205 protein-coding genes, 3 tRNA genes, 1 pseudogene, 1 riboswitch and 1 other annotated feature (2 of these 211 cut by a window edge) are annotated in these 230,686 nt (G+C 61.1%); of the genes and pseudogenes, 129 read left to right on the top strand and 80 right to left on the bottom strand.

Annotation, left to right across the window (positions count from 1 at the left end; all coding sequences use genetic code 11):
• A protein-coding gene (locus KF821_06860; protein MBX3005533.1) for a peptidylprolyl isomerase crosses the window boundary here: on the top strand, nt 1-701 show its 3' portion. 556 nt of this gene lie to the left of the window's left edge; 701 of the gene's 1,257 nt are visible here — the last part of the coding sequence; its start codon lies beyond the left edge, outside the window; the stop codon is at nt 699-701.
• Nucleotides 698-1,912, top strand: a complete 1,215-nt coding sequence (locus tag KF821_06855; GenBank protein ID MBX3005532.1) for a PrsW family intramembrane metalloprotease — start codon at nt 698-700, stop codon at nt 1,910-1,912. The genes KF821_06860 and KF821_06855 overlap by 4 nt, the downstream gene beginning before the upstream one ends.
• Before the next feature lie 55 nt (nt 1,913-1,967).
• Here KF821_06855 and KF821_06850 read toward each other — a convergent pair whose 3' ends face one another.
• The 4 genes from KF821_06850 to KF821_06835 all read right to left on the bottom strand — a co-directional run bounded on the left by KF821_06850 (nt 1,968) and on the right by KF821_06835 (nt 7,479).
• Nucleotides 1,968-4,481 (bottom strand): penicillin acylase family protein, encoded by a 2,514-nt coding sequence (locus KF821_06850; protein ID MBX3005531.1) that lies wholly within the window; start codon nt 4,479-4,481, stop codon nt 1,968-1,970.
• Nucleotides 4,482-4,553: 72 nt separating this feature from the next.
• A complete protein-coding gene (gene acpS / locus KF821_06845; protein MBX3005530.1) occupies nt 4,554-4,916 on the bottom strand; it encodes a holo-ACP synthase in 363 nt (120 codons plus the stop codon).
• Nucleotides 4,913-6,196 carry an insulinase family protein gene (locus KF821_06840; protein MBX3005529.1) on the bottom strand — a complete coding sequence of 428 codons (1,284 nt, stop codon included), beginning with the start codon at nt 6,194-6,196 and terminating at the stop codon, nt 4,913-4,915. Before KF821_06840 ends, acpS begins: the two co-directional genes overlap by 4 nt.
• Nucleotides 6,196-7,479 (bottom strand): insulinase family protein, encoded by a 1,284-nt coding sequence (locus KF821_06835; GenBank protein ID MBX3005528.1) that lies wholly within the window; start codon nt 7,477-7,479, stop codon nt 6,196-6,198. The genes KF821_06840 and KF821_06835 overlap by 1 nt, the downstream gene beginning before the upstream one ends.
• A 126-nt stretch (nt 7,480-7,605) precedes the next feature.
• Between KF821_06835 and KF821_06830 the strand changes: the two genes are divergently transcribed.
• The gene (locus tag KF821_06830; protein MBX3005527.1) at nt 7,606-8,958 is read left to right on the top strand and encodes an FAD-dependent oxidoreductase; all 1,353 of its coding nucleotides are present in this window, start codon (nt 7,606-7,608) and stop codon (nt 8,956-8,958) included.
• Between the two features lie 28 nt (nt 8,959-8,986).
• Here the strand turns inward: KF821_06830 and KF821_06825 are convergent, their stop codons facing one another.
• From KF821_06825 to thrS, 8 genes are all read right to left on the bottom strand, one after another.
• Nucleotides 8,987-9,472, bottom strand: a complete 486-nt coding sequence (locus tag KF821_06825; GenBank protein MBX3005526.1) for a hypothetical protein — start codon at nt 9,470-9,472, stop codon at nt 8,987-8,989.
• A gap of 219 nt (nt 9,473-9,691) precedes the next feature.
• Nucleotides 9,692-10,927, bottom strand: coding sequence for an alcohol dehydrogenase catalytic domain-containing protein (locus KF821_06820; protein ID MBX3005525.1), 1,236 nt, complete (start codon nt 10,925-10,927; stop codon nt 9,692-9,694).
• Between the two features lie 31 nt (nt 10,928-10,958).
• Nucleotides 10,959-11,249 carry a DMT family protein gene (locus KF821_06815; protein MBX3005524.1) on the bottom strand — a complete coding sequence of 97 codons (291 nt, stop codon included), beginning with the start codon at nt 11,247-11,249 and terminating at the stop codon, nt 10,959-10,961.
• 189 nt (nt 11,250-11,438) lie between these two features.
• Nucleotides 11,439-11,684 (bottom strand): glutaredoxin family protein, encoded by a 246-nt coding sequence (locus KF821_06810; GenBank protein ID MBX3005523.1) that lies wholly within the window; start codon nt 11,682-11,684, stop codon nt 11,439-11,441.
• Between the two features lie 2 nt (nt 11,685-11,686).
• Entirely contained in the window at nt 11,687-12,133 is a 447-nt protein-coding gene (locus KF821_06805; protein MBX3005522.1) for a hypothetical protein, read from the bottom strand.
• A complete protein-coding gene (locus tag KF821_06800; protein MBX3005521.1) occupies nt 12,133-12,546 on the bottom strand; it encodes a hypothetical protein in 414 nt (137 codons plus the stop codon). The genes KF821_06805 and KF821_06800 overlap by 1 nt, the downstream gene beginning before the upstream one ends.
• Nucleotide 12,547: 1 nt before the next feature.
• On the bottom strand, nt 12,548-12,910 hold the full coding sequence (locus tag KF821_06795; GenBank protein ID MBX3005520.1) for a hypothetical protein: 363 nt from the start codon (nt 12,908-12,910) through the stop codon (nt 12,548-12,550).
• 234 nt (nt 12,911-13,144) lie between these two features.
• Nucleotides 13,145-14,944 carry a threonine--tRNA ligase gene (gene thrS / locus KF821_06790; protein MBX3005519.1) on the bottom strand — a complete coding sequence of 600 codons (1,800 nt, stop codon included), beginning with the start codon at nt 14,942-14,944 and terminating at the stop codon, nt 13,145-13,147.
• A 413-nt stretch (nt 14,945-15,357) separates the two neighbouring features.
• Between thrS and KF821_06785 the strand changes: the two genes are divergently transcribed.
• Entirely contained in the window at nt 15,358-15,756 is a 399-nt protein-coding gene (locus KF821_06785) for a hypothetical protein (protein MBX3005518.1), read from the top strand.
• A gap of 182 nt (nt 15,757-15,938) precedes the next feature.
• On the opposite strand, the gene KF821_06780 is transcribed toward KF821_06785, so the two are convergent.
• From KF821_06780 to KF821_06700, 17 genes are all read right to left on the bottom strand, one after another.
• On the bottom strand, nt 15,939-16,670 hold the full coding sequence (locus tag KF821_06780; protein ID MBX3005517.1) for a hypothetical protein: 732 nt from the start codon (nt 16,668-16,670) through the stop codon (nt 15,939-15,941).
• Between the two features lie 266 nt (nt 16,671-16,936).
• A tRNA-Val gene (locus KF821_06775) sits at nt 16,937-17,010 on the bottom strand.
• 48 nt (nt 17,011-17,058) lie between these two features.
• The gene (gene asnB / locus KF821_06770) at nt 17,059-18,945 is read right to left on the bottom strand and encodes an asparagine synthase (glutamine-hydrolyzing) (protein MBX3005516.1); all 1,887 of its coding nucleotides are present in this window, start codon (nt 18,943-18,945) and stop codon (nt 17,059-17,061) included.
• Between the two features lie 4 nt (nt 18,946-18,949).
• Entirely contained in the window at nt 18,950-20,089 is a 1,140-nt protein-coding gene (locus tag KF821_06765; GenBank protein MBX3005515.1) for a glycosyltransferase family 4 protein, read from the bottom strand.
• Entirely contained in the window at nt 20,089-22,074 is a 1,986-nt protein-coding gene (locus KF821_06760; GenBank protein ID MBX3005514.1) for a hypothetical protein, read from the bottom strand. The genes KF821_06765 and KF821_06760 overlap by 1 nt, the downstream gene beginning before the upstream one ends.
• On the bottom strand, nt 22,071-23,024 hold the full coding sequence (locus KF821_06755) for a flippase-like domain-containing protein (GenBank protein MBX3005513.1): 954 nt from the start codon (nt 23,022-23,024) through the stop codon (nt 22,071-22,073). The genes KF821_06760 and KF821_06755 overlap by 4 nt, the downstream gene beginning before the upstream one ends.
• Nucleotides 23,005-24,006, bottom strand: coding sequence for a glycosyltransferase family 2 protein (locus tag KF821_06750; GenBank protein ID MBX3005512.1), 1,002 nt, complete (start codon nt 24,004-24,006; stop codon nt 23,005-23,007). The genes KF821_06755 and KF821_06750 overlap by 20 nt, the downstream gene beginning before the upstream one ends.
• A 5-nt stretch (nt 24,007-24,011) precedes the next feature.
• A complete protein-coding gene (locus tag KF821_06745) occupies nt 24,012-26,072 on the bottom strand; it encodes a hypothetical protein (GenBank protein MBX3005511.1) in 2,061 nt (686 codons plus the stop codon).
• Nucleotides 26,073-26,132: 60 nt separating this feature from the next.
• The gene (gene gmd / locus KF821_06740; GenBank protein ID MBX3005510.1) at nt 26,133-27,101 is read right to left on the bottom strand and encodes a GDP-mannose 4,6-dehydratase; all 969 of its coding nucleotides are present in this window, start codon (nt 27,099-27,101) and stop codon (nt 26,133-26,135) included.
• A gap of 35 nt (nt 27,102-27,136) precedes the next feature.
• Nucleotides 27,137-28,258: a glycosyltransferase gene (locus tag KF821_06735; GenBank protein MBX3005509.1), complete on the bottom strand. Its 1,122-nt coding sequence runs from the start codon at nt 28,256-28,258 to the stop codon at nt 27,137-27,139.
• The gene (locus KF821_06730) at nt 28,259-29,617 is read right to left on the bottom strand and encodes an oligosaccharide flippase family protein (protein MBX3005508.1); all 1,359 of its coding nucleotides are present in this window, start codon (nt 29,615-29,617) and stop codon (nt 28,259-28,261) included. It abuts the gene before it with no gap.
• Nucleotide 29,618: 1 nt separating this feature from the next.
• Nucleotides 29,619-30,587 carry a GDP-mannose 4,6-dehydratase gene (locus tag KF821_06725; GenBank protein MBX3005507.1) on the bottom strand — a complete coding sequence of 323 codons (969 nt, stop codon included), beginning with the start codon at nt 30,585-30,587 and terminating at the stop codon, nt 29,619-29,621.
• A complete protein-coding gene (locus KF821_06720) occupies nt 30,587-31,906 on the bottom strand; it encodes a nucleotide sugar dehydrogenase (protein ID MBX3005506.1) in 1,320 nt (439 codons plus the stop codon). Before KF821_06720 ends, KF821_06725 begins: the two co-directional genes overlap by 1 nt.
• Before the next feature lie 82 nt (nt 31,907-31,988).
• Complete coding sequence (gene rimI / locus KF821_06715) at nt 31,989-32,486, bottom strand: ribosomal protein S18-alanine N-acetyltransferase (GenBank protein ID MBX3005505.1); 498 nt, start codon at nt 32,484-32,486, stop codon at nt 31,989-31,991.
• Complete coding sequence (gene tsaB / locus KF821_06710; GenBank protein MBX3005504.1) at nt 32,483-33,154, bottom strand: tRNA (adenosine(37)-N6)-threonylcarbamoyltransferase complex dimerization subunit type 1 TsaB; 672 nt, start codon at nt 33,152-33,154, stop codon at nt 32,483-32,485. Before tsaB ends, rimI begins: the two co-directional genes overlap by 4 nt.
• Nucleotides 33,151-33,648: a tRNA (adenosine(37)-N6)-threonylcarbamoyltransferase complex ATPase subunit type 1 TsaE gene (gene tsaE / locus KF821_06705; protein MBX3005503.1), complete on the bottom strand. Its 498-nt coding sequence runs from the start codon at nt 33,646-33,648 to the stop codon at nt 33,151-33,153. The genes tsaB and tsaE overlap by 4 nt, the downstream gene beginning before the upstream one ends.
• Nucleotides 33,649-33,685: 37 nt before the next feature.
• Entirely contained in the window at nt 33,686-34,531 is an 846-nt protein-coding gene (locus KF821_06700) for an SDR family NAD(P)-dependent oxidoreductase (protein MBX3005502.1), read from the bottom strand.
• A 103-nt stretch (nt 34,532-34,634) separates the two neighbouring features.
• On the opposite strand from KF821_06700, the gene KF821_06695 reads away from it, so the two are divergent.
• Nucleotides 34,635-36,626, top strand: a complete 1,992-nt coding sequence (locus KF821_06695) for a cation:proton antiporter (protein ID MBX3005501.1) — start codon at nt 34,635-34,637, stop codon at nt 36,624-36,626.
• 3 nt (nt 36,627-36,629) lie between these two features.
• On the opposite strand, the gene KF821_06690 is transcribed toward KF821_06695, so the two are convergent.
• The gene (locus tag KF821_06690) at nt 36,630-37,517 is read right to left on the bottom strand and encodes a VWA domain-containing protein (GenBank protein ID MBX3005500.1); all 888 of its coding nucleotides are present in this window, start codon (nt 37,515-37,517) and stop codon (nt 36,630-36,632) included.
• A 65-nt stretch (nt 37,518-37,582) separates the two neighbouring features.
• Nucleotides 37,583-38,692: an ATP-binding protein gene (locus KF821_06685; GenBank protein ID MBX3005499.1), complete on the bottom strand. Its 1,110-nt coding sequence runs from the start codon at nt 38,690-38,692 to the stop codon at nt 37,583-37,585.
• Between the two features lie 147 nt (nt 38,693-38,839).
• Between KF821_06685 and KF821_06680 the strand changes: the two genes are divergently transcribed.
• The 4 genes from KF821_06680 to KF821_06665 all read left to right on the top strand — a co-directional run bounded on the left by KF821_06680 (nt 38,840) and on the right by KF821_06665 (nt 45,748).
• Nucleotides 38,840-40,045: a S1 RNA-binding domain-containing protein gene (locus KF821_06680; protein MBX3005498.1), complete on the top strand. Its 1,206-nt coding sequence runs from the start codon at nt 38,840-38,842 to the stop codon at nt 40,043-40,045.
• Between the two features lie 78 nt (nt 40,046-40,123).
• Entirely contained in the window at nt 40,124-41,629 is a 1,506-nt protein-coding gene (locus KF821_06675) for a hypothetical protein (protein MBX3005497.1), read from the top strand.
• A 124-nt stretch (nt 41,630-41,753) separates the two neighbouring features.
• Entirely contained in the window at nt 41,754-44,282 is a 2,529-nt protein-coding gene (locus KF821_06670; GenBank protein ID MBX3005496.1) for an ATP-dependent Clp protease ATP-binding subunit, read from the top strand.
• A 62-nt stretch (nt 44,283-44,344) separates the two neighbouring features.
• Nucleotides 44,345-45,748, top strand: a complete 1,404-nt coding sequence (locus KF821_06665; protein MBX3005495.1) for an FAD/NAD(P)-binding protein — start codon at nt 44,345-44,347, stop codon at nt 45,746-45,748.
• A 517-nt stretch (nt 45,749-46,265) separates the two neighbouring features.
• On the opposite strand, the gene KF821_06660 is transcribed toward KF821_06665, so the two are convergent.
• Nucleotides 46,266-46,619: a winged helix-turn-helix transcriptional regulator gene (locus tag KF821_06660; GenBank protein MBX3005494.1), complete on the bottom strand. Its 354-nt coding sequence runs from the start codon at nt 46,617-46,619 to the stop codon at nt 46,266-46,268.
• A 106-nt stretch (nt 46,620-46,725) separates the two neighbouring features.
• Here KF821_06660 and KF821_06655 point away from each other — a divergent pair, with 106 nt between their 5' ends.
• Nucleotides 46,726-46,878 carry a hypothetical protein gene (locus KF821_06655; protein ID MBX3005493.1) on the top strand — a complete coding sequence of 51 codons (153 nt, stop codon included), beginning with the start codon at nt 46,726-46,728 and terminating at the stop codon, nt 46,876-46,878.
• Nucleotides 46,871-48,271: a DNA repair protein RadA gene (gene radA, locus KF821_06650; protein MBX3005492.1), complete on the top strand. Its 1,401-nt coding sequence runs from the start codon at nt 46,871-46,873 to the stop codon at nt 48,269-48,271. The genes KF821_06655 and radA overlap by 8 nt, the downstream gene beginning before the upstream one ends.
• A gap of 51 nt (nt 48,272-48,322) precedes the next feature.
• On the opposite strand, the gene KF821_06645 is transcribed toward radA, so the two are convergent.
• Nucleotides 48,323-48,469 carry a hypothetical protein gene (locus KF821_06645; GenBank protein MBX3005491.1) on the bottom strand — a complete coding sequence of 49 codons (147 nt, stop codon included), beginning with the start codon at nt 48,467-48,469 and terminating at the stop codon, nt 48,323-48,325.
• 91 nt (nt 48,470-48,560) lie between these two features.
• On the opposite strand from KF821_06645, the gene KF821_06640 reads away from it, so the two are divergent.
• Nucleotides 48,561-48,899, top strand: coding sequence for a hypothetical protein (locus tag KF821_06640; GenBank protein MBX3005490.1), 339 nt, complete (start codon nt 48,561-48,563; stop codon nt 48,897-48,899).
• Between the two features lies 1 nt (nt 48,900).
• Here the strand turns inward: KF821_06640 and KF821_06635 are convergent, their stop codons facing one another.
• Nucleotides 48,901-49,749, bottom strand: coding sequence for a pirin family protein (locus KF821_06635; protein ID MBX3005489.1), 849 nt, complete (start codon nt 49,747-49,749; stop codon nt 48,901-48,903).
• 62 nt (nt 49,750-49,811) lie between these two features.
• Here KF821_06635 and KF821_06630 point away from each other — a divergent pair, with 62 nt between their 5' ends.
• Nucleotides 49,812-50,189 (top strand): hypothetical protein, encoded by a 378-nt coding sequence (locus KF821_06630; GenBank protein ID MBX3005488.1) that lies wholly within the window; start codon nt 49,812-49,814, stop codon nt 50,187-50,189.
• 55 nt (nt 50,190-50,244) lie between these two features.
• Nucleotides 50,245-51,276 (top strand): fatty acid desaturase, encoded by a 1,032-nt coding sequence (locus KF821_06625; protein MBX3005487.1) that lies wholly within the window; start codon nt 50,245-50,247, stop codon nt 51,274-51,276.
• Between the two features lie 63 nt (nt 51,277-51,339).
• On the opposite strand, the gene KF821_06620 is transcribed toward KF821_06625, so the two are convergent.
• The 3 genes from KF821_06620 to KF821_06610 form a co-directional block, all read right to left on the bottom strand.
• Nucleotides 51,340-51,930 (bottom strand): biotin transporter BioY, encoded by a 591-nt coding sequence (locus tag KF821_06620; protein MBX3005486.1) that lies wholly within the window; start codon nt 51,928-51,930, stop codon nt 51,340-51,342.
• Between the two features lie 62 nt (nt 51,931-51,992).
• On the bottom strand, nt 51,993-52,586 hold the full coding sequence (locus tag KF821_06615) for a dienelactone hydrolase family protein (GenBank protein MBX3005485.1): 594 nt from the start codon (nt 52,584-52,586) through the stop codon (nt 51,993-51,995).
• A gap of 174 nt (nt 52,587-52,760) precedes the next feature.
• On the bottom strand, nt 52,761-54,023 hold the full coding sequence (locus tag KF821_06610) for an aminopeptidase (GenBank protein MBX3005484.1): 1,263 nt from the start codon (nt 54,021-54,023) through the stop codon (nt 52,761-52,763).
• A 233-nt stretch (nt 54,024-54,256) separates the two neighbouring features.
• Here KF821_06610 and dusB point away from each other — a divergent pair, with 233 nt between their 5' ends.
• Both dusB and KF821_06600 read left to right on the top strand, forming a co-directional pair.
• A complete protein-coding gene (gene dusB / locus KF821_06605; protein ID MBX3005483.1) occupies nt 54,257-55,228 on the top strand; it encodes a tRNA dihydrouridine synthase DusB in 972 nt (323 codons plus the stop codon).
• A 21-nt stretch (nt 55,229-55,249) separates the two neighbouring features.
• Nucleotides 55,250-55,603 carry a hypothetical protein gene (locus KF821_06600; GenBank protein MBX3005482.1) on the top strand — a complete coding sequence of 118 codons (354 nt, stop codon included), beginning with the start codon at nt 55,250-55,252 and terminating at the stop codon, nt 55,601-55,603.
• Between the two features lie 90 nt (nt 55,604-55,693).
• Here the strand turns inward: KF821_06600 and KF821_06595 are convergent, their stop codons facing one another.
• Nucleotides 55,694-58,516 (bottom strand): cation-translocating P-type ATPase, encoded by a 2,823-nt coding sequence (locus KF821_06595; protein MBX3005481.1) that lies wholly within the window; start codon nt 58,514-58,516, stop codon nt 55,694-55,696.
• A gap of 217 nt (nt 58,517-58,733) precedes the next feature.
• Here KF821_06595 and icd point away from each other — a divergent pair, with 217 nt between their 5' ends.
• The 5 genes from icd (at nt 58,734) to KF821_06570 (ending at nt 64,108) form a co-directional block, all read left to right on the top strand.
• Nucleotides 58,734-60,032 carry an NADP-dependent isocitrate dehydrogenase gene (gene icd, locus KF821_06590; protein ID MBX3005480.1) on the top strand — a complete coding sequence of 433 codons (1,299 nt, stop codon included), beginning with the start codon at nt 58,734-58,736 and terminating at the stop codon, nt 60,030-60,032.
• 783 nt (nt 60,033-60,815) lie between these two features.
• On the top strand, nt 60,816-61,214 hold the full coding sequence (locus KF821_06585) for a hypothetical protein (GenBank protein ID MBX3005479.1): 399 nt from the start codon (nt 60,816-60,818) through the stop codon (nt 61,212-61,214).
• A 2-nt stretch (nt 61,215-61,216) separates the two neighbouring features.
• Nucleotides 61,217-61,588 carry a hypothetical protein gene (locus tag KF821_06580; protein MBX3005478.1) on the top strand — a complete coding sequence of 124 codons (372 nt, stop codon included), beginning with the start codon at nt 61,217-61,219 and terminating at the stop codon, nt 61,586-61,588.
• Nucleotides 61,589-61,591: 3 nt separating this feature from the next.
• Entirely contained in the window at nt 61,592-63,385 is a 1,794-nt protein-coding gene (locus KF821_06575) for a succinate dehydrogenase flavoprotein subunit (GenBank protein MBX3005477.1), read from the top strand.
• A gap of 12 nt (nt 63,386-63,397) precedes the next feature.
• A complete protein-coding gene (locus KF821_06570) occupies nt 63,398-64,108 on the top strand; it encodes a succinate dehydrogenase iron-sulfur subunit (GenBank protein MBX3005476.1) in 711 nt (236 codons plus the stop codon).
• 58 nt (nt 64,109-64,166) lie between these two features.
• Here KF821_06570 and KF821_06565 read toward each other — a convergent pair whose 3' ends face one another.
• Nucleotides 64,167-66,647, bottom strand: coding sequence for an AAA family ATPase (locus KF821_06565; protein ID MBX3005475.1), 2,481 nt, complete (start codon nt 66,645-66,647; stop codon nt 64,167-64,169).
• Between the two features lie 454 nt (nt 66,648-67,101).
• Here KF821_06565 and KF821_06560 point away from each other — a divergent pair, with 454 nt between their 5' ends.
• The 6 genes from KF821_06560 to msrA all read left to right on the top strand — a co-directional run bounded on the left by KF821_06560 (nt 67,102) and on the right by msrA (nt 73,126).
• Nucleotides 67,102-68,286, top strand: coding sequence for an AIPR family protein (locus KF821_06560; protein MBX3005474.1), 1,185 nt, complete (start codon nt 67,102-67,104; stop codon nt 68,284-68,286).
• A 145-nt stretch (nt 68,287-68,431) separates the two neighbouring features.
• Nucleotides 68,432-68,785: a PadR family transcriptional regulator gene (locus KF821_06555; protein MBX3005473.1), complete on the top strand. Its 354-nt coding sequence runs from the start codon at nt 68,432-68,434 to the stop codon at nt 68,783-68,785.
• A complete protein-coding gene (locus KF821_06550; GenBank protein MBX3005472.1) occupies nt 68,785-69,714 on the top strand; it encodes a hypothetical protein in 930 nt (309 codons plus the stop codon). The genes KF821_06555 and KF821_06550 overlap by 1 nt, the downstream gene beginning before the upstream one ends.
• A gap of 1 nt (nt 69,715) precedes the next feature.
• Nucleotides 69,716-70,669: a hypothetical protein gene (locus KF821_06545; protein MBX3005471.1), complete on the top strand. Its 954-nt coding sequence runs from the start codon at nt 69,716-69,718 to the stop codon at nt 70,667-70,669.
• Between the two features lie 130 nt (nt 70,670-70,799).
• Entirely contained in the window at nt 70,800-72,488 is a 1,689-nt protein-coding gene (locus KF821_06540; GenBank protein ID MBX3005470.1) for a hypothetical protein, read from the top strand.
• Between the two features lie 101 nt (nt 72,489-72,589).
• Entirely contained in the window at nt 72,590-73,126 is a 537-nt protein-coding gene (gene msrA, locus KF821_06535; protein ID MBX3005469.1) for a peptide-methionine (S)-S-oxide reductase MsrA, read from the top strand.
• Between the two features lie 165 nt (nt 73,127-73,291).
• Here the strand turns inward: msrA and KF821_06530 are convergent, their stop codons facing one another.
• The 3 genes from KF821_06530 to KF821_06520 are packed head-to-tail and all read right to left on the bottom strand — an operon-like array spanning nt 73,292 to nt 78,514.
• Nucleotides 73,292-73,786, bottom strand: coding sequence for a hypothetical protein (locus KF821_06530; GenBank protein ID MBX3005468.1), 495 nt, complete (start codon nt 73,784-73,786; stop codon nt 73,292-73,294).
• 18 nt (nt 73,787-73,804) lie between these two features.
• Nucleotides 73,805-76,249, bottom strand: a complete 2,445-nt coding sequence (gene priA / locus KF821_06525; GenBank protein MBX3005467.1) for a primosomal protein N' — start codon at nt 76,247-76,249, stop codon at nt 73,805-73,807.
• Between the two features lie 6 nt (nt 76,250-76,255).
• Nucleotides 76,256-78,514, bottom strand: a complete 2,259-nt coding sequence (locus tag KF821_06520; GenBank protein ID MBX3005466.1) for a hypothetical protein — start codon at nt 78,512-78,514, stop codon at nt 76,256-76,258.
• A gap of 141 nt (nt 78,515-78,655) precedes the next feature.
• On the opposite strand from KF821_06520, the gene KF821_06515 reads away from it, so the two are divergent.
• The gene (locus KF821_06515; GenBank protein MBX3005465.1) at nt 78,656-79,675 is read left to right on the top strand and encodes a GNAT family N-acetyltransferase; all 1,020 of its coding nucleotides are present in this window, start codon (nt 78,656-78,658) and stop codon (nt 79,673-79,675) included.
• Between the two features lie 39 nt (nt 79,676-79,714).
• Here the strand turns inward: KF821_06515 and KF821_06510 are convergent, their stop codons facing one another.
• The 5 genes from KF821_06510 to pdxS all read right to left on the bottom strand — a co-directional run bounded on the left by KF821_06510 (nt 79,715) and on the right by pdxS (nt 84,806).
• Entirely contained in the window at nt 79,715-80,404 is a 690-nt protein-coding gene (locus tag KF821_06510) for an amino acid racemase (protein MBX3005464.1), read from the bottom strand.
• A gap of 155 nt (nt 80,405-80,559) precedes the next feature.
• Nucleotides 80,560-82,236 (bottom strand): AAA family ATPase, encoded by a 1,677-nt coding sequence (locus KF821_06505; protein ID MBX3005463.1) that lies wholly within the window; start codon nt 82,234-82,236, stop codon nt 80,560-80,562.
• The gene (locus KF821_06500) at nt 82,233-83,171 is read right to left on the bottom strand and encodes a hypothetical protein (GenBank protein ID MBX3005462.1); all 939 of its coding nucleotides are present in this window, start codon (nt 83,169-83,171) and stop codon (nt 82,233-82,235) included. The genes KF821_06505 and KF821_06500 overlap by 4 nt, the downstream gene beginning before the upstream one ends.
• A 45-nt stretch (nt 83,172-83,216) precedes the next feature.
• Nucleotides 83,217-83,798: a pyridoxal 5'-phosphate synthase glutaminase subunit PdxT gene (gene pdxT, locus KF821_06495; protein ID MBX3005461.1), complete on the bottom strand. Its 582-nt coding sequence runs from the start codon at nt 83,796-83,798 to the stop codon at nt 83,217-83,219.
• A 120-nt stretch (nt 83,799-83,918) separates the two neighbouring features.
• Entirely contained in the window at nt 83,919-84,806 is an 888-nt protein-coding gene (pdxS, locus tag KF821_06490) for a pyridoxal 5'-phosphate synthase lyase subunit PdxS (protein MBX3005460.1), read from the bottom strand.
• Between the two features lie 115 nt (nt 84,807-84,921).
• Between pdxS and KF821_06485 the strand changes: the two genes are divergently transcribed.
• Nucleotides 84,922-85,566 carry a DUF4013 domain-containing protein gene (locus tag KF821_06485; GenBank protein MBX3005459.1) on the top strand — a complete coding sequence of 215 codons (645 nt, stop codon included), beginning with the start codon at nt 84,922-84,924 and terminating at the stop codon, nt 85,564-85,566.
• Between the two features lie 111 nt (nt 85,567-85,677).
• Nucleotides 85,678-86,067, top strand: coding sequence for a hypothetical protein (locus KF821_06480; protein ID MBX3005458.1), 390 nt, complete (start codon nt 85,678-85,680; stop codon nt 86,065-86,067).
• Nucleotides 86,068-86,260: 193 nt separating this feature from the next.
• Here the strand turns inward: KF821_06480 and KF821_06475 are convergent, their stop codons facing one another.
• The 3 genes from KF821_06475 to KF821_06465 all read right to left on the bottom strand — a co-directional run bounded on the left by KF821_06475 (nt 86,261) and on the right by KF821_06465 (nt 89,683).
• Entirely contained in the window at nt 86,261-86,812 is a 552-nt protein-coding gene (locus tag KF821_06475) for a GNAT family N-acetyltransferase (GenBank protein ID MBX3005457.1), read from the bottom strand.
• Nucleotides 86,813-86,880: 68 nt separating this feature from the next.
• Nucleotides 86,881-89,160, bottom strand: coding sequence for a hypothetical protein (locus tag KF821_06470; GenBank protein ID MBX3005456.1), 2,280 nt, complete (start codon nt 89,158-89,160; stop codon nt 86,881-86,883).
• Nucleotides 89,153-89,683 (bottom strand): sigma-70 family RNA polymerase sigma factor, encoded by a 531-nt coding sequence (locus KF821_06465; GenBank protein ID MBX3005455.1) that lies wholly within the window; start codon nt 89,681-89,683, stop codon nt 89,153-89,155. Before KF821_06465 ends, KF821_06470 begins: the two co-directional genes overlap by 8 nt.
• 120 nt (nt 89,684-89,803) lie before the next feature.
• Here KF821_06465 and KF821_06460 point away from each other — a divergent pair, with 120 nt between their 5' ends.
• From KF821_06460 to KF821_06440, 5 genes and pseudogenes are all read left to right on the top strand, one after another.
• Nucleotides 89,804-90,208, top strand: coding sequence for a GntR family transcriptional regulator (locus KF821_06460; GenBank protein ID MBX3005454.1), 405 nt, complete (start codon nt 89,804-89,806; stop codon nt 90,206-90,208).
• Between the two features lie 180 nt (nt 90,209-90,388).
• Nucleotides 90,389-91,144: pseudogene (locus tag KF821_06455) on the top strand (slipin family protein).
• Nucleotides 91,145-91,261: 117 nt separating this feature from the next.
• On the top strand, nt 91,262-93,178 hold the full coding sequence (locus KF821_06450; protein MBX3005453.1) for an ATP-binding cassette domain-containing protein: 1,917 nt from the start codon (nt 91,262-91,264) through the stop codon (nt 93,176-93,178).
• Nucleotides 93,175-93,966, top strand: a complete 792-nt coding sequence (locus KF821_06445) for an ABC transporter permease subunit (protein ID MBX3005452.1) — start codon at nt 93,175-93,177, stop codon at nt 93,964-93,966. Before KF821_06450 ends, KF821_06445 begins: the two co-directional genes overlap by 4 nt.
• A gap of 14 nt (nt 93,967-93,980) precedes the next feature.
• Nucleotides 93,981-94,712, top strand: a complete 732-nt coding sequence (locus KF821_06440) for a hypothetical protein (GenBank protein ID MBX3005451.1) — start codon at nt 93,981-93,983, stop codon at nt 94,710-94,712.
• A 29-nt stretch (nt 94,713-94,741) separates the two neighbouring features.
• On the opposite strand, the gene KF821_06435 is transcribed toward KF821_06440, so the two are convergent.
• The gene (locus KF821_06435; protein MBX3005450.1) at nt 94,742-95,377 is read right to left on the bottom strand and encodes a deoxynucleoside kinase; all 636 of its coding nucleotides are present in this window, start codon (nt 95,375-95,377) and stop codon (nt 94,742-94,744) included.
• A 139-nt stretch (nt 95,378-95,516) separates the two neighbouring features.
• Between KF821_06435 and KF821_06430 the strand changes: the two genes are divergently transcribed.
• Entirely contained in the window at nt 95,517-96,386 is an 870-nt protein-coding gene (locus KF821_06430; protein MBX3005449.1) for a hypothetical protein, read from the top strand.
• A gap of 347 nt (nt 96,387-96,733) precedes the next feature.
• On the opposite strand, the gene KF821_06425 is transcribed toward KF821_06430, so the two are convergent.
• Nucleotides 96,734-98,503 (bottom strand): M3 family oligoendopeptidase, encoded by a 1,770-nt coding sequence (locus KF821_06425; GenBank protein ID MBX3005448.1) that lies wholly within the window; start codon nt 98,501-98,503, stop codon nt 96,734-96,736.
• A gap of 222 nt (nt 98,504-98,725) precedes the next feature.
• Nucleotides 98,726-99,823: a site-specific DNA-methyltransferase gene (locus KF821_06420; protein MBX3005447.1), complete on the bottom strand. Its 1,098-nt coding sequence runs from the start codon at nt 99,821-99,823 to the stop codon at nt 98,726-98,728.
• 313 nt (nt 99,824-100,136) lie between these two features.
• Here KF821_06420 and KF821_06415 point away from each other — a divergent pair, with 313 nt between their 5' ends.
• The gene (locus KF821_06415) at nt 100,137-101,243 is read left to right on the top strand and encodes a hypothetical protein (protein ID MBX3005446.1); all 1,107 of its coding nucleotides are present in this window, start codon (nt 100,137-100,139) and stop codon (nt 101,241-101,243) included.
• A gap of 17 nt (nt 101,244-101,260) precedes the next feature.
• On the opposite strand, the gene KF821_06410 is transcribed toward KF821_06415, so the two are convergent.
• Nucleotides 101,261-102,319, bottom strand: coding sequence for a YchF family ATPase (locus KF821_06410; protein MBX3005445.1), 1,059 nt, complete (start codon nt 102,317-102,319; stop codon nt 101,261-101,263).
• Nucleotides 102,320-102,433: 114 nt separating this feature from the next.
• Between KF821_06410 and KF821_06405 the strand changes: the two genes are divergently transcribed.
• The 14 genes from KF821_06405 (at nt 102,434) to KF821_06340 (ending at nt 116,710) form a co-directional block, all read left to right on the top strand.
• Nucleotides 102,434-102,515: transfer RNA gene (locus KF821_06405), tRNA-Leu, on the top strand.
• Between the two features lie 469 nt (nt 102,516-102,984).
• On the top strand, nt 102,985-103,665 hold the full coding sequence (locus tag KF821_06400; GenBank protein ID MBX3005444.1) for a metal-dependent hydrolase: 681 nt from the start codon (nt 102,985-102,987) through the stop codon (nt 103,663-103,665).
• 45 nt (nt 103,666-103,710) lie between these two features.
• Entirely contained in the window at nt 103,711-104,355 is a 645-nt protein-coding gene (locus KF821_06395; GenBank protein ID MBX3005443.1) for a molybdopterin-dependent oxidoreductase, read from the top strand.
• 62 nt (nt 104,356-104,417) lie between these two features.
• Complete coding sequence (locus KF821_06390; protein MBX3005442.1) at nt 104,418-105,377, top strand: hypothetical protein; 960 nt, start codon at nt 104,418-104,420, stop codon at nt 105,375-105,377.
• A gap of 47 nt (nt 105,378-105,424) precedes the next feature.
• Nucleotides 105,425-105,721, top strand: a complete 297-nt coding sequence (gene gatC / locus KF821_06385; GenBank protein MBX3005441.1) for an Asp-tRNA(Asn)/Glu-tRNA(Gln) amidotransferase subunit GatC — start codon at nt 105,425-105,427, stop codon at nt 105,719-105,721.
• Nucleotides 105,718-107,187 (top strand): Asp-tRNA(Asn)/Glu-tRNA(Gln) amidotransferase subunit GatA, encoded by a 1,470-nt coding sequence (gatA, locus tag KF821_06380; GenBank protein ID MBX3005440.1) that lies wholly within the window; start codon nt 105,718-105,720, stop codon nt 107,185-107,187. Before gatC ends, gatA begins: the two co-directional genes overlap by 4 nt.
• Nucleotides 107,184-107,798 carry an O-methyltransferase gene (locus KF821_06375; protein MBX3005439.1) on the top strand — a complete coding sequence of 205 codons (615 nt, stop codon included), beginning with the start codon at nt 107,184-107,186 and terminating at the stop codon, nt 107,796-107,798. The genes gatA and KF821_06375 overlap by 4 nt, the downstream gene beginning before the upstream one ends.
• Nucleotides 107,795-108,823, top strand: coding sequence for a hypothetical protein (locus tag KF821_06370; GenBank protein ID MBX3005438.1), 1,029 nt, complete (start codon nt 107,795-107,797; stop codon nt 108,821-108,823). The genes KF821_06375 and KF821_06370 overlap by 4 nt, the downstream gene beginning before the upstream one ends.
• Entirely contained in the window at nt 108,820-110,283 is a 1,464-nt protein-coding gene (gene gatB, locus KF821_06365; protein ID MBX3005437.1) for an Asp-tRNA(Asn)/Glu-tRNA(Gln) amidotransferase subunit GatB, read from the top strand. The genes KF821_06370 and gatB overlap by 4 nt, the downstream gene beginning before the upstream one ends.
• Entirely contained in the window at nt 110,283-110,837 is a 555-nt protein-coding gene (locus tag KF821_06360) for an MOSC domain-containing protein (GenBank protein ID MBX3005436.1), read from the top strand. Before gatB ends, KF821_06360 begins: the two co-directional genes overlap by 1 nt.
• Nucleotides 110,838-111,060: 223 nt before the next feature.
• A complete protein-coding gene (locus KF821_06355; protein MBX3005435.1) occupies nt 111,061-112,347 on the top strand; it encodes a Glu/Leu/Phe/Val dehydrogenase in 1,287 nt (428 codons plus the stop codon).
• A 160-nt stretch (nt 112,348-112,507) separates the two neighbouring features.
• Nucleotides 112,508-113,641, top strand: a complete 1,134-nt coding sequence (dnaN, locus tag KF821_06350; protein ID MBX3005434.1) for a DNA polymerase III subunit beta — start codon at nt 112,508-112,510, stop codon at nt 113,639-113,641.
• Nucleotides 113,642-113,708: 67 nt separating this feature from the next.
• A complete protein-coding gene (locus KF821_06345; GenBank protein ID MBX3005433.1) occupies nt 113,709-116,036 on the top strand; it encodes a PEP/pyruvate-binding domain-containing protein in 2,328 nt (775 codons plus the stop codon).
• On the top strand, nt 116,033-116,710 hold the full coding sequence (locus KF821_06340; protein MBX3005432.1) for a deoxynucleoside kinase: 678 nt from the start codon (nt 116,033-116,035) through the stop codon (nt 116,708-116,710). The genes KF821_06345 and KF821_06340 overlap by 4 nt, the downstream gene beginning before the upstream one ends.
• A gap of 28 nt (nt 116,711-116,738) precedes the next feature.
• Here the strand turns inward: KF821_06340 and KF821_06335 are convergent, their stop codons facing one another.
• Nucleotides 116,739-117,035 (bottom strand): stage V sporulation protein S, encoded by a 297-nt coding sequence (locus KF821_06335; protein ID MBX3005431.1) that lies wholly within the window; start codon nt 117,033-117,035, stop codon nt 116,739-116,741.
• Nucleotides 117,036-117,198: 163 nt separating this feature from the next.
• Between KF821_06335 and KF821_06330 the strand changes: the two genes are divergently transcribed.
• From KF821_06330 to KF821_06300, 7 genes are all read left to right on the top strand, one after another.
• The gene (locus tag KF821_06330; protein MBX3005430.1) at nt 117,199-119,562 is read left to right on the top strand and encodes an endonuclease MutS2; all 2,364 of its coding nucleotides are present in this window, start codon (nt 117,199-117,201) and stop codon (nt 119,560-119,562) included.
• 42 nt (nt 119,563-119,604) lie between these two features.
• Nucleotides 119,605-121,215 (top strand): hypothetical protein, encoded by a 1,611-nt coding sequence (locus tag KF821_06325; protein MBX3005429.1) that lies wholly within the window; start codon nt 119,605-119,607, stop codon nt 121,213-121,215.
• A gap of 126 nt (nt 121,216-121,341) precedes the next feature.
• A complete protein-coding gene (locus KF821_06320; protein ID MBX3005428.1) occupies nt 121,342-123,390 on the top strand; it encodes a hypothetical protein in 2,049 nt (682 codons plus the stop codon).
• Between the two features lie 37 nt (nt 123,391-123,427).
• Nucleotides 123,428-124,927, top strand: coding sequence for an ATP-grasp domain-containing protein (locus tag KF821_06315; protein MBX3005427.1), 1,500 nt, complete (start codon nt 123,428-123,430; stop codon nt 124,925-124,927).
• On the top strand, nt 124,924-125,415 hold the full coding sequence (locus tag KF821_06310) for a biotin/lipoyl-binding protein (protein ID MBX3005426.1): 492 nt from the start codon (nt 124,924-124,926) through the stop codon (nt 125,413-125,415). The genes KF821_06315 and KF821_06310 overlap by 4 nt, the downstream gene beginning before the upstream one ends.
• Nucleotides 125,405-125,860, top strand: a complete 456-nt coding sequence (locus tag KF821_06305; protein MBX3005425.1) for a MaoC family dehydratase — start codon at nt 125,405-125,407, stop codon at nt 125,858-125,860. The genes KF821_06310 and KF821_06305 overlap by 11 nt, the downstream gene beginning before the upstream one ends.
• Nucleotides 125,860-126,720, top strand: a complete 861-nt coding sequence (locus tag KF821_06300) for a CoA ester lyase (protein MBX3005424.1) — start codon at nt 125,860-125,862, stop codon at nt 126,718-126,720. Before KF821_06305 ends, KF821_06300 begins: the two co-directional genes overlap by 1 nt.
• Nucleotides 126,721-126,762: 42 nt before the next feature.
• Here KF821_06300 and KF821_06295 read toward each other — a convergent pair whose 3' ends face one another.
• The 10 genes from KF821_06295 to KF821_06250 all read right to left on the bottom strand — a co-directional run bounded on the left by KF821_06295 (nt 126,763) and on the right by KF821_06250 (nt 135,548).
• On the bottom strand, nt 126,763-127,701 hold the full coding sequence (locus tag KF821_06295) for a DUF4349 domain-containing protein (protein MBX3005423.1): 939 nt from the start codon (nt 127,699-127,701) through the stop codon (nt 126,763-126,765).
• Nucleotides 127,702-127,760: 59 nt separating this feature from the next.
• Entirely contained in the window at nt 127,761-128,483 is a 723-nt protein-coding gene (locus tag KF821_06290) for a metallophosphoesterase family protein (protein MBX3005422.1), read from the bottom strand.
• A 7-nt stretch (nt 128,484-128,490) separates the two neighbouring features.
• Nucleotides 128,491-128,889: a cytidine deaminase gene (gene cdd, locus KF821_06285; GenBank protein ID MBX3005421.1), complete on the bottom strand. Its 399-nt coding sequence runs from the start codon at nt 128,887-128,889 to the stop codon at nt 128,491-128,493.
• The gene (locus KF821_06280) at nt 128,876-130,105 is read right to left on the bottom strand and encodes an HlyC/CorC family transporter (GenBank protein ID MBX3005420.1); all 1,230 of its coding nucleotides are present in this window, start codon (nt 130,103-130,105) and stop codon (nt 128,876-128,878) included. The genes cdd and KF821_06280 overlap by 14 nt, the downstream gene beginning before the upstream one ends.
• Before the next feature lie 34 nt (nt 130,106-130,139).
• The gene (gene glmU, locus KF821_06275) at nt 130,140-131,492 is read right to left on the bottom strand and encodes a bifunctional UDP-N-acetylglucosamine diphosphorylase/glucosamine-1-phosphate N-acetyltransferase GlmU (GenBank protein MBX3005419.1); all 1,353 of its coding nucleotides are present in this window, start codon (nt 131,490-131,492) and stop codon (nt 130,140-130,142) included.
• Nucleotides 131,493-131,584: 92 nt separating this feature from the next.
• Nucleotides 131,585-131,655, bottom strand: a tRNA-Gln gene (locus KF821_06270).
• A 45-nt stretch (nt 131,656-131,700) separates the two neighbouring features.
• Nucleotides 131,701-132,681, bottom strand: a complete 981-nt coding sequence (locus tag KF821_06265) for a response regulator (GenBank protein ID MBX3005418.1) — start codon at nt 132,679-132,681, stop codon at nt 131,701-131,703.
• Between the two features lie 56 nt (nt 132,682-132,737).
• Nucleotides 132,738-133,511 (bottom strand): heme ABC transporter ATP-binding protein, encoded by a 774-nt coding sequence (locus KF821_06260; protein ID MBX3005417.1) that lies wholly within the window; start codon nt 133,509-133,511, stop codon nt 132,738-132,740.
• 4 nt (nt 133,512-133,515) lie between these two features.
• The gene (locus KF821_06255) at nt 133,516-134,529 is read right to left on the bottom strand and encodes an iron ABC transporter permease (GenBank protein ID MBX3005416.1); all 1,014 of its coding nucleotides are present in this window, start codon (nt 134,527-134,529) and stop codon (nt 133,516-133,518) included.
• A gap of 53 nt (nt 134,530-134,582) precedes the next feature.
• A complete protein-coding gene (locus tag KF821_06250) occupies nt 134,583-135,548 on the bottom strand; it encodes an ABC transporter substrate-binding protein (protein ID MBX3005415.1) in 966 nt (321 codons plus the stop codon).
• Nucleotides 135,549-135,657: 109 nt separating this feature from the next.
• A riboswitch (cobalamin riboswitch) is annotated at nt 135,658-135,799 on the bottom strand.
• Nucleotides 135,800-135,864: 65 nt separating this feature from the next.
• Here KF821_06250 and lhgO point away from each other — a divergent pair.
• From lhgO to KF821_05955, 59 genes are all read left to right on the top strand, one after another.
• Complete coding sequence (gene lhgO / locus KF821_06245; protein MBX3005414.1) at nt 135,865-137,073, top strand: L-2-hydroxyglutarate oxidase; 1,209 nt, start codon at nt 135,865-135,867, stop codon at nt 137,071-137,073.
• Nucleotides 137,070-138,164, top strand: coding sequence for a UDP-N-acetylglucosamine 2-epimerase (non-hydrolyzing) (wecB, locus tag KF821_06240; protein ID MBX3005413.1), 1,095 nt, complete (start codon nt 137,070-137,072; stop codon nt 138,162-138,164). Before lhgO ends, wecB begins: the two co-directional genes overlap by 4 nt.
• Before the next feature lie 68 nt (nt 138,165-138,232).
• A complete protein-coding gene (locus KF821_06235) occupies nt 138,233-138,721 on the top strand; it encodes a winged helix-turn-helix transcriptional regulator (protein MBX3005412.1) in 489 nt (162 codons plus the stop codon).
• A complete protein-coding gene (locus KF821_06230) occupies nt 138,718-139,779 on the top strand; it encodes an Ldh family oxidoreductase (protein MBX3005411.1) in 1,062 nt (353 codons plus the stop codon). The genes KF821_06235 and KF821_06230 overlap by 4 nt, the downstream gene beginning before the upstream one ends.
• Nucleotides 139,776-140,474: an acylneuraminate cytidylyltransferase family protein gene (locus tag KF821_06225; GenBank protein MBX3005410.1), complete on the top strand. Its 699-nt coding sequence runs from the start codon at nt 139,776-139,778 to the stop codon at nt 140,472-140,474. The genes KF821_06230 and KF821_06225 overlap by 4 nt, the downstream gene beginning before the upstream one ends.
• Nucleotides 140,471-141,295, top strand: a complete 825-nt coding sequence (locus KF821_06220) for an NAD(P)-dependent oxidoreductase (GenBank protein ID MBX3005409.1) — start codon at nt 140,471-140,473, stop codon at nt 141,293-141,295. Before KF821_06225 ends, KF821_06220 begins: the two co-directional genes overlap by 4 nt.
• Nucleotides 141,292-142,665, top strand: coding sequence for a glycosyltransferase family 2 protein (locus KF821_06215; GenBank protein MBX3005408.1), 1,374 nt, complete (start codon nt 141,292-141,294; stop codon nt 142,663-142,665). Before KF821_06220 ends, KF821_06215 begins: the two co-directional genes overlap by 4 nt.
• The gene (locus tag KF821_06210) at nt 142,644-143,876 is read left to right on the top strand and encodes a hypothetical protein (protein MBX3005407.1); all 1,233 of its coding nucleotides are present in this window, start codon (nt 142,644-142,646) and stop codon (nt 143,874-143,876) included. Before KF821_06215 ends, KF821_06210 begins: the two co-directional genes overlap by 22 nt.
• Nucleotides 143,873-145,741, top strand: coding sequence for an ABC transporter ATP-binding protein (locus tag KF821_06205; protein ID MBX3005406.1), 1,869 nt, complete (start codon nt 143,873-143,875; stop codon nt 145,739-145,741). Before KF821_06210 ends, KF821_06205 begins: the two co-directional genes overlap by 4 nt.
• Nucleotides 145,741-146,832: a glycosyltransferase family 4 protein gene (locus tag KF821_06200; GenBank protein MBX3005405.1), complete on the top strand. Its 1,092-nt coding sequence runs from the start codon at nt 145,741-145,743 to the stop codon at nt 146,830-146,832. Before KF821_06205 ends, KF821_06200 begins: the two co-directional genes overlap by 1 nt.
• Nucleotides 146,829-147,923 (top strand): glycosyltransferase family 4 protein, encoded by a 1,095-nt coding sequence (locus KF821_06195; GenBank protein ID MBX3005404.1) that lies wholly within the window; start codon nt 146,829-146,831, stop codon nt 147,921-147,923. The genes KF821_06200 and KF821_06195 overlap by 4 nt, the downstream gene beginning before the upstream one ends.
• Nucleotides 147,920-148,930 (top strand): glycosyltransferase family 2 protein, encoded by a 1,011-nt coding sequence (locus KF821_06190; protein MBX3005403.1) that lies wholly within the window; start codon nt 147,920-147,922, stop codon nt 148,928-148,930. Before KF821_06195 ends, KF821_06190 begins: the two co-directional genes overlap by 4 nt.
• Nucleotides 148,918-150,159, top strand: a complete 1,242-nt coding sequence (locus tag KF821_06185) for a glycosyltransferase family 4 protein (protein ID MBX3005402.1) — start codon at nt 148,918-148,920, stop codon at nt 150,157-150,159. Before KF821_06190 ends, KF821_06185 begins: the two co-directional genes overlap by 13 nt.
• Nucleotides 150,152-151,183, top strand: coding sequence for a glycosyltransferase family 2 protein (locus KF821_06180; GenBank protein MBX3005401.1), 1,032 nt, complete (start codon nt 150,152-150,154; stop codon nt 151,181-151,183). Before KF821_06185 ends, KF821_06180 begins: the two co-directional genes overlap by 8 nt.
• 1 nt (nt 151,184) lies before the next feature.
• Nucleotides 151,185-151,598, top strand: coding sequence for a hypothetical protein (locus tag KF821_06175; GenBank protein MBX3005400.1), 414 nt, complete (start codon nt 151,185-151,187; stop codon nt 151,596-151,598).
• A complete protein-coding gene (locus KF821_06170; GenBank protein ID MBX3005399.1) occupies nt 151,595-152,713 on the top strand; it encodes a DegT/DnrJ/EryC1/StrS family aminotransferase in 1,119 nt (372 codons plus the stop codon). The genes KF821_06175 and KF821_06170 overlap by 4 nt, the downstream gene beginning before the upstream one ends.
• A gap of 3 nt (nt 152,714-152,716) precedes the next feature.
• The gene (locus tag KF821_06165; protein MBX3005398.1) at nt 152,717-153,484 is read left to right on the top strand and encodes a methyltransferase domain-containing protein; all 768 of its coding nucleotides are present in this window, start codon (nt 152,717-152,719) and stop codon (nt 153,482-153,484) included.
• Nucleotides 153,406-154,662, top strand: a complete 1,257-nt coding sequence (locus KF821_06160; GenBank protein ID MBX3005397.1) for a glycosyltransferase family 4 protein — start codon at nt 153,406-153,408, stop codon at nt 154,660-154,662. Before KF821_06165 ends, KF821_06160 begins: the two co-directional genes overlap by 79 nt.
• Complete coding sequence (locus tag KF821_06155; protein ID MBX3005396.1) at nt 154,659-155,585, top strand: glycosyltransferase; 927 nt, start codon at nt 154,659-154,661, stop codon at nt 155,583-155,585. Before KF821_06160 ends, KF821_06155 begins: the two co-directional genes overlap by 4 nt.
• Nucleotides 155,586-155,659: 74 nt before the next feature.
• Nucleotides 155,660-156,808: a glycosyltransferase gene (locus KF821_06150; GenBank protein ID MBX3005395.1), complete on the top strand. Its 1,149-nt coding sequence runs from the start codon at nt 155,660-155,662 to the stop codon at nt 156,806-156,808.
• On the top strand, nt 156,801-158,831 hold the full coding sequence (locus KF821_06145; protein ID MBX3005394.1) for a hypothetical protein: 2,031 nt from the start codon (nt 156,801-156,803) through the stop codon (nt 158,829-158,831). The genes KF821_06150 and KF821_06145 overlap by 8 nt, the downstream gene beginning before the upstream one ends.
• A gap of 44 nt (nt 158,832-158,875) precedes the next feature.
• Entirely contained in the window at nt 158,876-161,374 is a 2,499-nt protein-coding gene (locus KF821_06140) for a hypothetical protein (protein MBX3005393.1), read from the top strand.
• Between the two features lie 3 nt (nt 161,375-161,377).
• Nucleotides 161,378-162,922 (top strand): hypothetical protein, encoded by a 1,545-nt coding sequence (locus KF821_06135; protein ID MBX3005392.1) that lies wholly within the window; start codon nt 161,378-161,380, stop codon nt 162,920-162,922.
• Between the two features lie 53 nt (nt 162,923-162,975).
• The gene (locus tag KF821_06130) at nt 162,976-163,473 is read left to right on the top strand and encodes a winged helix-turn-helix transcriptional regulator (protein MBX3005391.1); all 498 of its coding nucleotides are present in this window, start codon (nt 162,976-162,978) and stop codon (nt 163,471-163,473) included.
• Nucleotides 163,470-164,474: an NAD(P)-dependent oxidoreductase gene (locus tag KF821_06125; protein MBX3005390.1), complete on the top strand. Its 1,005-nt coding sequence runs from the start codon at nt 163,470-163,472 to the stop codon at nt 164,472-164,474. Before KF821_06130 ends, KF821_06125 begins: the two co-directional genes overlap by 4 nt.
• Nucleotides 164,475-164,485: 11 nt before the next feature.
• The gene (locus KF821_06120) at nt 164,486-165,445 is read left to right on the top strand and encodes a GDP-L-fucose synthase (protein ID MBX3005389.1); all 960 of its coding nucleotides are present in this window, start codon (nt 164,486-164,488) and stop codon (nt 165,443-165,445) included.
• Entirely contained in the window at nt 165,442-166,299 is an 858-nt protein-coding gene (locus KF821_06115; protein ID MBX3005388.1) for an ABC transporter permease, read from the top strand. Before KF821_06120 ends, KF821_06115 begins: the two co-directional genes overlap by 4 nt.
• Complete coding sequence (locus tag KF821_06110) at nt 166,300-167,577, top strand: ABC transporter ATP-binding protein (protein ID MBX3005387.1); 1,278 nt, start codon at nt 166,300-166,302, stop codon at nt 167,575-167,577.
• A gap of 1 nt (nt 167,578) precedes the next feature.
• Nucleotides 167,579-169,171 carry a hypothetical protein gene (locus KF821_06105; GenBank protein MBX3005386.1) on the top strand — a complete coding sequence of 531 codons (1,593 nt, stop codon included), beginning with the start codon at nt 167,579-167,581 and terminating at the stop codon, nt 169,169-169,171.
• Nucleotides 169,143-169,991 (top strand): class I SAM-dependent methyltransferase, encoded by an 849-nt coding sequence (locus KF821_06100; protein MBX3005385.1) that lies wholly within the window; start codon nt 169,143-169,145, stop codon nt 169,989-169,991. The genes KF821_06105 and KF821_06100 overlap by 29 nt, the downstream gene beginning before the upstream one ends.
• 12 nt (nt 169,992-170,003) lie before the next feature.
• Nucleotides 170,004-171,011, top strand: a complete 1,008-nt coding sequence (gene pseB, locus KF821_06095; GenBank protein ID MBX3005384.1) for a UDP-N-acetylglucosamine 4,6-dehydratase (inverting) — start codon at nt 170,004-170,006, stop codon at nt 171,009-171,011.
• Complete coding sequence (locus tag KF821_06090) at nt 171,008-171,937, top strand: SDR family oxidoreductase (protein ID MBX3005383.1); 930 nt, start codon at nt 171,008-171,010, stop codon at nt 171,935-171,937. The genes pseB and KF821_06090 overlap by 4 nt, the downstream gene beginning before the upstream one ends.
• A gap of 16 nt (nt 171,938-171,953) precedes the next feature.
• Entirely contained in the window at nt 171,954-173,018 is a 1,065-nt protein-coding gene (locus KF821_06085; GenBank protein MBX3005382.1) for an N-acetylneuraminate synthase family protein, read from the top strand.
• 19 nt (nt 173,019-173,037) lie between these two features.
• Nucleotides 173,038-174,075 carry a glycosyltransferase gene (locus tag KF821_06080; protein ID MBX3005381.1) on the top strand — a complete coding sequence of 346 codons (1,038 nt, stop codon included), beginning with the start codon at nt 173,038-173,040 and terminating at the stop codon, nt 174,073-174,075.
• Complete coding sequence (locus KF821_06075) at nt 174,072-174,833, top strand: glycosyltransferase family protein (GenBank protein MBX3005380.1); 762 nt, start codon at nt 174,072-174,074, stop codon at nt 174,831-174,833. Before KF821_06080 ends, KF821_06075 begins: the two co-directional genes overlap by 4 nt.
• Nucleotides 174,830-175,729 (top strand): hypothetical protein, encoded by a 900-nt coding sequence (locus tag KF821_06070; protein MBX3005379.1) that lies wholly within the window; start codon nt 174,830-174,832, stop codon nt 175,727-175,729. The genes KF821_06075 and KF821_06070 overlap by 4 nt, the downstream gene beginning before the upstream one ends.
• A gap of 2 nt (nt 175,730-175,731) precedes the next feature.
• Nucleotides 175,732-176,703: a glycosyltransferase family 2 protein gene (locus KF821_06065; protein ID MBX3005378.1), complete on the top strand. Its 972-nt coding sequence runs from the start codon at nt 175,732-175,734 to the stop codon at nt 176,701-176,703.
• On the top strand, nt 176,700-178,145 hold the full coding sequence (locus KF821_06060; GenBank protein MBX3005377.1) for a hypothetical protein: 1,446 nt from the start codon (nt 176,700-176,702) through the stop codon (nt 178,143-178,145). The genes KF821_06065 and KF821_06060 overlap by 4 nt, the downstream gene beginning before the upstream one ends.
• Nucleotides 178,142-179,059 (top strand): sulfotransferase, encoded by a 918-nt coding sequence (locus KF821_06055; GenBank protein ID MBX3005376.1) that lies wholly within the window; start codon nt 178,142-178,144, stop codon nt 179,057-179,059. Before KF821_06060 ends, KF821_06055 begins: the two co-directional genes overlap by 4 nt.
• Entirely contained in the window at nt 179,056-180,048 is a 993-nt protein-coding gene (locus KF821_06050) for a Gfo/Idh/MocA family oxidoreductase (GenBank protein ID MBX3005375.1), read from the top strand. The genes KF821_06055 and KF821_06050 overlap by 4 nt, the downstream gene beginning before the upstream one ends.
• 63 nt (nt 180,049-180,111) lie before the next feature.
• Entirely contained in the window at nt 180,112-180,930 is an 819-nt protein-coding gene (locus KF821_06045; GenBank protein ID MBX3005374.1) for an SDR family oxidoreductase, read from the top strand.
• Nucleotides 180,931-180,932: 2 nt separating this feature from the next.
• Nucleotides 180,933-182,168: an acylneuraminate cytidylyltransferase gene (locus KF821_06040; protein ID MBX3005373.1), complete on the top strand. Its 1,236-nt coding sequence runs from the start codon at nt 180,933-180,935 to the stop codon at nt 182,166-182,168.
• A 3-nt stretch (nt 182,169-182,171) separates the two neighbouring features.
• Nucleotides 182,172-183,044 carry an N-acetylneuraminate synthase family protein gene (locus KF821_06035; GenBank protein ID MBX3005372.1) on the top strand — a complete coding sequence of 291 codons (873 nt, stop codon included), beginning with the start codon at nt 182,172-182,174 and terminating at the stop codon, nt 183,042-183,044.
• An 81-nt stretch (nt 183,045-183,125) separates the two neighbouring features.
• Nucleotides 183,126-184,652, top strand: coding sequence for a hypothetical protein (locus KF821_06030; protein MBX3005371.1), 1,527 nt, complete (start codon nt 183,126-183,128; stop codon nt 184,650-184,652).
• 7 nt (nt 184,653-184,659) lie between these two features.
• Nucleotides 184,660-184,899: an acyl carrier protein gene (locus KF821_06025; protein ID MBX3005370.1), complete on the top strand. Its 240-nt coding sequence runs from the start codon at nt 184,660-184,662 to the stop codon at nt 184,897-184,899.
• The gene (locus KF821_06020; GenBank protein MBX3005369.1) at nt 184,892-186,073 is read left to right on the top strand and encodes a hypothetical protein; all 1,182 of its coding nucleotides are present in this window, start codon (nt 184,892-184,894) and stop codon (nt 186,071-186,073) included. Before KF821_06025 ends, KF821_06020 begins: the two co-directional genes overlap by 8 nt.
• Complete coding sequence (locus KF821_06015) at nt 186,064-186,531, top strand: GNAT family N-acetyltransferase (GenBank protein ID MBX3005368.1); 468 nt, start codon at nt 186,064-186,066, stop codon at nt 186,529-186,531. The genes KF821_06020 and KF821_06015 overlap by 10 nt, the downstream gene beginning before the upstream one ends.
• The gene (locus tag KF821_06010; protein MBX3005367.1) at nt 186,531-187,301 is read left to right on the top strand and encodes an AAC(3) family N-acetyltransferase; all 771 of its coding nucleotides are present in this window, start codon (nt 186,531-186,533) and stop codon (nt 187,299-187,301) included. The genes KF821_06015 and KF821_06010 overlap by 1 nt, the downstream gene beginning before the upstream one ends.
• Nucleotides 187,302-187,309: 8 nt before the next feature.
• Nucleotides 187,310-188,644 carry a DUF4910 domain-containing protein gene (locus tag KF821_06005; protein ID MBX3005366.1) on the top strand — a complete coding sequence of 445 codons (1,335 nt, stop codon included), beginning with the start codon at nt 187,310-187,312 and terminating at the stop codon, nt 188,642-188,644.
• Nucleotides 188,645-188,665: 21 nt separating this feature from the next.
• Nucleotides 188,666-189,637 (top strand): glycosyltransferase family 2 protein, encoded by a 972-nt coding sequence (locus KF821_06000; protein ID MBX3005365.1) that lies wholly within the window; start codon nt 188,666-188,668, stop codon nt 189,635-189,637.
• A 3-nt stretch (nt 189,638-189,640) separates the two neighbouring features.
• Nucleotides 189,641-190,321 (top strand): acylneuraminate cytidylyltransferase family protein, encoded by a 681-nt coding sequence (locus KF821_05995; protein ID MBX3005364.1) that lies wholly within the window; start codon nt 189,641-189,643, stop codon nt 190,319-190,321.
• Entirely contained in the window at nt 190,318-191,295 is a 978-nt protein-coding gene (locus KF821_05990) for a phosphoglycerate dehydrogenase (GenBank protein ID MBX3005363.1), read from the top strand. The genes KF821_05995 and KF821_05990 overlap by 4 nt, the downstream gene beginning before the upstream one ends.
• Before the next feature lie 9 nt (nt 191,296-191,304).
• Complete coding sequence (locus KF821_05985; protein MBX3005362.1) at nt 191,305-192,066, top strand: SDR family oxidoreductase; 762 nt, start codon at nt 191,305-191,307, stop codon at nt 192,064-192,066.
• Nucleotides 192,067-192,140: 74 nt separating this feature from the next.
• Entirely contained in the window at nt 192,141-192,875 is a 735-nt protein-coding gene (locus tag KF821_05980; GenBank protein ID MBX3005361.1) for a DUF115 domain-containing protein, read from the top strand.
• A gap of 29 nt (nt 192,876-192,904) precedes the next feature.
• Nucleotides 192,905-193,825: a glycosyltransferase gene (locus KF821_05975; protein MBX3005360.1), complete on the top strand. Its 921-nt coding sequence runs from the start codon at nt 192,905-192,907 to the stop codon at nt 193,823-193,825.
• A gap of 1 nt (nt 193,826) precedes the next feature.
• The gene (locus tag KF821_05970; protein ID MBX3005359.1) at nt 193,827-194,597 is read left to right on the top strand and encodes a glycosyltransferase; all 771 of its coding nucleotides are present in this window, start codon (nt 193,827-193,829) and stop codon (nt 194,595-194,597) included.
• A gap of 6 nt (nt 194,598-194,603) precedes the next feature.
• A complete protein-coding gene (locus KF821_05965) occupies nt 194,604-195,353 on the top strand; it encodes a hypothetical protein (GenBank protein MBX3005358.1) in 750 nt (249 codons plus the stop codon).
• Complete coding sequence (locus KF821_05960) at nt 195,350-196,831, top strand: O-antigen ligase family protein (GenBank protein ID MBX3005357.1); 1,482 nt, start codon at nt 195,350-195,352, stop codon at nt 196,829-196,831. Before KF821_05965 ends, KF821_05960 begins: the two co-directional genes overlap by 4 nt.
• Nucleotides 196,824-198,821, top strand: coding sequence for an immune inhibitor A (locus tag KF821_05955; GenBank protein ID MBX3005356.1), 1,998 nt, complete (start codon nt 196,824-196,826; stop codon nt 198,819-198,821). Before KF821_05960 ends, KF821_05955 begins: the two co-directional genes overlap by 8 nt.
• A 63-nt stretch (nt 198,822-198,884) precedes the next feature.
• On the opposite strand, the gene KF821_05950 is transcribed toward KF821_05955, so the two are convergent.
• Nucleotides 198,885-199,121 (bottom strand): YtxH domain-containing protein, encoded by a 237-nt coding sequence (locus KF821_05950; protein MBX3005355.1) that lies wholly within the window; start codon nt 199,119-199,121, stop codon nt 198,885-198,887.
• A gap of 219 nt (nt 199,122-199,340) precedes the next feature.
• Here KF821_05950 and panB point away from each other — a divergent pair, with 219 nt between their 5' ends.
• From panB to coaBC, 6 genes are read left to right on the top strand one after another with little or no spacing between them, the layout of a single operon-like run.
• A complete protein-coding gene (gene panB, locus KF821_05945) occupies nt 199,341-200,228 on the top strand; it encodes a 3-methyl-2-oxobutanoate hydroxymethyltransferase (GenBank protein MBX3005354.1) in 888 nt (295 codons plus the stop codon).
• On the top strand, nt 200,229-201,125 hold the full coding sequence (locus KF821_05940; GenBank protein MBX3005353.1) for a 2-dehydropantoate 2-reductase: 897 nt from the start codon (nt 200,229-200,231) through the stop codon (nt 201,123-201,125).
• Complete coding sequence (gene panC / locus KF821_05935) at nt 201,122-201,955, top strand: pantoate--beta-alanine ligase (GenBank protein MBX3005352.1); 834 nt, start codon at nt 201,122-201,124, stop codon at nt 201,953-201,955. The genes KF821_05940 and panC overlap by 4 nt, the downstream gene beginning before the upstream one ends.
• A gap of 11 nt (nt 201,956-201,966) precedes the next feature.
• Nucleotides 201,967-202,731, top strand: coding sequence for a type III pantothenate kinase (locus KF821_05930; GenBank protein ID MBX3005351.1), 765 nt, complete (start codon nt 201,967-201,969; stop codon nt 202,729-202,731).
• Nucleotide 202,732: 1 nt separating this feature from the next.
• Complete coding sequence (locus KF821_05925) at nt 202,733-203,590, top strand: hypothetical protein (GenBank protein MBX3005350.1); 858 nt, start codon at nt 202,733-202,735, stop codon at nt 203,588-203,590.
• Entirely contained in the window at nt 203,587-204,792 is a 1,206-nt protein-coding gene (gene coaBC, locus KF821_05920; protein MBX3005349.1) for a bifunctional phosphopantothenoylcysteine decarboxylase/phosphopantothenate--cysteine ligase CoaBC, read from the top strand. The genes KF821_05925 and coaBC overlap by 4 nt, the downstream gene beginning before the upstream one ends.
• Before the next feature lie 29 nt (nt 204,793-204,821).
• On the opposite strand, the gene KF821_05915 is transcribed toward coaBC, so the two are convergent.
• Genes KF821_05915 through KF821_05880 form a run of 8 tightly spaced genes read right to left on the bottom strand, consistent with a single transcriptional unit; the run spans nt 204,822 to nt 212,055 of the window.
• Nucleotides 204,822-205,400, bottom strand: a complete 579-nt coding sequence (locus KF821_05915) for a hypothetical protein (GenBank protein MBX3005348.1) — start codon at nt 205,398-205,400, stop codon at nt 204,822-204,824.
• 12 nt (nt 205,401-205,412) lie between these two features.
• Nucleotides 205,413-206,468 (bottom strand): KOW motif-containing protein, encoded by a 1,056-nt coding sequence (locus tag KF821_05910; GenBank protein ID MBX3005347.1) that lies wholly within the window; start codon nt 206,466-206,468, stop codon nt 205,413-205,415.
• The gene (locus KF821_05905; GenBank protein MBX3005346.1) at nt 206,468-208,237 is read right to left on the bottom strand and encodes a glutamate mutase L; all 1,770 of its coding nucleotides are present in this window, start codon (nt 208,235-208,237) and stop codon (nt 206,468-206,470) included. The genes KF821_05910 and KF821_05905 overlap by 1 nt, the downstream gene beginning before the upstream one ends.
• A complete protein-coding gene (locus tag KF821_05900) occupies nt 208,222-208,944 on the bottom strand; it encodes a hypothetical protein (protein ID MBX3005345.1) in 723 nt (240 codons plus the stop codon). Before KF821_05900 ends, KF821_05905 begins: the two co-directional genes overlap by 16 nt.
• Nucleotides 208,941-210,476: a hypothetical protein gene (locus KF821_05895; GenBank protein MBX3005344.1), complete on the bottom strand. Its 1,536-nt coding sequence runs from the start codon at nt 210,474-210,476 to the stop codon at nt 208,941-208,943. The genes KF821_05900 and KF821_05895 overlap by 4 nt, the downstream gene beginning before the upstream one ends.
• 9 nt (nt 210,477-210,485) lie before the next feature.
• On the bottom strand, nt 210,486-211,100 hold the full coding sequence (locus KF821_05890; protein MBX3005343.1) for a hypothetical protein: 615 nt from the start codon (nt 211,098-211,100) through the stop codon (nt 210,486-210,488).
• Entirely contained in the window at nt 211,097-211,840 is a 744-nt protein-coding gene (locus KF821_05885) for a hypothetical protein (protein MBX3005342.1), read from the bottom strand. Before KF821_05885 ends, KF821_05890 begins: the two co-directional genes overlap by 4 nt.
• Nucleotides 211,837-212,055: a hypothetical protein gene (locus KF821_05880; protein MBX3005341.1), complete on the bottom strand. Its 219-nt coding sequence runs from the start codon at nt 212,053-212,055 to the stop codon at nt 211,837-211,839. Before KF821_05880 ends, KF821_05885 begins: the two co-directional genes overlap by 4 nt.
• Nucleotides 212,056-212,183: 128 nt before the next feature.
• On the opposite strand from KF821_05880, the gene KF821_05875 reads away from it, so the two are divergent.
• From KF821_05875 to KF821_05865, 3 genes are read left to right on the top strand one after another with little or no spacing between them, the layout of a single operon-like run.
• Nucleotides 212,184-213,098 carry a hypothetical protein gene (locus KF821_05875; GenBank protein ID MBX3005340.1) on the top strand — a complete coding sequence of 305 codons (915 nt, stop codon included), beginning with the start codon at nt 212,184-212,186 and terminating at the stop codon, nt 213,096-213,098.
• Between the two features lie 31 nt (nt 213,099-213,129).
• Nucleotides 213,130-213,957 (top strand): DUF92 domain-containing protein, encoded by an 828-nt coding sequence (locus KF821_05870; GenBank protein ID MBX3005339.1) that lies wholly within the window; start codon nt 213,130-213,132, stop codon nt 213,955-213,957.
• A gap of 16 nt (nt 213,958-213,973) precedes the next feature.
• Nucleotides 213,974-215,155, top strand: coding sequence for a DegT/DnrJ/EryC1/StrS family aminotransferase (locus KF821_05865; GenBank protein MBX3005338.1), 1,182 nt, complete (start codon nt 213,974-213,976; stop codon nt 215,153-215,155).
• A gap of 59 nt (nt 215,156-215,214) precedes the next feature.
• On the opposite strand, the gene KF821_05860 is transcribed toward KF821_05865, so the two are convergent.
• Nucleotides 215,215-215,889, bottom strand: coding sequence for a hypothetical protein (locus KF821_05860; protein MBX3005337.1), 675 nt, complete (start codon nt 215,887-215,889; stop codon nt 215,215-215,217).
• A 68-nt stretch (nt 215,890-215,957) separates the two neighbouring features.
• A complete protein-coding gene (locus KF821_05855; GenBank protein ID MBX3005336.1) occupies nt 215,958-216,818 on the bottom strand; it encodes a SurA N-terminal domain-containing protein in 861 nt (286 codons plus the stop codon).
• 84 nt (nt 216,819-216,902) lie between these two features.
• On the opposite strand from KF821_05855, the gene KF821_05850 reads away from it, so the two are divergent.
• The 3 genes from KF821_05850 (at nt 216,903) to pheT (ending at nt 221,532) form a co-directional block, all read left to right on the top strand.
• Nucleotides 216,903-217,607 (top strand): 1-acyl-sn-glycerol-3-phosphate acyltransferase, encoded by a 705-nt coding sequence (locus tag KF821_05850; GenBank protein MBX3005335.1) that lies wholly within the window; start codon nt 216,903-216,905, stop codon nt 217,605-217,607.
• A gap of 40 nt (nt 217,608-217,647) precedes the next feature.
• Nucleotides 217,648-217,911: a binding site (T-box leader), on the top strand.
• Between the two features lie 39 nt (nt 217,912-217,950).
• Nucleotides 217,951-219,003, top strand: coding sequence for a phenylalanine--tRNA ligase subunit alpha (gene pheS, locus KF821_05845; protein MBX3005334.1), 1,053 nt, complete (start codon nt 217,951-217,953; stop codon nt 219,001-219,003).
• Nucleotides 219,004-221,532, top strand: a complete 2,529-nt coding sequence (gene pheT, locus KF821_05840; protein ID MBX3005333.1) for a phenylalanine--tRNA ligase subunit beta — start codon at nt 219,004-219,006, stop codon at nt 221,530-221,532.
• Nucleotides 221,533-221,568: 36 nt separating this feature from the next.
• On the opposite strand, the gene KF821_05835 is transcribed toward pheT, so the two are convergent.
• The 4 genes in view from KF821_05835 to metH are tightly spaced (each overlapping or abutting the next) and all read right to left on the bottom strand, a layout consistent with a single transcriptional unit that may run on beyond the window.
• On the bottom strand, nt 221,569-223,440 hold the full coding sequence (locus KF821_05835) for a bifunctional homocysteine S-methyltransferase/methylenetetrahydrofolate reductase (protein MBX3005332.1): 1,872 nt from the start codon (nt 223,438-223,440) through the stop codon (nt 221,569-221,571).
• On the bottom strand, nt 223,437-225,341 hold the full coding sequence (locus KF821_05830) for a glycosyltransferase family 39 protein (GenBank protein ID MBX3005331.1): 1,905 nt from the start codon (nt 225,339-225,341) through the stop codon (nt 223,437-223,439). Before KF821_05830 ends, KF821_05835 begins: the two co-directional genes overlap by 4 nt.
• Nucleotides 225,338-227,335: a hypothetical protein gene (locus KF821_05825; GenBank protein ID MBX3005330.1), complete on the bottom strand. Its 1,998-nt coding sequence runs from the start codon at nt 227,333-227,335 to the stop codon at nt 225,338-225,340. The genes KF821_05830 and KF821_05825 overlap by 4 nt, the downstream gene beginning before the upstream one ends.
• A protein-coding gene (gene metH / locus KF821_05820; GenBank protein MBX3005329.1) for a methionine synthase crosses the window boundary here: on the bottom strand, nt 227,336-230,686 show its 3' portion. Its footprint extends 93 nt past the window's final position; 3,351 of the gene's 3,444 nt are visible here — the last part of the coding sequence; its start codon lies beyond the right edge, outside the window — the gene reads right to left on this strand; its stop codon occupies nt 227,336-227,338.

Genomic DNA, 230,686 nt, shown 5'->3' with positions numbered 1-230,686 from the left:
TGGACGTGCCGGCCTTTACCAGCGCACTCGAAGACCCCAGCGCGTTGGCACGCGCTCAAGCCGCTTGGGAACAGGGCCAGGCCGAGCAACTCGGCACGCCGCCCTTCCTGGTGACCGATGCCGGCCCGCATGGTGGCCCGATCGATATCGACAGCCTGGATGTGATCATCCAGCTCAATTTGCTGGCGCTGCGCCAATTCAACCGCTGCCCGGCAATGCAACTGGAACCCGGCGTAAGTTACCGCGCCACGATCACCACCGAGCACGGCGACATTGTTGTGGAGTTGCTGCCCGAAGTGGCGCCCAACGCGGTCAACAGCTTTGTCTTCCTGGCGCGCCAAGGCTGGTTTGACGACACCACTTTCCACCGCGTGCTGCCTGGTTTCGTAGCGCAGGCAGGCGATCCGAGTGGCACCGGCTACGGCGGCCCCGGCTACGCCTTCGGCATCGAAACCGCGCCCACGCTGAGTTTTGACCGTGCCGGGCTGCTGGCGATGGCCAATGCCGGGCCAACCTCCAACGGCAGCCAATTCTTCATCACTTATGCCCCCGCCGAGCATCTCAACGGAGGCTACACGATCTTCGGGCGGGTGCTACAGGGCATGCCCATCGTCGACGCGCTGGCACCGCGCGATCCCTCGCAAGGGCTGGGCCTGCCACCCGGCGATCGCATCCTACGCGTGCAGATCGAGGAACAGTGAGCGCGCGCCGTGTCGCTCGCCCGGCCAAACCCACTACCAAACCGTCTTGGGTGACGCTCTTGCAATTTACCGGCAGTAGCCTGGGGCTGATGGGCTTTTTGAGCATGGCCTTCAGCGGGCTGGCCTATGCCGTACTGCAGCCCTTGCTATTCGCAGAGCCTTTCTCGGTCTCCATTCTTCTGGCCGCCGCGGCGGCCCTGTGGGCCGGGCTGCTGCTCCTACCCTCCGCCGCATACAGCCTGGCCCAACTGATGAACCGCCCTCTCGCGCCGCCACCCGCCATCAAGTGCAATCTGGCCGCGCTGGCTTTCCTGCTGCTACCGCTGGTGATCCTGGGCGGCGCGGCGGCGCTTGGCCAAGGGCTCGAGATCCTGCTGCCGCCCGTGCACGTGCTGGCCGCTTCCCTTTCCGTGCTCGGCCTGGTGTGGCTGGGGCTACACGGCTTGCGCCTGGGCGGCCCGCGCCTCACCTGGGGCGCGCTGGCCAGCGGCCTGACGGCAGCGCCGCTGCTCGCCGGCCTGCTGGAGCTGCTGGTCGGCTTCTTTTTGCTGATCCTGGGCGGGATCTATCTGTTCACGCAGCCCGCGCTGGCAGCCCAGTTGCCCTACATAGAGAGTGCGCTGCCGCGCATGCAAGATGCCGAGGAAATGCTGCAACTGGTTGCCGATTTTGTGCACGACCCAGTGATCTTAGGGCTCGCCTTGGCGCAACTGGCACTATTTACTCCGTTGATCGAGGAATTGCTTAAACCTATCGCAGTGTGGCTGCTGGTCTGGCGTCGCCCCTTATCCAACGCACAAGGGTTTGCGATCGGGTTGCTGGGCGGGGCCGGCTTTGCCCTGCTGGAAAATTTGTTTTCCGCCAATGCCAGCGCCAGCTGGGCACTCACCGCCAGCCTGCGTTTTGGCGCCACCGCCTTCCATATCGCCACCGCGGGCCTGATGGGCTGGGCTTTGGTGCGCGCCAAGAACGAGGGGCGCTATCTGGGCGTCTTTCTGGTTTACGGTTTCACCATCCTGCTGCATGGGCTATGGAACGGAGTGGTGGTATTGCAAAGCTTTGCCCCACATTTCATCACCGGGCGCGAGGAGCTGGGCGGCTTTGCCCTGGCGGCGATCACGCTGATCTCGCTGACCGTGCTGGCCGTGATGAACCGCAAATTGCAAGCGCCGCTTACCCAGTTGGCGCGCAAATCACGCCCAACGCAGTAAACAAAAAAGCTGCGGCACAATGTGCCGCAGCTTTTTATTGTGTAGTGTGTGCCAGTTACGGCTGCAAGATCAAGTGGCCTTCGGCGTCTGCCTGAATGGCAGCCAGATCCCAGTGCAACGGAATGAACTGAATATCCGCCCATAGCGGCGCCAGGTCCTTGTAGTGCGGGTTGGTGGCATGGCCCGATTGGCCCACCGTGGTGATCTGCAACGCGTTCTGCCAATTGCTCAGATCGAAGATGGTGCGCTTGGAAGGCAGGGTGGTGATGGCGTAGTCTTCATTGCCGCCCCAGCCCGTAGCGTTGACGATGGAGTTGCCGCCCGAGGTGTGATACGGCCCCGGGTTGAACAGCTTGTCGATCAGGGGGAAGTTGCTCATCACATCATGCTCATAGGTGATGGTGTGCAGGTTACCCCAGGCCCACTGGCTCTCATCCTTGCCCAGCGTGGCTTCCACTTCAGCCACACCGGCTGCAAAGGCACGCTTCAGGATGTCATCGCGGGTTTCCGTTTCCGGCGTGCGGGCATCATCCCACCAGTGGCTTTCCGGCTGCGCCAGTAGGTTCTCAATCACTACGTACCAGCCGCTACCACCGCCGGCATTCGGCCAGGCGATCTCGGGCAGATCATCGTTGAAGGTCTCAGCCAGCAGGTGCTTCCACACCGGGGCAAACAACGCCGCCCCGCGAGACTCTTTGTCATGCGCCCCATCCCAGGCGGCGAGCCCATCACGCAGACTGTTCAGGCGTGCATCCCCATAATCCAGCGCCACCAACGCATCCACCACCGGCTGCGCACCCAGGTTCAGGTTGTCGCCCAGCATCTGCTGGTAGTAAGCGATGTCGATCGGCCCGGGGGCCGCTTCGATCATGTCCACAATGCGCTGGGCGCGGTAGCCGTAATCCCACACATCGCTGATGCGGTAGGGGTAGTCATCGCCCACCACCGCATTGTTGGCGGTGACGATGTAGCCCGAAGGCGGGTTGTAGGCATACGGCAATTCCTCAAAGGGAATGTAGCCCTGCCAGGCATATTCATCCGTCCAGCCGGGGGCGGGGTAGAGGCCATCTCCGGCGCTACGAATGGGAATGTAGCCGGGCATCTGGTAACCGATGTTGCCATCCACATCGGCGTAGAGCAGGTTCTGCGCAGGCACGACAAACTGGCTGGCCGCTTCGCGGAACTCTGCGAAGTTCTGGGCGCGGTTGAGATGGAACAACGACTGCAAGGTGGTGCCTGGCTCCAGTGCCGTCCAGCGCAGCGCCAGTGCATAGCTTTCGGGCAGATCCAGCCCCGAGGTTTCGTCAAAGTCGCTCAGGCTGCCATAGGTGTCAGAAACGATCGGCCCGAATTGAGTGATGCGCACCGGCAGGGCGATGGTTTCGCTGCCGGCCACTACGATCTCTTCGGTGACCACTTCCATGTCCACCCATTCCCCGTTCATTTCATACTGGTTGGGGTTATCGGGGTTGACCTTGATGACATACAGATCCATTACATCCGGGCCCACGTTGGTGAAGCCCCAGGCAATGCGATCGTTGTGGCCGAGCACAATGCCCGGCGCACCGACGAAGGACACCCCGGCGGCGTTGTAGTTGCAATCCGGCCCGGTGGGCTGGCAGTGCAAGCCCATCTGGTACCAGATGGAAGGTACGCTGGCCCCCAGGTGCGGGTCATTCGAGAACAGCGGCAAGCCGCTGGCGCTACGCTCACCGGAGACGACCCAACTGTTCGAGCCCAGGTCTGCATTCGGGTCACTCTTGAGCAGATCGTCGAGCGCGGCGATCTGGCCATCCAGCCCCAGCATCAGCGCTGCCAGCGCATCGCTGGGTGCGCTGGCCTGCGCGGCCGCCGGGGCGGCGGCAGTGGCCGGTGCAAAATCAGGCACGATCACCGGCTTGTCGGCCGGGTAGGCAGGGTACAGCTCGGCAATTTGCTCCGGGCTGAAGGTTTTGAGCAGGATGGCACGCTCGATCTCGATATCCATGTTGTCGCGCAGATCCCAGGCCATCGCCTTGGCCCAACTCACCGTGTGCAGTGGTTCCCAGGGCGTGGGGGTGTAGTCACTGTTGATCGCTTTCAAGAACAGGTACTCGGCGCTGAGCTGCGTACCGGTGTGCTCCGCCAGATACGCGTTCACGCCGGCAGAGTAAGCTTCCAGCATGGCGCGGCTGGTGTCATCCAGCAAGGCCAGTTCGGCGCGGGCCACGCGCTCCCAGCCCATTGTGCGCAGGAACTTGTCGATGTCTACAGTATTGCTGCCCAACAGCTCAGACAGACGCCCAGTGCTGGTGTGGCGTTGGAAATCCATCTGCCAGAAGCGATCCTGGGCGTGTACGTAGCCCTGAGCAAAGAACAAATCGTGCTCGTTGCTGGCATAGATGTGCGGGATCCCGTTGCTATCACGGTACACATCCACCTGGCCTTGCAGGCCAGCCACTTGAATTTCACCGTCAATCTGAGGAAATGAAGCCTTTAGCTGGCCGGGCAGCCAAATCGCCACGGCCACAATCAAAATCAGGACCAAGGCCAAGAGCCCAAGCCCAATCGTGCGGAAAATCTTTCCCATATCTGCTCCTTGGCATCAGGTTGAATGCCAGGAGGAATTATAAGCCGGGGAATATAGCCAAAGGCGCGTAACCTAGACGGCTACGACAAAGGCGATGACGTGCTCGCGGGTGTGGCTGATACTGATCGACCAACTGGTGATGGCCAGGCCATCCGCCAGGCGTTGGGCCGCGCCGTGCAGCTGCAAAACCGGCTCCTTGCGCTCGCCACGCAGGATCTCGACCTCAAGCCAGCTCAGATCGCCGATGCCGGTGCCCAAGGCCTTGGCTACGGCTTCCTTGGCGGCAAAACGGGCCGCCAGGGAAGCAAAGTTGCCATTCATTTGTTCCAGTTCGCGCGGCGTATAAATGCGCCGCAGAAAACGCTCCCCATGGCGCTCCACCGCCTCACGCAGGCGGCGCACCTCAAACAGGTCTACGCCAGTACGTAAGCTCAAAGCGCCTCAGGGCGCGCCGGCCCGGCCACGGCAATCGCCATGTGCTCGGGCTGCAGGTAGCGCTGGGCCGCCTCCAGCACGCTCTGGCGCGTCACCGCGTTGACTTCGTCAGGGAAGTGGCGGTAGTAATCCAAGCCGAGTTCAAAGCGCTCAATGGTCATCAAGGCATCGGCCACCCCGCTGTTACTCTCCAGCGAGAGCGGCATACTGCCAATGTAATTCGACTGGCTGTCACTGAGCTCTTCTTCGCTCACCAGCTCGCTGGTGAAGCGTTCGAGCTCCTGGAAGATCAGTTGTGTGGCTTGTTCCTCATTGGCCGGGTTGACCCCGGCGGCCACGAGCCACGGATCCGGCCCCAGGCCGCCGCCCAAGCTACTGTAGGCGTAATAGGCCAGGCCGGCCTTCTCGCGCACCGAGTCACCGACGCGGCCCATCATGCCAAAGCGGCCGAGGATGTTGTTGCCCAGCGAGGCAGCCATGTAATCGGCGTCTTTGCGTAGCGGGCCGGCGGTGCCGATGATCAGATCGCTCTGGCTCTTGCCAGCGATCTCAAGGCGGCGATAGCTGCGGCCGGCCAGCGGTTGCCAGGCGGGCAACTGCACCGGCGCCGGTTGCTGCGGGTTTTGCCAGTCCTCAAAGGCGGCGCGCACCTGCTCCACCGCCTGGCCGGCCGAGATGCCCCCGACCACCACGATGAGCATGCCACGCGGCCCAAAGTTCTGCCGGTGAAAATTCACCAGGTCGGCCTGCGAAATCGCCGCCACGGTCTCCGGGTGGCCTTCGTCGGCGCGCGCATACGGGTGGCCGGCGTAGACCATCTCATCGAACATGAGCGAAGCCATGTCACGCGTATCCTGGGCGCGCAGCGAAAGCCCGGTGAGCAGTTGGGCGCGCACCTTCTCCACATGCCCCTCAGGGAAAACGGGGCTGAGCAGGGCTTCACGCCCCAGTTGCAACAAGAGCCCGAAGTCTTCGGCCAGCGAACGCCCGCCGAAGCCGGTGGTGTGCGTGCCACTGTTGAAGCCAAAACTGGCGCCGATCGATTCGAGCGAATCGTAAATGGTTTGGAAATCACGTTGGGCCGTGCCGCGCATCAGCATCGAGGCGGTGAAATCCGCCAGGCCCAGCTTGTCATCAGGGTCGAGCAAGCCGCCGGCCAGCACTGAGCCGCGTACGGTGACGGCTTTGGAGTTGGGGTTCTCACGCGCCAGCACCACGATGCCGTTGGCCAGCACCACCCGCGTAATGTCATCAGCTCCTGGGATTGCCGAAGCGTGCATCATTCTGCCTCCGGGCTGCCATCCGGCTGGTACACGCCCACCACGCGCCGCTCGGGGCGCAAGTAGCGCTGGGCGGCACGCTGTACATCGGCAGGCGTCACCGCCGCCAGGCGCTCCAGATAACTCTCGAACCAGGCGTAAGTGTCAAACACCTCCGCGAAGCCCATCCAAAACGCCTGGTTGGTGATGCTTTCGCTGCCATAGGCAAACAGGGCTTTGGCCTGCTTCACCGCCCGCTGCAACTCCTCGGGCTTGGGGGCATGGTCTTGCAGGCGCTTAATCTCATCATCCAGCGCGGCGACGGCGGCTTCAGCACTGCTAGTGGGATGCACAGTAATGGTGATGTCGTAGAGGTACGGATCGATCGTCGCTTGCAGGCCGCCACTCACACCCACCGCCAGGTCTTTCTCCACCAGGCGCTGGTACAAGCGCGAGGTTTTGTTGGAGATGCCACCACTGAACAGGTTAAGGTTGCTGGGGCCGGCCAACAAGCTATCGGCCACACTGAGCGCGAAGAAATCGGGGTCGGTGGCGCGCAGCGAGCGGTAGGCGGCCTTGACGAACACTGTTTCGCCGGGGCCCTGGGTCACCACGCGGCGCTCCTGCTGCGGGGCAGGCTCTTCGGCCGCCACGCGCTGCGGCGCGGGGCCAGCGGGCACGGCGGCGTACAGCTCCTCGATGCGCGCCAGCATGCGGGCGGTGTCAAAATCGCCGGCCACTGCCAAAACCGCATTGCTGGGCACGTAAAAGTGCTTGTAATGGTTAAAAAGATCATCGCGTGTAATGGTTTTTAGGTCAGCCATATAGCCGATGACTTCGTGCTTGTAGGGATGCAGGTCAAACGCAGCCTGCTGCACATCCTCATCCAGCAGGAACATCGGGCTGTTTTCATTGCCCTGGCGTTCCGACATGATCACCGTGCGCTCAGAATCGACTTCTTTGGGGTCAAACTGGCTATTCACAAAGCGGTCCGCTTCCAGCCGCAGCGCCAGATCGATCTTGTCAGACGGCATGGTTTCAAAATACGCCGTCCAATCGATATAGGTCATGGCGTTCCAAAAGCCGCCATCGCGCGAGATGGTTTTGTCGAGCTCACCCGCCGGGAACATGGCCGTGCCCTTGAATTGCATGTGCTCCACCCAGTGCGAAACGCCACTGAGGCCGGGGCGTTCATCCCGCGAGCCGACGCGCACCCACAGCCAATGGCTCACCAGGGGCGCGGTATGAATTTCTTTGAGCAAAACTTTGAGGCCGTTAGGCAGGGTATGTTGAGTCAGTTGCATAGAAATACGGAGCGTATGAAAGGATGGGCAAAATATAGCACAGCGAGCCAGCTTTTGGACATTTTGCCTATGAAATAAAGGCGTTTGTCCCCGCGCCGGGCCATACTCTGCCGTACAATGATGCGCATGTCTACTCCACGTACTGTTGCCGTTATTGGCGCCGGCCCGGCCGGCTTGTTTGCTGCACGTGAGCTTGCCAACGCAGGCGTGCAGGTGGCCCTGATCAATCGTGATATCAAGGCCGGCGGTTTGGCCGAATACGGCATCTACCACGATAAGTACAAAATGAAATCCGCGCTGCGCAAGCAGTTTGCACAGGTGTTGGCGCTGCCTACGATTGCCTACTTTGGCAATGTCAAGATCGAGCAGGACAGTGCCTTGGCGCTGGCCGATATTCAGGCAATGGGCTTTGACGCCATTCTGGTATGTGTGGGGGCACAGGGCACCAAGTGGCTGGGGCTGGAAGGGGAAGACCTGCAAGGGGTCTACCATGCCAAAGACCTGGTGTATCACTACAATCGCCTACCCCCCTTCAGCCAGCAAGAATTTGCGATTGGGCAGCGCGTAGTGTGCATCGGCGCCGGCAACGTCATGCTGGATATTGCTCGCTGGGCGATTCATGATCTCAAAGTGCAGGAGCTGGTGGCGGTAGTGCGCCGCGGCCCCGGCGATGTAAAGTTCACCCGCAAAGAGATGGAATCGGTGGCGGCCAATCTGGATGTCGCCGCGCTGGAAGCCGAGATCGCCCGCTGTGCGCCCAATCTGGCCGCGGTGGGGCAAGACCCGCAAGAAGGCAAAGACTTTATCCTCTCCGCCCTGCGCCACGCCGACCCTAAGATCTCTGAATCGACGATGCGCTTTGATTTCCTGGCCTCCCCGCATCGCATTGTGGGCGATGGGCAAGGCAAGGTGCGCGCCCTGGAAGTGGAAGATACTCTGTTGGTGCAGCGTGAAGATGGCAGCACCAGCGCCAAGGGGCAAGGCACCTACCGCGAGATCGCCGCGGATACTGTGGTGTTTTGCATCGGTGACAAGGTAGACGCCAACTTCGGCCTGCCTTTGGATCGCTGGGGCGATTTTGCCAAGCACCCGCAGCCGCGCTTCCCGGAGGAGGGGAACTCCTACGAGGCGTATGACCCTGCAACCGAGCAAGCGGTGGATGGAGTCTTTCTGGCAGGCTGGTCGCGCGAAGCCAGTACCGGCGTCGTAGGCGCCGCCCGCAAGGATGGCACTCTGGCGGCCCACGCCGTGCTGGCCTACCTGGAAAGCCAGCCCGCACAGGGCGCCGGTGCGCTGGCCGCGCTGGAAGCACGGCTGCGTACACTAAGCAACCCCGTCGTGCGCACGCCGGACCTATTGAAGCTTGAGGAGATCGAAGCGGCCCAAGCCGCCGAACACGGGCTACCCGAATTCAAGTTTGCCAGTAATGAAGCGATGCTCAACGCCATCGGCTTGGGCCAACTAGAGCAAGCTGGCTAGCCCAGCTCACGATTGATAAAAAAAGCGCCTAACGGCGCTTTTTTTGTTTGTTGGCTTGCGGGCGGCGCGCCCAGTAGGGCGAAAACATGACAAACCCAATGATCATGATGAGCTGGCCGATCAGTACGCCAGCCCCTTGCCAGTAGCCAAAAAAGGGCACCGAGGGCAGCGGCCGCGTACCCAGGCCAAATACATCCGCCAGGCCTGAGGTGAGCGCGATCACATAGCCGGTACCGGCCAAGCGGATGCCAATATCGGCGGGGATGTTTTTGGGGGTATCCCGCCACAACGCATCCAGGGTGAAGTAGCCGCCCAAGCCCAACAGGCCCAGCCCGAGGCTGAACACGGTGATCTGGATGAAGCCTACCACTGGGCTGCGATCCAAGCCGAACGCCTGCGGCGTGGCGCCCAGCAGGAACACCAGCAAGCCCAATAGACTAACAAACAGGCCCAGGCGCTTCTTGAGCGTGCGGCTGGGGCCTTTGGGGGGCGGTTGCGGGGAGAGGCGTGCCATGCGGGCGATTCTACTCCATAGGGCAAACTACCCTGTTATTGGGGACAATCTGCCCTACTGTAGTGGCTACCCAGGGGCTATAACCTAGATAGTTAGAACCAGCCGCAAACTCCTCCTTAGAGTGGCAATCGCTGTTGCGGGACAGGGATTGTGCAGTAGCGGCTCATCTTTCTCTCCTCTCCTAAACCAAAAGACCGCCTTCGGGGCGGTCTTTTGGCGTCAGCTTGCGCTGGGAAATTCGAAAACGGCTTTGATGATGCCTTGCGATCCCTTTTGGGCCAGATCGGCCAGGGCTTGTTTGTAGTCGCCAAGGGCATAGCGGCGGCTCACCATCCACCCCAGGTCTACTTTGCCCTTTTCCATCAGATCAAGGGCCAGATCATACGTCTTCCAGGTCTTGCCCTTGTAGGTGTCCGCATGGCTGTATTCGGTGGCGGCCAGTACGCGCAACTCCTGAGTGAAGATGGCGGACCAGTCAATCCCTTTGGCCTGGCCAGGCAGGCCCACCAACACCACCGTGCCACCGCGCTTGGTGAAGCGGTTGGCATCATCCAGTGAATTGTCGTTGCCAGTGCACTCGTAGACGCGGTCTACCCCGCCTTCCATCACCAGTTTCCCGATGGTGGGTTTGAGCAGCGTGGCGCCGGTGCGCTCGGCAATCTGGGTATACAGATCGCGCCCGCTGAGCACTTCGCTGGCGCCTAGCTTGCGGGCCGCTTCGGCCTGGTGGGGATAGCGCGCCGAAACCAGAATGCGCGCCTGGTTGCCCAAGGCACGTAAGGCGGCCAGCGTCACCAGGCCCATCGTGCCGGCGCCGAGGATCAGGATGGTTTCGTCATCGCTGGGCATATCGATCAGCACGGTGTGCAAACCGCAAGAGAACGGCTCTACCATCAGGGCATTCTCATCGCTGACGTTATCAGGCACGCGGTAGACCTGGCTCTGGTGGGCAATAAACGCTTCGGACCAGCTACCGCCGGTGTCTTTGGAGGAGCCAATGAACATCCCCGGGGCCAGCTTGCCACCGCTGCGGCGTTGGCAGCGGTTGATCTCGCCCTTGGCGCAAAATTCGCACCACTCGTCTTTGGCGTAGCCGCGCGGGGCGCACCATAAAGTGGGCTCAACGATGACACGTTCGCCCGGCTGGATCCCTTTGACCTGGCTGCCTACCTCGGAAACTGTGCCCACATTCTCATGGCCAAACGTGAAGGGGAAATCACTATAGGGCGAGAAGTAGGGGCTGGTATGCAAATAGATCGTGCCCAGATCCGTACCGCAGATGCCACCCAAGCGGGTGCGGATGCGCACCCACTCGGCAGTCGGGAAGCTGGGTTCAGCCACCTCTTGCATGCTGGTGCAGGACAGGCCGCTCCACAGTAGCGAAGGCGCCAGTTTGGCCACAGCCAAGCCAAGGGCGTAGCGGGGGATCGTGAAGTTGAATTGGACGGCTTTCATAGCTCGCAGTGTACCAGAGGTGCTGGCCTGCTCACCACTTCTTGAAAACGAAGTACGCCGCAGCCACGATCAGAACAAAGCCCACGAGATAGTTCCAGCGCAGCTCTTCCTTGAGGTAGTAAACCGAGAATAGCGAAAATACCGTCAGGGTAATGATCTCTTGGATGGTTTTGAGTTGCACGGCATTGAATTGACCATATCCGAAGCGATTGGCCGGCACCATCAGGCAGTATTCAAAAAAGGCAATGCCCCAGCTCACCAGGATCACCTTCCAAATCGGCACCTCAGTGAATTTCAGGTGGCCATACCAGGCAAAGGTCATAAACACATTCGAAGCAAGCAACAAGGCAACCGTTAACATACAGGCAGAACCTTTCGCAAAAAATCTTTTTAGGGATGTTTGTTGGGGGAGGGGCAGATACGCCATCCTGCGGCGCTACATCAGGCATTGTACTCGTTCGCAAATCACGATGGATTAAAAGAAAAAGCCGGAGCGATTTGCTCCGGCTTTTTAGGCCAACTCGGCGGCTAGCTGTTCATCGCTGGGCTCGGTGAGGATCAGCTTGCGCTGGCCCTCGCCGATCACTAAAGTGGGCGTGCTGCGATAGCCGCGATTGATAAAGATCACAAATTGCTCGGCCTGCGCATCCTGAGCAATATCCACTTCGTCAAAAGGGATGTTGTGAACGGTCAGGTAGTTGCGTGTGCGCTGGGTGTCGTCACAATCCTGCGCACCGTAGATCACAATCGTAGGCATGCTTACTCCTGGGTGGATTTTTGAGCCGCGGCGCGGGCGAGGCCGGTTTCGGTGGGTTTGGCGCGCCCCCACAGGCTGGCGGCCAGCAGCAACATCGCCGCCACCTGCAGGCCGCGCCCCAGGAGGGCTTGCTGCGGCGCCAACGCCGCCAAGCTGACCGCGGCCAATACCCAGATGCCTGCGTTGAGCAGTGCCAGGGCGGCCCAGGCCAAGTGAGGATGGCCGCGCTTGGGCTCGTGGATATAGCGTGGAAAGATCCAGTAGGCGATGGCAAACACCAATTGCACGATCCAGCCACTCAACAAGAATTCGATATGCAACGGCAAAAGGCCCCACACCGCTGGATGCAAAGGATAGGCTTTGTTGATCAGCAAGAGTGCCCCACAGGTGATGCCCAACAAGAAATACAGCAGGGCCAGGCGCACGCCAATCACGCTTAGGCGCGGCATCAGCGCTCCTTAATGCGCGGCCAGGCGTTGATCACAAACAGCAAGCCACCCAACCACTGGGTGAGCGCCGAAAGCAGCAGGGCCGCATTCCACACTGCGCCGGGCTGCAACGCCTGCGCCGGCTCGGCCACCGCGCGCAGCAGCAAGCCCAGGTTGAGCAAGGCAAAGCTGGCCCAGGCCAGGTTTTCACGGCCACGCGGCAACTGCTGGCTGTATTTCGGGAAGAACCAATGGCCCACGCCCATGATCATTTGCGTGACCCAGCCCACCAAAAACAGGTGAAAGTACACCGCCGAGAGGCCGGGCAGATCCAGGCCCAGGCGGCCCTGGGCCGTCTGAAAGACGGCCAGGGCCAACGCCAGCACCAGGTAAAGCAGCGAAGCCTTGATGAAGGCACGCGTAACAGGTGGCATCTTAGTGAACTTGGATCACGGGGCTGCCATGCGGCAGCGGTTGGGGGTTGGGCGTTTGGCGCAGGATCGCCAGAAAGACCAGCTCTTCATCCAGCGCCTGCACGCCGTGCAGCTCCTCGACGTCGAAGACCAGCATGGTGCCGGGGCCGCACTCTTGCGGCGTATCCTCTTCGCCGCGGAAGAGGCCGCGGCCTTGCAACACGATCATCAGCAGCGCGATCTTGGGGCCGCGGTGCGGCTTGAGCGTCTGGCCGGGCTTAAGCGTAAAGCGCATGACGCGGCCGCTCTCATCCGAAACCAGGGGTTGGGCATTGGGGGCTTCATCCTTGTAAACCAAACCATCCAGCAAATCAACCGGCTTCATAGTCTCTGGGTCTCCAATTTTTTGACAGTCCACACATCAAAACGACCATAGCCAGACGGAGCGCTATGGCTGGCAATCGAAAAATGGTTTGGGCTACGGGATAACAACCCCTTTCTCTTGTGGAATAGCAGAGCGCCGCTTTGCCGCGCCCGTTGATCGAGGCAGGTTGATTATAGTATGGCCCCTGGTTAAACATAAAGTGGGCGGCTAGCCGCCCACTTTTTTTATGATCAGTTAGTTGCCTGCGCTGATATCGGCTTGGGCGCGCGCCACAAATTCAGCCACGGGCAGCGCCCCCAGGTCTTCACCGGAGCGCAGGCGCACCGCCACGGCGCCCGCCTCGACTTCTTTGTCACCCATCACAAGCATGTAGGGCACCTTTTGCGATTGGGCCAGGCGGATCTTGGCACCCATGCGCTCATTACCGGCATCCACCTCCACGCGCAGGCCGGCGCCGCGCAGCTGGGTAGCCACCTGCTGGGCAAACTCCACATGGCGGTCGGCGATCGGGATCAGCGTGGCCTGCACTGGCGCCAACCACACGGGGAAGGCCCCAGCGAAATGCTCAATGATCGTAGCCATGAAGCGCTCGGTGGTACCGGTTACGGCGCGGTGCAGCAAGACCGGCGTGTGCTCCTTGTTGTCTTCGCCGATGTAGGTGCAGCCCAAGCGTGCCGGCTGGATGAAATCGACCTGGATGGTTGACAGTTGCCATTCGCGCCCGAGCACATCTTTGGCAATGAAGTCGGCCTTGGGGCCATAGAAAGCGGCTTCGCCTTCAGCTTCCCAATACTCCACGTTGTTCTTATCCAGTGCGGCACGCAGTGCCTGTTCGGCGCGCGCCCATTTATCGGCATCATCCACATACTTGCCCTCTTCACCCTTGAGCGAGAGGCGTACGCTGTAATCCGAGAAGTGATAACGATCAAGCACCTCACGGATCAGATTAAGCGCCAGGGTGAATTCGGCCTCGATCTGCTCGGGCGTGCAAAAGATATGGCAGTCATCTTGGGTGAGGGCGCGCACGCGCGCCAGGCCAGAAAGCTCGCCGGATTTCTCGTAACGATACAGGGTGGCAAATTCGCCAAAGCGCAGCGGCAGCTCACGATAGGAGTGCAGCCCCATCTCGTTATACAGGGTCATATGGCTGGGGCAGTTCATCGGCTTCAAGCGAAAGGTCACATCCTCATCCACCATCGGCGGGAACATGACATCGCTGTAGTTTTCGTAGTGCCCGGATTTTTTGTACAGGTCTTCCTTGACGATGTGCCCGGTCCAAACGTGCTGGTAGCCATAGCGCGTTTGTACGTCACGCACATAGCCCTCCATCAGATGGCGCAACATCTCGCCCTTGGGGGTAAAGAGCGGCACGCCAGGGCCCACATCCTCAGCGAAGTGGAACAGGCCAAGCTCTCTGCCCAGCTTGCGATGATCGCGCTTTTTGGCTTCCTCCTGGCGCCAGAGGTAATCGGCCAACTGTTCGGCGTTCTCCCAGGCCGTGCCATAGACGCGCTGCAATTGCTTATTAGCTTCGTCACCACGCCAATAGGCGCCGGCGATGCTCATCAGCTTGAACGCATCTGCGGCGATGGCCTGGGTGCTGGCCACATGCGGGCCGCGGCACAAATCGGTAAAGCCATCATGGGTATAGAACGAGATCTCCGGTTTGGTCTTTAGCGGTTCGCCGTTCTCATCAAAGCCGCCTTTGTCCAGGCCCTCAATCAGTTCGAGCTTGTACGGCTGATCTTTGAATTCCTGGCGAGCCTCATCCGCCGAGACGACGCGTTTTTGAAATGCAAAATTGCCCGCGATGATCTCACGCATGCGCTGCTCGATGGCTGGAAAGTCTTCTGGGGTCAGCGCGCGCGGCAAGTCAAAATCATAGTAGAAGCCATCCTCGATCGGCGGGCCGATGGCCACTTTAGCTTCGCCAGGGGCAAACAGCTCACTGACCGCCTGGGCCATGATGTGCGCGGCCGAGTGGCGGATCTTGTAGAGTTGTGAATCTTCGTACTTCTCTTGTTGCTTTGCCATAAAACCTCGTCTATTAGTCGACTAGTCAATCGGACAACGGGTCGGTTAGTCTGCTGATCGGTCATGCAGTGCTGGAGAGTTAAACAAAAACAGCTCGCCCGTGTTTTTAGGGCGAACTGTTCGTCCGCGGTTCCACCTAATTTAGCCGACCAAGTGACTAGCAGACTGGCTCGACTATCTCGATTGCCCTGTATCGGGAGCACCCGTTCACCTTATTGGCTGCGCAGGGTTGCGCAACGTTCCGGCTCACCGCTCGCGGGGGGTTTTTGCTGAAGGCTGCCAGCCAAGGCTTTCAGTCAGTGGCCTCGGCTTCCTGGTGGCAACGGGTTCAGCTACTCGTCCCGGTCAATGCGGTTATTTAGCTGTACATAGATTATACGGCGCACACAGCCCGCGAGCAAGTACACTGAGGCATGCGTACGTTCGCCGCAATGCTGGCCATCCTCAGCGGGCTCGGTTTTGGGCTGCCCGCCGCCTACGGCAGCTGGTACTTCGCCCGCTATGGCTTCGCCTGGCGTTTAATGGGCTTCCCCACCCATGAAACTAGCCGCTTCTTTGAACAGTTCGGCCTGTTCACCAGTTGGCCGCTGATCGCTGGCTTCGTGCTGGTGTGTGCAGTTGAGGTGGCCTGCGGCTGGCTGCTGTGGGCTAACAAGCCCGCCGGGCGCTGGCTGGCCTTTGCCCTGTTGCCCTTTGAGCTGGCTTATTGGCTAGGCTTCAATCTGCCCTTTGGGCCATTGGGCGGGTTGTTGCGCACGCTGGCGCTGTTATCAAAAAGCGCGACGACGGAACCAGCCTCGCACCGCGCGTGAGGCCGCAATGCTATGCTACCAGCCAAGCGCGCGGTTAGGCTGTGCCCGTACGCCCTCATAGGATCGATCTCTTCCTGTTGCGCGACGATGATTGCTCGCACAGGGCGCGCATCTGCGTTCTGGAGCGGCGCTTCATTGCTGGTAGTAAGCACCATCCAGCATGCACTCTTGCACGGGCACACTTATCCCAGGCTATCGAAGTAGGCAGCCAGCTCGGTTTGCAATGCCTCGATCGACTCGATCACGAACAGCACTTCATTAAACGTATAGATCGCTTTTTCGTAGCCGATCACATTCGCCACGCTGAACGGCCGCAGGGGGGTTTTGCCGGCCATGACATGTTGGATCTCACCAAACGAAGACATTAACCCCGCGCCAAAAATCTTGATCTCACCAGCCTGCTGGATCAATCCGAACTCAGTGCTGAACCAGGCAAGGCGTTTGATGTTCTCGCGCTGCGCGGCGCTAGCCCGCAAAAAAGCGGGGGCGAACAGATCTTGCAAAGCGGTGTATTCCGGCAGCACCATAAATGGTAAATGGCCAAAGATGTCATGGAACATGTCCGGCTCCGGCGTAAAGTCCATCTCGTGGCGGCCACGCATGTAATCCGTGATGAGGAATTGGCGTTTAGCGAAATGGTGGTACCAGGGCACCGCGTCCGAATAGCGTACCGTGGTGCGCACCGTACTCCAACCCGTGCGCGGCGTGATCACGGCGTTCAGATCTTTGAGCTGCGGGATATGTTCGGCGGGCAGGGCAAGCAGCTCCAATCCCTGCAGATACTGGCGGCAAGCAAATTGCTGCACATTCGGCAGCTGGCGCGCATACAGCTGCTGCCATACCGCATTCTGTTCCTCGCTAAACGCCATTTCGCGCCGCCGTACCGACACAACTTCACTGCGTGGCAATGCCATGTTTCCTCCAGGCAAACAAAAAGACCACAGGCTGCTAGCCTGTGGTCTTTGGGGTTACAAGTCTGTTTTTCTAAACTAGTCTTCCAGTTGAACGCAGGGCAAAGCAGCCGGAGTGGTCTCGGCGTAATAATAGACGTACACGTACCCTGCGTGCTTGTTCATGCGTGCCAGCATTCTAGCAGAAAAAAGACTGTAGGGTCAATCAGTGCGTGAAGGCTGCTTGCGGCTCAACAAAAAAGACCCACACGGGGTCTTTTGTAAAACTGTGGGCACGATAGGACTCGAACCTACGACCTTTGCGATGTCAACGCAACGCTCTAACCAGCTGAGCTACGCGCCCGTAGAAAATCAATTATACCGAATCCCCGGGAGTGGGGATACCGTCTTTTCAGGCGTTGCGCTTCCACAACGCCAGGCAAGCCAGTGCCCACAGACGCTTGCCGTGGTCTTGCTTGCCGGCCTGGTGCTCGGCGATCAGGGCCACCAGCGCATCTCGCTGGAACCAGCCCGCCAACGGCGCATCCGGCCCCAGCAAGAGCTCACGCAGCCAGCCTTCCAGCGGGCCGCGCAGCCAGGCATTCACCGGGATGCCAAAGCCCTGCTTGCCGTGCGCCAGCACCTCCGCCGGCAGCTTATCGGCAAAAGTCTTGCGCAGCAAATACTTGCCCTGGCGGCCGCGCAGCTTATAGCGCACCGGCAGGCGCGCCGCCCACTCCACCAACATGTGATCGAGGAAAGGCGAGCGCCCCTCGAGCCCATGGGCCATGGTCATACGGTCTGCTTTCACTAACAGGCCACCGGGCAGGTAGGTCTTGATATCAGTGTATAGCGTTCGATCCAGCCGGGTGCGCGCCGGCGCAGCAGCATATACCGCGGCCATATCCTGTTCAGCTTGATGTAAATTCAAGCCAGCAGCCGGGCCGGGCTGCCACAATGCAGCCTTTTGTGCCACGCTAAAGTAAGACGACCAGCGCAGCAGGCTGGCCCGCGCATCTACCTGGGTGAGTTGCGGCAGACGCTTGATGCCATTAGTCAGCCCGCGGCCCACCGGGCGGTCAGCCGCATCCGGTAGAGCGCCAGCCAGCGCCGGCACCATGCGGCGTGTGACCGCGGCTGGCAAACGCAGATAGCGATCCGCCAGCGGATCGAGCCAGTAGCGCGGGTAGCCAGCGAAGGACTCGTCACCACCATCACCATTCAGCGCCACGGTCACATGCTCACGGGTGAGCCGCGAGAGGTGATACAGCGGCAAGGCCGAAGGGTCAGCGAAGGGCTCGCCAAAATGCTGTAGCAGGGTTTCGAGCGTAGTGGGGATGTCACCAAAAGTGAGCATGAACTCGTGGTGCTCTGAGCCGTAGCGCTCAGCCACTTGGCGCGCCAGTGGTAGCTCAGAGAATTTGCTCTCTTCAAAGCCTACCGAGAAGGTCTTGACCGCGCCATGGCTGGCTTCGGCCATCAGCGCCACAACAATGCTGGAATCAATCCCGCCGCTCAGGTGGGCGCCCAAGGGCACCTCACTGATTAGGCGCAGGCGCACGGCCTCGGCGGCGATCTCGCGCAGCTCAGCGCTCAGCTCGGCTTCGCTGGCTGTATACTTGGGCTCGAAGTCCGGCTCCCAGTAGCGCTCAATCTGCAGCGCGCCGCGCTCCCAAATAGCGTAGCTGGCGGCGGGCAGCTTATACACGCCTTGGTAGGCCGTGTAAGGTTCAGGGATGTATTGCAGGCTTAGGTACTGATCGATCGCCGCCAGCTCTACTTCGGGCTGGCGCGGCAGCACGCTCAACAGCGGCTTAAGCTCAGCCGCCCAATACAGCTTGCCATCTTGGATGGTGTAGAAGATCGGCTTCTTGCCCAAGCGGTCACGCGCCAGCATGAGCCGTTGGCGCCCTTCATCCCACAGGGCCAGTGCGAACATGCCGCGCAAGTGGCGCAAGCAAGCCGGGCCTTCTTCTTCATAGAGATGGACGATGCACTCGGTATCACTGTTGGTGCGTAACTGGTGGCCGCGCTGCAGCAACCTCGCGCGCAGATGCTGGTAGCTGTAGATCTCGCCATTGAACACTATCGCAAGCGATTGATCTTCGTTAAAGATAGGCTGGTCACCGCCAGCTACATCGATGATCGCCAGGCGGCGCATCCCCAAGCCGACGCCCTTGTGCTCGTAATACCCCTCACCATCCGGGCCGCGGTGGGCCAGCGCGGTATTAAGCTGATGCAACGCCGCCTGATCCAGGCTGCGTCCGCTCCCGTCTGCAATGCCACAAATGCCACACATGGGTTTACTCCGTCGCCTGGTCCAGCAAAGCTGCGTACTGCTGGGCCACGGCCTGCCAACTATAGCGTGTCTGGGCGCGCTTGCGCGCCGCCGCCCCATAGCGCTGGCGTTGTGCCGGGTCAGCCATCAGCGTAGCCAGCGCGCCGCGCAGGGTAGCCACATCCTCCGCGGGGACTAACAGGCCGGTTTCGCCCGGTACCACCAGCTCCTCGTTGCCGGCAATACGTGTGGCCACCGCCGGCAGGCCGCTGGCCATCGCCTCCAGCAGTGCGTTGGGCATGCCCTCATGGCGCGAGGCATAGGCAAATAAATTGGCTTGTGCATACGCAGCTGCCAGCTCGGCGCCGCTCTTCCAGCCGGCAAAATTGACGCGCGGGGCGATTCCCAGTTGTTCGGCCTGGGCCGCCAGCTCGGCACGGCGCGGGCCGTCACCTACGATCGTCAGGTGCCACTCTGGCGTGGTCAAGCCCGCCAGCGCAGCCAGCAATAGATCGATCCCTTTTTGGTACACCACCCGGCCAACAAACAACAGGCGGGCCGGGGCCCACTGGCGATCGGCCACCTGGAAGCGCTCAGCATCCACGCCGTTGGGGATGATGGCGATCGGCACCTGCGGCTCAAAGCGCGCCCCCAAATCATGCAAGCCCTGGCTATTGGCCACCACGGCATGTGCACGGCGCCACACGCGGCGCAGCCAAGGTGCCAGCAGACGATGTTGGCGGGCAAAATCGTAGGGGCGGAAACCGGGCACGTCCCCGCCGCGCAAGCTAACGATGTACGGCACGGCCACAAATAGCGACCAAAACCAGGCGGCTAGCCCGCTGGGAGCGCCGAAGAAGGCCAGCACCGCCTGCGGGCGCAGCCGCAGCAACCAGGGCAGCCCGAGAATCGCCGCCGAGAGCAGGAACGAGATCTGCTCCAGTGAGCCAGAGCGATCTTGTTGGGCGCGCAGAGCCGGCAAGCGCACCACGCGCACGCCATCCTGTTCTTCGTCATGCGGCAGATCGGCAAAGCGCGCCGTCAGCACGGTGACCTGGCGGCCCAACTGCGCCAAATGGCGCGCCACCTGGGCGCTGGCGTTCCCGGCGCCGCCGCCGATCGGCGGGTATTCACTGTTGAGGATCAGAATATGTTGCGCCGCCATCAGTCAGTACATTTGGGAATGCGCGGCTGCAGGATCTCGATGCCCAGTTCGGGGTAGCGCTTCAGCGTCTCATAGGCACACAGCGCCGGCACAGACACTTGGCGCACCCAGGCATTGTTCTCCGCCGCCAGATCGTCTTGATCATCACTATAGATATAGTCATGCAACGGATCGGTGATGATCAATCCAAAGCGGTGATCTTCCAACCCATCGCGGAAACGCGCCAGATAGGGGTCATTGCTCGAGATGGCCATTTCCATCAAGAAGAGTTTTTCATATTCGTGCACCAGCGGAGCATCCACCATGTGAAAGGTAACCAATTGGCGCTGCGAAATGAACAATACCTCGTGGCCTTGAGCGGTCTGCTCGGCCACCAATTGTTGGATCTCGCTCAAGGCTGCTTCGGCCTGCGCGCGCGCCGGCAGGTTGAGCGGCGCGCCGTTGAATAACAACGCCAACACGACCGGCACAGCCGCCGCCAGCAGGGTCAGCCCGGCAGGCACCTGCAACGGTTGGATCTCGCCAGCTTGAGGCGCGTACGCCCCGGCCAGGAAGTAGGCCGCCAGCACGCCCAGTAGCACCATGTAAGCATCCATATTGTGCAAGTTAGTACCGCCGCCAATCTTGACGCTCACCACCAGGCCGCCTGCAAATAGCACCGCCAGAATGACCAAGATCAAGCTGGCGCGCCCAAAGCCCAGGGCGCGTTGCGGCTGGCGGCTGCGCTGCCACAGCAGCAACAGCAAGGGAGCAGAGACTAGCACGATCCCTGGCAAGACCCCCAGAGGGAACTGTTCGCTCGGCCACAGGCGCTGCCACAGCAGATCCGAGGTGAAGGCTGAGCCGAACTGGCTAGCATCCTCTACGCCGGAGTTGGCAATGTACAGCGCGTAGGCGCCGGCCGCCGAGAGCAAGCCGGCCGCGCCCAGCGCCAACGGAGTGAGCAGGTACCGCCAGAAGGGGGGGTTGGCCTGCGGCCAAGGCGTCTCGAGCACATAGAGCATGGCGGCCAGCGCACCCGGCACCGGTAGCCAATTTACGCGGCTCAACCCAGCCCACGCCGAAGCCAGCACCACCCAAGCCAGGCTGCGCCAGGGCCGCTGGGCATCAAAGCCCCACAGCACGATAAAGATGCAGGGCAGCAAGTGGTAGAACACCGCACCCTGCATCAGATAAAGGAAGAACCACAAGATCAGCGCGCCACGCCAGGGGCCGAGCTTAAGCCGCCGCACCAGCAGCACGCTAGTGAGCAAAGGCAGCACGATCCACAACACGGCCTGCCATAAGCGATGCAACCACAGGGGCGAGTTGGACAGCACAAAAGGTAGCGACTGCAATAAATAGCGCGTGGGATGGGTTACCGGTAAAGGTAACTTCACGCCATATACCTTCTCACTAAAGTAAAACGAGGCCTGATAAAAACGGCTGACCTCAGACCATTCCAAGGAAAAGGGATAGGTACTGACCAGGTTTAGAAACGTGGCGGCACAGTACACGCTCGCCAGGATCAATGCCGCCGGCAACGCTTGCGAGCGCCAAGACGCCAGGCGCCAGGCAGCCAGCCCACTGGTGCCAAGCAGCCAAAAGGCTACAAAGGCCAGCAGCCGAGGATAGGTGCTAAGCAAAAAGTTGCCGTAAAAACCAAATAGTAGCAGCGGCAGCGCTATGCCCGCGGCCAGGAACATACCTAACGCCAGCGGCCGCACCCGCACCAGGCGCGCTTGGCCGGCCTGCAGGCCGACCAGCAGCCGCCCGGCGCCGCCGGCCCAGGCGAACACACTCAGCGCCGCCAACAGCAAGGCCAGGCCCTGCAAAGCCCAGTATGCGCTGCGAAAACGCGCCGAGGTGACGATCAGCTCCAGCGCGGTGATCTGCGCGCCAAACTGAACCGTGGCACCCCACACCAGCAGCGCCAGAAGTGGCAAGCTGAGTTTCAGCGCCAATACGGCATCTAGCGAAGCAAACGAAAAGCGCACAGACTTCATTGGCCGATCTTTTTCGATAGCGGCTCGGCTTTTGCCAGGCTGGGCAAGACGTCCGCCAAAAATAGCGCCCCGGGCAGGCTAGCCAGCATGAACAGCAAGCGCACCAGCACGGCGAACATCAAGCTATGCGGCTCGGATACGCCGCCAAGCTGGCTGAAGGCAAAAGTGATACTGATCTCTTGTAGGCCCAGCGCATTGATGGTGAAAGGCACCAGCGTGATGATATAGACCAGGCTCCACAAGCCGGCGATCGTCCAAAAAGAAAGGGGATCGTGCAGATCCGCCAGCAAGATGTACATGGCGGCGAACAGGCACAGCATGTGCAGCAAGGTGAAGCCCAACGAGGCCGCCAGGGCGCGCGGCCGGGTGAGCCACAAGCGCACCGCATCCCACACGCGCTGCCGCGCGGCGCGCAGCCAGCCGGCGATTCGGCCGGGCCAGCTTAGCGCCGCCAGCCAGCCGGTCTGCCCCGCCGCCGGCCAGGCGCCCGCGCTGAGCAATTTTTGCAGCCCCAGCGGCATCGCCAAGGCCATGCCCAACATCCCCACCAGGCGGTCTACCACCAACGAGGCGGCCGCCACCGCCGAATCAAAACCAAGCTGGATCGCCCCCGCCAGCCGGGCCACATCCCCGCCTACCGTGGTGGGCAAAAAATTGCCGGCGAACAAGCCCGCCAGGGTGATGCGTATGCTCTGGCGCCAGGTGATCGGAATGCCCGCGCCGCGCAGCAGCACATGCCAGCGGCCCGAAACCGCCAGGCGCGAAACCAGCATCAGCCCCAGGGCCAAAGCAAAGCGTGCTGGCTGGATGCGCGTGATCGCCTCGGTGATCTCTGCCCAATGCTGGCGCAGCAGATACACCATCAACAACAATGCCGCCGCGGTGGAGAGTACGCGCCACCAACTCAGGCGCGCCAGCGGTGGATGAGGCTTAGCGCTCCGGGAGCTCATTGATTACGTAGCGTACGCGGTAAATCGGCTTGGATTGCGACTCGTGATAGGTGCGCACCATCATTTCGGCGATCAAGCCCAGCAGCACCGATTGGATCCCAATCGCAAATAGCAACGCGCTAAGAATAAAGATCGGCGAATCCACCACACCCGTGCTATAGAGCAGCTTGCGCACAAACAGAAACAGCAGGCCCAGGAAGCCGATGCCACTTAACCCGAGGCCCACCCCGCCAAACAGATAGATCGGCTTGTTTACATAGCCGCTCAAGAATTTCACGGTGAACAGATCCAGCACCACTTTGACCGTGCGCTCCAAGCCATACTTGCTGGAGCCGTATTTGCGTGGATGGTGCTGTACCGGCACCTCCGTGATCGTGGCGCCTACATAACCGGCATAGGCGGGAATAAAACGGTGCATCTCGCCATATAAGCGGAAGCCGGTCAGCACTTCACGGCGGTACGCTTTGAGCGTGCACCCGTAATCATGCAACTTCACCCCGGTCACTTTCGAGATCAGCGCGTTAGCCACCATCGAAGGAAAAGTGCGCGTGATGAAATTGTCTTTGCGGTACTTGCGCCAACCGCTCACCACGTCAAAGCCCTTTTCGATCTCGGCCAGCAGCTTGGGAATGTCGTCGGGGTCATTTTGCAAGTCACCATCCATCAAGACGATGATCTCGCCACAAGAAAAATCAATACCAGCCGAGATGGCCGCGGTTTGGCCAAAATTGCGCCGCAGGGCCACCACGCGGGTGTGCTTTTGATCACGCGCCGCCAGCACTTCCATGGCTTGCAAGCTACCATCCGAGCTACCATCATCCACCAGCACCAATTCCCAGCGGTACTTGGCAGCTTGCATGGCGGCTTTGATCTTCTGGTGTAGCAGGGGTACGTTTTTTACTTCGTTGTACACCGGCACAACCACAGAGACCCACACAGGGCTGGCTTTTGAAATAGAGGATTTCTTTTTAGTAGGTGGCATCTTTTTCAACACTTCGTAATATCCAACAAACGGCGGAAGTTAGTATGTGAATTATCCCAAACTTCTGCCACCGTTTGCACACAACTGGCTTCCAGCCCCATTTCAGCCAACGTAAACGGCGCCGCGGGAAGCTTCTGCCACCAACGATTATCGATATAGATGTAATCGTAATACCAACGTTGTAAATTCTCTACGCTCGGTTCTTGCTCCAAGATAGACCAGACCGAGCCCTCAGGCGCATCGTCCAGCAGTTGGCCGGTGAGGTGACCGGTGAGGATGCTGGTGGCGCCCAGCGGGCCAAATACGCGTGCCTCGCGCGGGAAGGTGCCCCAGAGTTGGCGGGCCACTTGGGCATCAAGCTTATCAAACCCGTCGCCGAGTTGGGTGGTGGATGCTGCAGTGAGCTGAATGCCGGCCACAAAGACGCCGCTCAGACAGGCCAGCACCAGGCTGGCCGCGGCGATGGAACGCACCGGCCTGCGCCAGCGCGCCGTGCGGTCCAGCACCGCGAACAAAAGCAGAAGCGACCAGATCAGCATGGCTTGGCTGGTGAGGCGTGAGATGTCACGATCGGCCTGGTATTCAAACAGTACCGGCAGCAGCAAACCCAGCCAGGCGCTGGCGGCCAAGACGCCAAAGATCCATTCGCCCGCCTGGCTGCGGCGCCAAGCCCAGCGCGTCAGCAGCGGCGCAAACAAAACCACCGGGCCTAGCTCGAACAAGGCCACCAACAGCTCCACCGGTGAGCTCAGGCGCAGCGCACCCAGATGCGAAGAGACGATTGCCAGCGGCCAGCGCAACGAGAAACCCAGAAAGCCGGCTGCCGGCCGGGCAAGTTCTGCAGCGGGCGGCACCAGCCAGCCTGCTAAGGCACTGCCCATGCTTGCCAGCCCGGTGGCCGGCGCCGCTGTGCTGGGCAAAAGCTCCGTAAAGGTGCCCCCTTGGAGGAGTACCAGCGGTAGCGAGAGCGCCAAAGCGATCAGCGCAGCCGGCAGCTGCGGCAGCTCCAGCGAACGCTTGATGGCGTAGTAGATCAGTGCAAACGCACCCAGCCCTAAAACAAACAAGGCATAGCTGCTCTCCCACACCAGCGCCCACATAGCCAGAAGCATCGCCAGGACGCCCAGCCCCAAGCGCCCATTACGGCGCGGGAATAGCAGCCAGAGCAGTAGCAGAATGAGCACCGAAAACGTGTTGGGCCCCTGATGTGCCATCACAAACGGCTGCAAGATTCCATTCAGGAATGCGAACGGGTAGGCCATCGGCGGCCCGCCATCCACCGGCCAGCCTGCCGTCAGCGCTTGCGAAAAGGGCAGCCCGATCAGCGAACTGGTGCCCTGCAATTGAATCAAGCTATCTGCGCGCAGCAAAATACCCGGCGGCAATAACAACAATAGATAGCGCGTGCCGCTCACCAGCGCCAGTACCGCCGCAGTCGCCCAGCCGCCCCAGGCCTTGCCGGTAATGCGCCGCCCGAGCACCGCGGCCAGCAGCAAGCTCACACCCCAGGCGATGGATTTGGCGGCGTCAAAGGCGCTCCACGGCAACATACCGCCCAGGCGCATCAGCCCGGCGGCAAATAAATGAAAGCCATAGTGATAGGCGAGATAGGTATCCGGATAGGCGGAGTAACGCGGCGGAATATCGCCATTGCCGATCACCGAGATCAGCGAAAGATTTTTGTGCTCATCAAACAGCGCCAGCCCCTTGCTCCATAAAAGGAACAAGCCGATCAGGCCCAACCCCGCCAGCAACCAGGGCCATATTTCGAGGTCACCCCGCGCGAGCAGCGGCCGCTGCGTGCTACGCCAGGCGGCCAGCGCACCCAGCAGCAGCACGCCGGCCGCCGCGGCCCAAAAGGCGGCCGTGGCCGGCAGGGCGCGGCCGAACAGATTGGTGAGCCAGGCGCTGAGCACAATTCCCAGGCCCAGCCCCACGATCACGCGTTCATTCTTATTGAGATTGAAGCTATGCCTGGCGAGCAGCCAGCCACCCAACCAGGCCAAGCTAAAGGCAGCCAGCCAAGGTAGCAGCGCCAGGCTGCTACCTTCACGAAACCAGTACATACCACCGGAGCGAGGACATCATCTTGATTTTACCGCCGCACTCTGCGGCGCTTGACGGCACTAGCGTTTCTGCTGGGCGACGCGCTCCATATCGGCGTCTACCATCATGTGCACCAAGGTTTCGAAGTCCACCTTGGGCTGCCAGCCCAGGGTCTGCTTGGCCTTGGTCGGATCGGCGATCAGCAGATCCACCTCCGCCGGGCGGAAGAGGCTCTCATCGCTGGTGACGAAGTCTTTGTAATCCAAACCTGCACGGGCGAAGGCCAGCTCGCACAGGCGGCGCACCGATTGCGTCACTCCGGTGCCGATCACGAAGTCCTCCGGCTGCTCGCGCTGCAACATCATCCACATGGCTTCCACATAATCGCCGGCAAAGCCCCAGTCGCGCTGCGCATCCAGGTTGCCCATCGGCAGGCTGCTTTGCAAACCATGCTTGATACGCGCGACGTTGTAAGACACCTTGCGGGTGACGAATTCCAAGCCGCGGCGCGGGCTCTCATGATTGAACAGAATGCCCGAGACGGCAAACATGTCGTGCGATTCGCGGTAATTGACGGTGATGAAGTGACCGTACGCCTTGGCCACGCCATAAGGGCTGCGGGGGTAGAAAGGAGTTTCTTCTTTCTGCGGTACCTCGAGCACCTTGCCAAACATCTCAGAGGAGGATGCCTGGTAGAAGCGCGCCTGCGGCACCACCTGGCGAATCGCTTCCAGCAGGCGCGTGACGCCCAGAGCGGTCACTTCGCCCGTGAGTACCGGCTGGTTCCACGAGGTGGGCACAAAGGATTGGGCCGCCAGGTTGTAGATCTCGGTCGGCTCATAGCGTTCGAGTACATCCACCAAGGAGGATTGGTCGTGCAGATCACCTTGTTCAATGATGATGTCATCCTGAATGTGAGCAATGCGCTCAAAGGTGACAGTGCTGGTGCGGCGCACCATGCCGATCACTTTGTAATTCTTTTTCAGCAGCAGCTCCGCCAGGTAGGAACCGTCCTGCCCGGTAATGCCGGTAATCAACGCAACAGACACTGTATGTCTCCTCAGATGGAATTCAAGCGCTTATTCTAACGTAGGCCAGCAACGATACGCTGGGCGCGGCGCTGCCAGGTATTCTGCTCGGCCAGTTGGCGCGCCGCGGCGGCCAGTGCCTGGCGGCGTGGCTCATCCGCGGCCAGCTGGCGCAACGCTACGGCCCAGGCCTGAGTATCCTCGCTGGGCAGGATCACCGCGCAACGCTCGTCCAGGATCTCACGCAATATGGGTAGATCGCTGGTTACGATCGGGCGGGCGCACGCCAGATACTCAAACATTTTCATTGGGTTCAAGTAAGGGGCAATATCGCCCCCCGAGGAGCCGGCGACCTGCTGGCCATACGGCATGATGAGCACATCGGCGGCGGCCTGGTAGCGTGGCAGCTCAGCATTGGCAACGAAGCCAGTGATCGTCACATTGGCCAGGCCGGCGGCGCGTTGGCGCGCCGCGGCCACATCCGCCGGTTTGCCGCCCACCAGCAGAAAACACATCTGCGGCAATTGGCCGGCCAGCGCCAGAATCGTTTCCAGGCCACGGCCTGGGTACAGATGGCCGGTGTAGCCCACGGTGAACTGCTCACCCAGCCCTAGTTGCTGGCGGGCAGCCGCCGGCGCGGGTAAGTTGGCATAGCGCTCCAGGTCAACGCCATTGGGCGCCATCAGCAAGAAACCCGCATGCTGCGGCAAAGGGTAGTGGGCAGCCAGCGTATCGGCTAAAAACTGCGTATTGGCTACCAGGCGGCGAGCGCCTGGCGCCGCCAAAAAGCGGCGCAGCAACCATGGCCCCATAGACCCCATCGGGATGTCGTGCAATTCAAAGATACTGGGCAGGCCACGCAGCGCGGCCCAGGTGGCGGCTTGCGGCGAGCGCGAATAGAGCAGATCGGCGCCCCAGGCACGCGCGCGCCGCACCACGCTGACGGCAAAGTCATAGCGGCGCAGTGCCGGCAGGCTCGGCACCCATTCCAACTCAAAGCGCTGCTGCAGGCCGTAATGCTGTGCGAAGCTATCCCAACTCAGGCCGGGATCGCGCCCAGGGGCAAAGACGCGCACCGTGTGGCCGATGGCGCTGAGCGCCTGGGCCATCTTCATGCGTTGAATGCTGTTGGCGGTTTGCGCCGGCAGGCGGCCCGGTTCCACCAGAGCAATGCGCATCTAGGCTGCCACCCGTGCTAGATTGCGGCGCAAATCCTGCTCGATGCGCAACACTGATAAGCCCACAGTAAAAATGTAATAGCCGGATAGCAGGGCGGCGAAACCCACCGCACCATACTTGGCGAAAGCAAACACCCCGGCGATCTTGAGCAGCATGCCAGCAAAATTGACCAGGGTGGGGTAGACCGGGCGGTTGAAGGCCAATAACGCCGCACGGCTCCAGTAAAACAGATTCACGACGGTATAGCCCAGGGTGAGCACGACCAAAGGCACATAGGCGGGGAGAAAATCAGGGCCTTGATAGGCCGAGATCACTTGGCGGCCGAAGACGATCAGCAGCACGGCCACCGGCAGCGAGTAGAGCCCCGCCAGCAGCGTACCGCGCCGCAATACACCGCGCACCGCCTGCCAATTGTCTTGCGCCACCGCCCGCGAAAGCTCCGGGTAGGTGGTGGATGGCAAGGGGCTGATGGGAATTTGCAATAAGCCGATCAGGCTGCGCGCCGCGGCGTAAATCCCGCCGCTCAGATTGCCCAGAAACGCATTCACCCATAGATCTTCGCTATCCTTGGCCACCAGGCTGACGGTAGCGCTGAGGTTGGTGCTGAACGCAAAGGTCAGCAGGCTGCGCCGGTCGCTCTGCAGCACGTTGATCGGTGTGCGCCACCAGGCGGCGCCCCATTCGCGCCGAGCGGTGCGCAGCGCCAGGATCACCACGGCCAGCGAGCGCAACAGGCGCCCAGCCAATTCGGCCAGGATCATGTGCATCAGCCCGCCGCCCGTATAAAAGACCCACACGGTCAGGCCCAGGCGCAGCAAGCTCTGGCACACATCGATCACCGATTTGGCATCGAAGCGATTGAAGACTTGCAGAATGCCATCCGAGCTATCGTACGAGAGGTTGATCAGCACCAGCGTGCCATAAAGCACGAACAGCGCTTCCACGCCACTCACATCAGAAAAGAATTGCACACCGAGCGGCGCCAGCACATAGATCAACACAAACGCCAGCAGCGAGCCGCCCGCTTCCAACAGGGCGGCCAGTTTATAGACGGCCGCGGCTTTCAAGGGCTCCTTGCGCTCCACATACAGGCGCACATACTTGATCACCAGCTCATCGATGCGAAAGGCGGTGAAGCGATTGATGACGTTAGCGAACGCCACTATGGCGGCCAACAAACCTATCCCGGCCACACCCAACACACGAAATTGGATGGCATTCTGCACAAAGCCAATGCCGGCCGTCACCACCGTGGCGCTGACCAAGTAGCTGGAGTTGCGCAAAATGCGGCGCATGAACTCCGAATCGAAGATGCGCAGGTAAATTTTGTTGAGGGCTGCGAAGGGCTGGCGAAACATATCAGTCCGTGTTGATCTGGCTGGCCCAGGCATGCTCCTGGCGGTACCAGGCCACCATGCGGGCAATGCCCTCCTGCAGGCCCACCGCCGGCTCCCAGCCCAGTAGCTGGCCAGCCTTGCTGACATCTGCCCAATTGGCCATCATGTCGGCCTTATCGAAGGGGCGGTGCTCAATCGTGGCCTTCTTATCCAACGCAGTTTCGATCATCGTGATCAACTGGTTGATCGAGATGGTCTCGTGCCCGCCCAGGTTGATGATCTCGTAGCCCAGCGGCTTCAATGCCAGGATCGTACCGCGCGCAATATCATCTAAATAGGTGAAGCCGCGCATTTGCTCGCCATCGCCGTTCACGAGTACAGGCTGGCCTTCATTGATCCACTGCATAAAGCGGAACATGGACATATTCGGGCGGCCCGCCGGGCCGTAGACGGTGAAGTAGCGCACGACCGAGACATCGATCCCGTGCAGATAGTGATAGGCGTGGCACATCGCCTCGGCGCCCTTTTTGCTGGCCGCATACGGCTGCAGCGGGCGGCTGCTCTCCGCCGTTTCGGGTGTGGGCAGCGGAGCATCATTGCCATAAATGCTTGAGGTGGACGCCAGGATGAACTTGGGCACGCCGTGCGTCTTGCACAACTCCAGCAAGTTGGTGGTGCCCACCATGTTAGCGGCGATATAAACCCACGGGTCACGCACGCTATCACGCACGCCGGCACGCGCCGCCAGATTGATCACCGCATCATAGGGGCGGCCCAGGGCGGCCACCTTGTCCCGCTCGGCAATATCCATATGATGGAATTCAAACTGGCTGTGTGTTTGCAACGCGTCCAGGCGATGCTGCTTCATGCGCACATCATAGGAATCGTTGAGGTCATCCACGCCTACGACGTGATGCCCATCCTGCAGCAGGAGTGCGCTCACCCGCGCGGCGATGAAGCCCGCCGCGCCGCTCACTAAATAGGTAGCCACTAGAGCTTGACCACCTTAGGGTTCTCTTTGGCCGCCGCACCGAAGGCGTTGCGCGTGTCCACTACCAGTTTGGCGCTCTCCAACAGTGCCGGGTAGTCATACTGGCTGTGATTGGTGACCAGTACAACGACATCGGCCTTGCGCGCTGCGGCGAGCACATCTGCCACGCTATCCAGAGCCCAGCCATCATGCTCCAGGTGGGGAATGTAAGGATCGTGATAACTGACCTTGGCCTTTTTCTCCTGCAACAGGCCGATAATATCCAGCGCCGGGGATTCACGCAGATCATCAATATCCGGTTTGTACGCCGCACCGATCACCAGCACCTGGCTACCGTTGAGCGCCTTGCCGTGCTCGTTCAGGGCCTCCTGCACGCGGCTCACCACATGGCGCGGCATATTGGTGTTGATCTCAGACGCCAATTCAATGAAGCGCGCCGTGTAGTTGAGCGATTTCAGCTTCCATGAAAGATACAAGGGGTCGATCGGGATACAGTGCCCACCCAGGCCGGGGCCGGGGGTGAACTTCATGAAGCCGAAGGGTTTGGTGGCGGCGGCGTCGATCACTTCCCACACATCCACCCCCAGGCGCTGGCACATGATCGCCATTTCGTTCACCAAGCCGATGTTGACCATGCGGAAGGTGTTCTCGAGCAGCTTGGCCATCTCGGCCACTTCTGCCGAGCTGACCGGGATGACGGTTTCGAGCGCCTGGCCGTACCAGTGCGCCGCCACCTGGCCGCAGGCCGCGGTGATGCCACCGATGACCTTGGGCATATTCACCGTGGTCCAGTCCTCGCGGCCGGGGTCCACACGCTCCGGCGAGAAGGCCAGGAAGAAATCCTGGCCCGCTTTCAGCCCACTGGTCGATTCCAACTTCTCCAACACCAGCTCACGCGTGGTGCCGGGGTAGGTGGTCGATTCGAGCACGATCACCATGCCGGGGTGCAGGTATTTAGCCAGTTGTTCGGTAGCGGAGAGAATGAAAGAGAGATCCGGATCGCCGGTCTTGCGCAGCGGCGTGGGCACACAAATGCTGACCGCATCCATATCCGCCAGTGGTTCAAAGCTGGCGCTGGCATGCAGCCGGCCATCCTTGACCAGCGCCGCCACCTGCGCACTGGGAATATCGCCAATATAGGAATGGCCCTGGCTGAGCGCGTCCATCTTACGTGGATCAGGGTCAATCCCGGTGACGTCAAAGCCCGCTTCAGCAAACACTACCGCCAAAGGCAGGCCGACATAGCCCATCCCCAGCACGGCCATGCGCGCGCGGCGTTCGCTTAATTTTTGTTCCAACTCAGCACGAAGTGTGGTCATTTAACCTCTATCTATAAGCAAAAATGCGCTTAATAGTACCCGTGTTAATGAAAGAGTCGTCTCTGAATTGTGCCGCCAATTTTTAAGCAGAAGCAGAGGCAACGAAGGCCGCCAGCGCAGGCTGCACCATCAGCCAGGCATCTTCATGATTATCCTGGTAATAGCCTTTGCGCACCGCAGCCACTTCAAAACCAAATTGGGAATAAAGTGCCTGGGCGGCCAGGTTGCTGGCACGCACCTCCAGCGCCGCAGTGTGCGCGCCGAGTTGGGCGCCGGCCTGCAATACGTGGGTGAGCAAGCGGCGGCCCAAACCCTGGCGCCGGTAGGCGGGTGCCACGGCAATGTTGGCGATGTGAAACTCCTCGCCGGCCAGCAACCAGCAGACCGCATACGCAGCGATCGCGCCGGAGCTGGCGCCACCATTCACCTCGACTACCCAGGCGTGCGAGGCGGTGTTTTGCTCCACCTCAAAGCGATAGCTGTTTAGCGACCAAGGCGTAGGGAAGATTTGCTCTTCGAGGGCATGCACTGCTTCTACATCGTGCAGCCGCATCGGGCGGATGTGCAACGAAGGTGTCATTGCGGAACCGCGTCGCTGGCTTGCAAATACTGCGGCCCCAGCCCGGCAGGGTCGCTCAGTTCGCCGGCCTGCCAACGCTGCCAGCCCAGCTCAGCCAATATCGCCGGGCGGCGCAAGCACCACGCCGGGCTGGCGATGATGGCGTTTTTGTACTTGCGCCCCAAGACAGCCCGTTCGGCCTCGTTGAGTTCGCCACACAGATACGTCGGGCGCTGGATGCGGTCCGCTAGTTGCTCAGCGCTCAGCAGCTCCGGCGCCCCAGAAGCCTGCCAGAGTGGCCCTTCGGCGTGATACCAGCCCACCGCCAGGCGGCCGCGGCCGGCTTGCAACACCGCCGCCATCGGCTCTGTACGCACGGGCTGCCCCTGCGCCAGCACATCCAGCGTGGGCACCGCCACAAGTGCCAGCCCGTGTGCCAGCACCAGCCCCTTGGCCAGCGCCAGGCCGATGCGCAGCCCGGTATACGAACCCGGCCCGATGGCGATCGCCACTGCTTGCAGATCCTTGGCCGCCATGCCCGCATGCGCCAGCCCCAGCTCGATAGCCGGCGCAAGTTCGACACTGTGAAACTGCTCGCTGTACCAGGCGCATTCATAGCGCACCTGCACGCCATCGTAGATGGCCAGGCCGCTGTTGTGCGTGGAGGCGTCAATGGCAAGTAAGCTCATGGATTTCCGTAGACGGTGGCTTTAAAGGCCTGGGCAATTTGTGCGTAGCGCGCGCCTTTAGGTTGCATCAAGATATGGCGGCGGGTCTCATCCAGTGTGGTCAGTTGCAGGCGTAAGTTCTCGGCTGGCAACGCCGCGGCAATGCGCGGCGCCCATTCGACGATCAGCGGGCCACGCTCGATCAGCGCCTCCAGGTCGAGTTGCTCAGCATCCTCGGCGCTCTCCAGCCGATAGGCATCCATGTGCGCCAACTGCTGACGATCAGGCCGCCGGTAGATATTGACGAGGACGAAGGTTGGGCTGGTGACGCTATCCGCCGAGCCCCAGCCAGCGGCAATGCCCTGCACTAGCGTAGTCTTGCCACTGCCCAGGTCGCCCTCTAGCCAGAGCACATCGCCCACGCCGAGCAGCTCGCCTAACTGCATGCCCAAGCGGCGCGTTTGTTCGGCGCTATTGCTAAACACTTCGCTGGCTCCATCAGTGAGGATCGGCACGCTTCGATTATACGCAGGCGGCACGTGGGCGTTGGGCTCAGTAGGTCTTGTACAGCAGCCAATCCAGCCAGCGATCCGGCAGCAAGCGCGCCATGCCGGCCGCCAGCCAGGTGCCCTTGCCCACCAGGTAGCGTGGGCGCGGGCGTGGCGTCTGCAAAATACGCGCCAGCAGGGCGGCAAACTCCTCCACGGGTACGCCCCGCGCCGCCGAGCGTTCAGCCCGGCGGTAGCCGCGGTTCATCATCGGCCCGTACAAGCTCTCCGCCCGGCGCGGCAGGCGCTGGCGCATTGCATCAGCGCTGCCCACGGTCTTCTTCCATATCGGCGTAGCGATGCTGCCGGCCACGATCGAAACCACCGGCAGCCCCCACGGGCGCAATTCGCGGCGCAAACCATCGCTAAAGGCTTCGATGGCAAATTTGGATGCAGAGTATGGCACCAGCAAGGGCGCGGCTACCTTGCCGCTGATCGAGCTGACGTTGACCACCCGGCCGCGCCCCGAGCGCAATAGTGGCAAACAGCCTTGGGTCAGCGCTACCGGCGCAATGAAGTTGACCTCCATCTGCTGGCGCAATTCGTTGATGGGCAAAAATTCCAGTGGCCCGGCAACGGCCACTCCAGCATTATTGACCAAGGCCTGCAGCCCTCGCTGGCCCCGCGCCGCCTGGATGGTTTTAAGCGCGCGGGTAATGTGCGCCGCCTTCGTCACGTCTAGTAGAAGCGCAGTAATGTTGGCGTGGGCGGCAGCCAGGCGGCGCGCATCGCGCGCCCGGCGCACCCCGGCAAACACCTGCCATCCTTGGCTGGCCAAATGCAGCGCGCAAGCCTCTCCAATACCGGTTGAGGCTCCGGTGATCAATACGGCTGGCATCAAGGCTGGCATGCCCAGATTAGACTACGCTTTTCATGCTTGTGTCTGATACATTTAGATGAAACTTCCGCCTGCATAGCCCGGCCAAGCGCCTGGCGCCAGAGAAAGAAGCTGCATGCATCACCTGCCCCTGTTAATCAATATCTCGATTGCCTTGGCTGCCGCGTTTGTGGGCGGAATCCTGGCTCGCCGCGTGAAATTGCCCGCCATCGTCGGCTATTTGCTGGCGGGGATCGCCATTGGGCCCTTTACCCCCGGCTTCGTAGGCGATACCGATACGATCAGCCAGTTGGCTGAACTGGGGGTGATCTTCCTCATGTTCGGGGTGGGCCTTCATTTTTCTTTTGCTGATCTATGGAAAGTACGCAAGATCGCCGTACCCGGGGCGATCTTTCAAATGGCCCTGGGCACCCTGGCCGGCTATGCGCTTAGCCAATTATGGGGCTGGAGCTGGGCCGCCGGCATCACCATGGGCTTGGGCATTTCGATTGCCAGCACCGTGGTATTGCTGCGCGGGCTGATGGACAACAACTTGCTCAATACGCCGCATGGCCGCGTGGCGGTGGGCTGGCTGGTGCTTGAAGACCTGGCCACCGTGCTGATCCTGATCCTGATGCCTGCCTTGGCGCCGCAAAGCGGCGGCTTCGCTGTCAGTACGCTAGGGCTGACCCTGGTGAAGGCCGGCGCGTTTGTGGTGCTGATGTTCCTGGTGGGCAAGCGCTTCATCCCCTGGTTGCTCGATCGCATCGCCCACACGCGCTCCCGTGAGTTATTCATTTTGGCCATTCTGGTGATCACGCTGGCCACCGCGCTGGGCGCCTCCGAGATCTTCTCGGTGTCGCTGGCGCTGGGCGCCTTTGTCGCCGGTGCCATCGTCAGCGAGTCGCCGCTTAGCCACCAGGTGGGCGCTGACGTGCTGCCCTTCCGCGAGGCCTTCGCGGTGTTGTTCTTCGTCTCGGTAGGCATGTTGGTCAACCCGGTGTTCCTGGTTCAAAACCTGGGCCAGGTATTCGTGCTGACCTTGGTGGTGGTACTAGGCAAGGTACTGATCAACTTATTGATCGGCTTTGTGATCCCGGGCCAGGCCAAAACCTTCATGGTGGTCGCCGCGGGCTTGAGCCAAATTGGTGAGTTTACGTTTATCGTCGGCCAGGCCGGCCTGATGCTCGGCCTGCTGGATCGCAACCAGTATTCGTTGATCCTGGCCGCAGCACTACTCTCGATCACGGTCAACCCATGGATGTTCCGCTTGATCCCCAAGGCCGAGCAGTGGCTCAAGAGTATCCCGGGGCTGTGGAAGCGCCTCGATCGCCACACCGCGCCGCCGCCCTCCGAAGAGCCAGCCGGCAAGCCGGTGGTGTTGGTGGGCTACGGCCGGGTGGGAGGCCACCTGCTCTCCGTATTGCGCTCAATGGATATCGCCATCAAGGTCATCGAAGCGGATGTGGAGCGCGTGGAGCTGCTCAATCAGGAAAAGGTGCCGGTGCTGTATGGCGATGCGGCCAATTCCGAAGTGTTGACGCACGCGCACCTGGAGCACGCCAAAGCCTTGGTGGTCTCTGTACCCGAGGAGGCCGCCGCCGAGATGATCGTCAGCGCCGCTCACGAGATCAATCCGAGCCTGCCGATCATCGCCCGCGCCGCCAGCGAGGAAGGCATTCAGCGCCTTAGCGAATTAGGCGCCAGCTTTGTGGTGCATCCGGAGTTAGAAGGCGGGCTGGAGATGGTGCGCCACACCCTGTTGGAGCTGGGCCTGCCGCGCCGCGAGGTGGACGAGTACGCCGAGCAAGTGCGCCTCAAGCGCTACGAAGCGATGAACGAATACAGCGCCGCTCAGCCACTGGTGCGCAATATCTTGCGCGCCATCGGTGAGATCGAGATCACCTGGGTGGAAGTGCCGGCCGATTCGCCGCTGGTAGGGCACACGCTGGCAGAATCTGATCTGCGCGGCAAGACCGGGGCTTCGGTTGTGGCGATGGTGCGCGAGCAAAAGCTCAACGCCAATCCTAAATCGTCCACCAAGTTTCAGGCCGGCGACCGCATTGGCATCATTGGCGATTCGGTGCAGATCTTTGCGGTCGAGGCGTACTTGCGTGGCGGCGAATAGCCGTCAGGAATTCAGCTCGGCTTTCACTGCCTGATACAAATTCTCGGCGCGCAATTCACTCAGCGTGTAGCAGGGCGCGTTCAGGTGCTCGGCCAACGCATCCGCCAACCCTTGGTCAAAGGCGGCGTGCTCCATATTGATCACTACGCTACGAATGTCCTCTTCGGCAATCTGGTCGGCCAGTTTGTGCGCCTCCGGCTGCGGGGCTCCATCACCCAGGGTGACGTTGCCAGCGCCATCGGTCAGCAAGATCATCAGCGGCAACACATCCGGGTGCAAGCGCTTCTCACGCGTAATGACCTCGTGCGCCAGAAACAGGCCGGCGGAGAGCGGCGTCTTGCCGCCTACGGGAATATCCGCCAGGGCACGTTGGGCCAATTGCACGGAGTTGGTCGGCGGCAGCACCAGGTTGGCGCGATCCTTCTGGAAGACCACCAGGCCCACGCGGTCACGCCGCTGGTAAGCATCCGTCAGCAGCGAAAGGATGGCGCCTTTGGTGGCGGCCATGCGCTCGGCCACTGCCATCGACCAGGAGGCGTCGACAACGAACAAGACTAAATTCGCAGTGCGCTTGACGCGCACCTTGCGTTGCAGATCCTGCTTCTGGATGGCAAACGCCATGTGCTGGCGTTGTTCGGTGCGCGTTTTCTGGTGGGGTGCGGCGGCGCGCAGCGTGGCGTCAAAAGCAATATCGCTGAGGTCATCGCCGGCAGGGCGCGCCTGAATATAGCGGCCGCGTTTGCGCTCGGTGCGCGTGCGCGAGCGGCGGCCACTGCGGCGCCGCGTGATCTTATCCAGCGGGTTGGCCAGTTTACGCGGGGCGAAGGTCTCCTGGGTGGGCTTTACCTTCTGGCCGCCATCCCACCAACGCGCATCGCCTGAGTTGAAGATGTCCTGGGCGCCTGGCTCGGCGCTGGGGTTCTGCGGCTCCGCTTCGCTGGGTTGCTGGTTGTTATCTAGCTCTTTTTTTTTACGGGGTCTTTTTGGCTATCCGCGGGTTCGTCTTGGGTTTCGCCTTCGCCATCCGCTTCGCCCGATTGCTGCATCTCATTGATCTTCTCTTGCAGCTCAGTCACCGTGATCTCAGATTGGTGGAAGGGCCCGTGCTTGATGCGGTGCGGCAGCGCCAGCTCAGCGGCAATGGCAATATCCAGCGGGGTCACGGCGCGGCGCGCATCAAAGGCGGCCTGGGCACGCGCTGCCTTCAGGATCACCAGATCGGCGCGATGGCCGTCCACCTGCAGCGAAGCGGTCAGCGACGCAATCGACACGAGGTCACGCGAAGTATAGGCCACCGAATCGACCAACTGGCGTGCCGCCAGGATCTGCTCGGCCAGCTCTTGTTCTTTGGGTGCCCATTCGCGGGCGAACGCCTCGGAGTCGAGCTCGAATTTGAGATTGCGTTCCATGATTTGTACGCGCTGGCGTGCCTCACGAATGCTGCCAATATCTACCGAGAAGGCAAAGCGATCGAGCAGTTGCGGGCGCAGGTCGCCTTCCTCAGGGTTCATCGTGCCGATCAAGATAAAACGTGCCGGGTGCGAAAACGAAATCCCTTCGCGCTCGACGATGTTGACGCCCATCGCAGCCGAGTCGAGCAGCAGATCGACGACATGATCGTCGAGCAAGTTAACTTCATCGATGTACAGTAGGCCGCGGTTGGCGGCGGCCAGCACGCCCGGCTCAAAATGGCGCTCGCCTTTTTGGATCGCCTTTTCAATATCCAGCGTGCCTACCACGCGGTCTTCGGTGGCGCTGACCGGCAGATCCACAAACCCTACCTTGCGGCGCGTCACCGTCAGCGGTTGGCCGGCGGCTTGGCGCTCACGCACCCAGTCTGACCAGGTGTCCGGGGCCTGTGGGTCATCATTGAACGGCGATTCGGCAAATACTTCGATCTCCGGCAGCAGCGCCGCCATCGCCCGCGAGGCGGTAGATTTGGCCGTGCCACGCTCGCCGCGGATCAGCACCCCGCCGATGCGTTGATCCACGGCGTTCAAAATGAGGGCGCGTTTCATGCGCTCTTGGCCGACGATGGCAGTAAAAGGGAAGGCAGCGCGGGGCATGGGCAGAAAAATCCTTTGAGATCGAGGTGAGCGGCTAGTCTATCACAAGGGCTTTTTTCGCAGCGCACCTTGCAGAGCCCTAATGAATACGGCTGATTTTTGGCGTTATAATGAGGGCACCTTAACCTCTGGAGTAACCACACGTATATGAATCAAAACGAACTCTCCCATTCGGGGGAGCAAGCCGGCGCTGAGGCGCAGCCTACCGGCTTGACCATGGAAGAACTGCTCAATCAGAGTGAATTGAATCTGGAGCTGCCTCGCCCGGGCGAAATGCGCGCCGGGATCGTAGCCAGCACAGCCAACAACGAAATTCTGGTGAGCATTGGCGCCAAGTCTGAAGGCATTATCTCGTCTCGCGAAGTCGAAGCGATGACTCCCGAAGAGCGAGAACAAATTCAGGTCGGCCAGGAGATCCAGGTCTACGTCGTCAACACGGATATGACTGGCGGCATGATGCAGCTCTCCTACACGCGCTCCAAAGAAGATGATGATTGGGGCATGGCCGAAGAGTTGATGAAATCCAAGGAAACCTATACCGGCGCCATTGACGGCTTCAACAAGGGTGGCCTGATCGTGCGCGTCGGCCGCCTACGCGGCTTCGTGCCCGCTTCGCAGATCAGCCAGTCACGCCGCCTGCGCTACAAGGGTGATACGCCCGAGCTGCGCTGGGAAGAAATGAAGGGCGAGCCGCTGAGTGCCCGCGTGATCGAAGTGGACCGTGAGCGCCGCCGCCTGATCCTGAGCGAGCGCGCCGCCAACCAGGAAACCCGCGAAGCCATGAAAGAACGCCTGCTGGGCGAGATTGCCATTGGCGAGACCCGCAAGGGCCACGTCACCAGCCTGGCGGATTTCGGTGCCTTCGTCAACATCAACGGCGCCGATGGCCTCGTGCACCTCTCCGAGCTCTCTTGGGAGCGCGTAGACCACCCCAGCAAGTTGCTCAAAGTGGGCGACGAAGTTGAGGTCAAGGTCATCAGCATTGACCAGGATCGCAAGCGTATCGGCCTCTCCATGCGCCAGTTGCAGCGCGATCCGTGGGAAGAGCAGATCACCAAGTACCACGTCGGCCAGTTGGTCGAAGGTACCGTCACGCGCCTGGTCAAGTTCGGCGCCTTTGCCCGCTTGGATGAGCACGTAGAAGGCCTGATCCACATCTCCGAGCTTGGCGAAGGCCATGTGGAGCACCCCAAAGAAGCCGTGCACGAAGGCGACAAGCTGGTGGTGCGCATCATCAAGATCGAGCCCGACAAACGCCGCATCGGTCTCTCGCTCAGCAAGGTCGACTCGGCCCAGTTCAGTGATATGGACTATGCCGCGGCGATGGCCGAGCTTGACGAGAGCGACGAGTAGAGCAGCAAACTTGATTTTCAAAAAGAGCGTGTGTTTGCACGCTCTTTTTTTATACCTTGCTGTATCAGGGAGTAATCGATGGAAAAGAAGCACAAAAAATCCCACTGGCCCGTACTTGTATGGGTCTTCATCCTCCTGGCCACGATCCACAACTATGCCATTGTGGTGCTGCAGAAGGATTCGTTCGCGGGCACAAGCCAGTTCATCTCAGAGCTGGGCTGGACCTCGGTGGGCACGGTGTTCGCCATCGTCAGCGCCCTGATCATCAGCAACAACCGCCGCCATACTATCGGGTGGCTGCTGATGCTGATGCCGATCATGCTCACCATCTCCAGCATCCTCAACTTCTTCATCAAGCCCGCGGTGCAAGCCGGCCAAGTCAACTTTGCCGTGTATTTTTACCTGTGGTTCAACAGCTGGTCTTGGTGGATCTTGATCGGCTCGATCATTTTGATCTTCTTCCTGTTCCCCACTGGGCGGCTGATCTCCAAGAAGTGGCGTTGGGGGCTGATCTCGCTCGGCATCGGCTTCCTGGTATTCTTGTTCGCCGCCACCTTTTCAACCTTCTTTGAAGACCAGACCAGCAGCATCACCGTAAGCAACCCCATCGGTTTTTTACCCATTGAAGCCACCGGCATATTCATTGCCTTAATGGGCCTGTTCCTGATCACCCCGGCGTTGGCCTCAGTGGTATCTGTCTTTGTGCGCTATCGTGATTCGCAGGCGACGGAACGCGCCCAGATGCGCTGGCTGTTCATTGCGGGCGCATTCTTCCTGCTGGTCTATATTCCTACCTTTATTTTCCAAAACTATTCCGAAACCACAGTCTCAGGTTTCTTATTCATCGCTTCCATCCTTGCCATCCCACTCTCCATCGGCATCGCCATCTTGCGCTACCGCCTGTGGGATGTAGATGTTGTCATCAACCGCTCACTGGTCTATGGTGCCCTTACCACGCTGCTGGCCGCCTTGTTCGCTGGCACGGCCGCGCTGCTCTCGCAGTTGGCCAAAGCCGCTTTCGGCGAAGATATGCAGCAGGCAGCCGCGGCGGTGGCGGCGATTGTCGTCGCCAGCCTGTTCACCCCCTTGCGCACCCGCGTCGAGGGTGCCATCAACCGCCGCTTGTTCCCCGAAAACATCGATCTTTCGCAGGGTCTGATCGAGCTGGATGCCAATCTGTGGAGCTGGGTCAAGCTGCCCAAAGTGCTCGCATCCACCCTGGAGCATTTGGAAGCCATCTACGGGCACGAGCAATCCGCCATCTATCTATTGGCTGGCCAAAGCTACAAGCCCGTGGCGCTACGCGGCCTAAAAAAGAGCGAATTGAAGAACTTTGTGCCCAGCAAAGCCGAGCAAGAGCTGCTGGAGCACAAAAAAGGCATCCTCACCGAGAACGGCAAACCCTTTGTGCTCACCGTGCCCATCTACCTTGGCCGCCGCAAGGGGCCAGAGCTGCTGGGTGTGCTGCGCCTGGGTAAACGCAAGCAGGGCCGCGGCTTCAGCGGCGGCGACATCAAAACCCTGGCGGCCTTCGGCGCCAAACTCGGCGAGCCAATTTACGCCTTGCATCGCCAGCACACATAACCGGGCGGCATGTATTAACTTTGTCTCAACATTCCTGCACCGGCACTATCCAAAGTTGAATTTGGTAGAATCCCCAAAGTTGCGGCATTTTAGCCGCAATCAAAGGAAGACTATCGTGGCAGGAATGGAACGCCTTACCCAACGTGCGCGCCGCGTACTGAGCCTGGCTCACCAGGAAGCAGAGCGCATGCGCCACAATTACATCGGCACAGAGCACCTGCTCCTGGGGCTGATCAAGGAAGAAGGTGGCGTGGCCGCCCGCGTGCTGCGTGATCTCGGCCTCGAAGCGCCCCGCGTGGAAGAGATCGTAGAGCGCATGACCGGCGCCGGCCAACACGAAGGCGAAAAGATTGACCTCTCCCCCGGCACCCAACAAGTGCTGGAGTATGCCTTCGAAGAAGCCCGCCGCCTGGGCAACCACTACGTCAGCACCGAGCACTTGCTGCTCGGCCTGGTGCGCTATGGCGAGGGCATCGCCCTCAACGTGCTGCGCAAGCTAGGCGTCACCCCGGAGCAGATTCGCCGCCAGACGCGCCGCGTGCTGCAAGAGAGCAGCGCCCCGCGCCGCCCGGCCACCCCTCCCCAGGGCGAGCGCCGCCCGCGCCGCGAGCCGCGCAGCGCCAAGACCCCGATGATCGATCAGTTGGCGGTGGACCTTACCACCCAGGCCGAAGAAGAGAAGCTTGACCCCGTCATCGGGCGCCAACAGGAAATTGAGCGCGTGATCCAGATCCTGGCACGCCGCAACAAGAACAACCCGGCCCTCATCGGTGAACCCGGTGTCGGCAAGACCGCCATCGTTGAGGGCCTGGCCCAACGTATCATTGATGGCGATGTGCCTGCCCCATTGCTGGGCAAGCGCGTGTTGCAACTGGATGTCGGTTCTCTGGTGGCCGGTACCATGTATCGCGGCCAGTTTGAAGAGCGCCTCAAGAAGGTAATCGACGAGCTCAAGGCCTCTGAAGCGATCCTGTTCATTGACGAAGCCCACATGCTCGTGGGCGCCGGCGCGGCAGGCTCCTCGGTAGACGCCGCCAACATCCTCAAGCCCGCCCTTTCGCGTGGCGAGCTGCAGGTGATCGGCGCCACTACGCTCGATGAGTACCGCAAGCACATTGAGAGCGACTCCGCCCTTGAGCGCCGTTTCCAACCCGTGATCGTCGACGAGCCTTCCGTCGAAGAAACCATCGACATCCTGCGCGGCGTGCGCCCAGCCTACGAGGAGCATCACCGCCTGCGCATCTCTGACGAAGCGCTGGATGCCGCCGCACGCCTGTCTTCACGCTATGTCACCGAACGCTTCCTGCCCGACAAGGCCATCGATCTGATCGATGAGTCGGCCTCGCGCGTGCGCATGTACAAGAGCCCGGCCGCCAAGGAAGCCAAAGCCGTCACTGACCAACTTAAGGGCCTGCGCCGCAAGCGCCTGGAAGCCGAAGAACAGGGCAACCAGGAAGAGGGCGAAACCTTGCAGCAGCAGGAAACCGAGCTGGAAGCCAAGCTGGAAGCCTTCCGCACCACCTGGGATCGTGACACCAGCCCGATCGTCTCCGTAGACGATATTGCTGAATTGATCGCCATGTGGACTGGTATTCCGGTCATGCAGATCGCCGAAGAAGAATCGGCGCGCCTGCTGCATATGGAAGAAGACCTGCACAAAGCCATCGTGGGCCAGGAGGAGGCGATCGACGCCATCTCTAAAGCCGTGCGCCGCTCACGCGCCGGCTTGAAAGACCCGGATCGCCCCATCGGCTCCTTCATTTTCCTCGGCCCCACCGGCGTCGGCAAGACCGAGCTGACCAAGGCGCTGGCCAAACTGCTTTTTGGCAGCGAAGAAGCACTGATCCAGCTCGACATGTCTGAGTTTATGGAGCGTCACTCGGTGGCGCGCCTGGTCGGTGCCCCTCCGGGCTACGTCGGCTATGAAGATGCCGGCCAGCTCACCGAGGCCATCCGCCGCCGCCCGTACTCCATCGTGGTGTTCGACGAGATCGAGAAGGCCCACCCCGAAGCGCACAACATGCTGCTGCAGATCATGGAAGAAGGCCACCTGACCGATGCCCGCGGCCACAAAGTCGATTTCCGCAATGCGCTGATCATCATGACCTCCAACGTGGGCGCCGATATGATCATGCACAAGGGCGAGATCGGTTTCAACCTGCGCACCAATGACGAGTTGGAAGAGAAGCTGGCCTATAAGGATATGCGCAAGAAGCTTACCGATGCGCTCAAGCGCGTCTTCCGCCCGGAGTTCATCAACCGCGTCGATTCGGTGATCATCTTCCGTGCGCTCAACAAAGAGAACCTGCGCTCCATCGTCACCCTGGAGATCGAGAAGATCGCCGAACGCCTCAAGGAAAATCAGCTCACCCTGCAGCCCAGCGAGGCCGCTCTGGAGCTGTTCGCTGACCTGGGCTACGACCGCGAGTACGGTGCGCGCCCACTCAAGCGTGTCTTGCAAAGCAAGATCGAAGACCCGCTCTCGGATGCCCTGCTGGCCGGCGACTTCAAGGAAGGCGATGCCATCCTGATCGATGTGGAAGTTGGCGAAGAGCAGCCTGAGATCGTCTTGAAGAAAGCCAAGCCAAAGGCAACACGCAAAAAGAAAACCCTGCCGCCTGCGCCACCGGCTGAAGCGCTAGCCGCCAACTAACTGGCTCGAAGCAAAGTACAAAACAAGAGATAATTTCATATCTCTTGTTTTTATTTAAGCCCATGACGCATACCTTCACTATCATCGGCGGCGGCGCCAGTGGCACCCTGCTGGCAACCCAGCTCCTGCGCCAGGCTACCCAGCGTGTCCACATCCATCTGGTTGAGCAAAATGGCACCATGGGCCGCGGGGTTGCTTATGGCACCCTCAGCGCGGCCCATCGCCTGAACGTGCCCGCCAACAAAATGGGCGCCTATCCTGAGCAGCCCGGCCACTTCTACGAATGGCTACAACACAACGGCTTTGCCTACCTGCCTGGTGATTTTGTACCGCGCAAGATCTATGCTGAGTATTTGCGCGCCCAGTTGGATGAGGCCATCGCCGCGCACGCCGAGGCTATTGAGCTTATTCACGACGAAGCCATCGATATCGAAGTTGAGCAAGTTAAGGCGGCTACACAGCAGGCTCCGTCTTTGCGAGGCGCAGGCTTGCCTGCGCACGAGGCAATCCCCCACAAAGCATTTGTCACCCTGGCCTCTGGCCGTGTCCTCGCCAGCGACGCCGTTGTACTCGCCTTCGGCAACGCGTTGCCACCGCAACCACGCTTCCTGAGCGCCGCAGCGGCCGCGGCCCCCGGATACTTCGCCAACCCCTGGCAGGCAGACCTTGCCAGTCATCTAAAGCCCACGGACCGTGTGCTGGTGCTGGGCATGGGGCTCACCGCAGTGGATACGCTGCTCAGCCTGCACGCCCAACAGCATCAAGGCGCGCTTTACGCCATCTCCACCCACGGCTGGTGGCCGGCCGCGCACGCCGCCAGCGCCAGCTATCCTGATTTCAGTGCCGAGCTGGCTGGTAAGGCTCGCGTGGCCGAGATGCTGCGCGTAGTGCGCCAGCACCTGCGCCAGGCAGAAGCCCAGGGCAGCAATTGGCGTGCGGTGATCGATGCGCTGCGCCCCAGCACCCAATCCTTATGGCAACAGTTGCCCCTCGCCGAAAAACAGCGTTTCATGCGTCATTTGCGGCGCTTGTGGGATGTTTCTCGCCATCGCATGCCGCCAGAATGCGCCGCCGCGCTCGACGCTATGCACGCTAGCGGCCAGCTGCACAGTCTGCACGGCCGCGTCACTGCCATTGACATGGCTGGCAGCGAACTCAGCGTTTCGTACCGCAGCCGCGGCCAGGCACACAACCTGCAAGTGGACGCCATCATTAATTGCATGGGTTCAGAGAGCAACTACACGCGTCTGCCCAGCCGGCTGGTGCAAAACCTGCTCGCCCGCCAATGCATCCAGACGGATGCATTGGCCCAGGGTCTTGAGGTCGCACCGGATGGCACCCTGGGGCCGCGTCTCTACACGCTGGGCACCGCCCTCAAAGGTGTGCTGTGGGAAAGCACGGCTATGCCTGAGATCCGGGCACAGGCGCACGATCTCGCTGCGTTGTTGTTGAAGGCGCAGAGCTGAAAACAAAAAAAGGAGAGCCAAGTTGGCTCTCCTTTTTTGTTGGGCTTTCTTGGCAGCCAGATACTCATCCAACCGGTCATAGGTTTCGTTGGCGCCCAATTCCATGCCGCTGGCCAGCACCGCCTCCAACTCTTCCTTGCTCTTGAACTTGGAGTAGGTGCGCAGCAGTGTGCGCCCATTGCCGAGGTCGATGAAGTTGTACTCCTCTTCGCCCTGCTCGCCCGGCATGCCGTCGAAACCGAAGGTGTTGATGAACTTGTCGGGCGGCGAAATCAGGCGGTATTCGCCAAAGAAGGCGATCTCGTTGCCGTCTTCGCCCTGCTGAATAAAGCGCCATTTGCCGCCTGGGCGGGCGTCCAGCGCTTCTACCCGCGTCTTGTATTGGCGCGGCCCCCACCACAGCGGAATGATCTCCGCGTCCAGGTGGGCATTGAACACCAGCTCGCGCGGCGCATCAAACTCGCGCTCCATCACCAATTCCAATTCGGTGGGGAAGCTGATCTTAAACTTGCGTTGCTCAGTCATTGTCTCTCTCCTTGTTTTGTGCATTCTTTTTCTGCACCTCGCTTAGATACTCGTCCAGGCGCTCGTAGCTTTCTTCCCAGTTGTGGCGGTAGCGCTCCAGCCACACGGAGACATCCTTGAGCGGCTCGGCCTGCAGCTGGGCCGGGCGCCACTGCGCGTCCCGTCCGCGGGCGATCAAGCCGGCTCGCTCCAGCACCTTGAGATGGCGAGACACCGCCGGCAGGCTGATCTTGAACGGGGCCGCCAGCTCAGAAACGCTGGCCCGCCCTTCCGAGAGGCGGTCCAAAATAGCCCGGCGGGTCGGGTCCGCCAACGCTGAGAAGGTGAGGCTTAGTGCATCAGTCATAATTAACACCTATATTAATTAACATATATGTTAAATACACTAATTAACTACGTTTGTCAATACTCGTTTTTAGTGCAAATGTTCTAATTGTAGTAGACTTAACCCCATGACCCCTTTTGAACGTTTGCTCGGGCACGACGAGGCCGCTGCCCGTGAGCTGCTCGAGCCTTGCTTACCCCTCAACGAGGCCGAGCTTGACCGCGAATTTGACGCCGGCTGGGGCGACCTGAAGGGCTGGGAGATGCTTACGCATGGCTAAAATCCACACTCGCTTCGTCTGCCAAAGCTGCGGCCGCGCCGCCGCCAAAGCGCTCGGTCGCTGCCCGCAATGCGGGGAATGGAACACCTACGTCGAAGAGCTAGTGGCCGACGAGCCGGCCCGCCGCGCCGCCAGCAGCAATGGCGCCACAGTAGCCGCCCCCAAGCCCCTGGCGCAAATTGAGGGCGGCGCCGAGAGCGAACGCATGCCGCTCTCGATCGGCGAGTTTGCCCGCGTGCTCGGCGGCGGCATTGTGCCCGGCTCGCTGGTACTCATCGGTGGCGATCCGGGCATTGGCAAATCCACCTTGCTGCTGCAAACTGCCATGCAGATGGCGGCCCACGATCGTGTGCTGTATGTCTCCGGCGAAGAGTCGCCATCGCAGATCAAAATGAGGGCGGATCGATTATTCGCTGACCAATCGATTAATCGATTAATCGATTCTCTATTTCTGGTCACCGAAACCAACCTTGACGCCATTCTCCACCATGTAGAGCAGATCAAACCGCGCTTGCTGATCATCGATTCGATCCAAACCGTGTATGACCCGCAAATTGATTCTTCTGCCGGCTCGGTCACACAACTACGCGAATGTAGCGACCGTTTTCGCCAGTTGGCCAAAAGTAGCGGCCTGGCGGTCTTCCTCATCGGCCACGTCACAAAAGAAGGGGTGATCGCCGGGCCGCGCTTGCTCGAGCACATGGTAGACACCGTGCTATATCTAGAAGGCGATCGCTTTCAATCCTTCCGCCTGCTACGCGCGGTCAAGAATCGTTTCGGCGCCACGGCCGAAGTCGGCGTGTTTGAAATGGTGGGCCATGGCATGCAAGAAGTGCCCAATCCTTCGGAAGCCTTTCTGGCTGAACGCGTGGTCAACGCCGCCGGCTCAGCCATCGCCGTCACCATGGAGGGCACCCGCCCGCTGCTCGTCGAGGTGCAAGGCCTCACCAGCCCCAGCGCCTTTGGCAACCCGCGGCGCTCGGGCAACGGCGTAGACAGCAATCGCTTATTGCTCATCACCGCGGTACTCACCCGGCGCCTCGGCCTGCCCTTGGCCGAGCAAGACGTCTTCGTCAATGTCGTCGGTGGCCTGCGCATCGGTGAGCCGGCCGCCGATCTGGCTCTGGCGGCGGCCATCGCCAGCTCGGCTTGGGATAAGCCGCTGCGCGCCGATGCCGTGCTGATCGGCGAGGTGGGCCTGAGCGGCGAGCTGCGCACGGTGCCGCACAGCCCGGCGCGCCTCAAAGAAGCCGCCGCGTTAGGCTTTAAGTCTGCAGTGATCCCACGCCGCTTACGCAAAAGTGAGCCGCTCCCCGCAGGCATCGAGGTGCATGAAGCGCGTAGCTTACGCGAAGCATTGGATATGGCGCTCGTGAAAAAGGCGGCTGGGTAAAAAAAAAAGGCCGCCCACAGAAAGTGGGCGGCCGGAGAGAGGAGTGGACGCCTAGCGCCCGAGCAAGATCAGAATGCCGGCAACCAAGGCCAGCACGCTACCCACCATGGCAGGCAAGGCAACGCCAAAGGCCGCCAAGCCGGTCAAGATCAGCCAAATACCCAAAAGCAAGAAACCGAGTCTGTTCGTAACCTTCATATCAAACCTCCTGTAATTACGAGAGTAGTGTGTTAACTAACGACAAAGTGCCGCGGGTGTTGCACGCAAAAAGTACCGTAAAATCCTCACTATGGACCTTGTGCGCTTCATCGTAGCCCCGTTCATCGCCCTGTACGGGCTACTGGCCTTGTTAGCTGGCCCGCAGCAATGGCGGCGCCAGAAACTCTCCACCGCGGCGGCCAACGCGCTGATGTTGGCTGGGCTGATCCTACTGGTGGCCAGTTACCTGGTCTGGTCACGCTCGCCCTGGGCCTTGGCCGTGCTAGCCGCGGGCCTGCTCAGCATGCACGTTCTAACCGCTATGAACCAGCGCCGCAACCATCCACAGGCCAGTGTATGGCCAGCGCAGGCCCGCCGGCTGCTGCTCACGGCTGGCTTTCTTTTGCTCGCCTATCTGGCCTTAGCCTAGCTCACCAGGGCTGGGCAAAGTTTCCGCTACGGATATCCTCGAACACCTGGCGAATCTCCGCCTCCGTGTTCATTACAAACGGCCCATAGGGCACCACCGGCTCAGCGATCGGCTGGCCGGCCATCAGCAGGAAGCGCAGTCCATCGGCTGCGGCCTGCACACGCAGCCCATCCCCATCGCTGAGCACGAGCATACTCAACGCTGAAACAGGCTCAGCTTTCACTTGGCCAGCGCCCTCAAATAGGTAGGCATACGCCGCCAAGCCAGCCGAGACCGGCACCTCGATCAGCGCATCAGGCGCCAAAGTAATATCCAGGTACAAGGGCTGGATAGCAATATCACCAATCGGGCCGCGCTGCCCAGCAAATTCGCCCGCCATCAGGCGCACCTTGGCGCCGGCCTGCTCAACGATCGGCACCTGCGCACTACTTACTTCCTGATAGCGCGGGGCGGCCATTTTCTGCGCCGCGGGCAAGTTCACCCACAGTTGAAAGCCGTTCACCTCACCATTGGCGCTGCGCGTTGGCAGCTCCTCGTGCAAGATGCCACGGCCACTGGTCATCCATTGCAGATCGCCCGGGCCGATCACGCCCACGTTGCCAATACTGTCACGATGGCGCACATTGCCCGCCAGCATGTAGGTAACAGTTTCAATGCCGCGGTGCGGGTGCTGGGGGAAACCTACAATTGGTCCTTCTACCGGGTCATTGAAGGCAAAGTGGTCAAAGAGCAGGAAGGGATCGAAGCGATTTTGGCGCGCCGGCGCAAATGAACGGCGCAAGCGCACCCCGGCGCCCTCGATCACCATCGTCGGCGCAATGATTTCACGGACACTACGTGGATTGTGCATACAGGTTTGACGCTGCGCGCCATCCTGGTATTACTTATGCTGGCATGTTGTAGAATGGCAGCATGTCATCACTGCTCGCACGTGCGCCGCGCGGCTTGCTGGCGCTGGCCGCAGGCCTGGCAGCTCTAGCCAGCCTGGCCATCTTGTTCACTGCCACGGGCACGCAGGTCAGCGTGCAAGACGGTGTGCTCAGTGTGCGCCAGCCAAGCTGGTTTGAGACGCAAGGCTGGTGGGGCATCGCCATCCTGCTTATCTTCGCCGGCCTCTACGCTGCGCCTGCAGTGCTGTATCGCCGCGGGTGGCGCGGCGCAGCGGTGTTGAGTGCCGCGACCGCGATTGTGCTCACCATCCTGGCCAGCATGAGCATCGGCTTGTTCTACTATCCCGCCGGCCTGGCGACACTGCTCGCCTTGCTGAGCATGCCGGTCGATACACGTTAAGTAGTGCCACAGCGAGCCCATCGCCGTGGCAAACACCATCACTGACAGGAGTTGTATGCAGACTACAAAACCAAAAACCAAACCTGCCTGGATCGATGCGATCAAGCCCTATCAGGTGCCTGATCACAAAAAGAGCGTTTGGCAGTTGATCAATAGCCTGGTGCCTTATCTGGTGATCTGGGTGCTGATGTATTACAGCCTGCGCGTCAATTATCTTCTCACGCTGGCACTAGCCTTCCTCAACGCGCTGTTCATGATGCGCTTGTTCATCATCCAGCACGATTGCGGGCACAACTCGTTCTTCAAATCCACCAAACTCAACGATCTGGTGGGCGGCATGCTGGGTTTGATCTCGATGACGCCCTACCATCACTGGCGCCGCACGCATGCCAAGCACCACGCCACCTCAGGCGATCTGGATTTTCGCGGTATCGGCGATATCTACACGATGACTGTAGACGAATACGCCGCGCTGCCCTGGCACCGCAAGCTGACCTATCGCATCTACCGCAACCCACTGGTGAAGTTCATCGTTGGCCCCACCTTGCTCTTCGTGGTGTTGCACCGCTTCGTGCTCAGCAAAGATGCCGATCTGCGCGAGCGGCGCAGCGTGCGCTACACCAACATCGCCCTGGCCCTGATCCTGGCCGGCCTAAGTGCTTGGATCGGCTTCAAGGAAACTGTCCTGATCTGGCTACCTATTATGGTGTTTGGCTCTTCGATCGGGGTGTTCCTGTTCTATGTGCAGCACCAGTTCGAAGATACCTACTGGCGCTGGCACGAACAGTGGGATTACACCGAGGCGGCGCTACGCGGTGCCTCATTCTTCAAAATGAATAAGGTGGCCCAGTGGTTCAGCGGCAACATCGGCTTCCATCACGTACACCATCTTTCCCCCAAGATCCCGAACTACAACCTCGAACGCGCTCATTACGAAAATGAGATCTTCCATCAGGTGGTTACGATCACTTTTTGGAGCAGCTTCAAAACCATTTTTCTGCACCTGTGGGATGAGCAAACCCACAAGCTGATCAGTTGGACCGAGTATCACCGCCAACAAAAACAACGTGCCGCTGGCATGGCCTAGTGGCTTGAGGTGAAACAAAAACGCCTCCGCAAATTGCGGAGGCGTTTTTTATTTTGTTTATGCTTAGCGCCTGAGGGCGTGTTGTTCGTTGATCAGCATCCAGGCGGTGGGCAACAGCAACGCGGCCACCAGCGCCTTGAGTACATCGCCCAACAGGAAGGGCACCAAGCCCAAAGCCAGCGAACCTTTGGGGCCCAAAAAGCCGCCCAGCAAGACAGCCAGCCAGCTAACGCCCAAGGCGTAGATCACCAGGTTGCCCAGCAACATCGCCAGCAAGGTCTTGCCCAGCGTGCGGTCCCAGCCGTGCTCCGCCAACCAGCCCACCAGCGCCGCGGCCGGCACAAAACCCACCAGGTAGCCACCGGTGCTCCCGCTCATGTACGCCAGGCCGCTTTGCGCTCCGGTGAAGAACGGAAGCCCCGCCACGCTCATGGCCAAGTAGGCCACCACGGCCAGTGCGCCGCGGCGCGCCCCAAGCGCCATGCCTACCAGCAACACCGCCAGGGTCTGGCCGGTGATCGGCACTGGCTGCAGCGGAATACGCAACTGGGCCAAGGCGGCAATGAACAACGCCGCCAGCATGATCAGCAATGCTTCCGCCAGCCAGGTCGAGCGGCTGCGCGGCAGTAATCGTTCAGAAAGCACTTGTTGCATCGGTTCTTCTCCTCAAGGCTCAATCTTAGCAGAAGGCAGCCCAGGCTGCCCGGCTGTATGTATTAACCCTGCAAAAACGCCAGGGTGCGCTGCCAGGCCAGCTCGGCCGCCGCGGGCACATACGCATCCGGCCGGTTGGCCTCGGCAAACCAATGGCCGCTGCCCGGGTAGATATGTACGGTCAGGTTGGGCGCCTGCATAGCGCGGGCGGCTTGTGTGGATTCGTAGGGGTCATTTTCGGCAAAATGGGCTAAGTAGCGCGCCTGGCTCTGGCCTAGCTCGGCCCCGGCCATGCCGTAATACAGCACCACCTTGTCAAACGCATCGGGGTGCGCTTCATCCAGCACGAGTGCATAGGCCGCCCCGAACGAAAAGCCCAGCGCGGCCAGCTTGCCGGCGCGGCGCGCCGGGTGTGCCTGCAAATAGGCGAGTGCGGCGCTGGCCAGCGCCTGCCTTGCGACCAAGTCCGCTTCAGCCGCCTGCACCTGCTGCTCGGCCACGGCGATCTGGTCGGTTTGAGCCCCGCCGAAGAAATCGGGGGCAAACACCACGAAGCCCGCCGCGGCCAACTCATCCGCCATCCGCTTGAATAGGTCCGTCAGTCCCCACCAGGCGTGCAGCAACAACAGGCCAGGGCCGCGGCCACCGGTCGGCAAGGCCAGGCAGCCATACTGCAGCTCCCCATCACTGTGAAAGCTTGCATCGCATCCTCCTGCCGCTCACGGGTTGTGTTCCCAGCCAAGCATAACCCGGCGGGGCACGGCCACGCAGGTTGTCAAGCCTGCCAATAAAAAAAGGCCCGCACCATGAGGTGCGGGCCTTTTACGAGGCTAGTTCTTGTAGGCCCACTCGCCTTTACGCATCAACGGCTCACGCGTGCCGTCTTTGTGAATGCCGTCAATGTCCATCTCGGCCGAGCCGATCATGAAATCGACGTGCACGCTGCTATTGTTGCCACCGGCCGCGGCAAAGTCTTCCTCGCTCATCGTTTCACCACCCTTCAGCGTGAAGCGATAGGCGCGCCCCACCGCAATGTGGCTGGCGGCGTTTTCGTCATACAAGGTGTTGTAGAACAGGCGGCCTGACTGGGCAATCGGCGAGCTGTGCGGCACCAGCGCGATCTCGCCCACGCGGCGGGCGCCATCATCCGAATTGAGCATGTCTTGCAAGGCGGCATCGTTGCTGGCCGCCTTGGCTTCCACCACGCGCCCATCTTTGAAGACCATGTGGAAATCTTCGATCAGCCGCCCGCCATAGCTCAGTGGCATGGCCGCCTTTAGCGTGCCCTCGGCACGGTTGCGGTCCCCCAGGGTAAAGATCTCCTCGGTGGGCAGGTTGGGCGTGAAGGTGATGCCACCCAGCGTCTGTGATTGGGCGCTGTTCCACAAGTGGCCAGCGGGCAGCCCGGCGGTGAAATCAGTGCCCGGGGCGGAGTAATGCAGTGCATCGTATTGCTTGTCATTCAGGTACTTGGCCGCGGCCTGCAGTTGCGTGATGTGCGCCTGCCAGGCAGCTACCGGATCCTCGCGGTCGATGCGGCACAAGGCAAAGATCTGCTCCCACATCGCCGCCATGCGCTGCTCTTCCGGCAACTCAGGGAAGACTTTAGCCGCCCAATTGGGGTGCGGCACACTGACCAGCAGCCAGTTGTACGCGTTCTTCATCAGCAATTCCATTTGGGATTGCATGTGGCGTTCCATCGTGCGCTGCGCCTGGGTCACCAACTGCGCATCTTGCCCGTTGAACAGGTTGGGGTCTTCGCCATAGATCGAAACGATCGCATCGCCATTGGCGGCGTATTCATGCAAGGCACGCGTACGCCAAGTGGGGAACTCCTCGAAGCTATCGCGCGGGGCATGCGCAAAGCGCACCAACTGGCTCTGGTCATCATCCCAGAAGATATCAACAAAGCGCGCCCCGGCCTTGTAGGCGCTTTCCACGATCTTGCGCACTAAGGGCGCACTGGAGAGCGGCGCGCCGCGGAACAAGTTCTTGCCACTGATCGCCAGGCGCTGACCCTTTTGTAAGTTCAGGCCCACGTGCATGATCAGATCAGCGTAATCGGCTAATTTTTGATCAAAGCTCTTGGTCATTGTCAGTTTCCTTTGCTACTGAAAAGTATAAGCGAAGAGGAGTAGTCCACAGATGAACACAGTTTTTTTGACTTTCATCTGTGTTCATCCGCGTTTATCTGCGGTTGAATTAGGCAACTGTATTTCATCTGTGGTGTGGGTAGCTATGTGGTGATTTGTCTTTATCAGGTGTATCGCTTCTGGCATCTGTGTTCATCTGTGGATGATTTCTCCTCATAGGCTAGAATAATTCCATGTCTGAGCCCGCCTTTCACATCGGCCTGATCCCGATCTACGGCCGCGTGATCCTCTCGCCGATGGACGGCTTCTCCGACCAGCCGTTCCGCTCGCTGGCGCGCCAGCTCGGCTCGGCAATTAGCTACACAGAATTCGTCAACGCCCAGGATGTGCTCAACGGCCATCCGCATTTGCACCAACGCCTCGCCTTCCTTGAAGCCGAGCGCCCGGTCGCCTTCCAGCTCTTCGACGACGAGCCCGAGCGCTTGCTGCAAGCCGCCATCCAGCTGCAGGCCTATTCCCCGGACACCATCGACATCAACATGGGCTGTTCCGTGCGCTGCGTCTCCGGCCGCGGCGCCGGCGCCGGCCTGCTGCGCCAGCCCGCCAAGATCGCTCACATTTTCCGTTCATTGAGCCGCGCGCTGCAGATTCCCATCACCGGCAAGATCCGCATCGGCTGGGACGAAGACAGCCTGAACCATACCGAGATTGCCAAGATCATCGAAGATAACGGCGGTGCCGCCATCGCCGTGCACGGCCGCACCAAAGCGCAGGCCTACCGCGGCAACGCCAATTGGGACGCCATCGCCGAGGTGAAGGCCGCCGTCAGCATCCCAGTCTTCGGCAACGGCGATGTGCGCCAGGTGGCCGATATCGGCCGCATGCGCGAGCACACCGGCTGCGATGCGGTAATGATCGGCCGCGGCGCCATCGGCAACCCATGGATCTTTGCCGGGCTCGACCGTGCAGAGGTCTCCGCCGCCCAGGTGCGCCACATGGTGCTGGCCCACATGCAAGCGATGCAAAGCTTCTACGGGGCCGAGCTAGGCTTGGTCTTGTTTCGCAAGCACGCCGCCCGCTACATCAGCCCCTACGGGCTGAGCGAAGCGCAACGCGCGAGGCTGCTCAATAGCCACCACGCCGTGGATTTCATGACGTTGCTCGATGAGTTGGCTCTGCAACCAGCAATGGCGGCGGCTACCTAACGTTCTTTTGAAGGAGACAGAATGGATCTACGCAAAGTATTTATTGGTCTAGGCAAAGGGGTTTTCTACTGGGGTTTCGTGCAGATCATCCTCATCGGCGCGGCCTATTTCGGCGCCATCCCGAGTAAATTGCACGCCTACAGCGGCTACCTGATGACGCTGATGCTGGCGGCCATGCTGATCCTGGCCCTGCTGGGCAAACTGGGTGGCCGTGTTATTGGGCTCACCGTGCTGGCGCTGGTCATGCTGGCCGCCCAGGGCTACATCCGCTCGGACAGCCTGCCAGCCATCGCCAAGGCGCTGCACCCGATCTTCGGCATCGGTGTGATGTTCCTGGGGCAGTCCCTCGCCAAGCGCGCCGCTCAAGGCAGCTAACTCCGCTCACTCAATAAAAAAGCCCGCCAAAATGGCGGGCTTTTTGTATAGCTAGCAACTCTTCTAATACTCTAGCTCTAGAGTATTAGATTAAGCAGCCGCAGCAGCCGTCTTGCGCTCCAGCCCACGGCGGATGAACCACTTGGTGATCTCAGCCGCTACTGCCGGCAGCAGGGCCAGTGGCAGCACAATCTCCCACTGCAGCCAGGTCAGCGATGTGGTGTCGAACACACCCTGCAGGGGCGGGAAGAACACCACGATCAGCAGCAGCACGGTGGAGATGAGCACAGCTACATTCATGTTTTTGTTGGAGAACAAGCCCCCATAAAACATGGAGTAGTGCTCAGAACGCGCCGTATAAGCACGCACCAGCTCACACAAGCCCAGTGTCATGAACGCCATCGTCGAGGCGGTGAGATTCTCGCCGCCCCCGGCAACCGGGAACATTTGCAGGCCGAGGATATAGGCCGTCAGCGTGACCGCGGTCTTGACCACGGTCTGAATACCGATCCCCAGGCGCATCTCGCCATCAATGATGGGCTCATCCTTGCGGCGCGGCGGCAGCTTCATGATGTCCGGGTCACCCTTTTCGGTGCCCAGCGCCAGCGCCGGGGCGCCGTCAGTCAGCAGGTTCAGCCACAGTAGCTGGATCGGCGCCAGCGGCGAAGGCAAGCCCATCATGATCGCCATGAAGATGATCATGATCTCCGCCGTGTTGCACGACAGCAGGAAGAACACAAACTTGCGGATGTTGCTGTAGATCACGCGGCCTTGCTCCACGGCAGACACAATGCTGGAGTAGTTGTCATCGGTCAGCACCATGTCGGCGGTTTCCTTAGCCACATCCGTGCCGGTGATGCCCATCGCCACACCAATATCGGCCTGCTTGAGTGCCGGCGCATCGTTCACGCCGTCACCAGTCATCGCCACGATGTTGCCATTGGCGCGCAGCGCACGCACGATACGCACTTTGTGCTCCGGTGATACGCGAGCAAAGACGCTCGTCGTCTTGATCGCCTCTTGCAACTGCTCGTCGCTCATTTCATTGAGCTCAGCGCCAGCAATCACCTGATTGTTGCTTTCGCCCACCAGGCCAATCTGCATGGCGATGGCACGTGCCGTTTGCGGGTAATCGCCGGTGATCATCACCGTGCGAATACCGGCGCTGCGCGCTTTGGCCAGCGCGTCCTTCACTTCCGGGCGCGGTGGGTCGATCATGCCCAGCAAGCCCACAAACACCAGGTCTTGCTCCACATGCTCCGCGGTCAGCGTGGTAGGCACATCCTTGCTGATCCGGTAGGCCACCGCGATCACGCGCAGCGCATCTTGCGCCATTTGGTCATTGGCCTCAAGAATACGTGTGCGCATGCTGTCATTCAGCGGCGCTACCGCGTCGTCAATCGTCTGGTATTGCTTGCACAGCTCCAGCACCACATCCGGCGCGCCTTTGACCGCCACCACATGCCAGCCCTTATGCTCATGGCCCTCATGGAAGGGCGAAAGGTCCGCAGACAGCGGGTCAGCCACCTGGTGAATCGTGGTCATACGCTTGCGGTCCGAATCAAACGGAATTTCCTGCACGCGCGGATAGCTCGTGGCCAGCTCGCCATAGGCTGCGTCGGCCTTAGCCGCCGCCACCAGCATCGCCGCCTCGGTCGGGTCACCCACTACGCGGGTGCCGCCTTCGCCAGATTCCAGGATGGCATCGTTATTCAACGCGCCCAGCCATAAGGCGCTGAACACGCCATGGTTCTTGCTTAGATCAAATGAGGTGCCGTCCAGCGTGAATTCGCCTTGAGGCTGGTAGCCGGTGCCGGATACTTCGACGCGGCGGCCGTCTACCCACACGCTGGTCACGGTCATCGCGTTCTGGGTCAGCGTGCCGGTCTTGTCCGAGCCGATCACGGTAGCCGAACCCAGCGTCTCCACCGAAGACAGGCGGCGAATGAGCGCATTACGCTTGATCATCTCGCGCATGCCCAGCGCCAGGCTAATGGTTACCACCGCCGGCAAACCTTCCGGCACCGCAGCAATCGCCAGCGTCACCGCCACTTCAAACATATGCAGCGCTTCCTGGCCGCGCAACAAGCCCACCACGAAGACCACACCACAGATGATCAGCGCCGCCCAACCCAGCCAGCGGCCCAGTTCTTCCAAACGGCGCTGCAGCGGGGTCTGCTCATGCTGCACCGATTGCAGCATTTCGGCGATCAGGCCCACCTGGGTGCGCATACCGGTGTTCACTACGATACCGCTGCCGCGGCCGTAAGACACCAGCGTGCCCAAAAAAGTGGTGTTGATGCGGTCACCCAGACCCACGTCGGTCTTTTCCAGACGGCCAGCGGTCTTCTCCACCGGCACCGATTCACCAGTGAGCGCCGCTTCCTCAACGCGCAGGTTGATCGCTTCCACCAGGCGCACATCCGCCGGAATGTAGTTGCCCGCCTCCAGGAACACTACGTCTCCTGGCACCACTTCATACGAAGGGATGTCGATGCGGCGTCCATCGCGCAGCACATGCGCCTCTGGCGAAGCCAATTGGCGCAGCGCCGCCAGTGCCTGCTCGGCGCGGCGCTCCTGCACAATGCCGAAGCCAGCATTGAGCACCACGATCGCCATCACCGCCGCGGCTTCCACCCATTCACCCAATACTGCCGAGATGATCACCGCGGCAAATAGCAGATAGACGACAAAATTATTCAATTGCTCCCACAAGAGCGTGATGAATTTCTTGGGGGGTGCTTCTTCCAGCCGGTTCGGGCCGTACTTCTCTAAACGAGCCTTGGCTTCGGCCGAGCTGAGGCCTTGCTCGCGCGAGGTACCCAGGCGCTCAGCCACTTGCGTGTGGCCGAGTTGGTGCCAAGGTTCCTCAATTTGTTGCTGGCGGTTAACAGGAACAGACGTAGGTGCCACTAGCGCTTCCTCCTTTAGGAACACTTGCGGTAACTAAATAAACTTCGTAAGCAGGCTTTTGGTCCGGGCATACCCGGCGGGGAAAACGGCGACCCGAAACAGGTCGCGGGCCAACTGCAATGAATTTGTATTATAGCGATTCTTGTTTTCGCTGCAAAGCCTCCAGAGGGCCAATGTATAATCCTCAAAAATCCCTTAACTTCTACGGAGCGCGTGCATGACCTACAGCATCATCCAGGTTCCTGAGGGCGGAGCCAAGATTTCCATCAAGAACGGCGTTCTCAATGTGCCGAACAACCCGATCATTCCCTTCATTGAAGGGGACGGCACGGGCCGCGATATCTGGCGCGCCAGTGTGCGCGTGCTGGATGCCGCCGTCGAGAAAGCCTATGGCGGGGCGCGCAAGCTGCACTGGATGGAAGTCTACGCCGGCGAGAAAGCCTTCACCCAGTTCCAAAGCTGGCTGCCGGAAGAAACCTTGCAAGCCTTCAAGGAATTTCTGGTGGGCATCAAGGGCCCGCTCACCACGCCGATCGGCGGCGGTATGCGCTCACTCAATGTAGCCCTGCGCAAAGAGCTCGATCTCTACGTCTGCCAGCGCCCGGTGCGCTGGTTCGAGGGCGTACCTTCGCCAGTCAAACGCCCGCAAGACGTCGATATGGTCGTCTTCCGCGAGAACACCGAAGACATCTATACCGGCATTGAGTTCGAGAACGGCACCGAAGAGAACGCCAAGTTCAAATCACTGCTCAAAGACAGCTTCCCCAAGGAATATGCCAAGATCCGCTTCCCCGATAGTGCCGGCATCGGCATCAAGCCCGTTTCTGTTGAGGGCACCGAACGCCTGGTGCGCGCCGCCATCCGCTGGGCCATCGATAACCAGCGCCGCAACCTCACCCTGGTGCACAAGGGCAACATCATGAAGTACACCGAGGGCGCCTTCCGCAACTGGGGCTATGACCTAGCTGAGCGTGAGTTCGGTGATCAGGTCTATACCTGGCAAACCTGGGAGCAGACCAAGGCCGCCAAGGGTGAAGACGCCGCCAACGAAGAGCAGGCCGCCGCGCTCAAGGCCGGCAAGCTGCTCATCAAAGACGTGATCGCAGACATCGTCTTCCAGCAAACCATTACCCGCGCCACGGAATTTGACGTACTCGCCACCATGAACCTGAACGGCGACTATCTCTCCGACGCCCTGGCCGCCCAGGTGGGCGGCATCGGCATCGCCCCCGGTGGCAACATCAACTACGACACCGGGCACGCCGTCTTCGAGGCCACCCACGGCACCGCCCCCAAGTATGCCGATAAGGATATGGTCAACCCCGGCTCGGTGATCCTCTCCGGCGAGATGATGCTGCGCTATATGGGTTGGGGTGAAGCTGCCGACAAAGTCATCGCCGGCATTGAAGGCGCTATCGAAGCCAAAACCGTCACCTATGACTTTCACCGCCTGATGGAAGGCGCTACTAAGCTCAGCACCTCCGCCTTCGGCGATGCCGTCATCGCAAAGATGTAATCAGTAGCACCTAAAAAGAACGGGCGAAAATTCGCCCGTTCTTTTTTTTTAAATCTACACCGTCGCGTATCATCCTGAGCAACAGCGCGCACCTCACGTGTCATCCTGAGCGGGTACATATACCCGCACCCAACACCGAGCCCGCGCCCCGTGTCATCCTGAGCGGGGCACCACTTACACCTAACCGCCTAACCCATCCCCTCGTGTCATCCTGAGCGGGTACATCTACCTACACCTGTCCGCCGAACCCACACCAGCGAAGGATCATCGCAGCCCTTTCTTCCACGCTGCGCTCATTTTCAATCTCGCCCGCGCTCATCCACGCGCACAAACCCAAGCAACGCGCCTCGTGTCATCCTAAGCGGGTGCATACACCTACACCCGACCGCCGAGCCCACACAGCGAAGGATCCTTACAGCCCTATCTTCCATGCTGCGTAAATTTCAAGATCTTCGCCGCGCCCACACCCCACGCGCACAAACCGCGCCCACGCACCCGTGTCATCCTGAGCGGGTGCATACACCTACACCCGACCGCCGAACCCGCACCAGCGAAGGATCCTCGCAGCCACATCTTCCACGCTGCGCAAATTTTCAATCTGGCCCGCGCCACACGCACTTTTCATCAGATGAATAAACACAACCGCATTCGTGCAAAACAGCACAGACCCAAGCCAGTGCTATAATGCCTTTTAACATCCGCGGAGATTGATTTTCAAAGGAGTTGTACGTGGCTGCCCCTAGCACACCGCTAAAAAACACCGTAAAAGGATACGCAACCTACATGGGGCGTGAGGGACACTATGCATTCCTCCTGCACCGTCTCACCGGGTTGGGCGTCCTGCTCTTCCTTACCATCCACATCCTGGATACCGCTACCGTTTACTTCTTCCCCTCGCTCTACCAACACGCCATCGAGCTCTACCGCGCCACGCCCTTCATGCTGGGTGAGATCGGCCTGCTCTTCGCCATCATCTATCACGGCGTCAATGGCCTGCGCATTGCCGTCACCGACATGTGGATGCCCAAGCGCTGGGCCATCGAGAAGCAGCGCAAAGCGGTGCGCCTCACCCTGATCGTCGCCATCCTGCTGTGGCTGCCCGGTGCCACCGTAATGTTCTACAACCTGCTGCACCACAACTTCGGCATTGACCTGCTGGCAATGCTGCCGATCGGAAAGTAGCCATGGCAAGCAAAGTCAAAACCACCTTCGAAACCAAAGCCTGGCGCTTCATGCGCTACAGCGGCATTCTGCTCATCCCGCTGGCCTGGTTCCACGTCTACCTCCAGGATGTCATCGTCGGCGTGCACGCCATCGATATCGATTATGTGGCCGTGCGCCTGGCCGATGCCGGCTGGGTCACCTACAACTTCCTGCTGCTGGGCTTTGCCTTCGCCCACGGCATGTACGGCTTGCGCCAGGTGATGTTCGATCTGGTGCATAAAGACAGCACCCGCCGCGTGCTCAGCATTCTGATGCTCCTCTTCTGGCTGGTGGTCACTGTGATCGGTGCCACCGCATTGGCAATGGGCGCCCGCCCGGAATTGGTTCAATAAGTTATGACGCAAACTCACCAACATGAAGTCATTATCGTAGGCGCTGGCGGCGCCGGCCTGATGGCCGCGCTCTACGCCTCACGCAGCGTCGATACCGCTGTGCTGAGCAAGCTCTATCCCACCCGCTCGCACACCGGCGCCGCCCAAGGCGGCATTGGCGCCGCCCTCGGCAACCTCGAGCCTGACAAGGTGGAGTGGCACAGCTTCGATACCGTCAAAGGCAGTGACTACCTGGGTGACCAGGATGCGATTGACTATATGTGCGCCCAGGCGCCTGAAGTTGTCTACGAGCTGGAGCACATGGGCTTGCCCTTCTCGCGCACGCCAGACGGCAAAATTGCCCAGCGCCGCTTCGGTGGCCACACCAACAACGAAACCAAGCAGCCTGTGCTGCGCTCGTGCTACGCCGCCGACCGCACCGGCCATATGATCTTGCAAACGCTGTACCAGAACTGCATCAAGAACAAGGTGCACTTCTACGATGAGTACCATGTGCTCGACCTCCTCATGAAGGATGGCGTAGCCAACGGCGTCGTCGCCGTTGAACTGGCCACTGGCGAGCTGCACGTCTTCCACGCCAAATCGATCGTCTTCGCTACCGGCGGCCACGGACGCATCTGGGAGCTCACCTCCAACGCTTACGCCTACACCGGTGACGGTGTAGCCATCACCCTGCGCCGCGGCCTGCCCGCCCAGGACCTGGAATTCTTCCAGTTCCATCCCACCGGCATCCTCAAGCTCGGCATCCTCATCACCGAGGGTGTGCGCGGCGAGGGTGGCGTACTGGTCAACGGCAGCGGCGAACGCTTCATGGAGCGCTATGCCCCCACGGTGAAAGACCTTGCCTCGCGAGATGTTGTTAGCCGTTCGATCTATCTGGAAATTCGCGACGGCAAGGGCATCAACGGCGATCGCTACGTTCATCTGGATATGCGCCCCGAGACCGTCAATAAATACGCCGAGCTCGATGGCCGCAAGCTGCCCGATGGCACGCCCTACCGTGTCACCGGTGAACAATTGCTCTCCAAGGTGCCGGATATTGTCGATTTCTGCCGCACCTACCTGGGCATTGACCCGATCAAAGAGCCCATGCCCATCCAGCCCACGGCGCACTACGCCATGGGCGGCATCCCCACCAATGTGCACGCCCAGGCGCTCAGCGACACCAAGGGCACCATCGTGCCCGGCCTCTTCGCCGCCGGCGAAGTGGCCTGCGTCTCCGTGCACGGCGCCAACCGCCTCGGCACCAACTCCCTGCTCGACCTCGTCGTCTTCGGTAAGGAAGCCGGCAAGAAGGCCGCCGAGTACGCCAAGGGCGCAGACTACAAGCCCCTGGAAGCCAACCCCACCGATTTCACCCGCGCCCAGCTCGATCGCATTCTGAGCAACAGTGGCAGCGAAAAGATCGTGCACGTTGGCGAAGAAATGAAGACCAAAATGATGGATGATGTCGGCGTGTTCCGCACCGCTGACGGCATGGCCAGCGCCATCGAAAAGATGCGTGAGCTGCGTGAGCGTTACAAGCACATCAGCATCGACGATCACGGCAAGCGCTTCAATACGGATCTACTCAACGCCTGGGAACTGGGTTGCCTACTGGACGTAGCCCTGGCCACCGCCGTCTCCGCCCATGCCCGCCCCGAAAGTCGTGGCGCCCATGCCCGCGAAGATTTCCCCAAACGCAATGACGCCGAATGGCTGAAGCACACCATGGCCTGGATGGATGGCGACCAGGTGCGCCTGGAGTACAAGCCGGTCACCATCACCAAATACGAGCCGAAAGAACGCGTCTACTAGAACGGGAGCGCTATGTTTGTCTATTTGAAGATCTATCGCTACAACCCCGAAGCGGGCCGCAACGTACCCAGCTTTGACACCTACAACATTGAGGCCGAGCCTACCGACCGCGTGCTCGACCTGCTCGAAGAGATCAAGGGCAACATCGATGGCACGGTGTCCTTCCGCCGCTCTTGCGCCCACGGCGTGTGTGGCTCTGACGCCATGCGCATCAATGGCCGCAACATGCTGGCCTGCAAAGCGCTAGTGAAAGATGTTGGCACCGAGATCACCATCGAGCCGATCCTCGGCTTGCCGGTGCTCAAAGACATGATCGTCGATATGGAGCCGTTCTTCGATAGCTACAAATCGATCATGCCTTTCCTGGTCAATGAAGACGTGCCCGCTGATGGCAAGGAACGTCTGCAATCGCCAGAGCAGCGCGAGCGCTTCGATGACACCACCAAGTGCATCCTGTGCGCCGCCTGCACCACCTCCTGCCCGGTCTTCTGGGCCGATGACCAGTACGTCGGCCCGGCCGCCATGGTCAATGCCCACCGCTTCATTTTTGACAGCCGTGACCAGGCCGCCAATAAGCGCCTCGAGATCCTGGCCGACCACGGCGGCGCCTTCCGCTGCCGCACCGCCTTCAACTGCACTGAGGCCTGCCCGCGTGAGATCCATGTCACCCAGGCCATCGCTGAAGTCAAGCAAGCCATCACCAGCGGTGGCGTAGAGCACTAAGCCGCCCTCGGCTTAAACAAAAAGAGCCGCCCCTTCGGGCGGCTCTTTTTTGTTTTGCTTACGCAGCGGATACGTCTTCCGGCTGCTTGTCCACGCGGATGGGCTTGCCTTCTTTGAAGACCGTGCCCTCGCGTTTCTCATCCACATCCACCTCGATGGTGGTGCCGGGCTTGAACTTGCCGGCCAGCAGCTCCTTGGAGAGCGGGCTCTCCACGAACTTCTGCAGCGCACGGTTGAGCGGGCGGGCACCGAAGGCCGTATCGTAGCCTTGCGTGGCCAGCCACTCACGCGCGTTCTCGGTCAGCAGCACCTGGATACCCTTCTCAGACAGGCGTTCCTGCACTTCCTTCATCTGCAGGTCCACGATCTGCTTCATGTCCTCCACCGAGAGCGGCGAGAAGGTGATGATCTCGTCGATACGGTTGATGAACTCGGGGCGGAAGGTGTCACGCAGCGCCTTCTGGATCTTCTGGCTGGAAGCACGCTCTTCGTCATCACCGCTGTTCTGCAGGAAGCCCAGCGAGCCAGCTTTGCGCACAAACTCGGTGCCCAGGTTGCTGGTCATAATCAACACCGTATTGCGGAAGTCGACTGTGCGGCCCTGGCCGTCGGTCAGGCGACCGTCGTCCAGGATTTGCAGCAGGGCGTTCCATACATCCGGGTGCGCCTTTTCGATCTCATCGAAAAGGATCACGCGGTAGGGGCGGCGGCGCACGGCTTCCGTCAGCTGGCCGCCTTCCTCGTAGCCGATATATCCCGGAGGGGCGCCGAACAGGCGCGCCGTGGTGTGCTGCTCGCGGTACTCAGACATGTCGATACGCACCAGCGCATCTTCATCATCGAACATGAACTCGGCCAGCGCCTTGGCCAGCTCGGTCTTGCCGACGCCAGAGGGGCCAATGAAGATGAACGAGCCAATCGGGCGCTTGGGGTCCTTGAGGCCCGAGCGGGCACGGCGAATGGCGTCAGAGATGGCGCTGATGGCGTCACCCTGGCCCACAATGCGCTCGTGTAGGCGCGCTTCCATGTTGAGCAGCTTCTCAGCCTCCGTCTCCATCATCTGGCTCACAGGGATACCGGTCCACTGCGCGATCACCTCCGCGATGTCGTTGATGTCAACGACTTCGTCGAGCTGGTGTTCGCTCTCCCAGGTCTCGCGTTTGGCCTTGAACTCGCCTTCGATGCGCAGACGCTCGGATTTCTTCTCGGCGGCGCGCTCGTAGTTGCGTTCCACGCCGGCTTGCTCTTCTTCGGCTTGCAGACGCTCGATTTCCGTCTTCATTACCTTGAGCTCATCCGGCAGCGAGTACAGCGCCACGCGCAGCTTGGCGGCCGCCTCGTCCATCAGGTCGATAGCTTTGTCGGGCAGGCGGCGGTCGGGCACGTAGCGGGCAGAGAGCTTGACGGCTTCCACCAGCGCATCGTCGGCAAAGCGCACGTTGTGGTGCGCCTCGTAACGGTCACGCAGGCCCATCAGCATCTGAATGCTGTCTTCCATCGAAGGCTCTTCCACATACACGGGCGCAAAGCGGCGCTCGAGCGCGGCGTCCTTCTCGATGTGCTTGTGATACTCATCCAGCGTAGTAGCGCCCACCGCGTGCAGCTCGCCGCGCGCCAGCGCCGGCTTGAGCATGTTGCTGGCGTCCATGGCGCCTTGAGCGGCGCCGGCGCCAACGACGGTGTGCAGCTCGTCAATGAACAAGATAATCTCGCCTTCAGCGCGCTGGATTTCCTCCAGCGTAGCCTTGAGGCGCTCCTCGAACTCGCCGCGGAAGCGCGAGCCGGCGATCATGGCGCCCAGGTCCAGCGAGAGCACCTTCTTGCCCGAAAGAATCTCGGGCACGTCGTTGGTAGCGATTTTCTGCGCCAGACCCTCGACGATGGCTGTCTTGCCCACGCCGGCCTCACCGATGAGGACCGGGTTGTTTTTGCTGCGGCGCGAAAGAATTTGAATCACGCGCAAAATCTCGCTGTCACGCCCAATCACCGGGTCCAGCTTGCCCTCGCGGGCCGCCTGGGTCAGGTCACGCGAGTACTTCTCCAGCGTGCGATAGCGCGTCTCGGCCTGCGGGTCCGTAACGCGTTGTCCGCCGCGCAGCTGCTGCACCGCGTCAAACACGCGCTCGCGCGTGATGCCGGCACCTTCGAGCAGGCGGGCGGCCGGGGTGCTGCGCTCGTTGAGGATGGCCAGGAAGATGTGCTCAGTGGAGATGTACTCATCCTTGAGGCGGTTGGCCTCCTCATTGGCGATGTCTACGATGCGCTTGACGCGCGGCGTGATAAAAATCTGCCCGGCGCCGCCGCCAAAGATGTTGGCCTTGGGGCTGGTGCGCAACACGTAGTCCAGGCGCTCCTTCAGGGAGGCCGGGTCTACTTTGAGAATCTCCAACAGCTGCCCGATGACGCCTTCCGGCTGCTCAATCAGCGCCAGCAGTATGTGTTCAGTATCGATCTGGTTGTGCCCGTAGCGCTGGATGATTTCAGCAGCCCGCTGAGCAGCTTCCTGGGCTCGTTCGGTAAATCGGTCAAATCGCATCATTGTGGGTTCCTACCTAACCGCCGCCCGTGGGCAGCAATCTTATTGAAAGTCATAAATCGCCCGTCGCGGGGATGGGAAGATTATATAGGGGCAGGCTGACGGCTGTCGTAGAAACGCGTAAGAGAAATGTTGGATTCGTGTCAATAGAGGAGGGTTAGGGACTTGAGCTGACTATCGATGACTTAAAGGTCCGGAAGGCTGATGGGGCATGCGTCTGTTTATGCCATGGGGGAGTGGCGAATGGGCGCTATTGGCAAGCAGTGTTAATACAGGGATAGAAGCATGGGGCGTTTGAGACTGGAACGCTAGAACATTTGTTGTGGAACAGAGGCTGCCACACAATCAGTAAATATCTGCGGTACACTACGTCTAGTAGTGCTCCGCAGCCTACTGCCTGATGTAGAGAAATCTCATTGGGATGACTAAGGGTGAACCCCTTGTCGGAAAGGATTTTATGTCCAAGACAGCAACGTTTACATTTCCAGTAGTTTCTTTTCGTCACCTTGATACACCATTCCAACATAAGGGTATCCACGAGTATTTTGCTGTAGTTGAGACGGCAAACCTTCCAGACCTTTCTGACTGGAAGGACATAAACGTCCGCGATGCAAAATTAACCGGTGAGGTTCCGGACGCGATTCGAAAAACATTTCAAGCAAATCCTGAAATGTTTTTGTTCATGAATCGCGGCCTAGTACTCTCTGTCGCGAAAGCACAGCTGGATAACCGAAATTCCACTCTCACGATTGTTCTTGAAGACCGAAATCTTCATGGGCTTTTAGATGGTGGACACACCTATAGTATTGTCAAGGAAGAAACAGAAAGCCTCACTGTCCCACAGTACATTCGGATTGAGCTCCTTGAAGGGCTTGATTCAGAAGGGATCGTGGATGTTGTAGATGCGCGTAACACCTCAAAGCCGGTACGAGAGCAAAGCTTGATGAATCTCGCCAACAAGTTTGTTGGTTTAAAAAACGCGTTGAGTTCTTCTGCGTTTAGAGACCAAATCTCCTACTCGGAGTACGAAGTTGACGGGGCTGGAGATCTCAAACCCATTGGAGTGAGGGATGTAGTTGCAATACTCACTCTTTTCGATAAAAAGAGCTTTGGCGACTCCCAGCACCCAGTAATTTCGTACAACGCGAAGTCCAAAGCTTTGGAGCATTTTTCCGCAAACCCAAAGGAATATGAAAAAATCTTTCCCTTGGCGGAAGAAATTCTTGAGTTGTACGATTGGGTGAAACTAGAGCTGCCTGATCTCTACAACAAAGCAAGAGCCCAGGAAGCAAATGTTTCTGGTGGTCGCTTTGGACGTTTGACAGGTGTGACCTACTATACCGGACAGCGTTCAGGAAAGTTGTATTTCTTGAACAAGACAACTAAGTATGGAGTGCCGGATGGCTTTACCTATCCGGTCCTTGCTGCTTTTCGGGCATTGCTTGAGGAGCACAAGGGAGTCTACAAATGGGGAAAGGGTCTAGATCCAGTCACGTTGCTCAAGGGTGATTTGGGCACAAAGCTGGCCAACACAATTGGCACCTTTGCTCATCAGGCACAAAACCCGACCAAAGTTGGAAAAACGGCCTTGGTTTGGCAAAGCTGTTATCAAAACGCCCAATTAGCCTACCTGCAAGCCTAACTTAATTAATGCGGAGCACACCACTAGAGAGCGTCACAGTGACGCTCTCTTTTTCTTCTTAGCAGGTACTTAGCTTTTTTGGGACTTTACTTTTCTTTATATTTGTCGTTGACATTACTATGTTATACACAGTACAATTCCCCACATGGTAACCAAAGAAGAGTACCCCGCATTGTTGGAAGGGCTGGTGGGCGAGCTGCGCCGTGGCGCACTCAGCCTGGCTGTACTCAGCCAACTCGGCCAGCCCCAATACGGCTACTCGCTCAAACAGCAGCTCGCCGCCCAAGGCATGGATATCCCCGAGGGCACGCTGTACCCGCTCCTCCGCCGGCTGGAGGCGCAAGGCCTGCTCGAGAGCGAATGGCGCGTAGTAGACGAGGCGCGGCCGCGCCGCTACTACCGCATCAGCGCCCAGGGCCAACAAGCCCTGGCCGATCTCACCCACGAATGGCAGGCCATCAGCCAGGCGCTGAACGGCCTCTTACACGGAGACAAGTAATGAAAGACAGCAACCTTATCGAACGTTACGTACACGAGGTCGGCGCGCACTTGCCCGCCAAGACCCGCCACGATGTGCAGCAAGAGCTGCGCAGCCTGCTGCAGGACGCCGCCGCCGAACGCGGCCTGAGCGAGACAGACAGCCAGGCCATCAGCGCCCTGCTGCGTGAATACGGCCATCCTGAAGTGCTGGCCGCCAGCTACCAAAAAGAAAAGAGCCTCATCGGCCACTGGCTGTACCCGGCCTTCCGCCTCAGCTACACCATCGCCGCCATTGTGGTCGGCATCGTCTTTGCCATCGGCTTCGCCCTGCAAGTCACCCAGGCTGGCTTCAGTGCCGCCGAGCTGCTCAAGTTCGTGCTTGAGCTGGCCCAGGCCCTCATCTTCAACCTCGGCGTCGTGGTCGCCGTGTTCGTGGGCCTGCAAGCCTTCGGCGTCGGCCAGCAGCCGCCCGCCGCAACCACGTGGGACCCAGCCAAGTTGCCGCAAGTGCAAGACCCCAACCGCGTCAACCGTACCGAGGTGCTGGTCGGTATGCTCTTCACCTTGCTGGCGCTGCTCGTCTTCAACTTCGCCCCGCAATGGATTGGCATCGGTGGCTGGCAAGACGGGCGCTTTGAGCTCATCCCCGTGCTCACCAACAGCTTCCTGCGCTTCGTCCCCCTGATGAGCGCACTGTGGCTGGGCGAGCTGGCTCTCAAGGCCGCCGTCTACCGCAGCCAGCGCTGGACCAAAGCCCTGCGCTGGGTGCAGGTGGCGCTCAATCTCGCCGCGGTAGGCTTACTCTACACCTTGGTGCGCAACGCCATGTTCAGCGACATGGACATCGTCAACAGCATCATCCAGATCACGCTGTCCATCGCCATGGTCGTCACCGCCATTGAGACGGTCTACAAGGCCTACAAACTTTTGACTCGTAAAGAGAACTAACATGAAGAACAACCAACTCATCGAACGTTACATCCAGGCCGTCGGCCGCCACTTGCCCGCACGCACGCGTGCCGATGTGCAGCTGGAGCTGCGCACCGCCTTGCACGACGCCGCCGAGGAACGCGGCCTCAACCCGCAGACCGACGAGGCCGGCATCACTGCCCTCTTAAAAGAATACGGCCGTCCTGAGGCGCTGGCGGCCAGCTACGGCCAAAGCGGCGCGCTCATCCACCCACAGGTCATGCCCGCCTATCGCCAGGTGCTCACCATCAGCGGCGGCCTCATCACCCTGCTGCATCTGGTCGGCTTGGTGCTGGTGATCGCCAACACCGGGCTTGACTTCAGTGTAGGTGATGTCATCGGCAACTACGTAAAAGTATTGCTGATGAGCTTCGGCGCCATCACCATCGTCTTCAGCGTGATCGACCGCAACCTACTAGACCTCAAAGTCGAGCTGCCCGAGTGGGAGCCCAACACCTTGCCAGCCCTGCTGCCCGAGATGGACCGGCTCGACTATGCCGAGACCGTCGCCGAGTTCATCATCCAGATCGCCGCGCTGGGCGTCTTCGCCAGCCTGCCGTGGGATATCCGCCTACCGGATGGCTCCAGCTGGCAGCTGGTACACGGCGTGCTCAGCATGCTCACCGGCTTGCTGCCCGCCTTCATCGCCCTCGGCGCAGTGGATGTGCTCATCAACGGTATCAAGCTGCTCCAGGGCCGCTGGACCCAGATCACTCGCTGGGCCACCGCCCTGCACAGCCTGGCCGCCGTCGGCCTGCTGGGCTACGTCACCGGCCAAATGATCCGCATCTTGCAACCCGGCCCCTGGGACGACAGGGTCTTCACCAGCATCGCCCTCACCATGTTGGTGGTCATCATCTTCATGCTTGGGGTCGCCGCCAATCAGTTGCGGCGGCTGCTCCTCAGCCGCAAACGAAGCCAGGAGGCGCCATAAACCCACCCTGCATCCAAAGCCCCCAGCCTGTGCTGGGGGCTTTTGCGTCTCATTTTGCATCACCGCAAAGCGTAGTATCCTTTGGGTTCAACGCCTTGTCTGGCGGCAAAATTCTCTATGGAGTGTGTGAATGGATATTCGCGGAAAGAATGCCCTTGTCCTGGGTGGTTTTGGCTTGGTCGGCAGCGCCGTCTGCCGAGAGCTGTTGGCGCACGAGCCGGCTCGGCTGGTGGTTGCCTCGCTCAAAAAATCTGAATCTGATCAAGCAATCGCAGAACTCAAAGCAGCTTTCCCGAACAGCAAGACCAAATTCCTCTCAGCCTGGGGCGATATCTTCGTCCGCGCCGAATGGCAAAGCGAAGAAACTCCGCCGCGCGGCGCCATTCTGGCTGACCCTGCCCGGCGCAAGGTGCTCATCAACGACATCGTAGATGAGCTGAGCGAAGAGGTCCTCAGCGCCTCACTACTACACCGCATCATCATGGGCACCGCCGAGGGGTTGGATGGCCAACCGGCCCACATCGTGGTGGATGCCATCAACACCTCCACTGGTGTGGCCTACCAGAACATCTTTGCCGCGGCGCGCAAGCTGCAAAGTGAGATCGCCAAGGGCAGCCCTGAAACCAGTTGGGAAGACGAGATCGAGCAACTGCTGGCGGCGCTCTACATTCCGCAGTTGGTGCGCCACATCCAGATCATGCACGAGAGCATGCTGCAAGCCGGCACACAAGCCTACGTCAAAGTAGGCACCAGCGGCACCGGCGGCATGGGCCTCAATATTCCCTATACGCACGGCGAAGAGAAGCCCTCGCGCGTGCTCATGTCCAAAGCCGCCCTGGCCGGTGCGCAATCGCTGCTTACCTTCCTGATGGCGCGCACCCCGGGCGGCCCCACGGTGGTCAAGGAGTTCAAGCCCACCGCGCTCATCGCCTGGAAGGAGATCGGCTACGGCAAGATCAGCCGCGGCGGCAAAGACTTCATGCTCTACGACTGCCCGCCAGAGCAAGCCTTGCCGCTCAACGAAGCCAACTTGGCGCCCAGCGGTGAATTTGGCGCCGCCACCGGCAAAGCCATGGAAGCGGTGTACATCAACACCGGCGAGAACGGCCTGTTTGCCGCCGGCGATTTTGCCGCTATCACCTCCTACGGTCAGATGGAATTCGTAACGCCAGAAGAGATTGCCTTCAACGTAGTGCGTGAGATCATGGGTGGCAATACCGGGCGCGACATTGTGGCCGCGCTGGATAGCGCCGTGATGGGCCCCAGCTTCCGCGCCGGCACGCTCCGCGATTCGGCGCTGCGCCGCCTGCGCGAGCTGAGCGCCGAGCACGGCGAATCAGTCGCCTTCGAGATCCTCGGCCCGCCGCGCATGTCCAAGCTCATGTTCGAGGCCTACTTGCTCAAGCAGGAATACGCCAATAAGATGGCCAACGCCCTGGCCGACACACCGCAGCAGATGGCCGCCAAGCTGGAAGCACGCATCAGCAGCGACGCCAAGCTGCGCCAGGAGATTATCTCAGTGGGCCTGCCCATCCTGCTCTCCGATGGCCAGCGCATTCTGCGTGGGCCGCTGGTGAAATCAGAAAACGCCTACCGCGGCTGGGTAGACCTCACACCGGAGAATATGGCCCAATGGCAGCAACGCCTGGAGGGCATCCGCGCCATGGTCAAGGCCGAGCTGGGCGGCGGCAGCTCCTCGCAGCACGACCGCTCGTATTCTTCGGTGCGCGAATGGGCGGATGATGACCGCTTCGAAATCGGCGAGATGGCTGGCTGGGTCGCCATCAATGAGGATAAGGGCCGCAGAGGTAAACAGTAATTTTTGTGAGCAGTGAGGAGTGATGTGTAACAGGAGTCTCAACAGAGGGTTTCCTGCTCACCATTCACTCCTCACTCATCACTTTGCTGTAGGATGGGATTATGAATACTGAGATTGCCGTCTTCGGGGGTGGGTGCTTCTGGTGCACAGAAGCCGCGCTCAAGATCCTGAAGGGCGTGGTGCGCATTGAGCCCGGCTATGCCGGCGGGCCTGCGGGTGCAGCCGCACCCAGCTATGAGCTAGTGTGCACCGGGCGCACAGGCTTCGCCGAGGTGGTGCGCGTGGAGTATGACCCGGCTGTGTTGAACTACGGCGACTTGCTGGCGGCCTTCTTCGCCACACACGACCCAACGACGCTGAATCGCCAGGGCAACGACATCGGCACGCAGTATCGCTCCACCATCCTGTATGCCGACGAAACGCAGCGTGCCGAGGCGGAAGCCTTTATCCGTGAGCACGCGGGCGAATACGCCCAGCCCATCGTCACGCAGCTTGAGCCCCTGGGCGATTTCTTCGTCGCCGAGGAATATCACCACAATTACTTTGAGCGCAATCCGTTCTCGGGCTATTGCATGGCGGTCATCCCGTCAAAAATCAGTAAGCTGCGCAGCAAGTACGCAGAGCTAGTTGCAGAGTAAAACAAAGGGCGGGTCTTAGACCCGCCCTTTGTAGTTCATAGCTGAATTTGGTGAGCAGTGAGCAGTGAGCAGTGAGCAGTGAGCAGTGAGCAGTGATGCTAATTCAAATCAACACTAGCGCAATCACCGCCCCGATTACTGATTACCCTTCACTCATCACTAGCTTTAGTAATCCCGCATCGCCCAACCCGCAGTGGGCTCATGCTCCCAGGGATAGACGATGAACGCATCCGTGCTGGCAGCAAAGTAATCCGGGCGGGTGTTATCAAAGAGATTTCGGTGGGGGTTGAAATGCAACACACTGGTGAAGGGCATGCCGCCTGCAGCCGAGACACGGTTCTTTACAGCCGTACTCGTGCGGCCAGAGCCCCACACATCGTCCACCACCAAAATACGGCGGCCACGCAGCAGTTCATCATCGGGGAATTGCACAAACTTGGGGAAGACCAGCATTTTCTGGCGCGCAATTTCCATCTGGGCAGGGAAGTCTACTGCGGCGGTAAGGATCTCGGCCAAGCCCATGCGCTCCGCCAGCATGCCGCCGGGCACAATGCCGCCGCGCGTTACCATCAGCATCGCCTCAAAGTCATGCTCAAACTGCTGCATGAGCAAATTGATGAGGTGCTGCACTTCTTCCCAACTGACCAATTCTCTGCGCACGACTGTCTCCTGCGATGATTATAGTGGCGCTGGCGGGTTCACTTCAATGCGCCAGCCCGGCAAACGCAGGCCGCGCAACAGTTCCACGGGCTGTATACCGCGTAGCATGAGTTGCCAACGGTATTCCTTATTGACGCGCGCATAGAAGCTGGGCGCCGGGCCAATGACGTCTGTGGCGCCGCGCCCTTGCCGCGTAATCTGGGCGTGCAGCTCTGCGGCCAGCGCACTGGCTTCGTGCCCGGCCTTGCGCTCGTCCAGATGGCGATACTCCAGCCGCACAAGCTCTGCGTACGGCGGGTAGCGCAACTGGCGGCGGTAGGCGCTTTCAGTTTCGTAGAAGGTAGCGTAATCATGCGCCGCGGCTGCCTGGATGGCGTAGTGCTCTGGCTGGAAGGTTTGGAAGATGACGTTGCCACCCAGGGCGCTGCGCCCAGCGCGCCCGGCCACCTGAGTCAGCAACTGGAAGACGCGCTCAGGCGCACGGTAATCCGGCATCTGCAAACCAACATCCGCAAGCACCACACCTACCAATGTCACCTTAGGCAAATCCAATCCCTTGGTGAGCATCTGGGTGCCTACCAGAACATCGGCGTGGCCATCAGCAAACTGGGCGAGGATGCGCTGGTGGCTGCCTTTGCTGCGCGTGCTGTCCCGGTCCCAGCGTAGAACGCGCGCCTCTGGCAGCAGCCGTGATACCTCGGCCACTACGCTCTCGGTGCCCATGCCATAGTGCCGAATCTGGCTGCTCTCACATTGTGGGCACTGCTTCGGCGAGGCGCGATGATAGCCACATTGGTGGCACACCAGGTCATGGGTGAGCTCGCCGCGGGCGTGTTGCGTGAGTGGCGTCTCGCAATTAGGGCAGCGCAGCACATAGCCACAGTCTCGGCAGAACACATACGTGGCACTGCCGCGGCGGTTGAGAAACAAGATAGCCTGCTGCCCACGCTGGACAACTTGCTCCAGTTGATTTCGGAGAGTACGGCTGAAGATGGAGCGGTTGCCTGCTTTCAGCTCGCGGCGCATGTCCACAATTTCTACGGGCGGCAGCTCAGGCGCTATGTCAGCAGCGCCGTGGCCGCGGTGGGCCTGCACGCGCTCGGGCAGCTCAAGCAGCTGCCAGTGGCCGGCCCGCGCCTGCGTGTACGAGCCCACGTCCGGTGTAGCCGATCCCAGCAGCACTAACGCCTGATGAGTCTTGGCGTAATCCAATGCGGCGCGTCGGGCGTGGTAGTGCACATCCTGATTGGCTTCGTAATAACTATCATCGTGCTCTTCATCCAGCACGATGAGGCCAATGTTTTGTAACGGGGCAAAGAGGGCACTGCGCGGGCCAACCACCACGCTCAGATCGCCGCGGCGCACACGCCGCCAGGTGTCATAGCGCTCCCCATCCGAGAGCTCAGAGTGCAGCAGGCCAACCGTATCGCCAAAGCGGGCGAAGAAACGCTGCACCGTTTGCGGGGTCAGCGCAATCTCCGGCACCAACACCAGTGCGGTGCGGCCGGCTTGCAGTGCCTGAGCCACGGCACGTAGGTAGATCTCCGTCTTGCCGGAGCTGGTGACACCGTGCAACAAAATAGGCTTGGCGTTCTTTGCATTCAGCGAAGATTGCACTGCTTGCCAGGCGCGCTCCTGCGCCGCAGTCAGCGTGTGGGGCACATCCATCACGGTCTGCAAACCTTCCAGCGGGTCACGCAGGTGCTCTGCCTGGCCGAGCTCTACATAGCCTTGCTTTTCAAGGTAGGCCAGATCCGGCAAGGCGGCGCCGCTTTCAGCAAACAGCCATTCCGTGGGCATATGGCCGCTTTCACGCTGTAGCGCATCCAGCAAGGCGGCACGGCGGGCGTGCACCGCGGCGGTTTTGCCCAACTGCGCACCGGCAGGGGGCAAGGCAAGCAAACGGGCGGTGCGCACCAGCTTGGCCTTTTGACGCGGCATAGGTAGCACCGGCTCAGTCGCAATCAGGCCATGGCCTTGCAAGGCACGCAGGGCGGCGCGCCAATTGCGCCGCGGCAAGGCCTTATCCAACTGGCGGGCGCGCAGCGGGCCGCGCGCTTCCAGGGTGTGCAGTAGCAGCGCTTGCGCGGCGGAGAGTTCTGGCGCGGGAATCTGCGTGCGGCGGTAGCGTACATCGGCCAGTTGGCCGATGCCGGGCGGCAGCATCAGCGCTACGCAGGCAGCCAACGGCGCCAGGGTGCTATGGCTCAGTTGGCGCGCTAGCTCAATCTGCTGCGGCGTGAGCACCGGCTCATCATCCAGCAAGCTATCGATCGCTTTGGTTTCGGTTACCTCTGGCTGCTCAACGGCGCGCAGCACGACACCCTGCACCACCTGGGCGCCAAAAGGCGCTAGCACCAAGTGGCCAGGGTGCAAGCGGCCGCGCAACTCCGCGGGCACATGATAGTGAAAGACGCCCGAAACCTTAGGGACGTTTACCGCCAGCTCAACATATTCTGGCATAGGGGCTCAGGGCATAAAGCCGATATAGACTTCGTTTTCAAACGCCAGGAAGATGGCGCGATTGGGCGTGATGGTAAACGCGCTGACCAATTCAGCGGGCAGCTCATTGGCGGCGCGCAGTTGGCGCACAATGCTGAGGCGCGGGCTGAATTGATACACGGCCGGCACGATCGGATCTAAAAAGAAGATCGAAGGCCCTGGCGGGTCAGTGATCACAAACTGGGAGAAGTTGGCGCCGGATACCACGGATCCGTTGCGTTGGCCTGGGCGGGTATCGACGAACTCCAAGGGATCGGTACAGGGAGTGCTGTCTTCGCCTTCTTCGTTGAAAACACACTGAGCCACATGGCCATCTTGATCCAATAGGTAAAGCGTGCTGCCATCCAGTGCAATATCCAGCATGTGTTGCATGCTAGGAACCTGGGCGCCAAAAAAGAAGCGCGGCGCCCCAACAAACGAACCGTTCTCGGCGGCGTACATCCACACGGCATTGGTTACTGGATCCAAAACGTAGAGCGTATCCTCTTCGACGGCGATCGCGTTGGGCTTGCCCCAACGGCTATCCGGCTCGCCCAGCGCGCTGGCAGCGGGCGCTTCATTCTTGATGCAATAGATGATGTTGCCATTGGCGTCGATGGCGGCCACCGAGGCACCCAGCGGGTGCGAGCGCGGCGGCAGCAGCGCCAGATCGATCAGTTGGCTAACGATCGCGCCGCCGTACGGAGCGGGTTCGCACGAAAACGATTCGTCGAGCTTGTAGCCGCCGCCGGTGAGGAAGGCGTGCAGAATTTTCCCGGTGGTCTCATCCAGCATGTACAGATCCGTGTTATCGGCCACCATGCGAGTGATCTTGGTGTTGCGCGGCAAGTTGGTGAAAAGCGCCGGCTGAAAATCCATGCGCTCGATGAGATCGAGCCCATCCAACTGTAATTGGGCCTCAGCCAGCAGCTGCTGCGCCGCCTCAGCATCTTGCTCATAAGCGCTGGCACGCTGCGCGAAATGCACCGCGGCCAGCCATGCCTGGCGCACCTCGCCAGGGTCTTGGCGCGCCGCGGCTAAGGCCGCCGCGCTCTGCGCCTGGCTTAAGTAGTTTTGATACAACTGGCCGCGCCCAAATTGCAGATACACCACGGAGACGAGGATCACTACCGCCAAAGGAACCGCCACCGCGATCAGGGTGAGCGTTTGGCGAGGCAGATTGAATACCGGCTCATCAGGCAATAGGCGCATGAAGAAACTGCGCAGCGGCGGGCTGGCCTTGCGCCAAAAATGGGTGGCGCGGCCAGAAATTTCGTGCCAAAGCGTAAGGATGGCGCTGGGTTCGGCTTGTGTTTCGTAGCGCGGCGGCCATTCTGCCTGCGCTGGGCCGGTGCTTTCCTCAGGGGGACCAGGCAACAGGCTATCACTGGCCGTGGACGCAGGGTGCCAGGCGGCCGTATCCTCAAGCTCTGCAGGCGCATGCCCGGGCTCAGCCGGCGCAGGGGTCAGCACCTGCCAACTCGGGCTGGCCGCCTCTGCCGGCTCCCGCCGTGTGGCGCTGGGCGCGGCGGGGGGAGCGGCGGCGGCGCTGTCCTCAAAACTGGTCATCAGGCTGAGGCGCCCGCTGCCAGGCTGGGCCAGCAACATCACCGCGCGTAGCTCCTGGCCAGCCTCGCTTAGAAAGCGACGGCGCAAGGTGGATAGCTTCTGGCCGCTGGCGCCCATTAGGGTCTTTTCATTCCAGCCGCCAGGGATTTCAGAAACCAGCAAGAAGCAATCCGCGGCAGCGAGCTCGGTTTGAAAGAAGCGGATCTCAGTTTGGCTGCTGAGGCCCAGGCCGCGGCCGGCAGCCGGTGCGTCATAAAAATGCTGAATGGTTTGGTTGAGGCGGAACGCGTGCTGCGGGCCGGCATGCGCCAGGGTGACGCGCTCCTCGCGCATCGATAGCGCCGCCAGGCGGGCGGCCTGCGGAGTGGCGCCGGAAAGGCGCTGGTTCAATTGCAAAAAGTAACTATTGAGACGCTCAAATTGCTCGCGCAGTGCGGCGGTGACGGAGCCAGCCGTGCGAAAATACCCCTCCGCCAGATCGCTCAGCAGCGCGTGCTGCTGGTCAGCGCTGAGGGTGATCTCCGGCGGCAAGCTGAGCTGCAGCACCAGGCGTTCGTCATTGCGCCCGCGGGCGGCGCGGCGCGGCGCCGCCAACAAGTGCAGACCCTGCAGGTAAGCTTGGTCTTGTCCGTTGCGTCTATGCAGAGGAACTACAAAAAGATCGAGCGCGTTTGCCATACACGTTGGGCTGCTATTGTACGCACAAACCCCGCGGAGTGCATGCGCGCTGGCCGCTCACCCGTTGGGTGTTCACCCGCACAAAGGGATGCTGGTAAAATCCGAACGAACCCTACTCACTCACCCCCACGAAACACTTACATGAAAATAGACGTTATTCGCACCACCGACTCCTGGGAGGCGCTGGCCCCGGAGTGGGATCTTCTTTTGCACGCCAGCCATCTCAATCTACCCTTTCTCACCTATGCGTTCCAGCGCGCCTGGTGGCAGCACCTGGGCGGCGGGGAATGGCCGCAGGCTGAACTGTACATCCTCACCGGGCGCGCCGAGGATGGGCACCTGGTAGGCATTGCCCCCTTGTTCCGCAACACAGACGCCGCCGGGCAAACCCAACTGATGCTGATCGGCAGCCATGAAATTGCCGATTATCTGGATTTCATCTGCCGTGCTGAGGACCTGAGCGCATTTATCGAAGCGCTGCTAACCCATTTGCACGCGCAGCCGGACTGGGACCTGCTGGTTTGCTACAACCTGCTGGATGAATCGGCCAGCCTGCCCGCGCTGCAAGCCGCAGCCACACAGGCCGGCTGGGTGGCTAGTGAAGAAACCTTGCAGTCTTGCCCCTATATCCCCTTGCCCGCCAGTTTTGACGACTACATTGCCAGCCTGGATAGCAAGCAAGCGCACGAGCTGCGCCGCAAGCTGCGTAAAGCTGGCCGCAATGTGCTACCAGTGACTACGGAGTTGATCAGCGCCGCCAGCGATCTGCCGCAAGCCCTGGATGATTTCTTCGGTCTGATGACGCAAGAAGAAGACAAGCTGCGCTTCCTGACGCCGGCGATGCGTGCCCAGATGGAAGCGATTGCCCAGGCGGCCTTTGCGGGTGGCTGGCTGCAATTGATGTTTTTGAAAGTGGGCCGGCAACGCGTGGCTGCCCATCTGAATTTTGATTACGACAAACGTATCTGGGGGTACAACGCCGGGTTTAGCAACGCCCACGCCGAGCTTTCCCCCGGGTGGGTGATGATGTCCGAAATGATGCAATGGAGCATTGAGCACGGGCGCCAGGTGTTTGATTTCATGCGCGGCGATGAGGAGTACAAATATCGCTTCGGTGCGGTCAACCGCTTCGTCAAGAAGCTGACCCTGCGGCGAAACTAAAAAAACGCAGCCATAGGCTGCGTTTTTTGTTTGGCGGGTTTAGCTGGCAGCGTAGCGCAAGGCGGCACGCGCCAACAAGCGCGTCGAATCCAGCGTAGGCAGCACCGAATCTTGCGGCTCGATCAGCAGCGGGATCTCGGTGCAGCACAAGCCCACGGCATCACAGCCTTGCTGGGCAAATTGTTCGATCAGCCCCTGAAAGTAGCCGCGCGTCTCGGGGCGCAGGGTGCCATAGATCAGCTCATCCACAATGTATTTGTGCACTTGCTGGCGCTGCTCGAGGCTGGGGGTAACCAGCTCAATACCCAGCGGCTCAAATTTGCGCGGGTAGACCGGGCCTTCCATCAGCGGTTGAGTGCCCAGCAAGCCGACGCGGCGATAGCCGCGCGCCTGTGCCTCGCGGCCCACTTCTTCGGCAATGTGCAGCCAGGGCAGTGGAGCGCGTTCGAGGATCGGGTCGATGGCGACATGCACAGTGTTATCCGGGCATACCAACACCTCGGCGCCGATCTTTGCCAGCTTGTGTGCCGATTCCAGCAAGGTTTCGCTGACCGCGGGCCACTCGCCGGCCTCTGAGGGGAAGTGATAGGCCGCCATGCTGAAGTTGTGCAGCGTGACTTCGGGATTTACAAACGGGCCGAAGAAATCTTTGCCCTCTTGAATGATGGTGCGGTAGCACAAGGCTGCACCTTCATATGAAACGCCAACGATGCCGATATGTTTTGTCATGGGGAGAGAATCAGTGAGCAGGTATCAGTGAATAGTGAGCAGGTATGGTCAGAACCAGTAACCAGTGTACTCCCGTTCACGAACCTGTTGACTAGTAAAGTCTCAGAACCAACAAACAGTTTCCTGTTCACTGTTCACCAATCACTGCTCACTAACTATTCCCTAAAAATGCGCACCCTGCGATTCGGCTCTTTACCATACGAATGCGAAACCAGCTTGGATTCTTCCACCATTTGGTGCTGCAAGCGGCGCACGTAAGACGAAGCCGGCGGCAACTCGACCCAGCGCTCCCCATTGAGCACCGCATCGATTGCCTGGCGGGTTTGGCCGAGCTGCTCGTCCATATCGCCGCTTTCGTCCGCTTCGCCGGGCAGATCAAAGATGCCCGAAAGAAAGCGCTCCATCTGTGCCACCGTGTTGGCGCGCAACACATACACCGGCATACCGCGCTGCTCGGCATCCACAATCGGGCGCTGGCGTTTGCGGTAATAGGTGCGCAAGGTGACGAGCACATCGGCTTCACCAGGCTCCTTTACCGGGATGACCGGCACGCCCACATGCTTGGCGGCGTTCATCAGCCGGTTGCGCGCCACGCCAAACGGATACACGCGCACCGGCTGCAAGCTAGACGGGCTGCGCAGCGTGGCACTTTCCGCCATAGGCGCCGCGGCTGCCGCGGTTGTGCGCGCATAGGCGCCAGGTTCAGCCGGCGCGGCTGGGCGCGAGCGCGTGCCACTGCTCGCCGGAGGGCTGGCCACCTGGGCCCCCAGGCGGGTAGTGCCGCGGACGGGGGCTTCGTTACGCCGTCCGCCACTGGCCGGGCGCGGCGGGGGCGGGGCCTGGGTGATCTTGACCTCGCCATGCTCATCGCGGGTGCGCAGCTCAGGCTCCATCGGGTAGCCGCGCAGCAACGCATCTACCGCGGCAGCCACATCACGATGGATGGCGAAACGATGGCGGTCTTGGATCTCTACCAGTACGTCAAAGGTGGGCGGCGAACGGCGCTCGAGCACGGTCTTTTGCGTGCCGCGGCGGCGTGCTTCTTCGTCAGACAAGGTGACCGATTCGATGCCGCCCACCAAATCCGACAGCGTGGGGTTGAGTAGCAAATTCTCCAGCGAGTTGCCGTGCGCCGTGCCGATCAGTTGCACGCCGCGCTCGGCGATGGTGCGGGCCGCCTTGGCTTCCAGCTCACGGCCGATCTCATCGATTACGATGACCTGCGGGTTGTGATTCTCCACCGCTTCGATCATCACTTCGTGTTGCATTGAGGGCGTAGCCACCTGCATGCGGCGGGCGCGGCCCACGGCGGGGTGGGGTACATCGCCATCACCGCCGATCTCGTTAGAGGTATCGACGATGACCACGCGATTCTTTTCTGCCAGAATACGGGCAGCTTCGCGCAGCAGGGTGGTTTTGCCCACACCCGGGCGCCCCAGGATCAGCAGGCTCTTGCCATCCTGGATCAGATCTTGGATGATATCGATCGTGCCATAGACGGCCCGGCCCACGCGCAGGGTCAGGCCGACCACATCGCCGCGGCGGTTGCGGATGGCGGAGATGCGGTGCAGGCTGCGCTCAATGCCGGCGCGATTGTCTTCGTCAAACTCGCGCAGGCGGCCCACCACATAGTCAAGGTCATCTTTATCGATCTCGCGTTCAAGCAAAACAACTTCTTCATCGATCAGGCGCGTGGTGGGCACGCGGCCGAGATCGAGAATGATTTCTAACAGGTCGCTGCTGTGGTTGTGTTGGCGCACCGCGTTTTGCACATCTTCGGGCAGCACGCCCAACAGCGCATCAAGATCATCGGTAATTTGGCGTTTTGTCATCGTTCGTCCATAGGTGCCTGTGTGCGCGCCGGGTAGCGAATGCTACTGCTGGCTTCCATACTGGCGGCTTGCGCCATCTTTTGCACCTCTTTCACTTTTACGGGCTGCAGCATGCGGCGCAATAACACCGCCTGGCGTGGGCCCGGGTCGGCATCCAATCCTTCCAATACCGGCTCCAGCCAATCCTGATAGGAGCGCACAGCAATGTAGAGCGGGCGGTTGCGGCGCGGGCGCAAACGTAGCACCAGCTCGGTCAACCAGTCGGGCATGGCGGGCGTGGGCGCGGCCAGCACCTGTAGCCAGGTGCCGCGCGGCCCACGCTGCACATCGGCAAAGGCGGCCAGTTGGCCCTGCTGGAAGCACACATAGCTATCCTGGCGCTGAGTGGAGCCACAACTAAGGTGCTGCACCTGCGCCGGCACGAGCGCAGTGTGCAGCAGGCGCACGGCCAAGGCATGCCGGCTGAGGTAAGGTTGCCAGCCGAGCGCATCCAGCGGCACCCCTGGGGCACGGCTGAGCTTCCAGACGCGTTGGTGGGCCTGTACACTCAGCCCAGCTTGCTGCAGGGCGGCACTGGCCGCGCTGTGTTCATCCACTTCAGCAAACAAGCCCTGTACGCCGTAGGCGCCTAGCGTTTTGAGGAAATGCTCCACGATCAGGGTGAGCCGCCCGGGTTGAATGGCAGCCTGGGGCGCCAGGTACACCAGTGCGGCCAGCGGGCTGCCCGCATAGCGTTGCACCTGCCCAAATAGCTTGGTTTCGCCACCCGCTTGGGCTAGGTGCACCCCGCTATAGCCTGCAAAAGGAGCCAGCCAGGCCCGGCGCAGCAGCGCCGCGGCGCCGCGCGTCAATACGGATTGATTGTGGAGAAAGAGCGCTTGTGGATGAGCCGATAGTAGCGCCCCAAGATCAGCAATGGTAACGTCTTGTGACACGCTGCTATTCTACAACAGCGCCCTTTCGCTTGCATCAAGGTTGTATTAATTTCCTGCAAGCTGCAGGAAATAGCGGTGAAAGCGATCGTCGCCCGAAATTTCGGGGTGGAAGGCAGTGGCCAGCAGCTTGCCCTGCTGGGCAGCAATGATGCGCCCATCAGGCAGGCTAGCCAGCGCCCGGGCCTCGCCGCTGACGGATTTGATCAGCGGGGCGCGGATGAAGACGGCACGCACGGGCGGATCGCCGGGGGCCAGGCCGTGCAAAGCAGGCACATCTACAGATACATCGAAGCTCTCGACCTGGCGGCCATACGCGTTGCGCTCAACGGTGATATCCATAATGCCCAGCAAGGGCTGTTGGCGTTCGGCATCTTTGGAAAGGAAGATCGCTCCGGCGCAAGTGCCATAGATGGCATGTGCCTGGCCGAATTGGCGCAGCGGCTCGATCAAGCCATAATCAGTAGCCAGTTTGCCGATGGTGGTGGATTCGCCGCCGGGCAGCACCAAGCCATCGAGCCCGTCGAGATCGGCGGGCAGGCGCACCTCGCGCACCTGTGCGCCGAGACGAGCCAGCATGCTGGCATGTTCTGCGAAATCACCCTGGAGTGCGAGGACGCCTACAAGCATAGTAATTAGTAATTAGTAATTAGTAATTAGTAATTAGTAATTAGTGATTAGTGACAGATTTGGGCTTCTCCTGATCACCGCTCACTACTCACTACTCACTACTCCTACTCACTGGCCTTCCTACCATCCGCGCTTAGCGATCAGATCCGCTTCGGGGATGTCAGTCACCTGGCGGCCCACCATCGGCTCACCGAGATTGCGGCTGACTTCAGCGAGGATCTTGGCGTTGTTGTAGTGCGTGGTGGCTTTGACGATCGCTTCAGCCCGGCGGGCAGGGTCACCCGATTTGAAGATACCCGAGCCTACGAAAACACCATCCACACCCAGTTGCATCATCAGCGCGGCATCTGCCGGGGTGGCAATACCGCCGGCGGCAAAGTTGACCACGGGCAGGCGGCCGAGCTCCTTAGTTTCTTTCACCAGCTCATACGGCGCGCCGAGCTCTTTGGCTAGCGCCATCACTTCTTCGTCAGGCATGGTCTGCAGTTTGCGCACGGTGCCAAGCACGGTGCGAGCATGGCGCACAGCTTCCACAACATCACCCGTGCCGGCTTCGCCCTTGGTGCGGATCATGGCAGCCCCTTCGCCGACGCGGCGCAGGGCTTCGCCCAGGTTACGGCAACCGCACACGAAGGGGATCTTGAAATCGTGCTTATTGATGTGATTGACTTCGTCAGCCGGGGTGAGCACTTCGGATTCATCGACATAGTCAACCCCGAGGGATTCGAGGATCTGCGCTTCGACGAAATGGCCGATGCGCACCTTGGCCATCACCGGAATGCTGACCGTGTTCATGATCTCTTCGATCAGGCCAGGGTCACTCATGCGCGCCACGCCCCCATGGGCACGAATATCGGCGGGCACGCGCTCCAACGCCATCACGGCTGCTGCGCCGGCATTTTCAGCAATGCGGGCATGTTCGGCCGTGACCACATCCATGATCACGCCACCCTTGAGCATCTGGGCCAGGCCCTTCTTGACTTCAAATGTAGCGACTTGCTTTTCCATTCAGCAGCTCCTAAGGTCTACTTGGTTTACAGTTTGGATTCTACCATCCACAAAATCTGCCTTTGGGCGGGCAGCTTCTACGCGCGTTGCAATACAATGTACTCTGTGGAGGGATATGCCTAAACTACGTTCGCTGGATATCAATCAAGCCTTTCTGTTTATCTTCCAAGACCCGCAGTGGCTGCGCAAGTTTGTGATCGCCGGGCTGCTTTCGCTGACGCTGGTTGGCGCTATTCCCGTGCAGGGCTGGCTGCTGGAAATGCAGCGCCGCCTGATCCAGACTGGCAAAAGCAGCCTGCCGGAATGGGATGCGCTGGGTGAGTACAGCCTGCACGGATTCAAATTCATGCTGGCCTGGATGATTGTCATTTTGCCTTTGTCGCTGCTGTATTTGCTGGTGTTCTTTTTTGCCAGCAAAGATCAAGCCACACGGGTGCTGCTGATGACGATATTCCAGCTAGTGGGGGTGCTGGCCAGCGTGGCGCTGCTGATCCTGATGGGCATCGTATCGGCGCGTTATGCCGAGACCTATTCGCTGCGCCAGACATTTGAGCTGCCCTGGCTGCTCACCTTGTTGCGGGCCAACGGGAAGCAATTTCTAGCCGCGGCGCTATTGGGCTACATTGCCTCCTATGCTGCTTTGTTCGCCGGCTACATCTTGCTGTGTGTTGGTATTTTCTTCACCAACCCGATAGGCATGGCGATCATGCTGCATTTGTATGCCCAGGCCTATCGCCATGCCAAGGCGCTGGCAGGCTAACTTTCACCATAGGGTGAAAAAGCGGCTCAAACGCATATAACCCCAGCTTCGCCCGCTAGGCTAGATTGTGGGCTCCCGGCTCTCTATACTGCGCATGAAAGGATTTGTTGCATGCACAAGATAGATGCCTCGGAAAGCCCATTGATCGTGATGCACACGTATGAACCGATCATGAAGGCAGATATGTTCGCCATTACGGGTGCGGGGGATGAGCTGATCGCCCAGGGCCAACCCTTTGCCCTGGTGATCGTGAACGACGGCGGTGACGGCAAGGATCGCGAGCGGGGCGCCAACGCCGTGCTCACCCAATGGGTCAAGGACAAGAAGCCCGCTCTGCAGCGCCTGTGCGTAGGGATGGCTTCGGTAGTGCCCACCAGCGCCATGCTGGCGTTCTATGGCCCCTTGGTAAAGAAAGTGGCCAGTACGATGTATGGCTTTCCGTTTGAAATGTTCACGGATGTAGACGATGCGCGCGCCTGGGTGAGCGCCCGGCTAAACTAAAAAGCCCCGGCGTTTGCCGGGGCTTTTTTATGTTTGCACAGCATTGATCAAGTGGCACAAAGCGCACATTGCAAACAATTGCTTGGGGCGCAGACCTTAGTGGTAAAAGTTTCAATGAGATGCTTGCACCCCATCGATACCTGGCTTGCGCTCAGCCGTATCGATGCGCGGCCACGCATCGAGCTCCAGCGTCTTACTGTTTACCATCCAGACGCAAGTGCATCACATGACGGCGTTTACCGGCACGCCCGGTCTCGGTAAAACCGGCTTGTTCAAAGTTGGAAACGAAACCCATAAAACGATAGCTGGGCGAATCCGGATCCACTGGATAAGCCTCCACGATCTTGGCCCCATGCTTGCGCGCGGTTTTGATCGCGGCGGCCAACAGTTGCTTGCCAATGCCCTCGCCACGGCGGGCGCGCGGCACAAAGAAGCAGGTCAGCGACCACACCTTCTCTTCGGCTACGCCCTCGTACGGCGCGCCGCCCAGTGGCGTGTGGCTGGCGCGCGGTGCGATCGAGCACCAGGCTACTGGTGTCTCGCCATCGTAGGCGAGAATGCCGATGGGAATAGCTTGTTTGACCAGTGAGCCGATGGCCTTTTTGCGATCTGCATTGCTGGCCTGCTGGCGGTTGCCCGGCAAGGGGCGCCAGGCCATGCACCAGCAATAGGATGGGCAGCCTTTGCCCTCGAAGAGGCTTACGAAATCATCCCAGTTCGTTTGGTCTACTTCGCGAAATTTCATGAGATGTTGATCGCAAAGATCACGTTACGCATGCGCACCTCTTGTGGATGGCATTATAACGAAGCGCCTTAGTCCGCTCGCCCCGCCATCACCTGCACCGCAGGCAGGGGCAGCGCAAAACTTTCACAGGTAGCCAAATTAAGCAGCAGCGCTGGCATGTACCCACTATTCGGATCGAACACATTGACGATCAGCCAGTCTTGGCCCAGCCAGGCACCAGCAGCATACATGCGCTCAGTGCTCGATTCAGCCACGAGGCGCGGCTGGCTGCCATCCAACGGCGCAGCGAACACGCTGTACTGAAAGCCACCGAAAACCGTCTGGGCAAAAGTGATCTGGCGGCCATCTGGCGAAAGGGTAACAAAGCCACCTTTGCGATTACTGATCTCGGCCTGGTCACTCAGTTCACCCGTGATTACGTTGAGCGTTTGCACCTGCGCGCCGCCAGGTACGCCGCGGCTGACTACGATGTGCTTACCATCCGGCAGCCAGCCGGCGATGGCGGTCATATCACTACTACTGCCAGGGATGGCTTGTAGGCCGCTGCCATCCGCACCGATACGAAATACGCCTTGCCCACTGTGCACAAAGGCCAGTTGCGCACCATCAGGAGACCAGGCCATCGAGTAGGCGCTATCCTCCTGGATGAGGGTGCGCATTTCTCCGCTGGGCAGGTCATAGAGGCGCAGCCCATCGTGAGCATAGGCGACCTGATTGCCATCTGGCGATAGCGCCGGCGAACTCCCGATGTCGATGAATTGGCGATCTGCTCCATCCAACGAGATCAGATACAGGCCTGGCAGCATGCCGCCGGCGGAGAAATCTTGCACGATCACGCGCCCGCTGAACTCTGGCGGCAGCGGCGCGCTGGTGGGTTCATCCTCGGCGCGCAGGCACACCGCACCGGTGGGCACCGCAGTGGCCGCCGCACGCGGCGCTGGCAGGGTCAACTCGGCCTGCCAAGGCCCTTGCATACGAACAAAGTAGTTATCCACCCAGAAACGATGAGTACCCGTGGGTAGATAGTCGTAGATCAGACCCTGATCCAAGATGCCGGGTTCTACGGAGCCTCCATACAACCCGATCCCTTGGCTGAGGTTGTCCTTATCCAGCAGGGTGATGTAAGTGATCGCCGCCGGGTCGAAGTGCATACGAGTTTCCAGCGCATAGCTGCCATCGGCGCGCGCGACGAATTGCATGGATTCCACCTGGATGCTCTGGGCGCCCAGAGGTAACGGCGCGCCCACCTGCCACTGCTGGCCGTGGCTGGGGCTAGGGCCGAGATCGATGGTGATCTCAGCCGCGCTATCGATGGATTGGGTAATGCGCACCGAGAGATCCTCAAGCACGATGCGCGCCGGGCTGCTGATGTGCTTCGTGTCCGTGCGCAGCGTCCAGGTAAGGAAGCGCTGGCCTGGGTCACTCGGCGGGTTGGGGAACTCTTCAAATTCTGTGGGGATGAGCTTGCCCTGTGCATCCAGCAGAGTCAGCCCGATCGACCAGAATTCGGGTGCGGTGAATTCACTGTCTTGCCAGGAGAGTTGGCCGCGGATCAGATAGCCATCTTCAAGCTCAACATAATCTTCCACACCCAAGGCAAAGCCGTGCGGCGCGGGCGCAGTTTCGGTAGGCTGTGCAAGCGGCTGGACTAGTAAGGTTTGGAAACCTTCGGGAGCTGGAGCGAACAACAGCGGCATGTTCATATTCTCCGGCCCCAAACCGGGCAACACTTCGGGCACGCAGGGTACAAGCAGCATCGCCTCAGTTACATCCGCCGAGATGGCGGGGTAGCTAAGTTGCAATTGCATCCAGCTGTGCCCACCGCCGCCACTACCACTCAGCACTTTGAGGATGTCTCCGTTGGGCAATTGGATACTCGGGTTCTTGAAGCAACCAAGCACATCCTCGGAAGCTGGCTTTTGCTCCTGGCGGATACCTTCGAACAAGATCGTCAGCACGGTTTGCTGATCGTCTACCAGGCCATCGACCGTCGAAACACGAATGCCGTCTTGTTCCAAGGTGTGCGGGTTGGCGAGCACGCGCAAGCCTTGCTCCGTTTCCACATAGCCAGTGCCCGGCACGTAGCCAAACCAGCCCAGCACTTGGGCAAGCACGCGCTGTGGCCCGAGTGCCAAGGTGAGCGCCAGAACCGCAGCCAGCAGCAGGCCGGCCAGCGCCAGGCGGCGGCCGGGCCGCCAACGCGGCGCCGGGGTGGTGTGGGTGGCGCGGGCATGGGCCGCGGCCTGTAAACGCTGGCTCAATGCGGCGGAAAATTCAGGCCGCAACGGCGGGGCTTGCAAAACCGCGCGCAGTGCGGGCTCCAAAGGGTGGGTGGCGGGATTAGACATGCTCGACCTCTAACTGGCGCTGCAAACGATCGAGGCAGCGGTAGATTGATTTTTTGACGGCGCCTTCGCTGCGCCCCAACAGCGCGCCGATCTCAGCAAAGCTCAGGCCAGCCACATAGCGCAAACGCAGCAGCTCGGCGTGCTGCGCCGGCAGCGCAGCGATGTGCTGGCGCAAGGCGGCGTGCAGCTCACGCTCGCTAAAGTCGGCCAGCACATCCTGCTCGGCGCCAAGCTGCGCGGCGGCCTGCAGGGGCTCGGCGGGCGGGCGCCGGAAGTTATCGGCGGCTTTGTGCCGGGCGATGGCAAACAGCCAGGCGGCGAAGTAGCCTTTGTGGGTGTAGTGGGGCAGGCGTTCCAGCGCAGCCAGGAAGGTTTGTGCGGTGAGTTCTTCGGCCTCGCTACGCGAACCGACGCGGCTGTAGAGGTAACCGAAGACCCGCCCGGCATAGGCACGGTACAAGCCCTCAAATTGGGCAGGATCTGCCTGGGCTGCCCGAATTAGGGCTACTTCACTTTTGGTCATTGCAATTAGTCCCTTCCTAAAGCCTATCGGTTTTTTGAGCCAAAAGGGACGCGCACTTGACAATTCCTATAAATTGTACAATAATACATATATACATTCATACAGAGGTACAGTGATACATTGAGCCCGATAGCTAAACTCCACGTAGACCTGACGGTGCACACCCCGGCGTACCTGCAGATCATTAGCGGGATCAAGCAGGCCATCGCCAATGGTGAACTCAAGCCCGGCGATCAACTGCCCACCGTGCGCCAACTGGCCGCCGACCTGCGCATCAACTTCAACACGGTGGCACGCGCCTACCGCCTGCTGGACGAAGAAGGCGTGATCTCGACCCAGCACGGCCGCGGCACCTTCATCCTCGATGCGCCCTCCGGCCGTGATTTGCAGCGGCTGCGCCAACAGCAGATACGCTCGCTCAGTGAGCATTATGTTGAAGAGGCGCAGAAGTTGGGCTTTGAGCCAGACGAAGTGCGCAGCCTTATCGAAGAACATATCCGTTCGTGGGAACGGAACAGAAACTAAAAAGGAGACAACATGCTTACTACAGGATTTTCGACAGCACACAAGAATCGCTCTGGGCACGTGCCGGGCATTGCTGCCTTGCTGATGATGGTGCTTTGGTTCGCCGGCGGCGGCCTGGCCTTGTGGCTGGGATTGCAAGGCGCGGCCTGGGCCGCGGTGATCCTCGGCGGGCTCGCCTTCATTGGCGGGCTGTATGTACTGCTCGGCCTCAAGCTGGCGGACCAATGGGAGAAGGCGGTGGTCTTGCGCTTCGGCCGCTTCATTGGGCAGCGCGGCCCGGGCTTGTTCTGGATCGTGCCGGTGGCCGACCAGGTGACGCAGTGGATCGACCAACGTGTGATCGTGGCGCCCTTCAGCGCCGAGAAAACGCTCACCAAGGACACGGTGCCGGTCAACGTAGACGCGGTGATGTTCTGGCTGGTGTGGGATGCCGAGAAGGCCGCCCTGGAAGTGGAAGACTATCGCGCCGCGATCAGCTGGGCAGCGCAAACCGCGCTGCGCGAAGTGATCGGCGCCAGCGACCTGGCCGACATCCTGGTGGGCCGCGCCCGCATGGATGCCGACCTGCAAAAGATCATCGATGAGCGCACCACGCCGTGGGGCATCACCGTGCAATCGGTGGAGATTCGCGATGTGGTCATCCCACAGGATTTGGAAGACGCCATGTCGCGCCAGGCGCAGGCCGAGCGTGAGCGCCAAGCCCGCGTGATCCTGGGCGAATCGGAGAAGCAAATTGCCGACTCGTTCGCCGAAGCCTCGCGCGCGTACAAAGACAATCCCACCGCGCTGCATCTGCGGGCGATGAACATGTTGTTCGAGGGCCTCAAGGAAAAAGGCGCCATGGTCATCGTGCCCAGCAGTGCCGTGGACACCATGAACTTAGGTGGCATGAGCGGCATGGTCTCGCTAGCACAGCAAAACACCCCCAAGAGCTAAACCTTTCTAAGCCGCCAGGACAAACCTGGCGGCTTTTCTATCTGCGCAGCACTAACTATTGGTAGTATCGTTTTCTAGTTGATGCAGCATGTTTCACGTGAAACACACAGGAGCAGGATGAAGACACTCGACACCCGACGCATTTGGATCTTCCTGGCATTGGCCTTTGGGCTGTGCTGGGCGTTTGCCGCCGTGATTTACGCCACCGGCGGGCTGGTAGACAGCCCGGAATTGTTCCCCGGCACGGGCATTACGCTGGCCGTGGTGCTGCTGGCTTTGGGCTGCATGTGGTCACCCGCCATCGCCCACCTGCTCACCCGCGCCATCACCAAAGAAGGCTGGAAGGATCTGTGGCTGCAACCGAATGTAGGCCGCTCATGGTTTAGTTGGGCCTTGGCCTGGCTGCTGCCCACAGTGCTGACCATTCTCGGCTTGGTGGTGTACTTCGGCGTGTTCCCGGGGCACTTTGATAGCGCGCTGAGCGTGTTGCAACAACAGATCGACGCCATCACGGAAGTGGCGGGGCAAGCATTGCCTTTTGATGCATGGACGCTGCTGCTCATCCAGGTGGGGCAAGGGGTTTTACTGGCCCCGCTGATCAACAGCATCTTCACTTTTGGTGAAGAGTTTGGCTGGCGTGGGTATCTGCAACAAAAACTGATGCCGCTTGGCTTCCGTAAAGCCACGGTCTTGGGTGGCATCATTTGGGGGTTCTGGCACGCGCCGATCATTGCCATGGGGCACAACTATGGCTTTGATTACTTTGGGGCACCGTGGGCCGGGATCCTGGCAATGGTGTGGTTCACCATTCCGTGGGCAGTGATCATGGGCTGGCTGGTGCTGCGCGGCGGCAGCGTGTGGCCGGCGGTGATCGCCCACGCCGGCTTGAATGGCATCGCTGGCTTGGGGGCCTTGATGATCAACCCGGAGGCCAGCGGGCTGAGCTCCTTGTTGGGCCCTTATCCCACCGGAGTGATCGCCGGTATTCCCAGTGTTGTATTCGCCCTGTATTTATTGTGGAAGGGCGGCCCTGAGATGCCTGAAGCCACCCAAGATGTTTCACGTGAAACACAGCCGCAGGGGCCGGCACCGAGTAATGCCGACGCAATCGTAGCCTACGGGCTGAGCAAACGCTTCGGTAGCCTGGACGCGGTGGATCATCTCGATCTCAAAATTCCTGTAGGCGAAGTCTTTGGCCTGCTCGGGCCTAACGGCGCCGGCAAGACCACCAGCATCCGCATGCTGGCAGCGCTGATCGCGCCGAGTGAAGGCGAGGCTTGGGTGGCCGGCCATCGTCTCGGCGCAGATGACACCGCGCTGCGCAAGGACATCGGCATTCTGACGGAAACGCCGGGCATGTATGAGCAACTCAGCGCCGAGCGCAATTTGGGCTTCTTCGCTGAGCTGTACGAGGTGCAGGATATCCCCGGGCAAGTGGAGCGCTATCTGCGCATGCTCGGCTTATGGGGCCGGCGCCACGAAGCCGTGGGCGGCTTCTCTAAGGGGATGCGCCAGAAGTTGGCCATTGCCCGCGCCTTGCTGCACGAGCCCAAGGTGATCTTCCTGGATGAGCCCACCAGCGGCCTCGACCCCGAAGCGGCGCGCACGGTGCGCGAATTTGTCGAGCAGCTGCGCGGCGAGGGGCGCACCATTATCATCACCACACATAATCTTGACGAAGCAGACCGGTTATGCGATCGCATCGCTATTTTCAAATCCAAGCTGCTGGCGGTGGATACCCCCAATGCGCTGCGCCGCAAGTTATTTGGCCGCTCGGTGGTCTTTCATCTGGCGGCGGCAAAGGAAGCCTTCGTCAGCGCGCTGCGTCAGAAAACCTATGTGCATGAAGCCACTCTGCGCGGCGACAAGATCGTGGTCAAGCTAGATGACCCCGAAGCGCACAACCCCGAGCTACTGCGCGAGCTGGTTGGGCTGGGCGCCGATGTGCAGTTCGTTGGCGAAATTCGCCAGAGCCTGGAAGATGTGTATTTTCAGTTATTGGGCGGCCAGGCTCAGCCTGAGGGGGCGGCATGAAAAAGATCGCCGTCCTGGTTGGCAAGGAATGGGCTGAAGTCTTTCGCAATAAGCTGGTGATCTTTAGCGTGGTATTCATGCCGCTGGTGTTTGCACTCATCCCTTTGGGCCTCCTGTATGCCTCTTCAGGCGCAGAGGTAAGCACGATTGAGTCAGAGTTCGGCCCATTGATCAGCCAGCTAAAGGCCGCATGTGGCCCTTTGGAAGGGCTGGAATGCACGCAGCTTTTGCTTTTGCAACAGTTCCTGGTGCTGTTCCTGATGATGCCTGCCATCATTCCGATCACGATCGCCTCGTACAGCATTGTGGGCGAGAAGTCTACGCGCACCCTCGAGCCACTGCTCGCCACGCCGATCACTACCGGGCAACTGCTGGCCGGGAAAGCCATCGCCGCGGCGCTGCCGGCTTTGCTGGCCAGCCTGGCAAGTTTTGCCATCTTCGCAATTGGCACCTCAGTCATTGCGGGCAGTGCAGTGGCCGGCCGCCTGCTCTCGGCGCTATGGCTGGTGGGCATCTTTGTCGTCGGCCCGCTGCTCTCGCTCACCGGGGTGAGCCTGGCGATCATGATCTCCTCGCGCGTGAACGATCCGCGGGCCGCTGAGCAACTGGCGGGCTTGCTGGTACTGCCGGTCACGGCCCTATTCATTGGGCAGATGGTAGGCGTGGTAGCGCTCGATCAATCGATCCTGCTCACCATCGCGGGCGCATTGGTGTTTGTAGATCTCGCGTTGCTGTACTTTGCTATTCGCTTGTTCCAGCGTGAAACGATTTTGACGCGATGGAAGTAACCCAAAGGACCTCAATGAAGAAGCTTGCTGTATCTATTCTTGTGCTGGCCTTGTTTCTTGTGGCGGCGCCCGTGCATGCTCAAGACACAAGCCTTAGCCTGCGCATGAACCGCGATTTTGGTCACGCTGGTTTTGGCAATGACATCGAAGGGCTGTTCAGCCTGATCGCCGAGGGGCCGGCCAACTTACAGCGCGTGGAGTTTTACATTGACGCAGCGCTGATCGCCACGGATGACGAGACCCCGTTCCGCGTCCAGTTCACCACCAAGGATCACGCGCCCGGCGAGCACCGCATCTACGCCATTGGCTACCCTGCCAGCGGCGCGCCACTGCATTCCAACGAGATCACGCGCACCTTTCTCTCCGCCGAAGAATCGCGCGGCAAGATAGTGCAGTTGCTCGGACCGCTGCTCGGCATCGTGTTTGGCCTGATCCTGCTCACCACAGTTGTGCCGGCCTTGCTGATCCGCAAGCGGCCCGAGCGCGGCAAGTACGGCCTCTCTGGCGGCGCAATATGCCCGCACTGTGCGCTACCCTTCCCGCTGAAGTTCTTTAGCTTCAATATGGGCGCCAAGAAATTGGACCGCTGCCCGCACTGTGGCAAATGGGTGATGGTGCGCCGGGCGAGCCCCGCGGCCCTGGCCGAAGCCGAGGCGCGCTGGGCGGCACAGGATACCCCCAGCGGCGCAGCGCCTCGCCGCAGCCACGAAGATGAACAAATAGACAATAGTCGATATGAAAATTGACACAAAAGAGCTGCGCCAGCGCAGCTCTTTTAGTCGAGCGGTAACTGCGTCTGGCGGGGAGCCTGGGCTAACGCCTGGCGAATGGCCTGTTCTACATGGTCTTGCGCCGCAGGGCTGCTGACAATATCCAGCGCATCCGTTGGGATGCGTAACACCGGCACGCCCTTGAAAAAATCGTCAAAAAAGCTCTCGTACTCTGTGTTGAGGGTGTCGATATAGGCGCGTTCCATTTGGCGCTCGTAGGGACGATCACGCCGGGCGATGCGCTGCATCAACACATCCGTGGAGGCTTGTAGGTAAACGATCAGCTCAGGCAGTTGGATCTTCTCCGCCAGCGCATCGTGCACCTTGTAATACATGTCCAGCTCGTCCCCCACCAGGTTGATGCGCGCAAACAAGGCATCCTTGGCGAAGGTGTAATCAGTGATCAAGTTCTTGCCTTGCGTCAAAATCTCGGGCATAAAGCTGTTTTGCTGGTGGTAGCGGCTGAGCAAAAAGAAGATCTGGGTCTGAAAGGCATAGCGCGCCCGATCGCCGTAGAAATCAGATAGGAACGGATTTTCGTCAAAGACCTCGAGGCGCAGTTCTGCCGCAAAGCGCTGCTGCAGCATGCGCGCCAGTGTGGTTTTGCCCACACCGATGACACCTTCGATGGCAATATACATAGCTGATTTCTTATACCAGCCTGAGGAACGCTTATCAAGCGATTGGCCAAAACTGGCAACAAACCTGCAACTCCAAGCATAGATCTACTGCAAAAATAGACGGCCTGCTCTATAGTGTGGGCATACAAAGGATGCTTTGATGAAACGAACTTTCGCTCTTTCCGCGGCGTTGACCCTGGGATGCCTGGCGCTGAGCGCCTGTGCGCTGCCGTTCGCGCCCGCGCCCACCCAGACGGCAACGGCTACCCTCGACCCCACGGCCACCTTTACCCCTTCGCCAACGGCCACGCAGACGCCATTGCCCAGCAATACGCCTGAGCCCTCCCCCACCTTGCCGCCCAGCGAAACACCGGTGCCCTCGGATACCCCCACGCCGACCCTGACGCCGACCCCGCTGCCCTTTGACCCGCGCAGCGAGTATGGCAATTCGCCCACGCTATATGACAGCATGGACGATGACCGCAATTGGTCCGATTCCAACGGCTTACCCAATGACAACCTGCTGCGCCTGGCGCTGGGGGGCGGTCACCTCAGCGTAACCGGTAAGCAAGCCGGCTTTGATACCTGGTGGTTCACTGCGCCCACCCCCAATGATCTGTTCCTGCAAATGACCGTGAAGACCGATAATTGCAGCGGCAAGCAAGCCTACGGGTTGATCGTGCGCGGGCCGCGGGCCGGCAGCGGTACTGGGGCGCACGGCTACATCGTGGCCTTTGCCTGCGACGGCAGTTACCGCTTGGACCGGTTGGATTCGACATCACCCTATGTAAAGACCGAGCTGATCGCGTGGACGGAAAGCGATCACATCCGCCGCGGAAGCCAGGAGACCAATATCCTCGGCATCCGCTTGATCGGCGATGTGATCACGCTGTACGCCAACCAGTTTGAAATTGACGAGATCCAAGACGGGCACTTTAGCGGTGGCCGCTTTGGCCTTTATGCCAACGGCGGCGCACCGGGCGACTACACCTATCGCATCGACGACTTGTGGTATTGGCGGCTTGACTAGTGCGCTGGGGGCAGCATGCTGCGCCCTACCCCAGCCCGTCATTGCGAGGCCGTAAAGCGGCGCAGCCACTGAACAACGAAGCAATCACAAGTGCAGGCGCAAACAGGCTTTAGACTACTCCATGTAGGCTGTCATTCCGAACGAGCGGCGTAGCCGCGAGGAGGAATCCTTTAGGGCATTACAAACAGGCTTAGCATGCTATGCCCTAAAGGATTCCTCGCTACGCTCGGAATGACGGCTTGGCACTATAAGAGCGCAGCATGCTGCGCCCCCTACACTCTTCTGCTCTGCATAAAAAAAGGCCGGTGCAATGCACCGGCCTTTTTTTTGAATGCTTAGTCTTGTGATTAGGCCAGTTTCTCGAGCTGATCGACCATATTGGAAACGACATCGTAGCCACCCTGCCAGAAGGCTGGGTCTTTGATGTCTACGCCGGCGTTCTTGAGGATGTTCTCCGGCGAGTCCGAGCCGCCCGCAGACAGCAATTGGATGTAGCGCGGCTTGAACGCATCCCCCTCGGCCTTGTATTGCTGGTACAGCGAGAACACCAGCAGTTGGCCGAAGGAATAGGCATACACGTAGAAGGGATAATAGAAGATGTGCGGGATGGAAACCCACTCGTACTTGAACTCGTCGGCGATCTCCAGCGCATCGCCAAACTGGTTGTTCAAATTGGCCATGTAGGCGGCCGAGAGATCATCCACACTGGCGCCCTGGCTGACCATGGCGTGGGCCTGGCGCTCGAAGAGCGCAAAACCCACCTGGCGCATGATCGTGGCGTAGGCGTCATCCACCTGGCCGAAGAGGATGTCTCGGCGCACGGCCGGGTCAGTCTCCTCCTCCAGCAGGCGTTCGATGAGCAGCATCTCGCCGAAGGTGGAGGCGGTTTCGGCCAGCGGCAACGAGGAATGGAAGTTGAACACGTTGTGCTTCTCTGCCAGCACGGCGTGCACGGCGTGGCCGAACTCGTGCGCCAGGGTGGAGACATCGCGGGCGGCGCCGGTGTAGTTGATCAGCACCCAGGGCAGGTTGGCCGGGTCAGCTGAGGAGCAGAAGGCCCCGCCGCGCTTGCCCTTGCGCACTTCGCTATCCACGTGGCCTGCGTCAAAGATACGGCGCGAAATCTCAGCCAACCGCGGGTCAAAGTTGCCGAAGGATTCCAGGGTGAGCTCTACGGCTTTGTTGTAGGAGAATTCCTTGGTGGAAGCGGCCACCGGGGCATAGATATCGTAGCGGCGCAGCTTCTCCATGCCGAGCAGCTTGGCTTTCATTTTGAAGAAGCGCTGGAAGATACGCGTATTCTCTTCAGATACGCCCAGCAGGGTATCGACGACCTCATCGGAGATGTCGTTGCTGAGGTTGCGCACCGAGATGGCGCTATTGAATTTGCGCAGATCGAGATTCTCAGACTTCCAGTCACGCGTGACCGTTTGGTACATCTGGCCGAGGATGGGCGCATCGTTGGCATAGACGCGGTAGAGCTCCTGGTAGGCATCGCGGCGATGGTCGGGGTTGGGGCTGTAGACCAGCTTCATCAGCTCGCCACGCGTGAACTCTTTGCTCTCGCCGTCTACCTCTACTTTGAAGACGTAGCGATCGGTGATGGCGGAGTACAGCGCCTGCATTGCCTTGGCCCCGGTGACGTCTTTGAGGTTGATGATCTTCTCTTCGGCTTCGGTGAGCGTGTACGGCTTGAAGTTACGGATCTGGCGTAACCAGTACTCAAACTCGGCCCCGGCGCTGGCTTGCAGTTTGGCGGCGATAGGCTCATCCAGCGCCTTCCACCAGATGCTGAAGAAGAGCGTTTTGTTGCTCAACTCCGCCATCAGCTGGTCTACGCGTGCCTGGAAGGCTTGCGCCTCTTGATTCTGCGTGTCCTCGCTGAACCACAGGCCGGCGAACTGATCGATGCGCACCGCCAGGCGGGTGTTTTGCTCCATCTGCGTGATGATGGCTTTGAAGTCATCAACGCTGATCGCATCGGTGAGCTTCTCGCGCTGTTTTTCAAACGCGGCCACGTTGCTCTCCAGCTTCTTGATGGCCGCCTTCATCTCGGCGCTGTCTGCACCGGGGAAGAGGTCAGCCAGGGACCAACGGCTAAGGGTGTATTCAGTCATAAGGGTGTACCTTTCTTAGCAGGAAAATTACCACAGATAAACACAGCTGGGCACAGATAAAAGACAAACACGGCTAGGCCGACGGCTCGCGTTGTTCGGAATACATCGGGTGAAGGATTCCTCGCTGGTCAGGGCTTGGCGGTCTGGTGCTGATTCTAATACCCGCTCGGAATGTTGCGCCGCAAGCGGCGCGGGAGATTGCTTCGCAATCTCTCTCCATCATTACTTCACTTTTGTCGCCTGACGCAGGCGCTGGCGCAGGTCGTCGATCGGGCGGCGCTGGCCGCTATGCGGGTCATTGTAGTACCAGTGCTGCCAGCCGTTGGCCGGGCCATCCAGCGCGTCTTTGGCGAGCTGGTGGATGGAGCCGCGGCGGCCGTTGAACTTGAGTGAGCCGTCGGCGAGGATGCGGGCGCTCTCGCGGCCCTTCTCGCCCAGGTAGAGGCGCTGGCCAGCTTCCAGCAGGCCAGCCTCGAGCAGGTTGCCAAAGGGCACACGCGGTTCACGGCGCGGCTCGTAGGATTCGAATAGCTCATTCTCGTAGGCCACCGGCTCAATCTGGCCGATGCGGCGGCGGGCGATGCGGACGTAGTTGGCATCGCGCTCAATACCGATCCAGTTACGGTGCAGGCGCTTGGCCACGGCGCCGGTGGTGCCGGAGCCGAAAAAGGGGTCGAGCACGACGTCACCTGGATTCGAGCTGGAGAGCAGCACGCGATAGAGCAGCGATTCTGGCTTCTGGGTCGGGTGGGCCGACTCTCCATCGGCACGCAGGCGCTCACCGCCGGAGGCGATGGGCAGCAGCCAATCGCTGCGCATCTGCTTCTCCTCGTTGAGCGATTTCATGGCGTGATAGTTGAAGGTGTAGGGCGCGCCGTGCTCCTTCTGCGCCCACAGCAGCGTCTCGTGGGCGTTGGTGAAGCGCGTGCCGCGGAAGTTGGGCGTGGGGTTGGCTTTGACCCACACGATGGAGTTGAGCAGCCAGTAGCCCAGGTCTTGCAGTACGTTGCCGACGCGGTGGATGTTGTGATAGCTGCCGATGACCCACAGGGTGCCGGTTGGCTTCAGCACGCGGCGGCAGGCGGCCAGCCAGGCACGCGTGAACTCATCGTAGGCGGCGAAGTCATCGAAGCGGTCCCAGGCCTCCTGCACACCGCGCACCTTGCTGTTGTTGGGGCGGCGCAGCTCACCGCCGAGCTGCAGGTTGTAGGGCGGGTCAGCGAAGACGAGGTCTACTGAGTTGGCGGGGAGCTTAGCAAGCTCATCCAGACAATCGCCGTGGAGGATGGTGTTGAGGGGCAACGTTGCATCGCGAGGCATGGGCGCGTGGATCTCCAGCGCCTATTATGGAGAAGGGGGCGAATTTGTGCTGGCGAGAGGGGCCGGCAGAATGGTCTGCTATGCAGAAATACACAGGGTGCTTGCAATCGTGAGTCTTTTGCAGGGGCGCTGCCCCTGCGACCCCGTTGGGGAAACCAAAGTTGGTTTCCCCAAGCCCCTTCCGCAAACGTTCATGTGGGCAGTGCATTCTTACAGGGCTCCTCTGCGACCCGCGCGAAGAGTCGAGGCCAGATAAAGGTAAGGCCCCATAGAATGTCATGGGCTTATAATCTTATATCTCTGGGGAGGATAATTGGCTGCTAAAACGGAAGATGCTTTAGAAGGTTACTTGCTCTACCTTAGAAAAGGTGGACATATCTCTTTCCGCGAAATTAACAACTTTCTTGCAAAATCGGGCCGAAGGGAGATTGCACTAAGAACCTTTGACCATTACCGCAGACTTTACATTCATGGTTTTAGGTACTATGTGCCTATTAATCATCTTGACGTATATCTTTCTTTGGGCGGCGATAGATTAACCGCAGAGCGAAGACGGTTTCACCGAGAGGAAGGCGGGGAAACTTTAGAGTATTCGTTTGATACCGTTATTTGGCATAGAGCTGCGACAACGGACGTGTCCAGCATAGGCTTTGGAATAGTAAGTAGCTCTGTCTTTGACAGGAAACCGCTGACCCCTCTATTTGTTCGGCTCAAAAATCATGCTGATGTACCAGGTCACCTTGCCTGGAGCAAACAACAAGGGCCTCTGACTCGTTTTGGGGTGCGAGCTGACAATTACATCCATAAATACAAAAACGCAGAAGTTGTCGCAATTACCAAGCCGAGGCCTCTTGGTAGAGTTGCTGTAGTTAGAACAGGCGAAGGTCAACTAGATTGGCAGAAATTTACCGATGTTCTAAATCGAACTAATCAGTTAATCATCGCAGTAGAAAATCTAATTTATACGGTAGCCAAAAGAACGGGGCAGGAGGTAATTCTTGCCAAGCCCTACCTAGAATCGATCGAGTTTCATTCTCCTGGCGAAGCTCCTATAAAGGTCGATCTTGGTGTAGCAGAAACCATCAAGCTCCTAATTGATAATTTTGGATATTTGCTCCTAACGCGAAGGAAGAGAATTGCTGAAACAGAACTCGTGGAGACTGCCGCTAAACAGGCAAAGGTAGAGTTGATAGAGAAGGCGCTATCGGTTTCTGAAAAGCTAAACCAGCACGAGAATCAGGAGCTTGCCAACAGCCTTCGACAAACTCTAATTTCAACTGTTGGGGCGCAGCAGGTTCCTAAGAATTTCTTAGAGCCTGAAACTCCTGAGCGGTCTCTGTTAGAGAATAGAATTGCACCAATGGCATCAAGGCTAGCTGAACTAGACGATGATGAATATAAATTGTCAGTCGATAGTTAGAGTAAGTATTTTCTCGGTCACACATTAAACCTAACATTGATGATGTCGCCGTCGGCCATCTTGTACTCCTTGCCCTCCAGGCGCAGGCGGCCCTTGTCACGCGCTTGCGCCATACCGCCGAGCTCGAGGAGCTCATCGCCGGCCACGATCTCAGCGCGGATGAAGCCGCGGGCAATATCGGAGTGGATGGCGCCGGCAGCATCCAGGGCGCTGGCGTGCTTGCGCAGCATCCAGGCGTGTGCTTCGGGCTCGCCGACGGTGTAGAAGGTCTGCGTGTCCATCAAATCATAGGCGGCACGGATGATGCGCAGCGAGCCGGGCTCTTGCAAGCCATATTCTTGCAGGAACATGGACTGCTCATCGGCGGGCAGCTGCGCCAGCTCCATCTCCAGCTTCCCTTGCAGGGCGAGCACCGGCAGCAGGGTATCGAAGGCGGGCTGATCCTGGCCTTCGCCCAGGTTGACCACGGCCAGGATCGGCTTCAGGGTCAGCAGGCCGATGCCGGCGCTAGCGGTCTGTTCGTCTTCCGTCAGGCCGGCGACGCGCAGCGGCTTGTTATCTGATAGGGCGGCGTGCAATTTCTCGAAATGCGCGATCTGGCGGTCCAGGGCAGCAATATCGCGGCCGCCTTTGCTGCGCTCTTCCTTGAGCTTCTGCAGCTTGCGCTCCACGATGATCAGGTCATTCAGCAGCAGCTCGTCTTCGATCGAGCGCAGGTCACGCGCCGCGTCCACGGTGAGCGCCGGGTGCGCCACGCTATCATCCTCAAAGGCACGTAGCACAATGAGCAAGCCATCCATGCCGCTCAGCGCGTTCAGCAGTTGGCCGCTGAGTCCCTGGCCCGCCTCGCTGGAGCCCATGCCGGCCACATCCGCAAAGGATATCTGGGCGTGCACGATCTTCTTGGAGCTGAACAGCGCCGCCAGCTTGAGTAGGCGCTCATCGGGCACGTCTACCACCGCGGTGGTGACTTCAATGCGCCCGGCGCTCATGGCGAGCGGGCGATTGCTGTGGGTGAGGGCGTTAAAAATAGTGGTCTTGCCGGCCTGCGGCAGGCCAATGATGCCTAACTTCATGCTGTACTGTCCTTATGAACCTGATTTAGCCGCAGATAAACACAGATGAACCCAGAGGCCCAAGCGTGGTTGCCGCGCGGTGGATGGTGGATTATACTTTGGCGCTCAGCATAAGCCGAAGTGGCGGAACTGGCAGACGCGCGCGACTCAAAATCGCGTTCCCTTGGGAGTGTGGGTTCGATTCCCACCTTCGGCACTCATAAAAGCATGCGCCCTCACGGGCGTATTCTTTTACCGGCATCCTGCGTACGTGTAGCTGCCACTTTTGTGGACAACTCCGCCTATTTCTGTGGATAACTCTGGGGGTTTGTGGATAGTATCTTGTGCGTTGCCCGGCTAGCTTCGCCTGAATCTATCCGCACGGTTTGCGCAAGGCGCTGGGGATAAGTATGCACAACCCGGCCAGGAATCACAGCATCCCCACTCAGCGCTATTTACCCAGAATCTATCCCCACGTACGTAGAGGATATTTATTCGCTGATTTTTAGGCACATACAGGGCCTTCCCAGCCTATCTGCAGCGCATCTATGGGCACTTGTTGACAACGGCGCTCTTATCCACATATCCACCGCCTCTATTATTAATACGTAAGTAAAAATCCATGAATAACTAAGGGAGGGTTTTGGGTTTATAGCAAGAGACCCCGCTTAACTCCAAGGAGCAGTATGACCACATTTACCTGGTATGGCCACGCCACCTGTGGCTTTGAGATCAATGGTCTGCATATTGTTGTCGATCCCTTCTTTCGCCAAAACGCCCAGGCTAGCATCGCAATGGAGGACGTGCCCGCCGATTACGTGTTAGTAAGCCACGGCCACTGGGACCACTCCGGGGATGTGGAGCCGATCGTGCAGCGCACCGGGGCGATGATCATTGCCAATGATGAGATTGCGCGCTACTATGCCGCCAAGGGCTACAAAACGCACGGCCAGCACATTGGCGGCGGCTATCATCATCCGTTTGGCTACCTGAAGCTCACCCATGCCGCCCACGGCTCCGGCTTTCCGGATGGCTTCCCCGGTGGCACGGCCAGCGGCTTCCTGCTCAGCACCCCGGAGGGCAAGAAGGTGTACCTGGCCTGCGATACGGGCCTGTTTGGCGATATGGCGCTGATTGGCGACGAAGGCGTGGATTTCGCCGCCCTGCCCATCGGCGATAACTTCACCATGGGGCCAGACGATGCGCTCAAAGCGGTCAAGCTCTTGCGCCCCAGGCGCGTCATACCGTACCACTCCTCCACCTGGGAAGTGATCAAGCAAGACGAGCCCGCCTGGGTGGCCCGCGTCAACGCCGAGACGGATGCACAGGCCTTCCTGATGCAGCCCGGCGATACGCTGGAGATTTAAGCCGCACTCATTTTCTGCGGCAGAGAAAAGCCCTATACTAAAACGATGTTCGACCTCTCCAAAGATCGCCGAGAAGAAGAAGCCCGCGTGCGTAGCGAAGGCCGCCTGCCCCCGGGCCAATCGCTGACGCAGAAGTTCCCGGTCTTGCATTACGGCCCGGTGCCGCGCTTCGACCCGCAAACCTGGGATCTGCGCGTGTGGGGCGAGGTGGAGACCGAGCAGCGCTGGAGCTGGGATGAGTTCCGCAAGCTGCCGCGCCGCAAAGTGGTGATGGATCTGCACTGCGTTACGCGCTGGAGCAAGTTCGATACGGAGTGGGAAGGTGTGGCCCTGAAGGATCTGGTAGCGGCGGGCCTGATCAAGCTCAAGCCGAGCGCCAAACACCTGCTGCAGCACGCCGAGTATGGCTTCACCGTCAACATCCCTATAGAAGTAGCCCTGGCCGATAACTTCCTGCTGGCAGATACCTTTAACGGGCAGTCGCTCGATCCTGATCACGGCCTGCCGTTGCGTGGCATCGTTGGGTATCTGCGCGGCCGCGAAGATTTAGAGACGCCCTACCTATGGAAAGGTGCCAAGTGGTTGCGCGGCCTGGAATTTCTAGCCGAAGACCAGCAAGGCTTCTGGGAACAGGCCGGCTATCACAACCGCGCCAACGTATGGAAAGAAGAACGCTTCGCCCGCGGCTAGAAAAGCGCAGACGATGTAAGCTAACGGGAGCTGGCATCAGCTCCCGTTTTGGTTATCTATACATGGACACAAACAGACCCAGCTATCTTTTTAGGCGGTGGCATAAACGCCGCGCGATCAAGCTATTAGCGCTCGCCTTGTGCGTCGGGCTGGCCGCCTGCATGCCGCTGCCCGCCAGCCCTGCGTCGCCGGCAACGCCCACGGCGGCGGCAGCGGCGCCGACGCTTAGCTCCGTTCCCACGCCCAGCGCGGCCGCGCTGCTCGAGAAAGGCGGCACCGCGCCCAGCGTGCTCTCCGCCGAGTTGGAGAAAGCTGAGTGCCTGGATGCTGGCGGGCAGATTGAAATGTATGCGCTGCCCTCCGCCCACCTGGATTACGGGCTGCGTTTTCGCGTATACACCCCGCCCTGTTATGCCCAGAGCGCACAGCGCTACCCGGTGCTGTATCTGGTGCATGGGCAAACCTACAACGATGACCAATGGGATCGCTTGGGCGCCGATGAGGCCGCCAGTGCGCTGATCGCCTCCGGCGAGCTGCCGCCCTTCCTGATCGTGATGCCGTATGACCGCTCGTCCAACCAGCCCGCCCACGATCCCTTTGGCGAGGCATTCTTGCAGGAGCTGATGCCCTGGGTGGAAGCCCACTATCGCACCCAGGCCACGCGTGCCAGCCGCGCCATCGGCGGGCTGTCGCGGGGCGCCTCGTGGGCGCTGCACTTTGGGCTCACCCAGCCGGATCTGTTCGCCGCGGTGGGCGGCCACAGCCCGCCCGTGTTCCAGGAAGATGCACCGCAAGTGCGCAGTTGGCTGGACGCACGCGACCCGGCCAGTTGGCCACGGCTGTGGCTGGATATTGGCGAGAACGATCAGCGCGCCATCATGGATTCCGCCGTGTGGTTCGAGGCATTGCTCAGTGAGCGCAGCATTGCACATGAGTGGTATCTGTTCAGCGGCGATCACAGTGAAGCGTACTGGAGCCGCCATGTAGAGCAGTATTTGCGCTGGTACGCGCGGGATTGGTAACCCGCTGATTTGGCTGTGCACCGTTTCCCCTCTATAATTGGCCTGTTATGCCGTTATCTAAACAAGATGTAGACCACATTGCGCAATTAGCGCGCTTGCATTTAAGTGACGAAGAGCAGGAGCGCTATCGCCAGCAGCTCTCTGACATCCTCGATCATGTGAGCAAATTGCAGGAACTCGACACCACGGATGTGCCGGCGATGGCCAGTATTGTCGTGCCGCAAAGCCGCCTGCGGCCAGACGAGCCGGCGGCGGCCATGCCGCGCACCGACCTGCTGGCCAACGCCCCCGAGGCGGCTGAGCAGCAGTTTAAAGTGCCGCCGGTTTTGGACGGTGACGCGTGAGTGCGCTGCACGAACTGAACGCCACCGCCGCGTTGGCCGGCCTGCGCGCCGGAGACTTCTCCAGCGAAGAGTTGACCCGCGCCTACCTGGAGCGCATCGCCAATCACAATGCGCGCTTGAACGCCTACCTGTATGTAGCCGCCGAGAGCGCCTTGCAGGCCGCGGCGGACGCTGATCGCCAGTACACTGCGGCGCGCCGCACGGGCGCCACAACGCCGCCGTTGCTCGGCCTGCCGATTGCCGTGAAAGATGTGCTCGCCGTGGCGGGCATGCCGGCGACTTGTGGCTCGCGCATACTCGAACAGTTTGTGCCGAGTTACACCGCCACCAGCGTACAACGCCTGCTGGATGCGGGAGTGGTAATTCTGGGCAAAACCAATACCGATGAATTTGCCATGGGCTCCTCCACCGAGAACTCGGCCTATGGCGTGACGCTAAATCCCTGGGATGAAAGCCGCGTCCCCGGCGGCAGCAGCGGTGGCAGCGCCGCCGCCGTGGCCGCCCGCCTGGCGCCGGTGGCGCTCGGCACTGATACCGGCGGCAGTGTGCGCCAACCCGCGGCGTTTTGTGGCCTCACCGGGCTCAAGACCACCTATGGCCGCGTCTCGCGCTACGGTTTGGTGGCGTTTGGCTCCTCGCTGGATACGGTGGGCGTGCTAGCGCGCGAGGCCGGCGATGCGCACCTCATTTTGGATGTAATGGGCGGCTATGACCCTCGCGATGCCACCACCGTGGAAGAGATCCCCAACTTGGCCGCACCCGCCGGCAATTCACTGGCGGGGCTCAAGATCGGCGTGCCGCAGGAATACTTTATTGAGGGGCTCTCGGCCGAAGTGGAAACCAGTGTACGCGTCGCCATTGCCCAGCTTGAAGCGCTAGGCGCTGAGGTGCTGCCAGTAAGCCTGCCGCACACGGAATACGCGCTGCCGGTGTATTACATCATCGCCCCGGCGGAGGCCTCCGCCAACCTGGCGCGCTTTGACGGCGTGCGCTACGGCCTGCGCGCCCCTCAGGCAGATTTAATGGATATGTTCACCCACACCCGCGGCGAAGGCTTTGGCCCAGAGGTCAAGCGCCGTATCATGATTGGCGCCTATGCCCTCTCCGCTGGGTATTACGATGCCTACTACGGCCAGGCGCAAAAGGTGCGCGCCCTCATCCGCCAGGATTTTGACAATGTGTTCACAAAAGTGGACTTGATCGCCGCGCCAGCCACTCCCAGCACGGCATTTCGCATCGGGGCGCACGGTAGTGATCCCCTCGAAATGTACCTGGAAGATGTATTTACCCTGCCGGCCAACCTGGCCGGGGTGCCCGGGCTGAGCCTGTGCGCCGGCTTTGATGCGCAAGGGCTACCGATCGGCTTGCAGTTGCTGGCGCCCCACTTTGCCGATGAACGTTTGCTGGCGGTGGCCGCCGCCTACCAAAGCGTCACCGATTGGCACCAACGGGGGCCGGCATTATGAGCCTGCGCGATGTGCTGATGCAGTTGCCCAAGCCGGTGCAAGAGCGCATGGCCTACCTGGAGCAGCGCGACCAGCAAGACCGCCAGGATGGCACGGCCAAACATAAGCGCCTGCGCCAGATCCCACCCGAAACGGGTATGTTGCTGGCGCTGCTGGCGAGCAGTGCCCCTGAGGGGCCACTCCTGGAAGTCGGCACCAGTGCCGGTTATTCTGCCTTGTGGATCAGCCAAGCGATCCAGCGCCCCGGCGTGCAACTGGTGACCTTTGAATTGCTGCCGGATAAAGCCGAGCTGGCCGCCGAAACCTTTGAAAAGGCCCAGATCGGCAACAAGGTGCAATTGGTGCGCGGCGATGCCCGCGGCCATCTCGCTAGCTATAACGAGATCGGCTTTGCCTTTATTGACTGCGAAAAAGAAATGTATCCTGAGTTGTATGAAGCCATCGTGCCGCGGCTGGCTGCAGGCGGCCTGCTGGTGGCCGATAACGCCATCAGCCACGCCCAGGAAATGGACGCGTTTCTGCAGCACGCGCTGGATGACGCCCGCGTGCGCGCCACGGTCTTACCCGTGGGCAAGGGCTTGCTAGTGTGCGTAAAACGGGAGATGTCATGAGTGAACCATTGAAGATCATTGTGCCCATGGCTGGTTTTGGCACCCGCTTACGTCCGCACACCTGGAGCCGCCCTAAGCCGCTGCTCAGTGCCGCCGGCGATACGATCCTGGGCCATGTGCTCAAGCTGTTGCAAACGGCCCCCGGCGCCGAGCAGGCGGAGATGGTCTTCATTGTTGGCTGGCTGGGCGAACAGGTGCAAGCCTACATGCAGGCTGAGCACCCCAAAGTGAAGGCGCACTTTGTGCAACAAAAGGAAATGAAAGGCCAATCCCATGCGCTGGCCCAGGCGCGCGAATTCATGCACGGGCCAACGCTGGTGATCTTTGTCGATACAGTAGTGGAGACGGATTTCTCCGGCCTGGATCAGGAAGCGGTGGACGCGGTGGCCTGGGTGAAACCCGTGCCTGACCCGCGCCGTTTTGGGGTGGCAGCGCTAGGCGCCGATGGCCTGGTGAGCGGTTTGATCGAGAAGCCGGATGATATGGCCAACAATCTGGCCGTGGTGGGCATTTACTACTTCAAGCGCGGCGAAGATTTGATGGCGGCCATCGATGAACAGATGGAAAAGGGAGTGCTGACCAAGAACGAATACTTCCTGGCCGATGCGATTGACATCATGCTAAAGAAGGGGCTGCGCATGCGCACCGAAGTGGTAGGCGAATGGCTGGACGCGGGCCTACCAGATACCGTGCTGGAAACCAATCAAAAATTGCTGGAGAAGGGCCGCGACAACAGCGGCGAACTCTCTGCGCTCAATGGCGTTACGCTGCGCCCCCCGGTGTATGTACACCCCAGCGCTACGGTGGAAAATAGCACCCTCGGGCCGTATGTCTCGGTGGGCGCGGGGTCCGCGGTGCGCAATAGCACGATTGAGGATGCCGTGCTGGAGCGCGAGGTCACCGTGGAGGATAGCCAGCTCAAACACTCGCTGATCGGTGAGCGCAGCCGGGTATGCGGTGTGCGCGGCCAGGTGAATGTGGGCGACGATTCCAGTGTGCGTGGCGCGATGGAGCAGGCGGGATGACGCTTCGCTACCAACCCGTGATCGGCCTTGAAGTGCATGCAGTGCTGGAAACGCGCAGCAAGATGTTTTGCAGTTGCCCGGTGGTGGATTCCACCGTGGGCGAGCCCAACATCGCCGTGTGCCCGGTCTGCGCTGGCATGCCCGGCATGCTACCGGTGATCAACCAGGCGGCAGTGGAGTATGCGCTGCGCGTAGCACTGGCTTTGAATTGCAGCATCAACCTCACCAGTATCTTTGCGCGCAAGAGCTACTTCTACCCTGATCTGCCCAAGGGTTTTCAGATCTCACAATACGAGCAGCCATTGGCCCAAAACGGCTGGCTGGATATCGAAACCGCCGATGGCCCGCAGCGTGTGGCGATTCGCCGCGTGCATATGGAAGAAGACACCGGCAAACTGACCCATATCCACAAAGAGGGCCAGCGGTATTCGTTGGTGGATCTAAATCGCAGCGGTGTACCTCTGCTGGAAATTGTCACTGAGCCCGAGCTGCATTCCGTAGAGGCTGTGCGCAATTGCGCCTATGCCCTGCGCAGCATCTTGCGTTATGTGGGCGTGAATTCAGGTAATCTGGAGAAAGGCTTGATGCGCATTGAGCCCAATATCTCCATTCGCCCCTTGGGCAGCACAGAGTTTGGCACACGAGCCGAGATCAAAAACCTCAATAGCTTCCGCTCACTAGAGCGCGCCACGGCCTATGAGCTGGCGCGCCAGGAGCAGTTGGTCGAAGCGGGCGGCCATGTGCAACAGCAGACGATGGGTTGGGATGATGATCGCGGCACCACCGTGCCCCAACGCTCCAAAGAATTTGCCGAAGATTACCGCTACTTTCCTGAGCCGGATCTGCCGCCGCTGGTGCTGGAAGCGGCCTGGGTAGAGCAGGTGCGCCAAGCCTTGCCTGAGCTGCCGCATGCACGCCGCCAGCGCTTTGTGAGCGCGTATGGCTTGAAGGCGTATGACGCCGATGTGCTGGTGGCCGAGCGTGCCGTGGCCGATTTTTACGAAGCTGCCGTGGCCGCCGCCCAAACGGCCGATGCCAAACTGGTGGCCAACTGGCTTACTGGCCCCTTGTTTGGCCTGATCAACGAAAGCCATCTCGATATCAATGAATTGCGTTTCGACGCGGCCCAGTTGGCCGCGCTGTGTGACCTGATCGCCGGGGGCGCGGTGAATGCCGCCGGCGCACGCGAGGTGCTGGACGTGCTGTTTGCCGAAGGGGGCGCCCCGGCGACGATCGTTGCCGCCCGCGGCTTGCAACAGATCTCCGACCCTGGCCAATTGCGCAGTTGGGTGAGCGAAGTGCTGGCGCAGCACCCTGAGCAGGCCGCCGCCTACCTGGCCGGCAATGCTCCCCTGTTCAACTTCTTATTTGGGCAGGTGATGCAAAAAGCGGGCGGCAAAGCCAACCCCGCCGCTGTACGTAGCGAGCTCCAAGCTCAACTGAACGCGGAGGCAAGCTAATGGCCGACCTTGTGGGCTGGGTGGCCGCGCTGGCGGTTACCGCCGGCGAGCTTCCCGGCACTGCGGTTGAGCGTCTGGAGCTGCAACTGGATGGCGCGGTAGGCGACAAGCATTTTGGGCCGACGATGAAGGCCAATCGCGCCCAGGCGCCCTATCCCAAGGGCACCCAGGTGCGCAACGTGCGCCAGCTTTCCATCGTCTCCGCCGAAGAGTTGGCTGAAGTAGCCCAGCGGTTGGCGCTGCCAGTCATCGAACCCACCTGGATCGGCGCCAACCTGATGTTGGCCGGGGTGCCGGAGCTGACCCAGTTGCCGGGCGGCAGCCGCGTGTACTTTGAAGGCGGGGCCGGCCTGGTGATCGAGGGCGAGAATATGCCCTGTGTGATCGCCGGTGGCAGCCTGGCAGCGCAAACGCCCGGCCGCGAGGAGCTGCGCACGCTGTTTCCCAAGCATGCCCTCGGCAAACGCGGCCTGGTGGCCTGGGTCGAGAAGGCTGGCGTGATCCAGCGCGGCGAGCAGGTGACCGTGCGCCTGGCACACGACGTGCGCCGCTAGCCGCTGCGTTTGTACGCGCCGCCTTTGCTTGACGGGTAAGCAACTCTCTGATACGGTATAGGCCTGTTGAGAATCAGGGTCAATCTGGACGTGAATAAGCGCCTGAACGGTCTGAAACCAGCAGTAGTCAGTAGTACATGCGGACAGCCAGCCCGAGGTGTCCGCATAGTTGTTTAACCGGCCTTTCTGTGCCGTAAGCACCCACCCTATTGTCAGGAGAGTAATGTCCGAAACAACAAACGCATTTAGCATCGCCCAGGCTCAGTTTGATAACGTGGCCAGCATGCTGCATCTGGATGCCGATGTGGCTGAGCAGTTGCGTTGGCCGCGCCGCGAGTTCAAGTTCCAAATTCCGGTGCGTATGGACGATGGCAGCCAGAAGGTGTTCTTTGGCTATCGCGTTCAGCACAACGACTCGCGCGGCCCCACGAAGGGCGGCATTCGCTTCCATCAGTCCGAAACGATGGATACGGTGCGCGCCCTGGCGATGTGGATGACCTGGAAATGTGCCGTAGCGGATATTCCTCTGGGGGGTGCCAAGGGAGGTGTGGCGGTTGACTCATCTTCGCTCTCCGTACGCGAGAAAGAGAACCTGTGCCGCGGCTGGGTCGGGCAGATCCATCACAACCTCGGCCCGCGCGTCGACGTGCCCGCCCCGGATGTGGGCACCACCCCGCAAATGATGGGCTGGATGATGGATGAGTACTCCAAGCTGGCCGGCCAATACACCCCCGGTGTCATCACCGGCAAACCGGTAGGCGGCGGCGGCTCCAAGGGCCGCAAGGAAGCCACCGGCTATGGTGTGATCTATAACGTGCGCGAAGCGATGAAGCACCTCAAGATCGATCCGAGCAAGACCAGCGCGGCGATTCAGGGTTTTGGCAACGTGGCCCAATTTGCTGGGCGCGGCTTCTCCGAAGTGTTGGGTGGCAAAGTGGTGTGTGTTTCGTATTGGGATCGCGAAGAGAAGGCCTCGCTGAGTGTGATCAGCAAGAAGGGGCTGGATATCCAGTTCCTGCAGAACATCACTGACGAGTATGGCTCGATCAACAAAGCCAAAGCGCAGGAAGCTGGCTACACCATCAGCGATGGGGGCGACTGGATCTCGCAAGATGTAGACGTGCTCATCCCCGCGGCACTAGAAGGCCAGATCAACGGCGAGAGCGCCAAGCACATCAGTGATGCGGTCAAGATCGTAGCTGAGGGCGCCAATGGCCCCACCACTTTGGAAGGCGATGATGAGTTGCAGAAGCGCGAGATCTTCGTGATCCCGGATTTCTTGTGCAACAGTGGTGGCGTTACCGTCTCGTACTTTGAGGGCGTGCAGAACGACATGAACTACTACTGGTCGCAGGAAGAAGTCATCCAGCGTCTGGATATGAAGATGACCGAAGCCTTCGGCAAAGTGCTCAAGATGTCACTCAATGAGAAGGTGCGCATGCGCGATGCCGCCTACATGGTAGCGATCAGCTCGGTAGTCGAGGCCATGCAGCTGCGCGGCTGGCTGTAGGCCCACCGGGTAACACAGATAAAAAGCGGGCCGTACGGCCCGCTTTTTCGTCCCCCAAACGGGCCATTTTGGGCGAATCCAGCCGTTGGGGCGCACTGTCGTGTATACTCCATTCAGCGGGTAACCCCTGCATTTTTTGCTCTATCGGGAGTTTGTGCCCATGAAAGTCTCCGTTCCTCAAGAGAATCTGGCCCAGGGCCTCAACATCGTCTCGCGCGCCGTTTCCTCGCGCAGCACCTACCCTGTTTTGGCGAATGTGCTCATTTCTGCCGAGAACGGGCGCCTAAAACTGTCGGCGACGGACCGCGAGATGGGCATTACCTGCTGGATCAACGCCAAGATCAGTGAGGAAGGCGCCACCACGGTGCCGGCGCGCACCCTGATCGACCTGGTGTCCACCTTCCCTGGTGAGACGATCGAGCTGGACCTGGCGGTGCGTACGCAGACCCTGCACATCAAGGCCGGCCGCGCCAAAGCAGAGATCAAAGGCATCGATGCGCAAGAATTCCCGCCGATGCCCGAACCCGACAAAGCCAGCGGCATTGAATTGCCCGCCGGTGATTTCAAAGAAATGATCCAACAGGTGGTGTTTGCCGCCTCGAAGGATGACGCCCGCCCCGTGCTCACCGGCGTGCTCACTACCGTTGAAGGCAATGACCTCAGCCTGGTGGCCGCCGATGGCTTCCGCCTTTCGATTCGTAAGGCCAAGCTGGGCAGCAAGGCAGACCAGGCGATGCGTGCCATCATTCCGGCACGCGCGCTGAGTGAAGTGGCGCGCATTGCCACCGATGACAAAGACAACATCAGCATGGTGATGCCCCCGGGCCGCGGCCAGGTGATCTTCAGCATGAAGAATGCCGAGCTGCGCTGCCAACTGGTGGAAGGCGCCTTCCCTGAGATCCAACAGATCGTGCCGACCAGCTTCAAGACGCGCACCGTGGTTGCCACGGATGCCTTTTTGAAGGCGGCGCGCCAGGCGGAGATCTTCGCCCGCGAAAGCTCGCACATCACACGGTTAGACATCAAGCCGGGCGAGGGCAATTCGCCGGGGGTGGTGGACATCTCGGCGACTGCCGAGGAAACCGGCTCCAACGACAGCAAGGTGGACGCCACAGTGGAAGGCAATTCGGTCTTGATCGCCTTCAACGTGCGTTACCTGCGCGAAGCGCTGGAAGCCATGAAGGCCCCCAACGTGGCGCTGGAAACCACCGCCGCGGCCGCCCCGGGGGTGTTGCGCCCGATGGGCAATGATGATTTTCTGCATGTCATCATGCCCATGCATCTGGGCAAATAAGTTTCACGCTCTTTACATGCTTCAAAAAGGATGCCGCGCCGCGCAAGCGAGTGCGGCTTTTTGAATTATGACGCTGCCGCTCAACTCGATCGATCCCGCCTATCGCATCTATCTCACCCTGGCGCAGTATCCCACCCTGCGCCGGCGCATCCGCACCAAGATGCGCAATGAGCTCTTCGAACGCGGCATCCTCACCTCGGCGGCGTTTGAGGAGATGGTGCGCCACCAGGCCATCGATTCACAGCAACGCGAAGGCGTGGTGGATGCGCTCAGCGATGAGGCGCCCGAGGAATGGAAGCTGCGCCTGGATGTGGTGCGCGACCAGCTGACCGATCTGAGTTTTGCCAACAATCTGCCCTTTGACATCTTTGAGCGCCTGGTGAAAGACGTGCTGGCCGAGCGCGGTGCCGAGAGCGAAGACCTGCTGCGCACCTTCAACCCGGAACTGGCCTCGCAAGAGGCGTTGTTTGAGCAGGCCCAGGCGATCTCACGCATGGCGCCCGAACAGCGCCGCCGCCATGAGGCGCGCGAGCGTGAGATCAAAGTGGTGCTGCTCAAATCGATGATCTCCGACCAATTGGCCTACATCAACATCGCCAAAGATTGGTTCACCCTGGATGATCTGCTGGAGATCCGCCGCTACAAGATCGGCAAGGGCAAAGTGGGCGGCAAGGCCGCCGGCATGCTGCTGGCCTTGCGCATCTTGCAGGCAGTGGCTGAGGAAGACATCGTCGCCTCGGTGGATATTCCTGATTCGTACTTTCTGGGGGCCGACGTGATGTATGCCTTCATGTCCAACAACGGCATGATGCACTGGGCCGATCAAAAATACAAAGACGAAGACCAAATTCACAATGAATTTGAGCAGATCCAACAGGAATACGCTGCGGGCAGCTTTCCTGAAGATATCTTGACCGAGCTTTCGATCATGTTGGAGAAGATCGGCAAGCAACCCATCATCGTGCGCTCCAGCAGCCTGCTGGAAGACAACTTTGGCTCCTCCTTTGCTGGCAAGTACGCCAGCTTCTTCTGCCCCAACCAGGCCAGCCATGCCGAGAACCTGCGCGCCCTGACCCAGGCGATCGCCGCGGTGTACGCCAGCGCGCTCAACCCCGATGCGCTGCTCTACCGCCGTTCGCATGGCCTGGAGGATTACGACGAGCGCCTGGCCGTACTGATCCAGGTGGTGCAGGGCGAAGCCTATGGCCACTATTACTTTCCGCACTTCGCCGGGGTGGCCTTCAGCCGTAACATGTTCCGCTGGTCGCCGCAGATCAAACGCCATGCCGGCTTTGTGCGCCTGGTGGCCGGCATGGGCACGCGGGCGGTTGACCAGGTCGGCAATGATTACCCGCGCTTGGTGGCGCTGAGCCACCCGGAACTGCGCGCCCAGCGCGATCCGCGCGATATCAACGTCTATTCGCAGCATTTTATTGACGTGATCGACCTGCAAGACAATGCCTTCAAGACCCTGCCGGTCGGCGAGGTGCTGGATGGGCGCTACCCGCACCTGCGCCTGGCGGCTTCGCAATACAAGGACGGCGATCTGAGCCCGATCCGCTCCAGCCTGGCGCCGGAGAGCCAATTGGTGCTGACCTTTGATGGGGTGGTGCGCAATACGCCCTTTGCCGAGCGCATGCGGCGCATTCTGGCGCATCTCGAAAAGAAATACAGCTCGCCAGTGGATATGGAATTCACCCTGCGCGTGCACACGCGCGACGCAAAGCCGGAAATTGAGTTATTTATCTTGCAGTGCCGCCCACAAAGCCACCTGAATGAGGTGGCAGTGCGCCTGCCCGAGCTGATGGATAAGCAGCGCATTGTCTTCTCCACCAGCAAGGCCGCCTTGCACGGGCGCGCCAGCGGCATTCGCTACGCCCTGTTTGTGACGCCCGAAGGCTATTACGGCCTGCCCAACAGCCAGGCACGCGGCGAGCTGACCCGTGCGATCAGCAAGATCAATAAGCTGTTGGAAGGGGAGGAGTTCATCTGTGTGGGCCCGGGCCGCTGGGGCACCAGCACGCCTGATCTGGGGGTCAGCGTCAGCTATGCGGACATTTACAACACGCGGGCCCTGGTAGAACTCTCCGGGGCGGGGTTGGGGCCGGCGCCCGAACCCTCGTATGGCACCCATTTTTTCCAGGATTTGATCGAATCGCGCATCTATCCGCTGGCGGTGCACCTGGATGACGCCGACGCGATCTTCAATCGCAGCTTCTTTTATGAAGGCCGCAACCATCTGCTGGATTGGGCGCCCGAATTGGAAGGATTGCAGAACACTTTAAGGTTGTTACACGTTGAGGATAGTGCGCCTGGCCAGGTACTGGAGCTTATAATGGACTCCGAAGCGGGGCGCACTGTGGCATTTTTCGAAGAGGAGAGCAAGAACGAATGAAGCATTTTGTGGCGGTGGCTGGAAACATTGGCGTCGGAAAATCGACCTTGGTGGGGAAGCTCGCCACACATTTGCAATGGAACCCGTACTACGAACCGGTAGCAGAGAATCCGTATCTTGAAGATTTCTATACCGATATGCGTAGCTGGGCCTTCCAATCCCAAGTATTCTTTTTGCGTCACCGCCTCAGCATGCACCTTGGCCTGCTGGCCGATCCCAACTCCGTGATCCAGGACCGTTCGGTCTACGAAGACGCCGAGATCTTCGCCAAGAACTTGTACCTCTCAGGCCAGATGGATGAGCGCGATTACGCCTCGTACCGCGATCTGTACCGCTTGCTGTGCGATCTGCTGCGCCCGCCTGACCTGGTGATCTACCTGCGGGCTTCAGTGCCCACATTGCAGCGCCGCATTGCCCAACGTGGCCGTGATTTTGAAGCCAAGATCAGCACTGAGTATCTGGAGCAACTGAATGGCTTGTACGAAGATTGGGTGACCAACTTCACCTTATGCCCGGTGCTGACTGTGCCCACGGACAACATGAACTTCGTTACCCATGATGGCCTGGTGGAACTGGTCAAACTTAAAATGAGTGAGAAGTTGATGGGCAAAGAAGAGGTTGTCTTCCTGCCTGAAGAAGTGGAAACTTTCGCAAGTTACACGATGCACGAATAAACGTAAAAGAGAGAAAATAAAAACGCCGCTATTCAGCGGCGTTTTCGTTTTCTGAGACGGTCACCGGATGGCACTCTACAACCAGCTTGATCGCCGTGCGCACCTTGCCATCAATCTCCACGTCGGCAAACTCCGGTGTGCAAAAAATGCTATAGCCATCGGCGAGTAGATAGCCCCGAGCCAACACCATCGCTTTTAACGCCTGGTTGACTGCGCCAGCTCCAATGGCTTGTACTTCAGCCCGCCTGTGTTCTCTGAACACCCCAGCAATAGCGCCTGCTACTGCTGCGGTGCGCGAAGCACCTGAAACCTTGATAACGTCCATTTTGTCTGGCCCTTCACGCGCCGTTAGGCCGAGAGGATAGGAAGCGTCAACTAACGGCGCACCCTCAACCCCGATAATACTGGAATATAGAATGGCGGGCAACTCAACCCGCCTGCCGACTTCGTGCAAAAACGTACATAGCCTGCGTGATACACTGCGCAGGATGGACGAAAAAGCCCTACAAACGCTGGAGTTTCCCAAGGTCTTGGCGCGCCTGGCCGAGCACTGCGGATTTAGCGTATCGCACGAGCGTGCCCTGGCGCTGCGCCCGGCGGCGGATATTGCCGCGGCGCGTCGCCGCCTGGCCGAGACCGCGGAGGCGCGCGCCCTGCTGGAAACGCAGCCCAAGCTGGGCGTGGGCGGTGCCCGCGATGTGCGCCCGGCGCTGGGCAACGCCCGGCGCGGCATGGCACTGACTGCCGCCGAGTTGCTGGATATCAAAGGCACCTTGGTGGCGGCGCGCACTTTGGCGCGCCAATTGCAAGATGCCGAGGCCAGCTACCCACTGTTGGCTGAACTGGCCGCGCAGATGCCGCAACCGCAGGGGCTGGTGGATGCGATCAGCCAGGCCATCTCCGAGCGCGGCCAGATTCTGGATAGTGCTTCGGATGCGCTGGGCGAGATCCGCAGCCAGTTGGCGGTGGCCCATGAACGCCTGCTCAGCCGTATGCAGAAGATGCTGAGTAGCGAACCGTATACCAAGGCATTGCAAGAGCCGATCTTCACCCAGCGCGAGGGGCGCTATGTGCTGCCGATCCGCGCTGAAGAGCGCAGCCGCGTTAAAGGCGTGGTGCACGATCAATCCGCCAGTGGCGCCACCTTGTTCATTGAGCCGCTGGGAGTGGTGGAGCTCAACAACACCTGGCGCGAACTGCAACTGGCTGAGCGCGAAGAGGAGCGCCGCATCCTGCTGGCGCTCACCGCCCTGGTACAAACCCACGCCGAAACCATCGCCAGCGCGTTGGATGGCCTGGCGGCGCTGGACCTGGTTTTTGCCTGCGCCAAGTATGCCGAGCAGTTGCGTGCCCATGCCCCGGAGCTGGTGCCGCTGCAGCCGCATGCGCCCGGCCCGCACCCCGGCGTTACCCTGCGCCTATTTGACGCGCGCCACCCATTGCTGGACCCCGAAAAAGTCGTCTCTTCGGATATTGAGTTATTTCCAGAGAACTATTGCCTGGTGATTACCGGGCCCAATACCGGTGGCAAAACGGTCACGCTCAAAACGGTGGGCCTACTGGCACTGATGGGACAGAGTGGCTTGCACATTCCCGCCGCAGCGGGCAGCCAACTCTCATTTTTTGAGTCGGTATATGCAGATATTGGTGATGAGCAATCGATTGAGCAGTCACTATCCACGTTTTCCGGCCATATCACCAACATTGTGCGCATTCTCGGCCAGGCCGACGCGCGTTCCCTGGTGATCTTCGATGAACTCGGGGCCGGCACGGACCCGCAAGAGGGGGCTGCGCTGGCGCGGGCGCTGTTGGATTGGCTGGTGCGGCGCGGCATCACCACTCTGGTGGCCACGCACTACTCCGAACTCAAAGCCTATGCCCAGGGCACCCGCGGCGTGGTGAATGCCAGCGTGGAATTTGATCTAAAGACGCTGGCGCCTACCTACCGCCTCACTGTGGGTTTGCCGGGGCGCTCCAATGCGCTGGCCATCGCCAAGCGGCTTGGCCTGGCGGAGGATATTCTGGCCCAGGCGCGCAGCGGCATTGACCCCGCGGATCTGAAGGCTGAAGACTTGCTGGATGATATTCACCGTGAGCGCCAGCGCGCCGAGCAAGCCCACGCGCGCGCCGCCGAGGCCGAGCGTGCCGCCGAGCGCCTGCGCGCCGAATTGGCCGAGCGTTTGGAGCAAATAGAAGATGAGCGCGTGCAGGTGTTGGAGCAGGCGCGCCAACAAGCCAAAGACGAATTACACACCATCAAATCGCAGGCCGGCCGGCTGCGGGCGGACCTGGCGCGTGAGCGCCAACCGCTGGAAAAAGTGCAGGCGCTGAGGCAAGCGGCCGAAGCCCTCGAAGAGCAGGTCGCCGAACCGGTGCGGCGCCAAGTGGTGCCCGAATCCGCCCCCGGGCGCCCCTTGCGCCTGGGCGATGCGGTGCGCGTGCGCAGCCTGGGGGCACGCGGCATCGTGATCGGTCTGAGCGCAGAAGAGGCTGAGTTGCAAGTCGGCGCGCTGCGGGCGCGGGCACGCCTTACGGATCTGGAGCTACTCGACGAGAAAAGCGAGGATAAGCCCAGTGAATGGCAGGGCACGCTGCAATTGCCCGCGGCGGTGCCAGGTGAGGTTTCACTGCGCGGTATGCGTTTTGAAGACGCTTACAACAAGCTGGATGCCTACCTAGATGCTGCCTACGCTTCAGGCTTGCGCTCGGCGCGTGTGATCCACGGCAAGGGCACGGGCACGCTGCGCGAAATGGCGCGCGACATGTTGCGCAAACGTGACTACATCGAGCATTACGATTTTGCCAACCCGCACGAAGGCGGCGAAGGCGTCACTGTCGCCTATTTTCGCTAAGGCCGCTCGCACGGCGTCGCGGCAAAGTCTATAATCCTATATATGGACTCTCTCGCCAGCCGCATCGATCCCAATTCCACAGAATTCAAAGCCAACGCCGCGCATCACCGCGCCCTGGCCGCCGAGCTGCGCGATAAGGTGGCGGCGGTGCAGGCCGGCGGCGGCGCTGAGGCGCGTAGCCGCCATGAGCAGCGCGGCAAGCTGTTCGTGCGCCAGCGCATTGAACAGCTGCTGGATGTTGGCTCCCCATTTTTGGAACTCTCAGCCCTGGCGGCCGATGGCATCTATGCCGGTGAGGCGCCCGGCGCCGGGATCGTGGCCGGCATCGGCCGCGTTGCGGGCCGCGAAGTGATGATCGTGGCCAATGACGCCACCGTCAAAGGCGGCTCGTACTACCCGCTCACCGTCAGCAAGCATTTGCGCGCCCAACAGATCGCCATGCAAAACCATCTGCCCTGCCTCTACCTGGTGGATTCGGGCGGTGCCTTCTTGCCCATGCAAGACCAAGTGTTCCCTGGCGAGCAGCACTTTGGGCGCATCTTCTACAACCAGGCGCAAATGAGCGCCATGGGCATCCCCCAGATCGCCGCGGTAATGGGCTCGTGCACCGCGGGTGGCGCCTATGTGCCGGCAATGAGCGACGAGACGATCATCGTCAAAGGTACCGGCACGATCTTTCTCGGCGGCCCGCCGCTGGTGAAGGCTGCCACCGGAGAAGATGTGAGTGCCGAAGATCTGGGCGGAGCGGACGTGCACACACGGCTCAGCGGCGTGGCTGACCACTTTGCGGAAGACGATCAACACGCCATTGCTATCTTGCGCGAGATCGTCGAGAGCCTGCCTGACCGGCGCACGCTGCAAGTGCCCGCCAGCCCGCCGGAGGAGCCGCTCTATTCGCCAGAGGAGCTGTACGGCGTGCTGCCGATTACCTTCCGTGAGAGTTATGACGTGCGCGAGGTGATCGCCCGCCTGGTCGATGGCAGCCGCTTCCGCGAGTTCAAGGCGCGCTACGGCGAAACGCTGGTGTGTGGCTTTGCCCGCATCCACGGCTACCCGGTGGGCATCCTCGGTAACAATGGGGTGCTATTCAGTGAGAGCGCGCTGAAAGGGGCTCACTTTATTGAGTTGTGTGAGCAGCGCGGCATCCCCTTGCTGTTTTTGCAGAACATCACTGGCTTCATGGTGGGTCGCGAATACGAAGCTGGCGGCATTGCCAAGGATGGCGCCAAGTTGGTGCACGCCGTGGCGACGACCACGGTGCCTAAGCTCACGGTCATCATCGGCGGGTCGTTTGGGGCCGGAAATTACGGCATGGCCGGCCGTGCCTATGATGCGCGCTTCTTGTGGATGTGGCCCAACGCGCGCATCAGCGTAATGGGCGGTGAGCAGGCTGCCAACGTCATGCTCACCATTAAGCAAGACCAGTTGACCCGCGAGGGCAAGCCCGCCTTGAATGAGGCCGAGGCGGCAGCGCTCAAGCAGCCGATCTTGGACAAGTATGAGCATGAGGGCCACCCGTATTACTCCACGGCGCGCTTGTGGGATGATGGCGTGCTGGACCCGGCCGAGACGCGCACCGTACTGGGGTTGGCGCTCTCGGTGGTGCTCAAGGCGCCGCGCCAGGGCGCCGGGTTTGGCGTCTTCCGCATGTAATCTAGTATTTTATTGGCAGGTACTGTGGGCTAACAAGCCGAGCGTGCGGCACGTTAGTTACTCGTGGCTACCCAACAACGTGCTCCACACCAACTTCGATTGAAATTAACCCTCACGGGGATATCGATGAGCGTTCGAAAGTTTGCATCGCGCTCAGTGGATACAGGTTTGCAGTTCGCCGCGCGCCTCGGCCGTTACCAATTCGCGCTGCTCAGCTTGCTGCTGGCTTTCCTTGCCTATGGCTTGCTCATCCCCTGGTTGGGCATGTATTGGGATGACTGGCCGGTCAGTTGGATCTATCACCAGTTCGGCGCTGAGCTTTATCAGGGCTACCCCGCCTACCGCCCCATTTCTGGCTGGATCTATTATTTTTCCTTCTCTGCGCTAGGCATGAACTTGGTAGCCTGGCACATCTACACCTTGCTGGCGCGCTGGCTCAGTATGCTGGCCTTCTATTGGGTGCTGCGCCTGGTGTGGCCGGGGGAGAAACAGAGCGCCCGCGTGGCTGCCCTGCTATTCCTGCTGTACCCTGGCTTCAGCCAAATGAGCATTGCCGTCACCTACAGCGTCTATTTCGTATATTACGCCCTGTTCCTCTGCTCGCTGGCGCTGATGGTGCTGGCGGTCAAAGGCCGGCGCCCGGTGTGGGGGTATGTGCTCGCTTCGATCGTGCTGGCGGTGGCTACCATGCTCAGCACCGAGTATTTCTATGGGCTGGAGCTGCTGCGCCCCTTGATAATCGTGTGGCTGCTGCAGCCCAAGCGCTGGGGCGCCTGGCGCCGCGCCCTCGGCTTGTGGCTGCCCTATGCGGCCATGTTTGCCGGGGTATTCCTGTGGCGCAACTGGGCCAGCCAGCAGGAAGGGGCGCTGTACCATCCGGTCTTGTTTGGGCGCCTGGCGGTGTCTTTCTGGCCGACGCTACAGACGCTGTTCCACAGCGTGGTGCGCGATGTGACCTTGGGTGGTTTGGGCGCCTGGCTGCGCGTGCTCGAAGCCTTCAATGAACTGCGCATAGGCGCTATCTCCACCTATATGTATCTGGCGCTGCTGGTCCTGGCGATCGGCGCGTGCACTTTTGTGCTTCGGGCTACCGCAGGCACGCGCGCCGCGGCGGGCGACGCCAAGGGGATGGTGCTGGGGGGCTTGCTGACCTTGCTGGTCTCCGGTGCGTCTTTCTGGGTGGCGGCGCTACCCTTCGCGCTCACCTTTCCGTATGACCGCTTCACCATCTCTATGATGGTGGGCGCCAGCCTGCTGCTGGCAGGGCTGTGGACCTTGTGGCGGGTGGCGCCACGTTTTAAATTTGCCAGCCTATCGATCCTGCTGGGCTTGTGTGTGGCGTTCCACTTCAACATGGCCAACCAATACCGGGCAGAGTGGTTGCGCATGCAGGATTTCTCGCGCCAGCTTACCTGGCGCATTCCCAGCCTGGCGCCCAATACCGGTGTGATCAGCCCGCAACTGCGCGCCTTGAACTTCAACACTGATAACTCTCTGACAGGTTTGGTGAATTGGCTGTATACACCCAACGACGTTCCCCAGTACCAGCAGCAACTCAACCATCTATTTTTCTATGCCGAGTTGCGTGGCCGCACACGCTTGCGCGGCCTGCAAACCGGGGAGCCGATCTATGGGGCCTATGATCTGGTGCCCTATCAGGCCACGCGCGAGCAAGTGATCGAGCTGACCTTTGGCTACCAGCCGCCGGCCTGCCTGCGCGTCATTGATCCTGAGATCGACGTGTGGAATCCAGGCTTATCCCTGGAACTCAAACCAATTGCTGCCCTCAGTAACCAGGCATTGATCCTGCCTGAGACCATCGATTTCGCAGCACGCTTCCCGTTTTGGAGTGTGGCGCCGCAGGAAACCTGGTGCTACTACTTTGAGCAGGCGGACCTGGCGCGCCAGTTGCACGACTGGCCGCAGGTGGCCGCGCTGGGGCAGGCCGCGTTTGCTGCCGGCCTGGCGCCCAACTTCGCCGCCGAATACACGCCCTTCATCGAGGCGTATGCACATCTGGGCGATGGGGAGCAGGCTTTGCAGCTTACCCAGCGCGTCCAGCAGGCCGATCCGCTCTTGCGGCCGCTGTTGTGCGCGCTGTGGCAGCGGATCGAGCGTGCCGGAGCCATGCCCACGGTAGTGGCCGAGGCTCGCCAGGCCCTGGAGTGCCGCTAATCCGGGCAGCCGCGACGCGCTTCGTTATACTGTGGGCATGCCCGCATTTCCATTCACAAAAGTGCTGATCGCCAACCGCGGCGAGATTGCCGTGCGCATTGCGCAGGCCTGCAAGAAGCTGGGCCTGGGCAGTGTGGCGGTCTATTCCGCTGCGGATGAGGGCGCCTTGCATACCCAAGTGGCCGATGCCGCGCTACCCCTGGGCCCCGCGGCCGCGCAGCAATCGTATTTAGATGCCAGCAAGCTATTGCAGGCCGCCAAGCAAAGCGGCGCTGATGCGCTGCACCCCGGCTATGGCTTTCTGGCTGAGAATGCTGAGTTTGCCCAGGCGGTGATAGATGCCGGCTTGGTGTGGGTTGGCCCACCACCGGCAGCGATGCGCGCCATGGGTGATAAAGCCCAAGCGCGCCAACTGATGCTGCAAGCGGGCGTGCCGGTTTTGCCGGGATACCAGGGCGAAGACAGTGATGCCGCGCTGCAAGCTGCCGCAGCAGAGATTGGCTATCCATTGCTGGTGAAGGCTGCGGCTGGGGGCGGCGGCGTGGGCCAGCGCGTGGTAGTGGCCGCCGAAGAGTTGGCGCAAGCCATGGCCGCGGCACGGCGTGAAGCCGCCAACGCCTTTGGTGATCAGCGCCTGGTGTTGGAAAAATATCTGGCGGTCGCCCGCCATGTGGAAGTGCAAGTGCTCGGCGATCAGCATGGCACGCTGCTGCACTTGTTTGAGCGTGAATGCTCATTGCAGCGCCGGCGGCAAAAAGTGGTAGAAGAAACGCCCTCGCCCCTGCTGGATAACACGCTACGCCAGGCAATGTGCGCCGCCGCGCTGGCGGCCGCCGCGGCAGTAGGTTACACCAATGCCGGCACGGTGGAATTCTTGGTAGACCCTGCTACGCGTGAATTCTATTTTCTAGAGATGAACACGCGCTTACAGGTCGAGCATCCGATCACCGAACTCACTACGGGATTGGATATTGTGGAGTGGCAGCTGCGCGTGGCCGCGGGGGAAGCGCTGCCATTCAGCCAAGCCGAGCTGGCCCAGCGTGGCCATGCCATCGAATGCCGCATTTATGCGGAAGACCCGGCCGCCGGTTTCCTGCCGCAGGCTGGGCGCGTGTTGCATTTGCAGTGGCCGGCGGAGAGCCGCGTAGATGCTGGCGTCATCGAGGGCCAGCCAGTTAGCGTCCACTATGACCCGCTGCTCGCCAAACTGAGTGTGCACGCCGCAGACCGCCAGCAAGCACTGGCCGCCATGCAGGCCGCTCTGGCCCACACGGTGCTGCTGGGCGTGGGCCATAACATCGACTTTTTGCAGGCGGTGTTGGCGCACCCCGGGGTAACCGCGGGCAATTTTGATACGCAAACACTCGAACGCGATTTCGCCCACTGGCAGCCTGCGGCCGAGTTGCCCAGTGCCGCGTTGTTGGCGGCCACCTTGCTATCGTTGCCAGCGGAAACCCAAACTGCCGCGGGGGGCGTAGACCCTTATTCTCCGTGGGCGCACCCTAGCGGCTTTCGTATGAGTGGTGAGCGGAAATGAAGTTTTCGTTTGACTATCGTGGCCAGGTGCAAACCGTTGAAGTACTGAGCCTGGCTACTACACTGGAAATGACGATCAACGGGGAGTTGCTGCGCGCCGAGCCTGGCCATGCGCAGCCGTTGTGGCTGCAGGTGGGCGGGCAGTCTGTGCCGGTGCGCTGGGCCCGCGATGGCCGCGCTATTTGGCTGCACCTGCTTGGCCACACCTACCTGCTGCGCCGCAGCCCCGGCCAGCACAGTGCCGGGCCTACTGGGGGCGCCGAACGCAGCCTGCGCGCGCCGATGCCGGGCCAGGTGCGCAAAGTGCTGGTGCAGCCCGGCGAGATGGTTGCCGCCGGCGCCGTGCTGGTGTTACTGGAAGCGATGAAGATGGAAGTGCGTATTGTGGCCAACCAGGCTGCAAAAGTGGCGCAGATTGCGGTTTCTGAGGGCCAGAACGTGGATAAAGAGCAAATCCTAGTGGAATTGGAGCCTGAAGATGGCGGGTAAATACTTTGAAGACCTGCAAGTTGGCCAGCGCTTTGTGCACGCGGCCACGCGCACGGTGACCGAGGCCGATAATGTGCTCTTCAGCGGGCTGACGATGAATACGCAGCCCCTGCACATGGATGAGGAATTTGCCAAGCAAACTGCTTTTGGCCGCCGCATTGTCAACGGCATTTTTACCTTTGGCCTCACGGTGGGCATCACCGTCTCAGAGCTGACGGCAGGCACGATCGTTGCCAACCTGGGCTACGAAAGGGTTAATCATCCAACCCCGGTCTTTGCCGGTGACACCTTGCGAGTGGAGAGTGAAGTGCTCGAGATGCGCCCCTCTACCAGCAAGCCCGACCGCGGCCTGGTGCGCCTGCGCCATGTGGCCTATAAGCAGACTGGCGAGGTGGCCGTGGAGATTGAGCGCACAGTCATGTTCCTAAAGCGTGAGGCCGCCTGATGCGCCCGCGCCGCACCCTGCTATACGTTCCGGGCAGCGATTGGCCCAAGATGGTGAAGGCCGCTGGCCTGGGCGCCGATTGCGTATGTTTGGACCTGGAAGATGGCGTGGCGCCCAGCAGCAAAGCCGAGGCGCGCCGCCTGATAGCCAAAGCGCTCAGCGAGCTGGATTTTGGTACCAGTGAACGCTTGCTACGCGTCAATGCTGCCGATAGCCGCGAACATGCCGAGGACCTGGCGCTGGTGCAGCACCCACAGCTGGAGGGCGTGGTGTTGCCCAAAGCCGCCGCGGCCGCCGATCTGGGCGCGCTGGGTGCGGTGTTGGCACAAGCCGAAGCGCAGCGCGGGTTGGCGCCCAACACACTTAGCCTGTTTGCTCAGATCGAAAGTGCGCGTGGCGTAGTGAATTTGCAAGCGATTGCCAGTGCTGAAGCACACTTGGTGGCGCTTGTTTTCGGTTCCGAAGATTTCGCCAGCGATGTCGGTGCTATTCGCACTCCCGGCGCAGATGAAGTCTTTTACGCACGCAGCGCGGTGGTGACCTATGCCGCCGCTCACGGGTTGCAGGCCATCGATATGCTCCATGTGGATTTCAAGGACAGTGCCGGCTTGACCCGGTTGGCGACCCAGGGTGCGCAACTGGGCTACAGCGGCATGCAGATCGTGCACCCGGCGCAGATTGCCCCGGTGCAAGCGGCGTTCACGCCGAGCGACGAAGCGATCAGCTGGGCGCGGCGCGTGGTGGCCGGCTACAGCGAGCACGCCGCTGCCGGCCGCGGAGCCTTTGCGCTGGACGGCAAGATGATCGATATGCCTCTGGTGAAAGCGGCGCAGCGTGTGCTGGCGCGTGCCGGCGAATAAAAAAGCCCGGCTATGCCGGGCTTTTTTATTTATCCTTTATTGTTAGCGGGTGCGTTTACCCCGCGGCGCGGTTTTGCGAGCGGCGGGCTTGGCTGCGGCACGGCGGCGGCGCAGCCAGCGCACCAGGAAGTAGAGCGGCAAGCCGAGCACCAACAGGATCGGCAGGGCATACAGCACCAACCAGATCACCGCATTCACTATGCCTTGCATGGCGCTGATCAGCGCCTGGATCGCATCCTTGGCCACTCCCACCGGCTCCCAGCCGGCAATGGTGATCGGCTGCACGGCCTGGCTGGCAGTCAATTCCACACTGATCGCCGAGAGGGCGGCAGCTTCTTCGTAGTACTTGATCTGGCCCTTGAGCACTTCGATTTGCTCGGTGATGTTGTTTAACTGGTTGAAGGCGGTGAGGATGTCTTCTGAATCCACTGCATCTTGCATGATCTGGCGCAGCAAAACTTCAGCATCCTGCAGGTTGCGCAGGCGCGATTGCAAATCCGTGTATTCGGCAGTTACATCCTGGCCGGAGAGGTTCTTGCTCTGCACGGTCTTGGCGCCGTCTTCGATCAATCCCAGCGCTTCCTGCAAGCGCTCAGCTGGCACGCGAACGGTGATGCTGCCGTAAGGCACTTGCAGGCCGCTGCTGAGCGATTGTTGGTACAGGTACGAGTCAACCACGAAGCCGCCGAAGCGCTCCGCCATTTGCGAAATGGCCTCCATGCTCGCTTCGGGCTGATCGACCACAATGGCGATGCTGGCGTTTTGGATCACCAGGCGCTCGGCGCTGGTGTTTTGCGGCGCCATAGCACCCCCCGAAGCCGCCGAATCGGCAGACATTTCGAAGGATTGGTTCTGCGCCACGGCCATTGGCGCCTCGCTGTAGCCGCGATCGTAATCACTGGGGGCGGCCGCCGCGCTGCTGCAGGCGCTGAACAGCAAGGCAAACAACAGGGAAGCCAAAAGAGGGGTGCGTAGTTTCATGATCTTCTCCTTGAAGGTTCACCCATATAACGCAAGCGGCCGGGCAAAAGTTCCACTACTTACCAGCCACCCTCTAGGCGGCTGACGTGGCGTTCGGGCAGGCCAGCCGCCTGCATGCGCGCTTGCACCTCGGCGATGGCGTAGGGCACGCGCAGGTGCTGCCATACCGCTGTCTCGGGGTCGAACAAGGCATAGGCGGCGCGCGGATCGCGATCGCGCGGTTGGCCTACTGAGCCCGGGTTGGCAATGCAGCGTTCTTGCAGCACGAACTCGGCATCATTCTCGGGCACCTGCAAGTTGACGCCCACGCCGTGCTTGGTAAACAAAACTGGCACATGCGTATGGCCCACAAAGCAGAACGGCGTATCAAAGAAATCGAAGTTCTCTAGGGCGGAGTAACTATCCAATAGATATTCCAAGACCGGCTGGCGCGGGCTGGCGTGCGCCAGGGTGGTGCCGTGCTCCAATCGCAGGGGTTCTAGGCCGGTTAAAAACGCCAGCGAATCGGCGGCCAGGTTTTCGCGCAGCCATTCCATTGAGGTGCGCGCCTCCGCATTGAAGCTGCCCAGCGGCAACTGGCCGATGGCGGCGGCATCGTGGTTGCCTTGCAAGCACACCAGGTTGGGCAGCGCTGCCAGGCAATCAATACACTCGTTCGGATCTGGCCCGTAGCCAACTACGTCGCCCAGGCACCACACCGCATCCACTGCCCCGGCGTGGGCCAACACGGCCTGCAGCGCGGTAAGGTTGGCATGGATGTCACTAAGCACCAGGATGCGCATGCAAACGTTACGGCTTTACATCGAGATTGCTGGGAAGAAAGGCCCCCGGCAGTAATTTGTCTACACTGGATTCGTGCACGATCGCCCCGGCCTCGGTGGCCAGGATCACCTCAGCGTGCAAGGCGAACTCCGCCAGTACCTGTCGGCACGAACCGCAGGGCGAGCCACCATCACGGGTCACCACGGCGATCGCATCAAATTCGCGCTCACCCTGCATGATGGCCGTGAAGATGGCGACGCGTTCGGCACAGATGCTATCGGGGTAGGCCGCATTTTCGATATTGGCGCCCAGATATACCTTGCCGGCTTTGGTGCGCAAGGCCGCCCCCACGCGATACTGCGAGTAGGGGGCATAGGCCGCCTGCTGGGCTTGTTGGGCCGCTTGAACTAACTCATGCTTGGGCATCTTGTTCCTCTTCCGCAACGGTGCGCGTAGTGCGCACGGCACGCACGCGGCGAATACGGCGGCTGTTGATTAATTCTACTGTGAATAAGATGCCATCTTGCTTGACTTGCTCACCGGCGCGCGGCAAGCGGCCGAGCTCACTGAACAAAAAGCCGCCTAACGTGTCAGCGTTTTCTGTGCTCAGATCGGCATCCATGATCTCGTTGAACTCGGCCAGCGAAATGCGCCCGGGGAAAAGATATTCATCCTCCGAGATCTTTTGGAAGGGTTGCTCTTCGCCCAGGTCGGTCTCGTCCTGGATCTCGCCCACGATCTCTTCCACAATATCTTCAAGCGTCACCAGGCCCGCCACGCCCCCATACTCATCGACAACAATGGCCATGTGAATACGCGTGCCCTGCATTTCGGCGAGCAGCTCATTCAACTTCTTCGATTCCGGCACCATGTAGGGCTGGCGCAGCAGTTGGCGCAAAGAGGGCGCCGGCGGGTTGGCGCCCCAGACTTTGAGGATGTCTTTGATATAGAGCAGGCCGAGGATGTTATCCACGGTATCTTCGTAGACCGGAATACGCGAATAGCCAGATTCCACAATGGCGTTGCGCGCCTCCTCCAGTGGCGTGTCTACATCGAGCGCAAACACGTCAATACGCGGCACCATCACTTCGCGTACCAGCGTATCGCCCAGCTCCACGATCGACATGATCATCTCGTGCTCGTCTTGCTCCAGCACGCCCTGCTGTTCGCTGGCATCCACGAAGGATTTCAACTCATCCTCGGTGATGGTTTCCATTTGAGCGGCGTTCGGTTCCTGGGCGCTGAGGCGGGTGAGCACAAAGAGGATTGGGTACATCAGCGTGTTGACTACGCGCGCCACCCCGCTAAGGCGCAGCGCCCAGCGCTCGGGATCCTTGAGCACATGGCGCTCGACGAAGAATTCTGCCAGCCAGATGGCAAAGCCCACCGCCACCAGGCCGCCAAGGTTAATTGCCGAGGCGCTGCCTTGCGAGGTGGGGATGAGGAAATCCAGCACGATGCCCGCCAGCAAAAAACGCAGCAAGGCCAGGGTGAGTTGCAACGCATCGCGCAGGTTTTGGCGATGCTTGAGGAGTTCCAGGGTGCGGGCAGCCTTGGCGCCCAGCTCGTCTTCCAATGAGACCAGGCGAGTTTGGCGAACCGTGATGAGGCTGGCGCGGGTGGCGGTGACCACTAAATCCAAAGCGAGTAATACGATAAGTAAAGCGATGAGCGGACTAATCAGAACCTTCCCGTTTGCGAATGGCGCGGGCCGGAATGCCCACCACCACCGTATTTGGCGCTACGTCCTTGGTGACCACGGCGCCGGCCCCCGTGCGGGCACCTTTGCCGATGTGTAGCGGCGCCACCAACATGGTGTCGCTGCCGATAAAGACATCTTCTTCGATCACCGTAGGATTTTTGTTTTGGCCGTCATAGTTGGCCGTGATCGTGCCCGCGCCGATATTGACATTGCGGCCGATGGTGGCATCCCCAATGTAGGAGAAGTGCCCCATCTTGACCCCGGGCGCCAGGCGCGAATTTTTGATCTCACCAAAATTGCCCATATGTACATGGTCTTCCAAGTGGGCACCTTTGCGCAGGTGAGCGAAGGGCCCGATATCCACCTGGTTTTCGATGATGGCGTGCTCCACCACCGCAGCCTGGATCGTGCACAGGTTGCCCACCCGGCTGTCACGAATGGAGGTGTTGGGGCCGATAAAGCACTCTTCGCCGATCTGGGTATCCCCCAGCAGCATCGTATTCGGCAGCACGGTGGTATCTTGCCCGATGGTGACGCCCGGCTCGATATAGGTGCTCAATGGGTCTTGAATGGTGACGCCGGCCAGCATCCATTGCCGGTTAATGCGCTGACGCAGTGCCAGCTCGGCTTCGGCCAGGTGCTCGCGCGTATTGATGCCGATGGCTTCGCTGGGGTCTTGCAGCTCCAGGGTGTGGATGTGCTTGCCCTGCGCTACGGCCAGGGCCAATAGATCGGTGAGGTAATACTCGCCCTTTTGGGCCGAAGGCGCCAATTGGGGCAAGGCGGCCCATAGCCAATGGGCCTCGAAGCAATAGGTGCCCACGTTGAGCTCTTCGATCTGTAACTGCTCTGGCGTAGCCTCGGCCTCTTCGATGATCGCTACGGGCTGGCCAGCCTGGCGCTGGATGCGCCCAAAGCCACGCGCCGGGCGCTGCTTCAGGGTGAGCAATGTGATGGTGGCGTGGCCCTGGGTATGCGCAGCGGCTAACGCGGCCAGAGTTTCGCCGCGCAGCAGCGGTAGATCCGCGTTGGTAACCAGAATGTGCTCAGCTTGCCCGTCCAGCAGCTCTTTGGCCTGCAGTACGGCGTGGCCGGTGCCCTTCTGCTCGAGCTGCTCAACGTATTCGGCCTGGGCGCCGACCGCCTGGCGAATGTGATCCGCCTGATGGCCGATGACCAGTACCGGGGGCTGCGCGCTGGCTTGGCGTGCTGCATCCAGGGCGTACTGCACCATCGGGCGGCCGCCGATGGGGTGCAGAATCTTGGCCCTGCGCGAGCGCATGCGCGTGCCCTTGCCAGCCGCCAGGATGATGATGCGTATGCTCATTCCGCCCACTCCTTGGCAGGGTGAGAGGCTACATAGTGAAATGAAGAATCAGGGAGAGGGTCTTCTGAGGCTTGCATGTTTGAAACGGCAAGTCGGGGCGCCTGGACTCGAACCAGGATCCACGGATTCAAAGTCCGGTGTGCTGCCATTGCACCACGCCCCAGCGTTCGGCTAGCCGAAGGCGCAAAATTGTAACATGCCCACAGCGCTATTGCTGTGGCGTCAGGCCGATCTGGGCCGCCTGGGCATAGCTGAGCGCACCGGCCAACGGGCGCGCGTTGAGTTCGGTGGGCTGCCAAAAGCGTTCGGCGGCCACCGGGGTCGGGCGGGTGTCCGCCTGCGTCAATAATTGCTCCAGTTCGGGGTCAGTTTCCGTGTGCGCCGGGCCGGCGGGGGTGGGCAGTGGGCTGGCGCCGGCCAGTTGCCGCGCGCTGCGTTGCAGCGCTTGCGCCAGCGCGGCTGTGCGGGCCGCGCTGAGTGGACGGGTGAGGATGCACAGGCCGCGTCCATCCGCCAGGTTGGCCAGGTGCAGGTGCTCCTGCGCGCCCCGGATGGTGAGCAGATCATCTGGCGCGGCGCTTCCCAGTACGCGGGCCATGTGCTGGGCGGCGCGCCGGGCGTTCAGCAGATATGGCAACAACTCGGCTTCGAGTTGCGGGTTGGGCAGCACCCCGGCGCGCGCCAACACCTGGCCGCGCGCCGAAAGCAAGGCAACGCAATAGGCTTGTAGCGTCTGACGTAGCTCGGCGAGCAGGTGAGCGGTATCGGCGTCTGCGGCGGCCTCGGCGATCACGGCCAGCTCAGCCGGCAGGCTGGTTTTCACCAGGCCCAGGTGTCGCTCGACCGCATCCAGGACATCGGCCAGCTCAAAGGGCTTGAAGAAAAAGCCATTGGCACCGCTGCGCGCAGCCTGGCTGCGCAACGCTTCGTCATGCGCCTGGCTCAGCAGGATCACGCCCACCGCGGGCTGCTGCTGGCGAAAGCGCGCCATCAGCTCCAGGCCAGAGATGCCGGGCAGCAACAGATCGGCGATCAACAAGTCGGGGGCACGCTGCGCCAGGACCTGCAAAGCCGCCGCGGCTGAGCTGACCTGCTCGGCGTGTACCGCCGGGCCCAGGCTGCTCAGCCCTTCCAGCAGTGCGTTGGCGGTTTGCGCCTGCTCTTCAACGATGAGAATGTGTTTGGCCACTATGCGCGCATTGTACGCATGCGCCGCCCAGCGCGCCGTGAAATTTATAGCTGAAATTAGCTGTCTTGCAGGATCACCCAGGGCCGCCCATCCTGCGGTGTGGTGAGGATGCGGGTGCCCACGCCGTAGGCTGCGGCCAGGCGTGCTTCAGTCAGCACTTCGTGCGGGGTGCCGATGGCTTGCAGGCGCCCCTGGTGCAGCAAGGCCAGCCGCTGGGCGAACATGGCGGCCAGGTTGAGATCGTGCAGCGCGGCCACCACCGCCAATTGGCGCTGCTGAGCCAGTTGGCGCACCACGCTCAGAATGGCCACTTGATGGTGCAAGTCCAGGTGGGCGGTGGGCTCATCCAGCAGCACGATCGGACAATCCTGTGCCAGGGCGCGCGCCAGCAGCACGCGCTGCTGTTCACCGCCGGAGAGTTCACCGGCGCGGCGGTCTTGCAGCGCAGCCATCTCGGTGGTCTCCAGCGCCCAGGCCACTTTCTCGCGATCGCGCCGGCCGAGCTGGCCCAGCCAGTTCAGGTGCGGGGTGCGCCCGAGCGCCACACATTCGTAGACGGTAAACGCCGGGGGCAATTGTGTGGATTGCGGCACCACACTGATCCAGCGTGCCCGTTGGGCGGCGGACAGATCAGCAAGGTCTTCCCGGTTGATTTGGATCTTTCCTTGCTGTGGCTTGTGCACTCCGCTCAGGGCGCGGATCAAGCTGCTCTTGCCGGCGCCATTCGGCCCGATCAAGCCGAGGATCTCGCCGGGGGCCAACGAGAGATTGAGCCCCTGCAAGACAGTGTGCGGGCCATACGCCAGATGCAGATCGTGGATGCTCAGCATGGCATCACCAATACAACTGCGCCTTGGCGCGGCGCAGCAGCCATAAAAAGAAGGGCACCCCTACCAACGCGGTGACGATGCCCACGGGCACCACTTGCGGAGAAAGCACGGTGCGCGCCACGGCATCGGAAAGCAGCAGCGCTGCGCCGCCGCCCAATAAGGAGAGCGGCAACAGGCGGCGATGGTCACCGCCCCAGATCAGGCGCAGAGTATGCGGGATCACCAGGCCGATGAAGCCGATCATCCCCGAAAAGGCCACCGCCGCGGCAGCCGCCAGCGAGGCGGCCACGATCAGGAGTAGCTTCAAGCGTTCCACGGGCAAGCCGAGCTGCTCGGCCTGCTCTTCGCCGGTTTGCAACACGTTGAGTTGGTGCCCGGAGAGCAGTAGCACCACCACGCCCACCACCACATAGGGCAGCATCGCCAGCACGGGTTGCCAACCGCTCAAGGTTGCCCCACCGAGCAGCCAGGCGATCGCCCGGCGCAGCTCGCTTTCGGATTGCAACATCAGGAATGAGCTCAATGAAGTGGCAAAAGTGCTTACCGCCACACCAGCCAGGATCAACGTAGTGACTGGCAGGGTCTTGCCCAGGCGGGCCACCCAATAGACGACGGCTACCGTTAGCAGCGCGCCGGCAAAGGCCGCCGCGGGCACGCTGTAGAAGCCCAGCCAATCCTTGGGCCAATCGTGCGCCATCATGGTAATGGCGCCCAGCCCGGCGCCGGAGGCCACGCCGATCAAGTACGGATCGGCCAGCGGGTTGCGGAACAGGCCCTGGTAGGCGGTGCCACTGGCGGCTAACGCCGCGCCGGTCAGCAGTACCAGCACGGCATGCGGCAAACGGATCTCGTACAGGATGGTAGCAAAGGTGCTTTGCAGGCTTTCAAAGCCCAGCAAGGAGTTGAGGATGTGCAGCGGCGGGATGAGTACCGAGCCAAGCGCTACGCTGAGGATGAACGCGCTAGCTAGCAGCAAGCTGGTGATCAGGAAGGGGTGGCGGCGGATAAAAGCTTTCATCGTAAGTTGCCTGGATGGCAGGTGGGGAGCCCTGCCATCCAGGCGTTCAGTAGTTACTCAAACAGATCGGGGTGCAGCAGAACGGCCAGCTCTTCCAGGGCGTTGATCAAACGCGGGCCGGGGCGGGTCATGTGGTCATCATTGAAGGGATAGACCTGCCCGTTGGTGACGGCAGACAGGCTGCCCCAACCGGCACGCGCCGCCACGGATTCGACGGTGGCGCCCCAGGCAAAATCGCCCAGCAGGATTACATCCGGGTCAGCGACCAATAGATCCTCGATGCTGAAGGGGAAGTAGCCTTCCACCTCGCCGGCGACGTTGCTACCGCCCGCCAGGTTGATGATCAAGTCAATGAAGCTACCGGCGCCCGCCGTGAACGGCGCGTTGGGATCGGTTTGGCCATCGACTTCATAGAAGACCGTGGGTTTCTCGGTGACGGTGGCTACTTTGCTGAGCACGGCTTCGGCACGCGCACTCAGTGCGTCCACCGCGGCAAGCGCCTCAGTCTCGTGGCCGGTGAGCAGGCCGACAGTTTCCAGGTTACGGTACAAGCCTTCCAGGTCCGTCGGGTTACCGAGCCAGTAGACGGTGATGCCGACCTGCTCAAGCTGCTCTACCTGTTCGGGCGGCGTAATGCCCGCCGCCAGCACCAGGTCGGGCTCCAGGCTGAGGATGAATTCCGTGTTCAGGCTGGCGTAGGTGTCGCCAATGTCAGCGATGCTGCTGGCTTCTTCAGGGAAGTTGGAATACGGGTCACGGCCCACCACCTGCTCACCGGCGCCCACTGCGAACAGCAATTCGGTGTTGGAGGGCGCCAGCGAGACGATGCGTGCCGCCGGGGCCGCCAGGCTCACTTCGCGGCCGAGGTCATCCACCAGGTTAATGCTGGTGTCGATTACGGCAGGCGCTTCGGTAGCGGCGACTACCGCGGCGGGCGCCTCGGTGACTGCGGCAGCAGCCGGCGCGCAGGCGGCAAGCAGGGCTACAAGCAGCAAGCTGCTGAGGATACGTTTCTTCACGTTAAACTCCTTAGTGATCAGATTAAACAAAATTCCCTGCACGCGGCAGGGAAGGGGCAACTGTCAAGCAAGTGGGCTTGAGCGGTACGGCACCTCCCATCGTCGAGGATTGTGCTTGCGCAAGCTGGGCCGGCGACCTGGCTTACCGTCTAAGCTGACGGATCACAGTTGCGCGACAGCGCCGGAGTCTCACCGGCTTCGCAGTTGTGTTTGTCGTACGACAAACAACCACCCAGTTGCATGTTAATGAACCCCGCGATTTTAGTGTGTCGGCACACCTGCGTCAAGTTTGGGCTGGGTTATCATGCTGCCTAGTATGCAAACCAAAGTGTATGACTTTGCAGTCATTGGCGGCGGCCTGATCGGCCTGGCTACGGCGCGTGCCCTGCTGCAAAAATACCCCGGCAGCTCATTGGCTGTGTTGGAGAAGGAGCCTGAGGTAGCCGCGCACCAATCGGGCCGCAATAGCGGCGTGCTGCACTCCGGCATCTACTACAAGCAGGGCAGCCTTAAGGCACAGCTCACCGCCGCCGGGCGCACCGCGATGCTGGCCTTCTGTGATGAGCACAAGATCACGTATCAGATGACCGGCAAGCTCATCGTCGCCACTAGCGAGGAGGAACTGCCGCGCTTGCAGCCCCTGTATGCGCGCGGCACCGAGAACGGCCTGGCGTTGGAGATTGTGGGGCCGGAGCGCATTGCTGAGATTGAGCCGCATGTCACCGCCCTGCAAGCCATCTGGGTGCCGCAAGCAGGCATTGTAGATTACAAGCAGGTGGCGCGCACGTTGGCGGCAGAACTGGCCAAGGCGGGCGCAGATGTGCGCTTGGGCGCCAAATTACAGCGCTTCGAGCGCAAAAATGGCGTATTGCACCTAAAAACCAGCAATGGTGAGGTGCAAACGCGTATTGCTGTAAACTGCGGCGGTTTGTATAGTGACCGGCTGGCGCGCCAAACCGGCGTTGACCCCGGCTTGCGTATCGTGCCGTTCCGTGGCGAATACTTCCGCCTGCGCCCTGAGGCACAGCATCTGGTGCGCGGCATGGTCTACCCCTTGGCGGACCCGCGCTTTCCCTTCCTTGGCGTGCACTTGACGCGTATGACCGATGGCGAAGTGCTGGTAGGCCCCAATGCAGTCTTTAGTTTGCGGCGCGAAGGCTATTTCAGCCGTGATTTTGATCTGGGCGAGACGCTAGAGTCGCTGAGTTACAGCGGCTTCTGGCGGCTGGTGCTGCCCAACCTGCGTGCCGGCCTGGGTGAGCTGGTGCGCTCGGGCAGCGTGCGCGTGTTTGCGCGTGATGTGCAGAAGATGATGCCCGCCATCCAGGCGGGCGATCTGCTGCCGGCGCGGGCGGGGGTGCGCGCCCAGGCCGTGGATAAGGATGGCAAGCTGGTGGAAGACTTCCGCTTTGCCTACGGTGATGGTTGGCTGCATGTACTCAATGCGCCCTCGCCTGGGGCTACGGCCAGCTTGGCCATCGGCCAGCATGTGGCTGCCCAGGCGGCGGAGTTGATGCGCGCATGAACAAGCAATTGGCCTTGGTGGTGGGGGCACGCCCCAACTTTATGAAGGCCGCGCCGCTGATGGCAGTCGTGCAGGCCAAAGGGCGTTTGACGGCGCGCTTGATCCATACCGGCCAACACTTTGACGCCAACATGTCAGATGTGTTCTTCACGCAGCTGCAGATGGCCGAGCCTGACTTGTATCTGGATATTCACGGTGGCAGCGTCAATGAGCAAGTAGCGCGCACCATTCTGGCCTTAGATGCTGAATTCACTGCCAACCGCCCCGATATGGTCGTGGTGTTTGGCGATGTGAACTCCACCTTGGCCGCTTCCATCGCAGCCAACAAGCTCGCTATTCCCTTGGCGCATGTGGAAGCGGGTCTGCGCAGCTTTGACCGCGAGATGCCGGAGGAGCACAATCGCATTGTGGCGGATGTGCTGGCGGATTATTTGTTCACCCCTTCGCCGGATGCGGACGAGAATTTGGCTGCCGCGGGTATCCCTGCTGAGCGCATTTACCGCGTAGGCAACATCATGGTGGATAGCTTGCTGCGCTTCAAGCCCGCCGCCGAGCAGTTGGCGGCTTGGGAAGCGCATGCCCTAGCCCCCGGCCAGTATGGCGTGGTGACGCTGCACCGCCCCTCCAACGTAGACGAGCAAGCCGCGCTCAGTGGCATCGTGCAGGCGCTGGTGGAGATCCAGCGCAGCGTACAGCTCATCTTCCCCGTGCACCCGCGCACGCGCGCCCGCATGGCGGAGTGGGGCTTGCTGGATGCGCTGCAGGCCAGCGGTGTTCGCCTGCTGGGGCCGGTGGGCTATTTGGAGTTTGTGAGCCTGATGACGCAAGCGCAATTCATCCTCACCGATTCGGGCGGCATCCAAGAAGAGAGCACCGTGCTGGGTGTGCCGTGTCTCACGGCGCGTGAGAACACCGAGCGCCCGATCACCTTGCAGATGGGCGGTAACCGCCTGGTAGGGAACAGCCCTGAGGGCATCCTGGCTGGCTACCGCGCCCTGAGCGGCCAAAAGACGCCGCCGCAACAGCCTGACCTGTGGGATGGGCGCACCGCCGAGCGTATCGAAGCCATTTTGTTCGAAAAATTGAGCTGAACAGCCTAAGCGTCTATTGACACTTTTGCCGCGCGCGTGTCAGAATTCATTTCCTGAAAGCTGGTGCCATGAAACAGCGCGAATACCGCCTACTTGAAGCGATTGCCGAAGACGAAACGATTACCCAAGCCGGGCTGGCCAACAGCCTGGGCATGGCGATCGGCAGTGTTAACTGGTACATCAAACGGCTGATCAGCCGCGGCTACATCAAGGCCACACGCATGGACCGTACCCGGCTGCGCTACAACCTCACCGGGGAAGGTATGCGCGCCTTCCAACGCAATGCCACTCAATACGTCAAAGATTCGCTCAAGGTCTATCACGGGCTGCGCCAGCAGGCCAAGCAGCTGATCGCTGAGATGCAGGCCAACGGAATTGAGCACGTCTACCTGGATGGTAGCGACCCAGAGTTGGATATCTTCCGCTTGAGTTGCCTCGAGACCGGCCACCCCGCGCTGGATGAGCAGCCTGAGAAATACATTCTGCGCATGCGCAACGGCGCCTATTCGCTGGAACGCATGCGCCCTGCTGGAAATGGAAGCCGAAAAATAGCATGAGTAGCGCCGAACCGACCCAGATCCGTGTGCCCGCCGGCGCGCTGCGCCAGTTTGCCCAAGAAGCCTTCCTCGCCGTAGGGGTGGATGCCAAGGTGGCCGAGGAAACCGCGCGTGCCTTGTGGCTCACCAGCTTGCGCGGCGTAGACAGCCACGGCATGCGCTTGCTGCCGCATTACGTGGCCGCGCTCGAAGGCGGGCGCCTGAACCCCACGCCCAATTTTGTGTTTGAGCAAACCGCCGCCTCTACCGGCCGCCTGGACGCTGACCACAGCCTGGGCCATGCCGCCGGCATGCAAGCCATGCACCATGCCATCCAGTTGGCGCAGGAAGCTGGGGTGGGCTTCGTTTCCGTATACAACTCCAGCCATTGTGGGGCTATGGCTATCTATGCGTTGGAGGCGTGCGCCCACGATATGCTGGGCATGGCCTACACGCACGCCACGGCGCGCATGCGCACGCCTAATGGGCGCCGCGCCTTCTTGGGTACCAACCCGCTGTGCTTCGCCGCGCCGATGGCCAACGAAGAGCCCTTTTGTTTTGACAGCGCGCCTACGCCGTTTAGCTTCAACAAGGTGAAACAGTATCGCCAGCAAGGCTTGCAGCTGCCGCCGAATGTGGCTGCGGACAAAGATGGGCACATGACGCAAGATCCCAATGCAGCGGAGCAGCTCCTGCCCATCGGCGACTATAAGGGCTTTGGCCTCTCGCTGATGGTGGATATTCTCTGTGGTCTGCTCACGGGCATGCCGGTTGGCGGCGAAGTGAGCAACATGTTTGGCGACCCTCTATCAAAGAAGCGCTACCTAGGCCATTTCTTTGGCGCTATTCGCATCGACGCCTTTGAGGATGTGGCCACCTTCAAAACGCGGATGCAAAAGCTGGCGGATGATCTGCGCAATGAACCTGCCCTGGACCCTAGCGTGCCCATGCAAGTGGCCGGTGACCCTGAGAAGCGCACCCAGCAAGACTATGCTGCTAACGGTATCCCCTTGTTCGTAAGTGACGTAGATGCGCTCAATGCGCTCGGCCTGCGCCTCGGGATTGGAGCTTTGCAATGAGCAAGCCCAACGTGTACGCCTTCATCCCGGCGCGCGGCGGTTCTAAGGGTATCCCACGCAAAAATTTGGCAGACTTAGCCGGAAAACCGCTGGTGGCACACACAATTGCGCATGCAAAGGCCAGCCAGTGGATTGACCGCGTCTTCGTGAATAGTGAAGACGAAGAAATTCGCACTGTGGCGGCCCACTATGGCGCCGATGTGATCAGCCGCCCTGAGGAGTTCTTTCACGACAACAGCGTGCAGGAGGTTGACCGCCTGCTGCAATGGACGATTGGCGAGCTGGAGCGCCAGGGCCACCGCATTGATATTGGCGTGTTGCTCTACTCCACCTCGCCACTGCGCCAAGTAGAGACGATTGACAAGGCCGTCAGCATGGTGGCCGAAGGCGGCTACGACTCGGTGCTCTCGCTGTTTGAGGACACCACCTATCTGTGGCGCATAGATGGCGAGACTGCTGCACCCACCAACTACGACCCCAAAACGCGCGGGCCGCGCCAAAAGGAACACTGGAACCAGTGGGGCGAGAACAAAGCCGTATATGCCTTCCGGCGTGATTTGCTAATGAACACGGGCTGCCGCCTGGGCGGCACGATTGGCTATGTGGAGATGCCCAAGTGGCGCTCGGTAGATGTCGACAAGCCGGAGGATTTGGAGCTGGTACGTAAACTGTTTGAAGTGCGAGGCTTGGAATGAGCCACGGCCACACCCTTATTACTGGTGCGTTTGGCAAGGTAGGCACCGCGCTGGCAGACCTGCCTGGCGATAAAGTGCTAATGGACGCTGCTGTACCAGCCGGCCAGCCCCACGCCGTTCAAGGCTACGTGCAAGATGAAGCCATTTTGGCGCAGGCGCTGCAGGGTTGCCGCGCCATTGTGCACCTGGCCGCCAGCCCGGCAGTGGATAGCAGTTGGTCGCAGGTGCAGGAGCACAACGTGGCTGCCATGCACACCTTGCTGGAAGCGGCGCGTGCCCACGGTGTGGAGCGCGTGATTTTTGCCAGCACCAATCACACGGTGGGCATGGTGGAGCTTGAGAACGCCCCACATATCTATGAAGCAGGGCACGGCATCATGCTCACCAAGCATGCGGAGCCACGGCCGGATTCGTACTACGGCGTGAGCAAGCTGCTGGGCGAGAATCTGGGCCGCTACTACGCCGAACACGGTGGGCCGCGCTTTTATGCACTGCGCATCGGTTCGCTACACGCCGCTGAGCATGACCATCCGTATGCGGAGGCCGAAGGCCTGCTGCGTGCCGGCGCCTGCACGCGTGGCGATGCAATGTACGAGCTCAAGGTCAGGCGCCAGAAGGCGTTGTGGCTCTCACGCCGCGATGCGCTGCAATTGGTGGCGCGCTGCCTTGAGTATGACGGGCCGGCCTTTGATATTTTTTATGGAGTGAGCAATAACGACGCGCGCTGGTTAGATATTGAATATGCGCGCCAGCAGCTAGGCTACCAGCCGCAAGACAATGGCGCCGAATGGCAGGCGCGGCCACAGGGAGCCTCAGCGTGATCTCTATCATCATCCGCACTCACAACGAAGAGCGCTGGATCCGCGAGTGCTTGCGTCGTATCCAGCAGCAGACGATCCAAGACGTAGAGATCATCCTGGTTGACAATCGCAGCACGGATCAAACCGTGGCCCGCGCCCGCCAGGTCTACCCTGAGATCAAGCTGGTAACGATAGAGGAGTACTTGCCTGGCTTGGCGATCAATGCGGGTATTCGTGCCGCCCAGGGCGAGTACATCGCCATCCTCTCGGCACATTGCCTGCCGGTGAAGGATGATTGGCTGGCCACTCTGATCGCCAACTGTGAAGACCCCCAGGTGGCCGGAGTGTATGGCCGCCAAATCCCCACCAGCTACTCCAGCCCACAAGACAAGCGCGACCTGTTGGTAACTTTCGGCCTGGATAAGCGCATTCAAAAGAAAGACCTCTTCTTCCACAATGCCAACAGCCTGATTCGGCGTGCGCTATGGGAGCAGTTTCCGTTTGATGAGCAGGTGCCCAACATCGAGGATCGCGTGTGGGCCAAGCAAGTGATCGACGCAGGCTATGTGCTGGTGTACGAGCCTGAAGCTGCGGTATATCACTATCACGGCATCTACCAGAACAACGATGAGCGCCGCGTGCAGGGCGCCGTGCGCGTAATGGAAGTGCTGGAGCAACCTGCCGCAGAGCATGAGAACCCGCCGCTCGATCCGCATACGCTGGAAGTGGCGGCGATCCTGCCGGTGCGCAGCCTTGCCGGTAGCGTCGATGCGAATATGGCGCTGATCGAGAAGAGTGTGCAAGCTGCCCAGGCGTCGGCATACATCGATCGCATCATCCTCGCTTGTGATGATGCGGCGCTAGCGCGCCAGGCTGAGGCACTGGGCGTGGAAGCGCCCTTTGTGCGCCCCGCAGCGCTTTCGCAACCCGGCGTGCGCGCCGATGAGGTGCTGCGCTATTCCTTGCAACAACTTGAGGGCGCAGGCTACTTTCCTGATCTGATCGTGCCGCTCGAAGTCACCTATCCGTTCCGCCCCGCTGGCATGCTCGATACGCTGGTGCGCAAGTTAGCCGAGAACGGCCTCGATACCGCCATCGCCGCCCATGCTGAGCACCGCCCGTATTGGCAAAAAGATACCGATGGCGTGGTGCTCACTGAAGAATATGCGCAGGCACGCCAGGCGCGCACTCCCTTGTATATCGGGCTATTAAGCTTGGGCTGCGTGACTTACGCAGAGTTCATTCGTCAGGGCTCGCGCCTGGGCAAGCGCATTGGGGTGTATGAAGTGGCCGATCCGTTTGCGGCGATCGAGGTGCGCGAACCCAAGGATCTGCGCCTGCTGCAACTGCTCGGCCCGGTGATCCAGCAATGGCAGATGGACCGCGCATGAAAGTAGCCTTTGTTTTTCATCGCGCCAATTACCTCAAACTGTACGGCCCGATCATCGATGCAGCCTTGCAGCGCGGTTGGCAGGTGGAGTGCTGGCTACATGATGTGCCGATGGGTGACAAAGACTACCTGCGCGTGCCGCCCGAATTGATCAGCATACAGTGGGGGGCGCGCGTGGGGGTGCGCCAGTTTGAGCAGCCTGCAGATGTCGCCAGGCTGAATGAGCAGGTGCGCCCGAATGCGATCATTTCACTTCTGCCGCGCAGCCGCTACATGGCCGCGCCCGGCCACGAGCGCTTTTTGACGCTGCAATACAACGTGGATACGTTCACCATCGCAACCCTGCAAGAGCACCTCAGCTCTGATTATCTGTGTCTGTATGCCCCTGCCTGGTTGGATTACGCCGCCCAGTATTACACCCAGGTTTCGGATACCGATGCCGCGGCGGCCGCCGCGCAATTGGCTGATAAGGTGGTCTACACCGGCTTCCCACAGATGGATGTATTCGCTCATATTGATCGTGAGGCCGTGCGCGCTCGTTGGGCGATCCCGGAGGGCAAGAAGGTGGTGTTGGCCCTGCCCCTCGATCTCATGGGGTGGCCCGGCGTTTGGCCAGCTTTCTTTCAAAGCACAGGGCTTTCACAATTGCGGCATTTGCTCAAAGGGCGCAAGCAGCCCGGCTTTGTCCGGCAATACTGGCCGTGGGCACTCAAGGGGTGGAACGACACTGCGCTGGCTGAGGCGATCAAACAATTTGCCGAACGCAACAACGCCGTTTTGTTGCTCAAGGGCCGCGAGAAGGACCCAATCCGCGAAGCGTGGCGCGCGCGCGCCTTCCTGAATTTTTATGATGAGCAGCACTATCCAGCCACGGTGCACGAAGCCATTGCGATCGCTGATGCATGCATCCTGTTTTACAGCACCGCGGTGCAAGAAGCCGTTTATGCCGGTGTGCCGGTGGTGTGTATTGACCGACCGAACCGCGATACGGTGAAGCATCAACTGTGGCGCCAGGCGCACCTGGGTGGGCCATACAACTTTCCCGGCGCGGTGTCTTGGCAGAGTTTGCCCGAAGCGATCACTACTTTGCCGGAGCAACGCTTGGCCGATTTGACTATGGACGCGCACGCGCGTGAAGAATACCTGGCGCGTTACAACGGCCCGGCCGACCATCGCGCCAGTGAGCGCATCCTTGATTTGGTGACTGCATGAAGCGCAATTACGAGTACCGGCAATTAATTCAGTTGCTCAGCAAATACATGCGCCCGTATTGGCCGCAAATGCTGCTATCGCTCACGCTGTATTTGGTGGCCAGCCTGCTGACCGCCGCCCAGCCGATGGTGACTGCGCCAGTGCTCGAGGTGGCTGTGCACGGGCCGCAAGCCTTCGAGCAGTTGGCGCAGAGCGCACCGACGAGCCTGTTAGATGTAGACCTCAACAACATTGGCCAATTCCTGCTCAAGCTGCTCTTTCCGCAGCAAGTAGGCGCTTGGAACGTGATTGTCAATGTAGCCATTTTGTATCTCGTGGTTTCTGTGGCGTTGTATACGCTCAATTTCCTTGTGTACTTGCTCGGTATTTGGATCCGGGTGCGCGCCGGGCGCAGCATGCAGGCTTCGCTATTCTCGCATGTGCTCGGCCTCTCACTCGATTTCTTCAACCGTAATCGCACGGGGGAGCTGATCTCGCGCCTGGAGAAGGATACCGACGCGGTGGTCTTTGGGCTGGAGGCGATCGTGCGCACGCTGGTGGTCTCCAGTGTGCTGGTGGTGCTGTACGGCGGCTTGCTGCTCAAAACCAGTTTGCGCCTCAGCCTGTTCGTGGTGGCTGCCGCGGTGGTGCAGTATGTTTTCGTGCAACTGGTTAAAAAACCCACGCAACGGCGCGTGCGCGAGCAATTTAACATTCAGGCGGAGCTTTCGTCTTATTTTCAAGAGGTGGTGTCCAATATCCGGGTTGTGAAATCGTTTGTGGCTGAAGGCTATGAGAGCCAGCGCTTGGCTAAGCTTTCCAAAAGAGCCATTCACGCCATCATGCGCTTCAGCTTCTTCAAGAACATTGATGAACCCGTTACCTTTATTATCAATTCAGCGGTCAATGTGGCCGTGCTGTTGTTTGCAGCCAATGAATTCATCGCCGGGCGCTTGAGTACCACTGGTTTCTTCCTTTACCTCTATGTGGGGCGCACTGTGCTCGATCCGCTGACCAGCTTGGCGCGCACCCTCAAGGTGATCCAAACTACGGTGGCCACCAGCGAACGCGTGCAGCAACTGTTTGGCGAATCGGCCTCCGTGGTGAGCGGCAGCATGGTCAAGACCGATTTCACTCAGCGGATTGCTTTTGAAAACGTCTCCTTCGCCTATGCGGATGCGCCGGTGCTGGAAAATATTGACTTGCAAATCCCGCTCGGCCATATGGTGGCCCTGGTGGGCGAGAGCGGGGCCGGCAAATCCACAATTACCGATCTGATCCTGCGCTTTTACGATCCCCATGCCGGGCGCATCACGATTGATGGAGCCGATCTGCGCACGCTGGATCTGGAGGCTTATCGCCGCTTGATCGGCGTAGTTTCGCAAGATAGCATTCTTTTCAACGCCTCGATCGCCGAGAACATTGCCTACCCTGAAAAAGAGCCAGACATGGCGCGGGTGCGCCAGGCGGCCCAGGTGGCCAACGCGCGCGATTTCATCGAGAAGCTGCCCCTGGGCTACGCGGCCCTGGTGGGGGATCGCGGCGTGCTGCTCTCGGGTGGCCAGAAACAACGCATCACCATCGCGCGGGCGGTGTACAGCCGGCCGCGCATTCTGATCTTGGATGAAGCCACCAGTGCCCTGGACACCGAGGCCGAGCGCCAGGTGCAAAAAGCGATCGACAACATCACCAAAGACACCACGGCAGTGGTGATTGCTCACCGGCTCTCGACGGTGATCAATGCCGATAACATCGTCGTGATGGAAAAAGGCCGCATCAGTGATCAGGGCAAGCACGCCGAGCTGTACGCGCGCTCGGCGATCTATAAACATTTCTGCGATCTGCAATTCGGGGCCAACGACGCCGTAAAGGCGGAGGTGCTGTAGTGAGCATTCCGCGCGGCATCCGCTCGTTGTTCTCGTTGGCAGCCCCGCGCCTGCGCAACCAGCCGGGTTTGTACTATGTAGCCCCCTTCGTCAACTGGGTGTTGGATTGGGAAGCGTATTACATCACCCGCAATGTGCGCGAGCGTTTTGGCCTGGCCGCCCAGGTGGTGAAATCGGCCAAGGACTATTCTGGCCAGTTGGTGCACTACGGTTCCCTGTGGGACATTCTGGCCAACATCGATGCTAAACACAATCGCCGCAACACGGTGATCGGCACCATCTTTCACGGGCAGATCGAAAGCCCTGAATTTCATGATGCGCTAGACAAGGTGCTGCGCTACCAGGATCGCTTTGCGCGGCTGCACACCGCCAGCTCGATCATGTACGCGCGCTTACTGGAGTGGGGTGTGCATGCCGATAAGCTGATCAACATCCCCTTGGGCGTAGATCTGGAGCGCTTCAAACCTGCCGCGCCTGAAGCGCGCGCCGCACGCCGCGCCGAGCTGGGCATTCCTGCCGGTGCTTTTTGTATCGGCTCTTTCCACAAGGATGGCCAAGGCATGGCCGAGGGGCTGGTGCCCAAGCTGATCAAAGGCCCGGATGTCTTGGTGGAGACTCTCGTACAGATTCACGCTCGCCACCCGGAGATTTTTGTACTGCTAAGCGCCCCGGCGCGGGGCTATGTAAAACAAGGCCTCGACGCGGCAGGCATCCCCTATGTGCATGTGGTGGAAGAGGATTTTCACCGCATCCCGCGCCTGTTTGACGCGCTGGATGCATATGTGCTCGCCTCGCGCGAGGAGGGCGGCCCCAAAGGCGTACTCGAATCCCTGGCTTCGGGTGTGCCGTTTGTGGGCACGCGGGTGGGGCTGGTGCCGGATGTGATCACCGATGGGCATGATGGCTTGCTCAGCGCCATTGAGGATCCGGCCGCGCTGGCCGCCGGCCTTGAGCGCCTGATCGAAGAGCCAGCCTTACGCCAACAATATCGCGCCAATGGGCTACAGCGCATCCAGCAGTTTGGCTGGGCGGTGATCGCTGGTCGCTACTATCACGAGCTTTATGAGCCTCTCCTCCCGGTGTTGAAATGAATCTAGCGCTCTTCTTTACCCAAGGGGTTTCTTTAAAAACCTGGCAAACCGTAGGTATGCTCGATCGCGAGGTGGCGCTGTATCGCCAGCTGCAAAACAAAGGTGTGGGCATCAGCTTCGTCACCTACGGTGGCGCCGAGGATCTGGCTTTTGCCAGCGAACTACCCGGAGTCGAGATCCGCGCCAACCAACTGGCGCGGTCGCTGGCGGCCTATGAGCGCCAGCTAATCGCAGAGCCGCCGCCTGCCGATGTGTACAAGAGCAATCAGATGGCCGGGGCGGATGTAGGCTTGGCCGCGGCACGTAAAGCCAAAGTGCCGTTCATTGCGCGCTGTGGGTACATGCTCTCGCTCAACCAGGAACGAAAATATGGCCAACGCTCGCGTGAGGCGAAGGCGGCGCGCAAGCTGGAGGCCAAGGTGTACAAAGAAGCCGATCGGATCACGGTGACTACCCACAAGATTGCCGAGAGCGTGGCAGAGCGCTACAAAGTCAACCCTGCCCGGATTGGCATCATTCCCAACTACGTAGAAGTGGATCGCTTTAAGCCTGTGGCGCGCGAAGCCAACCCGAAACTACGCATTGCTTTCGTGGGCCGGCTGGATATTGAAAAGAACCTGCACAACCTCATCCGCGCTGTGATGGATTTTGATGTGGAGTTGTGGCTGATCGGCTACGGGCCGCAGAAAGACGAACTCGAGCGCTTTGCTGAGGGCACCACGGCGCAGATCAAATTTATTGGCAACGTGCCCAATCGTGAGCTCCCTGCACTGCTCAACCAGTGCGATCTCTATGTAATGCCCTCATTGTACGAAGGCCACCCCAAAGCCTTGCTCGAGGCGATGGCTTGCGGGCTGCCCGCGCTGGGCACGCGCGTCAGCGGCATTCAGGAAATCATCACCGATGGCGAGAACGGACTGCTGTGCGAAACCAATGCAACCAGCATCAAGGCGGGGCTGCAACGCCTGCTGGATGACGCTGAGCTGCGCGCCCGCCTGGGTCAAGCCGGGCGTGAATACATTGTCAATAATTTCGCGCTCGAGCGCATCGTTGAAATGGAACTGGATCTGCTCCGCAGGTTGGCCGCGTGAAGACTCCCCTGGTTAGTGTGGTGCTGCCCGTGCGCAACGGGCTGCCCTACTTGCAGCAAGCGATTGCCAGCTTGCAGGCGCAAAGCCTGACGGACTATGAGTGCATTTGTATCGACGATGGCTCAACGGATGGCAGTGCGGAGCTATTGGCAGCGGTGCGAGACCCGCGCTGGCGCGTGATCCGCCAGCGCAAGCCGCAGGGCTTGGCCGCCACCCTCAACAAAGGCCTGCGCCTGGCGCGCGGCGCCTATTGGGCCCGCATGGACGCCGATGACATCAGCTTGCCGCGCCGGCTGGAGCTGCAGGCCGCATACTTGGATACGCACCCGCAGGTGAGCCTGGTGGGTGCTTGGGCCAAGACGCTGGGTCAGTCCAAAGAGCAGGTGTGGCGCCTGCCACAAACGCCGCAAGCTACCCGCGCCGAGATGTTGTTCAATTCGGCCTTCGTACACAGCGCGGTGATGTTACGCCGCAAGGATTTCCTGGCACAGCGCCTGCGCTACAACCCCAAAATCGCTCGCGCCCAGGACTATGAGCTCTGGGAACGGGCCGCCAATACATTGCAACTCGCCAATATCCCCAAGGTGTTGCTGCGCTACCGCATCCATCCGGCCCAGGTGGGCCAGCAGCACGGCGCTGCCCAGGCACACACCGCCGCCATCGTGCGAGCGCGCCAATTGCAGCGTCTGAAGCTAGGCGCCAGCCCGCGTGAGCTGGCTTTGCATAATCAGATCTCCACTTGGCAATTTGCCACTCACAGCGCTTTCTTGCGCCGCGTCGAAGCCTGGCTCAGCGCCATCGCGCGTGCCAACGCGCACACCTCGATCTATGATCCAGCGGCGTTACAAGCCACTCTGGAGCAGCGCTGGTGGGCGGCTTGCCGCGCCGCGGCCGTGCACAATGCAGAGGCCTGGCGCATATACACCAGCTCGGCATTGGCACGCGCGGGCCGGCGCAATGCGCTGGAGAAAACCATCTTCTGGGCAAAGGCTACATGGCTGCGCTAAAACGCAATCTGCCGCGCATTGCCGTGGTGGCCGCCAGCGCACCGCCCTACGGGGCCGGCGGCGTGGCCAGCGCGCATTACAACTTGTGGCGCGCCCTGCGCCAACAGGGCTACCCTGCCAAATTGTTTACCTTCTATGACAACGGCGTTGCCGCGCGCCGCGAGGATGGCATCGTGCGCCACGGCGCCGCCCCCCAATGGGTCAAGCGCCTGTTCGTGCTGCTCAACCTGCCCTGGCGCTTGCTACAGCCGCGTAAACTGGCCTATCACACGGCGGAGATATTGCGTAACGCGCCCGGCGCATTGCGCATGGCGCGCAGCATTCGCCAGTTTGCTCCGCAGATCGTGCTGCTATCGGATCATGGCGCGCCGGGCCTGTGGCTGCGCAAGCGCCGCGGGCAACGCTTCGTCTTAGTGGCCCATCACAATCCGGCGCGCCTGGCTGCCGAATCCGGCCTGGGTGATTTTTCCGCCGCGGATGTGCGCCTGGCGATCGCGCTGGAGCAACGCGTGCTCAAGCAGGTCGATGCGGTGATCTGCCCCTCGCATTACATGCGCCGCTGGTTCCAAAAGAGCTATCACTTTGGTGGGCCCGTGCACGTGATCCCTAATCTGATCGATCTATCCACCGTGGATGCGATCCCCGCCCGGGCGATCAAGCCCCGGCTCAAACTACCGGCGCGGGCACAAGTGGTGTATTTGCCTTCGGCCGGCATCCGCATCAAGGGCGGCGAGTATTTGCTATCTATTCTGGATGCGCTGTTGGCGCAGGCCCAGCGGCCCCTGGGCTTCTATATTCCTGGCGAGGTCGATGCGCACATCTTGGCCGCATTGCAGGCCCACCCAGCCTCCACGCAGATCTTGCTGGCCGGGCAGCTCAGCTATGCGCAACATATTGGTTATGTCAAATCCTGTGCCGTGGCCATCTCGCCGGCGCTGATGGAAAACTTCAGCATGGCGATCGTAGAAGCGGCCAGCGTGGGCGTGCCGGTGATGGCCTTCCGCCGCGGCGGCAACGCCGACATCATTGCCGATGGGCACAATGGGCAGCTGGTGCCCGGCCTGCAAGCCAAGGCCCTGGCGGCACGGGCGCTGGAATGGCTGCACACACCGGATCTGGCGCAACGCAAGCGCCACGCCCAGGCGTATACGCGCCAGCACTTCGGCCCGGCGCAGGTGCTGCCGGCCTATTTGGATGTTTTGCTGGGCAGGCGGAGTGCGCATGCCTAAGGTGACGTTTGGCATTCTGGCGTTGAATGCCCAGCCGCTGCTGCGCTACAACCTTGCCGCGTTGTACCCTTTTGCGCACCAGATCATCGTTGTCGAAGGGGCCACACAGGCCGCCCGCAGCCTGGCGCGGCCCGATGGGCATTCGCAAGATGGCACGTTTGAAATGCTGCGCGAGTTTCAGCGCAGCCAGGATCCGCAGGGCAAGCTGGTCGTCGTGACGGCTCAGGAGGCAGGCTACAGCGAGGGTTTCTGGCCGGAGAAGGAAGAGATGTCCCAGGCGTATGCCACGCGTGCCAGCGGGGATTGGCTATGGCAAGTGGATAGCGATGAGTTCTACCAGGCCGGCGATATGGCCGCGGTGCTGGAATTGCTGGAAAGTCAGCCCGAGATCTCAGGGGTGTCTTTTCCCTATATTGAGTTCTTTGGTGGCTTTGATAGCTACATTACTGGCGAATGGCACCTTTATGGGTATCCGCAGGTGTTGCGCATCTTTAAATGGGGGCCGGGCTACCGTTATGTCGCCCACCGGCCACCGCGCGTCCTCAATGCGCACGGGCAGGATCTGCATACGCTGGATTGGCTCACCGGCCCGCAAGCGCATGGCCAACCGATCTATATGTATCACTACTCTTACGTGTTCCCTAAGCAGGCCCAGCAGAAGGTAGGCTACTATTCGCAGGTAACCTGGTCGGCGGCGTTTCAGAAGAACCAGCAGTGGTATGAGCAGCAATATCTACGGTTAAAAAATCCCCTGCGCCTCGGCGAATTGGGTGGCCTGCAGTGGCTGGAGCCTTTTCGCGGCCAACACCCCGCGGCGATTCAAGCCCTGCGGGCCGATTTGCACGCCGGGCGGGTAAGCGAGCCCCTGCGCCCGCAAGCCGACATTCAGCGCTTGCTGCACTCGCCGTGGATGCGCCTGCAAACCCGCCTGGCGCGGGCTTTCTTGTGGCTTTATTGGCCAATTCGAGTAGTATGGAAATCGCTGCGTCAAGGGATTGTGAATCTTCTCCAAAAGGTGAAATGAGATGGGTATTCAGATTATTGAGCACAACAACATCAAGTATGCCGAGGTCATTCGGGCCAACGAACGCGTGGAGAAGACCACCTTCTTTTCGCCGGCCGAATCTTCCTTTCAGTTTGGGTTGCTGGCCCACGAAGCCGGCTTTACCGAGCCACCGCATTTTCACAAGCCTGTGGAGCGCATGATCTCTGATCTTCAGCAGATGTTTGTGGTGCAACGCGGCGTGGTGGTGGTGGAACTGTATAGCGACGCCGGTGAGCTGCTCGAAGAAGTGGAGCTTACCCAGGGCGATGCCATCGTGCTCATTCATGGGGTGCATGCCATCCGCGTAGTCGAAGATATGCAGTGCATCAGCGTCAAGCAGGGCCCGTACCTGGGCGAAGCGGAAGACAAGGTGTTCGTAGAGGTGAAGCAATGATCCCGGTATTTGAACCCGTCATCAGCGAAGATGAGATTGAAGCAGTAGTAGACGCGCTGCGCAAAGGCGAAGTCTCCGGCACTTTTGGCAGCTACATCGAAGACTTTGAAAGCGAGTTCGCCGCCTATGCAGGCTGCAAGCACGGTATCGCCGTCAATAGCGGCACCTCGGCTTTGCATCTGGCCGTGGCCGCGCTGGACTTGCAGCCGGGCGATGAGGTGCTGGTGAGCTCCAGCACCAACATCGCCACGGCGTTGGCCGCTTTGCACAATGGCGCCGTACCGGTCCCCGTCGATTCGGAGAATGTCACCTGGAACCTGGATCTGGACTTGATCGAGGGGTTGATCACGCCGCGCACCAAAGCGATCATCCCGGTGCATCTGTACGGCCACCCGGTGGACATGGATCGCCTGATGGAGATCGCCAATCGCCACAACCTGATTGTCATTGAAGATTGTGCCGAATCGCACGGTGCCACGGTGCGCGGGCGCATGACTGGCAGCTTTGGCCACATGGCCTGCTTTAGCTTCTACGCCAACAAAGTCATCACCACGGGTGAGGGCGGTATGGTGACCACCAATGATGATGCCTTCGCCGAGCGAGTGCGCTTGCTGCGTAACCTGGCCTTCACCCAGCCGCGCTTCAAACACGAATTGGCTGGGTTCAACTTTCGTATGCCCGGCTTTGTGGCGGCATTGGGGCTGGCGCAATTTCGCAAGATCGAGCACATCGTCGAGCAGAAGCGCCGCGTGGCCCAGCGCTACAACGCACAACTCAAAGATATCCCCGGCCTGCAATTGCCTGCCGAGCTGGAATGGGCCAAGAACGTTTATTGGATGTATGCGATCACGGTCGACCCCCAACAATTTGGTATTGACCGCAACAAACTGGTGGAAGCATTGGCTGAGCGCGGCATCCAAACGCGCACCTTCTTCTGCCCGATGAACCAGCAGCCCGTGCTGGAGAAGATGCCAGGCTTCCGCGAAGTGCCTTGCCCGGTAGCCGATACGCTGTGGGAGACTGGCCTGTATCTGCCCTCCACCTGGAATTTGAGCGACGAAACGATCGATGTGATCTGTGATGCCATTCGCCAGGCGCCGCGTTGGGAAGGGTAGTGTATGGGCTCGTACCTCGGCAAGTATGCTGAGTTCTACAACGTAATCTACGCCAACAAGCCCTATGCACAGGAAGCCGAATTTGTGCATGCCAGCTTGCAGCGTCACGCACATGGCCCCGTGCAGCAATTGTTGGAATTGGCCTGCGGCACCGGGCGGCATGCGGCCGCCTTGGCCGCCCTCGGCTACTCCATCCTGGCCACCGATTACTCCGCCGACCTATTGTCGGTTGCTCGTGCCAACGCAACCGCCGCCAACCTGCAGTTTGAATTGCAGGATATGCGCGCCCTGAATCTGGATGGGCGCCAATGGGATGCTGTCTATTGCCTGTTCGACTCGATCGGCTATGTGCAAACCAACGCCGCGGTTCAGCAGGTGCTGCAAAACATCCACACCGCCTTGCGCCCCTATGGCTTGTGCATCCTGGAGTTCTGGCATGCCCCGGCCATGCTGCGCGGCTACGAGCCGCACCGCCAGGCCAGTTGGCCGCTGCCCGCTGGCGGCCGCCTGGAACGCAGCTCGGATACGCGCCTAGACATTGAGCGCCAGGTGGCCGAAGTGCACTACACACTGCGGGAGTTGGCAGCCGATGGGAGCCTGGTGACTGAGCTTGAAGAAACGCAGGTCAATCGCTATTTTCTGGTGCAGGAGATGGCCCTGTTTCTTGAAAGCGCGGGCCTAACCCCGCTGGAGTGGCTGGCAGCGTATACACCCGCGCCGATCACAATGGATACCTGGCACGTAATGGTAGTGGCCCGCAAGGCGGCCTGAGCGCGCGCATGAAGATCGCCGTGGTTCTGGATGAGTACCTGTCGCATGATGGCGGGGCTTTTACATTCCAGGCCGAGCTTGCCCACGCCGTAGCGCGGCTGGCGCTACACAGCCAGCACGAATTTGTCTTCTTTGCTCCGCAAGCTGCCGACGCCAGTGTTGGCGTTGAATGGCATCGCTGCGCCAAGCCACGGCTGAGTGAGCGTGTATTACTGAAGTTGTTTCGCTATTGGCCGGCCCTGGAAGCCTGGCTGGGTTGGCGCTCGGCGTTGGAGCAGCGCCTGCGCGCCGAAGGGATCGAGCTGGCGTGGTTCCTTAGCCCGCGCATCCGCGCCTTGGGCTTGCCGTTCATTCCACTGGTGTTGGATTTGCAACACCGCTTGCAGCCGCAGTTCCCCGAAGTGAGCGCCAAGGGTGAATGGCACGTGCGCGAAGCACATTATCGACGCGCCCTGCCACAAGCGACCGCCATCGTGGCCGGCACGCGCGCCGGCCAGGCTGAGATCCAGCGCTTTTACGGCGTGGACCCGGCGCGCATACTGCGCTTGCCGCACCCCACGCCGCAAGCCGCGTTGGAGTACCAGCCTGCTCCGGTCAGCGAGCTGGCTCGCTGGGGGCTGGAGCCCGGCTACCTGCTCTACCCGGCGCAACTGTGGAGCCATAAGAATCACGCTAACCTCATCGAAGCCTTGGCGCTTTTGCACCAGCGTGGCCTGCGCCTAACCCTGGTGCTGACCGGTGCCGATTTCGGCGCCGCGGCCGTCATTCGCGCACGCATTGCCCAGCACAATTTGCAAGCCTATGTGAAATGGCTGGGCTTCGTGGAGCGCGAGGCGCTCTACGCACTGTATAGCCATGCGTTGGCGCTGGCCTATGTGAGCTTTTTTGGCCCTGAGAACCTGCCACCCCTGGAAGCTTTTGCCTTGGGCTGCCCGGTGGTGGCGGCCAGGGTCAGTGGGGCAGAGGAGCAGTTGGCGGATGCCGCGCTGTTGGTCGATCCCACTCAGCCAGCGGCTATCGCCGCAGCGCTGGAACGCCTGCATCGCGATGCCCCTTTGCGCCAGCGCTTGCAGCAAGCCGGCCGCCAGCGCGCCGCAGCGTGGACAGTGGATGATTTTGTGCGCGGCGCGCTGCGTTTTTTCGATACCTATTCACAAGATCAGGCGCGTGAAGCATGAGCATGCCGCGCCTAAGCATCCTGGCTTCGGTATATCAGGGGTTGGCATACCTGCCGGCCTACTTGGATGAGCTTCAATCCCAAACCCTCTTTGCGCAGTGCGAAGTGATCTTTGTGTGCAACGCGCCTTCGGCTGAAGAGCTGGAGATCCTGCGTACCTTTCAGCAAGCCTGGCCGGCCCAGGTGCAGATCCTCGAAGTGCCGCGCGAGACGCTGAGCGCATCCTGGAACCGGGCCTGGCAGTTGGCGCGTGCCCCGCTGCTGGCGATTTGGAACATCGATGATCGCCGTACCCCCGATTCGTTGCAACGTCAGGTGGAAGCCATGGAACGCGCGCCGTGGGCGCTGTGTTATGGCGATTACCTGGCCGTGGCGCAGTATGGAGATGAAGCCGGTGTGGTGCGCCACACGCCCGCGTATTCGGCCGCACATTTCGCCCGCGCCTTTGCTCAGGGCGGCGCTTTCTGGGTGCTGCGCCGCGCCGTGGCGGAGCAGATCGGCTATTTTGACGAGCAGTTTCGCATCGCTCCAGACATGGAATACTCCCTGCGTATCGCCGTTAACCGCTTGCCAATGGGGCGCGTGGATGGCGTGTTGGGCTACTTCACCGCGGCCGGGTTAGGCCTCAGCACGCGGGCGGGCGAGCTACCGGCGCGCGAGCGCACCGCGGTGCAGTTGCGCTATGGAGTGTTCGATAAAGTGCAAGCAGAGCCGCGCGCCGCCGCGGCCAGCTTTCGCCTGGATCATGTGCAATCGTTTGGGCAATGGCAGCCGCTGGCTGCGCTGTGGCCACAACAGCACGCGTATTTGCGCAGGCGCCAACCGCTGTGGCTGCTAGGGCGCCTGCGCTTTGCGCTGCGCCGTTTGCTGGCGCGCCTGGGCCTGCTGGAATGGCTGCATGCCCGTTTGCATAAAGAGCTCTAAGCCACTCTGGCGTCTTTGGGGTGGCGCTCGCCCCCCCCCGCTCGGCTCGTTATAATCATTTCAGTTGTTTTCTAATGGCCTCACAAAAACCCTCGATCCTGCTCCTAGGCACGCAAATGGAAATGGCCGGCGCCCAACGGGTGCTGTTCTTCCTGGCAGAGTATCTGTATGCGCAAGGCTTTGCGGTACAGGTGGCGTTTTTTTACGACAAGCAGTCGCTGGCCGCCACGTGGCAAAGCGAGCACCCTTTCCAGGTGGTCTCGCTGGACGGCTGGCGGCCGGGCGGGTTCATCTTTGCCAATCTGCTGCGTTTTGTGGCGGGCTTGTGGCGCTTGTTGACGGTATTGCGCGGCAAAGGGGCCATTGTTACCTATACCCCGCATAGCAACTTGCTCGGCTTGCCGGTCGCCTGGCTGGCCGGCGTGAAAGTACGCCTGGGCACCCACCATAGCGGCTTGGAGGGCAGCTCACCCCTGCTGGACCGCGTACACGGCTGGCTGACCAATTCGCGGTTGTGTACGCGCATGGTCTGCGTCTCCAATGCGGTGCGCAGTGGCGCCCTGCGCCATGAAGGCGCGCGAGCCGACAAACTGGTGGTGATTGAAAATGGCATTGTGCCGGTGGCGGCGCAACCGTTAAGTGCGGCGGAGCGGGCGCGCCTGCGGGCCAGTGTGGGCGCCGGCGAGCAGCAAACTCTGTGCCTCACCGTGGGGCGCCTAACTGTGCAGAAGGGCCATAGTTATTTGCTGGATGCGATTGCCCAAACCAACCAGGCGCAGCTGGTCTTCGCCTTTGTGGGCTACGGCCCACTAGATGCGGAGTTGCGCGCCAAGGCGCAGCACCTCGGCATCGCCAGCCGCGTGCACTTCGCAGGCGTGCGTAGCGATGTGCCTCAATGGCTCAGTGTGGCCGATGTATTTGTGCAACCTTCACTGTGGGAGGGAATGTCGCTGGCCCTGCTGGAAGCGATGTTTGCCGGCCTGCCGATCGTGGCCACGCGCATCCCCGCCACGGCGGAGGTGCTGGCGCACGAAAGCACCGGCCTGCTGGTGGACCCTGAGCAGCCTCAGGTAATGGCGCAGGCTCTGGATCGCATCGCCGCCGATGCGGCCCTACGGCAGCGCCTGGGCCAGCAGGCACAGCGCGTCGCCCAGCAGCAGTACACAGCGGCTGCCATGGGCGCCGCCTACCAACAACTCATCGAGAAGCTCTGGCGTGGCTAAGCACAAGCACGATCTATTTTTGGGGCTGGCGGCGACGCTTGCGCTCGGTGCTTTTGCCGAAGCCACCCAGATCGCCTGGGGTTCTGGTTTCTTCGTCGGCCGGCTTTCCGCCAAATGGCTGATCACCTTGCTGTTATTTGCTGCCGGGCTGGCGGCACTGCTTTGGATCGTGCGCCGCAGCCTGAACACCCCTGAATGGAGTGTGGCGCAACGCAACCGTATTGCCGCCTGGCTGCCGCCGTTTGTCCGCTTCACTCTGGCCCTGCTGTTTGTGCTCCTGCCGTGGGTCTTTATCTATTACTCGCCCTGGGGTGGCTTGTTTACCGGGTTGTTCACCCGCAGCCTGCTGTACAGCGTGGCCGTGCTCGGTGCGGCGCTGTGCCTCTCGCCCACGGGCATGGCTTTGCTGTCTTGGCGCAGTAGCTTGCTGGCTCTGCTTCTCGTGGGCTGTGGGTTGGTGCTGGGCGATGCCTTCGTGCGCGTGACGGATTACCCCTTGGCCTTGCATTGGTCTGAAGGCAATCGCCTGTGGGATTATTCCATTCTGTTTGGGCGTGCCCGCTACGCCTACCCGGCTGATCAGCCGATCTTCGTGTGGATCGACCCGGGGCGCCAGACCCTGTGGGGCCTGCCTTTCCTGTCTGCTGATTTGACGATTGCCGCGGCGCGCGCCTGGAGCGCGTTGATGACCACTTTGCCCTATGCCCTGCTGGGCTGGTTTGCCTTTCGCCCGCTACCCGGCGCCCGGCGCCAATGGTTCCTGGCTGGCCTGTGGGCCTTGCTGTTTTTGAATCAAGGCCCGATCTACGCCCCGCTGATCCTCAGCGCTATTCTGGTGGCGTTCGCGCGGCGCAAGCCGTTATGGCTATCCATTCCGCTGGTCGCGTTGGCCGGCGTGTATGCCGGCACCAGCCGCTTCACCTGGTCGTTCGCCCCGGCGATCTGGGCTGTGATGTTGGCGCTTTCGGATGCGGCGCTGCAGCACCCGCGGCTGCGCGTGCAGGATGTGGCCCGCGCCGCCATCCTTGGGCTGAGTGGCCTATGGAGCAAAGGGTTGCCGATCCTTACTGGCATCGTCAACAGCTTGCTGGCCCCAGCGGTGAGCAGCCCAATGGTAGATGGCACGCCAGGTGCCCAAGGGGTGACCAGTGTGCAGGGGCTGCAGGCGGTGGTGACCAGCCAACCGTATGCCTGGCAGCGCATGCTGCCCAATGATGTTTTTCCGCCCGGCATCCTGCTCGGCCTGCTGGCCGCGGTGGGGCCCTTGGCTTGGCTGTGCATCTACTTGGCGCGCAAGGGCTATTGGAAGACCACGCAGTTGCAACACTTCGCCGTGGTTGGCGGGTTGCTCGCCTTCCTGGGTGTGGGCCTGATTGCCAGCGCCAAAGTGGGCGGCGGCGCTGATCTGCACAACCTGGATATGCTGCTGGTGAGCTGCGTGCTCTTGGCCGGCGTGGCGTGGGAAGCGGGCCTGCACCAGCGGCTGGGGGAATGGCTGGCGACCACGCCCGCGGTACAAGCCTGCCTGCTGGCGATCTTGGTTGTGCCGGCGTTGTTTCCCTTGTATTCCGGCGCGCCGCTGAGCCTGCCTGATGATGAGCGCATGGCTTACATCATGCAGCGTTTGGATAGCAACATCCTGTGTGCTGCCCACTATGGTCCGGTGCTGTTCTTGGATCAGCGCCAATTACTCACCTTCCGCTACCAGCAAACCATCGCGCTCAACCCAGAGTATGAAAAGAAATATGTGATGGATCAGGCCTTAGCGGGCAACCGCGCCTACTTTGAGGCATTTGTTGATGATCTGGCTGCCCACAAATACAGCTTGATCGTCGGCGAACTGGAAGACACCCTGTTCCGCGGGCGCAACCCCCAATACGGCGACAGCCTGGCTGAGGAAAACAATGCCTGGAAGCGTTGGGTCAGCCTGCCCTTGCTGCGCTATTACCAATCGATCCACGATTTTCGCGATGCCGGGGTGGAGATCTTCATGCCCATCGGCCGCAGCTTTAGCTGCCCGTAGTTAAGATAAGATGGTGCGGGCGCAGCAGCGGCGCGCCTTGGCCCATGAAAACTCCACAACAAATTCTTGACATCATTTGGCGTATCCTCGCGCTGGCCTTGCTGCTGTGCGCGGTGGCTGCGCTGGCAGGCTTGCTGGCCCAGCCCAGCCAGGCAGAGAACGCCGTATGGTGGGGCTTTTCTATAGAGCGTTTACTGCTGGCGGGCTTGGTGGCCGTGCCCGGCCTGGCCGTGTTGTGGGTGTTGGCGCGCGGTCGGGCGATGCAGCCGCGCCGCCAAGCCGCGCTGGCTTGGCTGGGTGCACAGCCGGCAGGCCTGGGGATCGCGGTGGGGGCGGCTGGGTTAGGCCTACTGGGCCTGGCGTGGCTGCCGCTGGAGCGGTTGATTACATTTTTTGGTTCATGGGCGCTGTATCTGCAGCGCTTGCAGCCGGTTTTTGGCTATCTGGTGGCCTGGATCGCCGCGGGGCTGGTGCTGTGGGCCGTGGCCCAGCGGCCAGACTGGGCCGCATGGCAACCCGCCCGCAGCCTGGTGCGCAGCAGCCTGTGGGTTTGCCTGGCGTTGGTGTTGGTGATTGTCATTATCCTGACCACGCGTGTCGGCCTGGGGCAGGATGCAACCCGCTGGGCCGCCCCCAACGCGCCGATCTTGCTGACTCAGTGTGTGTTGGCCCTGGGCCTGGCCATCGCGTTACTGGCCGCCAGTGCCCGGCTGCAGCTACGCCGGGCTGATGCCGCGCTGGCCGCCTTGGTGTGGCTGCTGGCCGCTGCAGCCTGGACGCTGCAGCCAGCCCAGCCCACCTATTACAACAGCGTTCCGGCGGCGCCCAATTACGAGAGCTATCCGCTCTCGGATGCCTTCAACCATGATGTCATCGCACAAAATGTGCAGATCGGCGAGGGGTTTCGCTTTGGTGGCACGGTGGCCATCCGCCGGCCGCTCTACGTTATGTTTCTGGCGGCCGCCGAAAGTGTGCTGCCGAGTTATGCGCAGGTGATCCAACTGCAGGTGCTCGTGTTGGCGTTGTTTCCGGCCTTGTTGTATCTATTGGCCAGCCGCATGCACCATCGACTCTCTGGTTTGTTGCTGGCCGGGCTCATGATCTTCCGCGAGAGCAATGCCATTGCCCTCGGCGATGTGATCAACCTCTCGCATGCCAAGCTGCTGATGGCCGATCTGCCCGCCGCCTTGAGCATCACCCTGGTGGCGGTGCTGGCACTGCGCTGGTTAAGCCCGCCCGCGCCGGATGGGCGGCGCGCCCTGGTGTTGGGGGGGGTGCTGGGCGCATTCATCTTGCTGCGCTCACAAATGCTGACCGTGGTGCCCGTGTTTGCAGTGCTGGCGCTGCTGGTGTGGGGGCTGCGGCGCAGTTGGCGCGCGGTCTTGCTGTTTGGCTTGGGCGTGCTGCTGGTGGCGGCGCCCTGGGTGCTGCGCAACCGCTTGGAAATGGGCCAGTGGGCTATCGAAGACTCGGTGGTCTCGGGCTTTTTAGCTAACCGCTATCGCTATGAAGCCGGCACCTTTGGTTTGCCCTTCCTGGAGGGTGAAAGTGAAGGCGATTACTACGCGCGCCAAATGGGTGCGGTGCGTGACTTCATTCGCCAGGATCCGGGCTTCGTGGCGGGCTTTGTAATCGATAACTTCGCCCGCAATCAACTGATCAACTTCATGACCCTGCCAACGAGCCACGTGTTGCGCGAGCTGGAAAGCCACGTGCGCACGCTGCCTTATTGGCCCAGTTGGGATGGCCACCTGGCCGCGGAGAGCTGGCCGGTGGTGGCGCTGAACTTGATTTTGGTAAGCATCGGGTTGGCCGCCAGTTGGCAGCGCTTGCGCTGGGCTGGCCTGGTGCCACTGTTTATCAATCTTGGCTTTACGGCGAATCTGGCACTGGCCCGCGTGGCTGGCTGGCGCTACAACCTGCCCGCTGACTGGACGGTGCTGGTGTATTACGCGATTGGCATCGCCCAGGTGTGCTTATGGTTGGCGGCGCTGTGGCCGCGGCGTGCCTGGCTAGCCGCTCCAGATGCGCCGCGGCCGGCGGCGCCTGCACCCAGCACGGCGCGGGCCTGGCTGCTGACCTTGCTGGCATTGGGCTTGGCGGGCTGCTCCTATTCGCTGATCGAAGCCTTTTCGCAGCCGCGCTACAGCAAGCTGAGCGCGGCACAGGTGATCAGCCAGGTACAGGCGCTGCCAGACGCCCCGGCGGCCCTGCTCACTCTGCTGGAAGAGGGCAAGCTGGATATCCTGAATGGGCGCGCGCTCTACCCCAGCTTCTTTGCCGCCGGGGAAGGCGAAACCCTGGGCTTCGCCCTCACCGAAGTGCAAACTTTCCCGCGGCTGAGCTTTTACCTGATCGGGCCGCAACCCATGCCGGTGCTCTTGCCGTTGGCAGATAGCCCGCTGCAGTTTCCGCATGCTAGCGATGCCATCGTACTGCGCTGCAGCAGCCACGCCCCCAGCGCCCTGGCGGTCATTCTGCCGCAATACGGCACAATAGTGCCATCCAGCCATTTTGCGGATGGCTGCCCGGAGATTGAATAAGGTATGACCAAGAAGCAAACCCAAACCACTGTCCACCCTCGATCCTTTGCCGTGTGGAGCTTGAACCTGCTGGCCTTTTCCTTCCTGCTGGCTTGGATCTCCAATCACTTTCGCTCGGTCGCGGGCTGGTGGTCCGTAGCTGGCTTGCTGGCGCTGCTGGCCGGTGTGGCCTGGCTGACGTGGCGCGTACTGCAGGCCGAGAACGCGCCGCGGTGGTTGGTCTGGTTGGTACTGGGCGCGATTAGCTTGCGCGTGGCGCTTAGCCTTGTCTGGCTGTTGGGGCTGCCGGCCTGGGGTTACCCGACAGACGTGCAGGCGGCGGGCTACGTGATGCAAGATGCTTTCAACCGCGATACGGCGGCCTGGCAGTTTGCCCAAGCGGGGGAGCCGCTGTGGCAGGCTTTTGCCGGCTACAGCAGCACTGATCAATATGGTGGCCTGCTGTTTCTGAGCGCGGCGATCTATCGCTATCTGCTCGCCCCCAGCCATATGCCCATCCTGACCCTGCTGCCGGCCGCCTTGGCCTCAGGCCTGGCGGTGGCCTTCACCTGGGCGGCGGCCAAGCGTGCCTTCGGGCCCAAGGTGGCCTGGCTGGCTGCATGGGGTCTGGCGCTGTATCCCGAGGCAGCCTTATTGGGCTCTTCACAAATGCGCGAGGCCTTCACGGTGTGTTTGCTGCCGATGGTGCTGTTGGGCGTGCAACAGTGGGTGCATGGGCCGCGGCCGGCGGGCCGCGGGTTGGTACTGGCTAGTTTTGGCGTGGCGGCGTTCCTCTCCTGGCCGTTCATGTCCTCCTTGCTATTGTTCGCCGTGCTTACCTGGCTGGCGTTGACGGATTGGGCTGTGTTGCGCCAACGCCGGGTGTGGATCGCGCTGGGGGTGCTGGCGCTGGCGGGGCTGGCGTATGTTATTTTTGTGCGCGGCGCGGCGGATACTTGGTTGGTGCAATCCGCCGATTGGCAGGCCTACGTTAGCAAAAACTCCTCCGGCTGGGTAGCGCGCCAATTTAAGCGCATGCCCTTGTGGAGCCAGGTGCCCTTCCTGGTGGGTTATGGGCTGGTGCGGCCGCTGTTGCCGGCGGCTTTGTTTGCCGGCGGCCCGCTGGTGTGGACCGCGATCGGCGTGTGGCGCGCGCTGGGCTGGACGGTAGTGTTGGCCCTACTGGTGTATGCCAGCTACCTCATTCTGCGCAGCCGCGCCGCCCTGTGGCTGCCGGGGGTGTGGATGTGGGGCCAGTGGGCGGTGAGCCTGGTGGCCTCCTATCGCGGCGGCGGCGATCTGTGGGATAGCCCGCGCTATCGCAGCGCCTTTGCTGGCGTGCAGGTCATGCTGGCTGCCTGGGCCTGGGTGCAGCAGCGTGAAACCGAAGACCCGTGGCTGCGGCGCAGCCTGGTTTCGGCGCTGATCTTGTGTGCCTGGTTCGTACCGTGGTATTTGCGCCGCTATGTGGGCTTGGAATGGTGGCCGCTGGTGGATCTGCAGCAGGTGGTGGGGGTGGGTCTGGCTAGCTGTGCCTTGTATATGCTGTGGGATAGCCTGCGCACTTGACCTTTGCCCTCGCAACGTTATAATTCAGCGGCTGAATTTTAGCCACCCATCCTATGGAACAACAAGCCGATCCCGCACGGGATCTCCTCCTGCTCGAGCACATCGAAACTGATCCGGATGTCACCCAGGCGTCTCTGGCCGGTCAGTTGGGCGTGGCCGTGGGCACGGTCAACTGGCACCTCAAGCGCCTGATCTCCAAAGGCTACGTCAAGGTCACGCGTGCCCAGCGCCGTAAGCTGCGCTACATCATCACGCCGCAAGGCCTCAGCCTGCGCGCCCGCCTGACGGTGGATTATGTAGAGCAATCCATGGCGCTGTATCGCCGCACGCGTGACCGCGTGCAAAGCCTGCTGGCTGAGGCGCGTGCCGCCGGCGTGAAAGCCGTGGCGCTGGAAGTGGCGCCGGGCAGCCCCAGTGATATTTTGGATATCTGTAAATTGACCTGTATGGAGCAGGGCATGCCGGTTGAGTCAGAGCGCCCGGTGGCTGCCATCTTACGCGTCAGCGGGCATAAGGTGCATCTGATCATGGACCAGGAGTCGCGCGCGTGAGCCGCCATATCGTTGTAACAGGTGGGGCGGGCTACATCGGCTCGCTGCTGGTGGGCGAATTGCTGCAGCGCGGCGAGCAGGTCACCGTGATGGATAAGCTGCTGTTTGGCGGCGATTCGCTGGTGGCATACCTGGCCCATCCCAATTTCAAATTTATCAAGGCGGATGTGGGCGATGCGCAGAACTTTCGCCAGTTGCTGCGCACCGGCGCCCAGCCGGATGCCATCGTGCACCTGGCGGGCATCGTCGGCTTTCCGGCGTGCCAGGCGGTGGGCAAATCCGTGGCCTGGCACTACAACGTAGACACCACCCAGCGCGTCTTTGAACAGGCGGCCGAGATGGGCGCCAAGCGCTTTATCTTCTCTTCCACCTATAGCAATTATGGCCAATCGAAAGACGGCGAGTTGGTGACCGAGCAATCGCCACTGCACCCGCAGTCTTTGTATGCCGAAACCAAGATTGCCGCTGAGGAATACTTGCTGGCGCAAAAAGAGTCCGCCTGTACGCCGGTGATCTTCCGCTTTGCGACCTTGTTTGGCATTTCGCCACGCACGCGTTTTGATTTGATCGTCAACCAGTTTGTGCTCGAGGCGTTCACCAAGCGCGAGCTGCTGATCTACCAGCGCGGCTACTCGCGCTCGTTTGTGCATGTGCGCGATATCGTGGCGGGCATTTTGCTCGGGCTGGATGCGCCCGAGGATCAGGTGCGCGGCGAGATCTTTAACCTGGGCGACGAGTCGGGCAATTACCGCAAAGACGAAATTGTGGGGTTGATCATCAAACGCCTGCCCGAGATCATAGTGAATTACAAAGACCTGACCTTTGGCGGAGACATGCGTGACATCAGTGTCTCTTTTGAAAAAGTACGCCGCGTGCTGGGCTTCCGAACGCGGTTTACGGTGGATGATGGCATCCGCGAGTTGCTGCGCGCCTTGCAGGAAGGCTTGATCCGCGATCCGCACAACCCACGCTTTCGCAACGCGCAGTTCATTGTGCAGTAAAGGTGAAACGAATGACTGAAACGAACTTTTGGGCTGGCAAACGGGTAACCGTCACCGGTGGCGGCGGCTTCCTCGGTTCCTTTGTGGTGGAGACGTTGCGCCAACGCGGCGCTACCGATATTTTTATCCCGCGCAGCAAAGACTATGACCTGGTACAGCCGGAGCAGATCACGCGCTTGCTGCAGGATGCCAAGCCGGATGTGCTCATTCACATCGCCGCATTGGCCGGCGGTATTGGTCTCAACCGTGAGAAGCCGGCTGACCTGTTTTACAAGAACATCATGATGGGCATCCCCCTCATGCACCAGGCCTGGGAGCAGGGCGTGGATAAGTTTGTGGCGCTGGGTACGGTATGCGCCTATCCCAAGTTTGCCCATACGCCCTTCCGCGAGGATGAGCTGTGGGATGGCTATCCTGAGGAGACCAATGCGCCCTATGGCTTGGCCAAGAAGATGCTGCTGGTGCAGGCGCAGGCCTACCGCCAACAACATGATTTCAATGCCATCTATTTGCTGCCAGTGAACCTATATGGCCCTAAGGACAATTTTGACCCGGCGTCCTCGCACGTCATCCCCGCCCTCATCCGCAAATTTGTGGAGGCCAAGGAGAATGGCGATACGCAGGTGGAGCTGTGGGGCGATGGCTCGCCCACGCGCGAATTCCTCTATGTTGAAGATGCCGCCGAAGGCATTGTGCTGGCCGCCGAGCGCTACGATGGCGATGAGCCGGTCAACCTGGGCTCTGGTTACGAGATCAGCATCAAGAATCTGGCTGAGCTCATTAGCCGCCTGGTCGGGTTCGAGGGCGAGCTGGTATGGAACGAGGCCTATCCCAACGGCCAGCCGCGCCGCCTGCTGGATGTCAGCCGCGCCGAGGAGCTGTTTGGCTTCCGGGCGCGTGTGAACTTTGAAGAAGGGTTGCGCAAGACGATTGACTGGTACTTGCAGCATCGTGCTGAGCTGATTAAATGAGCAGCGTCGTAACCAAAAGCGCGCCGAGCACCAAGGTGCTCATCCGCCCACAACGCGGCATGGTGGGGCTGAACTTCCGCGAGCTGTGGAGCTTCCGTGAGCTGATCGTCTTCCTCACCTGGCGAGACATCCTTGTGCGCTACAAGCAGACCCTGCTGGGCGGCGCCTGGGCCATCTTGCAGCCCCTGCTGCAGATGCTGCTGCTCAACCTGCTCTTCGGCGAGGTGGCTGGCCTGCCCACCGGCGGTGTGCCGCGCCCGCTGTTCACTTTTGCGGCGCTGCTGCCCTGGAACCTTTTCTCCAATGCGGTCAGCGATGCCAGCCGTTCGCTGGTGGCCAACCGCAACATGATCACCAAGGTCTACTTTCCGCGCATCATCGTGCCGCTGGCCAACGTGCTCAGCGGTGTGCTCGATTTCGCCGTGGCCTTCCTGATCCTGGCCGGCATGATGATCTATTACAAGTTTGCACCGGCCAACTTGCTTCTGCTGCCGGTGTATGTGCTGATTACGCTGCTGACCGCGCTGGGCGTAGGCCTGTGGCTGGCGGCGTTGAATGTGCACTATCGTGATGTCAAATACATCATCCCTTTCTTGACGCAATTCTGGATGTTGGCCAGCCCTATCGCTTACGAAGCCTCCAGCATTTTTGAGCGCCTGCCCGAACAGTGGCAGTGGCTGTATGCGCTCAACCCGCTCGTGGGCGTGGTGGAAGGTTTCCGCCAGGCGCTGTTGGGTGTGCCTGTGTATTCCGAGAACATGCTGTGGGTCTCGCTGGCCTCTGCCTCCGTCATGCTGGTGAGCGGCCTGATGTATTTCCGCAGCATGGAACGCACCTTTGCGGATGTGGTCTAGATGAGCTACGCCATACGCGTTGAAGGGTTAGGCAAGCAATACCGCCTGGGTGGCAGCCAGCAGGCCTATAGCACCCTGGGCGAACGCCTGGGCGCGGCGGTCACTTGGCCGGTGCGCCTGCTCAAGGGCGAGCTGCGTGAGCGCGCTGAGAAGGTGTGGGCGCTGCGCGATGTCACCTTTGACGTCAAGCAGGGCCAGGTGCTGGGCGTGGTGGGGCGCAACGGTGCCGGCAAGAGTACGCTGCTCAAGATTCTTTCGCGTGTCACTGACCCCACCACCGGCTATGCTGAAATTAACGGCCGTGTCGGTTCATTACTCGAAGTCGGCACCGGCTTCCACCCCGAGCTGAGCGGGCGCGAGAACATTTTCCTCAATGGCGCCGTGCTCGGTATGCAGCGCCGCGAGATTGCCAAGAAATTTGACGAGATTGTTGAATTTGCTGGCGTGGATAAATTTATTGACACGGCCGTCAAGCACTACTCTAGCGGCATGTACTTGCGTCTAGCCTTCTCTGTGGCGGCGCACTTGGAGCCCGAGATCCTGGTGGTGGACGAAGTATTGGCCGTAGGTGATGCCGAGTTCCAACGCAAGTGCCTGGGCAAGATGAGCGATGTGGCTGCTGCCGGCCGCACCGTGCTGTTCGTCAGCCACAACATGTCCGCCATTCTGCGCCTGACTGAAGAATGCATTGTGATGGAGCGCGGCCAGTTGGCTTTCCGTGCGCCGACGCGTGAGGCGGTGGACTATTACATGTCCTCCAGCTTCCAAAAGAACGGCGAGCGCACATGGGCTGCTGATGAAGTACCGGCCGATGCCGCACCCTTTGCACCGGTGGCGCTGCGCGTCAAAGACCCCAGCGGCAGCGTGGTGGAGACGGCCCAGTCTCGCCAGCCGCTGGAAATTGAATTCGAATACACACTGGCCCATCCCATTCAGGGCCTGCGCGTGGGCATTTACTTGCAGAGTATGCGCGGTGAGGTCATTCTCACCTCGTTTGATACCGATGACCCGGCTGCGTTTGAAAAACATGGCACGCGTGAGGCTGGCCGCTACGTCAGCCGCGCCATCCTGCCCGCTGATTTCTTGAATGAAGGCCAATACCTACTGGGCGTGAACGCCAGCGCCTTCCGCGTGCGTCGTTATTTCTGGGACGAGCGCGCCCTGGCCTTCACTGTAGACGCCATGGGCGCTCCCGGTATGCACTGGCCCGAACCGCGTCAGGGCTTTGTGCGCCCGCAGTTGGACTGGACGATTGAGCGCGTGGGGGCCGCCAACTAGCATGGCCGCCAGCCGTCTCAAGGATCTCTTGGGGCACGTGCCAGCCACTGCAGAGCTCGCCTGGGCGCTGCGCGGCGGTGACGCGCCGATTGACGGCTTCAAGCTCGAAGAGCTGCGCGCCCAACTGCCCGGCTGGATAGGTGCCGTACAAAACTCTCCGCTGAAAACGCAGACTGGCCGCAAGGCGCTGGTGTTTGCCACGCTGCACTACTGGATTCACCACGCCAGCCTGCTTTCGCTGGCGCTGCGCGGCCTGGGGCATGATGTCACCCTCGCCTATTTGCCGCACGCCACATGGAAGGCGGATGTGCCGCGTTTTGACCTACGCCGCCGTGATGCCTATGCGCGCAGCGTGTTTGCACCCATGCAAGCTGTGCTGCCTGTTGAGCCCTTCTTGAATGCAGCGGGAGCCGCGTTGCCCAGTGCCCTAGAGGCCGCGGTGGAGCAGGTTTCCGTTATGGATGTGCAGTACACCCAGCAAGTGGAAGAAGTAGATAAGAGCAGCCAACTCTTCAAGTTACGTCTGCAATCCAACCGCGCCGCCGCCTCGGCTGCGTTGGCTTGGATGCAGCGTGAGCAGCCGGATGTGGTGATTTTGCCCAACGGCCTCATTCTTGAATTTGGTGCCATTCTGCACACCGCCCGTCACCTCAACATTCCCGTGGTGAGCTACGAATTTGGTGAGCAGCGCGGTCGCATCTGGCTGGCGCACAACCAATCCGTCATGTTGCAGGAGACTGACAGCCTGTGGGCCGCCCGCCGCAGCGAACCCTTTACCGATGCACAGCGTGCTGAAGTACAAGAGCTGTTCGCCACGCGCCAGGCCGCCGGGCTCTTCCGCCACTTCTACCGCAAGTGGCAAGACGCGCCCACCGAAGGTGCGGCGCAGGTGCGCGCCAAACTGGGCTTGGATGCGCGTCCGGTGATACTGCTGGCCGCCAACGTCATCGGCGACAGCCTGACCCTCGGCCGCAGCACCTTCAGCGGCGATATGAGCACCTGGCTGCGCCGCACGCTGGCCTATTTTGCCGAACGCAAAGATGTGCAGCTGGTGCTGCGTGTACACCCCGGCGAGCGCAACCTGGATGGTCCCTCGGTGGCCGATCTGGTCAAGCAGGCCATGCCTGAGCTGCCTCAGAACATTCACTTGGTGGCCGCAGGTGACCCGGTCAATACCTATGACTTGGTCGAGGCGGCCCAACTGGGCTTGGTCTACACCACCACGGTTGGGCTAGAGATGGCGATGAGCGGCCGCCCTGTGATTGTTGTTGGCCGCACACACTACCGCGGCAAGGGCTTTACGCAAGATCCGGCCAGTTGGGAAGACTACTTCGCTATGCTGGAGCGCAGCCTGGCAGATTTGCCCACCGCGCAGCTCAAGCCAACCGAGGTAGACCGGGCATGGCACTATGCCTACCGCTTCTTTTTCGATTATCCGCAGCCCTTCCCTTGGCATTTGCTCCACTTCGCCAAGGATGTGGAGGCGATGCCGCTGGCTCAGTTATTTACCCCTGAAGGCCAGCACCACTATGCACGCACCTTTGACTATTTGATGGGAGAACCCTTTGACTGGGACACAAACCAACCTGGATGAGCGCGAGATCAAGCGCCAGGTACGCGAGTTTTATGACCGCGTAGGCTGGCAGGAGATTTCGGACGGCTTGTTCCAAAACGCGCGCTACGAAGACCTGCGCCCGGTTTCGCAGGAGTACATTCACCGCGCCCACCTACGCGTCAAGCGCCACCTGGCGCCCAGCGGCCGCCTGCTGCTGGATGCTGGCTCTGGCCCAATTCAGTACCCAGAGTATCTTGAATATTCGGCCGGCTATCAGAAGCGCGTGTGCGCGGATGTCTCCATCACCGCGCTGCAAGCCGCCCGCAAGCGCATTGGTGACAAAGGCTTGTTCGTCGTTTCCGATGTGACCCGTTTGCCGTTTGCCAGCGATGTGTTTGATGGCGTGGTGTCCCTGCATACCATCCACCATGTGCCCGAGAGTGAGCAGGTCACCGGCTACCGTGAGCTGTACCGCGTGCTGGCGCCGGGCCGCAGCGCCGCCGTGGTCAACGGCTGGGGCGATGCCCCGCTGGACACGTTCTTCGTCAAGCTCACAGATTTCATCAAGCGTGTGCGCGGCGCCGCACCGGAGAAAGACCATCTGCCGCAGGAGAAGACCATGGGACGCGGCACCTTCGTCAAGAAGCGCGGCTACCGCGAGCTGCGCCAGGCATTGAGTGGTTACTTCCCCATCGATATTTACGTGTGGCGCACGTTGGGTACTCACTTTTTGCGCTTCTACATTCGTGAGCCGTGGGCCGGGCGCTTTTGGCTCAAAGTGCTGTATCGTTTGGAAGAATTGTTCCCGCGCTTCTTTGGCAAGCACGGCCGCTACCCCCTGATTGTGTTTAGTAAGTAAAGAGAGAACCCTATGAATTGGAAAAATCAAACCATCCTCATCACTGGCGGCACGGGCTCCTTCGGTAAGGCTTGCATTCGCATTCTTCAAGAGAAATACCAGCCGGAGAAGATCATTGTCTTCAGCCGTGATGAGCTTAAGCAGCACGAAATGCGCGAGGCGGGCTTCAATCAGGAGAACTTGCGCTATTTCATTGGCGATATTCGTGATGAGCAGCGTCTCAAGCGCGCCATGGATGGCGTCAACATCGTCATCCACGCTGCCGCGCTCAAGCAGGTGCCAGCGTGTGAGTACAACCCGATGGAAGCCATCAAGACCAACATCCTCGGCACGGCCAATGTGATTGAAGCCGCGCTGGAGAACAACGTAGAGAAAGTCTTGGCGCTCAGCACAGACAAAGCCGTCAGCCCGGCCAACCTCTATGGCGCCACCAAGCTGGCCGCCGAGAAGCTCACCGTGCAAAGCAACGCCTACTCCGGTGACCGCCCGACGCGCTTCGCCTGCGTGCGCTACGGCAACGTGGTCGGCAGCCGCGGCAGCGTGGTGCCCATCTTCCTGCGCCAGCGTGAGGCGGGCAAGTTCACCATCACCGATGAGCGTATGACGCGCTTCTGGCTCTCACTTGAACAGGGCGTTGATTTTGTACTGAATTGCATTGAGATCATGCATGGCGGCGAAGTGTTTGTGCCCAAGCTGCCCAGCACCACCATCACAGACTTGGCCCAGGCGATTGCCCCGGAGGCCGAGATCGAAGTCGTAGGCATCCGCCCCGGTGAGAAGCTGCACGAAGTGCTGATCTCCGAAGATGAAGCGCGCTCCGCGGTAGAGCTGGAGAGCATGTACGTCATCCAGCCGGCCCAGGGCCCGTTCTTTGTACACACCTGGGCTGATAAGGGCAAAGCGCTTCCCGAGGGCTTCCATTACGTCAGCAATGAGAACGAGCAAATGCTCAGCCCGGCTGAGATCCGTGACATCATTGCGCCGATTGAGGCGGATATGAAAGCAGGCAAGCTGGCGTGAGCCAACCGCGCCTCCTGGTGACAGGCGCCAGCGGCCTGCTGGGCAGCAACCTGGCTCTGCTAGCTGCTGCCCACTACACCGTGGTGGGCGTGAGCAACCAGCATCCGCTGGCCCAGGCGCCCTTTGCGACGCTACAAGCGGATTTGCTTGCAGCGGGCGCGGTGGCACGCGTGCTGGATGAGGCCCAGCCAGATTGGGTGGTGCACTGCGCCGCCCTGGCCGATATTGACGCGTGCGAACGCCAGCCAGCGTTGGCTCACAAGCTCAACACGGAGCTGCCCGGCGAGCTGGCGCGCGAAACGGCGCGCCGTAACCTGCGCTTCGTACACATTTCCACGGATGCGGTGTTTGACGGCAGCCAGGCACCCTACAAAGAGACCGATGCGCCTAACCCGCTGAGCGTGTACGCCAAGACCAAGCGCATGGCGGAGTTGGCAGTGAAGGCGGCCCATCCGCAGTGGCTGATTTTGCGGCCCAACCTGTTCGGCTGGAGCCCCAACGGCGCTCACAGCCTGGCCGAGTTCTTTTACAACAAGCTCGCCGCGGGTGAAGCGGTCAACGGCTTTACTGACCGTCTCTTCACTCCGCTGCATGTGGGTTTCTTGTCAGAGATTATTCTGGAGCTGTTGTCTGCCAATGCGCACGGCATATACAACGCCGGCAGCCGCGACAGCCTGAGCAAGTATGACTTTGGCGTGATGATTGCGCGGCAGTTTGGCTTTGACGAAGCGCTGGTACGCCCCCTGCACGCCGAAGCTAGCGCGCCGCGTTCAGCGGACCTGCGCCTGAATGTGAGTCGGCTGAGCCAAGCGCTCGGCCGCCGCCTGCCCAGCGTGGCCGAAGGCGTGGCACGCTTGCATGCTGAGTTAGATAACGGCCACCGCCAGACGGTGCGTGCCTTGGCCGGCCGCCTGGCCAGCCTGTAGAAGGATTGAGGATGTGATGGAAATCGATATTCAAGGTCGCAAAGTTGGCTTGCAGCACCCTACCTACTTTATTGCGGATATCGCTGCCAACCATGACGGCAATTTAGACCGCGCCATTGAGCTGATTCGTTTAGCCAAAGAAGCTGGCGCCGATGCAGCCAAGTTCCAAAACTTCCGCGCCCCCAAGATCGTCTCTGACTACGGTTTCCGCTCGCTGGGTGGCCAGCTCTCGCACCAGGCCGCCTGGACCAAGAGCGTGGTCGAGGTCTACGAGGATGCCTCGATTCCCTTCGAATGGACCCCGCTGCTCAAAGAAGCCTGCGAAGAGTTTGATATTCACTACTTCTCCTCGCCTTATGACCATGACGCCATCGACATGCTCGTGCCCTATGTGCCTGCCTTCAAAGCTGGCTCCAGCCTGATGTCCTGGCCCGAAGCCATCGTGCGCATGGCCAGCTTTGGTAAACCGATCCTGATGGCAACCGGCGATTGCGACATGGCCGACGTGGAACGTGCCATGGCCATGGTGCAGCCGGTCAATCAGCAAATTGTGCTGATGCAGTGCAACACCAACTACACTGCGTCCGATAGCAACTACGATCATTTGCATCTCAATGTGCTCAAGACCTATGCCCAAAAGTGGCCCAATGTCATCCTGGGCTTGTCAGACCACACGCAAGGGGCTGCCCCCGTAGTGGGCGCAGTGGCGCTGGGGGCGCGTGTGATCGAACGCCACTTCACGGATAGCAATGACCGCGAGGGACCTGACCACAAATTTGCCCTCAACCCAGCCAACTGGGCGCACATGGTGAGCGAAGTACGCATCCTGGAACGGGCGCTTGGCTCTGAGCAGAAGTTTGTGGCCGAGAATGAGAAGGACACCTACATCGTGCAGCGCCATTGCTTGCGCGTAGCGCGGGATGTGAAAGCGGGCGAAGTCTTCACCGAAGACATGCTCGAAGTGCTGCGCCCGGCGGTCGAAGGCGCATTGATGTCGTGGGATATTCCGCAGGTGCTCGGCCGCAAAGCCGCTGCCGATATGCCCTTTGGCAAAGAAGTGCGCCAGAGCGACTTGGCCTGAGAGACCGACGGTAGTTTGCATGAAAGTCCTGTACGTCAGCCAACAACACGGCCCACATGACCGCCGCTTCCTTGCTGCAATTGCAGAGGCGGGACACACCTGTGTGTTTTTGTGCACCGCCCCGGAGCGCGTGCAGGCGGAGCAGTTGCCCGCTGACGTGCAGCTGGTGCGCGGCCGTGTGGCGGATGTAGCGCGCCAATACCAGCCGGATGTTGTGCATGCTGGCCCGCTGCATACCTGCGCCTGGCAGGCGCGCACTGCACAGCCTCTGGTGGCCATGAGCTGGGGCTCCGACATTCTCTATACTGCAAAGCGCAACTGGCTAGCTGGTTACAAAACGCGCGCCGCTCTGCGTGCCGCCCGTGTGCTGATTGCCGACTGTCAGGCCGTGGTGGATGCTGCCGCAGAGCTGGGCTTCGACCCGGCGCGTGCTGTCATCTTCCCGTGGGGCATTGACCTGCAGCGTTTCCAGCCGCAGGCAAATAGCCCGCTGCGCCAGCAACTGGGCTGGCAGGATGCTTTCGTATTGCTGCACTTGCGCAGTTGGGAGCCTGTCTACGATACCGAGACCGCGCTGCGCGCTTTCCTGGCGCTGGCGCCCAGCCAACCGCAGCTGCGCCTGCTGCTGCCCGGCGGCGGCAGCCTGGCGCCACGCATTCATGCGCTGGTAAAAGCCTCCGGCTTTGCCGATCGTATCCACATGCCCGGCTATATTGCTCAAGACAACTTGCCTGCCTATTACGCCGCAGCCGACCTGTACCTGAGTGCCTCACGCAGTGATGGTTCTTCAGTTTCGCTAATGGAAGCGTTGGCCTGTGGGCTGCCTGCCCTCGTGTCTGATATTCCCGCCAACCGCGAATGGGTAGAAGCCGGCGAGCAAGGCTGGCTCTTCCCAGTGGGTGACTCAGCCGCACTTGCCGATAAGATTGTGGCTGCGATGCAAAACACTGACTTACAAGCCATCGGGCAGCGCGCCCGCCAGCGTGCCGAACAACGTGCCGACTGGGCAAAAAATAAGCTGGGCCTGCAACGCGCCTATGAATTGGCGGTGGCATGAGCACGCCCAAAGTCGTCGCCATTATCCAGGCACGCATGGGCTCCAGCCGCCTGCCCGGCAAAGTATTGGCTGACCTGCACGGCCAGCCGGTACTGGCCTGGGTGCTGCGCCGCACGCAGCGCGCCGCCGGCATCCACCAGGTGGCCGTCGCCGCACCCAGTGGGGAGCTGGATGACCCGCTGGCGGCCTATTGCGCCGAGCAGGGCATCCCCTGCGTGCGCGGTAGCCTGCACGATGTACTCGACCGCTATATGCAAGCTGCGCGAGAAACCGAAGCGGACGTCATTGTGCGTATCACCGCCGATTGCCCCTTTATTGACCCCGGCTTGTTGGGCGAGTATGTGCAAAAATTTGTCAGCGCGGACCCGCCGCTGGATTTTGCTGCCAACCGCCTGCCGCAAGGGCGCACCATTCCCATCGGTCTGGATGCAGAGTTGTGCACGCGTGCCGCGCTCGAAACCGCCTGGCGTGAGGCGCAAGAACCGCACCAGCGTGAGCATGTCATGCCCTTCTTCTATGAGCATCCCGAGCGCTTCCGCATCGCTGAATTTACCCAGCAACCAGCCTATGGCAACCTGCGCTGGACGGTAGACACACCCGAGGATCTTGAGCTGGCCCGCGCCATTGCCAGCCATTTTGCGGATGACACCTTCTCATGGAAAGACATCTTGGCTTTGTTTGAAGCCAATCCAGATCTGGCCAACATCAATGCCAGCGTGCAGCACAAGGACTACCGCCAGGTAGATGACCGCCGATGAAGCAACTGTGTATTTTTACGGCTCCCAAGCCGTTTCGTGACCCGCATATCACCACCATCCAGCGCAATGCACTGGGCTCGTGGTTGGCCTTGGGCGATGCTGTCGATATCGTGCTGGTGGGGGATGACGAAGGTATTGCAGAAGCCGCCGCCGAGTTTGGCGTCAAGCATGTACCCAGTGTGGCCGCCAATGCACACGGAACACCACTGGTCAGCGCCATTTTTGACGCCGCGCGCCAGAATAGCGCCGCTCCATATCTGGTTTACGTCAATGCTGACATTATTTTCTACCCCGGCTTGCTAGAGACGCTGCACACCGTGGCCGCCCAGGCGCCAGAGTTTGTCTTGCTGGGCCGCCGCTACGATCTGGATCTCACCCGACCGTTGGAGTTCTCGGCGGGTTGGGATGCAAACCTGCGCGCGGATATGCAAGCCCGCGGCACGCTGCACACGCGTGGCGGCAGTGACTATTTCGCCTTTCCGCGCCACCTGTACAGCGAGATGCCGCCCTTCGCTATCGGCCGCGCTGGCTGGGATAATTGGATGATGTACGAAGCCAACCAGCGCAATTGGCAAGCGGTAGATTGCACCGCTGAGATAGACATCGTGCATCAAAATCATGATTACTCGCACCTGCAAGGTGCCCACGGCCACCAGCGCCATGTAGAGACAGACGAGAACACCATCCTCGGTGGCGGTATGCGCAACATGTACATGCTGCTGGATGTGCCCTATGAGTTGGTCAACGGCAAAGTGCGCCGCGCGCCGTTCTCTGCCATCCGTGCCTTGCGCAGCATTGAGCGCGCCTTGCAACCCAATGCCATCGAAGACCGCAGCCTGCGCTGGCGCATCATGCGCCAGGTACGTAACCTGCGCTTCGCCCTCGGGGGGCGCTAAGCATGCGCGTCGGCCAGAATCCCATTAAGTCGGTCGAGAGCATTGCTCCGCCTGCACCGGTGACGGTAGTGGTCATCAGCTATATCCCCTTCCTAAGCGGCTATTACACGCATAGCTTGGAATTGCTCAAGCTATGCCTGGGCAGCCTCCATGCCAACACCGAAGGTGCTTACGACCTGATGGTTTTCGATAACGGCTCGTGCGCCGAGGTGCGCGAATATCTGCTGGCCGAACAGACGGCTGGCCGTATTCAGTACCTGACCCTGTCGGAGCGCAATCTGGGCAAGCCGGCCGCCTGGAATATTTGCTTCGCCGCCGCCCCGGGTGAGTTCATCGCCTATGCCGATGCGGATGTGTACTTCTACAAAGGCTGGTTGCCTAGCAGCCTCGATGCGTTGCGCACGCTGCCACAAGCCGGCATGGTGACAGCCATGCCCATGCTCACCCCGCAAAAATACTCCACCGCTACGGTCAAATGGGCTAAAGCCCAACGCGGCGCCAAACTGGAAACTGGCGCGCTGTTTAGCTGGGATGATTTTTGGAAGCACGCCCGCAGCCTGGGCAATAGCGAGGAGCATGGCCGCGCCTTCTTTAAAGACAACAAGGCCGTGCGCCTGAGCTATAAGAAGCGGCAGTATTGGGTGGGCGCGGCCCACTTCCAGTTCATGGCGCGTAAGCGCATCCTGCAGCAGGTGCTGCCCATCCCGGCAGAGAAGCCGATGGGCCGCGTGCGCCTGCTGGATGAAGCTATCAACGCCCTCGGCTTCCTGCGCCTCTCTACGGCAGAGTGGCACGTGCAGCATATGGGTAACCAGTTGCCAGCCGCCGGCGACCTACTGGATAGCTCGCTGGCCTTGCCAGCAACAGCCCACCGCACGCGTGCAGCCAGCTTCTGGGCCTGGCCGCCGCTGCGCAAGCTGCTGCAGTGGCTCAACGGCTGGACCTTTGACCGCATTCACCGTACACAAAAATGAAGCCACGTATCTTTATCAGCGCTGACCACGGCCTTGCCATCGTCTACTTCTTGCAAAGCGATGTGTTGCGCACCCTGCTTGACGGTGGCGCCGAAGTCATCCTACTTACCGATGATGACATCGTGGATCGCATCCGCGAGCGCTTTGCTCAGCCCGGCCTGATTATTGAGGGCCTGCGCCTTAAGCAAGCCAAGGATTATTTCCACACGGTCTCCTATGGCAAACAGTGGTGGCTGGATTTCTTGCGCCGCGCCGGCGCGTCTAACCGCATTAATCTCGAAGCGGTGGACAGCTACATCCACCAAGTCAAGGCCGAGGCGCATGCCCGCCGCAAACTGCTCTTCCCCTTTATGGAGCTGTTTGTGGCTGTGCTGCGCCGCAGCCGCGCCGCCCGCCGTTGGCTGCACGGTTTGCAGCAACGCTTTACGCCAGATATCTATGGCGACCTGTTCGCCAAGTACCAGCCCAGTCTGGTCGTTGCCAGCACGCCGGGTTGGCGTTTTGACCGCTACCTTTTGCGTGAAGCCGCCGCCCACAACATTCCCACGGCTGCAGTCATCGTTGGCTGGGATAACTCCAGCAGCTACAGCCTGCCCGGGGCGCCGGTAGATTGGATCACCTGCTGGTCTGAGATCCAGAAGCAAGAATTGATAGACGGCTCAGACTGGGACCCAGCCCGCGTGCACATTGGCGGTATTCCCTCTTACGATGGCTACTTCAAGCAGGAGTGGGTGCTGCCGCGCCCAGACTATTTCAAGACGCACGGGCTTGACCCGCAGCGCAAGCTGATTTCATTTGCCAGCAGCTTTATCACCTTCTCGCCCAACATTCAAGATGTAGAAGCACTGGCCGAGTTGGTTTCCGGTGACCAGCTGGCCGCGCCCAGCCAACTGCTGGTGCGCTTGCACCCCAACCACTTTATGGATGTGCCGCGCTTTGCCCAAGAGCGCGAAGCCATCTTCGCCCTGGCACAAAAGTACCCGCATGTTCATGTGGTGGAGCCGGTTGCGCTGGGCGGCTCGCTAGGCCATTATTCAGGGGAAGACATGCACGAGAAATCGTCCATGATGGCGCATTCCGATGTGTTCGTTACCGTGTACTCCACCATGGTGGTCGAGGCCTCGGCCCATAAGACCCCCGTGGTGAGCGCCTGCATCGATTCGCCCGTGGGCTGGCCGGGCAAGTTCACCCTGCCGCTCTCGCGGATTGGTGATTGGCCTACCCATTCGCGCTTCCGCAACTCATCGGCCGGCCGCGTAGCCTACGACGTGCCACAGTTGCGTGAGGCGCTCAACTTCTATCTCACGCACCCAGGCGCTGATGAGGCCGAGCGCGCTGCCTTCATTGCCCGCGAATGCACCTTTACGGATGCCAGCGCCGGCCAGCGTACTGGCGCCTACTTGCTTTCGCGCCTGGGCCAGCGTGCAGGCGGCCGCGCATGAGTTCGCCTTTACGCAAAGCCCTGCGCGCCATCACGGGCGATGAGGCGGCTGCCAAAGGCAGCACGTTGCCGCCGCTTTCTGCAGCCGAGCTGGCTGAGGTCAAAGAATTCTTTCCGCTCCAAAAATTCTTCGTGCTCGGGCAGCCGCATTCTGGCGGCGGCGTGCTGGCGCGGCTACTGAACCTCCATGCTGATCTGTATTGCGGTACTGGAGCGCACTTCTTCACGCGCCGCCCAGTGCTGAGTGAGCTCTTCACCCCATCTGAAGAGCCGGCGGTCGCCGCGCTCTCACCGGCAGCGTTGCGCGCCATGGCCGATTTTCTGCTAGAGCGCCAGGCGCACCCGCTGGGCAAACGTGTGGCCGGTGACCAAAGCCAGAATGAGCTCGGCGGACGCGCGGTACAAGAGATGCACCACCTGTATCCGGATGCCAGTCTCATTCACATTGTGCGCGATGGGCGTGATGTGCTCGTCAAGCAACGCCTGCAAGAGCTCACCGGCGGCGCTACCGCCAACCCGCGCCGTGAGCGCAGCCGCCCCGCTGACAACGTAGCCATCTTTGCCCCCGGCTGGCTTTCTGAAGCCACGCGTCACTGGGCTAATGGCGTGAGCGAGACAGACCGCCTCGGCCACCAGCTCTATGGCGAGAGCTATTATTCGCTGCGCTATGAGGACTTGCTGGCGCGGCCTTTCGACATGCTGGCCAAGGTGTGGGCCTTCCTTGGGCTGGAGGCCGATGGCCTCGAAGCCAAGGTCAGCGCAGAGATCGCTCAAGACGAAGAGCTGGCTCTCGACAAAAACCCACAAGCGGTGTGGCGCCAATTCTTCACCCCCGGTGACAAGAACATCCTCAAAGAGAACGTTGACAAAGCGCTGCTCAAATGGGGCTACGAAGTGGGAACCGATTGGGGATGAAGATCCTTATTGCCGGCTATGGCTCGATCGGCAAACGCCATTTCAATAATCTACGCGCCCTCGGCGTGAAGGATTTTGTCTTCCTACGCAGCAACAACAGCACGCTGGATGTTAGTGAGCTGGCTGAATATCCCGTGGAACACAGCGTAGAAGCTGCGCTGGCATATAAACCCGATGCTGTGGTGATCTCCAATCCCACCGCGCTGCATCTGGACGTGGCCATTCCTGCCGCGGCCCAGGGCTGCAGCCTGCTGATGGAGAAGCCCATCAGCCACAGCCTGGCGCGCTTAGATGAGCTGCGCCAGGCCGCCGCAGCCGGCGGCAGCCGCATCCTGGTGGGCTTCCAGTGGCGCTTCCACCCCACACTGCAAAAAGCAGCCGAGATCCTGCAATCCGGCCAGCTCGGCCGCGTGCTCTCGGCGCGCGCCCATTGGGGCGAATACCTGCCCAATTGGCACCCCTACGAAGACTATCGCAAGAGTTACAGTGCCCGCGCCGACCTGGGTGGTGGGGTGGTGCTCACCTTGTGCCATCCGTTTGATTATCTGCGCTGGCTGCTCGGCGAAGTGGATTCCGTATGGGCCACGCTGGCGCGCAGCGGTGAGCTGGAGATTGCTGTGGAAGATCAGGCCGAAGTGGGCCTGCAGTTTGCCAACGGGGCGCTAGGCAGTGTACACCTGGATTACGTACAGCAGCCGCCCAGCCACACGCTGCAGATCGTGTGTAGCCAGGGCCGCCTGGAATGGAACGCCGCCAGCGGTGCTCTCGTGCAAATCAGTGCCACTGGTGAGCAGCGCGAGTTTGCCCTTGAAGCAGGTTTTGAGCGCAATCACCTGTTTATTGACCAGACGCGCCACTTTTTGGAGGTGACACAAGGGTCGGCGCAGCCGCTGTGCAGCCTGGAAGACGGTATCAGCGCTCTGGAGATTGCTCTGGCCGCGCACCACGCCCATGATGCCGGGGCACGCGTGCAGCTGGAGCGGGCATGATAGAATCCCGCTTGGCCTGCAAAACAGGCCGCTTTGTTTGCAGGGGTAATACGTAGAGGCCCTATGCCCACCACGATGATTCAATCTGCATTTGATCTCACTGGCCGCGTGGCTCTGGTCACTGGCGCTGCCGGTTTGTTGGGTAAGCAGTTTTGCCGCACTCTGGTGCAGGCTGGCGCCTCTGTAGCCCTTGTAGACCTCAACCCCGCCGCGCTGGCTGCTTTGCAGGCCGAGCTCGGCGAACGCAGCCTGGCGGTGCAGTGCAATGTGAGCGATAAGGCCGCGGTGCAAGCCGCCGTACAAACCACCCTCGATACATTTGGCCGCCTGGATATCTTGGTCAATAGCGCCGCACTGGACCCCAAGTTTGATGCGGGCGAAGCGGGCAAGCACAGCTCATCGTTTGAAGACTACAGCCTGGAAAATTGGAACAATTCGCTCTCCGTCAATCTGACCGGGGCCTTCCTATTCAGCCAGGCCAGCGTGCCGCACATGCTCTCGCAGGGCCGCGGCGCCATCATCAATATCTGCTCCACCTATGGCCTGGGTGGGCCAGACCAGCGCATTTACCAGCGCGAGGGCCAGCCGCCTTCCTTCAAGCCGGTGGATTACACCGTCACCAAGGCGGGCATCCTCGGGCTCACCAAATACCTGGCTACGTATTACGGCACACAAAATATCCGCGTCAATGCCCTCACCCCCGGTGGGGTACGCAACACGCAAGATGAAGAATTCGTCAAAGCCTATTCCGCTCGCGCCGCCATGGGCCGCATGGCCAATCAGGATGAAATGAACGGCGCGCTGCTGTTCCTGGCTTCGGATGCCTCCAGCTACATGACGGGCGCCAATCTGGTTGTAGATGGTGGCTGGACGGCGTGGTAAGTATGAAATCCAAGAAGCCTCAAGTCCTTGCCATCATTCCCGCCCGCGGCGGCTCCAAGAGCATCCCGCGCAAGAATGTGCGCTTGTTCGCTGGGCACCCGTTGCTGGCCTTCAGCATCGCCGCCGCCCTGCAGGCAGAAACCGTCACACGTACGATCATCTCTACTGATGATGAAGAGATGGCGGCGATTGCGCGCGGCTTAGGCGCCGAGGCACCTTTCATCCGCCCCGCAGAGCACGCCCAGGACAATACGCTAGACCTGCCCGTGTTTGAGCATGCCCTGACCTGGCTCGCCAAGAACGAGGGCTATAAGCCAGACATCGTTGTGCAGCTGCGCCCCACATCCCCATTGCGCCCGCGTGGCCTAGTGGATGAGGCCGTGCAGTTGCTGCTCAAGAATCCCAAGGCCGATTCGGCCCGCGGCGTAGTGCCCAGCGGACAAAACCCCCACAAGATGTGGCGCGTGGATGCCGATGGCGTGATGCAGCCACTGCTGAAGGTCAGGGGCATCGCTGAGCCTTACAACGCGCCGCGCCAACAGCTGCCGGCCACCTACTGGCAGACCGGCCATGTGGATGCCATTCGCAGCTCGGTCATCCTCAAGAAGCACTCCATGAGTGGGGATGTGATCTTGCCTGTGATGGTAGACCCGGCCTACACCGTGGATATTGACACGATGAGTGACTGGCAGCGCGGCGAGTGGCTGGCTACCTCCGGCGAGCTGGATGCCGTGTGGCCCGGCCCGTTGCCGCGCCCGTACCCCAAGCAGGTCAAGCTGCTGGTGCTGGATTTTGACGGTGTGCTCAGCGATAATCGCGTCTGGGTGGATGAGAACGGCAAAGAATCGATTGCCGCCAACCGCAGCGACGGTTTGGGCCTGCGCCAACTGCAAGAGACCGGCGTGAAAGTGTTTGTGCTCTCGCGTGAGGAAAACCCGGTGGTGGCGCGCCGCTGCGAGAAGCTGGGCATCGCCCACCGCCAGGGCATCAAAGCAAAAGGTGAGGCCCTGCGCCAACTGCTATCCGAACTCAATATTGCTGCCGAGCACACGGTGTTCCTCGGCAATGACACCAATGACCTGCCATGCTTCCCCATCGCCGGCTGTGCGGTGGCCGTAGCCGATTCGCACCCGGCGGTGCTGCAGCAGGCTGACCAACGCCTGAGCCAGCAAGGCGGGCATGGCGCAGTGCGTGAGCTTTGTGATTTAATCATGGCGATAAACGCCAAAAAGGACTAACGAATGACTCGAGAATTGAAGCTTGGCAATCGCATGGTGGGGGATGGCCACCCGGTGTATATCGTCGGTGAAATTGGCATCAACCACAACGGCAGCCTGGAAGCGGCCAAGCAGTTGATCGACCTGGCCAAATGGGCCGGTGCGGATGCCATCAAGTTCCAAAAACGCACGCCTGAATTGGCCGTGCCGCCAGACCAGCGCGACAAGATGCGTGAGACCCCCTGGGGGTATATCAGCTACATGGAGTACCGCAACAAGGTCGAGTTCGGCGAGAAAGAGTATGCTGAAATCGATGCTCACTGCAAGGAAAAAGGCATTGACTGGTTCGTGTCCGTGTGGGATGAGCCAGCCGTTGACTTCATGGAGAAGTTTGACACGCCCTGCTACAAGATTCCCTCAGCCTCACTGACCGACCATGCGCTGCTCGACCATGTGCGCAAGACTGGCCGCCCGGTGGTGCTCTCAACTGGCATGTCCACCATGGAAGAGATTGACAAGGCCATTCCCCATGTGGACATGAGCAATACGATGCTCACCCACACCACCAGCACCTACCCATGCGAGCCAGAAGAGCTCAACCTGCGCATGATTGAAACCCTGCGCAGCAAGTTCCCGTGCCCGGTAGGCTACTCCGGCCACGAAGTGGGCCTGGTGCTCTCCGCCGTGGCCGTGGCGCTGGGCTCCTGCTTCATTGAACGCCACATCACCCTTGACCGTGCCATGTGGGGCAGCGACCAGGCCGCCTCGGTGGAGCCCGGTGGGCTGCAGAAGCTGGTGAAGTACATCCGTGTCACCGAGCAGGCGCTGGGTGATGGCGTCAAGCGTGTGTACGATAGTGAATTACCCTCACGCGAGAAGCTACGCCGCGCCAAATAGCATGTGCCGCCAGTGGCGGCTGGGTTCATTGTGCTCAAGCGAATAGTCAACAAACTCCACACGCTAAACAGCCGAGTGCGCTTGGCGCGTAGCGCGCGCGCCGTGGCTGCGGCGGAGCACCGCGCCCACAAACCCGTCGTATTCTTCAACGCTTCTACACGTTTAGGCCACCTCAGCCAGAATGCGGCTTTCTCGCTGTTGGCTTCATGGGGCTTGCGTCTGGAAGGTGTGCCCATTCTGCATTTTGTGTGCAACGCCGGCATGAGCCGCTGCGTGCTGGGCACTGATCCAGATAATGCAGGGCAGGCGCCGCCGTGCGCGGCCTGCGTGGCGCAGTCTCGCCGCATGTACGCTGGTGCCGATGCACGCTGGTTTGGGTACGCAGCAGACAGTCAGTTGCACGCACACTTGCAAAGCCTGACCCTCGAAGAGTTGCTAGTCGTGGAGCACGGCGGTTTGCCGCTGGGGCAGCTGGTGTTGCCTTCGCTGCGCTGGGCGCTGCGTAGACACGATCTGGTAGACGATGACACCACGCGCACTTTGCTGCGCGAGTACATCCTTTCGGCTAACAACGTAGCGCGTGAATTCAGCGCTTTTATCAAAGGCAAGGACTTACAAGCAGCGGTGGTGTTCAACGGCATCATGTTCCCCGAGGCCGTGGCGCGCCAGATAGCCATACGCCGCGGTTTGCGCGTCATCACCCATGAGGTGGGCCTGCAGCCACTGACCGCCTTCTTCACCGATGGCGAAGCCACTGCCTACCCGATGGATATCCCTGCTGAGTTCCAGCTCAGCGATGCTGAAAATCAAAAATTGGATGCGTATCTCAGCCGCCGCTTCAAGGGCGACTTCAGCATGGCAGGCATCCGTTTCTGGCGTGATATTCAGGCCCTCGACGAAAGCTTTCTCGCTAAAGCGGCGCAGTTTGATAAGCTGGTGCCGGTCTTTACCAATGTGATCTTTGACACCAGCCAGGTGCATGCCAATGTGCTGTTCGCAGACATGTTCGCCTGGTTGGCCTATGTAGAAGAGCTGATCCGTGCCAACCCGCGCACCCTGTTCGTCCTGCGCGCTCACCCAGACGAAATGCGCCCCGGCTCCACCAAGCAGAGCCGCCAGAGCGTAGCCGAGTGGGTGGCCGCCCGCGGTTTGGAAGCGCTGCCCAATGTGGTCTTCATTCCGCCTACAGAATTTGTTGACTCGTACGCGTTAATCGAGAAGGCCCACTTCGTGATGCTGTACAACTCCTCGATCGGCTTGGAAGCCTCCATCATGGGCAAGGCCGCGCTGTGCGCGGGGGCGGCGCGTTACACGCAATACCCCACGCTGTATTTCCCGGCCAGCCTGGCCGAGTACCAGCAGCAGGCACAGCGCTTCCTGGCCGCCGCCGAAGTGCCGCAGCCAGCCGCTTTTGTGCACGAGGCACGGCGTGTGCTGTATTTCCAGCTCTTCAAAACCAGCCTGCCCTTTGAGCGCTTCGTGCAGCCCACCAGCATGGGCTATGTGAACCTGGCTGACTTTGATGTGGATGCGCTGCGCGCGGCCAATGTACCTGCCATCCGCGCCATCTATGAGGGCGTGGTGGAACACAAGCCCTTTCTGGTATAAGACAGGCATGCAAGACGCACATTTCACAAAACTTCAATCCGTTTTTGCGGATGTTTTCAAGCTAGCGCCTGAAGAGGTGACCGCAGACACCCAGTTTGGCGAGTTGCCCGCCTGGGATTCGATGGGGCATATGGACCTCATGGTGGCGCTCGAAACCGCCTTCGGTATCGAGATCACCGCCGAGACCATCAGTGCCCTCATCAGCGTGCCGGCCATCCTCGAGCACATCCAGAGCAAGCATGGCTGAGCAACTGACCCTTACACCGGTCATTCCCATCCCCGCCCATCTCGTGGGTCAGGTGCAGGCCAAGCTGGCCTATGTAGATGAAGCCATCGCCTCGGCCAGCATTGCCGCCGATGGCAGCCGCATTGACCTGCAGCTGCGTGCGACGGCCCCCGCTGACCTGGAAGCCAAAGTGCAGAGCGTGGTGCAAGACATGGCCAGCGGCGCCTCCAAGCCCAAAGTGGAGGTGCTGGAGGATCACTTGCAGCGCGCCGTGCCCTATGCGGCCGACCCCATGCCTGAGCTGGAGCAGCGCGGCGAGGTGCACCAGCAGACCAACGGCGTCTATAGTTTTGGCCCGCTGTTGGCCAACCTAATTGGCGTCTTTGAAGACTATTTTCTGGAGCTGGCTGCCGAATTTGGCGCCCAGCCGCAGCGTTTCCCGACCCTGATTTCGGCGCAGATGCTGGGGCGCGTGAATTACTTCCGCGCCTTCCCGCACTCACTTACTTTTGCCACCCATTTGCGCGAAGACCTGCACATCATCAGTGACTTTGCTGAGAACACCGTCTACGAACCGGCCGGCCTGAGCGCCTCGCTGGAGTCGTTCTCCAAAATTCAGGCATTACTCTCACCCGCCGTGTGCTACCACCTCTACTTCGGCCTGGCGGATAAGCCGTTGCCGGGCGGCCAGTTGGCCGCTACCGCCGTGGGCCACTGCTTCCGTTACGAGTCGAGCAACCTCAATAGCCTGGAGCGCCTGTGGGACTTCACCATGCGTGAAGTGATCTTTGTTGGCCCGCGGGAATACGTGCTCGATAACCGCGAGGCGGCACGCAAGAAAGTAACCCCCTGGCTGCAAGAGCTGGGCTTGGCCTACATGGTAGAGAGCGCCAATGACCCCTTCTTTGTTGGCGAATTCCGCAAGCAAGCCGCCTTCCAAAATGCCTTCCAACTGAAATATGAAATTCGCGCCCGCCTGCCGTTCAAAGACAGCACGCTGGCCGTGGGCTCGTACAACTATCACCAGGATTTCTTCGGCCGCCACCTGAACATCACGCTGCCGGATGGCAAGCCGGCGCACACCGGCTGCGTGGCTTTCGGCTTGGAGCGCATGGCCTACGCCTTCCTGGCGCAATACGGCCTTGACCCGGCGCAGTGGCCCGCCATCGTGCGCGAGGCGCGTGCATGGGAGTAGGCATCCGCCACGCGGGCGCAGAAGACCTGCCCGCCGCCGCCGCCCTGTGGCAGCAGCTGGATGCGTATCACCGCAGCTTGGGGCTCATGTTTCCTGAAGTAGATAATGCGCCACAGTTGTGGGCTGAGAATTTTCAGCGCACCCTAGGGCGTTTTAGTTTTCTATGGCTGGCGGAGCAGGGTAGTGACGCAGTGGGCTTCCTGATGGCGCGTGTTAAGCAAAGCCCGGCCTATTTGGGTGGCAAGCAAATCGGCGAGATCAGCGACCTTTTCGTACAGCCCGCCGCCCGCGGTGCGGGAGCGGCAGCACAATTGGTACAGGCCGCCATGCAAAAATTTGCCGAGCTGCAGGTGCATTCGGTAGAAGTGCAGGTGCAGGCCGGCAATGATGACGGGCTGGCCTTCTGGCACAAACAAGGCTTCGCTACCGACCTCACTCTGGTGCGCAAGAGGCTGTGATGGCGCTGGCTACGCTTAACCGCCAGCAGCTCGATGGCGCGCTGCATGCGCTTGGCGTGCAAGCCGGAGACGGCGTGCTGGTGCACTCCGCCGTGCAGTTCCTCGGTAAGCCTGATGGCGGCTTGAGCCTATATCTCGATTCGTTGCAGGCGCTGATTGGCCCGCACGGCACGTTAGTAGTCCCCACCTTCTCGTTTGAATTCGCCAAGACTGGCCAATACGACCCTGCCAGCACCCCCTCGCAAGGCATGGGCGTGTTCTCCGAATTCGTGCGCCAGCAACCCGCTGCCCGCCGCACGCTGCACCCGATGCAATCGTTAGCCGCGCTGGGCGCTGCCGCCGATACACTGGCTGACCGCGATACACCCTCCGCCTTTGACGATGGCTCAGCCTTTGACCACATGCTGCAGGCGGACTTCAAGCTGCTGTTGCTCGGCGCCGATATTCAGGCTGCTTCAATGGTGCACTACAGCGAGCAACGCGCCGCGGTGCCGTATCGCTACTGGAAAGAGTTCCCTGGCCAGGTCAATGTGGGTGGCGAATGGCAGCCGCGCAGCTACCGCATGTTTGTGCGCGATATGGACATCAATCCGCAGTTGCATCTGGCACCTATTCAGGCCGCCTTGCAGGCTTCGGCGGATTGGCAGTCTGTGCAGCTCAATCACGGTTCGCTTGCTGTTTGCCGCCTGCAGGATTTCGTCACCGCTACTGACGCGCTGCTGCGTGTTGACCCGTGGGCGCTGGTAGCCAACCGCCCGGAGACAGTTTAATGGCCAGCATGATGCAGCTCATCGAGGAGCTGTGGTTCCTCAAGCGTGATCTCCTCTCGGATGATTACGACCGCGCCCTGGAGCGCCTGGCGCAGGAAGTGCCCATGACCATCCACGCCGTGCCCAGCGGCACCAAGGTGTGGAGCTGGACCGTGCCCGAGAAGTGGACCTGTCACGAGGCCTACATCGAAACGCTGGATGGCCGCCGCCTGCTGGATTACGCAAACCACCCCTTGCACGTTGTCTCGTATTCGTTGCCATTTGAAGGCGAGGTCAGCCGTGATGAATTGCTGGCGCACTTGCATGTGCATGCAACCAACCCCGACGCGATTCCCTATGTCTTCAAGTATTACCAACGTGACTGGGGCCTGTGTGCTACCCAGACTCTGCGCGATGCGCTGACGGATGAGAAGTACCGCGTCGTTATTCGTTCAGAATTTACGCCCGGCTCTCTAAAAATTGGCGAAGTATATATTCCCGGCCAGCGCCCGGAGAACTTTGTGCTGGCGGCGCATCTTGACCATCCCGCTATGGTGAATGATGACCTCAGCGGCGTGGTGGTTGGCGTCGAAGTGGCCCGCCGCCTGTTGGCGGCCGCGGCTGGCGGCGAAAAGCCATATTACGGCGTGCGCCTACTCATCTTCCCGGAGACGCAAGGCTCCATTGCCTACCTCAGCCAACACGAGGACGAAATCCCCAACATGCTCGGCGGCCTGTTCCTGGAGATGCTGGGCAATGATGCACCCCACGCGCTGCAGCAATCCTTCCAGCCGCTCAGCGCGCCCGACCGCGCGCTGGTGAATGCGCTGGCAGGGCACGAGCCCGGCGCTTATGTGGGCGGCTTCCGCACCGTGATTGACAATGACGAGCGCCAGTTCAACGCCCCCGGCGTGCGCGTGCCCATGTTGTCACTTTCGCGCGTGGTCAATCCGCATTTGCCCACCTCGCGCTTTGCCCCGTACCCCGAATACCACTCCAGCCTGGATACACCTGCCATTGTTTCGCACACGCGTCTGGAGCAGTCCGTGGAGTTGGTGCTGGAGCTCATTCAGGCCTTCCAACACAATCGCTACGTAGTCAATCATTTCAAGGGCGAGGTCTTCGCCTCCGGCTACGGCTTGTGGGTGGACTACAAGAGCGATGCCGCCGGGCATAAGCGCCGTTTTGAGATCATGGATCGCTGTGACGGCACACGCCGTGTAGCCGATATTGCCGATGAGCTGCACATCAGTTTTCAGGATGTGTGGCAGGTGATTGCCTTGTTGATTGAAAAAGGGCTGGTATCCCTCAGCGATACGCCGCAGCCCACAGACCCGCACTCTGGCGGCTCGCATCTACCCTGAGTGCGCTGGTAAGATTCTTAAATGCCCTCAGGCAAACCCAAAGGCAACTCAAAGACGCTGCGCGTCTCCATCATCATCCGTGCCCTCAATGAAGAGAAGCACCTCGGCCGCCTGCTGAGCGCCATTGCGCGCCAAAGCCTGCGTAATCCCGAAGTGATCCTGGTCGATTCTGGTTCCACAGACCGCACGCTGGCGATTGCGCGCCAGCATAAGGCCAAAATTGTGCACATCAAGCCGCAGGATTTCACTTTTGGCCGCTCGCTCAATTTGGGTATTAGCAAGGCCAGCGGGGATGTGATGGTGCTGGCCAGCGCACATGTCTTTCCTGAACATGATGATTGGCTCGCCAAGCTCGTCGCTCCCTTTGCCGATAAGCAGGTGGCGATGACCTATGGCAAGCAGCGCGGCACCGATGAGAGCCAATTTTCTGAGAACCAGCACTTCCGCAAATGGTTCCCCGAACACTCCAACTTGCAGCAGCCGCATGGCTTTGCCAACAACGCCAACTCCGCCGTGCGCAAGAGCCTATGGCGCGCCATGCCCTTTGATGAAGAGCTGACCGGGCTGGAAGACCTGGCCTGGGCCAGTTGGGCGCACGCCGAAGGCTACACGATTGCCTATGTGGCCGAAGCGGGCGTGTATCACATCCACAATGAGACCGCCGCCCAGATCATCAATCGTCACCGCCGTGAGGCGATAGCCCTGCGCCAAATCCTGCCTGCGAGTACCTTCAGCTTCCTCAACTTCTTGAGCCTCTTCGTGCGCACCACGCTCTCGGATTACGCCGCTGCGCTGCGCCAAGGCCAGTTTTTGCGCCAGCTCATCAACATTCCGCGCTTTCGTTTTCTGCAATACTGGGGCACCTACCGCGGCTACCGTGACCCGGCTCAGCCCAGCAGCCAGCTCAAGCGAGTCTTCTACTATCCACCAGATTCGTTGGAGCCGCAGCCAGCTCCAACGGGCCGCCACAAAGCCCGCAATAAGTCAGCCTAGCCTATGAGCACACCCCGAATCGTTGCCCTCGTTCCCATGCGTGACCAGTCTGAGCGCGTGCCCGGTAAGAACTACCGCACGCTGGCTGGCGCGCCGCTCTTCCATCACATCCTGCACGCACTGCAAGCTTGCACTGGCATTGCCGAGATCGCCGTGGATACGGACAGCCCCAGCATTAAAGCTGGGCTGGCCGAGTATTTCCCCGCGGTACGCGTTATCGAGCGCCCGGAACATCTGCGCGCTGGCGAAGTGCCCATGAACGAAATTTTGTTGCATGACACGGCCCAGATTCCTGCCGAGTATTACTTGCAGACCCACAGCACCAATCCGCTGCTACGCGCCGAGACGATCGACCGCGCCATAGATGCTTTCGTGAAAGCCTTGCCGGGCGTAGACTCACTGTTCAGTGTCACCGGTTTGCAGACGCGTTTCTACGATGCCGATGGCAAGGCGGTCAATCACAATCCTAAAGAGCTGCTGCGTACGCAAGACCTGCCGCCCATCTACGAAGAGAATTCGTGCATCTACATCTTCAGCCGCGCCAGCCTGGCCGAGCACGGCCACCGCATTGGCGCAGCCCCGCTGATGTTCCCCATCCCGCGCAATGAAGCCTGGGATATTGACGAAGAGCTGGATTTCCAAATTGCTGACTTTTTGATGCAACAGAGACAAAAGACGTCATGACCAAAACCATTTTGCTTTCCGCCCCCTACATGCTCCCCACCGTGGAGCGCTTTCGCCCCGTCTTCGCCAAGTACGGCCTGGAGCTCATCGTGCCCGAGGTTGAAGAGCGCATGGAAGCCGAGCAGATTCTGCTGTACGCCGGCCAGTTTGATGGCGCGGTGTGCGGCGATGACCGCTACACCGCCGAGGTACTGGCCGCCTGCGCCCCGCGTCTGAAAGTGATCTCCAAGTGGGGCACCGGCATTGATTCGCTCGACCGGGTGGCCGCGGCCGAACTGGGTATCCAGATCCGCAACACACCGGATGCCTTCACCGACCCGGTGGCCGATTCAGTGATGGCTGGTGTGCTCAGCTTTGCGCGCCAGACCCCCTGGCTAGACAAGGCCATCAAGGCCGGCGAATGGCGCAAGCTGCCCGGCCGCTCGCTGTTCGAGTGCACACTGGGCGTCATCGGCGTCGGGCGCATCGGCAAAGCCGTCATCCGCCGTGCGCGTGGCTTCGGCATGCGCCTGCTGGGCTACGATACTGCCGAGGTGCCCGCCAGCTTCCTGGCAGAGACCGGTGTAGACATGGTCTCGCTGGAGGAACTGCTGGCCCAAGCTGATTTTGTCAGCTTGAATGCTGATCTCAACCCCACCAGCTATCACATCCTCAACGCTGAGACGATTGCTCAACTGCAGCCGCATGCCGTGGTGATCAACACCGCGCGCGGCCCGCTGGTGGATGAGCCGGCCCTCGTGGCGGCCCTGCAGGCGGGCAGGCTGGCCGGCGCCATGCTGGATGTCTTCGAGTATGAACCGCTGCCCGCTGACAGCCCGCTGCGCACAATGGACAATGTGCTCCTCGCCCCGCATAACTCCAACGCCAGCCCCTTCTCCTGGGAACGCGTGCACTGGAATACCATTCGCAATCTCCTAGATGGGCTGGGAATTCCCGCCGCTGATTTAGACCCGGCAGACTATCCGCCCCGCTAAAATCACGCTATGGCAAGCACTCGTAACGTCGTAATCACTGGGGCTGCAGGCGGTATCGGCCGCGCCTGTGTAGAGCTTTACCACCAGCAGGGCTACCGCGTCTGGGCTATAGACCAGGCTCAGCCTGAATCTCCTTTGCCAGACGGTGTGACCTTTATTCAAGCTGACCTCGCCGCCGCTGGCGAAGTGGATGCCGTTGTGGATGAGCTCACCCAGCAACTGGGCGGCCAGCTGCATGTGCTGGTCAATAACGCCGCACTGCAAGTAGCCAAGTCCCTGCAGGACACCAGCGTAGACGAGTGGGACCGCGTGCATGCCATCAACCTGCGCGCACCCTTCCTGCTGGCGCGCGGCTTGTATGCCGCGTTGGCTGCAGCCCAGGGGGCGGTGGTCAACGTCAGCTCAGTGCACGCACTCGCCACCTCCGCGGATATTGGCGCCTATGCCAGCTCCAAAGGCGGTTTGCTGGCGCTGACGCGTGCCATGGCGATCGAGTTCGCCAAGGACGGTGTGCGCGCCAATGCCATCCTGCCCGGCGCTACCGATACGCCTATGCTGCAAGCTGGGCTCAGCCGCGGCCATGTGCAGGGCGAGGGTGTGCAGCATCGCAAGGATGACCTGGCCAGCAAGGTGGTGCTGAAGCGCCTGGCCACGCCGCACGAGATTGCGCGCAGCATCTATTTCCTGGGGGATGGCGAAGCCTCAGGCTATATCACGGGGCAATCTCTGGTGGTGGATGGCGGCGCGTTGGCGCGCCTCAGCACAGAATGAGCTCCCTCAAACAGCGCATCAAACAACTGACTCCGCAGCCGCTGTGGCAGGCGGGTAGCGCCGGCCTATTGGCCATGCGCCATGCCGCAGCGTGGCCGGCCGCGTACTTGCATCCCTGGCGCCGCGAGAGCATGGCCCGTTTGGCGGCCCTCAAAGACAGCCAGCGCGGCAAACGCGCTTTTATCCTCGGCAATGGGCCTAGTCTGCGCACCACAGATGTCAGCAAGCTCAAAGATGAGCTCACCTTTGGCATGAACCGCGTTTATCTGGCCTTTCCAGAGTGGGGTTTTGCCACTAGCTACTTTGTATGCGTCAATGACTTGGTCATCGAACAAACCGTGCCTGAAATTCAGGCATTGCAGATGCCCAAGTTCCTCTCGTGGCGCTCGCGCCGCTTTATTGAGCCAGACCAGCACACCATGTTCCTGCACAGCACCTATGACGGGCCAACCTTCGCCACCGATGCGCGCCGCCGTATATGGGAAGGCGCCACGGTCACCTACGTTAGTTTGCAGTTGGCCTACTACATGGGCTTTGAAACCGTGATCCTGATTGGCGTAGATCACAACTTCAGCGCCAAGGGCTCCCCCAACACGACGGTGGTTTCCCAAGGCGAAGACAAAGATCATTTCAATGCGGGCTACTTCGGCGCCGGGTTCCGCTGGCAGTTGCCCGACCTGGACACCTCTGAAATCTCGTACGCCATGGCGCGCCAGGCCTACGAAGCCGACGGCCGCCAGGTGCTGGACGCCACCATCGGCGGTAAGCTCACCGTCTTCCCTAAGGTTGACTATGCTTCGCTGTTCTAACTCTGCGAAAGCTCCCAGTGGTGGTTAGCATGCAGCCACCACTGGTATCGATCATCACGCCGTCCTATAACCAGGCCGCCTTTCTGGAAGATACGCTGCGCTCCGTGTTCGCCCAGGGCTATCCCAACCTCGAATACATTGTGGTGGATGGGGGCTCGACGGATGGCAGCGTTGAGATCATCAAAAAATATGCCGATAAGCTCGCTTGGTGGGTATCCGAGCCTGATGCTGGCCAGGCCGATGCGATCAACAAGGGCTTGGCGCGCGCCAACGGCGAGATCGTGGCCTGGCTCAATTCGGATGACCTCTATCGCCCCGGAGCCATCCAGCAAGCCGTGTCTACGCTACACCAGCAGCCTGACGCCGGGCTAGTCTATGCCGATCTTGATTCGGTCGACCGCACCGGTCGCGTCTTCAACACCATCCACTATCGCCAGTTTTCTTTACTGGATCTACTTTCATTCGAGATTATCGGCCAGCCTACCGTGTTCATGCGCCGCGCCGTGCTACAGCAGGCCGGCGTGCTGGATGCTGAGTACCGCTACCTGCTGGATCACCAGCTGTGGTTGCGTATGTTCCAGCTCGCCCCGGCGGTGTATGTGCCGCGGGTGTGGGCCGCCGCCCGCCACCACGCCAGCGCCAAAAACGTGGGCGAGGCGGCCGGCTTCGGCCGCGAGGCGATGCGTATCCTCGCCTGGGCCGGCACGCAGCCGGCCATGCGTAAGCTGATCGCCGCGCACCACCGCCAGGTGCTGGCGGGCGCCCATCTTTTCGATGCACGCTACCTGCTGGATGGTGGCCAGCCGGCAGCGGCCCTGCGCGCCTATGGGCGCGTAGCCAGCTTGCAGCCGCAGCGCTTGCTGCGCCACCTGCCGCGTATCCTCTTCGCGCTGCTCAGCCTGCTGGGGTTGGGCGGTTTGCGCCGTTGGCTGCAACGCCGGGAGTATTGAGTTGGCCCAACCACTCGTCACCATCGTCACACCCTCGTACAACCAGGCGCAATACCTGGAGCGCACAATTGAATCCGTGCTGGCGCAGGAGTATGCCAACATCCAGTACATCATTGTGGATGGCGGTTCTACTGACGGCAGCGTAGACATCATCAAGAGATACGCAGCCAAGCTGGACTGGTGGGTGTCAGAGCCTGATGCCGGCCAGGCAGATGCGATCAACAAAGGTTTCGCCCGCGCCCGCGGCATGCACCAGGCCTGGATCAATGCCGATGATATTTTGCTGCCGCACGCCATCCGTGAAGCGGTGGAGTTTTTGGAGCAGCACCCTGCGGTGGGCTTGGTGTATGGCGACACCGAATTCATCGACGCGCAGGGCCGCCCACGTGGCCGCTTCCCTGCCGCCCAAACAGACTATGCGCGCATGCTGCGCGGCTACGTGCACATTCCGCAGCAGGCCACCGTGTGGCGCGCGGATCTGTGGCGCCCGCTGGATGCGGGCTTGCAATTTGCCATGGATTACGACCTATGGGTGCATATCGCCAAGGTGAGCCAGTTGCACTACTTGCCGCGGCTGTGGGCGCAGTTCCGCCTGCACGCCGATTCCAAGACCCTGCAGAACGACATGCGCGCCTGGGAGGATATGCTGCGCGTGCACCAGCGCCAGGGCGGCAGCTACCTCTCGGCGATGCGCCTCAAATACTGGCTGCGTAAGCTATTATTTCCTCTGATCCGCGCCCGCCGCCAACGCCAGGCGGGCCTTGCTGACTAATCATCTATGACCCAAAAACGAGCATCCCTTCCCGCTGACCCGCTGGCCGAAATTCTGGCCGCCTGGCGCCTGTGGCTGCTGGGCGCCCTGCTGGGCGCGCTGCTGGCTTGGGGCGTCTATCAACTCTTCCCGCCCGCTTACCGAGCACGCGCCACCGTGGTGGTGGACGCAAACCTCGAAGAAGCCTGGCAATACTTCCCTGAGCGCGACCTGTTCCACTTTCTGTTCCGCGAAACGGAACGTATGGAAGAGCTGGCCTGGTCTGATGGCGTGTTGCGTGTTGTCGCCGAACGTGTGCCGGCTTATAACGTGCACGCGTTGCGCCGCGGCGCCCTGCGCCTCAGCCACCCCTCGGATGGCGGCTGGCACTTTTATGCCAACGCCAGCGAGCCGGGCGTAGCCCAGGCGCTGGCCTCCAGTTGGGCGCAAGCTTTCGTCAGCGCCGTGCAGGCCGCCGCCAGCGCCGCACCGGAGCTGCAGGCCGCCCGGGCGCGCATGAGCGCCGCGCTGCTGGCGGAGGGCGAGCCAGACCCCGCTGAGTTGTACGCCATCATGAGCGAACTCGAATACTTAGCCGAGCACACGCAGGGCATCTCCATGTATACCGAGCTATACGTCAGCCAGGCCGCGGAATTGCCCGTGCAGCATGCGGTCAGCACCGCCAGCTACATGCTGGTTGGCTCACTGGTTGGCGCGCTGGCGGCACCCTTGTACGTGCTCCTGATCCCGGCGCGCTTGCGCCGTGCCCGCGCATGAAGGCCCCCGCAGTAGACCGCGCCATTGCGCGCCTCACCAAGCTGTTGTGGGCGATCGCCTTGGTCGGCCTGCCGATCACCAGTTTCCCTTACATCCCCGGGCCATTAGGCTCAGCGCAGATCAAGCCCTTCTCCATGCTGCCGCTGGCCATTTTGTTGCCCTTGTTGTTGTGGCGGCAGGTACGCCAGAAGCGTCTGGAGCTGCCCGCCAATCTGCGCCCTCTGCTGGTCTTCCTGCTGTTTGCCGCCGCCAGTGGCGCCATCGCCCTCCTGTATGCGCCGGAGCCGTTGCGCGGCGCCGGGCTGGCAGGGCGCCTCTTGCGCGGCTGGGTATCCTTATCTGTCGGTCTGGCCTTCTTCTTCGCCACCTTCTGGATGAACCGCAACCGCCCCGCGCTGCACTTCACGCTGCGCTGGTTGTATGTCGGCTTGGTGCTCACGCTGCTATGGAGCCTGGTGCAGGCCCTGGCGATCCATACCGAGCTGGTCAACACCAGTTGGGTCAATGCGCTGCAGCGCCTAGTGTCTGAGCACCCGCTGTTTGACCGCCGTGTTAGTGGCCTAGCCTATGAGCCTTCCTGGCTGGCTGACCAACTCGTTGGCCTGTATCTGCCGTGGCTGTTTGCCGCCGTGCTCACCCGCAGCGCCCTTACGCGCTGGCGCTGGCTGGAGCCACTGCTCTTGCTGCTCAGCCTGGGCGTCTTGCTGCTCACCTATTCGCGGGGTGGCCTGGCGATGGCGCTGGTGTGTGCTGGCCTGGTGACCGTGCTGGCGGGCCGTGGTGCGCTGGGGCGCGCCTGGGGCTGGTATCGCCAGCCGTTTGCACACAAGTGCACCCGCCGTTCGGGCCTGCCGCAGCCCGCGGCCATCGCCGTGCGGCTGGGGTTGGCGCTGGGCGCGCTGCTGGTGCTGGCTGCCGCGGGCCGTTTCCTGGCCAGCTACGATTACATCACCAAGTTATGGGAGCCTAGCGAAAACGAAGAGCGCAATCTCGTCGAATACGTCATCGACATCAGCGCCGGGCCGCGCCTGGCCTACGCCGTGGCGGGCTATCAGGTGTTTGAAGCGGCCCCGCTTACCGGGGTGGGGCTGGGTGGCAGCGGCCTGTATCTCTTTGCGCACTTCCCGGATTGGTCCTACACCATCCCGGAGATCGCTCGTCAGCTCAGCCCGGATTCGGACATCATCCCCAATATCAAGAATTTGCATGTACGCCTGCTGGCCGAAACCGGCTTGCCCGGGTTTTGGTTCTTCAGCGTATTCTTCCTCTCCCATTTGGCCTTTGTGCGCCAACTGTGGGTAGCAAAAGATGGGTTTTATCGTTTTGTGGCTGTGGCAGGGTTATTTGCCTGGCTGGCAACCCTGCTGCGCAACTTTACCCAGGATTCATTTACCTTCCCGCTAATGTGGGTACTATTTGGCATCTTGGCTGGGATGCTTCCTTCCCAAGCCACGCACTTGAAAGGTCTACATGAATAAACGAACCCTCCTCATCCTCGCCATTGTGGCCGTCACACTGCTGATCGCCTGCATCGCCTGTTTTGCCATCGGCGGTCTGGGCTTCCTGTGGTTTTGGGAGAACGGCCAGGACTACCCCTCCAGCCTGAACGGCTCAGGCGGCAGCTCGCAACCCACGCCGCAGTTCATCGAAAGCGTCACCACGGTCAGTGACGCCACGCTGCGCGTGCTGGAGCAAACCATCGTGCCCGAGAACAACCCGGCCGAGATTGCCACACGTTTGCAGGGCATTCTCAACATCCCCGAATCGGTGCCCTATGCTGGCCCGGCCCGCGTGGGTGACCAAAAGAGCTTTTGGGTAACCAACAGCGATACGGACGAAAGTGCCTTGCACAATGCCACCCTGCGCTACGCGGGTGAGGTGGTCTACTTCTGGATCGAGAACGGCGTCAGCTACGATCAGGCCGATCTGGAGCGCCTGGCGAAAGCGTTTGAGAATGAGATGTACCCGATCAACCGCAATTTCTTCGGCAGCGAGTGGAGCCCGGGCATCGACAACGATCCGCACATCTACATCCTCTACACCACCGGTATGGGTTTCAATGTCGCCGGCTACTTCTCCTCCGCCGATGAGATCCACCCCATCGCCCGCGCCGATTCCAACGCGCACGAGATGTTCCTGATCAACGCCGACAACAGCCCGTTGGATGATGAGTACACCTATGGTGTGCTGGCGCATGAATTCCAGCACATGATCCACTGGAACACCGATCGCAACGAATCGAGTTGGATCAACGAAGGCCTGTCGGAATTGGCTACCCTGCTCAATGGCTACGTACACACGGGCTTTATCTACCAATACGCCAGCAATCCTGACCATCAGTTGAATGACTGGCCCAATCACGACAACACCACACCCTACTACGGCGCGGCCTTCTCCTTCGTCACCTACTTCCTCGAACGCTTCGGCCCCGAGGCTACCCAGGCGCTGGTGGCTGACCCGGCCAACGGGCTCGACTCGGTGGACAATGTCTTGCGGGCTGAGGCCGCCACGGATGGGCTCAGCGGTGCCCCGGTGCTGGCCGATGATGTGGTGCTGGACTGGGTGATCACCAACTACCTGGGGGACGATGCCAACATTGCCGATGGCCGCTATAGCTTCCCGCAGTATGGTGACCAGATCTATGTGCAGACCTATCCCACGGAATACGTCTCCACCTGCTCCACGGAGAAGCAAACCCGTGATGTCAACCAATATGGCGTGGATTACATCAACCTGAGCTGCCCCGGTAGCACCCTGGTGTTTGAGGGTGCCACCTCTACCAAACTCATCCCGCAGGATGCCTACTCCGGCGAGTATGCCTTCTGGTCCAACAAGGGCGACGAATCGGACATGACCCTGACGCGCAGCTTCGATCTGCGCGGCGTGAGCGCCCCGCTAAGTCTGGAATATTCGATTTGGTACAACATCGAAGAAGATTGGGATTACGGTTACCTGCTCGCCTCCACCAATGGCGTCACTTGGGACTTTTTGCAGACCGCCAATGGCACCGATAGCAATCCCACCGGCGGCAACTTTGGCTGGGGCTATACCGGTTTTTCTGGTGGCGCGGAGCCGGGCAACTGGATCCAGGAGCGCGTGGACCTCTCCGCCTATGCCGGGCAGGAAGTGCAACTGCGCTTCGAATACATCACCGATGCCGCCGTCAACGGCGAAGGCTTCATGGTGGATGACATTGCCATCCCGGCGATCGACTACTTCGAAGACTTTGAGCAGGGTGATGGCGGCTGGGTAGCCGACGGCTTTGCCCGTGTGGAGAATCTGCTGCCGCAGAACTTCCGCCTGGCGCTCATTCGCCACGGGGCTGACACCACTGTTGAGATCCTCGATGTGCCCGCCGATAACCGCCTGGCGATTGACATTGCCGGGGACGACGATGTCACCCTGGTGGTGCTGGGCACCACACGCTTCACCCGCCAGACTGCGGTCTACCGCTTCTGGTTCGAGTAAGCCTGCGCTACAAACTAAAAAGGCCGCCCATAGGGGCGGCCTTTTTGTTTTACATGCAAGCGTTTAGCGGTCTTCCAATGGGATCTCGCGCACTGGGTTGCGCATGCTACTCAGTTGGCGTTCCAGCTCTTCGCGGCGCTCGCCGGCGGCCTCGCTGAGCTCATCGCGTACCCGGCTCCAGCGGTCACGCAGTTGCCCGCGCAGGTCCTCGCCAGAGCTCGGCGCCGCCAGAATGGCAATGCTGCTGCCGATCAACGCGCCGCTCACCACACCCAAAAGAAAAGCAAAAAATTGCCTCATCGTCCGTCTCCTTGTTTCACCTTGACTAATTATAACGAGCCACGGGTGGTGCTACTACTTGCGTAAGCCGCTCTCACGCTATAATTAAGCTACTGCTTGGACCCCTTTCGGGGCCGAGACGGTAGATAAATTCACACGATGCTGCATAGCGCAGCTGTCTGCCGCCTTTCCACGCTGGGCGGCATTTTTTGTGCCCGGCTGTTACTGTGCGGAGGTTGAATGTCCACAGAAGCACCTAAACCCAACAGCGCTACTGCGGCGCGCCCCAAAGTCACCACGCGCACCTTCCGGCAAATGAAGAAAGACGGCCAGCCCATCACCATGCTGACCGCCTATGACTATCCGACTGCACTGGCCCAGGAGCGTGCCGGTGTGGATGCGATTCTCGTGGGCGATTCGCTCGGCATGGTGGTGTTGGGTTATCCCAACACGCTGCCGGTCACCATGGAGGATATGCTGCACCATTGCAAGGCTGTCTCGCGCGGCGCGCAGACCCCCATGCTGATTGGTGACTTACCCTTCATGTCGTATCAGGTCTCGGTGCAACAAGCCGTGAGCAATGCCGGCCGCTTTTTGCAAGAAGCTGGCATGGATGCCGTCAAGCTCGAAGGCGGCCAGGAGCGCGCCGAAGCCGTACGCCAGATCGTGGCCGCCGGTATTCCCGTCATGGGCCACCTGGGGCTCACCCCGCAGAGCGTGAACACGCTCGGCGGCTTTCGCCCGCAAGCGCGCACCAAGTCTGCGGCGCGCAAGCTGATCGATGATGCCCTGGCCCTGCAAGACGCCGGCGCCTTCAGTGTGGTGCTCGAATCGGTGCCAGACCGCCTGGCCGAATGGATCTCCAAAAAGCTCAGTATCCCTACGATTGGGATTGGCGCCGGGGTAGGGTGTGATGGTCAGGTGCTCGTCACGCATGACCTGCTCGGTTTGTTTGACCGCTTCACCCCCAAATTTGTCAAAAAATATGCAGACCTGCACACCACCATGGTGGATGCTTTTGGCATCTACATTCAGGAAGTGCAAGCGCGCAGCTTCCCCACCGATGAACACAGCGTAAGTATCAAAGACGAAGCGTGGGACGCCTTGCTCAAGGAGCTGGGAGACTAAGTGTCCACGCTCATCGTCGGCAGCGGCGCGCTGGCCTGTCTGTTCGCCGCCCGCCTGGCCGCCATCGGCGAGCCGGTGAACATGCTCGCCACGTGGCCTGAGGGGCTGCGCGCCCTGCAGGAGACTGGCGTCACGCTGGAGCACGACGGCACGCGCAGTATCTTTCCTGTGCGCGCCAGCAGCAACCCCCAAGATTTTGCCGGCGCGGCGCGTGCGCTCGTGCTGGTCAAAAGCTGGCAGACGGCGCGCGCCGCTGAGCAGCTGCAAGCCTGCCTGGCGCCGGGTGGCGTAGCGCTCACATTACAAAATGGCCTCGGCAATCAGGAAACGCTGGAAGCAGCGCTAGGCGCGCCGCGCGTCGCCGTGGGGGTCATCACAACGGGTGCCACGCTGCTGGGGCCGGGCGTGGTGCGCTGGGGTGGGGATGGCATCATCACCCTCGGCGCGCATGCCCAGCAGGCCAGTTTTGCCGCGCTCTTTGAGCAGGCTGGCTTTCAGGTCCATCTGGCAGAAAGCGTTGCCGCGGTACAGTGGAGCAAGCTGGTCATCAACGCTGCCATCAATCCGCTCACCGCGCTGCTCAATATCCCCAACGGGGAGCTGCTCACCCGCCCGGCCGCCGCGGCACTCAGTGCCCAACTGGCGCAGGAAGCAGCAGCTGTTGCCGCTGCTCTCGATGTTCCGCTTACCTTTGCCGACCCCGTCGCTGCGGCCCAAGACGTGGCACGTCGCACGGCGGCCAACCACTCCTCGATGCTGCAAGATGTGTTGCGCGGCGCGCCTACCGAGATTGAGGCCATTTGCGGCGCTATCGTGCGTGCCGGGCTGCCGCTGGGTGTACCCACGCCCGCCAATGAAACCCTATGGAAACTAGTGGAGGCTCTGACCCCTGCATGAAAACCGTCACCACGCTTAGCGAGCTGCGTGCCGCCCGCGCCGAGTTGCCCGGCACGCTGGGCTTCGTGCCCACCATGGGCTATCTGCACGCCGGGCACATCTCTCTGGTGCAACTCGCCAAGCGAGACTGCGCCTCAGTCATCGTCAGCATCTTCGTCAATCCGGCGCAGTTTGGCCCCAACGAAGACTTGGCTGCCTATCCGCGCGATATTCCGCGTGATTTGCACATGCTGGAAGAAGCCGGCGTGGATCTGGTCTGGCTGCCCACGCCGGAGGTGATGTATCCGCCCGGCTTTCAAACCTGGATCGATCTCGAAGAGATCACCCAGCCGCTTGAGGGCGGCATGCGCCCGGGCCACTTCCGCGGTGTCGCCACCGTAGTGGCCAAGCTGTTCAACGCCGTGGGGCCAGATAAAGCCTACTTCGGGCAGAAGGATGCCCAGCAGGTCGCCGTCATCAAGCGCATGGCGCTCGATCTTAACTTCCCGCTCGAGGTTGTGGTTGGCCCCACGCAGCGCGAGGCAGATGGCCTGGCGCTGTCCAGCCGCAACAAATATTTGAACGATGCCGAACGCGCCGCCGCCCCCGTGTTGCAACGCGCTTTGCAGGCAGCGCAAGCTGCGTATGCCGCTGGCGAGCGCAGCGCGGCTGCCTTGCGCTCCCTCATGCAGCGCACCATTGAAGCGGAGCCGCTAGCGCGCCTTCAATACGTCTCCTGCGCCCATCCGCTGACCCTGCAAGAGCTCGACACCATCACTGAGGGCGCATTGCTCTCAATGGCTGTGTATTTTGGCAAAACACGTTTGATCGATAACATGGTTCTGGAATAGAAAGGGCATCTATGCTACTCGCCGTAGATATTGGTAACACCAACGTCACCTTAGGTCTGTACGATGGCGATACGCTCGGCCCGCGCTGGCGTGTGGCCACCAACCACAGCAGCATGCCGGATGAGTACGGTTTGCAATTCATCGGCATGTTCCGCCATGCGGGCATCCCGGTAGAGCAGCTCACTGGCATCTGCCTGGCTTCCGTGGTGCCGCCGCTCACCGGCAAGATCGTTGAAGCCTGCCGTACCTATCTACAGAAAGACCCGCTGGTGGTGGATGCTGGCGTGAAGACTGGCGTGCGCGTGCTCTACGAAGACCCGCGTGCCGTAGGTGCAGACCGCATTGTAGATGCGGCCGCCGTGCAGCATCTCTATGGCGGCCCCGCCTGCGTAGTGGACTTCGGCACGGGCACCACGTTTGACGCCATCACCGCCAACGGCGAATACCTTGGCGGGGCTATTGCCCCCGGCATCGGCATTGCCGCCGAGGCGCTGTTCTCGCGTGCCGCCAAGCTCTCGCGTGTTGACCTGCAGCGCCCGCCCGGCCCCATTGGCCGCAACACCACGCATGCTATGCAATCCGGCCTGTTGTTTGGCTATGTGGGCCTGGTAGAAGGCCTGGTGGCGCGTTTCCGTGCCGAGCTTGGGCCAGACATGAAAGTCATCGGTACCGGTGGCCTGGCCGAGATCATTGCCAAAGAGACGGATGTAATCCAGTTCCTTGCGCCCTGGCTGACGTTGGATGGTTTGCGTATCATTTGGGGGCTGAACAACTAAGATGACCAAACCCATCGCTTTTGCTACAGATGCCGAGTGGCCGCAACTCACACCATCAGACCAGCTGGCTGCTGCCGCCCTCGCTGAGCTAGGCGTCCGCGTGCAACCCGCCCGCTGGGATGTGCCGCAGGACTGGGCGCAGTACCGCGCCGTCGTCATCCGCTCCCCCTGGGATTACCATGTGCGCGCCGCTGAATACAGCGCTTGGCTCGATGGGTTGGAGGCGGCGGGTGTAGCAGTCTGGAATCCGATTGCAATTCAGCGCTGGAACATGCACAAGGGCTATCTGGCTGAACTTGAAGCCAAAGGCGTGCGCATCGTGCCCTCGCTATGGCTGAAGCAGGGCCAGCCCATCCCCTATGCCGATGTGCAGGCGCAAGGCTGGGAGCGCGCCGTGCTGAAGCCGCTGGTATCGGCTGATTCGTACAAGACCTGGATCATTGACAACCAGCAGGCCTGGGATACATACCAGCCCGAAGTGCTGGCAGAGACAGACGGTGTGGTGCAAGCTTTCATGCCTGAGGTGCAAACGGCAGGCGAGCACTCGTTTATCTTCTTTGATGGCCAGTTCAGCCATTGCGTGCTGAAAACGCCCAAGGATGGCGATTTTCGCACGCAGGCAGGCTACGGCGCCACCGCCCGCGCCGTAGAGGCTGAGCCGGGCTGGATCGCTCAGGCGCAGCAGGTGCTGGCGGCGGTGGACCAACGCCTGGCCTATGCGCGGGTAGATGGCATTCTGCGTGATGGCCTGTTTTACTTAATGGAGTTGGAGCTCATTGAGCCCCACTTGTTCTTGGAATGCAGCCCGGGCTCGGCACAACAGTTTGCCCGCGCCCTGCTGGCGTGTCTGGAGGGATAGTGCTACCACTCGCATCCAAACGTATCGTCCTTGGCGTCACGGGGTCGATTGCTTGCTATAAAGCCGCTGATCTGGCCTCCAAGCTCACGCAACTCGGTGCCGAGGTGGATGTCATTCTCACCACTGCCGCCGAGCATTTCATCAAGCCGCTCACCTTCCAATCGGTGACTGGCCGCCGCGCCTATGTGGACCAAGACCTGTGGGGGCCGGAAGGGCACGTGTTACACGTGAAACTGGGCAAAGACGCAGACTTGGTGCTGGTTGCGCCCGCTACGGCCAATACGCTTGCCAAGCTGGCCGCCGGGCAGGCCGATAACCTGCTCACCCTCACCATCCTGGCCGCCACTGCACCGCTGATGCTCGCCCCGGCGATGGACGGCGGCATGTATGACCATCCGGCCACCCAGGCCAGCTTGGAGACCTTACATGCACGCGGAGCGTATATTCACGGCCCCGTCAGCGGCCACCTGGCCTCCGGCCTGAGCGGCGTGGGCCGCATGCTGGAACCGGCTGAGCTGGCCGGCTACGCGCGTGTAGCGTTGGGTGCGGGCGGTGCGCTATCAGGCCGTCGCATACTGGTGACGGCCGGCGGCACGCAAGAGCCGATTGACCCGGTGCGCGTCATCGCCAACCGCTCCTCGGGCAAGCAGGGGTATGCGTTGGCTCAAGCCGCGCTGGATCTGGGTGCAGAGGTGACGTTAGTCTCTGGCCCAAGCGCGCTCAGCGCGCCAGTTGGCGCTGAGCTGCTGCGCGTGCAGACCGCCGTCGAGATGCGCGATGCCGTGCTGGCCCGCGCCGGTGCAACCGACGCGCTGCTGATGGCCGCCGCCGTGGCAGACTTCCGCCCCAGCAACGCCTCCGATAAAAAGATCAAGCGCGCCGAAGGCGTGCCCACGGTGGAGCTGGCTGCCAATCCGGATATTCTGAAAGAGGTTGGCCAGCTAGCGCAGAAGCCGCGCGTACTGGTGGGCTTTGCCGCCGAAAGCAACGATCTGCTCTCCAACGCGCAGGGTAAGCTCGCCAGCAAGGGCCTGGATATGATCGTGGCCAATGATGTCAGCGCACAAGATGCCGGCTTTGAAGTGGATACCAACCGTGTGATCTTGCTGAGCAAAGACGGCGCGCAAGACGAGCTGCCGCTGATGAGCAAATACGAAGTGGCATACAAGGTGCTCGAAAAAGTAGCCGCACTGTTAAAGTAAAAAAGCCCCGCAATTTTGCGGGGCTTTTTTTATTCGTGTGCGTTACGCAATCTGCGTGCGGTGATGATGATCGCCAGTAACAGCGCCGCGCCGAGCGTCAGCAGGCCGGGGCCGCCAAGATCATCCGCCAGGCCGCTTTGCGGCAGGGCGCTGGGTGTTGCCGTCGGCGCCGAGGTGGGCGTGGCGTTGGGGTCAGTGGTAGCCGCGGCCTGCGCTTGCGCCAGTGCAGCCTGCGTCAGCAGCGCTTCCACGGTTTGCGTGGCCTCGGGGTTGGTGGTAAACAGCGGTGTCACCGGTGTATGGGTAGCGGTGGCCGGCACGGGAGTGCGCGTGGCCGTGGCCGTGCGTGTCGGGGCTATCGTATTTGTTGGCGCCAGGCTGGAGGTGGCGGTAAAGGCTTGCGTGGCGGTGGCCTGCGCTGCGCCGTCTTCGGCCGCGGCGCGTTGCTGCTGCGGCAGGATCACCAGGGCGTACACCGCAAGCGCGATCAGCGCCAGCAGCATTAATCCGCCCAGCAGGCCGGCAACCAGCAAGAATGGGCTGCCCGAGCGCTTGGGTGGGCCAGAATTCGGCTCAGAAGGCAAATCGAGATCGGCGTCGTCTAACATTAACGCTTATTTTTACCCCAGAAGTTCCAGGTTTGCCAGCGGCACGCGCGCCTGCCCGCCGCTGCTGAGCGCTAGTTCGGCGGCCGGGCCGCGCAGCTGGCTTTCATAGATCACATTTTGGCGCAACTCGAGGATCTCGCCCAGCGCACCTTTATAGCGCCCGGAGAGCACCCGCACGGTTTGCCCGATGCGAAAACTTTGCATTTCCACGGGGAGAGGGGGGCGCCCGGCTTCGGTCAGCGGGATTATCAGCTCGGGCCGCTCCCCACGATAGGGATCATTGGTCTGAGCATTGATCGCTGCCGCGGCGCCCGCGTGCAAACTCAGCAATTTGTATGCATCCGCATTGATCGCCAGTTGGCCAAAGCCTTCCAGCACCACGATGGGATACTCCATCGCCTCAGCCAGGGGCAGCAGCCGCGTGGCCAGGCTGCCCAGCAGCAGGCCACGGATCGGCACCTGGCCGGCGAGTTCGAGTGCCTGGCGTTGGCTGCAGTGCCCGGCAATCAAGATCGCGCCGCGCAAGCTCATATCAATTTGGTCGGCGGTCAATTGGTGTTGCGGGCTGTCGGCTACCATTTGCAGGTGACCCTCACCGCTGAGGCCGTTGCCCCACACCCCTTGCATCCAGGCACACACGCATTCGATGGTGACACTTAGGCCCGGGTCAATATCGATGACCTGGCCGGGCACGCGTGCCAACACCTGGGAATGCGCCTCATCGCTGACTTGCAGCAGGATGTGGCCTTCGCTGATCGCCGCGATGCGGCCTGCCGCCGGGGCGCGTAGTTGGCGCTGCGCCAGGCCGCGGCTGCCCGCCAGAATGGCGCCCTCTTCCACTTCTTCGCCGATTTCACGCCGGATGAATTTATCGGCCCGGTTGGCCGCCACCCCCAGGGCGCGCGCCGCATCCAGCATCAGGTGCTGCTTGTGCAGCTCGGTCTTGCCAATCACATCACTGGCACGCAGGCGGTCACCCAGGCCAACACTGATCGTGCCCTCTACCGGCAGTTGGCGCGTGCGCCGCAGGGTGGTGAGCGGCTGGATGTAGGTGATCGGGGCTAGCATTATGCCGCTCCTGTCAGGGCCGCTTCCCAGGCGCGTAATTGCTCCTGGCGCTTGTTGAACGACATCGGCATTTGCACTGGGCGGCCGCGCGTATCAAAGATCAAACCGAAGGCGCCGCCCACCACGCGGCGGATCCAACCGCCGCGCCCCGGCCCCAACCCGATGTTCATGTTCTGCAGTGGCTGCACGTAAATATCGGCGGCTTTGCCTGGTGCCAATGGCAAGGTAAGAATGCCGCCCTCGCTGATCTCCACCACAGCATCCTTCTGCCCCTCGCGCACCATTTGCACCCGCAGCACCGTGCTGCCGCTGCGCGCTGCGCCCACCGGCACGATCACCGTGCCCAGGTTCATGAACGCGTTGGATTCCAGCACCTGCACTGCCAGCAGCGGGTCGATCGCCGCGGCGGCGCCCAGCGAGCTGGCTACATTGTTCTGATCCAGAATGATGGTGACGATGCCCACCGGCTGCACCGCATCCAAAATTGCCAGCAGGCTTTGCTCAGGGCGGGGGTGCTGTGCCAGGGTGCTGCCCGCCGCCAGGATGCGATCAAACCACGGCACCGTACCACTCAGCGGGTAGATCGCATCGCTAGGGAACATCGGCAAGCTCTTGCCGATTGCCAGGCGGAGCGCTTGCCGTGCTGCGGCCAACTCAATATCCAGTTCGTGGGGCGTGGCGGGCAGGGTCTGCGGGTGCAACGGCTTGTTGTAGAGATAATCGAGCACGAACTCATCGGGCACGTCGTGCGCCAGCCAGCGCGTGATCTGCTGCAGTTGTGTCTCGGCCAGCATGCCCTTCAAGCCGCTGCCCATCCCGATGTGCGCAAAGTTGCGCACCTCCAACTGGCCACTGAAGGCCGCGGCCACCGTCGTGCTCGCCGCGCCGAGGTCTACGCCGAGCATCCCCTTGGGCGCATCGATCACGGTGCTGAGGAAGCGCACGGTGCGCCCGAACGCCTGGGCGCTGGGCATCAGCCGGGTTTCGGCCAGTTGATTGAGCGCCGCCAGCCCGTTGAGCTTGCGGGCTTGAATTTCAAACAACAATTGCGTTAGCGCCGCCTCAGCCGGGCCGAGATTCTCCTCATCCAGGCTGGGGCGAATGTTGGCGCTCTTGTAGAGCGAGGTCAGCGGCGCCAGCAAAGCATCCATCTCGCTGTGCAGGGTCTCATTGCCTACGAACAACACCGGCGGGCGCGCGCTGGCAGGCAGGAGTTTGAGCGCCAACGCTAAATAGTTTGCCAGGCGCACCACTGAGCGCGAAGCGCCGCGATCGGTGCCGCCGGCGATGACGATGAGATCCGGCAGGGTTTGTGAGATCGCGTCTACGATGTTTTCGGGCCGGCGCCGGTCGCTCAGGCTGAAGCTTTCTACGATCTCGCAGTGGAAGGAATCAACCAGGTTGTTGACGCTGCGCAGTGAAACCGCATCCAGCAGGCCCACGGTGACGACGCGTAGTGCCGGCCCCGCGGAGAAAGTGGCGGTTAGTGCGTGCGCGCCGGCGTTAGCCTCCGCGTCCGCGGCCAGCAGTTGGCCCCGGGTGCTGAGCAGCGGCCGCCCGGTGATCTCTTGCAATTGCGCCAGCGCGTCTTGCACGCCGCGGTTGACGTCAAACGCGGGTGCGCCGGCGGTGGTCAGCGCTTCGCCGGCGGCGATGAAACGATAGCGCCCTTCCACCACATCAAAAAACTGGGCGCGTGTGTTCACGCTGCCTAGATCGATCGTAACCATGGGGTGCGAACCGGGGGTCATGTTCACCGTGCCACCCATTGCGTGAATAGGGTGTACAAGAAATCCAGCCGTTCGGTCAGCGCGCCCATCGCCGCCAGCAGAACCCCACTGAACAGCGTGGCCAGCGTAATGGCGATGAACACACTGCCCGCCCAGGCCAGCACGTCCACCAGAATGTTGCGCTGCGGCGCCTGTTTGCCGCGCCCGCGCGCCCCGAAGTGGAAATAGGCCAAGGTGCTGGCGATGGCCAGCAGGGTCAGCATGCCTTGCAGAATGATGCTCAGGCTTTCGCCGTAGTAGCCGCCTTGCAAAGCCAGATCAAAATTACTCACGTCAAAAATGGTGGCGCTGGCGTTGATCTGCGGCAGTAATGTGCCTTGCAGCGCGCCGGCGATCGCCAGCGCCGCGCCCACGCCGACCAGGATGGCGCTGGCCGGGTTGCCCAGGCGCGCAGTGCGCGGCGAGAGCTTGGTGAGCAGCAGTAGCGTGAGCCCCAGGCGAATGCCAAGTTCGAGCCCATCGATGCTGGGGGTGACGCCACTGGCCAATTCCACCAGGGGGAAGACCAGCTGGGGCAACAGCACATCTTGGACCACCAGTGCACCGGCATAGCCGGCGGCGGCACCGATGAAGAGATTGAGCGCGATGCGAAAGACGGGATGATCGCCAAAAATGTAAGAGAGGGTCACCAGGGTTAGTACCCCGGCCAATAGGCTGCCCGTCAATCCAAGCCACTCGCCGCTCATACGCTGCTCCCCTGCGGTTTCTCGGCCTGGCTGTGGATTACGCGCCCATACAGCCCGCCGAGTACGATCACCATCAGGGCGGCGCCCAATTGGTAGCTATACGAATCCCAGTAGCGCTGGCTCAAGCTATCGCGGGCGCGCAAGCGTTCGTAATGCGCCCCACCGCGCACCCCGGCCACCAGCGCGGCGATCTGGGCTGGCTGCGTATCCAGATAGGCATGCAATAGCGGCGCGGCCTGGGCGCTGCTGACCACGTATAAACCTTCACTCAATTCCGGCGTGGCTTGCTCCACCCAGGCGCGGCCATCTTCAGCTTCGCTCACCACCAGCAACACCAATGCGAAATCATCCAGCGTAGTAATGTTCTGCAGCGCCGGGCGGCTCCAGGGGTTGACAAACATAGCCGGGGCGGAGAGCAAGGTGAGGGCTGGGTTGCTGGCAAAGCTGCGCATGCCGGCCATACCCCCTGGTAAATACCCCAGTGAGATGTAATCCTGCGTGGCGATCAGCGGCAACTGTGCAAAATCCTGCTGCAATAAGCGCTCGGCCAGCGCCGGGCCACTGGGCTGCGTGGAAACAAATACCAGGCGTGCCTGGCGATCAAGCAGGTGGCCGATCACCGGGCTGGCCGCGGCGCGCACTTCGCCGTAAAAGGCGGGCTGTACATCAAAGATCACTAGCACCGCGGCTCCGCTGGGCAATACATCGATGCTGTTGAACATCGCCGTGCCTTCGGGCAGCGCCTCCGGCTCCGGGCGCGGCGCTTGCAGGCCGCGGCCCAGCAGCGGCCACAGCGCCGCCAACAGCAATCCGGCGGAAAGCAGCAGGGTGAGTAGCCGCGCCGGGCGGCGTTGCTGCGCCGCGCTATCGCTGGCTGGCTGTGCTTCACTGGCGATCAGCGCCTGCAGAACCGTGGCGTGGCGCTGCTGCGCCTCGCTCACTTCCAGCCGCGTGGAGAACACCGGCGCTTTGCCGATCTTGGCTACTTCGGGCTCGGCAGGCAGGATGCCGCTCAGACCGGCCAGCGGCCCGGCATTTTCCATGTCTGCGGGGGGCAGCAGGTCGTCTTCTTCGCCCGCGTAAAAGGCTGGCGTGCTGCTGGCGGGTGCTTGCAGCCAGCTGGGCAGCTCCAGCGGGGCCTCCTCGTCGTCAGGCAACTCACTAAATGCGGGCGTTGTGGCCGGCGCGGGCGGTTCGTCGTCTTCCAGCCAGTCAGGCACTTCGCCGTGCGTTTCTGGCTCGGCTGCGAAGGCAGCGGCTTCGGCTTCAGGTGTTTGCAAGCGCCGGCTCTCCAGCCGGAAGGGTTTGTTGGGCTGCGTATCGGAGAGGGAGCGCTCGGCGTCCAGGCCGCCCTCTTCGCGATGGCGGCGGCGAATATCAGCCAGCCAATCGGGCTCAGCCTCGGGCTCTGCGGCAGCGTGAGCAGCGGCATCCTCCGGCGCGGCGGGCGGCTCAGGGTCATTCTGCTTGCGGCGCAGGTCCTTAAGCCACTCGGGCAGATTCTCGTCGGGGTCGTGATGCGGGGTACTCATCGTCAGCCGTTAAGCGCCATAGGGGCGGTCGGCCCCCAGCAGGATGCGCACGCCGGTGGTGATCGTGCCCAAGGCCACGCCGATCAACAAACCGCGCATCGCCCCCAGGGCCAGCACGTTGTTGATGTAGGGCGCCAGCACCCGCGTGAAGTAGGGTAGCTCCATGCCAAACAGTGGCCCGGCGCCCAGCAATAAGACCACCAGAGTAGCAATGAAGACCATGTTCATCAAATCAGTGCGTTGCTGCAGGCTGCGTGCCGCTGCCAAGGTCAAGCTGATCGCCAGCACTGCCAGCAAGCTGGTTTCCACCGGCACGATCAAATAATTGAAGATCCATTCGGCGGTTTGGCTGTCGCTGCCTTGCAGCAGCGTGATCACAAACGTGATCACCAGCGCGGCGATCAGCACCGCGCTGTAAAGCCCATGCTCTCGGTTGCGGATGCGCTGGTAATGCACTTGCAGTAAATTGAGCAGGCCCAACAGCAGTGCAGTAGCGGCCAGCAACATCGCCCAGTTGAGAATGCGATTACGCAGATCGGCCAGATCCGGCACGAACAGGCCCACCAGCACCAGCAAGCCAAAGGCGATCGCCAGCGCGGTGGATAGCGGCGCACGCATTTTCATTGCCCGCCTCCGAACAGGGGTGCCAGCGCCAGGATCACGATCAGCACAATGATCACCCAGCGCAACACATCTTGCGTGTGCAGGCTGGCGGCGTGGGCCGCGTTGGCTTGCGTATATGCGCCCGCGGCGTAGACTTCTTCACCCAGCAACGGCTCGTGCGCCGCGGCGAACAGCACCGCCTGGGCGCTCAACGCTGGGCTGCCGCCCAGGCTGAAGCCGGCGCGGCGCTGAGCGGCATCGGCGATCAGCCCGGCTTCAGGGCCGAACAAGCCCAGCATGGCGCTGGAGAGCGCCGTGCGATCCAGCACCGAGGGCAATGCGCTGGCAGCGTAGGCAAACGGCGTCAGCCCGGTGGTTTGCGCCAGCTCCAGCGTGAAGTGCTCACTGATTCCCAGGCGCCGGTAGGTGCTGCGCAGCGTATCCTGTGCCAGCACCATCAAGGTGCCATCGCCGCTGGTGGCCACCGGGGGCTGGTCGCTATCGGCGGCCACTTCGGCCAGTTGTTGCAGCAGGGTCAGCCCGGCCAGGCCAGCCGCGCTGTGCGCACTCAGCAGGCCGCCGTGACCCAGGTTGACCTGCAGGCGCGAGCCGTCTTCCACCGAGAGCTCAATGCTGCGCTGCAAACGTTGGAAAGCGGGGATTTGGCGCAGGGCGCGCTTTTTACCGCCCTTCCATACAGAGAACAGCACGATCAGGGCGGCGATCAAGCCCAGGATGGCCAATGGGGAGGGGGAGTTCATTGGGCCGCTCGCAAAGCCCGCGCCAGGGTGTGGCGTTGCTGCGGGTCTTCCAGTTGGCGCGCCAGCACCTGCAGGCTGGGGCGCGGCCACCAACTGGCCAGCAGTGGCTCGGCCAGGTAGAGGCCTTGTGCGGCCAGCAACGCAAACACAGCGTGGGTTTCCAGCACGGCCGCGGCCAGTGAGCCCAGGCCTAGCTGCTGAATTTTTTGAACCACCGGATTGTGAGGAGGTGCAGGCGAGATGGAGGATGGCACAGGTGGATTGTATATGTCGCAATTCGCAGGGTCAAGCGAGACAGCACCTTGATCTGCAAACTGTGCCCGGCTTGGATTAATATAGAGGCATGGCCTCTGCTGAGCCCGCCAGCTTGTTGTTCGAGCCTCCGCGTCGCCGCGGCACGGGGCTGCATCTCTCTGCGGCTGCCTTAGTTGCCAGCATCGTCGCCGTGCTCTATTTGCTGGCACTGGCTCAGCCGCCAGGCTTGGCGGCTATCGTACTGGTGGTCCTGGCCTCGCTGGTGGCGCTGGCCCTGCCGTTCCTCTTCTATAAGCTGTATTGCCTGCATAAATCTGGCTACTGGATCAGCCGCGATGGTTTGCGCCTGCGCTGGGGCTTGCGCGCGGTGGATTTGCCCTACAGTGCCATCGTGGATATTGCCCGCTGGAGTGAGCTCGAAGCCCCGCCGGCCTTGCCACGCGCCATCTGGCCCGGGGCCGTAGTGGGCCAGGTGCGCGATGCTGAGCTGGGCACGGTGGAATACCTCGCCGCCGACAAAACCCGCCTGGTGCTACTGGGCACCGCCGAGCGCGTGTATGTGCTCTCCCCCGAGCGCGAGGCCCAGTTTGTGGCCGCCTTGAAGCGCGAGGCCTTGCGCGGCAGCCTGCGGCCGCTGGCGGCGCGTTCCTTCGCCCCCAGCTTCGTGCTGGTGGAGGCCTGGGGCCAGCGCCACGCCCGCCGCCTAATTGCCAGCGGAGCCGCCCTGGCCCTGGCGCTGCTGCTGCTGGTGGGCTTCCTGGCCCCGGGGCTGCCTGCGGTCAACCTGGGCTTCGCCGGCGATGGGTCGCCGCTGCCCGCGGTAGCGGGTAGCCAGCTTTTGCTGCTACCGGCGCTCAATTTGCTCTTCTATGTGGGCAATCTGCTACTGGGGCTGTTGTTCTTTCGTGAGCCGCAGGGCGAAAACCTCTCCACGCTGCTGTGGGGCAGCAGCCTGGCGAGCAGTGCCCTCTTTCTGGGGGCGGTTATTGTGAGCATCCTCTAGGGTTATCCACACAATCAGGTAAGTTATCCACATGTTCCCGATTTCCTTGCAATTGAGTGCGCTCCAGTTGGGTATTGGGTTGCTTCTGGCCGCGCTGGTGGCTGGGGTAGCCTGGCGCCTGGGCCTCCTGGCCCGCAGCGGTGCGATTGCCGCCTGCCTGCTGGGCGGGGCCGTCTATGCACTGGGCGGCTTGCCCGCGGCGATTCTGCTGGTGGCCTTTTTCGTCTCCTCCAGCTTGCTGACGCGTTTGTTCACCCGCCGCAAACGCGTGGTGGCCGGAACGTACTCAAAGGGTGGGCAGCGCGATGCTGCCCAGGTGTTGGCCAACGGTGGCCCGGCGCTGCTGGTCCTATTACTCAGTGCCCTGCTGGGCTGGCCCGCCCGGCTGGCCTGGCCGGCGTTTGCCGCTGTCTTGGCCAGCGTCACCGCCGATACCTGGGCTACTGAGCTGGGTGTATTGAGCCGCAGCCAGCCGCGGCTGATCACCACCGGCCGGCGGGTTCCCAAGGGCAGCTCTGGGGCGGTGTCGGCGGTGGGCAGCCTGGCGGCTGCCGCCGGGGCAGTGTTCATCGCCGGCCTGGCCGGGCTGCTTGGCGCCGGCGGCGGGCGGGTGATCGCCAGCATTGCGCTGGCGGGCAGGCTGGGCGCCTTCTTCGATTCCCTCCTGGGTGCCACCCGGCAGGCGATCTACTATTGCCCCAACTGCAAAAAAGAGACCGAGCAGCATCCGCAGCACACCTGTGGCACGCCCACGCGTTTGCAGCGCGGCTGGGCCTGGCTCAATAACGACTGGGTGAACCTGCTCAGCGCCCTGTGTGCGCTGCTGGTATTGTTGGCTACAACCCATTTCTGGCTGTGAGATAATCGCCGCGCCGATGAACCAACCACACATTCCCATGTCTTCGCCTGACCTGACCGCGGCTGAACGCGAGGCGGTGCGCCAGGTGCTCGAATCGCCCGTGCTGAGCATGGGCGCCCATACCAGCGCCTTTGAAGAGGCCATGCGCAGCTATGTGGGCAGCCAGCACGCCATCGCCGTGAATTCCGGCACCGCCGGCCTGCACCTGTGCGTGCGTGCTGCCGGCATCGGCGCGGCCGATGTCGTGCTGACTACGCCGTTCTCCTTCGTAGCCTCCACCAACGTGCTCCTGTTCGAGCAGGCCATTCCCGTTTTTGTCGATGTGGACCCGCAGACGGGCAATATCGATGTGCACCAATTGCAGGCCGCCGCCCAGGATCTGGCGCAGGGCGGCGCGGCTGCGGCGCGCTGGTTGCCGCGCCACGGCGCCGCCAACGCCCGCCCGCTGAAAGCGATCCTGGCCGTGGACGTGTTTGGCCAGCCTGCGGATTACGATGCCATTCAGGCGCTGGCCGATGCGCAGCAGCTGCACATCATTGAAGATTCGTGTGAGGCGCTAGGCGCCGAGTACAAGCAGCGCTCCGCCGGCCGCTTGGGCCATAGCGCGGTGTTCGCCTTTTACCCCAATAAGCAAATGACCACCGGCGAAGGCGGCATGATCGTCACCGATGACGCCGCCGCTGCGGATCTGATGCGCGCTCTGCGCAATCAGGGCCGTGCCGTCGGCGATACCTGGCTGGAGCACACCCACCTGGGCTACAACTATCGCATCAATGAAATGAGCGCCGCCCTCGGCCAGGTGCAATTGCAGCGCCTGGATGAAATGATGGCACGCCGTGCCCAGGTGGCCGCGTGGTATACCCAGCAGCTCAGCGAATTTGAACTGGTGGAAACCCCGCAGGTGGTGCCAGCCACCACGCGCATGAGCTGGTTCGTCTATGTGGTGCGCCTGGCCGCGCAGATCGACCGCCAGGCCGTGATCGCCCGCCTGGCCGAAGCCAACATCCCGGTGCGCCCGTACTTCGCCCCGATCCATTTGCAAAAATACATGCGTGAACGTTTTGGTTACCAGCCCGGCGATTTCCCGATCACCGAGGACTTGGGGGCGCGCAGCCTGGCGCTGCCCTTCTCCAGCGTGATGACCGAAGCGCAGGTGAGCCAGGTGTGCGCCGCGCTGCAGCGCGCCGTGCTGGCCTGATCCCCCTCAACAAAAAAAGCCCGGCAACGCCGGGCTTTTTTACTCTCGCAGACCAGCCTCTAGGGCTGCTCGCGGAAATTGATCATGATCAGATTCTGATTGCATTCACTGCGCGTGCTGAAGCTCACCGGCGCTGAAAGCGGCAGCCCTGCTTCGTTCAGCAAGACGATTTGCAAGCTGTTGTCTGAAGCCAGCGCCTTATCCGCCAGTTGGATTTCGTAATAGGCCCCGGCGCCATATTGCATCGCCGCGCCGGTCAAGCCGAGCTTATCTACTGGCTGGCCGTTCAGCGTGCCGCTCACTTGCACGCGGATCCCCGGCCGCGAGCTATCGTCGAGCCCGAACACCAGGCCGAACACGCCCAGGAAGTTGCAGGCTTGCTCTGGGCGGAACAAGGCCGCCTCCAGATAGGCCGGGCTGCCTTCCTGCAATTGGTAGATCAGCGCTGGCAGCGTAGCGCTGGGCTGCGGGGTCGCACTGGGGGCTAGCGTCGGCGCCAACGTGGGCTGTAGCGTGGCGGTGGGTAGCTCCGCGGTGCTGCTGGGGGCTACGGTAGCGGTGAGCGGCGGCAGCGGGTTCCAATCGCTATCGGGATTGTTGAAGATCTCCCAAAAGAAGCCCCCGGAGCACAGCGTAGCCAGTAGGGCTACCAGGCTGCCAAGATTCAATAAGGCGGAGCTCAGCGTGCGTGTGCTGCCCTTGGGCTTCTCTTCTTTGAAATCGAACTCGTCCATTTTCGCTCCTGGTGCAAGGTGGCACGGCCACCTCTGCATTCTATATGCGCCTGCGGCCCGCAGGGTGTTTAGGGCAGGCTCAGTTCAATCGCCGCGTTGGCCCGCTGTGCGGCCAGCCAGGCGGCCACCGCCTGGCTTTGCAGCACACGGTAGGCCTGCGGGCTAAGCGGGCGAGCGGGCTCGTGGGCCAGCACCTCGATGAGGTGAAAGCCCAGGGCGCTCTCGATCACCTGGCTGTACTGCCCGGGCTGCAGCGCAAAGGCGGCGTCTTCCACTTCGGGCTGCAGCAGATAGCCGCGCGGAAACCAACCTAAGGTGCCCAGGCGGCGTGGGTCGTTATTCTGCACCACGCTCTCAAAGCTGGCCCCGCCTTCCAGTTGCGCCAGCAAACGCTCTGCTGAGGCCTGATCGGGCAACAGCACCTGGCGCGCCTCCACTTGTTCGGCGCTGGCCGGCACGGCGGCGCTGAGGGCTGCCACCTGTTGCGCGGCTTCCAGCTCCAGGCGCAATTCCTGGCGGTATTGCGCCTCGGTCAGCCCAAAGGTAGCCAGCCAGCCGGCAAAGGCGTCGGCCCCGCCGGCCTGCTCGGTGATGCTGGCGATGCGCTCATCCAGCAGCGCATCATCGGCTACAAAGCCTGCGGTGCGGGCGGCCTGGGCCAACAGCATGCGGTCAACCAGCGCATCCAGCACCGTCTGCTTGGCTTCTTGCGTTGCCAGAAGCGTGCCAGTTTCGCTCTGCGCTTCCTGGAACATGCGCATATTGAGGTTGTAACTCTCAGCCAGAATGCCTTCGCCATTCACCACGGCCACGTTGTGTTGCGGGGTGGCTGTGGCGGTTTCGGGAACTGGTAGGCTGGCTTGCGGGGTGGGAGATTTGGGGGTGCAGGCTGCCAGGAGCAGGAGACTGAGAAAGACAAGTTTTCGCATGAGGCATCGATTATACAAGCCCGCCGCTATCACGAACGGCTCGGTGAGCGGTGGTTTCCTTGATAAAATGCGCTCACATTCCCTATGGATTACTCACGATTACTTCGTTTTGTGGATTTTGCGCTCAAGCACCTGTGCGATGTCACCCTCAAGGGGGTGGAGAAGCTGCCGCGCCGCGGCGCCGCCATCGTTGCCATTAATCACCTCGGCTTCCTGGATCCCGCCCTAGGCCTGGTGTGCATCCGCCGCCCGGACCTGACCGGTTGGGTGGCCGATAAGCACAAGAAGAATCCACTGTACTCCTTCTTCATCAAAGCCGCCGATGGCATCTGGCTTGACCGTGAGCATGTGGATATGAACGCGCTACGCAAAGCGCTGCAGGCATTGAAGGAAGGCCGCATCTTTGGCCTGGCCCCTGAAGGTACGCGCAGCCCCACCCACGCTATGCTCAAAGCCAAGGAGGGCGCCTCGTACCTGGCGATCTCCAGCGGCGCGCCGATCTACCCGATGGCGGTCACCGGCACCGAGGATTCGGCCAACGAGTGGCTGCACCTGCGCAAGCCGGTGCTCACCGCCACCATCGGCGATCCTTTCACCTTGCCGCCCTTCACCCCGGGCAATCGCCAGGAAGAGTTGGCACGTGGCACGGATGAGATCATGTGCCGCATTGCGGTGATGCTGCCCGAGAAGTACCGCGGCTACTATGCCGATCACCCGCGCTTGAAAGAGCTGCTCGCCGAGCAGGCGGCTCAGCCGGCGGCCGAACAGCCCGCCGCGGCGGTGGCTTGACATTGCGTTTCTTTGGCGCATAATAGGCGCACATCACGAATACACAACGTTGACAGAGGAAAGTAAGCGTAGTTCCGTACTGTTCAGGGAGGCGTGGCCCAGACTGCAAGCCCGCCCAGTATCCTGCGCTGAAGTTCCCTCTCGAGTTGCTCGCTTGAATGCTACTGCCGCCGGCAGCCGCTACTAGAGCCAGCCGTACTCCCACGATACCGGGAAAACCATGGGCCACTGTGTGGCCGTTGGTTGAGTGGTAGCCGCACGGCGGCTGCAATTTGGGTGGTACCGCGGAGCTCCCGTCCCTTTGAGTGGACTGGAGCTTTTTGTTTTTTTTGGAGGAAGACGCATGGAGAATTTGCAAACAATACGTGAGCAGGCGCTGGCGGCGCTCAATGCCGTGCAGGATCTGGACGCGCTGGAGCAGTGGAAGGTGGCCCAGCTCGGCCGCAACGCTGCGCTCACCCAGGCGCTGAAAGGCCTGGGCCAACTCAGCGCTGAGGAGCGCCCGCTGGCCGGCAAACAAGCCAACGAGGTCAAGCTGGCGCTCGAAGCCGCCTTTGACGAAAAGCGCAGCGCGCTGGAAGGCGCGCGCCTGCGCCAAGCGCTCAGTAGTGAGAAGTTGGACGTGACCCTGCCAGGCCGCTCGATTGCGCTGGGCCGCCTGCACCCGATCACGCAGACCCTGCGCCGCATCAATGCCATCTTTGCCCAAATGGGCTTTCAGGTTTACCGCTCGCGCGACGTAGAGACGGATGAGTACAACTTCCTGCTGCTCAACTTTCCGCCCAACCATCCGGCGCGTGAAATGCAAGACTCTTTCTATGTAGAGGGCGGCGCGCCGGATAACCCGACCCTGATGCGCACCCACACCTCCGCTGGGCAAATTCACGCCATGCGTGAATACGCCGCCAAGGACCCTGCCAGCCCGCCGCCGATCCGTATCGTGCTGCCGGGCATGTGCTATCGCTTTGAGCAGGTCTCCTCGCGTTCCGAGGTGCAATTCACCCAGGTGGAAGGGTTGGCCGTGGGCGAGAACATCACCTTTGGTGATCTCAAGGGTACGCTCACCGATTTTGCCCAGCGCTTCTTCAACGCCAATGTGCGCACGCGCTTCCGCGCGTCGCACTTCCCCTTCACTGAGCCCAGCGCCGAGATGGATGTGGAGTGCTTCGTGTGTGGCGGCAAAGGCTGCTCGGTGTGCAAGCACAGCGGCTGGCTCGAGATCTTGGGCAGCGGCATGGTGCACCCCAACGTGCTGCGCAACGGCGGTTACGACCCTGAGAAGTATTCTGGCTTCGCCTTCGGCATGGGGCCAGAACGCCTGACGATGCTGCGCTACCGTATTGAAGACATTCGCTATTTCTGGCGCAATGACATGCGCTTTTTGGAGCAGTTCTAAATGAAAACGCCCCTTTCCTGGCTCAAAGATTTTGTTGATCTTGAGGGCATTAATCTCGAGGAATTAGCTCACACCTTAACGGTGGCCGGCCTCGAGGTCGAAGAGATTCACTACATCGGCCTGCCTATGCCCAGTGGCTTGCAGCAGACCAAGGTCAGCGGCCTTTCCTGGGATCCTGAGAAGCTGGTGGTCGCCGAGGTTCGCGAGGTCGGCCCACACCCCAACGCCGATCGCCTCGTGTTGTGCCGTCTCTTCGATGGCGAGCAGGAGCACACCGTGCTCACGGGTGCGCCGAACCTGTATGACTACAAAGACAAAGGCGAGCTCAAGCCGCCCCTCAAAGTGGCCTATGCCAAAGAAGGCGCTGAGATCTATGACGGCCACCAGGAAGGCATGCACAAGACGGTGCTGAAGCGCACCAAGATCCGCGGCGTGGATTCGTACTCGATGGTGTGCTCCGCCAAAGAGCTGGGCATTTCCGAGGAACATGAGGGCATCATCTTCCTGCCCGCGGATGCCAAGCCCGGTGCGCCGCTGGCTGACCTGCTCGGCGATGCGGTGCTCACCATTGCTATCACGCCCAACATTGCGCGTGATGCCAATATCTACGGCGTGGCGCGCGAGATTGCTGCCCTCACCGGCCGCGCTCTCAAGCCCATGCCCACTGATGTGCAGGCGGATGGCCCTAAGATCGATGGCGCGGTCAAGATTGACATCCAGGACAGTGAGCTCAACCCGCGCTTTGTGCTCGGTATGCTGCGCAACGTAGAGATCAAGCCTAGCCCAGATTGGGTGCAGCAGCGCCTGCGCCTGGCGGGCATGCGCCCGATCAACAACATTGTGGATGCCACCAATTACGCCATGCTCGAGCTCGGCGAGCCATTGCACGCCTTCGATTACGACGTGCTCGTGCAGCGCGCCGGCGGCAAGCCGCCCACCATCATCACGCGCCCAGCTAAACAGGGCGAAACGCTCACCACGCTGGATGGCGTGGAACACAGGCTGGATGATTTCACCGTGCTGGTGTGCGATACCGCCGGCTCGCTGTCCATCGGCGGCATCATGGGCGGCCTCGAATCCGAAGTCACCGAAACCACACGTAACGTGCTGCTGGAAGGCGCGGCGTGGAACTTCATCAATGTGCGCAAGACGCTGGTCGCCCAGCGCATGTCGTCTGAGGCCGCCTATCGTTTCTCGCGCGGTGTGCACCCTGCCATGGCGCCGCGCGGCGTCAGCCGCGGCCTAGAGCTCATGCGCCAATGGTCGGGTGGGGTGGTGGATGCTGGCTTAGTAGACGAATACCCCCAGCCCGCTGAAGTGGTGCAGGTCCAGATCAGCCCCGCGGATGCCAAGCGTTGGCTGGGTGTTGCGCTCAGCAATGAAGCGATGAGCAAGATCCTCACTCAGCTCGGCTTTGAGGTTGCGCCGCAAGGCGATGGCTTGCAGGTCACCGTGCCCGATCACCGTCTCGACATTGAAACGGGCGTAGTGGGCAAGGCTAACGTGATGGAAGAAGTGGCGCGTATCTACGGCTACGACAACATCCCCGCCACGCGCCTGGCAGACCCGCTGCCACCGCAGCACGGCAACCCCAAGCTGGAATTGGAGGAGCGCATCAAGGATCTGCTGGCGCGCATGGGCATTCAGGAAGTGATGACCTATCGCCTGACCGCTCCCGAGATCGAGGCGCGCCGCTTGCCACCCGGCACCCCGCCGGATGATAAGCCCTACGTCAAGCTCGCCAACATCATCTCGCAGGAGCGTACCGTGCTGCGCAAGAGCCTGCTCGCCTCGGTGCTGGAGATTGCCGAGCGCAACGCACGGTTGCGCCAGCGTATTGCCCTGTTTGAAGTCGGGCCGGTGTTCCATGCCTCCGAAGAAACGCTGCCAGATGAGCTTCAGCGCCTGGTCGTGATCCTCGGCGGCCAGCAGCAGCCCGCCGATTGGCAGGCTGCAGACAGCGCCGCCTATGATTTCTACGCCGCCAAGGGTGTTGTCACTGAGCTATTGGCAGGCCTGGGCCTGCACAACCTGAAATATGAACCGGGCGAGCATCCCAGCTTCCACCCGGGCAAGTGCGCCCGCGTGCTGGCCGGCGAGCGCCAGCTGGCCGTCTTCGGCGAGCTGCACCCGCAGGTACAAAGCCAGTACGATCTGGGCGCACACACCCTGCAAGCCATCACGCTCAATCTCGATGTGCTGGGCGAGTTGGTGCCCGAGCGCTTCGACTCGCGCCCCGTACCGCAATACCCGCCGGTGATCGAAGATTTGGCCGTGGTGGTAGACGAGAGTTTGCCGGCCGGTAAGGTCGAGGCGATGATCGCCCAAACGGGTGGCAGCCTGCTGGCCGCGGTGACGCTGTTTGACGTCTTCCGTGGTGATAAGATCGGTGCGGGCAAGAAGAGCCTGGCCTATCAGCTCACCTACCAGCATGCGGAGCGCACGCTCACTGATGATGAAGTGGCCAAGCTGCGTGATCGCATCATCCGCCGCATCACGCAGGAGCTGGGCGCCCAGTTGCGTGCCTGACGCGAAACAATACATCACACGTATAAAAAATAAGAGCTAGCGATCGCTAGCTCTTATTTTGTCTATCAGCTCGGCCGCCAGGTCGTAGCGGCTGAAGGGTGGCATCAGGTACACGCCCTGTCCCCATTCTTTAATTTCTTCGATGATCTCGGCCGCGATCTTGATGCCTTCCGCCGCGGTCTGCTCCTTATCGCCGGCTTTCTCAATGCGCGCATGGATGCTTTCTGGAATGGAGATGCCTGGCACTTCATTGTTCAAGAAGGTGCTGTGGCGCGCGCTAAACAAAGGTAGCACGCCCACCAATAGCGGTTTTTGCAGCGGCTGGCCGCTGTCGGCCAACATCTGCAAAAATTTACGCGCCTTGGCCGGTTCGTAGACCGGCTGGGTCAAGAAGAAATCTGCGCCATTGGCTAGCTTGCGTTTGAGCAGCTTTATCTCGCGTTCGGGGTCGGGCGGGGCCAGGTTAAGTGCCGCGCCGACGAAGAACGAGGTCGGCTGGCCGATCTCCGCCCCGGCGTGGTCCACACCCGAGTTGAAGCCTTGCTTGATGAGCTTGATCAGGCCAGTGGGGGCCAGGTCATAGTTGTCCATCGCATCGGGATAGTCACCGATGGCGGTGGGGTCACCCATCACCACGAAGACGTTGCGGATGCCGAGCACGTGCGCCGCTAGCAGGTCGCCCTGCACGCGCAGCAAGTTGCGCCCACGCGTGGGGAAGTGCAGCGTGGTGTCGATCTGCACCTCGCGCTGCAGCAGTTCGCACACCGCCCAGGGGCTCATACGCATGCGTGCCATCGGGCTATCTGCTACGTTGATCACGTCTGCGCCAGCCTCCTCCAACAGCTCTGCGCCACGGCGTAGCTTGCTGGTCGAGAGGCCGCGCGGCGGGTCCATCTCCACTGCCACCACAAAGCGCCCGCGGGCAAACTTCTCGGCCAACTCAGAGCCCTTGTCCGTGCCGGTCACCTTTTCGGTGCGCTCAATGATGCGCATCTGGCCGTTCTCGACTGGCTCTACCGATTCTGGGTTGTCCAGCGCGGCGCGCATGGCGGCGATGTGCGCCGGTGTGCTACCGCAGCAGCCGCCCACGATGCTGGCCCCGGCGCGGGCAAAGGCCTGGGCATACTGGCCGAAGTATTCCGGCCCGGCCGGGTACAGAATGCGGCCGGCGGCCTGCTCCGGCCAACCCGCATTGGGCATCACCGAGAACGTGGCGCCCGGTACGGCCTCTTTCATCTGCTTGAGGATGCGTAGCAACTGTGCCGGGCCGCCCGAGCAGTTAATGCCGATGATGTCGGCGCCGGCTTCGTGCAGCGTGGTGGCTACTTTGCTGGGCGTGTCGCCCAGCAGTGTGCGGTCATCGCGCGTAAAGGTCATCGAGGCCAGCACCGGTAGCTCAGTCAGCGCCTTGGCGGCTTGCACCGCTTCGCGCGCTTCATACAGGTCGGTCATCGTTTCGATGAGCAGCAGGTCTGGCTGGCCCAGCAGCAGGCCGCGCACCTGCTCGTCAAAGGCCGCGCGGGCGTCCTCCGGCTGCACGCGCCCGAACGGCGCCAGGCGCACGCCCAGCGGTCCGATGTCGCCGGCCACCCACACCGGGTGGCTGGCGGCTTGGGCCGCGGCTCGCGCCAGCTCCACGCCGCGCTGGTTGATCTGCGCCACCTGCTCTTCGAGCCCGTGCTCGGCCAAGCGATAGCGATTGGCCCCGAAGGTATTGGTCATCACGATCTCGGCGCCAGCGGCGATGTACTCGGCATGGATGCTGGTCACCAGCGCCGGGTCGGTCAGGTTGAGCTCGTCAAAGCTGCGTGCAAAGGCCACGCCGCGCTCGTGCAGCACGGTGCCCATGGCACCATCGGCCAGCAGCGGCCGCGTAGTTTGTTTCAGGTGTTGTGCAAAACCAGTCATTCGTCAGTATCCTTCGGCCACAATATATGCGCCAATAAATTAAACAGAAACAGCCATAGCACCGCCACCCCGGGCAGCACCAGGCGGATGTAGCTTGAATTCACCCACACACTCAGATCCATCCCCTCGTAGAACGTGTAGGTATTGAGCCAGAAGCCGCCAGTCACGGCCAACAGCAGGGCCAGCCCCAGCCACAGCACGCGGCGTGGCCCGGCCGGGTGACGCACCGCCCACACCAGCAGCCCGGCCAGCATCACCAGGCCCAGCACTCCCCACTCAGGCAGGTAGAGCAGCTTCCTTACCAGTGAGGAGGCGATGTAGCCCAGCTCGTACAGATTCAGATCCCCGCGCAGGATCTGCGCAAAGGCGGTGGCAAAGGCCGAATCGGTAAACCCGGCGTGCGAGTAGATCTGCGGGGAGGCCCATTGCCAAAACAGCGTATACGCCAGCAAACTGCCCAGGCTGATCGCAATCTGTGCCCGGGCGCGGCGCACCTCGCGGCAATACAGCACCAGCGCCATCAGGGTCAGCGCCCAGGCCAGATGCAGGCCTTCGGGGCGCGTCCAGGCGGCGCAGACCACCGCCAGGCTGGCCCATCCCCAGTAGCGCAGGCGTAACGCCGGCTCGGCAGTGTAGGCGAGCTCATACAGCACCACCGCGGCGAGAATGTAGAACATGATCGGCACGTTGGCGTGGGCCAGGGTGCCCATGTAAAAGATGGTTGGCGTGGTCACCAACAGCAGCGCCCCCAGCGCGGCCGCCCAAGCCTGGGTGTGCTGGCGCAGGTAGGCATATACCACCGCGGCGCTGCCCGCCAGAAACAGCGGGAAGACCAGTTTGCTGGCCGGCAAACGCTCCCCGAACAGGGTCAGCATACTACTCACCACCAGCGGCACATTCAGTGGATACCAGGTGGTGAGTGTGCCGCGCAAACTCGCTCCCTCACTGAGCCCCAGCACCGAGATGCCCACCCCCTTAGCGCCCCACAGGATCAGCTCGTCTGTTTCGGTGAAGCCGTTGCCCAGCGCCAGCACCCAGGCCAGCCCCAGCGGCAAGGCCAGCAAGGCTGGCAGCAGCCAGGCATGGCGGCTAGGCGCGGTGTGCGCGTGCGCCGCGGCCGGTAGGCGCCAGGCCACCAGCAGCCAGACCCCCCAGGCTGCCGCTACCAGGCTCCACAGCAAGCCAGCCGTGAGGGGCAGGCCCAATAACAGGGCGATGCACAGGCTCAAGGTCAGCCAGGCAACCGCCCCACCGCTGCCCAGCGCGGCGTGTAGCCAGGCGCTGGCGTGCGGCAGGCTGCGCCGCGCCAACAAGCTGGCTGGCGTGATCAGCGCCGCCAGGAAGAGCAGGGCTGGCAGGCTGCTGCGCACGATCTCGCCGATGGAACTGTAGCCTGGCCAGGCCTGGCCAGGCGCGCCATCCACCGGTAGCAGCAGCGCCCACTCGTCATCAAACTTTTCGAGCCGCGCGCTCCCGGCGGCATCCGCAGGCAGTGCCGGCCAATCCACCAACAGCACGGCCGCATCCGGCACGGCGGCATACTGCGCCACGCACTCCGCTGGGCGATCTTCACAATAGATCAGCTGGCGCGGCTGGATGAAAAATTCCACATAGGCCTGCTGCATCAAGGGCAGCGGGCTCTGCACGCGCACCGGCACCACAATGCTTGCCTCTGGCGCTACGTGTTCGTTCAAGAAGGCGTAAAAATTGGCCGTGCGCTGGCCAAAGGTAAAGTTGGCGCTGCGCCACAACCCGTGTTGGCCGATAGCGTGATAGATCTCGCTGACCCGCGTGCTGTAACGGCTGGCCAATTGGCCCAGTTGCAGCAAACTACCGCCGAGCAGTAGCGCCAGCAACACGATATCCAATCCTTTGGGCCTGCGGTTTGGCGATAGGCTCATGGCTGCGCTCCGTTCGGGATGATTTGCTTGACGATCGCCAGCGGTACCCCAAGCAGATCCACACTGGCGACCACCGGCGCGGCCGGGTAGGGTGAATACAAACTGCGTGTGGAGCCTAACTGAATGATGGCGTAGTGGTAACCGCTTTCGAGGTCATAGGTGCCGCCTTGCTCACCTTCCACCAAGAGGTCCGGCCGGGCGGCGGTGCTGGCGGTTTCAGAGCTGGCTGACCAGACCACCACGCGGCTCTGCGGCGGCGCAAACGTATTCAACTGCTGCATCGCTGGTTGCATCGCCGTGCCCCAATAATCCATTTCGAAGCGTCCCGCCGCCCCGCTAACGCCGCCCACCCATTCGTTGTAGTACAGATACTGGTAGGGGTGCAGCCGCACCAGGCTGCTGACGTGGACTGCCAGCACGATGAGCAGTGCGCTGGCAAACGCCCACGGCCGGCGCGCCAGGGCTTCGAAAGCGAAACCGCAAAAAATAAACAAGGGCGGCAGGATGAATAACCATTGACGGAAATTGTTGTACATCGTGGGCGTAAAAACAACGCAATATAGCAACGGCAGCCCGGCCCACAGCGCCAACAGCGTGCGCAGCCGCGCATCGCTGGGCTGGCGGCGGAACGCCTGCCACAACCCCACAGCGAGCAATAGCCAGGTTGGCAGGCTCAGTTGCAACAAGAGCAGCTCAGGCACAAAATACCACGGCAATGCACTGCCGCTTAAAAACTGCCCGTTAAGCAGTTGCAGGTTCTCCTGCGGAAAATCGGTCATTGTGCGCAGGCTGCCGATGAGATGCGCCAGCGGCGCCGGCCACAGGTAGGGCCACAAGAGGTAGCCGGCCAGGCAGGCCACGCCCGCATACAAGAGCAGTAGCGGCAACGCCCGGCGACCTTTGTGCGCCAGCACATAGCCCGCCACCAGCACCCCGGCAAACGGCCCCACCACACGGATCGCAAAGGTCACACCGAGTGCCAGGCTGGCCAGCCAAAACGCTGGCGCCTTCAAGGCCTGCACGCTGGCGCGCCAGGGCAGTTGCTGCACCGCGTAAAGTAGCGCCTGGCGGCTGCGCGGCAGGGCCCGCAGCACACTCAACAACAAGCCCAGCCAGGCCAGCGCCAGCAGCCCGCCACTGGCTGCCTGCACCAACGCTACCCCCTTGTTAATGTAGCTTTCCAGTGGCAGCGTTGTGCTGTGCTCGGCCAGCGCCGCGAACCAGCGCCCCAGCCATGTTTCGCCTTGCGTAGCCGCCTGAGTCAGCAGCCCGCGTACCGCGGGCTGCGACCATTGCGGGAAGCTGCGCAGCAGCACGCTCAGCGTGCCCAGGCCGGCCAGCGCCAGCCCCATGCGTGTCTTAAGCGCTGCCGGCCATTGGCCCAGGTCCTGTGCCAGTGCCGCAACGCCGGCGGGGCGCGGCGGCTGGCGGCGCGCGCCCGCCGCAGGCACTTGTTCGCTCAGCCGCAACCCGGCAGCCACGCTGATCAGGAAGGCGCTAAGAAACGGAATATCTTTGCCATTGATGAAGGCATGCCCCCACAGCAAGGGCTGGCTGGTGTACAGCAGGGTCAGGGCTACTGCCGGGCGCGGTGCAAACAGACGCCGGGCGAGGGCGTACAACGCCGGGATGCCCGCCAGGAAGCTTACAAAGATGGAGAAGTGCCAGGCCGCCACACGCTCCCAGGTGGGTTGTAGCGCCACAAGCGCCCTCTCGGCCAGGCTGGCCAGCGTTACAAAGGCCGGCCCGTAAAAGCGCAGGTTCTCAGGGCCAGGGTCAAAACTGAACTGGCCGTGCAACGCCTCTTGATACAGCAGCACAACATGCTTGCCATAAGCCCACAGCCCGGGATCATCGATGGTGATGCCATAATCACCGGCCAGCCGTGCCGCCAGCAGCGCCAAGCCCAACAGCAAGCACCCGAGCACCAGCCCTTCGGGCGGTGTTCGGGTGCTTGCGCTATGCGGGCGGTGCGTGCGGGCGCGCGCCGTCATCTATCCCCGCTCGCGCAGCAGTTGTTCCACGCGGCTCTCGCCCACGCTGTAGTACTTGGCCTCAGGGTGGTGCAGTACGATCGCCGCGGTGGATTGCTCAGGCATCAATTGGAAGCCATCGGTGAGCTGCATGCCCAGCTCTTTCTCGGCCGGCAACAGGGCGAACACCTTGGCGTGGTCGTCTACTTCGGGGATCGCCGGGTAGCCCCACGAATAGCGCTTGCCTTGTTTGGGCTCCAGCCCCAGCTCGCGCTTGATGTGGCGGTGTAAGAACTCGGCCGTGGCCTCGGCGCTTTGCACGCCCAGGCCGTGCATGAAGTAGGCCTCGGTGTAATCGCCGGCGGCTTGCAGCTTTTCCATCTCGGCGGTGGCACGCTGGCCCACGGTGACGATCTGGAAGATGACCACATCCATGATGCCGCTCTCCACCGGGGCGAAGTAATCCGCCAGGCACAGCAGCTCGCCGCTGGGTTGGCGTGGGAAGCCGAAGCGGGTCAGCTCAGTCGGCTTGGCGGAGCCCAGGCTGGCCGGGTCGTAGACCAGCAGCTCGTCGCCCTGGGCCTGCGCCGGCCAGTAGCCGTAGACCGCCTGCGGTTTCAGCCAGCCGGTTTGCTTGGCGTGCTTTTCCATGCGCGCCAGGCGCTCGTCAAATTCCTTGGAGATCTGCTCCCACTCGGCGCCCTGCTTGTTCTTGGCGCCCCAGGAGAGGCGATACAGTTCGTTTTTGTACAGGCACTCGAACACCAGATCGAGCGGCATTTCCTTCACTACGTGCACGCCCCACTTCGGCGGCGTGGGGATCTTGGCGGCGGGGCCAACCGCTGAGCGGCCGGTGACGCGTGCCACCGGCCGCGGCTTGCTCTCGCGCTCCAGCTCCTTGGCGGCCTTGGTGAAGATGTCTTCGATCAGCTCACTGCGCTTGGGCTCGTCGATGAGCTTATCCATCGTTTCCAGGCCCTCAAACGCATCCTGGCAGTAGAAGACGCCGGGTTGGTAGGGCGCGCCGCCCTCGGTGTATAGGATGCGCCAGCCGAAGCGGCGGTTGATCGCCGCGCCGCCCACCAGCACCGGGTACTTCAGGCCGCGGCGCTGCAGTTCGTTGACGATGAGCGGCATCTGCTTGCTGGTGCTCACCAGCAGTGCGCTGAGGCCGATCGCCGTGGCGCCCACTTCCTCCGCTTTGCTGATGATCGTCTCAGCGGGCACTTGCTTGCCCAGGTCGAATACCTCGTAGCCATTGTTGACCAGGATCGTCTTGGTCAGGTTCTTGCCGATGTCGTGCACGTCTCCGTACACGGTGGCCAGCACCACCTTGCCCTTGCTCACACCTTCCACCTTTTCGAGATAGTTCTCAAGATGGTTGACTGATTTCTTCATGACTTCGGCCGATTGCAGCACGAAGGGCAGGATCAGCTCGCCGGCGCCAAACTTGTCGCCCACTTCCTTCATCGCCGGCAGCAGTGTGTTGTTGAGCAAGCCCACCGCGGTGATGTGGTCGCTTTCGTGTTCCTTGCGGCCGATCACTTCGTCAATCGCATCTTCCACGCCTTCTTTGTGGCGGTGCAGAATGCTCCAGTGCAGCTTCTCCTCCGAGGTCATACCTTCGGTGGGGTCCGCCGCGCCTTCTTCTTCGCTGGGGGCGCGGTTTTCGTAAAATTCGATCACCTTCTGCAGCGCATCCGGGCGCTTGTTGAAGATGAGATCTTCCATCAGCACGCGCTCTTCTTCGGGGATCTCGGCGTAGGGCTTGACCTTGCTGGCATGTACGATGGCCATATCCAGCCCGGCCTGCACGCAGAAGTGCAGCATCATGCTGTTAAGCACCGGGCGGGCGGCCTTGCTGAGGCCAAAGCTGACGTTGCTGACGCCCAGCGAGGTGAATACGCCAGGCAACTGAGTTTTGATCTCGCGGATGGCGTTGATCGTCTCCACCGCGCTGTTGGCAAATTCTTCCTGGCCGGTGCTCAGCGGGAAGGTGAGCACATCGAACACCAGGTCTTGCGGGCGGAAGCCGAATTCATTCACGGCAATATCATGAATGCGCCTGGCGATCTCGATCTTGCGTTCGGCGGTTTTGCCCATGCCGGTTTCGTCGATCGTCAGCGCCAGCACGGCGGCGTTGTGTTCCTTGGCCAGCTTGAGCACGCGGTCCATCTTGGGGCGGCCGGCTTCCAGATGTGTGGAGTTCAGCAGGCAGCGCCCCGGGGCGATCTTGAGCGCCACTTCCATTACATCCGGCTCGGTGGAGTCGATCACCAGCGGGGCTTCGATACCCATCGCCAGTTTCTTGACCACCTTGCTCATCAAGTAGGCTTCGTCGGGGCGCTCGGTCAGCGCCACGCTGACATCCAGCGTGTGGGCGCCGCCGGCGATCTGCTCGCGGGCCATTTCCAGAATGCCGTCAAAATCTTCTTCCATCAGCAGGCGCTTGAACAAGCGGCTGCCGGTGGCGTTCAGCCGTTCGCCGATCAACAGCGGCGGCGGCTCCTGGATCATGCTGGTGGCCTGCATCGAAGACGACAAACGCGCCAGCGGTTCCGTGGGGCGGGCCGGCGCGCTTTGGTGGTTGAGCGTTTCGATCAGCAACTTAAGATGCTCAGGCGTAGTGCCACAACAGCCACCCACGACGCTGACGTGGTGCTTGCTGACAAATTCAGCCATCGCTTCGGCATACGGCGCCGGCTCCAGCGGGTACACCGCTTCGCCGTTGACGTTGAGCGGCAGGCCGGCGTTGGGGATGGCTGAGACGGGCAAATGGGTGTGCTCGCCCAGGTAGCTGATTGGCTGGCGCATGTGTTCCGGCCCGGTGGAGCAGTTCAGGCCGATGACATCGATGGGCATGCCCTCCAGAATGGTCAGCGCCGCGGCGATGTCCGTGCCCAGCAGCATGCGCCCGGTAACATCCATCGTCACCTGGCATTGGATCGGCAAGACCTCGCCGGTGTCCTCAAAGGCTTTCTGGATGCCGTTGATCACCGCTTTGACTTCCAGAATGTCTTGCGAAGTCTCGATCAGCAGCACATCCACGCCGCCCTGGATCAGGCCCACGGCCTGCTCGCGGAACAGCTCGACCAGTTGGTCATAGGTGATGTCCGAAAGGGTCGGGTCGTCGGCGCTGGGCAGCTTGCCGCTGGGGCCGATCGAGCCGGCCACGAAGCGCGGTTGCTCCGGCGTGCTAAATTCGTCACACAGTTTGCGCGCCAACTGCGCCGCGGTCATGTTGATCTCGATGGTGCGCTCGCCCAGGCCGTATTCACCCAGTGTCAGGCGGTTGCTGCGGAAGGTGTTGGTCTCGATCACATCGACGCCCACTTCCAGGAAGGAGCGGTGCACGCTGGCAGGCGCCTCGGG

The sequence above is a fragment of the Anaerolineales bacterium genome (assembly GCA_019637755.1).
Lineage (GTDB): Bacteria > Chloroflexota > Anaerolineae > Anaerolineales > UBA11579 > JAMCZK01.
The sequence above is the reverse complement of the archived record's forward strand: the minus strand, read 5'-3'. Positions and strand labels throughout refer to the sequence as shown.

Excerpts from the sequence above, each read along its gene's own strand:
- KF821_06850 (MBX3005531.1), bottom strand. The coding sequence starts at position 4,481 with ATGGGAAAGATTTTCCGCACGATTGGGCTTGGGCTCTTGGCCTTGGTC.
- KF821_06840 (MBX3005529.1), bottom strand. The coding sequence starts at position 6,196 with ATGCACGCTTCGGCAATCCCAGGAGCTGATGACATTACGCGGGTGGTG.
- KF821_06835 (MBX3005528.1), bottom strand. The coding sequence starts at position 7,479 with ATGCAACTGACTCAACATACCCTGCCTAACGGCCTCAAAGTTTTGCTC.
- KF821_06830 (MBX3005527.1), top strand. The coding sequence starts at position 7,606 with ATGTCTACTCCACGTACTGTTGCCGTTATTGGCGCCGGCCCGGCCGGC.
- KF821_06825 (MBX3005526.1), bottom strand. The coding sequence starts at position 9,472 with ATGGCACGCCTCTCCCCGCAACCGCCCCCCAAAGGCCCCAGCCGCACG.
- KF821_06820 (MBX3005525.1), bottom strand. The coding sequence starts at position 10,927 with ATGAAAGCCGTCCAATTCAACTTCACGATCCCCCGCTACGCCCTTGGC.
- KF821_06815 (MBX3005524.1), bottom strand. The coding sequence starts at position 11,249 with ATGACCTTTGCCTGGTATGGCCACCTGAAATTCACTGAGGTGCCGATT.
- KF821_06810 (MBX3005523.1), bottom strand. The coding sequence starts at position 11,684 with ATGCCTACGATTGTGATCTACGGTGCGCAGGATTGTGACGACACCCAG.
- KF821_06805 (MBX3005522.1), bottom strand. The coding sequence starts at position 12,133 with ATGCCGCGCCTAAGCGTGATTGGCGTGCGCCTGGCCCTGCTGTATTTC.
- KF821_06800 (MBX3005521.1), bottom strand. The coding sequence starts at position 12,546 with ATGCCACCTGTTACGCGTGCCTTCATCAAGGCTTCGCTGCTTTACCTG.
- KF821_06795 (MBX3005520.1), bottom strand. The coding sequence starts at position 12,910 with ATGAAGCCGGTTGATTTGCTGGATGGTTTGGTTTACAAGGATGAAGCC.
- thrS (MBX3005519.1), bottom strand. The coding sequence starts at position 14,944 with ATGGCAAAGCAACAAGAGAAGTACGAAGATTCACAACTCTACAAGATC.
- KF821_06785 (MBX3005518.1), top strand. The coding sequence starts at position 15,358 with ATGCGTACGTTCGCCGCAATGCTGGCCATCCTCAGCGGGCTCGGTTTT.
- KF821_06780 (MBX3005517.1), bottom strand. The coding sequence starts at position 16,670 with ATGGCATTGCCACGCAGTGAAGTTGTGTCGGTACGGCGGCGCGAAATG.
- asnB (MBX3005516.1), bottom strand. The coding sequence starts at position 18,945 with ATGTGTGGCATTTGTGGCATTGCAGACGGGAGCGGACGCAGCCTGGAT.
- KF821_06765 (MBX3005515.1), bottom strand. The coding sequence starts at position 20,089 with ATGGCGGCGCAACATATTCTGATCCTCAACAGTGAATACCCGCCGATC.
- KF821_06760 (MBX3005514.1), bottom strand. The coding sequence starts at position 22,074 with ATGAAGTCTGTGCGCTTTTCGTTTGCTTCGCTAGATGCCGTATTGGCG.
- KF821_06755 (MBX3005513.1), bottom strand. The coding sequence starts at position 23,024 with ATGAGCTCCCGGAGCGCTAAGCCTCATCCACCGCTGGCGCGCCTGAGT.
- KF821_06750 (MBX3005512.1), bottom strand. The coding sequence starts at position 24,006 with ATGCCACCTACTAAAAAGAAATCCTCTATTTCAAAAGCCAGCCCTGTG.
- KF821_06745 (MBX3005511.1), bottom strand. The coding sequence starts at position 26,072 with ATGTACTGGTTTCGTGAAGGTAGCAGCCTGGCGCTGCTACCTTGGCTG.
- KF821_06735 (MBX3005509.1), bottom strand. The coding sequence starts at position 28,258 with ATGCGCATTGCTCTGGTGGAACCGGGCCGCCTGCCGGCGCAAACCGCC.
- KF821_06730 (MBX3005508.1), bottom strand. The coding sequence starts at position 29,617 with ATGTTTCGCCAGCCCTTCGCAGCCCTCAACAAAATTTACCTGCGCATC.
- KF821_06720 (MBX3005506.1), bottom strand. The coding sequence starts at position 31,906 with ATGACCACACTTCGTGCTGAGTTGGAACAAAAATTAAGCGAACGCCGC.
- rimI (MBX3005505.1), bottom strand. The coding sequence starts at position 32,486 with ATGACACCTTCGTTGCACATCCGCCCGATGCGGCTGCACGATGTAGAA.
- tsaB (MBX3005504.1), bottom strand. The coding sequence starts at position 33,154 with ATGAGCTTACTTGCCATTGACGCCTCCACGCACAACAGCGGCCTGGCC.
- KF821_06700 (MBX3005502.1), bottom strand. The coding sequence starts at position 34,531 with ATGCCAGCCTTGATGCCAGCCGTATTGATCACCGGAGCCTCAACCGGT.
- KF821_06695 (MBX3005501.1), top strand. The coding sequence starts at position 34,635 with ATGCATCACCTGCCCCTGTTAATCAATATCTCGATTGCCTTGGCTGCC.
- KF821_06685 (MBX3005499.1), bottom strand. The coding sequence starts at position 38,692 with ATGCCCCGCGCTGCCTTCCCTTTTACTGCCATCGTCGGCCAAGAGCGC.
- KF821_06680 (MBX3005498.1), top strand. The coding sequence starts at position 38,840 with ATGAATCAAAACGAACTCTCCCATTCGGGGGAGCAAGCCGGCGCTGAG.
- KF821_06675 (MBX3005497.1), top strand. The coding sequence starts at position 40,124 with ATGGAAAAGAAGCACAAAAAATCCCACTGGCCCGTACTTGTATGGGTC.
- KF821_06670 (MBX3005496.1), top strand. The coding sequence starts at position 41,754 with ATGGAACGCCTTACCCAACGTGCGCGCCGCGTACTGAGCCTGGCTCAC.
- KF821_06665 (MBX3005495.1), top strand. The coding sequence starts at position 44,345 with ATGACGCATACCTTCACTATCATCGGCGGCGGCGCCAGTGGCACCCTG.
- KF821_06660 (MBX3005494.1), bottom strand. The coding sequence starts at position 46,619 with ATGACTGATGCACTAAGCCTCACCTTCTCAGCGTTGGCGGACCCGACC.
- KF821_06655 (MBX3005493.1), top strand. The coding sequence starts at position 46,726 with ATGACCCCTTTTGAACGTTTGCTCGGGCACGACGAGGCCGCTGCCCGT.
- radA (MBX3005492.1), top strand. The coding sequence starts at position 46,871 with ATGGCTAAAATCCACACTCGCTTCGTCTGCCAAAGCTGCGGCCGCGCC.
- KF821_06645 (MBX3005491.1), bottom strand. The coding sequence starts at position 48,469 with ATGAAGGTTACGAACAGACTCGGTTTCTTGCTTTTGGGTATTTGGCTG.
- KF821_06640 (MBX3005490.1), top strand. The coding sequence starts at position 48,561 with ATGGACCTTGTGCGCTTCATCGTAGCCCCGTTCATCGCCCTGTACGGG.
- KF821_06635 (MBX3005489.1), bottom strand. The coding sequence starts at position 49,749 with ATGCACAATCCACGTAGTGTCCGTGAAATCATTGCGCCGACGATGGTG.
- KF821_06630 (MBX3005488.1), top strand. The coding sequence starts at position 49,812 with ATGTCATCACTGCTCGCACGTGCGCCGCGCGGCTTGCTGGCGCTGGCC.
- KF821_06625 (MBX3005487.1), top strand. The coding sequence starts at position 50,245 with ATGCAGACTACAAAACCAAAAACCAAACCTGCCTGGATCGATGCGATC.
- KF821_06620 (MBX3005486.1), bottom strand. The coding sequence starts at position 51,930 with ATGCAACAAGTGCTTTCTGAACGATTACTGCCGCGCAGCCGCTCGACC.
- KF821_06610 (MBX3005484.1), bottom strand. The coding sequence starts at position 54,023 with ATGACCAAGAGCTTTGATCAAAAATTAGCCGATTACGCTGATCTGATC.
- dusB (MBX3005483.1), top strand. The coding sequence starts at position 54,257 with ATGTCTGAGCCCGCCTTTCACATCGGCCTGATCCCGATCTACGGCCGC.
- KF821_06600 (MBX3005482.1), top strand. The coding sequence starts at position 55,250 with ATGGATCTACGCAAAGTATTTATTGGTCTAGGCAAAGGGGTTTTCTAC.
- icd (MBX3005480.1), top strand. The coding sequence starts at position 58,734 with ATGACCTACAGCATCATCCAGGTTCCTGAGGGCGGAGCCAAGATTTCC.
- KF821_06585 (MBX3005479.1), top strand. The coding sequence starts at position 60,816 with ATGGGGCGTGAGGGACACTATGCATTCCTCCTGCACCGTCTCACCGGG.
- KF821_06580 (MBX3005478.1), top strand. The coding sequence starts at position 61,217 with ATGGCAAGCAAAGTCAAAACCACCTTCGAAACCAAAGCCTGGCGCTTC.
- KF821_06575 (MBX3005477.1), top strand. The coding sequence starts at position 61,592 with ATGACGCAAACTCACCAACATGAAGTCATTATCGTAGGCGCTGGCGGC.
- KF821_06570 (MBX3005476.1), top strand. The coding sequence starts at position 63,398 with ATGTTTGTCTATTTGAAGATCTATCGCTACAACCCCGAAGCGGGCCGC.
- KF821_06565 (MBX3005475.1), bottom strand. The coding sequence starts at position 66,647 with ATGATGCGATTTGACCGATTTACCGAACGAGCCCAGGAAGCTGCTCAG.
- KF821_06560 (MBX3005474.1), top strand. The coding sequence starts at position 67,102 with ATGTCCAAGACAGCAACGTTTACATTTCCAGTAGTTTCTTTTCGTCAC.
- KF821_06555 (MBX3005473.1), top strand. The coding sequence starts at position 68,432 with ATGGTAACCAAAGAAGAGTACCCCGCATTGTTGGAAGGGCTGGTGGGC.
- KF821_06550 (MBX3005472.1), top strand. The coding sequence starts at position 68,785 with ATGAAAGACAGCAACCTTATCGAACGTTACGTACACGAGGTCGGCGCG.
- KF821_06545 (MBX3005471.1), top strand. The coding sequence starts at position 69,716 with ATGAAGAACAACCAACTCATCGAACGTTACATCCAGGCCGTCGGCCGC.
- KF821_06540 (MBX3005470.1), top strand. The coding sequence starts at position 70,800 with ATGGATATTCGCGGAAAGAATGCCCTTGTCCTGGGTGGTTTTGGCTTG.
- msrA (MBX3005469.1), top strand. The coding sequence starts at position 72,590 with ATGAATACTGAGATTGCCGTCTTCGGGGGTGGGTGCTTCTGGTGCACA.
- priA (MBX3005467.1), bottom strand. The coding sequence starts at position 76,249 with ATGCCAGAATATGTTGAGCTGGCGGTAAACGTCCCTAAGGTTTCGGGC.
- KF821_06520 (MBX3005466.1), bottom strand. The coding sequence starts at position 78,514 with ATGGCAAACGCGCTCGATCTTTTTGTAGTTCCTCTGCATAGACGCAAC.
- KF821_06515 (MBX3005465.1), top strand. The coding sequence starts at position 78,656 with ATGAAAATAGACGTTATTCGCACCACCGACTCCTGGGAGGCGCTGGCC.
- KF821_06510 (MBX3005464.1), bottom strand. The coding sequence starts at position 80,404 with ATGACAAAACATATCGGCATCGTTGGCGTTTCATATGAAGGTGCAGCC.
- KF821_06505 (MBX3005463.1), bottom strand. The coding sequence starts at position 82,236 with ATGACAAAACGCCAAATTACCGATGATCTTGATGCGCTGTTGGGCGTG.
- pdxT (MBX3005461.1), bottom strand. The coding sequence starts at position 83,798 with ATGCTTGTAGGCGTCCTCGCACTCCAGGGTGATTTCGCAGAACATGCC.
- pdxS (MBX3005460.1), bottom strand. The coding sequence starts at position 84,806 with ATGGAAAAGCAAGTCGCTACATTTGAAGTCAAGAAGGGCCTGGCCCAG.
- KF821_06485 (MBX3005459.1), top strand. The coding sequence starts at position 84,922 with ATGCCTAAACTACGTTCGCTGGATATCAATCAAGCCTTTCTGTTTATC.
- KF821_06480 (MBX3005458.1), top strand. The coding sequence starts at position 85,678 with ATGCACAAGATAGATGCCTCGGAAAGCCCATTGATCGTGATGCACACG.
- KF821_06475 (MBX3005457.1), bottom strand. The coding sequence starts at position 86,812 with ATGAAATTTCGCGAAGTAGACCAAACGAACTGGGATGATTTCGTAAGC.
- KF821_06470 (MBX3005456.1), bottom strand. The coding sequence starts at position 89,160 with ATGTCTAATCCCGCCACCCACCCTTTGGAGCCCGCACTGCGCGCGGTT.
- KF821_06465 (MBX3005455.1), bottom strand. The coding sequence starts at position 89,683 with ATGACCAAAAGTGAAGTAGCCCTAATTCGGGCAGCCCAGGCAGATCCT.
- KF821_06450 (MBX3005453.1), top strand. The coding sequence starts at position 91,262 with ATGAAGACACTCGACACCCGACGCATTTGGATCTTCCTGGCATTGGCC.
- KF821_06445 (MBX3005452.1), top strand. The coding sequence starts at position 93,175 with ATGAAAAAGATCGCCGTCCTGGTTGGCAAGGAATGGGCTGAAGTCTTT.
- KF821_06440 (MBX3005451.1), top strand. The coding sequence starts at position 93,981 with ATGAAGAAGCTTGCTGTATCTATTCTTGTGCTGGCCTTGTTTCTTGTG.
- KF821_06435 (MBX3005450.1), bottom strand. The coding sequence starts at position 95,377 with ATGTATATTGCCATCGAAGGTGTCATCGGTGTGGGCAAAACCACACTG.
- KF821_06430 (MBX3005449.1), top strand. The coding sequence starts at position 95,517 with ATGAAACGAACTTTCGCTCTTTCCGCGGCGTTGACCCTGGGATGCCTG.
- KF821_06425 (MBX3005448.1), bottom strand. The coding sequence starts at position 98,503 with ATGACTGAATACACCCTTAGCCGTTGGTCCCTGGCTGACCTCTTCCCC.
- KF821_06420 (MBX3005447.1), bottom strand. The coding sequence starts at position 99,823 with ATGCCTCGCGATGCAACGTTGCCCCTCAACACCATCCTCCACGGCGAT.
- KF821_06410 (MBX3005445.1), bottom strand. The coding sequence starts at position 102,319 with ATGAAGTTAGGCATCATTGGCCTGCCGCAGGCCGGCAAGACCACTATT.
- KF821_06400 (MBX3005444.1), top strand. The coding sequence starts at position 102,985 with ATGACCACATTTACCTGGTATGGCCACGCCACCTGTGGCTTTGAGATC.
- KF821_06395 (MBX3005443.1), top strand. The coding sequence starts at position 103,711 with ATGTTCGACCTCTCCAAAGATCGCCGAGAAGAAGAAGCCCGCGTGCGT.
- KF821_06390 (MBX3005442.1), top strand. The coding sequence starts at position 104,418 with ATGGACACAAACAGACCCAGCTATCTTTTTAGGCGGTGGCATAAACGC.
- gatC (MBX3005441.1), top strand. The coding sequence starts at position 105,425 with ATGCCGTTATCTAAACAAGATGTAGACCACATTGCGCAATTAGCGCGC.
- KF821_06375 (MBX3005439.1), top strand. The coding sequence starts at position 107,184 with ATGAGCCTGCGCGATGTGCTGATGCAGTTGCCCAAGCCGGTGCAAGAG.
- KF821_06370 (MBX3005438.1), top strand. The coding sequence starts at position 107,795 with ATGAGTGAACCATTGAAGATCATTGTGCCCATGGCTGGTTTTGGCACC.
- gatB (MBX3005437.1), top strand. The coding sequence starts at position 108,820 with ATGACGCTTCGCTACCAACCCGTGATCGGCCTTGAAGTGCATGCAGTG.
- KF821_06360 (MBX3005436.1), top strand. The coding sequence starts at position 110,283 with ATGGCCGACCTTGTGGGCTGGGTGGCCGCGCTGGCGGTTACCGCCGGC.
- KF821_06355 (MBX3005435.1), top strand. The coding sequence starts at position 111,061 with ATGTCCGAAACAACAAACGCATTTAGCATCGCCCAGGCTCAGTTTGAT.
- dnaN (MBX3005434.1), top strand. The coding sequence starts at position 112,508 with ATGAAAGTCTCCGTTCCTCAAGAGAATCTGGCCCAGGGCCTCAACATC.
- KF821_06345 (MBX3005433.1), top strand. The coding sequence starts at position 113,709 with ATGACGCTGCCGCTCAACTCGATCGATCCCGCCTATCGCATCTATCTC.
- KF821_06340 (MBX3005432.1), top strand. The coding sequence starts at position 116,033 with ATGAAGCATTTTGTGGCGGTGGCTGGAAACATTGGCGTCGGAAAATCG.
- KF821_06335 (MBX3005431.1), bottom strand. The coding sequence starts at position 117,035 with ATGGACGTTATCAAGGTTTCAGGTGCTTCGCGCACCGCAGCAGTAGCA.
- KF821_06330 (MBX3005430.1), top strand. The coding sequence starts at position 117,199 with ATGGACGAAAAAGCCCTACAAACGCTGGAGTTTCCCAAGGTCTTGGCG.
- KF821_06325 (MBX3005429.1), top strand. The coding sequence starts at position 119,605 with ATGGACTCTCTCGCCAGCCGCATCGATCCCAATTCCACAGAATTCAAA.
- KF821_06320 (MBX3005428.1), top strand. The coding sequence starts at position 121,342 with ATGAGCGTTCGAAAGTTTGCATCGCGCTCAGTGGATACAGGTTTGCAG.
- KF821_06315 (MBX3005427.1), top strand. The coding sequence starts at position 123,428 with ATGCCCGCATTTCCATTCACAAAAGTGCTGATCGCCAACCGCGGCGAG.
- KF821_06310 (MBX3005426.1), top strand. The coding sequence starts at position 124,924 with ATGAAGTTTTCGTTTGACTATCGTGGCCAGGTGCAAACCGTTGAAGTA.
- KF821_06305 (MBX3005425.1), top strand. The coding sequence starts at position 125,405 with ATGGCGGGTAAATACTTTGAAGACCTGCAAGTTGGCCAGCGCTTTGTG.
- KF821_06300 (MBX3005424.1), top strand. The coding sequence starts at position 125,860 with ATGCGCCCGCGCCGCACCCTGCTATACGTTCCGGGCAGCGATTGGCCC.
- KF821_06295 (MBX3005423.1), bottom strand. The coding sequence starts at position 127,701 with ATGAAACTACGCACCCCTCTTTTGGCTTCCCTGTTGTTTGCCTTGCTG.
- KF821_06290 (MBX3005422.1), bottom strand. The coding sequence starts at position 128,483 with ATGCGCATCCTGGTGCTTAGTGACATCCATGCCAACCTTACCGCGCTG.
- cdd (MBX3005421.1), bottom strand. The coding sequence starts at position 128,889 with ATGCCCAAGCATGAGTTAGTTCAAGCGGCCCAACAAGCCCAGCAGGCG.
- glmU (MBX3005419.1), bottom strand. The coding sequence starts at position 131,492 with ATGAGCATACGCATCATCATCCTGGCGGCTGGCAAGGGCACGCGCATG.
- KF821_06260 (MBX3005417.1), bottom strand. The coding sequence starts at position 133,511 with ATGCTGAGCATCCACGATCTGCATCTGGCGTATGGCCCGCACACTGTC.
- KF821_06255 (MBX3005416.1), bottom strand. The coding sequence starts at position 134,529 with ATGAAAGCTTTTATCCGCCGCCACCCCTTCCTGATCACCAGCTTGCTG.
- lhgO (MBX3005414.1), top strand. The coding sequence starts at position 135,865 with ATGCAAACCAAAGTGTATGACTTTGCAGTCATTGGCGGCGGCCTGATC.
- wecB (MBX3005413.1), top strand. The coding sequence starts at position 137,070 with ATGAACAAGCAATTGGCCTTGGTGGTGGGGGCACGCCCCAACTTTATG.
- KF821_06235 (MBX3005412.1), top strand. The coding sequence starts at position 138,233 with ATGAAACAGCGCGAATACCGCCTACTTGAAGCGATTGCCGAAGACGAA.
- KF821_06230 (MBX3005411.1), top strand. The coding sequence starts at position 138,718 with ATGAGTAGCGCCGAACCGACCCAGATCCGTGTGCCCGCCGGCGCGCTG.
- KF821_06225 (MBX3005410.1), top strand. The coding sequence starts at position 139,776 with ATGAGCAAGCCCAACGTGTACGCCTTCATCCCGGCGCGCGGCGGTTCT.
- KF821_06220 (MBX3005409.1), top strand. The coding sequence starts at position 140,471 with ATGAGCCACGGCCACACCCTTATTACTGGTGCGTTTGGCAAGGTAGGC.
- KF821_06210 (MBX3005407.1), top strand. The coding sequence starts at position 142,644 with ATGGCAGATGGACCGCGCATGAAAGTAGCCTTTGTTTTTCATCGCGCC.
- KF821_06205 (MBX3005406.1), top strand. The coding sequence starts at position 143,873 with ATGAAGCGCAATTACGAGTACCGGCAATTAATTCAGTTGCTCAGCAAA.
- KF821_06195 (MBX3005404.1), top strand. The coding sequence starts at position 146,829 with ATGAATCTAGCGCTCTTCTTTACCCAAGGGGTTTCTTTAAAAACCTGG.
- KF821_06185 (MBX3005402.1), top strand. The coding sequence starts at position 148,918 with ATGGCTGCGCTAAAACGCAATCTGCCGCGCATTGCCGTGGTGGCCGCC.
- KF821_06180 (MBX3005401.1), top strand. The coding sequence starts at position 150,152 with ATGCCTAAGGTGACGTTTGGCATTCTGGCGTTGAATGCCCAGCCGCTG.
- KF821_06175 (MBX3005400.1), top strand. The coding sequence starts at position 151,185 with ATGGGTATTCAGATTATTGAGCACAACAACATCAAGTATGCCGAGGTC.
- KF821_06170 (MBX3005399.1), top strand. The coding sequence starts at position 151,595 with ATGATCCCGGTATTTGAACCCGTCATCAGCGAAGATGAGATTGAAGCA.
- KF821_06165 (MBX3005398.1), top strand. The coding sequence starts at position 152,717 with ATGGGCTCGTACCTCGGCAAGTATGCTGAGTTCTACAACGTAATCTAC.
- KF821_06155 (MBX3005396.1), top strand. The coding sequence starts at position 154,659 with ATGAGCATGCCGCGCCTAAGCATCCTGGCTTCGGTATATCAGGGGTTG.
- KF821_06150 (MBX3005395.1), top strand. The coding sequence starts at position 155,660 with ATGGCCTCACAAAAACCCTCGATCCTGCTCCTAGGCACGCAAATGGAA.
- KF821_06140 (MBX3005393.1), top strand. The coding sequence starts at position 158,876 with ATGAAAACTCCACAACAAATTCTTGACATCATTTGGCGTATCCTCGCG.
- KF821_06135 (MBX3005392.1), top strand. The coding sequence starts at position 161,378 with ATGACCAAGAAGCAAACCCAAACCACTGTCCACCCTCGATCCTTTGCC.
- KF821_06130 (MBX3005391.1), top strand. The coding sequence starts at position 162,976 with ATGGAACAACAAGCCGATCCCGCACGGGATCTCCTCCTGCTCGAGCAC.
- KF821_06120 (MBX3005389.1), top strand. The coding sequence starts at position 164,486 with ATGACTGAAACGAACTTTTGGGCTGGCAAACGGGTAACCGTCACCGGT.
- KF821_06115 (MBX3005388.1), top strand. The coding sequence starts at position 165,442 with ATGAGCAGCGTCGTAACCAAAAGCGCGCCGAGCACCAAGGTGCTCATC.
- KF821_06110 (MBX3005387.1), top strand. The coding sequence starts at position 166,300 with ATGAGCTACGCCATACGCGTTGAAGGGTTAGGCAAGCAATACCGCCTG.
- KF821_06105 (MBX3005386.1), top strand. The coding sequence starts at position 167,579 with ATGGCCGCCAGCCGTCTCAAGGATCTCTTGGGGCACGTGCCAGCCACT.
- pseB (MBX3005384.1), top strand. The coding sequence starts at position 170,004 with ATGAATTGGAAAAATCAAACCATCCTCATCACTGGCGGCACGGGCTCC.
- KF821_06085 (MBX3005382.1), top strand. The coding sequence starts at position 171,954 with ATGGAAATCGATATTCAAGGTCGCAAAGTTGGCTTGCAGCACCCTACC.
- KF821_06080 (MBX3005381.1), top strand. The coding sequence starts at position 173,038 with ATGAAAGTCCTGTACGTCAGCCAACAACACGGCCCACATGACCGCCGC.
- KF821_06075 (MBX3005380.1), top strand. The coding sequence starts at position 174,072 with ATGAGCACGCCCAAAGTCGTCGCCATTATCCAGGCACGCATGGGCTCC.
- KF821_06070 (MBX3005379.1), top strand. The coding sequence starts at position 174,830 with ATGAAGCAACTGTGTATTTTTACGGCTCCCAAGCCGTTTCGTGACCCG.
- KF821_06065 (MBX3005378.1), top strand. The coding sequence starts at position 175,732 with ATGCGCGTCGGCCAGAATCCCATTAAGTCGGTCGAGAGCATTGCTCCG.
- KF821_06060 (MBX3005377.1), top strand. The coding sequence starts at position 176,700 with ATGAAGCCACGTATCTTTATCAGCGCTGACCACGGCCTTGCCATCGTC.
- KF821_06055 (MBX3005376.1), top strand. The coding sequence starts at position 178,142 with ATGAGTTCGCCTTTACGCAAAGCCCTGCGCGCCATCACGGGCGATGAG.
- KF821_06050 (MBX3005375.1), top strand. The coding sequence starts at position 179,056 with ATGAAGATCCTTATTGCCGGCTATGGCTCGATCGGCAAACGCCATTTC.
- KF821_06045 (MBX3005374.1), top strand. The coding sequence starts at position 180,112 with ATGCCCACCACGATGATTCAATCTGCATTTGATCTCACTGGCCGCGTG.
- KF821_06040 (MBX3005373.1), top strand. The coding sequence starts at position 180,933 with ATGAAATCCAAGAAGCCTCAAGTCCTTGCCATCATTCCCGCCCGCGGC.
- KF821_06035 (MBX3005372.1), top strand. The coding sequence starts at position 182,172 with ATGACTCGAGAATTGAAGCTTGGCAATCGCATGGTGGGGGATGGCCAC.
- KF821_06025 (MBX3005370.1), top strand. The coding sequence starts at position 184,660 with ATGCAAGACGCACATTTCACAAAACTTCAATCCGTTTTTGCGGATGTT.
- KF821_06020 (MBX3005369.1), top strand. The coding sequence starts at position 184,892 with ATGGCTGAGCAACTGACCCTTACACCGGTCATTCCCATCCCCGCCCAT.
- KF821_06015 (MBX3005368.1), top strand. The coding sequence starts at position 186,064 with ATGGGAGTAGGCATCCGCCACGCGGGCGCAGAAGACCTGCCCGCCGCC.
- KF821_06010 (MBX3005367.1), top strand. The coding sequence starts at position 186,531 with ATGGCGCTGGCTACGCTTAACCGCCAGCAGCTCGATGGCGCGCTGCAT.
- KF821_06005 (MBX3005366.1), top strand. The coding sequence starts at position 187,310 with ATGATGCAGCTCATCGAGGAGCTGTGGTTCCTCAAGCGTGATCTCCTC.
- KF821_06000 (MBX3005365.1), top strand. The coding sequence starts at position 188,666 with ATGCCCTCAGGCAAACCCAAAGGCAACTCAAAGACGCTGCGCGTCTCC.
- KF821_05995 (MBX3005364.1), top strand. The coding sequence starts at position 189,641 with ATGAGCACACCCCGAATCGTTGCCCTCGTTCCCATGCGTGACCAGTCT.
- KF821_05990 (MBX3005363.1), top strand. The coding sequence starts at position 190,318 with ATGACCAAAACCATTTTGCTTTCCGCCCCCTACATGCTCCCCACCGTG.
- KF821_05985 (MBX3005362.1), top strand. The coding sequence starts at position 191,305 with ATGGCAAGCACTCGTAACGTCGTAATCACTGGGGCTGCAGGCGGTATC.
- KF821_05980 (MBX3005361.1), top strand. The coding sequence starts at position 192,141 with ATGCGCCATGCCGCAGCGTGGCCGGCCGCGTACTTGCATCCCTGGCGC.
- KF821_05975 (MBX3005360.1), top strand. The coding sequence starts at position 192,905 with ATGCAGCCACCACTGGTATCGATCATCACGCCGTCCTATAACCAGGCC.
- KF821_05965 (MBX3005358.1), top strand. The coding sequence starts at position 194,604 with ATGACCCAAAAACGAGCATCCCTTCCCGCTGACCCGCTGGCCGAAATT.
- KF821_05960 (MBX3005357.1), top strand. The coding sequence starts at position 195,350 with ATGAAGGCCCCCGCAGTAGACCGCGCCATTGCGCGCCTCACCAAGCTG.
- KF821_05955 (MBX3005356.1), top strand. The coding sequence starts at position 196,824 with ATGAATAAACGAACCCTCCTCATCCTCGCCATTGTGGCCGTCACACTG.
- KF821_05950 (MBX3005355.1), bottom strand. The coding sequence starts at position 199,121 with ATGAGGCAATTTTTTGCTTTTCTTTTGGGTGTGGTGAGCGGCGCGTTG.
- panB (MBX3005354.1), top strand. The coding sequence starts at position 199,341 with ATGTCCACAGAAGCACCTAAACCCAACAGCGCTACTGCGGCGCGCCCC.
- panC (MBX3005352.1), top strand. The coding sequence starts at position 201,122 with ATGAAAACCGTCACCACGCTTAGCGAGCTGCGTGCCGCCCGCGCCGAG.
- KF821_05930 (MBX3005351.1), top strand. The coding sequence starts at position 201,967 with ATGCTACTCGCCGTAGATATTGGTAACACCAACGTCACCTTAGGTCTG.
- KF821_05925 (MBX3005350.1), top strand. The coding sequence starts at position 202,733 with ATGACCAAACCCATCGCTTTTGCTACAGATGCCGAGTGGCCGCAACTC.
- KF821_05915 (MBX3005348.1), bottom strand. The coding sequence starts at position 205,400 with ATGTTAGACGACGCCGATCTCGATTTGCCTTCTGAGCCGAATTCTGGC.
- KF821_05910 (MBX3005347.1), bottom strand. The coding sequence starts at position 206,468 with ATGCTAGCCCCGATCACCTACATCCAGCCGCTCACCACCCTGCGGCGC.
- KF821_05905 (MBX3005346.1), bottom strand. The coding sequence starts at position 208,237 with ATGGGTGGCACGGTGAACATGACCCCCGGTTCGCACCCCATGGTTACG.
- KF821_05900 (MBX3005345.1), bottom strand. The coding sequence starts at position 208,944 with ATGAGCGGCGAGTGGCTTGGATTGACGGGCAGCCTATTGGCCGGGGTA.
- KF821_05895 (MBX3005344.1), bottom strand. The coding sequence starts at position 210,476 with ATGAGTACCCCGCATCACGACCCCGACGAGAATCTGCCCGAGTGGCTT.
- KF821_05890 (MBX3005343.1), bottom strand. The coding sequence starts at position 211,100 with ATGAAAATGCGTGCGCCGCTATCCACCGCGCTGGCGATCGCCTTTGGC.
- KF821_05885 (MBX3005342.1), bottom strand. The coding sequence starts at position 211,840 with ATGAACTCCCCCTCCCCATTGGCCATCCTGGGCTTGATCGCCGCCCTG.
- KF821_05875 (MBX3005340.1), top strand. The coding sequence starts at position 212,184 with ATGGCCTCTGCTGAGCCCGCCAGCTTGTTGTTCGAGCCTCCGCGTCGC.
- KF821_05870 (MBX3005339.1), top strand. The coding sequence starts at position 213,130 with ATGTTCCCGATTTCCTTGCAATTGAGTGCGCTCCAGTTGGGTATTGGG.
- KF821_05865 (MBX3005338.1), top strand. The coding sequence starts at position 213,974 with ATGAACCAACCACACATTCCCATGTCTTCGCCTGACCTGACCGCGGCT.
- KF821_05860 (MBX3005337.1), bottom strand. The coding sequence starts at position 215,889 with ATGGACGAGTTCGATTTCAAAGAAGAGAAGCCCAAGGGCAGCACACGC.
- KF821_05855 (MBX3005336.1), bottom strand. The coding sequence starts at position 216,818 with ATGCGAAAACTTGTCTTTCTCAGTCTCCTGCTCCTGGCAGCCTGCACC.
- KF821_05850 (MBX3005335.1), top strand. The coding sequence starts at position 216,903 with ATGGATTACTCACGATTACTTCGTTTTGTGGATTTTGCGCTCAAGCAC.
- pheS (MBX3005334.1), top strand. The coding sequence starts at position 217,951 with ATGGAGAATTTGCAAACAATACGTGAGCAGGCGCTGGCGGCGCTCAAT.
- pheT (MBX3005333.1), top strand. The coding sequence starts at position 219,004 with ATGAAAACGCCCCTTTCCTGGCTCAAAGATTTTGTTGATCTTGAGGGC.
- KF821_05835 (MBX3005332.1), bottom strand. The coding sequence starts at position 223,440 with ATGACTGGTTTTGCACAACACCTGAAACAAACTACGCGGCCGCTGCTG.
- KF821_05830 (MBX3005331.1), bottom strand. The coding sequence starts at position 225,341 with ATGAGCCTATCGCCAAACCGCAGGCCCAAAGGATTGGATATCGTGTTG.
- KF821_05825 (MBX3005330.1), bottom strand. The coding sequence starts at position 227,335 with ATGACGGCGCGCGCCCGCACGCACCGCCCGCATAGCGCAAGCACCCGA.